Origin of the sequence: Variovorax sp. YR750 (assembly GCF_900109805.1) — a bacterium.
Classification (GTDB): Bacteria; Pseudomonadota; Gammaproteobacteria; order Burkholderiales; family Burkholderiaceae_C; genus Variovorax; species Variovorax gossypii.
This window is the reverse complement of record NZ_FOBJ01000008.1, coordinates 164727-348285: the sequence shown is the minus strand read 5'-3', so window position 1 is coordinate 348285 and position 183559 is coordinate 164727. Positions and strand designations below refer to the sequence as shown.

General features: G+C 67.9%; 180 protein-coding genes, 1 tRNA gene, 1 pseudogene and 2 riboswitches (1 of these 184 running past the window's edge). Of the genes and pseudogenes, 79 read left to right on the top strand and 103 right to left on the bottom strand.

Annotated elements, in window-relative coordinates:
• The coding region (locus BMY35_RS18880; protein WP_143080707.1) for a dienelactone hydrolase family protein at positions 1-527 on the bottom strand (527 nt) is incomplete at its 3' end.
• 43 nt (positions 528-570) lie between these two features.
• The gene (locus tag BMY35_RS18875; RefSeq protein ID WP_093202188.1) at positions 571-1074 is read right to left on the bottom strand and encodes a GNAT family N-acetyltransferase; all 504 of its coding nucleotides are present in this window, start codon (positions 1072-1074) and stop codon (positions 571-573) included.
• Between the two features lie 48 nt (positions 1075-1122).
• Here BMY35_RS18875 and BMY35_RS18870 point away from each other — a divergent pair, with 48 nt between their 5' ends.
• Positions 1123-1791: a DedA family protein gene (locus BMY35_RS18870; RefSeq protein ID WP_093202185.1), complete on the top strand. Its 669-nt coding sequence runs from the start codon at positions 1123-1125 to the stop codon at positions 1789-1791.
• Positions 1792-1882: 91 nt separating this feature from the next.
• Here the strand turns inward: BMY35_RS18870 and BMY35_RS18865 are convergent, their stop codons facing one another.
• From BMY35_RS18865 to tsaE, 3 genes are all read right to left on the bottom strand, one after another.
• Complete coding sequence (locus BMY35_RS18865) at positions 1883-2170, bottom strand: glycine zipper domain-containing protein (RefSeq protein WP_093202247.1); 288 nt, start codon at positions 2168-2170, stop codon at positions 1883-1885.
• 153 nt (positions 2171-2323) lie between these two features.
• On the bottom strand, positions 2324-3778 hold the full coding sequence (locus BMY35_RS18860) for an N-acetylmuramoyl-L-alanine amidase (protein ID WP_093202182.1): 1455 nt from the start codon (positions 3776-3778) through the stop codon (positions 2324-2326).
• Positions 3775-4281, bottom strand: coding sequence for a tRNA (adenosine(37)-N6)-threonylcarbamoyltransferase complex ATPase subunit type 1 TsaE (gene tsaE, locus BMY35_RS18855; protein WP_093202180.1), 507 nt, complete (start codon positions 4279-4281; stop codon positions 3775-3777). Before tsaE ends, BMY35_RS18860 begins: the two co-directional genes overlap by 4 nt.
• Here tsaE and queG point away from each other — a divergent pair.
• Complete coding sequence (gene queG / locus BMY35_RS18850; RefSeq protein WP_177213663.1) at positions 4267-5340, top strand: tRNA epoxyqueuosine(34) reductase QueG; 1074 nt, start codon at positions 4267-4269, stop codon at positions 5338-5340. The genes tsaE and queG overlap by 15 nt on opposite strands.
• A 6-nt stretch (positions 5341-5346) precedes the next feature.
• On the opposite strand, the gene arsC is transcribed toward queG, so the two are convergent.
• From arsC to BMY35_RS18825, 5 genes are all read right to left on the bottom strand, one after another.
• The gene (gene arsC, locus BMY35_RS18845) at positions 5347-5727 is read right to left on the bottom strand and encodes an arsenate reductase (glutaredoxin) (protein ID WP_093202177.1); all 381 of its coding nucleotides are present in this window, start codon (positions 5725-5727) and stop codon (positions 5347-5349) included.
• A gap of 30 nt (positions 5728-5757) precedes the next feature.
• Positions 5758-6432 (bottom strand): glutathione S-transferase family protein, encoded by a 675-nt coding sequence (locus BMY35_RS18840; RefSeq protein WP_093202174.1) that lies wholly within the window; start codon positions 6430-6432, stop codon positions 5758-5760.
• 40 nt (positions 6433-6472) lie between these two features.
• Positions 6473-6985, bottom strand: coding sequence for a 6,7-dimethyl-8-ribityllumazine synthase (locus tag BMY35_RS18835; RefSeq protein WP_093202171.1), 513 nt, complete (start codon positions 6983-6985; stop codon positions 6473-6475).
• 100 nt (positions 6986-7085) lie between these two features.
• Positions 7086-7246, bottom strand: a riboswitch (FMN riboswitch).
• A gap of 99 nt (positions 7247-7345) precedes the next feature.
• Complete coding sequence (locus BMY35_RS18830; RefSeq protein ID WP_256228781.1) at positions 7346-9544, bottom strand: TonB-dependent siderophore receptor; 2199 nt, start codon at positions 9542-9544, stop codon at positions 7346-7348.
• A gap of 268 nt (positions 9545-9812) precedes the next feature.
• A complete protein-coding gene (locus BMY35_RS18825; RefSeq protein WP_093202166.1) occupies positions 9813-10904 on the bottom strand; it encodes a DNA glycosylase AlkZ-like family protein in 1092 nt (363 codons plus the stop codon).
• 475 nt (positions 10905-11379) lie between these two features.
• Here BMY35_RS18825 and BMY35_RS18820 point away from each other — a divergent pair, with 475 nt between their 5' ends.
• The gene (locus BMY35_RS18820) at positions 11380-11649 is read left to right on the top strand and encodes a hypothetical protein (RefSeq protein ID WP_093202163.1); all 270 of its coding nucleotides are present in this window, start codon (positions 11380-11382) and stop codon (positions 11647-11649) included.
• A 258-nt stretch (positions 11650-11907) separates the two neighbouring features.
• On the opposite strand, the gene BMY35_RS18815 is transcribed toward BMY35_RS18820, so the two are convergent.
• Positions 11908-12750, bottom strand: coding sequence for a hypothetical protein (locus BMY35_RS18815; RefSeq protein ID WP_143080706.1), 843 nt, complete (start codon positions 12748-12750; stop codon positions 11908-11910).
• A gap of 190 nt (positions 12751-12940) precedes the next feature.
• Positions 12941-14548 carry a hypothetical protein gene (locus BMY35_RS18810; protein WP_093202158.1) on the bottom strand — a complete coding sequence of 536 codons (1608 nt, stop codon included), beginning with the start codon at positions 14546-14548 and terminating at the stop codon, positions 12941-12943.
• A 384-nt stretch (positions 14549-14932) separates the two neighbouring features.
• Here BMY35_RS18810 and BMY35_RS37740 point away from each other — a divergent pair, with 384 nt between their 5' ends.
• Complete coding sequence (locus BMY35_RS37740; RefSeq protein WP_143080705.1) at positions 14933-15679, top strand: hypothetical protein; 747 nt, start codon at positions 14933-14935, stop codon at positions 15677-15679.
• 36 nt (positions 15680-15715) lie between these two features.
• Here BMY35_RS37740 and BMY35_RS18805 read toward each other — a convergent pair whose 3' ends face one another.
• From BMY35_RS18805 to BMY35_RS18765, 9 genes are all read right to left on the bottom strand, one after another.
• A complete protein-coding gene (locus tag BMY35_RS18805) occupies positions 15716-16594 on the bottom strand; it encodes a sugar phosphate isomerase/epimerase family protein (protein ID WP_093202155.1) in 879 nt (292 codons plus the stop codon).
• Between the two features lie 8 nt (positions 16595-16602).
• A complete protein-coding gene (locus BMY35_RS18800; RefSeq protein ID WP_093202153.1) occupies positions 16603-17790 on the bottom strand; it encodes a dihydrodipicolinate synthase family protein in 1188 nt (395 codons plus the stop codon).
• Positions 17791-17800: 10 nt separating this feature from the next.
• Positions 17801-18976 carry a Gfo/Idh/MocA family protein gene (locus BMY35_RS18795; protein ID WP_093202150.1) on the bottom strand — a complete coding sequence of 392 codons (1176 nt, stop codon included), beginning with the start codon at positions 18974-18976 and terminating at the stop codon, positions 17801-17803.
• 48 nt (positions 18977-19024) lie between these two features.
• Positions 19025-20455, bottom strand: a complete 1431-nt coding sequence (locus BMY35_RS18790; RefSeq protein ID WP_093202148.1) for an enolase C-terminal domain-like protein — start codon at positions 20453-20455, stop codon at positions 19025-19027.
• A 16-nt stretch (positions 20456-20471) separates the two neighbouring features.
• Positions 20472-21251 carry an ABC transporter ATP-binding protein gene (locus BMY35_RS18785; protein ID WP_093202145.1) on the bottom strand — a complete coding sequence of 260 codons (780 nt, stop codon included), beginning with the start codon at positions 21249-21251 and terminating at the stop codon, positions 20472-20474.
• Between the two features lie 57 nt (positions 21252-21308).
• On the bottom strand, positions 21309-22310 hold the full coding sequence (locus tag BMY35_RS18780; protein ID WP_093202142.1) for an ABC transporter substrate-binding protein: 1002 nt from the start codon (positions 22308-22310) through the stop codon (positions 21309-21311).
• A 52-nt stretch (positions 22311-22362) separates the two neighbouring features.
• Positions 22363-23136: an ABC transporter permease gene (locus BMY35_RS18775; protein ID WP_093202140.1), complete on the bottom strand. Its 774-nt coding sequence runs from the start codon at positions 23134-23136 to the stop codon at positions 22363-22365.
• 49 nt (positions 23137-23185) lie between these two features.
• The gene (locus BMY35_RS18770; RefSeq protein WP_093202137.1) at positions 23186-24178 is read right to left on the bottom strand and encodes a tripartite tricarboxylate transporter substrate binding protein; all 993 of its coding nucleotides are present in this window, start codon (positions 24176-24178) and stop codon (positions 23186-23188) included.
• A 286-nt stretch (positions 24179-24464) separates the two neighbouring features.
• Positions 24465-25133 carry a TetR/AcrR family transcriptional regulator gene (locus tag BMY35_RS18765; RefSeq protein ID WP_093202134.1) on the bottom strand — a complete coding sequence of 223 codons (669 nt, stop codon included), beginning with the start codon at positions 25131-25133 and terminating at the stop codon, positions 24465-24467.
• Positions 25134-25227: 94 nt separating this feature from the next.
• Between BMY35_RS18765 and BMY35_RS18760 the strand changes: the two genes are divergently transcribed.
• Positions 25228-26952 (top strand): thiamine pyrophosphate-binding protein, encoded by a 1725-nt coding sequence (locus BMY35_RS18760; RefSeq protein WP_093202131.1) that lies wholly within the window; start codon positions 25228-25230, stop codon positions 26950-26952.
• Here BMY35_RS18760 and BMY35_RS18755 read toward each other — a convergent pair.
• Complete coding sequence (locus BMY35_RS18755) at positions 26918-27211, bottom strand: hypothetical protein (protein WP_093202129.1); 294 nt, start codon at positions 27209-27211, stop codon at positions 26918-26920. The two genes, BMY35_RS18760 and BMY35_RS18755, sit on opposite strands and share 35 nt — an antisense overlap.
• Positions 27212-27314: 103 nt before the next feature.
• Between BMY35_RS18755 and BMY35_RS18750 the strand changes: the two genes are divergently transcribed.
• Positions 27315-28094: an AraC family transcriptional regulator gene (locus BMY35_RS18750; RefSeq protein WP_093202126.1), complete on the top strand. Its 780-nt coding sequence runs from the start codon at positions 27315-27317 to the stop codon at positions 28092-28094.
• A gap of 40 nt (positions 28095-28134) precedes the next feature.
• Here BMY35_RS18750 and BMY35_RS18745 read toward each other — a convergent pair whose 3' ends face one another.
• Together BMY35_RS18745 and BMY35_RS18740 are read right to left on the bottom strand one after the other, a co-directional pair.
• Positions 28135-28572, bottom strand: coding sequence for an SWIB/MDM2 domain-containing protein (locus tag BMY35_RS18745; RefSeq protein WP_093202124.1), 438 nt, complete (start codon positions 28570-28572; stop codon positions 28135-28137).
• 155 nt (positions 28573-28727) lie between these two features.
• On the bottom strand, positions 28728-29651 hold the full coding sequence (locus tag BMY35_RS18740; protein WP_093202121.1) for a DMT family transporter: 924 nt from the start codon (positions 29649-29651) through the stop codon (positions 28728-28730).
• 39 nt (positions 29652-29690) lie between these two features.
• On the opposite strand from BMY35_RS18740, the gene BMY35_RS18735 reads away from it, so the two are divergent.
• Both BMY35_RS18735 and aceA read left to right on the top strand, forming a co-directional pair.
• Positions 29691-30104 (top strand): gamma-glutamylcyclotransferase family protein, encoded by a 414-nt coding sequence (locus BMY35_RS18735; RefSeq protein WP_093202119.1) that lies wholly within the window; start codon positions 29691-29693, stop codon positions 30102-30104.
• 206 nt (positions 30105-30310) lie between these two features.
• Positions 30311-31642 carry an isocitrate lyase gene (aceA, locus tag BMY35_RS18730; RefSeq protein WP_093202116.1) on the top strand — a complete coding sequence of 444 codons (1332 nt, stop codon included), beginning with the start codon at positions 30311-30313 and terminating at the stop codon, positions 31640-31642.
• 78 nt (positions 31643-31720) lie between these two features.
• Here aceA and BMY35_RS18725 read toward each other — a convergent pair whose 3' ends face one another.
• Positions 31721-32683, bottom strand: coding sequence for a GlxA family transcriptional regulator (locus tag BMY35_RS18725; RefSeq protein WP_093202239.1), 963 nt, complete (start codon positions 32681-32683; stop codon positions 31721-31723).
• Between the two features lie 118 nt (positions 32684-32801).
• Here BMY35_RS18725 and BMY35_RS18720 point away from each other — a divergent pair, with 118 nt between their 5' ends.
• The 10 genes from BMY35_RS18720 (at position 32802) to BMY35_RS18675 (ending at position 41394) form a co-directional block, all read left to right on the top strand.
• Complete coding sequence (locus BMY35_RS18720; protein WP_093202114.1) at positions 32802-33113, top strand: putative quinol monooxygenase; 312 nt, start codon at positions 32802-32804, stop codon at positions 33111-33113.
• Between the two features lie 219 nt (positions 33114-33332).
• Positions 33333-35240, top strand: a complete 1908-nt coding sequence (gene thrS, locus BMY35_RS18715; RefSeq protein WP_093202111.1) for a threonine--tRNA ligase — start codon at positions 33333-33335, stop codon at positions 35238-35240.
• Between the two features lie 101 nt (positions 35241-35341).
• The gene (gene infC / locus BMY35_RS18710) at positions 35342-35968 is read left to right on the top strand and encodes a translation initiation factor IF-3 (protein ID WP_093202108.1); all 627 of its coding nucleotides are present in this window, start codon (positions 35342-35344) and stop codon (positions 35966-35968) included.
• A 158-nt stretch (positions 35969-36126) separates the two neighbouring features.
• Positions 36127-36330 (top strand): 50S ribosomal protein L35, encoded by a 204-nt coding sequence (gene rpmI, locus BMY35_RS18705; RefSeq protein WP_007832497.1) that lies wholly within the window; start codon positions 36127-36129, stop codon positions 36328-36330.
• Positions 36331-36354: 24 nt separating this feature from the next.
• Complete coding sequence (gene rplT, locus BMY35_RS18700; RefSeq protein WP_007832499.1) at positions 36355-36714, top strand: 50S ribosomal protein L20; 360 nt, start codon at positions 36355-36357, stop codon at positions 36712-36714.
• A 112-nt stretch (positions 36715-36826) separates the two neighbouring features.
• The gene (gene pheS, locus BMY35_RS18695) at positions 36827-37903 is read left to right on the top strand and encodes a phenylalanine--tRNA ligase subunit alpha (RefSeq protein WP_093202106.1); all 1077 of its coding nucleotides are present in this window, start codon (positions 36827-36829) and stop codon (positions 37901-37903) included.
• 42 nt (positions 37904-37945) lie between these two features.
• The gene (gene pheT / locus BMY35_RS18690) at positions 37946-40387 is read left to right on the top strand and encodes a phenylalanine--tRNA ligase subunit beta (RefSeq protein ID WP_093202103.1); all 2442 of its coding nucleotides are present in this window, start codon (positions 37946-37948) and stop codon (positions 40385-40387) included.
• A 5-nt stretch (positions 40388-40392) separates the two neighbouring features.
• A complete protein-coding gene (locus BMY35_RS18685; protein WP_093202101.1) occupies positions 40393-40767 on the top strand; it encodes an integration host factor subunit alpha in 375 nt (124 codons plus the stop codon).
• 65 nt (positions 40768-40832) lie between these two features.
• The gene (locus BMY35_RS18680) at positions 40833-41291 is read left to right on the top strand and encodes a MerR family transcriptional regulator (RefSeq protein WP_093202098.1); all 459 of its coding nucleotides are present in this window, start codon (positions 40833-40835) and stop codon (positions 41289-41291) included.
• A gap of 26 nt (positions 41292-41317) precedes the next feature.
• Positions 41318-41394: transfer RNA gene (locus BMY35_RS18675), tRNA-Pro, on the top strand.
• A gap of 220 nt (positions 41395-41614) precedes the next feature.
• Here the strand turns inward: BMY35_RS18675 and BMY35_RS18670 are convergent.
• The 3 genes from BMY35_RS18670 to BMY35_RS18660 all read right to left on the bottom strand — a co-directional run bounded on the left by BMY35_RS18670 (position 41615) and on the right by BMY35_RS18660 (position 44276).
• Positions 41615-42658 carry a hypothetical protein gene (locus BMY35_RS18670; RefSeq protein WP_093202096.1) on the bottom strand — a complete coding sequence of 348 codons (1044 nt, stop codon included), beginning with the start codon at positions 42656-42658 and terminating at the stop codon, positions 41615-41617.
• The gene (locus BMY35_RS18665) at positions 42655-43671 is read right to left on the bottom strand and encodes a hypothetical protein (protein WP_256228779.1); all 1017 of its coding nucleotides are present in this window, start codon (positions 43669-43671) and stop codon (positions 42655-42657) included. The genes BMY35_RS18670 and BMY35_RS18665 overlap by 4 nt, the downstream gene beginning before the upstream one ends.
• A gap of 182 nt (positions 43672-43853) precedes the next feature.
• Complete coding sequence (locus BMY35_RS18660; RefSeq protein WP_093202093.1) at positions 43854-44276, bottom strand: hypothetical protein; 423 nt, start codon at positions 44274-44276, stop codon at positions 43854-43856.
• A 413-nt stretch (positions 44277-44689) separates the two neighbouring features.
• On the opposite strand from BMY35_RS18660, the gene BMY35_RS18655 reads away from it, so the two are divergent.
• From BMY35_RS18655 to BMY35_RS18645, 3 genes are all read left to right on the top strand, one after another.
• On the top strand, positions 44690-44938 hold the full coding sequence (locus BMY35_RS18655; protein WP_256228778.1) for a hypothetical protein: 249 nt from the start codon (positions 44690-44692) through the stop codon (positions 44936-44938).
• 304 nt (positions 44939-45242) lie between these two features.
• Positions 45243-46025, top strand: a complete 783-nt coding sequence (locus BMY35_RS18650; RefSeq protein WP_093202091.1) for an alpha/beta fold hydrolase — start codon at positions 45243-45245, stop codon at positions 46023-46025.
• A gap of 81 nt (positions 46026-46106) precedes the next feature.
• Entirely contained in the window at positions 46107-47558 is a 1452-nt protein-coding gene (locus tag BMY35_RS18645) for an HD domain-containing phosphohydrolase (RefSeq protein WP_093202088.1), read from the top strand.
• Between the two features lie 30 nt (positions 47559-47588).
• Here BMY35_RS18645 and BMY35_RS18640 read toward each other — a convergent pair whose 3' ends face one another.
• Together BMY35_RS18640 and BMY35_RS18635 are read right to left on the bottom strand one after the other, a co-directional pair.
• On the bottom strand, positions 47589-49376 hold the full coding sequence (locus BMY35_RS18640; protein WP_093202086.1) for a cytochrome c biogenesis protein DipZ: 1788 nt from the start codon (positions 49374-49376) through the stop codon (positions 47589-47591).
• A gap of 137 nt (positions 49377-49513) precedes the next feature.
• The gene (locus tag BMY35_RS18635; protein ID WP_093202083.1) at positions 49514-50890 is read right to left on the bottom strand and encodes an ATP-binding protein; all 1377 of its coding nucleotides are present in this window, start codon (positions 50888-50890) and stop codon (positions 49514-49516) included.
• Positions 50891-51166: 276 nt separating this feature from the next.
• Here BMY35_RS18635 and BMY35_RS18630 point away from each other — a divergent pair, with 276 nt between their 5' ends.
• Together BMY35_RS18630 and BMY35_RS18625 are read left to right on the top strand one after the other, a co-directional pair.
• Positions 51167-51910 carry a response regulator gene (locus tag BMY35_RS18630; RefSeq protein WP_093202080.1) on the top strand — a complete coding sequence of 248 codons (744 nt, stop codon included), beginning with the start codon at positions 51167-51169 and terminating at the stop codon, positions 51908-51910.
• Positions 51911-51926: 16 nt separating this feature from the next.
• Positions 51927-52160: a putative hemolysin gene (locus tag BMY35_RS18625; protein WP_093202078.1), complete on the top strand. Its 234-nt coding sequence runs from the start codon at positions 51927-51929 to the stop codon at positions 52158-52160.
• A gap of 15 nt (positions 52161-52175) precedes the next feature.
• Here the strand turns inward: BMY35_RS18625 and BMY35_RS38330 are convergent, their stop codons facing one another.
• The 7 genes from BMY35_RS38330 to BMY35_RS18595 form a co-directional block, all read right to left on the bottom strand.
• Positions 52176-52313: a hypothetical protein gene (locus BMY35_RS38330; protein WP_177213662.1), complete on the bottom strand. Its 138-nt coding sequence runs from the start codon at positions 52311-52313 to the stop codon at positions 52176-52178.
• A 302-nt stretch (positions 52314-52615) separates the two neighbouring features.
• Positions 52616-53185: a thioredoxin family protein gene (locus BMY35_RS18620; RefSeq protein ID WP_093202075.1), complete on the bottom strand. Its 570-nt coding sequence runs from the start codon at positions 53183-53185 to the stop codon at positions 52616-52618.
• Between the two features lie 150 nt (positions 53186-53335).
• Positions 53336-54298 (bottom strand): Bug family tripartite tricarboxylate transporter substrate binding protein, encoded by a 963-nt coding sequence (locus BMY35_RS18615; RefSeq protein WP_093202073.1) that lies wholly within the window; start codon positions 54296-54298, stop codon positions 53336-53338.
• Between the two features lie 23 nt (positions 54299-54321).
• On the bottom strand, positions 54322-55197 hold the full coding sequence (locus BMY35_RS18610; protein ID WP_093202070.1) for an amidohydrolase family protein: 876 nt from the start codon (positions 55195-55197) through the stop codon (positions 54322-54324).
• 3 nt (positions 55198-55200) lie between these two features.
• Positions 55201-56382, bottom strand: coding sequence for a CoA transferase (locus BMY35_RS18605; protein WP_093202068.1), 1182 nt, complete (start codon positions 56380-56382; stop codon positions 55201-55203).
• 19 nt (positions 56383-56401) lie between these two features.
• The gene (locus BMY35_RS18600; RefSeq protein WP_093202065.1) at positions 56402-57382 is read right to left on the bottom strand and encodes a tripartite tricarboxylate transporter substrate binding protein; all 981 of its coding nucleotides are present in this window, start codon (positions 57380-57382) and stop codon (positions 56402-56404) included.
• 38 nt (positions 57383-57420) lie between these two features.
• A complete protein-coding gene (locus BMY35_RS18595) occupies positions 57421-58290 on the bottom strand; it encodes an HpcH/HpaI aldolase/citrate lyase family protein (protein WP_093202062.1) in 870 nt (289 codons plus the stop codon).
• Positions 58291-58367: 77 nt separating this feature from the next.
• On the opposite strand from BMY35_RS18595, the gene BMY35_RS18590 reads away from it, so the two are divergent.
• Entirely contained in the window at positions 58368-59285 is a 918-nt protein-coding gene (locus BMY35_RS18590) for a LysR family transcriptional regulator (protein ID WP_093202059.1), read from the top strand.
• Here the strand turns inward: BMY35_RS18590 and BMY35_RS18585 are convergent.
• The 9 genes from BMY35_RS18585 to BMY35_RS18545 all read right to left on the bottom strand — a co-directional run bounded on the left by BMY35_RS18585 (position 59282) and on the right by BMY35_RS18545 (position 68292).
• Positions 59282-59971, bottom strand: coding sequence for a substrate-binding domain-containing protein (locus BMY35_RS18585; protein WP_177213661.1), 690 nt, complete (start codon positions 59969-59971; stop codon positions 59282-59284). The two genes, BMY35_RS18590 and BMY35_RS18585, sit on opposite strands and share 4 nt — an antisense overlap.
• Positions 59972-59973: 2 nt before the next feature.
• Positions 59974-60864 carry a DUF1932 domain-containing protein gene (locus tag BMY35_RS18580; RefSeq protein WP_093202057.1) on the bottom strand — a complete coding sequence of 297 codons (891 nt, stop codon included), beginning with the start codon at positions 60862-60864 and terminating at the stop codon, positions 59974-59976.
• A gap of 19 nt (positions 60865-60883) precedes the next feature.
• The gene (locus BMY35_RS18575) at positions 60884-61732 is read right to left on the bottom strand and encodes a metal-dependent hydrolase (RefSeq protein WP_093202054.1); all 849 of its coding nucleotides are present in this window, start codon (positions 61730-61732) and stop codon (positions 60884-60886) included.
• A gap of 23 nt (positions 61733-61755) precedes the next feature.
• Complete coding sequence (locus BMY35_RS18570; RefSeq protein ID WP_093202053.1) at positions 61756-62748, bottom strand: Bug family tripartite tricarboxylate transporter substrate binding protein; 993 nt, start codon at positions 62746-62748, stop codon at positions 61756-61758.
• 11 nt (positions 62749-62759) lie between these two features.
• A complete protein-coding gene (locus BMY35_RS18565; protein ID WP_093202050.1) occupies positions 62760-63746 on the bottom strand; it encodes a Bug family tripartite tricarboxylate transporter substrate binding protein in 987 nt (328 codons plus the stop codon).
• A 36-nt stretch (positions 63747-63782) separates the two neighbouring features.
• Positions 63783-65087 (bottom strand): gallate dioxygenase, encoded by a 1305-nt coding sequence (locus tag BMY35_RS18560; protein WP_093202048.1) that lies wholly within the window; start codon positions 65085-65087, stop codon positions 63783-63785.
• Positions 65088-65160: 73 nt separating this feature from the next.
• The gene (locus BMY35_RS18555; protein ID WP_093202045.1) at positions 65161-66516 is read right to left on the bottom strand and encodes an MFS transporter; all 1356 of its coding nucleotides are present in this window, start codon (positions 66514-66516) and stop codon (positions 65161-65163) included.
• Positions 66517-66555: 39 nt separating this feature from the next.
• Positions 66556-67257: a 4-carboxy-4-hydroxy-2-oxoadipate aldolase/oxaloacetate decarboxylase gene (gene ligK, locus BMY35_RS18550; RefSeq protein WP_093202042.1), complete on the bottom strand. Its 702-nt coding sequence runs from the start codon at positions 67255-67257 to the stop codon at positions 66556-66558.
• 6 nt (positions 67258-67263) lie between these two features.
• Complete coding sequence (locus BMY35_RS18545; protein WP_093202040.1) at positions 67264-68292, bottom strand: amidohydrolase family protein; 1029 nt, start codon at positions 68290-68292, stop codon at positions 67264-67266.
• Positions 68293-68459: 167 nt separating this feature from the next.
• Here BMY35_RS18545 and BMY35_RS18540 point away from each other — a divergent pair, with 167 nt between their 5' ends.
• Positions 68460-69761: a LysR family transcriptional regulator gene (locus BMY35_RS18540; protein WP_256228776.1), complete on the top strand. Its 1302-nt coding sequence runs from the start codon at positions 68460-68462 to the stop codon at positions 69759-69761.
• An 8-nt stretch (positions 69762-69769) separates the two neighbouring features.
• Here BMY35_RS18540 and BMY35_RS18535 read toward each other — a convergent pair.
• The 5 genes and pseudogenes from BMY35_RS18535 to BMY35_RS18515 form a co-directional block, all read right to left on the bottom strand.
• Positions 69770-70312, bottom strand: a pseudogene (locus tag BMY35_RS18535) (hypothetical protein); the annotation flags it as partial.
• Positions 70313-70352: 40 nt separating this feature from the next.
• Positions 70353-71144 (bottom strand): DUF899 domain-containing protein, encoded by a 792-nt coding sequence (locus BMY35_RS18530; protein ID WP_093202035.1) that lies wholly within the window; start codon positions 71142-71144, stop codon positions 70353-70355.
• A 13-nt stretch (positions 71145-71157) separates the two neighbouring features.
• The gene (locus tag BMY35_RS18525) at positions 71158-71838 is read right to left on the bottom strand and encodes a Vgb family protein (RefSeq protein ID WP_093202032.1); all 681 of its coding nucleotides are present in this window, start codon (positions 71836-71838) and stop codon (positions 71158-71160) included.
• 46 nt (positions 71839-71884) lie between these two features.
• Complete coding sequence (locus BMY35_RS18520; RefSeq protein WP_093202030.1) at positions 71885-73105, bottom strand: helix-turn-helix domain-containing protein; 1221 nt, start codon at positions 73103-73105, stop codon at positions 71885-71887.
• A 53-nt stretch (positions 73106-73158) separates the two neighbouring features.
• The gene (locus tag BMY35_RS18515) at positions 73159-73566 is read right to left on the bottom strand and encodes a RidA family protein (RefSeq protein WP_093202028.1); all 408 of its coding nucleotides are present in this window, start codon (positions 73564-73566) and stop codon (positions 73159-73161) included.
• Positions 73567-73712: 146 nt separating this feature from the next.
• Here BMY35_RS18515 and BMY35_RS18510 point away from each other — a divergent pair, with 146 nt between their 5' ends.
• On the top strand, positions 73713-74681 hold the full coding sequence (locus tag BMY35_RS18510; RefSeq protein ID WP_093202025.1) for a LysR family transcriptional regulator: 969 nt from the start codon (positions 73713-73715) through the stop codon (positions 74679-74681).
• Here BMY35_RS18510 and BMY35_RS18505 read toward each other — a convergent pair.
• Positions 74575-75123 carry a DoxX family protein gene (locus BMY35_RS18505; RefSeq protein ID WP_093202023.1) on the bottom strand — a complete coding sequence of 183 codons (549 nt, stop codon included), beginning with the start codon at positions 75121-75123 and terminating at the stop codon, positions 74575-74577. The two genes, BMY35_RS18510 and BMY35_RS18505, sit on opposite strands and share 107 nt — an antisense overlap.
• Positions 75124-75198: 75 nt before the next feature.
• On the opposite strand from BMY35_RS18505, the gene BMY35_RS18500 reads away from it, so the two are divergent.
• From BMY35_RS18500 to BMY35_RS18490, 3 genes are all read left to right on the top strand, one after another.
• On the top strand, positions 75199-75819 hold the full coding sequence (locus BMY35_RS18500) for a TetR/AcrR family transcriptional regulator (RefSeq protein ID WP_177213660.1): 621 nt from the start codon (positions 75199-75201) through the stop codon (positions 75817-75819).
• A 160-nt stretch (positions 75820-75979) separates the two neighbouring features.
• Positions 75980-76669, top strand: a complete 690-nt coding sequence (locus BMY35_RS18495; protein ID WP_093202018.1) for a cysteine hydrolase family protein — start codon at positions 75980-75982, stop codon at positions 76667-76669.
• A 42-nt stretch (positions 76670-76711) separates the two neighbouring features.
• Positions 76712-77599, top strand: coding sequence for a LysR family transcriptional regulator (locus tag BMY35_RS18490; protein ID WP_093202015.1), 888 nt, complete (start codon positions 76712-76714; stop codon positions 77597-77599).
• A 16-nt stretch (positions 77600-77615) separates the two neighbouring features.
• Here BMY35_RS18490 and BMY35_RS18485 read toward each other — a convergent pair whose 3' ends face one another.
• The 4 genes from BMY35_RS18485 to BMY35_RS18470 all read right to left on the bottom strand — a co-directional run bounded on the left by BMY35_RS18485 (position 77616) and on the right by BMY35_RS18470 (position 82355).
• The gene (locus tag BMY35_RS18485; RefSeq protein ID WP_093202013.1) at positions 77616-78452 is read right to left on the bottom strand and encodes an alpha/beta hydrolase; all 837 of its coding nucleotides are present in this window, start codon (positions 78450-78452) and stop codon (positions 77616-77618) included.
• Between the two features lie 261 nt (positions 78453-78713).
• The gene (locus BMY35_RS18480) at positions 78714-80333 is read right to left on the bottom strand and encodes a methyl-accepting chemotaxis protein (RefSeq protein WP_093202010.1); all 1620 of its coding nucleotides are present in this window, start codon (positions 80331-80333) and stop codon (positions 78714-78716) included.
• A 156-nt stretch (positions 80334-80489) separates the two neighbouring features.
• The gene (gene kdsA, locus BMY35_RS18475; RefSeq protein WP_093202008.1) at positions 80490-81335 is read right to left on the bottom strand and encodes a 3-deoxy-8-phosphooctulonate synthase; all 846 of its coding nucleotides are present in this window, start codon (positions 81333-81335) and stop codon (positions 80490-80492) included.
• Between the two features lie 60 nt (positions 81336-81395).
• On the bottom strand, positions 81396-82355 hold the full coding sequence (locus BMY35_RS18470; protein ID WP_093202005.1) for a S1C family serine protease: 960 nt from the start codon (positions 82353-82355) through the stop codon (positions 81396-81398).
• 183 nt (positions 82356-82538) lie between these two features.
• Here BMY35_RS18470 and BMY35_RS18465 point away from each other — a divergent pair, with 183 nt between their 5' ends.
• Positions 82539-82727 carry a hypothetical protein gene (locus BMY35_RS18465; RefSeq protein ID WP_093202002.1) on the top strand — a complete coding sequence of 63 codons (189 nt, stop codon included), beginning with the start codon at positions 82539-82541 and terminating at the stop codon, positions 82725-82727.
• A 5-nt stretch (positions 82728-82732) separates the two neighbouring features.
• Here the strand turns inward: BMY35_RS18465 and BMY35_RS18460 are convergent, their stop codons facing one another.
• Positions 82733-84424 (bottom strand): alpha/beta fold hydrolase, encoded by a 1692-nt coding sequence (locus tag BMY35_RS18460; protein WP_093202000.1) that lies wholly within the window; start codon positions 84422-84424, stop codon positions 82733-82735.
• Between the two features lie 260 nt (positions 84425-84684).
• Between BMY35_RS18460 and BMY35_RS18455 the strand changes: the two genes are divergently transcribed.
• Positions 84685-84954: a hypothetical protein gene (locus BMY35_RS18455; protein ID WP_093201997.1), complete on the top strand. Its 270-nt coding sequence runs from the start codon at positions 84685-84687 to the stop codon at positions 84952-84954.
• A 173-nt stretch (positions 84955-85127) separates the two neighbouring features.
• On the opposite strand, the gene BMY35_RS18450 is transcribed toward BMY35_RS18455, so the two are convergent.
• From BMY35_RS18450 to BMY35_RS18425, 6 genes are all read right to left on the bottom strand, one after another.
• Entirely contained in the window at positions 85128-85337 is a 210-nt protein-coding gene (locus BMY35_RS18450; RefSeq protein WP_093201995.1) for a hypothetical protein, read from the bottom strand.
• Between the two features lie 176 nt (positions 85338-85513).
• Entirely contained in the window at positions 85514-86857 is a 1344-nt protein-coding gene (locus tag BMY35_RS18445) for a four-carbon acid sugar kinase family protein (RefSeq protein ID WP_093201992.1), read from the bottom strand.
• A complete protein-coding gene (locus BMY35_RS18440; RefSeq protein ID WP_093201989.1) occupies positions 86854-88119 on the bottom strand; it encodes a ribulose-bisphosphate carboxylase large subunit family protein in 1266 nt (421 codons plus the stop codon). Before BMY35_RS18440 ends, BMY35_RS18445 begins: the two co-directional genes overlap by 4 nt.
• A gap of 20 nt (positions 88120-88139) precedes the next feature.
• Positions 88140-88679 (bottom strand): VOC family protein, encoded by a 540-nt coding sequence (locus tag BMY35_RS18435; protein WP_093201987.1) that lies wholly within the window; start codon positions 88677-88679, stop codon positions 88140-88142.
• A gap of 64 nt (positions 88680-88743) precedes the next feature.
• Positions 88744-90651, bottom strand: a complete 1908-nt coding sequence (locus tag BMY35_RS18430) for a TRAP transporter large permease (RefSeq protein WP_093201983.1) — start codon at positions 90649-90651, stop codon at positions 88744-88746.
• 6 nt (positions 90652-90657) lie between these two features.
• Positions 90658-91686 carry a TRAP transporter substrate-binding protein gene (locus tag BMY35_RS18425; protein WP_093201981.1) on the bottom strand — a complete coding sequence of 343 codons (1029 nt, stop codon included), beginning with the start codon at positions 91684-91686 and terminating at the stop codon, positions 90658-90660.
• Between the two features lie 171 nt (positions 91687-91857).
• Here BMY35_RS18425 and BMY35_RS18420 point away from each other — a divergent pair, with 171 nt between their 5' ends.
• Positions 91858-92931: a LacI family DNA-binding transcriptional regulator gene (locus BMY35_RS18420; RefSeq protein ID WP_093201978.1), complete on the top strand. Its 1074-nt coding sequence runs from the start codon at positions 91858-91860 to the stop codon at positions 92929-92931.
• Between the two features lie 12 nt (positions 92932-92943).
• Here BMY35_RS18420 and BMY35_RS18415 read toward each other — a convergent pair whose 3' ends face one another.
• Together BMY35_RS18415 and alkB are read right to left on the bottom strand one after the other, a co-directional pair.
• Entirely contained in the window at positions 92944-94803 is a 1860-nt protein-coding gene (locus BMY35_RS18415) for an ABC transporter ATP-binding protein (RefSeq protein WP_093201975.1), read from the bottom strand.
• Between the two features lie 5 nt (positions 94804-94808).
• Entirely contained in the window at positions 94809-95507 is a 699-nt protein-coding gene (alkB, locus tag BMY35_RS18410; RefSeq protein WP_093201973.1) for a DNA oxidative demethylase AlkB, read from the bottom strand.
• 281 nt (positions 95508-95788) lie between these two features.
• On the opposite strand from alkB, the gene BMY35_RS18405 reads away from it, so the two are divergent.
• The 3 genes from BMY35_RS18405 to BMY35_RS18395 all read left to right on the top strand — a co-directional run bounded on the left by BMY35_RS18405 (position 95789) and on the right by BMY35_RS18395 (position 99742).
• On the top strand, positions 95789-95959 hold the full coding sequence (locus tag BMY35_RS18405) for a hypothetical protein (RefSeq protein ID WP_240652046.1): 171 nt from the start codon (positions 95789-95791) through the stop codon (positions 95957-95959).
• 113 nt (positions 95960-96072) lie between these two features.
• Entirely contained in the window at positions 96073-97701 is a 1629-nt protein-coding gene (locus BMY35_RS18400) for a phospholipase D family protein (RefSeq protein ID WP_143080704.1), read from the top strand.
• Between the two features lie 121 nt (positions 97702-97822).
• Positions 97823-99742 (top strand): hypothetical protein, encoded by a 1920-nt coding sequence (locus BMY35_RS18395; RefSeq protein WP_143080703.1) that lies wholly within the window; start codon positions 97823-97825, stop codon positions 99740-99742.
• A 137-nt stretch (positions 99743-99879) separates the two neighbouring features.
• Here BMY35_RS18395 and BMY35_RS18390 read toward each other — a convergent pair whose 3' ends face one another.
• From BMY35_RS18390 to BMY35_RS18375, 4 genes are all read right to left on the bottom strand, one after another.
• Positions 99880-100392: a murein hydrolase activator EnvC family protein gene (locus tag BMY35_RS18390; RefSeq protein ID WP_093201965.1), complete on the bottom strand. Its 513-nt coding sequence runs from the start codon at positions 100390-100392 to the stop codon at positions 99880-99882.
• Between the two features lie 173 nt (positions 100393-100565).
• A complete protein-coding gene (locus BMY35_RS18385) occupies positions 100566-101054 on the bottom strand; it encodes a CreA family protein (protein ID WP_093201963.1) in 489 nt (162 codons plus the stop codon).
• Positions 101055-101062: 8 nt separating this feature from the next.
• Entirely contained in the window at positions 101063-101614 is a 552-nt protein-coding gene (locus tag BMY35_RS18380) for an NUDIX hydrolase (protein ID WP_093201960.1), read from the bottom strand.
• A gap of 17 nt (positions 101615-101631) precedes the next feature.
• On the bottom strand, positions 101632-102333 hold the full coding sequence (locus tag BMY35_RS18375; RefSeq protein ID WP_093201958.1) for a fumarylacetoacetate hydrolase family protein: 702 nt from the start codon (positions 102331-102333) through the stop codon (positions 101632-101634).
• Between the two features lie 119 nt (positions 102334-102452).
• Here BMY35_RS18375 and BMY35_RS18370 point away from each other — a divergent pair, with 119 nt between their 5' ends.
• The 3 genes from BMY35_RS18370 to pgeF are packed head-to-tail and all read left to right on the top strand — an operon-like array spanning position 102453 to position 104819.
• Positions 102453-103379: a tetratricopeptide repeat protein gene (locus BMY35_RS18370; protein WP_093201955.1), complete on the top strand. Its 927-nt coding sequence runs from the start codon at positions 102453-102455 to the stop codon at positions 103377-103379.
• A gap of 37 nt (positions 103380-103416) precedes the next feature.
• On the top strand, positions 103417-104055 hold the full coding sequence (gene maiA / locus BMY35_RS18365) for a maleylacetoacetate isomerase (protein ID WP_093201952.1): 639 nt from the start codon (positions 103417-103419) through the stop codon (positions 104053-104055).
• A gap of 5 nt (positions 104056-104060) precedes the next feature.
• Positions 104061-104819: a peptidoglycan editing factor PgeF gene (gene pgeF, locus BMY35_RS18360; protein ID WP_093201950.1), complete on the top strand. Its 759-nt coding sequence runs from the start codon at positions 104061-104063 to the stop codon at positions 104817-104819.
• On the opposite strand, the gene BMY35_RS18355 is transcribed toward pgeF, so the two are convergent.
• Complete coding sequence (locus tag BMY35_RS18355) at positions 104751-105059, bottom strand: hypothetical protein (protein WP_093202228.1); 309 nt, start codon at positions 105057-105059, stop codon at positions 104751-104753. The genes pgeF and BMY35_RS18355 overlap by 69 nt on opposite strands.
• Positions 105060-105172: 113 nt before the next feature.
• Here BMY35_RS18355 and phaC point away from each other — a divergent pair, with 113 nt between their 5' ends.
• Both phaC and BMY35_RS18345 read left to right on the top strand, forming a co-directional pair.
• Entirely contained in the window at positions 105173-106924 is a 1752-nt protein-coding gene (gene phaC, locus BMY35_RS18350; RefSeq protein ID WP_093201947.1) for a class I poly(R)-hydroxyalkanoic acid synthase, read from the top strand.
• 61 nt (positions 106925-106985) lie between these two features.
• Entirely contained in the window at positions 106986-108164 is a 1179-nt protein-coding gene (locus tag BMY35_RS18345; RefSeq protein ID WP_093201945.1) for an acetyl-CoA C-acetyltransferase, read from the top strand.
• Positions 108165-108215: 51 nt separating this feature from the next.
• On the opposite strand, the gene BMY35_RS18340 is transcribed toward BMY35_RS18345, so the two are convergent.
• Entirely contained in the window at positions 108216-108860 is a 645-nt protein-coding gene (locus tag BMY35_RS18340; RefSeq protein ID WP_093201942.1) for a glutathione S-transferase family protein, read from the bottom strand.
• Positions 108861-108888: 28 nt separating this feature from the next.
• On the opposite strand from BMY35_RS18340, the gene yghU reads away from it, so the two are divergent.
• Genes yghU through BMY35_RS18325 form a run of 3 tightly spaced genes read left to right on the top strand, consistent with a single transcriptional unit; the run spans position 108889 to position 110793 of the window.
• Positions 108889-109770 carry a glutathione-dependent disulfide-bond oxidoreductase gene (yghU, locus tag BMY35_RS18335; RefSeq protein ID WP_093201940.1) on the top strand — a complete coding sequence of 294 codons (882 nt, stop codon included), beginning with the start codon at positions 108889-108891 and terminating at the stop codon, positions 109768-109770.
• Between the two features lie 9 nt (positions 109771-109779).
• Entirely contained in the window at positions 109780-110370 is a 591-nt protein-coding gene (locus BMY35_RS18330) for an NADPH-dependent FMN reductase (RefSeq protein WP_093201937.1), read from the top strand.
• 9 nt (positions 110371-110379) lie between these two features.
• Positions 110380-110793 (top strand): hypothetical protein, encoded by a 414-nt coding sequence (locus BMY35_RS18325; protein WP_143080702.1) that lies wholly within the window; start codon positions 110380-110382, stop codon positions 110791-110793.
• Positions 110794-111248: 455 nt separating this feature from the next.
• Here the strand turns inward: BMY35_RS18325 and BMY35_RS18320 are convergent, their stop codons facing one another.
• Positions 111249-112163 (bottom strand): LysR family transcriptional regulator, encoded by a 915-nt coding sequence (locus BMY35_RS18320; protein WP_093201932.1) that lies wholly within the window; start codon positions 112161-112163, stop codon positions 111249-111251.
• Between the two features lie 121 nt (positions 112164-112284).
• Between BMY35_RS18320 and BMY35_RS18315 the strand changes: the two genes are divergently transcribed.
• Genes BMY35_RS18315 through BMY35_RS18295 form a run of 5 tightly spaced genes read left to right on the top strand, consistent with a single transcriptional unit; the run spans position 112285 to position 117286 of the window.
• A complete protein-coding gene (locus BMY35_RS18315) occupies positions 112285-113262 on the top strand; it encodes a tripartite tricarboxylate transporter substrate binding protein (protein ID WP_093201929.1) in 978 nt (325 codons plus the stop codon).
• A 17-nt stretch (positions 113263-113279) separates the two neighbouring features.
• On the top strand, positions 113280-114185 hold the full coding sequence (locus tag BMY35_RS18310; protein WP_093201927.1) for an HTD2 family dehydratase: 906 nt from the start codon (positions 113280-113282) through the stop codon (positions 114183-114185).
• 18 nt (positions 114186-114203) lie between these two features.
• Positions 114204-115385 (top strand): CaiB/BaiF CoA transferase family protein, encoded by a 1182-nt coding sequence (locus BMY35_RS18305; RefSeq protein WP_093201924.1) that lies wholly within the window; start codon positions 114204-114206, stop codon positions 115383-115385.
• Positions 115382-116236 (top strand): HpcH/HpaI aldolase/citrate lyase family protein, encoded by an 855-nt coding sequence (locus tag BMY35_RS18300; protein WP_093201920.1) that lies wholly within the window; start codon positions 115382-115384, stop codon positions 116234-116236. The genes BMY35_RS18305 and BMY35_RS18300 overlap by 4 nt, the downstream gene beginning before the upstream one ends.
• 30 nt (positions 116237-116266) lie before the next feature.
• On the top strand, positions 116267-117286 hold the full coding sequence (locus BMY35_RS18295; RefSeq protein ID WP_093201918.1) for a tripartite tricarboxylate transporter substrate binding protein BugD: 1020 nt from the start codon (positions 116267-116269) through the stop codon (positions 117284-117286).
• A gap of 12 nt (positions 117287-117298) precedes the next feature.
• On the opposite strand, the gene BMY35_RS18290 is transcribed toward BMY35_RS18295, so the two are convergent.
• The gene (locus BMY35_RS18290; protein WP_093201915.1) at positions 117299-117811 is read right to left on the bottom strand and encodes a CinA family protein; all 513 of its coding nucleotides are present in this window, start codon (positions 117809-117811) and stop codon (positions 117299-117301) included.
• Positions 117808-118455: a DJ-1/PfpI family protein gene (locus BMY35_RS18285; RefSeq protein WP_093201913.1), complete on the bottom strand. Its 648-nt coding sequence runs from the start codon at positions 118453-118455 to the stop codon at positions 117808-117810. The genes BMY35_RS18290 and BMY35_RS18285 overlap by 4 nt, the downstream gene beginning before the upstream one ends.
• Positions 118456-118659: 204 nt before the next feature.
• Here BMY35_RS18285 and phbB point away from each other — a divergent pair, with 204 nt between their 5' ends.
• From phbB to ybaL, 3 genes are all read left to right on the top strand, one after another.
• Positions 118660-119397: an acetoacetyl-CoA reductase gene (gene phbB / locus BMY35_RS18280; protein WP_093201910.1), complete on the top strand. Its 738-nt coding sequence runs from the start codon at positions 118660-118662 to the stop codon at positions 119395-119397.
• A 126-nt stretch (positions 119398-119523) separates the two neighbouring features.
• The gene (locus tag BMY35_RS18275; protein ID WP_093201906.1) at positions 119524-120867 is read left to right on the top strand and encodes a dicarboxylate/amino acid:cation symporter; all 1344 of its coding nucleotides are present in this window, start codon (positions 119524-119526) and stop codon (positions 120865-120867) included.
• Positions 120868-120943: 76 nt separating this feature from the next.
• The gene (gene ybaL, locus BMY35_RS18270) at positions 120944-122647 is read left to right on the top strand and encodes a cation:proton antiporter domain-containing protein (protein ID WP_093201904.1); all 1704 of its coding nucleotides are present in this window, start codon (positions 120944-120946) and stop codon (positions 122645-122647) included.
• Positions 122648-122681: 34 nt separating this feature from the next.
• Here ybaL and BMY35_RS18265 read toward each other — a convergent pair whose 3' ends face one another.
• On the bottom strand, positions 122682-123086 hold the full coding sequence (locus tag BMY35_RS18265; protein WP_093201901.1) for a hypothetical protein: 405 nt from the start codon (positions 123084-123086) through the stop codon (positions 122682-122684).
• A 170-nt stretch (positions 123087-123256) separates the two neighbouring features.
• Between BMY35_RS18265 and BMY35_RS18260 the strand changes: the two genes are divergently transcribed.
• The 9 genes from BMY35_RS18260 (at position 123257) to BMY35_RS18220 (ending at position 135794) form a co-directional block, all read left to right on the top strand.
• On the top strand, positions 123257-123478 hold the full coding sequence (locus BMY35_RS18260) for a hypothetical protein (protein WP_093201899.1): 222 nt from the start codon (positions 123257-123259) through the stop codon (positions 123476-123478).
• A 79-nt stretch (positions 123479-123557) separates the two neighbouring features.
• A riboswitch (cobalamin riboswitch) is annotated at positions 123558-123854 on the top strand.
• A 254-nt stretch (positions 123855-124108) separates the two neighbouring features.
• Complete coding sequence (locus tag BMY35_RS18255) at positions 124109-126193, top strand: TonB-dependent receptor (protein ID WP_256228764.1); 2085 nt, start codon at positions 124109-124111, stop codon at positions 126191-126193.
• A gap of 23 nt (positions 126194-126216) precedes the next feature.
• Entirely contained in the window at positions 126217-127758 is a 1542-nt protein-coding gene (locus tag BMY35_RS18250; protein WP_093201895.1) for a PepSY domain-containing protein, read from the top strand.
• A 73-nt stretch (positions 127759-127831) separates the two neighbouring features.
• Positions 127832-128509: an energy-coupling factor ABC transporter permease gene (locus tag BMY35_RS18245; protein WP_093201892.1), complete on the top strand. Its 678-nt coding sequence runs from the start codon at positions 127832-127834 to the stop codon at positions 128507-128509.
• Between the two features lie 135 nt (positions 128510-128644).
• Positions 128645-129709, top strand: a complete 1065-nt coding sequence (gene cobW, locus BMY35_RS18240; protein WP_093201890.1) for a cobalamin biosynthesis protein CobW — start codon at positions 128645-128647, stop codon at positions 129707-129709.
• Positions 129710-129724: 15 nt separating this feature from the next.
• Positions 129725-133534 carry a cobaltochelatase subunit CobN gene (gene cobN / locus BMY35_RS18235; protein WP_093201887.1) on the top strand — a complete coding sequence of 1270 codons (3810 nt, stop codon included), beginning with the start codon at positions 129725-129727 and terminating at the stop codon, positions 133532-133534.
• Positions 133531-134598 carry a magnesium chelatase ATPase subunit I gene (locus BMY35_RS18230; RefSeq protein ID WP_093201885.1) on the top strand — a complete coding sequence of 356 codons (1068 nt, stop codon included), beginning with the start codon at positions 133531-133533 and terminating at the stop codon, positions 134596-134598. The genes cobN and BMY35_RS18230 overlap by 4 nt, the downstream gene beginning before the upstream one ends.
• Complete coding sequence (locus BMY35_RS18225) at positions 134595-135248, top strand: vWA domain-containing protein (RefSeq protein ID WP_093202225.1); 654 nt, start codon at positions 134595-134597, stop codon at positions 135246-135248. Before BMY35_RS18230 ends, BMY35_RS18225 begins: the two co-directional genes overlap by 4 nt.
• A 129-nt stretch (positions 135249-135377) precedes the next feature.
• Entirely contained in the window at positions 135378-135794 is a 417-nt protein-coding gene (locus tag BMY35_RS18220; protein ID WP_093201882.1) for a RidA family protein, read from the top strand.
• On the opposite strand, the gene BMY35_RS18215 is transcribed toward BMY35_RS18220, so the two are convergent.
• The 8 genes from BMY35_RS18215 to BMY35_RS18180 all read right to left on the bottom strand — a co-directional run bounded on the left by BMY35_RS18215 (position 135782) and on the right by BMY35_RS18180 (position 147264).
• A complete protein-coding gene (locus BMY35_RS18215; protein ID WP_093201879.1) occupies positions 135782-136309 on the bottom strand; it encodes an SET domain-containing protein in 528 nt (175 codons plus the stop codon). The genes BMY35_RS18220 and BMY35_RS18215 overlap by 13 nt on opposite strands.
• Positions 136310-136341: 32 nt before the next feature.
• Positions 136342-137283, bottom strand: coding sequence for an ABC transporter substrate-binding protein (locus BMY35_RS18210; RefSeq protein ID WP_093201877.1), 942 nt, complete (start codon positions 137281-137283; stop codon positions 136342-136344).
• A 21-nt stretch (positions 137284-137304) separates the two neighbouring features.
• Positions 137305-138159, bottom strand: a complete 855-nt coding sequence (locus BMY35_RS18205) for a PA4780 family RIO1-like protein kinase (RefSeq protein ID WP_093201874.1) — start codon at positions 138157-138159, stop codon at positions 137305-137307.
• Complete coding sequence (locus tag BMY35_RS18200) at positions 138156-139205, bottom strand: GNAT family N-acetyltransferase (protein WP_256228760.1); 1050 nt, start codon at positions 139203-139205, stop codon at positions 138156-138158. The genes BMY35_RS18205 and BMY35_RS18200 overlap by 4 nt, the downstream gene beginning before the upstream one ends.
• A 356-nt stretch (positions 139206-139561) precedes the next feature.
• A complete protein-coding gene (locus BMY35_RS18195; RefSeq protein WP_093201869.1) occupies positions 139562-140128 on the bottom strand; it encodes a GNAT family N-acetyltransferase in 567 nt (188 codons plus the stop codon).
• A gap of 6 nt (positions 140129-140134) precedes the next feature.
• On the bottom strand, positions 140135-142090 hold the full coding sequence (locus BMY35_RS18190; protein WP_093201867.1) for a reverse transcriptase family protein: 1956 nt from the start codon (positions 142088-142090) through the stop codon (positions 140135-140137).
• A 285-nt stretch (positions 142091-142375) separates the two neighbouring features.
• Positions 142376-144085, bottom strand: coding sequence for a hypothetical protein (locus BMY35_RS18185; RefSeq protein WP_093201864.1), 1710 nt, complete (start codon positions 144083-144085; stop codon positions 142376-142378).
• Positions 144082-147264, bottom strand: a complete 3183-nt coding sequence (locus BMY35_RS18180) for a hypothetical protein (protein ID WP_093201862.1) — start codon at positions 147262-147264, stop codon at positions 144082-144084. The genes BMY35_RS18185 and BMY35_RS18180 overlap by 4 nt, the downstream gene beginning before the upstream one ends.
• A 139-nt stretch (positions 147265-147403) precedes the next feature.
• On the opposite strand from BMY35_RS18180, the gene BMY35_RS18175 reads away from it, so the two are divergent.
• Complete coding sequence (locus tag BMY35_RS18175) at positions 147404-148486, top strand: hypothetical protein (protein WP_093201859.1); 1083 nt, start codon at positions 147404-147406, stop codon at positions 148484-148486.
• 7 nt (positions 148487-148493) lie between these two features.
• Here BMY35_RS18175 and BMY35_RS18170 read toward each other — a convergent pair whose 3' ends face one another.
• Positions 148494-149906: a MocR-like pyridoxine biosynthesis transcription factor PdxR gene (locus tag BMY35_RS18170; protein WP_093201856.1), complete on the bottom strand. Its 1413-nt coding sequence runs from the start codon at positions 149904-149906 to the stop codon at positions 148494-148496.
• Positions 149907-149998: 92 nt separating this feature from the next.
• Between BMY35_RS18170 and BMY35_RS18165 the strand changes: the two genes are divergently transcribed.
• Together BMY35_RS18165 and BMY35_RS18160 are read left to right on the top strand one after the other, a co-directional pair.
• Positions 149999-150742 carry an NAD-dependent epimerase/dehydratase family protein gene (locus tag BMY35_RS18165; RefSeq protein WP_093201854.1) on the top strand — a complete coding sequence of 248 codons (744 nt, stop codon included), beginning with the start codon at positions 149999-150001 and terminating at the stop codon, positions 150740-150742.
• Positions 150739-151269: a cupin domain-containing protein gene (locus BMY35_RS18160; RefSeq protein ID WP_093201852.1), complete on the top strand. Its 531-nt coding sequence runs from the start codon at positions 150739-150741 to the stop codon at positions 151267-151269. Before BMY35_RS18165 ends, BMY35_RS18160 begins: the two co-directional genes overlap by 4 nt.
• Before the next feature lie 13 nt (positions 151270-151282).
• Here the strand turns inward: BMY35_RS18160 and BMY35_RS18155 are convergent, their stop codons facing one another.
• The 3 genes from BMY35_RS18155 to BMY35_RS18145 all read right to left on the bottom strand — a co-directional run bounded on the left by BMY35_RS18155 (position 151283) and on the right by BMY35_RS18145 (position 153072).
• The gene (locus tag BMY35_RS18155) at positions 151283-151789 is read right to left on the bottom strand and encodes a GNAT family N-acetyltransferase (protein WP_093201850.1); all 507 of its coding nucleotides are present in this window, start codon (positions 151787-151789) and stop codon (positions 151283-151285) included.
• 6 nt (positions 151790-151795) lie between these two features.
• On the bottom strand, positions 151796-152152 hold the full coding sequence (locus BMY35_RS18150; RefSeq protein WP_093201847.1) for a DUF2845 domain-containing protein: 357 nt from the start codon (positions 152150-152152) through the stop codon (positions 151796-151798).
• A gap of 65 nt (positions 152153-152217) precedes the next feature.
• Positions 152218-153072, bottom strand: a complete 855-nt coding sequence (locus BMY35_RS18145) for a hypothetical protein (RefSeq protein ID WP_093201845.1) — start codon at positions 153070-153072, stop codon at positions 152218-152220.
• A 183-nt stretch (positions 153073-153255) separates the two neighbouring features.
• Here BMY35_RS18145 and BMY35_RS18140 point away from each other — a divergent pair, with 183 nt between their 5' ends.
• The 3 genes from BMY35_RS18140 (at position 153256) to BMY35_RS18130 (ending at position 155257) form a co-directional block, all read left to right on the top strand.
• On the top strand, positions 153256-153726 hold the full coding sequence (locus BMY35_RS18140) for a cupredoxin domain-containing protein (RefSeq protein WP_093201842.1): 471 nt from the start codon (positions 153256-153258) through the stop codon (positions 153724-153726).
• Between the two features lie 78 nt (positions 153727-153804).
• Positions 153805-154641: an APH(3'') family aminoglycoside O-phosphotransferase gene (locus tag BMY35_RS18135; RefSeq protein WP_093201840.1), complete on the top strand. Its 837-nt coding sequence runs from the start codon at positions 153805-153807 to the stop codon at positions 154639-154641.
• A 235-nt stretch (positions 154642-154876) separates the two neighbouring features.
• A complete protein-coding gene (locus tag BMY35_RS18130; protein ID WP_093201837.1) occupies positions 154877-155257 on the top strand; it encodes a helicase SNF2 in 381 nt (126 codons plus the stop codon).
• A gap of 125 nt (positions 155258-155382) precedes the next feature.
• Here BMY35_RS18130 and BMY35_RS18125 read toward each other — a convergent pair whose 3' ends face one another.
• The 3 genes from BMY35_RS18125 to BMY35_RS18115 form a co-directional block, all read right to left on the bottom strand.
• Positions 155383-155772 (bottom strand): DUF427 domain-containing protein, encoded by a 390-nt coding sequence (locus BMY35_RS18125; RefSeq protein ID WP_093201835.1) that lies wholly within the window; start codon positions 155770-155772, stop codon positions 155383-155385.
• 135 nt (positions 155773-155907) lie between these two features.
• Entirely contained in the window at positions 155908-156540 is a 633-nt protein-coding gene (locus tag BMY35_RS18120) for an FMN-dependent NADH-azoreductase (RefSeq protein ID WP_256228758.1), read from the bottom strand.
• Between the two features lie 20 nt (positions 156541-156560).
• Positions 156561-156878 carry a DMT family transporter gene (locus BMY35_RS18115; protein ID WP_093201830.1) on the bottom strand — a complete coding sequence of 106 codons (318 nt, stop codon included), beginning with the start codon at positions 156876-156878 and terminating at the stop codon, positions 156561-156563.
• 105 nt (positions 156879-156983) lie between these two features.
• Between BMY35_RS18115 and BMY35_RS18110 the strand changes: the two genes are divergently transcribed.
• Genes BMY35_RS18110 through BMY35_RS18100 form a run of 3 tightly spaced genes read left to right on the top strand, consistent with a single transcriptional unit; the run spans position 156984 to position 159139 of the window.
• Complete coding sequence (locus BMY35_RS18110; protein WP_093202223.1) at positions 156984-157388, top strand: winged helix-turn-helix transcriptional regulator; 405 nt, start codon at positions 156984-156986, stop codon at positions 157386-157388.
• A gap of 52 nt (positions 157389-157440) precedes the next feature.
• Positions 157441-158409, top strand: coding sequence for a Bug family tripartite tricarboxylate transporter substrate binding protein (locus BMY35_RS18105; protein WP_093201827.1), 969 nt, complete (start codon positions 157441-157443; stop codon positions 158407-158409).
• Between the two features lie 58 nt (positions 158410-158467).
• Positions 158468-159139 carry an FABP family protein gene (locus BMY35_RS18100; RefSeq protein WP_093201824.1) on the top strand — a complete coding sequence of 224 codons (672 nt, stop codon included), beginning with the start codon at positions 158468-158470 and terminating at the stop codon, positions 159137-159139.
• Between the two features lie 7 nt (positions 159140-159146).
• Here the strand turns inward: BMY35_RS18100 and BMY35_RS18095 are convergent, their stop codons facing one another.
• Positions 159147-160298, bottom strand: coding sequence for an aromatic ring-hydroxylating oxygenase subunit alpha (locus BMY35_RS18095; protein ID WP_093201822.1), 1152 nt, complete (start codon positions 160296-160298; stop codon positions 159147-159149).
• A gap of 117 nt (positions 160299-160415) precedes the next feature.
• On the opposite strand from BMY35_RS18095, the gene BMY35_RS18090 reads away from it, so the two are divergent.
• The gene (locus BMY35_RS18090; RefSeq protein ID WP_093201819.1) at positions 160416-161360 is read left to right on the top strand and encodes a LysR substrate-binding domain-containing protein; all 945 of its coding nucleotides are present in this window, start codon (positions 160416-160418) and stop codon (positions 161358-161360) included.
• On the opposite strand, the gene BMY35_RS18085 is transcribed toward BMY35_RS18090, so the two are convergent.
• The 4 genes from BMY35_RS18085 to BMY35_RS18070 all read right to left on the bottom strand — a co-directional run bounded on the left by BMY35_RS18085 (position 161348) and on the right by BMY35_RS18070 (position 165466).
• A complete protein-coding gene (locus tag BMY35_RS18085; RefSeq protein WP_093201818.1) occupies positions 161348-162409 on the bottom strand; it encodes a porin in 1062 nt (353 codons plus the stop codon). The two genes, BMY35_RS18090 and BMY35_RS18085, sit on opposite strands and share 13 nt — an antisense overlap.
• Positions 162410-162540: 131 nt before the next feature.
• Positions 162541-163416 (bottom strand): amidohydrolase family protein, encoded by an 876-nt coding sequence (locus BMY35_RS18080; RefSeq protein ID WP_093202220.1) that lies wholly within the window; start codon positions 163414-163416, stop codon positions 162541-162543.
• Positions 163417-163427: 11 nt separating this feature from the next.
• The gene (locus BMY35_RS18075; RefSeq protein ID WP_093201815.1) at positions 163428-164408 is read right to left on the bottom strand and encodes a Bug family tripartite tricarboxylate transporter substrate binding protein; all 981 of its coding nucleotides are present in this window, start codon (positions 164406-164408) and stop codon (positions 163428-163430) included.
• A gap of 140 nt (positions 164409-164548) precedes the next feature.
• A complete protein-coding gene (locus BMY35_RS18070) occupies positions 164549-165466 on the bottom strand; it encodes a LysR family transcriptional regulator (RefSeq protein WP_093201813.1) in 918 nt (305 codons plus the stop codon).
• 88 nt (positions 165467-165554) lie between these two features.
• Here BMY35_RS18070 and BMY35_RS18065 point away from each other — a divergent pair, with 88 nt between their 5' ends.
• From BMY35_RS18065 to BMY35_RS18040, 6 genes are all read left to right on the top strand, one after another.
• Entirely contained in the window at positions 165555-166946 is a 1392-nt protein-coding gene (locus tag BMY35_RS18065; RefSeq protein WP_093201810.1) for an acyclic terpene utilization AtuA family protein, read from the top strand.
• Complete coding sequence (locus BMY35_RS18060; RefSeq protein ID WP_093201808.1) at positions 166943-167308, top strand: AtuA-related protein; 366 nt, start codon at positions 166943-166945, stop codon at positions 167306-167308. The genes BMY35_RS18065 and BMY35_RS18060 overlap by 4 nt, the downstream gene beginning before the upstream one ends.
• A 53-nt stretch (positions 167309-167361) precedes the next feature.
• Positions 167362-168327, top strand: coding sequence for a Bug family tripartite tricarboxylate transporter substrate binding protein (locus BMY35_RS18055; protein ID WP_093201805.1), 966 nt, complete (start codon positions 167362-167364; stop codon positions 168325-168327).
• A gap of 68 nt (positions 168328-168395) precedes the next feature.
• Positions 168396-170486 (top strand): alpha/beta hydrolase domain-containing protein, encoded by a 2091-nt coding sequence (locus tag BMY35_RS18050; RefSeq protein WP_093201803.1) that lies wholly within the window; start codon positions 168396-168398, stop codon positions 170484-170486.
• A gap of 230 nt (positions 170487-170716) precedes the next feature.
• Positions 170717-171067, top strand: coding sequence for a hypothetical protein (locus tag BMY35_RS18045; protein WP_093201800.1), 351 nt, complete (start codon positions 170717-170719; stop codon positions 171065-171067).
• Positions 171064-171375, top strand: a complete 312-nt coding sequence (locus BMY35_RS18040) for a hypothetical protein (protein WP_093201798.1) — start codon at positions 171064-171066, stop codon at positions 171373-171375. The genes BMY35_RS18045 and BMY35_RS18040 overlap by 4 nt, the downstream gene beginning before the upstream one ends.
• Before the next feature lie 63 nt (positions 171376-171438).
• On the opposite strand, the gene BMY35_RS18035 is transcribed toward BMY35_RS18040, so the two are convergent.
• Complete coding sequence (locus tag BMY35_RS18035; RefSeq protein ID WP_093201795.1) at positions 171439-172215, bottom strand: NAD(P)H-dependent oxidoreductase; 777 nt, start codon at positions 172213-172215, stop codon at positions 171439-171441.
• Between the two features lie 89 nt (positions 172216-172304).
• Here BMY35_RS18035 and BMY35_RS18030 point away from each other — a divergent pair, with 89 nt between their 5' ends.
• Positions 172305-173198 carry a LysR family transcriptional regulator gene (locus tag BMY35_RS18030; protein ID WP_093201791.1) on the top strand — a complete coding sequence of 298 codons (894 nt, stop codon included), beginning with the start codon at positions 172305-172307 and terminating at the stop codon, positions 173196-173198.
• 18 nt (positions 173199-173216) lie between these two features.
• Here the strand turns inward: BMY35_RS18030 and BMY35_RS37735 are convergent, their stop codons facing one another.
• Entirely contained in the window at positions 173217-173672 is a 456-nt protein-coding gene (locus BMY35_RS37735) for a hypothetical protein (RefSeq protein WP_177213659.1), read from the bottom strand.
• 277 nt (positions 173673-173949) lie between these two features.
• Positions 173950-175956, bottom strand: coding sequence for a sensor histidine kinase (locus tag BMY35_RS18025; RefSeq protein ID WP_093201788.1), 2007 nt, complete (start codon positions 175954-175956; stop codon positions 173950-173952).
• A 330-nt stretch (positions 175957-176286) separates the two neighbouring features.
• Between BMY35_RS18025 and BMY35_RS18020 the strand changes: the two genes are divergently transcribed.
• Positions 176287-177288 (top strand): OmpA family protein, encoded by a 1002-nt coding sequence (locus BMY35_RS18020; RefSeq protein ID WP_256228750.1) that lies wholly within the window; start codon positions 176287-176289, stop codon positions 177286-177288.
• 36 nt (positions 177289-177324) lie between these two features.
• Here the strand turns inward: BMY35_RS18020 and BMY35_RS18015 are convergent, their stop codons facing one another.
• Positions 177325-177819 carry an Lrp/AsnC family transcriptional regulator gene (locus BMY35_RS18015; RefSeq protein WP_176947556.1) on the bottom strand — a complete coding sequence of 165 codons (495 nt, stop codon included), beginning with the start codon at positions 177817-177819 and terminating at the stop codon, positions 177325-177327.
• A 65-nt stretch (positions 177820-177884) separates the two neighbouring features.
• Here BMY35_RS18015 and ilvB point away from each other — a divergent pair, with 65 nt between their 5' ends.
• Complete coding sequence (ilvB, locus tag BMY35_RS18010; protein ID WP_093201782.1) at positions 177885-179675, top strand: biosynthetic-type acetolactate synthase large subunit; 1791 nt, start codon at positions 177885-177887, stop codon at positions 179673-179675.
• Between the two features lie 43 nt (positions 179676-179718).
• Here ilvB and BMY35_RS18005 read toward each other — a convergent pair whose 3' ends face one another.
• The 4 genes from BMY35_RS18005 to BMY35_RS17990 all read right to left on the bottom strand — a co-directional run.
• Entirely contained in the window at positions 179719-181278 is a 1560-nt protein-coding gene (locus tag BMY35_RS18005; protein ID WP_093201779.1) for a cation:proton antiporter, read from the bottom strand.
• Positions 181279-181393: 115 nt separating this feature from the next.
• A complete protein-coding gene (locus BMY35_RS18000; protein ID WP_093201777.1) occupies positions 181394-182416 on the bottom strand; it encodes an alpha/beta fold hydrolase in 1023 nt (340 codons plus the stop codon).
• Positions 182417-182534: 118 nt separating this feature from the next.
• Positions 182535-183011 (bottom strand): MarR family winged helix-turn-helix transcriptional regulator, encoded by a 477-nt coding sequence (locus BMY35_RS17995; protein WP_093201774.1) that lies wholly within the window; start codon positions 183009-183011, stop codon positions 182535-182537.
• Positions 183012-183089: 78 nt separating this feature from the next.
• Positions 183090-183559, bottom strand: partial view of a helix-turn-helix domain-containing protein gene (locus BMY35_RS17990; protein ID WP_093201771.1) — the final stretch only. 511 nt of this gene lie beyond the right edge of the window; only the last 470 of its 981 coding nucleotides appear in the window; the start codon falls outside the window, past its right edge; its stop codon occupies positions 183090-183092.

The window sequence follows — 183559 nt, the reverse complement described above, 5'->3', positions numbered from 1 at the left end:
GGGCAGAACTTGTCGAGCTCGGCGATGTGCAGGGTGAGGGGGCGCTGGATGTTGTCGGCTTCGTCGAGGGCGGCGTCGATGCCCACGCCGTAGTAACCGACGGCGACGTCGGCGTCGGTGCGACAGGCGCTCAGGTAGGCGAGCTTGCCGCCCAGGCAGAAGCCGAGCACGCCGACTTTCTTTTCGGGCACCTCCGCGCGGCCGCGCAGCGTGTCGATGGCGGTCTGCATGTCTTCCATGCCCTTGGCTTCGTCGAAGCCGCCGTAGAGCGCGAAGGCGCGTTGCCAGTCGGCTTCGCTGTAGCCGAGTTCCACGTTCGGCTCCTGCCGCCAGAACAGATCAGGCACCAGCACCACGTAGCCTTCTTCGGCGTAGTAGTCAGCCACCTCGCGCATCGTGTGGTTGATGCCGAAGATTTCCTGCGCAATCACAAGGCCCGGGCCGGTACCGGCTCCGGGCAGTGCGAGATAGCCGCGGAAAGTGCCGCTGCCGTCCTTGGCTTGCATCTGGATGTACTGGCCTGTCATCGCGTGTTTCTCCTGTCGAGGGTTTGTGTATGTGAGAGCGCTGTCACTGCTGTTGCTGTTGCAACTGCTTGAACATGACGTAGGCATCGACGTAGCCGTGCTGCGGATGCCTGAACGCACCGGGCAGCGTGCCGACGATGGCGAAGCCCATCTTGCGCCACAGGCGCACCGCGCCCTCGTTGGTCGACACCACGAAGTTGAACTGCATCGCGCGAAAGCCCATGCGCAGGGCCTCCTGCTGCGAGTGTTCGCACAGCGCCGACGCCACGCCCATGCCGCGCGCTGCATCGGACACCACGTAGCCGCAATTGCTTACGTGCGAGCCCTGGCCGGGCTGGTTGGGGCGGATGACGTAGGTGCCGAGCACCTTGCCTTCGTCGTCGCAGGCCACGAAGGTTGCAGTGGGAACTTTCGTCCACGAATGGCGTGCCTGTTCCTCGGAGACGTCGGGCGGATAGGTGTAGGTGTCGGCGCGCCGGAAGGTGGGTTCGAGAACGGACCAGATGGCCGGCCAGTCCGCATCGGTGGCGGCGCGTATGTGCAGCATGGGGTGATTCACGAGGGCGTTCGGTTTCAGCAAGGATAATCCGCGGCCATGGAAATCATCAGCTTTCTCGTCGACTTCGTTCTTCACGTCGACAAGCACCTCCAGCAATTCGTCATCGCCTACGGCCCCTGGGTCTATGCATTGCTGTTCCTCATCGTCTTCGTCGAGACCGGCGCGGTGGTGATGCCGTTCCTTCCGGGCGACTCGCTGCTCTTCATCGTCGGCGCGCTGTGCGGTGCGGGCCTCATGAACTATCCGCTGGCCTGCGGCATCCTGATCGCTGCCGCGATCCTGGGCGACCAGTGCAACTACTCGATCGGCCGCTACTTCGGGCCGAAGGTGTTCCAGTGGGAGAGTTCACGCTTCTTCAACCGCAAGGCCTTCGACCAGGCCCATGCCTTCTACGAGCGCTACGGCGGCATCACGATCATCCTCGCGCGCTTCATGCCCTTCATCCGCACCTTCGCGCCCTTCGTGGCCGGCGTGGCCGAGATGAACCGCGCGAAGTTCACCATGTTCAACGTGGTCGGCGCGCTGATCTGGGTGCTGGGCATCGTGACGGCGGGTTACTTCTTCGGCAACCTGCCGCTCGTGCGCGAGCATCTCGACAAGATCATCTGGGCGCTGATCTTCGTGCCGGGTCTGCTGGCGATCTATGGCGCATGGCGCGCCTCGAAGGCCGAGAAGGCCCGCGCGGCGCAGGCCTCGCAGGCCTGAAGCAGTCAGCCGATCAACCATTAAAAAAAGCGCGCCACCGGCGCGCTTTTTCGTTCAGGCCCGTTCAGCGCCCGGGCCGTATCGCGGTGCCTCAGTAGTTCGGGCCGTTGCCCGGGTAGTAGCCGCTGCCGCGCGGATAGCGCTGCTGGTTGTAGTAGTTGCGTTCGTCGGCATTGCGGCCGATCTGGTTGCCGATGATGCCGCCGATGGCCGCACCACCCACCGTGCTCGCGGTGTTGCCGCCGATGGCGTTACCCACCAGCGCGCCGCCTACCGCGCCCACGCCGGTGCCGAGGTTCTGGTTGGGGCCGCTCGCGCAACCCGCGATCGTCATGACCGAGGTGGCTGCAGCAGCAGCGATCCAGAGACGTGTGTTCATGATGTCCACCTTTCGAGGAGTGATGCTTCATCATCTCCAACAGGTGGCCCCATGCCGTGTAGGAACCTGCCGCACGTGCCTGTGCGCGCTCTCGCGTCGCCAGGCGTGGGACAGGAGTGCACGCTTTGGCTTTACAGAAGCCCAGGCGTGCGATCAGAGTTGCCGGCTGCGCGCGAGCGGCGGGTTCTGCGCGAAGTAGCGCTGGATGCCGCGCATCAGCGCGTCGGCCAGGTTCTCCTGGTAGTCGACGCGGCGCAGGTTGGCTTCTTCTTCCGGATTGCTGATGAAGGCGGTTTCCACCAGCACGCTCGGAATGTCGGGTGCCTTCAGCACCGCGAAGCCGGCCTGCTCGACCGAGCCCTTGTGCAGCCGCGCACCGATGCCCTTGATCTCGCCGAGCATCGCGCCGCCGAGCTTCAGGCTGTCGTTGATCTGCGCGGTGGTGCTCATGTCGAGCAGCGCGCGCTGCACCTGCGCCTCGTGGTTGCCAACGTTCACGCCGCCCACGCGGTCGGCGTCGTTTTCCTTGTTGGCCAGCCAGCGCGCGGCGCTGCTCGACGCGCCGCTCTGGCTCAGCGCGAACACGCTGGCGCCGCGCGCGGCGGGCGTGGTGAAGGCGTCGGCATGGATGCTCACGAAAAGGTCGGCCTGCACGCGCCGCGCCTTCTGCACGCGCACGCCCAGCGGCACGAAGAAGTCTGCGTCGCGCGTGAGGAAGGCGCGCATCGGGCTGCCGTTCACGCTGCTCGCGTTGATGCGCTGGCGCAGGCGGTGGGCCACCTGCAGCACGATGTCCTTCTCGCGCGTGCCGTTGGGGCCTATGGCGCCGGGGTCTTCGCCGCCATGGCCGGGGTCGAGCGCCACGATGATGATGCGGTCGGTGCGGTTGGCCGTGGCGGCAACCGGTGGGGGCGGCGGAGCGGCCGGTGTAGCGGGCCTGACGGGCGCGGTGGCCACCACGGGAGGCGGTGGCGGCATCGAAGGCCTGTCGCCGCCTGTCATTGCGGCGGGCGGCGGCGATTGCGGGCCCGGGCGCATCGACTGCTGCGCCATCAGGTCGCCGAGCGGATCGGCGGCCGGCGCAGTCGCCACCGCCGGCGGCGCAACCGTGGAGCCGCCGCCCGTGGAGCGGGGCGCATCGCGCAGGCGTTCGGCGATCAGCGCTTCCATCGGGTCGACTGCCTGCTCGGGATACAGGTCGAGCACCAGCCTGTGCTTGTAGGCAGCCACGGGCGCGAGCGAGAACACCTGCGGCACCACGGCCTGCTTCAGGTCGAACACGATGCGCACCACCTTCGGCGCGTTCTGCCCGACGCGCAGGCCATTGATGTACGGGTCGCCGGGCTTGATCTTGCCGACCAGCTCGCGCAGTTCGGGGTTGAGGTCGATGCCCTCGATGTCGACGGCGAGCCGCGGCGGGCTGCCCACCACGAGCTGCTGCGAATTGAGCCGTGCGTCGGATTCGATGGTGACGCGCGTGTAGTCGGCGGCGGGCCATACGCGCACTGCGAGGATGGTGGCTCCGCGCGCGATCTGGTGCACGCCGAGCATCAGCGCGATGCTGCCGCCCTGCAGCAGCACGCGCCGTTTCAGGCCGGCCGCCTTCATGCGGCGATGCGCGCCAGCAGATCGCTGCCGCGAGGGGTGTTCGCGAGGAGGGTCACGCTGCGTGTGTCGTCAGTCATTGCTTCTATTTTAATAGCGAGGTCGGCAACTGGTGTGCGGCCCGCGGCGTTATCCGGCCATTCGGCCAGCTTGAGGCCCGGCCCGGCGAAGATGTCGCGGAAGCCGGCGTCGTCCCATTCGCGCGGATCGGCGAAGCGGTAGAAGTCGAAATGGAAGATCTGCAACCCGTCGGGCGCCTCGTGGGGCTCGACCACCGCGTAGGTGGGGCTCTTGATGCGCCCGGCGATGCCCAGGGCACGCAGCAGATGGCGTACGAAAGTGGTCTTGCCGGCACCGAGATCGCCATGAAGTTCGATGAAGGCGTCGCGCAATGCAGGCGATGCGGCCAGTGCCCGCGCGAAGGCGTCGGTGTCGGCTTCGCTGCACCAGCGCAGGCTGCGGGTGCTCTTGTGCGTTTCTACAATCGGCAAGTGATCGTCAGCCATCCACTCGTTGTTCGTATTCAGGCCTTGGCCCGGGAACTCGGATTCTCCCAAATCGGAATCGCGGGCGTCGATTTGTCGAGCGCCGAAGCCGGTCTGATGCAATGGCTGGCCCATGGGTTCCATGGCGAGATGCAATACATGGAAACGCACGGCACGCGCCGCGCCCGGCCGGCCGAGCTGGTGCCGGGCACGGTGAGCGTGATCACCGCGCGCATGGACTACCTGCCGCGCAGCACAAGCCCCGAATGGCAGACCGTCGAATTCGACAGGCTCAAGCGTCCCGGCGAGGCCATCGTCTCCGTCTACGCACGAGGCCGCGACTATCACAAGGTCCTGCGCAACCGGCTCGCGAAGCTGGCGGAGCGCATCGCCGAGGAGGTCGGCCCCTTCGGCCACCGCGCCTTCACCGACTCGGCCCCCGTGCTAGAAGCCGAACTGGCCTCCCGCAGCGGCCAGGGCTGGCGCGGCAAGCACACGCTGGTGCTCGACCGCGACGCGGGCTCGATGTTCTTCCTGGGCGAGATCTACGTCGACATGGAGCTGCCCCCCAGCGAACCCGTCACCGCGCACTGCGGCAGCTGCAGCGCCTGCATCGACGTGTGCCCGACGCAGGCCATCGTGGCGCCGAAGAGGCTCGATGCCCGGCGCTGCATCTCGTACCTCACCATCGAGCACGGCGGGCCCATTCCGGTCGAGCTGCGCCCGCTGATGGCCAACCGCATCTACGGCTGCGACGACTGCCAGCTGATCTGCCCCTGGAACAAGTTCGCGAAGAAAAGCACGCTGCCCGACTTCGACGCGCGCGAAGAGCTCACGGGGCGCACGCTGGCCGATCTCTTCGCGTGGACCGAGCAGGACTTCCTGCGCCGCACCGAAGGCAGCCCGATCCGTCGCATCGGGCACGAGCGCTGGCTGCGCAATATCGCGGTCGCGTTGGGCAACGCGGTGAGGGCGGGCGAGGGCGGTGCGAAAGAGGCGCTGGCAACCCGTGCCGAACACCCGAGCGAACTGGTGCGCGAGCACGTCGCGTGGGGCCTGGCGCAGCAGGCCACGCACTGAGGCTCGTCAGGCCGGCAGGATCTCGCGCACGCGCTCCCACGGCCGGCACATCAGCGTGCCGCGCGGCGACACCACGATGGGGCGCTGCAGCAGGATCGGGTGCTCGACGATGAAGTCGAAGATCTGGTCGTCGGTCCACTTCGAGTCGGCCAGGTTCAGCTCTTCGTACGGGGCTTCCTTGGTGCGCAGCAGCTCGCGCGCGCCCATGCCCATGGCCTTGGAGAGCTCGCGCAGCTTCTTCTTCGAGGGCGGGGTTTCAAGATAGAGAACGATCTCGGGCTCCACGCCGCTTTCGCGGATCAACGACAGCACGTTGCGCGAAGTGCTGCAGTTGGGCTTGTGGTAGATCGTCATCGGATAGGCGGTGGTCGGGGTGCGTGTGGTCATGGTGTCGATGATAGGAAACCGGCCTCAGCCTTACTGTGCCGGGTCGGGCGAGAGCGGAAAGCGCTTCGCCCAGAACTCCGCCAGCCGCGGATCGGCATCCACGCGACGCACCACCCGAGTCATGCGCGGTGCCACGCGGTAGAAGCGCCTGCGGCCCGGCGTCCAGCGCGACATCACGGTCACGTACAGGTCGAGCATGCTGATGTGGTCGCCGAGCAGGTAGGGCGCAGGCTCGTCGATCTGCGAATCCATCAGCTGCCAGCAATGCGCGATGCGCTCGGCCGTGCGTTCGAGCATGGCCGGCTGCGCCGCGGGGTCGGGCACCAGGCGCGAAGGCTCGTCGCGCACCCAGAACATCGAATAGATGGCAGCCGGCAGGTAGACCATCCAGCGCAGGTAGCACGAGCGCATCGGGTCGTTGAGCGCGGGGCAGAGGCCGGCCTCCGGATAGCGGTCGCCGAGCCAGATGAGGATGGCCGCGCTCTCGGTCATCACCTCGCCCGAAGGCAGCACCAGCGCCGGCACCTGCCGCATCGGGTTGACGCCCGACACGCGCTCGCGCTCGGCTTCGCTTTCCCAGGTGGCGATGTCGACGGTGTCGACCTGCGCGCCGATCAGCGTCAGAGCGGCGTGTATGGGCGTTGCACCCGAGCCGGGTGCGCCGTAGAGGGTGTAGCGGTCTTCGTGTGCGGATGTGGATGGCATCCGCGCAGGTTACGCAGGCCGCCCCCCGTTGTCACGTAGGTCAGGCGGCCAGCAGCGCGTCGACTTTCTTCAGGGCTTCGAGCGTCTTGAAGCAGGCTTCGGCCACTTCCGTGCCCTTGACCGCGAAGTGGCGGTGGAAATACTTGCGGTGCTCCACATGCTCGTGGAAGTGGTGCGGCGTGAGCACGGCCGAGAAGATCGGCACGTCGGTCTCCAACTGCAGCGACATCAGCGTGCTGACCACCGTGTTCGCCACGAACTCGTGGCGGTAGATGCCGCCGTCCACCACCAGCGCGCAGCCGATGATGGCCGCGTACTTGCCCGAGTTGGCGAGCCGCTTGGCGTGCAGCGGAATCTCGAAGGCGCCGGGCACGTCGAAGATGTCGATGAGATCGCGCGCCACGCCGAGGCGGTCCATCTCCTCGAGGAAGGCGTCGCGCGCCTGGTGAACGATGTCGGAATGCCACTGCGCCTCGACGAATGCGATGCGCGTGCCGCGTGGCGAACCCGACGCGGTGACGGCGGAAAGGGGAAGGTCGTTGATCTGACTCATGGTGTGCCTCTTGAAAGCAGGTTTCCTGAATCAGGGCGCACGAAACCGCAAGGCCGCTCGCGCGCCAGCACAAAGCGAAGCGCGCGGGCAAGCCCGCATTTCGCGCTCTCTTTCATCCGGACTGTGACCGTCGGCTTCGGAATCGCACCGAAATCTGCTGACCCCGAAGCTCGTTGCAAGCTTCGGGCGCTCGCGGGCTTGTGCGGCCTTTCGACCGCCATTACCGCCGGTGGGGAGTTTCACCCCGCCCTGAGAACGCTTGCCGCCGGGCGAGCCGGACAGCGGAGGCGATTCTAGGAGCCCGCCGCCACACCGGCCTGTCGCCCCCGCGCCAGACCTTCGCCCGGGCGGGGATTTTCTTCAGAAGCGATACGTGGCCGCCGCAGTCACGGTACGGCGCTGGCCGTAGAAGCAGTCGCCGCGCGCCAGGCAGGTGGTGAGCTGCACCTTGTCGGTCAGGTTGCCCACGTTGAGCGACAGGCGCAGCGGGCCGTTGTCCCACGCGAACATCGCGTCCAGCAGCGTCACCGAGGGCACCGGGTTGGCGTCCATGCCGTCCCACGACTTGCCCAGGTAGCGCACGCCGCCGCCCACCGAGAAGCCGGGCACGCCGCCGATGGAGAAGCGCCGCATCAGCCAGGCCGAGGCCGTGTGCTTCGGCACGCCCGAGATGCGCTTGCCCAGGTCGGTGCCGTTGCTGCGCGAGACGCGCGCGTCGGTGTAGGCGTAGGAGGCGACCCAGTCCCAGTCGCGCCCGATGCTGCCCTTGTATTCGAGCTCCAGCCCCTTCACGTGCACCTCACCGAGTTGGATGCTGTTGAGCGGGTTGGTTGGGTCGGTGGTCTTGCGGTTGGTGTCGCGCAGGTCGTACACCGCAGCCATGAACGAAGTGCGCTGGCCTTCGGGTTCCCACTTCACGCCGGCTTCCCATTGTTTGCCGCGCTGCGGCTTGAAGGGCGTGTTGTTCACGTCCACCCCGCCCAGCGGGAGGAACGATTCGGCATAGCTCAGGTAGGGCGCCCAGCCGCCATCGGCCAGGTAGACGATGCCGGCGCGCTTGGTGGTGGCCTTGTCGTCGGCGGCAGCAGCGGGGCGGCCCTCGGTGTCGGTGGTGGCCTTGTCGTGGCGCAGGCCCAGCAGGCCGATCCAGCGGCCGTACTTGACCTGGTCCTGCACGTAGATGCCGGCCTGCTTCTGCAGCACCGAGGGCTGCCGGGTGAGGAAGGTGGGCGGCGTGTAGTTGCCATACACCGGTGCGTACACGTCGAGTGCGCCCGCGCGGCCGCGGCCGGTGGACTGCGAGGTCTCGTTGCGCTGGAAGTCCGCGCCGACGAGCAGCGTGTGCTCCACCGCACCGGTCTTGAAGTGCGCCTCGGCCTGGTTGTCGAGCAGCAGCATCTTGCCGCCGTTGAGCTGCACGATCAGGTCGCGCTCGATGGTGCGCTGGTCTGCGTTGAACACCGGTCGCGCCGGGCGTCCGGTGAGCCGGTTGGCAGTGAAGCTGGTGTAGGAGGAGTTGTAGAGCACCTTGCTCTCGGTCGAGCGCAGGTTCTGCCTGAAGGTCCAGGTGTCGTTGAAGCGGTGGCTGAACAGGTAGCCCAGCGAGGTGTTGCGTGTGTCGTAGCGGTCGAAGCCGGGCTCGCCGGTGAAGGTCGAGGTGGGAATTTGCCCGTAAAGCGAGGGCAGCAGCGTGCCCTGCCACGGGAAGAAGCCGATGAGCGAGCCGCTCTTGTCCTTCTGGTACAGCGCCTGCAGCGTCAGCGAGGTGTCGGCGCTCGGGCGCCAGGTGAGCGAGGGCGCGAGCAGGATGCGGTCGTCGGGCACGTGGTCGACCTGCGTGCCGCTGTCGCGGTTCACGGCCACCAGTCGATAGAGCCACTTGCCTTCGGTGTCCAGCGGCCCGGTGAAATCGGCCGCGACCTGCTTGCGGTCGTGGCTGCCCACCTGCACCTGCACTTCGCGCTGCAACTCGGCCTGAGGCCGCTTCGACACCAGGTTCAGCACGCCGCCGATGCCCCCTTGGCCGTAGAGCACAGAGGATGGCCCGCGCAGCAGCTCGACGCGCTCCAGCGTGTATGGATCGGCCCGCGTGGTGTTGTAGGTGCCGTAGCTGCGCTGCAGCCCGTCGAGGTACTGGATGGCGTCGCCGCCGCGCACCTTGAACGAGTCGACGCGGCTGTCGAAGTAGCTCGACACCACGCCGGCCGTGTAGTTGGTGGTTTCGCGCAGCGTGAGCGCGCTCTGCGCCTCCATCTGGTCGCGCGTGACCACCGAGATGGCCTGCGGCGTTTCGATCAACGGCGTGTCGGTCTTGGTGGCGGTTCCGCCGCGCCTGGCGACGAAGCCGGTCACCGGGCCGGTCGCGCTTTCGCCCGAATCGCCCGATACGGTGATGGTGGGCAGGGCCTTGCGGGTCTCGGCGGATTCGTCTTTTTCCTGGGCGTAGGCCGGCACGGCGGCGCCCAGCGCCATGGCGGTTGCCGCGAGCGTGGCGCGGCGGGTGTGCGAAATGCGCCAAGTGGAGCGCCCAGCCGGGCGCCGATGCTTCTTCGATGTCATGTGCAGCTTCTCCTGTGTCCTGCGTTTGGGGGGAGTGGCTGCGGCGCGCGCCGTATGCGGGCGCGCCATGGCTTCTCTGATCCGGTCCTGTCAGATCCGGACGAGCGCAACCGGCGGCTCGCTTCGGGCTGGCTGCCGGTAGGTTTTATGGGTTCTTGTTGCGTCGTCGCGGGCAGCCGTTGCGGCTGCGGTCTTCGTTCCTTCGAAGACGGCTTGCGCGCCCGTTGCGGGCGGCTGGCTGAGCGGCGCGATTATAGGAAGAAAGGCATCAGCGTCCGGCGAGGAACTGCGTCATGCGCTGCAGTTCGTCGTCGAGCGCCGCGCGGAAGGCCGCATCGCGCGGCTTCTTGTCGGCATAGCCGAAGGCTGGCTGCAGCCTGCCCTCGGGCGCGCTCACGTTCGCCCAGCCGATCACGCGGTCGTGCCACAGCACCGGCAGCGCGTAGTAGCCGAACTGGCGCTCGGGCGCGGGCGTGTAGGCCTCGAACTTGTAGGTCCAGTCCCAGAGCAGCTCGAAGCGGCGGCGGTCCCACACCACCGGGTCGAAGGGTGCGAGCAGGCGCACTTCGTCGTCGGGCGCATGGCGGCGCGAGGCCGGGTTCTCGTCGGCCGGCCAATACCAGGTCGTGCCGTCGATGCTGCAGCTTGCAAGCTCTTCACGCGCGATGCGCAACGCCGCCTGTGTCTGCGCTGCGAGATGCGGCGCGCCGTAGCCGAGCAGGCGCACGAGGTAGGTGAGGCTGGAGGCCGGCAGCGGCGCGTACTTGCGCACCACGAGTTCGATGAGCGCCGCCGCACGACGTGCACGGCCGGCGGGGCTGTCGTCGGCCGGCTCGTGCGTCACCGCCTCGTAGACGCGAGTGCCGCTGTCGCGCCGCACCACGCGCAGCATGCCGCGGTAGTGCATGCCGTCGAGCAGGTGCGTGGTCGCGTTGCTGGAGCCGCCCCAGTAGTTCTTGATGCGACCGTGCGCGAAGTGCTGCTCCACCTGCCGCGGATGCACCGGGCCGTGCTCCTGCACGTAGGCGAGTACGTCGGCCGCCTTGCGCCGTGTGTCGGCGTCCCACGCCTGCCTGGCCTCGCGCGGATGCATCAGCGCCAGATGCTCGCGCGGCAGGAAGCCGTAGTTGACGAGGCAGTCTTCCTCGATGGCGAGGCGGGTGTAGCGGCTTTCGAGATCGCCCGCGCGGTAGTCCTTCACGCGGTGGCGCAGCGTCAGGTCTTGCGCGCGTGCGGGGGCCCGGATCGGGTCGGCCTGCACGAAGCCCAGCTGGCGGATCGCCGCGGGCAGCGTCGTGGGCTTGAAGAGGGTGCGCGCCACTGCGTAGCGGCGCAGATCGTCGAGGGTCGGGGCTGGCATCAGCGGATTGCAGCACAGGCGGCGGACTTTCGCTTTGCTGCGTTGTGCGTTGGGCGCTGCTGTCGTTCAGGGCACGCTCACGCCGACGGGGTACCTTGCTCCGCGAATGTCCTCCGCCCTTCGGGCTCCCCCTTTATTTCGCTGCGCAAGGCACCCCGTCGGCGTGAGCGTTCAGCGCTGCTGCGGAAGCTGCATTTGTTGGCAGTCTCCGCGACTTAGTGCTGTGTGGAACGGCGACTCGTCGGGTTCTTCTCTAGAGTGAATGCCCCTGTCACTCAGCACCCCGCCAAGGGGAGAAGAAAGGCGCAACACACCCGAGTCACCCAGATGTTTGAAGGCTGCTTGCCTCGCGGCAGGTTGTCGGTGCGAAAGCAGCGATGCAGATGCGAGGTATCAAAAGGCGACGGCCGGGGTGTTATCAGCACCCCGACCGTCTAACCAAGTTCGTGCACTACCTTGGAGGGACCGCACAAAAATGGCTACCAAGACTATAGCCCGGCCTCGCACGCCGGTAGCTTCCGAAGAAACCGCCCAAGACCCGGCGGATCTTCTTGAAAACACACTCTCTCAGCTTGAAGCGTTACTGTGGGTTTGCCACGGGGAAGACATCGACTGGTGCAGCGGTGATGGGCCTCGACGACTGGACAACCTGCTTTGGCTTGCGGCGGAACTGGCGCGCAAGGCCGGAGAGCTGTTTCAGATGAGCGAGAAGGCGCGATGTGAGGCGCCTGAGGCTGGCGGTTAGCGGCCGATCCGCGGGCCGCGGATTTCGCGGCCTGCCTGAAGCCTTCGTGGTGAAAAGAACCCAACTCATGGTTTCCGAGAAATTTGCGTAAAGGGTCGATGTCAACTGTTGGGTAGGCTCATGACTACCGCGCCGCCGACCTTCCGCAGCGAGACCTCGGATTCGCAGTTGGCGCTTGCGCCGATGAACAGAAGCATGCATCGGTGGCAAGCTCGCCAAGCCGGGAGCACCGATGAGAGACCAAGCAGTGCGGTCCGCTTACGGTTGGGGCCTCAAAGGCAGCGCCTTGGAGTACGAGGTCAGGTCAGGAAGCCTCGCCACACCAGGCGTTGCGAAGAGCGCGCGTGCGTTCACCGAATCCGGCGGGGCAGTCTTGAGGTACTCCGCGACCGCAGCAAGGTACCTCGGGTCACCATCCGACGTGTTGTCCAGGTAGAACGCCAGCTCAGCGTGGTCTTCTTTGCGCGTGAGCCAAGAGGAAACGTGGCCGAGCGAAAAGCCTAGCAGCGCAGCAATTCGGCTTTCTTCGAGAAGGCCTAGAGACTGTGGATACCGCGATTGAATGACTTCGTACGCCTGGTTGCGAACACGGGTCCCGTACACGATCGCACTTCCGTCCACCAAGAGCTCCCAGATTGGGGACGCGCCGCTGGCCTCCCCGCTCCAGTACTTCACGGCAAGCTGTTCCCATTCAGGAACGAGATTCGCCTCGGCATCGAGCATTTGCGTAATCCAGTTCGCATCGACCCGAGTTGCAGCGCCGTACATGAGACCTACGTCCGTCAAGTAGTTCGAGTTGATGTGGCCGCCCCAGGCGGCTTGCTCGGCAGCAAGAGCACTCTCGACCTCGTCGAAGACGAACATGCCGGAAAGTCGGGAGACGGCGCCAGGGAAATCGCGCCCGCGGATTGCGTCGATGGCAAGCTCGGACTGCAACCGCTGAAAATCACCGGAGTCAAAAATGCCCGCAAGGCGCAGCGATACAGCGCCGTGCCCATGCCGCGTCCATATCTGTTCCCGCGACATGAGCACACCTCTGTAGGTATTCCAGGCAACTACCGGGTGTTCGATGTCGAGATAGATGAATCCTTCTCGGTCCATTGTGTTGTGTCGCCAATGTGCGCTGGACTGAAGCAGTAGGTGGGGATAGCTTCTCAGACGCTCAAAAACTTAACCCGTTGTACGTGCTGAGAACGTCGGCTATTTCGCTGATCTTGCGCTGCGCCCGAATGGTCGGTTGTGGCCGCATTCCGCCCGTCGGTTTGGTGCGGTCAGTCCCCCTAGTTTGTGGCTATCTTCGGTTCTTGCGTTGCGACGATTTCCGCATCTTTCGGCGCCGCTTTTCCGATGCATCCTTAGCATTGGCCGGTTGGCGCAAACTCGTTGGCGCGCCAGCTCGACCCGAACCAGCAGGAGCTCGCACAGGCGAGAAAGGGTGCTGCTGCTCGGCTGTCGGGAACTCGAACTGGTCGAAGCGCGAATAGTCCATTCGATGTCCAGCCCATAGGTTCAGGTCTCTGCGCATGCGCCTGAGCTCTGCCAGTTCCTCCTTCGACCAAGCGTTCTGTTCAAGCGCTATCAAGTCTTCTGAGAAGCCAGCGTAGTCCTTGTAAGGACTGTCGAACACTATGCCAACGAATCTCTTGCCTGTCGGCGCCAGCAGCTTCGCGGTCCGAACCTGCGCAAACAGCTTTTGCTGGCGAAACGTTCGATATTGCGCAAGAGACTCATCCTGCCGTTTCGCCTGAATGCTGAGGATGTAGACATTCTCTTCCTCGACGCCACTGTTGAACAGGCGAGTGATGCTGTCTCCCGGCCTAATCTTCTCTGTCATGGCTTCGATTGAAGCGCCAAGCTGGCGCCGCCGGAATCTGGATTCGGACGCAAGGAGACGAATACCACGCTCAAGCTCGGGCGGCGTGTGCTCCGGCATGCCAGGCGCAAGTCCGTGCGTCCCGTGCCTCAGTATCCTCTCGATGAGGTCGTCCCACACATAGCTGACGCGGTCGGCTGCCTTTCGTCGCAGGTAGGGGGCGGACCGCTCCAATGACTCGTAGATTCCTGGCATCACGAACATGGTGTCGGGCAACTCGCCGCCCTTCGCGCCCTGTACAAAGGTGTGCTCAGACTCGTCGTCCGTCATCGTGGTGAGGTAAGTAGCCAGAAGGTCCTCTTCACCGCCAGACATCACCTGCGTGCCGGGGCGGCCAAGGAGCGCTTCGCGCTTTCGAAGGTAATCGATGAAGTCAACTGCTGTGTCGAGCTCCGTTAGCACTAGGTCGATGGATACCTCGTCGAAGACATGGACAAACTGCTTGCACGGCTCGGGTTGTCCGAGCACGAACGGATGGTCCAGATGCTGGTTGCCTGCTATTTGGCTATCCAAGCCAAGTGAGCCGCGTCCCTTCCCTTCGGCAAAGGCAAGTGCAGCATCACGACAGCCGCGTGTCACCGCCACGAGGTGAAACCGGACGAATTCGTGGTTTGGAACAGGCGCGGGCAAAGGCCGCGTGCAGCGCGCATCGCGAAACGCCTTGGCAGGGAACCGCTGTAGCCAGTGCTTTGCCCCGTGCAGCTGCCGCACAGAGTCCTGGACCGCTCGCCTGTACCAGCGTCCCCAAGCAATCTTGAGCTCCTTGCCTTCTTGAAACGCCACCTCCTTGTCGGAGAAGATGACTACATCGTCGCCGAAGACAAGAAGAGCGTCACAAAGCTCTACGCCGTGTCCTTTTCCGTCGCGCAAGCCTTCGTCTGAGAAGACGTTCGACTGGACCCAAAGGCGAAGGAACGACCGACGGCAAAGGCGGCCGAGGATGCGCTCCGACTCGTTTAGTCCCGTTTCTTCCTCGGAGCTGAGGTCAAAGAGCCGTCGGTGTTCAGGATTCGCTGTAGCGTTCATGTGCGGGCTTGACATGGAGAGCGAAGGTAGCACGCGTATCACATCACATCGCTCGCCCCGACAACGGATAGCGAAATCCTCGGCCATCAGGCAGTCGCCCGCCGCCGGCGGCCATAGTTGCGGATGCTGGGATTGATGAACGTATGCCCCAGAATTGATTCCAGTTGCCGGAGAAGCGCGTGCCGTGCAGCCGTCGAGTGTCGGGGCTGGCATCGGTGGATTGCACAGCACAGGCGGGCGTATCGCGCAGCGGACCTCATAACGATCGACTTGTGGTCATGGCACATTCATTGGCACACTGGAATCGTTTGTGGCCCGCAGGTAGCTGGATCCTCCAACGCTCCATCTTCCTGCAGGCTTTCGCAACATTTCCTTGTCAGAACTATGTCGCGCAACTGGACGGAGTCCGAGACAGAAGTACTTACGCGAGTTCGAAATTCCCGTCAGATTCTTGCGAACCTGATTGGCTTCATGTTGGAAGCGGCATTTCCCCATCCTGAGCATCAATTTGGTCAAGACATTCTTGTTGCAATCAACGTTCCACGTCATCGGCTTGGGCTCAGTGCAGGCGGGCGACCTGGAGATGTTGACCTGCTTGTCGTCCCCGTTTCGGATGAGCCGCTTGTGGAACGTGTGATTGCGATCGAAGCGAAGATCGTTCGTCCCACGATGGAAAATCCATCAAGAAATGCGAACGCGATGGGTAGATCGCAAGCTCTTGGTCTTCTTTATGACGGCTTTCCCTTTGTGGGGCTAGTCCACATCTGCATCCCTTCGGAACTGCCTCCTGAGTTGCACCTGCGCATACCCAGGGTTTCGAGCAAGTTAGGACTCAATGGAGAACTGGTCGAGACTGGCGAATACATGGACCTCAATCCATTTCCCCTGATCAGTGCGAAGCGTCAGCGTGGGCGAGTCTTGGCGCTAGGGCTTCCGCCGGAGATTGGATTCCACGCTCTAGGGCTGGAGCTGTCGGGAGACGGGCAGCGATTCGTTGCCAACACCATAGGAGATGAGCAAAGGCCAGTACGCAATCCTCAGTCGTCTCCGCAACTTTTCAAAGCTATCCGGCAGATTTGTCTTGAGGCACCAGAGCTTTTTCTTCGAGTTTGCTGGAGCACTCGCAGTTGAGTGATCGAATCAAACGGTCGATTGCGAGTGCTCAATTCAAACCGTGCTGCGATGTCGCTCGATGCAGACGTCCAGAGTCTCGCTACCAGGCCGCTGCCACCAGTCGAGATTCGAAAAGATCTCCACCTCGCTGAACCCCGCAAAGCCCGCGTCTTCCACCCACCCCCGGATCTTCTTCAGCTCAACCACGCCATCACCCATCATCCCGCGATCACTCAGCAGATCCCGCGTAGGCGTGAGCCAGTCGCAGACGTGGTACGCCAGCAGCCGCTCGCGGCCGGCGCGCGCGATCTGCTGCTGCAGCTTCGGGTCCCACCACACGTGGTAGATGTCCAGGGCCACGCCGAGCATGCCGCTCCTGCCCGCGTCGAGTTCGTCGCACAGGTCGAGCGCGTGTTCGAGCGTGTTGATGCAGGCACGGTCGGCCGCCTGCATCGGGTGCAGGGGCTCGATGGCCAGCGGCATGCCGACTTCGCGGGCGTATTCGAGCGATGCGGCGATGCCGTCGCGCACTTCGCTGCGGGCGCGGCCGATGTCCTTGTAGGCGGCCTTGCCATCGAGCGCGCCGGGCAGGGCGCCGACCACCAGCACGAGGCAGGGCGCGTCCAGCGTCTTCGCCTCGTCGATGGCGCGGCGGTTGTCGTCGAGCGCGGCCTTCAGGCCGGCCGCGTCGGGCGCGGGGAAGAAGCCGCCGCGGCAATAGCCTGAGAGGCCGATGCCGTGCGCCTTCAGCTGTTTCGCAACCTTGTCGAGACCGACAGCCGCCACTTGGTCGCGCCAGGGGCTGATCGCACGGATGCCGCGTTCGGCGCACTGGTCGATGATGCGGTCCAGAGGCACCTCGGCGCCCGACTGCTTGCGCACCGTGGCAGTGTTGATCGACAGCCAGTCGTGGTTCTGCGAGAAATCGCGCATGCTCGTCTTCAGCCTTCCACGCCGTGCAGGGCCAGCAGGGTCTTCATGCGTCGCACCGCCAGCTCGGGCTGCTCCAGCAGGTTGGCGGCATCGGCCAGCCTGAACAGCTCCGCGAAGTGCTGCAGCGAGCGCGTGCTCTGCTGGCCGCCGACCATCGTGAAGTGCTTCTGGTGGCCGTTGAGCCAGGCCATGAACACCACGCCGGTCTTGTAGAAGCGCGTGGGCGCGGCAAAGATGTGACGCGACAGCGGCACCGTGGGGCCGAGGATGTCGTGGAACTTCTTTTCGTTGCCCTGCGCCAGTGCGCCCAGGGCCGCGCTGGCCGCCGGCGCGATAGCGTCGAAGATGCCCAGCAGCGCATCGCTCTTGCCGTGCGTGGGCTCGCTGCCGAAACCGTCGCCGGCGATCAGCTCGGCATAGTTGAAGTCGTCGCCGGTGTACATGCGCACGCCCGGCGGCAGGCGGCGGCGCATCGCGATCTCCTTGTCCTTGTCAAGCAGGGAGATCTTGATGCCGTCGACCTTGTCCGGATGCGCGGCGATGATGCCCAGCGCCGTGTCCATGGCCGCATCGACATCCTTCGTGCCCCAGTAGCCCGCAAGGGCCGGGTCGAACATGTCGCCCAGCCAGTGCAGCACCACCGGCTGCTTCGCCTGGCTCAGGATGCGGTCGTACACGCGCTCGTAGTCGGCCGGGCTCTTCGCCACGCGGGCCAGCGCGCGGCTGGCCATCACGATCAGCTTGCCGCCGAGCGCCTCGATGGCGGCCATCTGCTCTTCGTAGCCGCGGATCACGTCGTCGACGCTCTTCACGCTGTCGATGTCCAGGTGGTCGGTGCCGCAGCCCGAGGCGACCAGCGCGCCGGGCACGTCCTTCGCTGCGTCTAGCGAGCGGCGGATCAGCTCTAGCGAGGTCGGCCAGTCCAGGCCCATGCCGCGCTGCGCTGTGTCCATGGCCTCGGCCACGCCCAGGCCCAGCGAGAACAGGTGGCGGCGGTAGGCGATGGTGGTGTCCCAGTCGACCGCGCATTGCAGCCACGGATCGATGGCGGCCATCGGGTCGGCCACCACGTGCGCGGCCGAGTAGGCGATGCGGTTGAACTTCACGCCCGCATCGGGCTTCACCGGAACGGTGCCGCGCAGCGCGTAGGGTGCGAGCGTGCCGCCCGCGGTGGCAAGGTTCAGCGAGAGAGCCATGCTGCGAACCTCAGACCTTCAGCGCGGGCACGTCGACCCAGCGGCGGTCCTGCCACGATTCGAGCGCGGCCTCGACCAGCTGCACGCCCTTGGCGCCTTCGGGCAGCGTCCACTTGTAGGGTGCGTCTTCCACCACGTGGCGGATGAAGTGCTCCCACTGGATCTTGAAGCCGTTGTCGTAGACCTGCGAGTCCGGGATCTCCTGCCACTGGTCGAAGAAGTTCATGGTCTGCTTCTCGTCGGGGTTCCACACCGGGCGCGGCGTGGCCACGCGCGACTGGGCGCGGCAGCTCGACAGGCCCGCCACGGCCGAGCCGTCTGTGCCGTCGACGTGGAAGGTGACGAGGTCGTCGCGGCGCACGCGCGTGACCCAGCTCATGTTGATCTGCGCGATGACGGGCTCGCCGTTGTGGCCGGTGAGTTCGCAGGTGGCGTAGGCCGCGTCGTCGGCGGTGGCCTCGTAGGGCTTACCGGCCTCGTCCCAGCGCTTCGGAATGTGGGTGGTCCCCAGGCAGCTCACCGACTTCACTTCGCCGAACAGGTTGTCGAGCACATAGCGCCAGTGGCACATCATGTCCAGGATCATCCCGCCGCCGTCTTCCTTGCGGTAGTTCCAGCTCGGGCGCTGGATGGGCTGCAGGTCGCCCTCGAACACCCAGTAGCCGAACTCCAGGCGCACGCTGAGCATGCGGCCGAAGAAGCCGGCGCGGCGCAGCATGTCGAGCTTGCGCAGGCCGGGCAGGAAGAGCTTGTCCTGCACGGCGCCGTGCTTCAGGCCCTTGGTCTTCGAGGCTTCCTCGGCCAGGCGGGCGATCTCGATAGCCTCGTTGAGGTTGGTGGCAATGGGCTTCTCGCAGTAGACGTGCTTGCCGGCGCGGATGGCCTTGGCCAGCAGGGCGGGGCGCATCTGCGTGGTGCCGGCGTCGAAGAAGATGGTGTCGTCCTTGTTCTCCAGCGCCTTGTCGAGGTCGGTACCCCAGCGCGGGATGTTGTGGGCCTTGGCGAGCGCTTCCATCTTCTCGGCGTTGCGGCCGATGAGGATCGGGTCGGGCATGACCTTGTCGCCGTTCGACAGCGTGACGCCGCCCTGGGCGCGGATGGCGCAGATCGAGCGGATCAGGTGCTGGTTCATGCCCATGCGCCCGGTGACGCCGTGCATGATGATTCCTAGACGTTGGGTGGCCATCGTTTTCTTCCTTGGGTGCGAGAGATTGGTGCGGGCTGGACGCGCGCTTCAGTAGACGGAACGCATCGCGTCCCACGAGATGCCTGCGCCTGGCTTGCCGGTGGCGAAGCCGGGCGCGGCGGCGAGCGAGGACAGGTCGAGCTGCCCTTCGCGGATGGCGAGGCGCGCTGCGCCGTCGCTGGTTTCGTAGAGGCTGGGGTGCAGCTTCATCAGCCCTTGCTGCTCGGCTTCGGGTGCCGCGGCAAGGCCGTTGACGTAGTGGTGGCCGTTGCGTTCCACGTGCGAAAGGCCCAGCCAGGCGACGAGCGCCAGGTCCTGCTGCACGCCGATGCCTGCCTGCATGGTCAGGTCTTCGCCGGAGAGGAAGTAGCGCGGCTTCTCCGCCGCCGCGTTCCACTGCGCGCAACGCGCGGCATTGATGACCGACTTGTAGAAGCCCTTGCAGCTCTTGCTCGACACGCCGGTGTAGCCCAGCGCGCGGGCCTGCACGAAGGCATCGAGCGTGGCGTCCGATTCGTCGATGAGCAGCGGAATGCGCTTGCCCAGCGCGGACACGTCGCGTTGCAGCGCGGCATCGCGGCGGATCGGCTGCTCGACGAAGACCGTCTTCTGCGCGAGCTTCCACAGCATGGGCGTGGAGAGCATGCGGTCGAGGAAGGTCGCGAACGCATCGGCGTCCGCGTACTGCTCGTTGCCGTCGAGAGTCACGAGCTGCGCCTGGCCGTCGATCACGCGGGCGATGCGCTGGAGCCGGTCGATGTCCTGCGTGGTGTTGCCGCACAGCTTGAGCTTGAAGTGCGTGTGGCCGTAGCGTTGCACGGCCGCCTGCAGCGTGGTCGGCAGGCCGTCGGCTGGCGCATCGGGCGAAGCGTCGCTGTCGTCGATGGCATCAGCCAGCCCGACGGTGTGCCGCGCCGCGATGCGGGTTCGCGGCGACTGCTTCGCCAGGAAGCCGGGCATGTCGAAACCCGAGAGATCGTCGGCCAGGCCGCTGCCGGCAATGTCGATGCCGCAGAGGTTGCCGCTCATCGCCGCCGCGAAGCTCGTGCCGCTGTGCAGGCACAGCGCGTCGAGGAGGGCGCGGTCGATCAGCGCGGGGCCGTAGCTCGCCACCAGCGGCTGCAGGCCCTTGGCCCTGGCGCGCGACTGGAGCGCGGCGTAGTTCGAGGCGAAATGCGTCCACGCGGTCTGCGCATCGGGCTCGGCGGTATAGGCCTCGCGCGCATCGCGCAGGGCGAAGCGCAGCTGCTCGAAGTTCTGTTCGTTGGTGAGCGCCGGGTTCTTGTCGAACCACTTCGGAATCATCATCTCCGCAGCGCAGCCCTCGGCCGTGCGGCCGTCGGCGAAGCGGATGCGCGCCTTCACGTAGACCTGCGGGCAGGCGGTGACGGTGGCCGCGCCGAAGCGGAAGGGCAGCCGCAGCGCCACGTTGCGCTCGGCGAAGCGGATCTCCTCGACGTGGAAACGGATCGCGTCCATGGCTCGCATCTGCTCTTCAGTGGTCCAGGATGCCCTGCGAATAGAAATGCGCGCGCACCAGCTTGGTGTAGGCGCCGAATTCGGGCGAGGACATGACGTCCAGCGTGCGCGGGCGCGGCAGGTCGATGTCGTACACGGCGGCGATGGAGCCGGGGCGCTCGCTCATCACCATCACGCGGTCCGAGAGGAAGATGGCTTCCGGAATGCTGTGGGTGATGAGCATCACCGTCTTCTTCGACGTCATCCAGATGCGCTGCAGCTCCAGGTTCATCTTCTCGCGCGTCATCGCGTCGAGCGCGCCGAAGGGCTCGTCCATCAGCAGCACCGACGGGTCGTGCAGCAGGGCGCGGCAGATCGACGCGCGCTGCTGCATGCCGCCCGAGAGCTGCCAGGGGTACTTCTTCTCGAAGCCCTTCAGGCCCGCCATTTCCATCAGCTCGCGGGCACGGGCGCGCGACGCCTCCGACGGCAGGTGGCGCATCTCGGCCTGCAGCAGGATGTTGTCTTCCACGCTGCGCCAGGGCAGCAGCACCGCGCTCTGGAACACGATGCCCACGTCCTTCTGCGGTCCCTTGATCGGGTGGCCCGCCAGCGTGAGGCTGCCGCCGCTGATGGGCAGCAGGCCCGCCACCATCTTCAGCAGCGTGCTCTTGCCGCAGCCCGAAGGGCCGACGACGGAGACGAACTCGCCTTCCTTGATGGCGAAGTCGAGCGGCTTGAGCGACTCGACGGGGCCGTCCTTGCTTTGGTAGATCTTCGAGACGCCGCGCGCTTCGATCAGGTTGACTTGGGACATGGAATGCGTGAGAGGTGACTGCTGCGGAAAGCGCGCGGGCTCAGGAACGAAGGAAGGTCAGGGCAGGAAGTCGAGAGTGACGTAGTCCTCGGGCTTGCCGCGCGTGGACGCATCCATGCCGCCGTACTGCACCAGCAGGTCGAGCGAATCGCTCACGTTCTTCGTCGTCACGCGGAACGGGCGCTGGTTGGCCGTTTCCTTCGTGTGATAAAGCGCCACGCTCTGCTTCATGCCCACGATGAGCGTGTCGCGCACGCCGGCCTTGGGGTTGGCCTTGAGCATCGCGTCGACCGCGGCCTCCGGGCTCTTCTCGGCGGCTTCGGCGGCCTTGGTGGAGGCGCGCATGAAGCGCTTCACCAGGTCGGGGTTCTCGGTCAGCAGGTTCTTGTTGGTGATGATCCCGGAGCTGATCTGGTTCACGCCAGAGTCGGCGAAGCGGATCGGCGTCACCGGCTTGCCGGTAGCGTCCTGCAGCTTGATGGCCTGGTCCATCACGTAGCCCAGCAGCAGGTCGGCCTGGCCGTTGGTCACCGCATTGAGCTTGGTCTGGCCGTCGCCCGAGACGATCTTCACCTGGTCGGGCTTGATGTCGTTGACCTTGAGGAAGAGGGGCCACATCTGCGACATCGAGTCGCCCGGCGTCACGGCCACGGTCTTGCCGATGATGTCCTTCGGCGTCTTGATGTTCTTTTCGGAGAAGCCCATCACCGACATCGGGCTCACCTGGAACAGCACGCCCGTCGACTTCAGCGGCGCGCCCTTGGCGGCGGCCTTGATCATGGTCGTGACGTCGATGTAGCCGAAGGTTGCCGACTTGGCGGCCACCGCCTGCGCGGTGACGGCGGAGCCGCGGCCTTCCTGGATGTCGAGGTCGATGCCTTCCTCGGCGTAGAAGCCCTTTTCCTTGCCGAGGAAGAAGGGCGCGTGCTCGCTGTAGAGGTACCAGTTGAGCATCAGCGTGACCTTGTCCTTGGGCTTGTCGCCCTGGGCATGCGCCGGGGCGATGGCGAAGGTGGCGAGCGCGGCCGCTGCGAGCAGCGTGGGGAGCAGTTTCTTCATGGTGTTGTCTCCGGGAGTTGTTGGCTTTGCGAAGGAACCTGGAACGGGAGGCTCAGTGGGTGTGGCGCTGCGAGGCGTGCCAGGGAATCATCACGCGCTCGACGATGTCGACGGCCACGAAAAGGATCACGCCGATGCTCGAGAGAACCACCAGCGCCGCGAACATCAGCGGCAGGTCGAAGTTGCCGTTGGCCACCTGCAGCACGTAGCCGATGCCCGAGTTGGAGCCGACGAACTCGCCGACCACGGCACCAACCACCGCCAGCGTGACCGACACCTTCAGCCCGCTGAAGATCTGCGGCAGTGCCTGCGGCAGGCTGATCTTGAAGAAGGTCTGCAGGCGGCTCGCGCCCATCGAGCGAGAGAGATCGAGCATGTCGGGCTCGACCGACTTGAAGCCCATCACCGTGGAGACCACCACCGGGAAGAAGCCCAGCAGGAAGGCGCTGATCACCTTCGGGAAGATGCCGAAGCCGAACCACACCACGAACAGCGGTGCGATCGCCACCTTGGGAATGCTCTGCGAGAACACCAGCAGCGGATAGACGTACGACTCGACGACGCGCGAGTAGGCGATGACCATCGCGATCGGGATGCCGATCAGGATCGTCAGGCCGAAGCCGCCCAGCGTGGCGAGCGTGGTCTTCCAGCTTTCGGCGAGCAGGCGCGGCCATTCGGCGACGAACTGCTTCACGACCTCCCACGGCGGGGGAATCAGGTAGGCCGGAATCTTGAACAGGCGGATCGCCAGGTCCCACAGCACCAGCAGCAACAGGATCAGGATGAAGGGGCGCAGGGCCGGGGAGAGCAGGAGCTTGCGGAACATGGCGAGGGCCGGGACTTTCGGGAGAGCGAAGAGAGCGTGCTTGCTGTGCTTACTGCTGGACCGAGAGGCCAGCCGCCTTCACGAGCTGGGCGTTGCTTGCGATCTCTTCCTTGATGTAGGCGTCGAACTGCTCGGGCTTTAGCGTCCACGGGTCGGCGCCGAGCTTGGCGAAGCGCTCCTTCACCTCGGGCGAGGCCAGCGCCTTCGCCACCTCGGCGTTCAGGCGCTCGACAACGTCGCGCGGCGTCTTGGCCGGCGCCATCATTCCGATCCAGAAGTTGAATTCGGAGCCGGGCACGCCGGCCTCGGTGGTGGTGGGCACGTCGGGCAGGGCGGCGGCGCGCTTGGGCGAGCCCACGGCCAGCGCCAGCAGGTGGCCTTCCTTGATCTGGCCGATGACCGGCGCGATGGGCGAGAAGTAGTAGTCGACGCGGCCCGAGAGCACTTCGGTGACGGCCTCGCCCGATCCCTTGAAGGGGATGTTGGTGGCGTCGATCTTCGCGGCCATCTTGAACTTCTCGGCGTTCAGGTGCGTGGCGCTGCCCTGGCCGGCCGAGGCGAAGTTCATGCTGCCCGGCTTGGCGCGCGCGGCGGCCAGCAGCTGCGGCAGCGTCTTGATGTTCTTGTTCGGTGAGATCACCAGCGCGTTCGGCAGCGACGAGATCGGCGTGACGCCCGCGAAGTCGTGCACCGTGTCGAACGGCAGCTTGGCGAAGGTGGAGGGGCTCACCGTGTGCGACGACGAATGGATCATCACCGTGTAGCCGTCGGGCGCGGCCGTGGCCACCGCCTGCTGGCCGATCGTGCCGCTGGCACCGCCGCGGTTGTCGATCACCAGCGTCTGGCCCATGCTGGCGCTCATCTTGTCGGTGATGGCGCGGGCAATGATGTCGGTGGTGCTGCCGGCCGCGAAGGGAACGATCACGCGGATCGGCTTGGTGGGGTAGCCGTTCTGCGCGGCTGCCAGTGCGGGCAGCAGGGCTGCGATGCAGGTCAGCGAGGCAAGGACGGTGGTGCGTGCAGTGCTGGCAAAGAGCTTCATGAATGTCTCCGCGCGGTCGGGCCGCTTCTTGAATCGATCAATTCACCATTGAGTGAATTATCGATTGTAGGAACGCCCGCGCGACAGCGTCAACTGGAGCTGCCTAGTGAATACCCGGAGGAGCGGTTCAGTCGTTCGTAGAGGAGATTTGCGCTGCGCGCGACACGTGAAACCGGCGCGGCTCAAGGCCAGGAACACCGCGGAACCGGCTCCGCCGGGCCGCAGGTGTTGCCCCCGGAAGGGGGTTGGCGAAGCGACACGAAGTGCGCGAAGCCTGGGGGCGAACCTATTTCAGAACATAGCCCAGGACCAGGTCGGTCATGTGCGAGAGGCGTTGCGCCATCGCCTTGGGCGCACGCAGGTCGCGACCGAAGATGGCCGAGAGCGTGTGGTTGTTCGAGAGGTAGAAGTAGCAGAGCGAGGCGATGGAGATGTAGAGCTGCACCGGGTCCACGCCCGCGCGGAAAAGGTCGTCGCGGCGGCCGCGCTCCAGCACGGTGTCGAGCAGCTGCACCAGCGGCGAGTTCATTTCCTGGATGCGCTCGGAGCGCTTCAGGTGCGCCGCGCAGTGCAGGTTCTCGCTGTTGAGCAGCGTGATGAACTCGGGGTGCTCGAGGTAGTAGTTCCAGGTGAACGACACCAGCTGGCGGATGGCCTCCACGGGGTCGATCTCTTCGAGGTGCAGGCGCTGCTCGGCCTCGCGGATGTCGGCGTACACGCGCTCCAGCACCGCGAGGAACAGGTCGTCCTTGCTGCCGAAGTAGTAGTAGATGAGGCGCTTGTTGAGGCCAGCGCGCTCGGCGATGCTGTCCATGCGCGCGCCGGCGAGCCCGCGCGCGGAGAACTCGTCGCGCGCCGAGGCGAGGATGGCGAGTTGCGACCGGTCGGCGTCGCGCGAGCGGGGTTCGATTGCCTCGATGCTGATGTCGGGCGTGGAGTCCTTGGAGGCCTTCATGGCGCGAATTTAACCAATTGGGGAATTAACGCAAGGCGTCTGAAGCGGGCGCACATAATTGCCGAAGACATTTGCAGCTGAGGTTCTACTTTCCATGAGTACATCACAACCCGCCGGCCACCTGATCGTGGAATGCCTGGTCGAACAGGGCATGGAGATCGCATTCGGCGTGCCCGGCGAGAGCTTTCTTGCGGTGCTCGACGGCTTCCATGCCTACCGCGACCGCACGCGCTTCGTCGTCAACCGGCAGGAGGGCGGCGCGGCCTTCATGGCCGAGGCGCACGGCAAGCTCACCGGGCGGCCGGGTGTGTGCTTCGTCACCCGCGGGCCGGGCGCGACCAATGCGTCGATCGGTGTGCACAACGCGTTCCAGGACTCGACGCCGATGGTGCTGTTCGTCGGTGACGTCGGCAGCGACTTCCGCGACCGCGAGGCTTTCCAGGAGGTCGACTACGCCAGCTTCTTCGGCCCGAGCACCAAGGGCTTCGCCAAGCGCGTGGAGCGCATCGACGACGCGAACCGCATTCCGGAGTACATCGCGCGCGCCTTCGCCACCGCGATGAACGGCCGGCCTGGGCCGGTGGTGCTGGTGCTGCCCGAAGACATGCTGCGCAGCGAGACTGCCGCCCGACCGCTGGCGCGCGTGGAGGCGGTGGAGCCCTGGAGCGATCCGGGCGCGCTGCGCACCTTGCGCGAGCTGCTGCTGAAGTCGCAGCGCCCGCTGGTGATTGCCGGCGGCGGCGGCTGGACGACGCAGGCCGCGCAGGCGCTGCAGCGCTTCGCCGAGAACTGGCGGCTGCCGGTGGCGAACGCCTTCCGCTTCCAGGACACCTTCGACAACCACCATCCGCAGTACGCGGGCGACGTCGGTATCGCGATCAACCCGAAGCTCGCGCAGCGCGTGAAGGATGCCGACCTGATCCTGGCCATCGGCCCGCGACTTGGCGAGATGACGACCGGCGGCTACACGCTGCTGGAGGCACCAAAGGCGAAGCAGACGCTGGTGCACATCCATGCGAGCGCCGAGGAGCTCAACCGCGTCTACCAGGCCGACCTGGCGATCAACGCCGGCATGAGCGCGGCCGCGCGCAGCCTGGAGGTGCTGAGCGCGCCGCCGACCCTGCCGTGGGAAGACTGGACGCTGCAGGCCCGTGCCGACTACGAAGCCAACCTCGTGCCGCAGGCGCTGGCCGGCATGCCCGCCGAGACGCCGCGCGGGGCGGTCGACATGGCGGCGGTCGTCGCGCTGCTGCAGAAGCACCTGCCGGCGGACGCGGCCATCACCAACGGCGCAGGCAATTTCGCGAGCTGGGTGCATCGCTACTTCAGCTACCACGGCCTCGCCAAGGGCGCGAAGACGCAACTGGCGCCGACCAGCGGAGCGATGGGCTACGGCGTGCCGGCCGGCATCGCGGCCAACCTGGCGACGGGGCGCGTGGCCTTCACGATTGCGGGCGACGGCGATTTCCTGATGACGGGGCAGGAGCTGGCGACGGCTTCGCAGCACGGCGGCAAGAGCATCATCGTGCTGCTCAACAACGGCATGTTCGGCACGATCCGCATGCACCAGGAGCGCGAGTATCCCGAGCGCACCAGCGGCACGGCGCTGCGCAACCCCGACTTCTGCGGGCTTGCGCGCGCTTATGGCTACGCGGCCGAGCGGGTGACGGAAACGGCGCAGTTCGAAGCGGCGCTGCTGCGCGCGCTGGAGGCAGACACCGGCACGCTGATCGAGATCCCGCTCGACCCCGAAGTCATCACCACGCGCGGCACGCTGTCGTCGATCACGCGCTCTGCGAAGCAGCAGGCGCAGGGCTGAGCGCGGCGCGATGGCGGTCGACCTCCTCGCGCAGGGATGGCGAGCGCAGTTCGAACACGTCGAACAGGCCGAGTGCGTCGAGCGTGGGGATCAGAGCGACCAGATCTTGTCCGGCGGCTTGCCTGTCCGCGGCCGATGCGTCCGCGTCCTCGAGGATCCGCACGTTGGCGAGGAAGGCGCCGACCGATCCCTTGCGCAATGTGCGGCCGTTGATGACGGTGAAGTCGTCGCCGTCGGGGAGTACGTCCTGGGCTTTCATGGATGCTGTTCCTTGATGGGAGTGAAGATGGGTTCGATGCTAGGCAGCAGGGCGCATCCGGGCTTGCGGCGCGGGGCCAATCGATATCTCCGGCGGGCCATTCATGGCTGACGAAGCTCCCGCAAGACTCTGGATCACGGCCTATGAGGCGCCGCGCGTCACGGGCTATCACTCGCACGACACCGGCCAGCTCTTCGCCTTGCGCGAAGGCCTGCAGGTCATCGATACGCCTTCGGGCCGATGGGTGCAGCCGCCGGGATGGATCGGCTGGATAGCGCCCCGCTGTGCCCATGCGGCCCAGAGCTTCGGTGCCACTGCGGGCTGGAGCCTGCACATCGATCCGGCGGCTGCCGCCGCGTTGCCGGACGGGCCGCATGTGTTCGCCGTCACGCCGCTGATGCAGGCGCTGATAGATCGACTGACGTCGCTGGACGCTTCCGAGCCCCTGCTGGAGCCACGAAGGGCGCGTCTGGTGGCTGTGCTGGTCGATGAGCTGGCTGCGAGCGGCGAGGCATCGCTGCACCTGCCGATGCCGCAGGACAGGCGCCTTGCTTCGATGGCGGCAGCGCTGGCCGACGACCCTGCGCTGCCGGACGGCATCGACGAATGGGCTGATCGCATCGGCATGGCGCGAAGGACGCTCACGCGGCGCTTCGCCGCGGAGACGGGACTGAGCTTCGCGCAGTGGCGCCAGCAGGCGCGGTTGCTGAAAGCCGTCGAACTGCTGAGCCTGCGAGAGCCGGTGACGGCCGTGGCGTTGACGGTGGGCTACAGCTCGGTGAGCGCCTTCATAGAGGCCTTCCGCAAGCACTTCGGCCGCACGCCGGCGCGCTTCTTCGAGGAAGGTGCGGCCTTGCCGCAGACGAAAAAAAAGCCCGCATGAAGCGGGCTTTTTGATTCAGGAGCTCGAGGCCCCTGAGCGCTTACTTGACGTGCTTGCCGATCAGCGCGGCCAGTTCGAACATCGAAACTTGAGCCTTGCCGAAGATTTCCTTCAGCTTGGCGTCGGCGTTGATGTTGCGCTTGTTGGCCTTGTCCTGAAGGTTGTTCTTCTTGATGTAGTCCCACAGCTTGCTCACGACAGCGGTGCGCGGCAGCGGCGTGGAGCCGACGACGGCGGCCAGTGCCGGGCTGGGGGTCAGTGCCTTCATGAACGCGGCGTTCGGCGTGCGCTTCTTGGCGGGAGCGGCCTTCTTCGCGGGGGCCTTCTTTGCAGGAGCCTTCTTCGCCGGAGCGGCCTTCTTCGCAGGAGCCGCCTTCTTGGCCGGAGCGGCCTTCTTCGCCGGAGCCGCAGCCTTCTTTGCGGGAGCGGCCTTCTTCGCCGGAGCTTTCTTGGCCGGAGCCTTCTTTGCAGTTGCCATGGTTGATTTCCTTTTTTGGTTGAACAGTCACCAATGAAAAACTTGCGTCTCCAGTGGCAATGCGGATGCTAAAGGAGAAAAAACGCGTTTCCAAGGGAAAAAGCGCTTTTTTCATTGGGAGTTGTTGTTTTTTCAGAGGGGAGAAGGCCTCTTTTTCACGTTCGGCGCCCGGGCCACGTCGCGAGCACCACGCCAATGAGCGCAACGACGAACGCAACCAGCTGTGGGGAAGAGAGGCTTTCGCCGAGCACGAGCACGCCCACGAGGGCCGCGCTCACCGGCAGCAGCACGGCGAAAACACCCGCTTGTGCGGCTGGTACGTGGCGAAGTCCGGTCATCCACAACCACACGGTCCAGATGCTCGCGGCGAGCGCGTACGCCACCAGCAGCGCCCAGGTGCCGAAGCGCACCGCGGTGAAATCGAACTGCAGCGCGAACCAGATGCCGAAGGGCATCGACAGCGCGAAGCCCCAGAGGTTGATGAGCGAGGCGATGCGCTTCGGTCCGAGGCGTCCCGTGAGCGACTTGCCGATCACGGCGTAGGCCGTCTCGCAGAGCACCGCGCAGAACACGAGCAGGTTGCCGAGCCACGGCATCGACGTGGAAGAAGCGCTGGGCGATGCTGGTGCGTGTGCCGGCGACAGCGCCAGCAGCCCGATGCCGAGTGCCGCGCACGCGATGGCCAGTCCGATGCGCACCGTGATGCGCTCGCGCAGGAAGAGCCAGCTCGCGACCGCAACGCAGGCAGGGATCGACGCCATGATCACGCCCGCCGATACCGCGCTCGTGAGGCTCACGCCGAACAGCATGCAGATCGAGAACATGAAGTTGCCGAGGAACGATTCCAGGAACACGAGCCAGCGGGTGCGCGACGTCATCGGCGGTTCGTCGGGCGCTCGCTTGAGCCAGTGCGGCATGGCCAGCGCCGCGATGCCGAAGCGCAGCCATGCGAGCAGCAGCACCGGAAAGGCGGCGACGAGGGGCTTGGAGAGTGCGACGTAGCCGCCGACGAGCGACATGCTCAGGGCCAGGCAGCCGTAGGCCACGAGGCGGCCTGATGCGTGGGCAGGGGAGTTCAATAGACTGAAGTGTTGTTGCGAAGGAAGGAAGCGGTTTCGATGATGCCCCACGTTTTTGTTTACGGCACGCTGCGTCGCGGCGGTCGCAACGACATCGCGCGCTACCGGCCCGCGCCCTTGCTCGTTGGCGAGGCGGAGATCGCCGGCACGCTGTACGACCTCGGTGCCTATCCCGGCGTCGTGCTCGGCGGTGGAAGGCAGGTGAAGGGCGAGGTCTACGTGATCGAGCCGGCGGTCGAGGCGGCGCTCGACGTGCTGGAAGAAGTGGCGGACGACGATTCGGGCGAATACATCAAGCGTCGGGTGCGCGTGGAGGTGGATGGGCAGTGGCTCGATTGCCTGGTCTACGAGATCCATCCGACGCGCATTGCGGGCCGCCGCGTGATCGAAAGCGGCGACTGGATCGCGCATGCGGCGCTGGGCGGCGCATCGTTTTCACAACCGAAAGATTGATTGCGCATTGCGGAATCGATGGCTGCTGCGCCGCAATATTTTTTCTCGATATGAGAAAAATAATTTTGCATTGAGGAATATATCCGTAACTTGTTGATTTTGTTGAGTGAAAAATATGTCTTCTATAAGACATAAGAGTCCGGTGGGGAGTTACAGTAACTCCACGGCCGCAGCGCCCAACCTTCAATCAACCTCACGGAGTGACCATGCCCCAGACCCTCACAGAACAACTGAGCCGCGAACAGCAGATCGCCGCACTCGAGAAAGAATGGGCCACCGACCCCCGCTGGAAGGGCGTCAAGCGCGGCTATAGCGCAGCCGACGTCGTGCGCCTGCGCGGTTCTTTCCCCATCGAGCACACGCTGGCCAAGCGCGGCGCCGAGAAGCTCTGGGAAAAGATCAACGGCGGCGCCAAGAAGGGCTACGTGAACGCCTTCGGCGCGATCTCCGCCGGCCAGGCGATGCAGCAGGCCAAGGCAGGCCTCGAGGCCGTGTACCTGTCGGGCTGGCAGGTCGCCGCCGACGGCAACACCTCCGAGACGATGTACCCCGACCAGTCGCTCTACGCCTACGACTCGGTGCCGACGATGGTCCGTCGCATCAACAACACCTTCCGCCGCGCCGATGAAATCCAGTGGGGTCGCGGCATCAACCCCGGCGACAAGGAGTTCATCGACTACTTCCTGCCCATCGTGGCTGACGCGGAAGCCGGTTTCGGCGGCGTGCTCAACGCCTTCGAACTCATGAAGAACATGATCACGGCCGGCGCTGCCGGCGTGCATTTCGAAGACCAGCTGGCTGCCGTGAAGAAGTGCGGCCACATGGGCGGCAAGGTGCTCGTGCCGACGCAGGAAGCCTGCGAGAAGCTGATTGCCGCGCGCTTCGCCGCCGACGTGCTGGGTGTGCCGACCATCGTCCTGGCCCGTACCGACGCGGAAGCCGCGAACCTGATCACCTCCGATCACGACGCCAACGACAAGCCGTTCCTGACCGGCGAACGCACGCAGGAAGGCTTCTACCGCGTCAAGAACGGCCTGGAGCAAGCCATCAGCCGCGGCGTGGCCTACGCTCCGTACGCCGACCTGGTGTGGTGCGAAACCGGCGTGCCCGACATCGGCTTCGCCCGCGAATTCGCGCAAGCCGTGCACGCCGCCTGCCCGGGCAAGCTGTTGTCGTACAACTGCTCGCCTTCCTTCAACTGGAAGAAGAACCTCGACGACAAGCAGATCGCTTCGTTCCAGGAAGACCTGTCGGCGCTGGGCTACAAGTACCAGTTCATCACGCTGGCCGGCATCCACGTCAACTGGTTCAACACCTTCCAGTTCGCCCACGCCTACGCTCGCGGCGAAGGCATGAAGCACTACGTGAACATGGTCCAGGAACCCGAGTTCGCGGCGCGCGACAAGGGCTACACCTTCGTGTCGCACCAGCAGGAAGTGGGCGCCGGTTACTTCGACGACGTGACCACCGTGATCCAGGGCGGCTCGTCCAGCGTGAAGGCGCTGACGGGTTCGACCGAGGAAGAACAGTTCCACTGATCCGACGGACGGATTTTTCGCTGTCACTTTCAGCCCGGCCGCGTGCCGGGCTTTTTTGTTGCCGCGTCCGCCGCGAAGTCAGGCTTCGAGCCGCACTTCGCGCACGCCGCGTCCAAGACGCTGGCGCAGCAGGGTGCGCAGCGTGACGCCGTCGGCGTAGCCGACCATGCCGGCGATCTGTTCGAGGCTCTTGTCGCTGGTCTTGAGCAGGTGCACGGCGCGCTCGACGCGCAGATCCTGCACGTAGGAAAGCGGGCTCTTGCCCAGCACCTGCTGCATGCGTCGGGCCAGCGTGCGCTTGCTGGTGCCGGCGGCCTGCGCGGCCTCGTCGAGCGAGAAGCCGTCGGCCAGCCGGCCGCGCGCCCATCGCTCGAAGCGCTCCACCAGCGGGTCGGAGTGCGAGAGGTGGTCGGAGATCACGTAGGCCGATTGCGATGGCCGCGAATCGACGATCAGGTAGCGCGCGACCAGCGTCGCGAGCTCGGGGCTTGCCTGGCGCACGATCCACAGCGCCAGGTCGACATGGCTCAGCGCCGCGCCGGCCGTGACCAGGTGGCCTGAGCTGACCAGCATGCGCGAGTCTTCCAGCTGCACGCCCGGGTAGCGCTGGCGGAACAGCGTGGCGAGCCACCATGTGGTGGTCGCCTTGTGCCGGTCGAGCACGCCGGACTCGGCCAGCACGAAAGTGCCGATGCAGGCGGCGGCTACGTTGGCGTTTCTGTCCGAGCGTTCTTTGAGTGCGGCGCAGGCGTCGCGCACGTCGGCGCGGCGCAACGCGGGCTCGAGTGTCTCGGGCATCTTGCAGCCCAGGGCGGGGACGATCAGCCAGTCGGCCGTTGCCGTGTCGGGGGCGCGAGCCACCGGAACTGTGAAGCCCTGCGAGGTTCGCACGCGCTTGCGAACGCCCGTCAGCGTGACTTCGAACGGTGCCACGTCGAGCTGCAGCATCGCCGTGAGTTCGTTGGCGGTGGTGAACACGTCAAGCACCGTGGACAGGCCGGTGTCGAACACGCCGTCGAGGGCGAGTATGTCGAGCTTCATGGCCATAACGATATCAAAGATGTCAAAAATGCCAATGGCTCCATGGGCGATGGCTGCCTAGAGTTCATGCCAACGCCGCGCAATGTCGCGCGCCGTTCAACACTCAGGAGATTGACCCATGATCAAGTACGCACTGTTTGCCCGCCTCGAAGCCAAGCCGGGCAAGGAAGGCGATGTCGAGAAATTCCTGGAAGCAGGCCTCGCCATGGCCCGCGACGAGAAGACCACGCCGATCTGGTTTGCGCTGCGCCTGTCGCCGACCACCTTCGGCGTGTTCGATGCATTCGAGAACGAGGCCGGGCTCCAGGCCCACCTGACCGGCCCGATCGCCCAGGCGCTGATGGCAAAGGCTCCCGAGCTGTTTGCCGCGCCGCCGTCGATCGAGCCCATCGAAGTGTTGGGGCTCAAGAACACCGGTGCCGCGTCCTGAGCGGGCAGCGGCTAGAATTGCCGGCTCTGCACTCAAACAAGAGCGAGAAAGGCACCTTGGTTATGACACCGCGAACTACTCGGCAAGGTTTCAGCGGCTTTTTCTTCACCGAAGGAAAAGGCCGGTAGCCCGCGCTCGCTGGTTCCTGCCAGCTTCACAACCAAGCAAAGCGCGGTCGTCCACCGCGCTTTTTTGTTTTTCTCCCCGAGGTTTCTTCAAATGATCCAGATCACGCTCCCCGACAACTCGCGCCGCGAGTTCCCCGGCCCGGTTTCGGTGGCCGAAGTCGCCCAGTCCATCGGTCCCGGCCTGGCCAAGATGACGGTGGCCGGCAAGGTCGACGGCAGGCTCGTCGATGCCAGCGACGTCATCGACCATGACGCGAAGCTGCAGATCATCACGCCCAAGGACGAAGAGGGCCTGGAGATCATCCGTCACTCGACGGCCCACCTGGTCGGCCATGCGGTGAAGCAGCTCTACCCGACGGCCAGGATGGTGATCGGGCCCGTGATCGAGGAGGGCTTCTACTACGACATCGCCTACGAGCGCCCCTTCACGCCCGAGGACATGGCGGCCATCGAGGCGCGCATGCGCGAGCTGATCGCGCAGGACTACGACGTGATCAAGAAGATGACGCCGCGGGCCGAGGTCATCGAAGTCTTCAAGTCGCGCGGCGAGGACTACAAGCTGCGCCTCGTCGAAGACATGCCCGACGAGCAGGCCATGGGCCTGTACTACCACCAGGAATACGTCGACATGTGCCGTGGCCCCCACGTGCCGAACACGCGCTTCCTGAAGGTCTTCAAGCTCACGAAGCTGGCCGGCGCCTACTGGCGCGGCGACGCCAAGAACGAGCAGCTGCAGCGCGTCTACGGCACGGCCTGGGCCGACAAGAAGCAGCTCGACCAGTACATCCAGCGCATCGAGGAAGCCGAGAAGCGCGACCATCGCCGGCTGGGCAAGGAGCTCGACCTGTTCCACATCGACGAAGTGGCGCCGGGCGTGGTGTTCTGGCACCCGAAGGGCTGGGCCATCTGGCAGGCGGTCGAGCAGTACATGCGCAACATCTACCGCGACACGGGCTACTGGGAAGTGAAGGGCCCGCAGATCCTCGACAAGAGCCTGTGGGAGAAGACGGGCCACTGGCAGAACTATCGCGACAACATGTTCACGACGGAGTCGGAAAAGCGCGAGTACGCGCTGAAGCCGATGAACTGCCCCGGCCACGTGCTGATCTTCAAGAGCGACCTGCGCAGCTACCGCGACCTGCCGCTGCGCTACGGCGAGTTCGGCCAGTGCCACCGCAACGAGCCCAGCGGCGCGCTGCACGGCATCATGCGCGTGCGCGGCTTCACGCAGGACGACGGACACATCTTCTGCACGGAAGACCAGATCCTCGACGAGTGCATCGCCTATACGGCACAGTTGCAGAAGGTCTATGCCGACTTCGGCTTCACGGACATCCTCTACAAGGTCGCCACGCGTCCCGAGAATCGCGTCGGTTCCGACGAGCTGTGGGACAAGGCCGAGCATGCGGTGATGGAATCGCTGCGCCGCTCGGGCGTCGACTTCGTCATTGCGCCCGGCGACGGTGCGTTCTACGGCCCGAAGATCGAGTACACGCTGCGCGATGCCATCGGCCGCCAGTGGCAGTGCGGCACGATGCAGGTCGACTTCAACACGGCCGAGCGTCTTGGCGGCGAATACGTGACGGAATCGAGCGGCCGCGCGCACCCCGTGATGCTGCACCGCGCGATCGTCGGCAGCCTGGAGCGCTTCATCGGCATGCTGATCGAGCACCACTCCGGCGCCATGCCCGCGTGGCTCGCTCCGGTGCAGGTGGCGGTGCTCAACATCAGCGAAGGGCAGGCCGATTACGCCTCGGAAGTTGCGAAAGCGCTGCAAAATCAAGGGCTTAGGGTCCAGCTTGACCTGCACAACGAAAAGATTACGTATAAAATACGGAAGCATTCGTTGCAAAAGCTCCCTTATATCGTTGTCGTGGGCGACAAGGAAAAGGAAGCAGGTGCCGTCGCAGTGCGCGCCCGAGGCAATCAAGACCTCGGTGCAATGTCCCTCGAATCGTTCGTGCAACGGCTCGTCCAGGATGTTGCCGACAAGCGTTGATTTGTCCTAGGAACACCCCATATGTTTCCCTGCCAAATCGTGCCGCTTGTCCGCGAGGGCTGAGCGGTTTTCGCTACAGATTTTGTAGCAAATTTTGAAGGATTCCGACCATCGCTACTGCATTCCGCGACCGCCGCCACCGCGAGGAACGCCAACACCGCCTGAACCGGGAAATCATGGCCCCGGAAGTCCGCCTGATCGGCCCGGATAACGAGCAATTGGGTGTCGTGAGTCTTGCCGAGGCTCTACGCCTTGCCGGTGAGCAGGACGTGGATCTGGTTGAGGTCGTCGCGGCGGCCAATCCGCCGGTGTGTCGCCTGATCGAGTACGGCAAGTTCAAGTACCACGAGCAGAAGAAGGCGGCCGAGGCGAAGTCGAAGCAGAAGGTCATCGAGGTCAAGGAAATCAAGTTCCGGCCCGGTACCGACGATGGCGACTACAACATCAAGATGCGCAATATCCGGCGCTTTCTTGATGACGGCGACAAATGCAAGATCACGCTGCGCTTCCGCGGCCGCGAGATCACGCACCAGGAGCTGGGTCTGGCACTGCTGCAGCGCATTCGCGACGAGCTGGGTGACACGATCCTCGTCGAGCAGTTCCCGAAGCTCGAAGGCCGGCAGATGATCATGATGATCGCGCCGGGTCGCAAGAAGCCGGGTGGCGGTGCGCCGAAGCCGGCGGCAGACGCCGGTGCCGCACCGGCAGCGGCTCCCGCCGCGGCCTGAGTGGCTAGGGGCGCAGTAGAGAGGTTTTGAAGGGATTTCGCCTTTGCCCGCACTTCGCAAGAAGCGCAGGCAGGGGCGGGATGAAGAAGTGTCTCGGGGCCAACAAGTCCGTGGAGCATCCATGGCGCCTCACGAGCACAAACTAAAGGAGCATTCACATGCCCAAAATGAAGACCAAGAGCAGCGCGAAAAAACGTTTCCGCGTTCGTCCCGGTGGCACCGTCAAGCGCGGTCAAGCCTTCAAGCGTCACATCCTGACGAAGAAGACCACCAAGAACAAGCGTCACCTGCGTGGTGCAGTCGCAGTGCACGAGACCAACATGGTTTCCGTCGCCGCCATGCTGCCCGGCCGTGGCATTTAACTCAGACGAACAAGGAGTACACACATGCCTCGCGTCAAACGTGGTGTAACGGCTCGCGCCCGCCACAAGAAAGTTCTCGCACTCGCCAAGGGTTTCCGCGGTCGCCGCGGCAATGTCTTCCGCGTCGCCAAACAGGCGGTGATGAAGGCAGGCCAATACGCCTACCGTGACCGCCGTACCAAGAAGCGCGTGTTCCGTCAGCTGTGGATCGCGCGTATCAACGCCGCCTCGCGTGAACTGGGCCTGACCTACAGCCAGTTCGCCAACGGCATCCGCAAGGCCGGTATCGAGATCGACCGCAAGATGCTTGCGGACATCGCCGTGCACGACAAGGCCGCTTTTGCCGGCATCGTGGAGCAGGTCAAGGCCAAGCTGGCTGCTTGATTCTGCACAGCAGGGCGCTGCCTCCGGGCGGCTTCCTGCGCCCACGGCTCAAGGGCTGGCGCTTGAAAAGGCTCCAGCTCTTTTTTATTTCCCCTCGAAGATTTTTGTTGCTATGAACGAGTTGGACTCCCTGGTCGACACCGCACGCGCCGCCTTCGCCGAAGCGAAGACGCCCGCAGAGCTCGAAAACGCCAAGGCCCAGTTCCTCGGCAAGTCGGGCCGCATCACCGAGCTGATGAAGGGCATGGCTGCGCTGAGTGTCGAAGAGAAGAAGTCCCGCGGCGCTGCCATCAACGTCGCCAAGCAGGCCATCGAGGCCGCGCTGACCGACCGCCGCCAGCAGCTGGCCGACGAAGAACTCTCGCTGCAACTGCGCGCCGAGGCGCTCGACGTGAGCCTGCCCGGCCGCCGCCGCATCTCCGGCGGACTGCACCCCGTGAGCCGCACCCTGGAGCGCATCGAGGAAATCTTCTCGAGCATGGGCTTCGACGTTGCCGACGGCCCCGAGATCGAGAGCGACTGGCACAGCTTCACCTCGCTCAACAACCCGCCGAACCATCCTGCGCGCTCGATGCAGGACACCTTCTACGTCGACCTTAACGGCGACGACGGCATCCCCTACAACCTGCGCCCGCACACCAGCCCGATGCAGGTGCGCTATGCGCATCAGCACATCAAGAAATACGCCGCCGAGTTCGCGGCAGCCGCAGCCGACACCACCGGCACCGTGAAGGCACCCGAGATCCGCGTGATCGCGCCCGGCCGCACCTATCGCGTCGACAGTGACGCCACCCACTCGCCCATGTTCCACCAGTGCGAAGGCCTGTGGCTCGGCGAGAACGTGAGCTTCAAGGACCTGAAGGTCGTCTTCACCGATTTCTGCCGCACCTTCTTCGAGCGCGACGACCTCGTGCTGCGCTTCCGCCCGAGCTTCTTTCCGTTCACCGAGCCGAGCGCCGAGATCGACATCCAGTTCGCAAGCGGCCCGCTGGCCGGCCGCTGGCTCGAGGTGTCGGGTTCGGGCCAAGTGCACCCGAACGTGGTGCGCAACATGGGCCTCGACCCCGAGCGCTACATCGGCTTCGCCTTCGGCATGGGCCCCGACCGGCTCACGATGCTGCGCTATGGCGTGAACGACCTGCGCCTCTTCTTCGACGGCGACCTGCGTTTCCTCTCGCAGTTCCAGTAAGCAGCACCCCATCACAGAAAAAACCAGATCGAGATCGAAGAGATGCAATTCCCGGAATCCTGGCTGCGCGAGTTCTGCAACCCGCCCATCGACAGCGCCACATTGGCCGAAACGCTCACCATGGGCGGCTTCGAGGTCGAGGAGCGCCGACCGGTGGCGCCGCCTTTCACACGTATCGTGGTCGGCGAAATCAAGGAAGCGGTGCAGCACCCGAACGCCGATCGCCTGCGCGTGTGCCAGGTCGACGCGGGGCAGGGTGCTTTGCTGAACATCGTGTGCGGCGCACCCAATGCGCGCGTCGGCATCAAGGTGCCTTGCGCGCTCGTCGGTGCCGAACTGCCGCCGGGTGAAGACGGCAAGCCCTTCCTCATCAAGCTCGGCAAGCTGCGCGGCGTTGAGAGCCAGGGCATGCTGTGCTCGGCGCGCGAACTGCAGCTGAGCGAAGACCACGGCGGCCTGCTCGAGCTCGACGCCGACGCGCCCATCGGCGCCGACGTGCGCGACGTGCTCAAGCTCGACGACGTGCTGCTCACACTCAAGCTCACGCCCAATCTGGCGCACGGCCTCAGTGTCTACGGCGTGGCGCGCGAACTCGCCGCGCTCACCGGCGCGCCTCTCAAGACCCCGGCCATCGCGCCCGTGGCCACGTCGTTCGCCGACGTGCTGCCGGTCAAGGTCGAGGCGCCCGATCTGTGCGGCCGTTTTTCGGGCCGCATCGTGCGCGGCGTGGACACCAAGGTCGCCACGCCCGCCTGGATGGTCGATCGCCTGGCGCGCTGCGGCCAGCGCAGCGTGACGCCGCTGGTCGACATCTCGAACTACGTGATGTTCGAGTACGGCCAGCCCAGCCACATCTTCGACCTCGACAAGATCCATGGCGGCCTCACGGTGCGCTGGGGCAAGGCTGGAGAGCAGCTGAAGCTGCTCAACGGCACGACGATCACCGTCGACGAGAAGGTCGGCGTGATCGCAGACGACCGCGAGGTCGAGTCGCTCGCCGGCATCATGGGCGGCGACGCCACCTCGGTGTCCGACGACACGCGCAACATCTACGTCGAAGCCGCCTTCTGGTGGCCCGAGGCCGTGCAGGGTCGCTCGCGCCGCTTCAACTTCTCGACCGACGCCGGCCACCGCTACGAGCGCGGTGTCGACCCGAGCCGCACGGTCCAGATCATCGAGCGCATCACTCAGTTGATCGTCGAGATCTGCGGCGGCCAGGCCGGCCGGATGGACGACCAGACGCTGCGCGTGCCCGAGGCCGCGCCCGTCACGCTGCGCGTCGCGCGCGCGGCCCGCGTGATCGGCATGCCGCTGACGCAGGTGCAATGCGCCGACGCGCTGAAGCGCCTGGGCTTCGCGATCGCCGAGGGCGAGGGTACTCTGACCGTGACCCCGCCGCCGCACCGCTTCGACCTGCTGATCGAGGAAGACCTGATCGAGGAAGTCGCACGCCTGATCGGCTTCAACAACCTGCCGACGACCGCGCCGCTCGCACCGATCACCGCCCGCGTGCGGCCCGAGGCACAGCGCAGCCGCTTCGCGGTGCGTCGCAGCATCGCCGCGCTGGGGTATCAGGAAACGATCAACTTCAGCTTCGTCGAAGCGCACTGGGAGCAGGACCTGGCGGGCAACGCCAACCCGGTGAAGCTGCTGAACCCCATCGCCAGCCAGATGAGCGTGATGCGCTCCTCGCTGATGGGCTCGCTGCTGCAGGTGCTCAAGTTCAACCTCGACCGCAAGGCGCCCCGCGTGCGTGTGTTCGAGCTGGGTCGCGTGTTCATGCGCGACGACAGCGTCGTCACGACCGACAGCACCGTGCGCGGCGTGAACCAGCCGATGCGCGTGGCGGGCCTTGCGTGGGGCGATGCCGACGAGGCGCGCTGGGACGGCAAGCCCGAGCGCATCGACTTCTACGACGTGAAGGGCGATGTCGAGGCGCTGCTCGCGCCGCTGCAGCCGGTCTTCGAGGCGGCCGAGCATCCAGCCCTTCACCCGGGCCGTTCGGCGCGCGTGCTGGTCGACGGCAAGGCCATCGGCTTCGTCGGCGAACTGCACCCGCGCTGGCGCCAGAAGTGGGACTTCTCGCAGGCGCCCGTGCTGTTCGAGCTCGATCTCGACGCCGTTACCGCGCGGCTCGTGCCTGTGGCGCAGCCGGTGCCCAAGCACCAGGCGGTCGAGCGCGACATCGCCGTCGTGGTGGCCGAGGCCGTCACGCACGATGCGCTGATGCAGACCATCCGCTCCGCCGCGGCGGCGCAGGGCCTGCTGCGCGATGCGACGCTGTTCGACATCTACCGTCCGCAGCCGCTGCGCGACGGCGCAGTGGCCGCACCTGGCGCGCTGGCGCAAGGCGAGAAGAGCATGGCGGTGCGCCTGAGCTTCCAGAGCGACAGCGCCACCCTGACGGACGAGCAGGTCGAGCCCGCTGTCCGCTCGATCGTCGAACAACTGGGCGCCAAGCTCGGCGGCCGCTTGAGGGGATGATGAGAATGAACGCTGCCGAATTCACGCTCGAGGCTCTCGAAACGCCTGCGCTTACCAAGGCGCATCTCGCCGACCTGCTGTTCGAGCAGATCGGCCTGAACAAGCGTGAGTCCAAGGACATGGTCGAGGCGTTCTTCGAGCTCGTGGCCAACAGCCTCATCGAAGGCACGGACGTGAAGATCTCCGGCTTCGGCAACTTCCAGATCCGCGTGAAGGCGCCGCGACCGGGGCGCAATCCGCGCACCGGCGAGGCCATTCCGATCGGCGAGCGTCGCGTGGCCACGTTCCATGCGAGTGCCAAGCTCAAGGAGCAGATTCACGGAAGCATCGACCAGGGTGGCGCGTCCGAGGTCGAGTGGAGCCTGGGTTCCACCGAATAAGTGCTTGGTGCTGTGCGCCTGCGTAGAGTAATCTCTGAGGTTTCCCGCGCACAGTCTTGATTTCAATGGAGAAAACGCTCCCGCCGATCCCTGTCAAACGCTACTTCACCATCGGTGAGGTCGGCGAGCTGTGCGGCGTCAAGCCGCACGTGCTGCGTTATTGGGAGCAGGAGTTCACGCAGCTGCGGCCCATGAAGCGGCGCGGCAACCGCCGTTACTACCAGCACCACGAGGTGCTCATGATCCGCCGCATCCGCGATCTGCTCTACGACCAGGGCTTCACGATCAGCGGTGCACGCAACAAGCTGCAGGAGCTCGTGCAGGGCGAGCGCGATCGCCGCAAGGCGGGCGAGGTGCCGCTCGAAGGCGTGGAAGCCATCGAGATCGACCAGGAAGAATTCGACGCCGCCATCGTGGAAGATTCCACTGTGTCGGCTGTCGCTCAAACGGCCGATCTGTCGCAGTTGTTGCACCTGCGGCGCGAGCTCTTTGAAATTCGTGAGCTGCTGAGTGTGGGACGCTGAATTTTCGAGGCTATAATCGAGAGCTTCGGTGTGTGGCGCAGCCTGGTAGCGCACTTGCATGGGGTGCAAGGGGTCGAAGGTTCGAATCCTTTCACACCGACCATTTTTGCTAGATAGATCAACGGGTCAGGACCACAAGTCCTGACCCGTTTTTCTTTGCGTCTGACAAATGGATGGGGTTTCTGACAAACCCAACCCGTTTCAGCCTTCCTCGGGACCTTCAACCGAGGCCGGGGAGCGGCTCGAGGAGTTCCGATGACCGCTCCCATTCCAGCCGCCAACGTTCCAGCTCATCCGAGGTCTTGCCTCCGCCGGCATCGGCGCTACGAGATGTCGTCGGATCTGCCGGCGCGACGGCGCTTCCAGATCACGCCGTCCGCCAGATAGTGATGAAAGTTCAAGGTGAAGTGCGCAATGAGAATCGTCGGGAGCCCGAGCCAGAGAAGGCTTTCCCCTGCGCGACTGGCGGCCGCGTAGAGAAGGGCTCCGCAGATGACACATGCGAGGAAGAAGGTCACCGGTGGCCTCAGCATCTCGGCCAGCGACTTGCGGCGTGCCGAATCACTGTCCGAGGCTTCGCTGTCCTTGCCCGTTGCGGTTCCGGGCTGCCGTTGACGGTAGACGAACATCAGGTACTGGATGTTGTGCCAGACATTGACCACCAGCCAGCCCACGGTGATGTCGCTGATCCAGACATAGCCAACCAGTGAAACGATCAAGTGGGACAGCACGAAGCTGTTGAAGGGCCCGTCCGCCTGCTGCGCGCCCCTGGCGTACCCCAGGCATGCAAACCAGCACAGTGATCCGACGGCGGCCGCGATGCCTGCTGCAAAGGCCAGTTCCTGCGGAACGGGAGGCAGCCAGATGGGATAGCTCAGGAAGCTGTCGGGTGCCTGCGCACTGCGGTGCAGATAGCCCCATGCAGGGAGCAGATAGATCAGAAGGTAAGGCAGGTTGCGAAGGGGCACCTGAAGCCGACGGTCGTAGCGTCTGGCGATGCCGTAGCTCTGGCGAGTCACATGGAAGGCCTGAAGCGCGAAGTACAGGGCAAACAGTCCAGCCGCCTCGTATGCGAGCGCAACGAACGTCAGGCCCGCCAGGACCAGGATGGGCGCGATAACGATCAGAACCCAGCGCAGGCGTGCGCGCGACGACATTGCGCCGATGCGCGTATAGGTCGCGACGATGTGCGGATTGGCCAACAGCCAGATGTCGACATAGAGGACGGCCAGCATCATGGGCGTGGACCACGATGCGAGCGCTCCGGCCGAGAGCGCCGCGAACAGGTTGCCGAAGATGAACCAATGCTCCTGGCGCATCGCGGGATTCGTGGCGCCCCCTGATGCAGTCTGGGCGTGCACTGTCATGTCGCGACAGGTGGCGTGGGCGGAGGCGGCGGCGAGCCGAGTGGGGCTGGTTTGGGTGGCACCAAAAACCCGGAGCGAGGTCGCAGATGGCGCTCGAGCTCGGTCCGCATGTTGTCGTACGCCGCATTCCGGGCGGCCGTGAACCTTGACTCGAGGGTCGCGCGGCTCAGGACGCCGGACAAGCCCGCCGGGGGAAGCGGCTGGTACGGGTTGTACTGTTCGGTGGCCTCGCAGGGGTGGCAATGTCCGTCCGCGTCGTACTGGCTGCGGATCTTCACCTTGTAGACCACGCCGCCGTCCTTGGCCGGATCCAGAGGAAAGCTGAAGGCCAGGAGCAGCTCGGGAGCCTGCGACGGGACATCGCCTTCAATGGGTACGAAGCCGGCATTCCGATAGGCGCGGACGATGCTTTCCTTGAGGCCAGGCATACTGATGCCGACGAAGGCGTTGCCGAACAGGTTCTGCTCGCCCGCCCACTGTCGCTTGTAGTTGAACCCGAACGAGGGGTCGAGATGCTCGCGCCCCACGGACTCGATCGTCGCGTACGCATTGTCGATCGCGGGGACGAGTCGAGCGCTCAGGTCGTACTGGGCCATCCATGGCAGCGCCTTGATATCTTGCGCATTCCTGATTTCGGCAAATCTCAGGAAACATGGGTTGCACTTCTTCCTGCCATCAAGCAACTCGTCGGCAGACACAAGAACCATCGGAGCCAGTCGTGTCTTCGGATCGACATCGAATCTGAACTCGAAGACCGTCGACTTGTCTTTCTGCGCATTCACGGCGACGAAAGAGAAGCCCGACTTCTGGAAGGCACTGCTTACCATCGACCTGAACTCCGGAACACCCATGTCGCGATAGGCAGCCACCGGGAAAGTAGGCCTTCCAATCCTGTAGCTCAGATCCAGAACGCTCTGCTGCGGTTGCGGCCTTGGCTGCGCGAAAGCAGCCAAAGCCGCCAGCAAGAGGCATCCGCCAACCAAGGCTCTGTGAAAGCCCGAAGTACTCGTCATTTGTGCTCCCTGTGAAAGCGCCCGTCTGCGCGTGCCTTTGAATCACTGCGACCGGTTGCCGGCGCGGCGATCGATGGCGGTCCGGTTCCGGCCGGATTCTGCCGCAGCATGGCACGTGCACTGCTGCCGGGGTATGTGCCGTCTTCGCGACAGCGGCGCGCGAGCGACAGGCTCTCTTTCGTTCATCGATCCTCAGGTGGCACGGGCAAACCGATCCTTCGACGGAGTTCCGTGCGCCAGGCTGCCGCATTCTCCTGCTGCTTGTTGAGAACGATCCCCAGGATGTAAGCCGTCAGGGCGGCGCCGATCAGAGCCACGCCGCTCTCGTAGACGATGTCGACGGCGAACTCCTTGAAACCGTCCGAGAGGAAGGACAACAGGGCTGAATACTTCAACACCTTGGACGCGGCGACGAGCACGGTGCCCAGGGCGGCGCAGGCCCAGAGGAAGACCCTGTGGATGGCGATCGGCGCGGTGATCTCTTCGATCTGATCGGGATACCTGCGGAAGTACGCAACGTCGTCGTTCGTGACTTCTGCGGAGCTGCCGAAGAGCAGGCGGAGGAAGAAAGAGTCGCTGTCTCTTTTCTTGGGGCGGGTTCTCATGGTCGATCTTCGCTGTAGAAGGGCAGGGCGCGGCGTGCGCTCGCGGGAGCATCGTTTGTAGCCGGTCCAGGAACGACGGCCCCGTAGCCACGATCTGCGCGCAACGCGGTGAAGAGAGAAGGGCGCCTTCATCGAGCGTCCCGGCCTCTGCCTTGCTGACGCCGCAAAAAAAAGCTCGCACTAAGGCGAGCTGAAGGACCCCGTTCTCGCATGGGGTCGGAGGGAGGAGCCCGCCGGAGGGCGGCGGGCAAGCCAATGATCGCGACCAATCTGGGAGACATTGAGGATGAAGGGCGCGTCGGAGGCTCTTTGATGACGAATCCGAAGGAATCCTGAATACCTGGGAATTAATTCCTTTGGTTGCAGCGGCCTCGGTCCTATCCTCGACGCCCATCATGAGCGCCGCACAACAAATGCAACTTCTCGTCGACCTGCCCGATGGCTGGTCCAGCCGCATCGACATCAAGCAGACCAGCAGCGGCCGTTATGCCGGTGTCGCCGAACTGAACCTGCGGGGCCTGAAGCGCGGAGTGCTCGTCTTCATGCAGCAGCCCACGCTCGAGGCCGCGCTGCAGCGCGTGCGGCTGCGGGCCAGCCAGTTCGCGAGAGAAAGGCTCGGTCCGCAGGACGTGTCGTCGAAGATGCCGTCGCTGCACAGCTAGCCGCCGCGCCACGGTTGGGGTTTCCTATCTCGCGGATGAGGATTCCCAACCCACGAACCAGCCGCCCTGCGGCACCATGAGGCGTCATTCCCACCGCGAAAGGAAAACGCCATGAAGGCATTCAGAAGACTCGTGGGCGGCGCCATCTCCATCGCCGGAGCCGTGCTGCTCATTACGCAGCACTTGTAGCCGGAAGAGACGGCCGATCGCGCCTCATCGGACATTCGTCCAATGGCGGCGCAGGCCCCCGAAGCGGACAGTACGGGCTTCCCAATCACTCCTCTCCCGTACGAGATCCCGCCTCATGAAAACCATCCAACGCTTCAAGCTCGCCGCCGCTGCCGTCGCCATCGGCCTTTCGTTTTCCGCCGTCGCGGCAACGCCCGCTGCGTCGGGCGACGCTTCCAGGCCCAGCGTCGTGATCGTCCACGGTGCCTTCGCCGACGGCTCCGACTGGGCCAAGGTGATTCCGCTGCTCCAGGCCAAGGGCCTGCGCGTGGTCGCGGTGCAGAACCCGCTGAGTTCGCTCGAGGACGACGTGGCTGCTGCGAAGCGCGCCATCGACGCGCAGCCCGGCAAGGTCGTGCTGGTCGGCCATTCGTGGGGCGGCTCGGTCATCACCGAGGCGGGCGCCAATGACAAGGTCGCCTCGCTGGTCTACGTGGCCGCCTTCGCGCCCGATGTGGGGCAGAACACCGCCGAACTCGGCAAGGACTATCCGCCCGCGCCCGGCTTCGCGCACATCGTGCCCGATGCTTCCGGTTATCTCTCGCTCACGAAGGAGGGCATGACGAAGCACTTCGCACAAGACCTGCCGGCTTCCGCCACCGCGGTGATGACCGCGACGCAGGGCCCGATATTCGGCAAGTCCTTCGAGCAGAAGCTGACGGTGGCCGCCTGGAAGACCAGGCCCTCGTGGTACCTGGCCACCAGCGCCGACCACATGATCCAGCCGGCGCTGCAGCTCGACATGGCGAAGAAGATCGGCGCGCACCTCACGCGCGTGAACGCCAGCCACGTGCCGCAGCAGTCGCAGCCGGCCAAGGTGGCCGAGGTGATCCTGGACGCCGTGCGCCAATCCAAGTAAGGTGCCGCGAGCCGCCCAAGGTGCATCGCGCGCCTTGGGCGGCTCGTCTTGCTTTTCCGCGTAGCCGTACCAGCAGATCCAGTGCAGCCTTCCTCCCCCATCCGGGTCTTCGACGCCATCCGCGCTCTCGCCTTCGTCGGCGATCTCAGCATGGGCCAGCCCATCGACCATTCGGTGCGTACGGGCTGGCTCGCTTCTCGGCTCGCCGCGGCCATTGGCCGCGATGCCGCGACGCAGAGCCATGTCGTATGCGTGGCCTTGCTGCGATGGTCGGGCTGCACGGCCAATGCGCCGGAGTTTTCCGACCTGCTGGGCGACGACGTGGGCGGGCGCCGCACCATGCTCGCCACCGCCTCGGCGCGCGCCGCGGCCGACTTCGCGAGTTCCGTCAGCCCGCTGGCCGAGATCCATTGCGAGGTCTCGGGCGACATCGCGCGCACGCTGGGCATGCCCGCGGCCGTGGAGCTGCCGCTGCGCCACATCTTCGAAACCTTCGACGGAACCGGCAAGCCGGAGGGCCTCGACGCCTCGCGCATTCCCGCCGAGGTGTTCCTCGTCACCATCGCGGGCGACCTGGAGATCTTCTCGCGCGTGCACGGTCTGAACAACGCGCTGCGCTACATCGCCGAGCGTGCCGATGCGCGTTATCCGGCCTTCCTGGTCGATGCGGTGCGCGAGCATGCCGTGGACTGGCTACACGTGCTGGAGCAGGGCGCGGCCGCCGAGCCGCAGCCGCCGTCCGCCGCGCTGCGGGACGCGACCGCGCCGCTCGAGCTGATCGCCGACGTGATCGACCTCAAGCTGCCGTGGATGACCGGCTACTCGCGCAAGGTCGCGGAAGCGGCGTTGCACTGCGCCCGCGGCATGGGCCTGGGCGACGAGCAGCAGCAGCGCGTCTACCGCGCGGGGCTGATCCACGGCATCGGCCGCGCCTCGGTGCCGAACGCGGTCTGGGACTCGCCGCATGCGCGCAGCGAAGCCGATGCCGAGCGGCTGCGCCTGGTGCCCTACTGGACCGAGCGCGCGGCGCGGCGCATCGACACGCTGCGCGCCGAAGCCGAAATAGCCTCCTTCGTCGACGAGCGCCTGGACGGCTCGGGCTTCTTTCGCGGAGCCAGGGGCGCGGCCATCGACGCCGAGGCGCGCGCCCTTGCCGCAGCCGCTCACTGGGTGTCGCTTTGCACCAGCCGGCCCGGCAGATCCGCGCTGCCGCAGGCCGAGGCGCTGACGGCGCTGCGGGCCGAAGCCGACGCCGGCCGGCTCGATCCGCAGGCCATCGCGGCGCTCACGGGCCAGCCGCAATCCGCTGCCGTATCGGTTCAACCATCCGGCGAAGCCTCGGCGCTCCTTTCGGGCCGCGAGGTCGAAGTGCTCGGCCGCATCAGCCTCGGTGAAAGCAACAAGGAAGCCGCGCGCTCGCTGGGCATCAGCCCGAGCACGGTGCGCGCGCACCTGGAGAACATCTTCCGCAAGCTGGGCTGCACCACGCGGGCGGCCGCCACGCTGAAGGCGATGACGCTGGGCCTGCTCTGAGTTCGGAACTCGAGCAGGCCCGGCCGCCGATCAGCCGAAGGTGAACGCGTAGGCCTGCGCGCCCGCGTCGAGAAACTCGATCTCGAACAGCCGGTCCTTCTGGTTCGCCGCCTGGCGCACCAGCTGGTAGAGGCGCTGTCCGTCGATGACGCCGTTGCCTTGCGCGTCGGTGTCGGTGCCGTGGTCCGCGAGCGGTGGCGCGCCATCGATCCGCACCCTGAAGCGCACCGGCTTGCCGTCGGACGACGGGCCGAGCACCAGGTGCAGGTCGCGCGCATGGAAGCGATAGGCGATGCGGCCGTTGGCCTGCGCCAGCACCGCACGCTCGCCTTCCACCTTCCATTCGCCTGCCAGCGTCCACTGGTTGGGCTGCAGCGTGGCGACACCTGAATAGACGCGCGCCCGGTCGTTGGAAGTGCCGCCGGGCGAGGCGAAGTTGCGCGCCTGTTCGTAGCCGAGGTAGGTCTCGCCCGAGAGGGCCGGCTCCGCGGCTGCGGCTGCTTGCGTGCCTTGGCCGTCGGGCGTGACAAGCCCGGCCGACGCGACGGGCCGGCCGGCTTCCGCCAGCAGTTGCTGGATGGCCTGCTCCGACTTCGCGTACTTGCCTTCGCCGAACTGGTGATGCCGGATGCGCCCCTGTGCATCGACGAGATAGAAGGCCGGCCAATACTGATTGCCGAAGGCGCGCCAGATCGCATAGTCGCTGTCGACCGCCACCGGAAAACCGACGCCCAGGTCCTTCACCGCGCGACGCACGTTGGCCGGCTGCTTCTCGAATGCGAACTCCGGCGTGTGCACGCCGACCACCACGAGCCCGGCGTCCTTGTACTTCTCGGCCCATGCTCGAACGTAGGGCAGGGTGCGCAGGCAGTTGATGCAGGAGTAGGTCCAGAAGTCGACCAGCACCACCTTGCCGCGCAGGCCTTCGGGCGTGAGCGGGGCGGAGTTGATCCATTCGGTGGCGCCGGCCAGCGAAGGCAGCTTGCCTTCATCGGGCAGCTTCAGCGCGGGCGCCGCCGGAGCTGATTGAGCCGACACGGTCATCAGGCCCTCCGGGCCGGCGGAGGCCCGTGGCTGCGGCTGCGACTGCGGAGATGGCGCCGGCATGTCGAGCCTGTTCACGAGCGCCTGCTCCAGCGCCGACGTGGTGCCGACCGACAGACGGCTCAGCAGCCCCGTGTCCAGCCCCAGGGCGATGGCGCCGACGCCCGCGAGCACCGCCACGCCGGCCACGCGCCGCATCCATTCGCCGGTGTGCAGCGACTTCTTCATCGCCGAGAACAGCCGTCCGCTGAAGAGCAGCGCCGCCGCCAGCGAGGTGCACGCGCCGGCCGCATAGGCCAGCAGCAGCAGCGAGGTGCCGACGCTCGCGCCATTGAGCGCCGCGCCGGTGAGGATCAGCCCGAGGATCGGCCCCGCGCAGGGGGCCCACAGCAGCCCGGTGCCGACGCCCAGCAGCAGCGGCGAGAACACAGAAGCCTTTCCCGAGGCAGGCTCGGACAGCCGCAGCCCGAGCGCCACCAGCGGACGGGTCAGCCGGTCCGCCACCGACGGGAACAGCAGCGTCACGCCGAACACCGCCAGCAATGCGATCGCGGCGCTGCGCCCGTATTCGTTGAGCGCCACGACCCAGCCGCCGCCCACCGCCGCCAGCGTGGCGATGGCCGAGAACGCCAGCGCCATGCCCAGCAGCATCGGCAGGCCGTGCGAGCGGAACGGCCGGTCGGCGCGCGCGAACACGAAGGGGAGCACGGGCAGGATGCAGGGGCTCAGGATGGTGAGCACGCCACCCAGGTAGGCAACGATGAGGAGGAGCATGGTCGGGTCCGTTCGGTGGATGTTGTGGGTGAATGAAAGCGAAGGCAAGGCGAGCGGGGGCCGTCACGGTCTCGCCTGGCGAGCCGCTTGCCTGTCGGTATGGGTATCGGTGGCGGTGGCCGTTGCCGCGCGGCGGCTCAGTCGTCGTGCGGTGCGTCGCGGGTGTTCATGGTCAGCCGGGCTTCCAGCCCGCCTTCGTCACGGTTGCGCAGCGTGAGCTCCGCGCCCATCGCTGTCGCCAGCTGCTGGGCGATGGCCAGGCCCAGGCCGGTACCGCCGGTGTTGCGGTTGCGCGAGCCCTCCACGCGGTAGAAGGGCTTGAGCACGTTCTCCAGCTGGTCGGGCGGAATGCCCGGGCCGTTGTCGACGACGGCCAGCGTCAGCCGGTTGCCGGCGCCTGCGTGCACCTGCAGCCGCACGTCGGTGCCGAACTTCAGCGCGTTGTCGATCAGGTTCGTCAGGATGCGGCGCAGCGCGTTCGGGCGCGTCACGATGGGCTCGCCCGCGCGGCCCTCGAGCAGCACCTGCTCGCCCGAGTCCTCGTAGTCGGCCACCATGCTCTCGAACAGCGCATCGGCGTCGACGCGGCGCGGCGGCTCGGTGGCGCCGTGCAGGGTGCGCGCATAGGTCACGCCTTCGCGCACCAGGGCGTGCATGGCGTCGAGATCCTGGCGGAACTTGTCGCGGTCATGGCCGTCGTCCATCAGGTCGGTGCGCAGCCGCATGCGGGTGATGGGCGTCTGCAGGTCGTGCGAGATGGCCGCGAGGATCTCCACGCGCTCCGCCATGTAGCCCGCGATGCGCTTCTGCATCGCGTTGAAGGCGCGTGCCGCGTGCCTCACTTCGGTCGGGCCTTCCTCGGCCAGCTGCTGGCCCTTCAGGTCGGGGCCCAGCTCGTCGGCCGCGTCGGCCAGCTGCGCCAGCGGCCGCGTGACCAGCCGCACCGCATACCAGGCGCACACGGCCAGCACCAGCAGCTGGACCCACAGCAGCCACATCACCCAGCTCGACACCGGCATGTCCACGCGCCGGGCATGCACCACCACCGAGGAGCCGTCCGACAGCCGCACCTGGATCTGCAGGCCCTGCGGCGGATTGCTCACCTGGCCGACCTTGACGATCTCGAACGGGCGCATCGCATCGGTGATGGCCGTGGCGAACTGCTGCGACAGCTGCGTGTCGGGCGGCGTGCCCTCCGCGTTGCCGCCCAGCACGAAGTGGTAGTTGCGACGCTCCAGCCGCGCGAGCCAGCCTTCGCGCTCGGCGGCGGGCAGCCGGTCGAGGACGGCGACCGAGCTGGCGATGTCGCGTTCGATGCCGATCATCATCAGCTCGCGCATCGCGATGCCGCGCTCGTAGCGGATGGCCATGAAGGTCAGCAGCTGAGCGATGGCCAGCCCGACGACGATGATCAGTGTGACGCGCGAGAAGAGCGTGCGCGGCAGCAGCCGGTGCAGGCCCGCGGGCGGGGCGGCCGGGGCGAGGTTGGCGGAGAGGCTGGCGGGTGTGGGCATGGACTGGTTTATAGACCGGTCCCGCCCCGCGGCGCGGCGCTTTGTATTCCAGTGTGTTGGGCAGCGCGGCCTGACATACAACATTACCCATTACCCGCCGGGGCGCCCGGGCGCCCTGGCGCTCCCTCGCCCGGCCTGGCCGGCGTGCGCGCAAGCAACATAGTGTGGTCACCCGGCCCTCCGGATACACGGGCATACAAAGCCGCCCGCCGCGGCCCCGAGGCGGGCTACATTGCGGCTACCCGCCGCGTTCCTCCGGCGGACCATCGCACAGCCATGAACATTCCCAAGACCTCCGACCACATCCTCATCGTCGACGACGACCGGGAAATCCGCGAACTGCTCAGCACCTACCTGGTCAAGAACGGCCTGCGCGTGGTCACGGTGCCCACCGGGCGGCACATGCGCGCGGCGCTGGAGGAGTCGGGGCCCTTCGATCTCATCATCCTCGACCTGATGCTGCCCGGCGAAGACGGGCTCACGCTGTGCCGCGACCTGCGCACGGGCAAGTACAAGGCCACGCCCATCCTCATGCTCACCGCGCGCAGCGAGGAGGCCGACCGCATCCTCGGCCTGGAGATGGGCGCCGACGACTACCTGGCCAAGCCGTTCTCCGCGCGCGAACTGCTGGCGCGCATCCGCTCGGTGCTGCGCCGCACGCGCATGCTGCCGCCGAACATGCGCTCCACCGAGGCGGCCTCGAAGCTGGCGTTCGGCGACTGGCAGGTCGACACCACCGCGCGCACCCTGATCGACGACAGCGGCGTGATGGTGGCGCTCAGCGGCGCGGAGTACCGGCTGCTGCGGGTGTTCCTGGACCATCCGCAGAAGGTGCTGAACCGCGACCAGCTGTTGAGCCTCACGCAGGGCCGCGAGGCCGAGCTCTTCGAGCGCTCGATCGACCTGCTGGTGAGCCGCCTGCGCCAGCGCCTGCGCGACGATGCGCGCGAGCCGCGCTACATCAAGACGGTGCGCAGCGAGGGCTACGTCTTCTCGTCGGCGGTGGAGGCGCTGGACTGAGGCCTACACTCGCGCAATGATCAAAGTACTGACGCTGCCGCTGGGTGCTCTCTTCATCGCCGCATGCGCCCAGCCCGAACCGCCCCGGGCCGTGGGCATGGCGAACCCGGCTTCGGTCTACTGCCAGAGCCTCGGGGGCAAGACGCTCATGAGGTCGAACGACAAGGGGCAGTACGGTATCTGCCAGCTTCCGGACGACCGGCAGATCGAGGAGTGGGAGCTTTACCGCCGGGATCATCCGGCGAAGTAGCGAAGCAGGGCGGTTTCAATTCGACGGCCTCCGCGAGCGCTTGCGCACGCCGTCTTCCTGCCTGGAGGATATGCATTGGCAGCTCACCGGGTTGCGGATTTCGTGGGCGACGCCGCCTGCGAAGAAGAGCAGCGCGAGCCAGAGTTTTTTCATTTGCTTTGCTCCTGCTTGGTTTTGTTCGGGGGGCATGTTCGGGGTGTGTGCGAATGGCACCGGGTACTCCCTCCGCGAATGTCCTCCGGCCTGCGGCCTCCCCCTTTATTTCGCTGCGGGAGCACCCGGTGCCATTCGCACATGGGCGCGGCGCTTGTGCGGCCGGATAGACCGCTGCGTCCATCGATCGCGACGATGGGGTGCCTTGCGCAGCGAAATAAAGGGGGAGGCCGCAGGCCGGAGGACATTCGCGGAGCAAGGTACCCCGTCGGCGTGATCGCGCCCCGGACAACAGCGCTGTTTCAGATCCCGGCAGGCGCAGGCTCGGCCAGCAGCGCCTGGATCTTCTTCTCCGTCGTGCCGTAGCTGCCCTCGCCGAAGTGCGAGTAGACGATCTTTCCCTGCTTGTCGATCAGGTACACGGCCGGCCAGTACTGGTTCCTGAAGGCCTTCCAGGTGCCGTAGCTGTTGTCCTGCGCCACCGCGTGCCTGATCTGCAGGCGCTCGATGGCGTCCTTCACGTTTTTCGTCGACTTCTCGTACGCGAACTCCGGCGTGTGCACGCCGACGACCACCAGGCCCTTGTCCTTGTACTTCTGGTTCCAGTCCTTCACGTACGGAAGGTGGTTCAGGCAGTTGATGCAGGTGTAGGTCCAGAAGTCGACCAGCACCACCTTGCCGCGCAGCTCGCTCAGCTTGAGCGGCTGCGAGTTGAGCCAGGTGTCGATGTTCTGGAATTCGGGCGCCGCAACGGCTTCGGAAGCCGGTATGTCGCCGCCGAACGGCGAGGGTGCCGCGAAGGTCAGCGTGAGGGCGGCCGCCGAGGCGGCGACGGCAACGGCGAAATAGAGGGCGGAAGAGCGAAAGCGCATGGCGGTTCCTTCGGAAGAGTGACGGGCGTTCGTCTGTGAACGGAACCGATTCTTCGCCGGGGTGCCCGCCAGTGGCGCGGATTGCGTATTCCTCTGTATCCGCGGGACGCAGCCCGCACACTACGTTTCACGCGCCGCCGGGCGCGACGCTCAATCGACCCTGATGTTCCGCGAGCGAACCAGCGCGCTCACCCTGCCGGTCTCGTCCTGCACGAACTTCGCGAATGCTTCGGGCGTGGTGCCGGCCGGCTCCAGGCCCAGCTGCAGCAGCTTCTGCCGCACGGCAGGATCGTTCACCGCGGCCTGCACGGCTTTACCGAGCTTCTGCACGATGTCGGCGGGCGTGCCCTTGGGCAGGAACACGCCGTTCCACTCGACCACGTTGTAGCCGGGCAGACCCGACTCGGCGAGCGTCGGCACCTCGGGCAGCCCTGGCACGCGCTTGAGCGAGCTCACGCCCAGCGCGCGCAGCTTTCCGCTCTTCACGTAGCCCAGCGTCGAGGCCACATTGCCGAAATAGGCCGACACCTGCTCGCCCATCACGTCGGTCAGCGCGGGCGCGCCGCCCTTGTAGGGCACGTGCATGAGGTTGATCTTCGCCTGCTCGTTCAGCGCTTCGCCCGCCAGGTGCGAGCCGGTGCCGCCGCCCGCCGACGCGAAGCTCAGCTTGCCCGGGTTCTTGCGCGCGTAGTCGATGAACTCCGGCACGGTCTTGTACGGCGCGGTCGCCGGCACGACGAGGATCTGCGGCGCGGTGGCCACCAGCGAAACGGGAATGAAGTCCTTCGCCGCGTCGAAGGGCAGCTTGCGCAGCGAGGGGTTCACCGAGAACGCCGAGGCGTCGTAGAGCACGGTGTAGCCGTCGGCCGCCGCCTTGGCCACGTTGTCGGCGCCGATCACGCCGCCCGCGCCGGGCTTGTTGTCGATGACGATCTGCTGCCCCAGCGAGGCGCTCATCTGCTGCGCGACGATGCGCGCCGTGTTGTCGGCGCCGCCGCCGGCCGCGTAGGGCACGACCATGCGGATCGGCTTGTCGGGCCACGCGGCCCAGCCCAGCAGGGGAACGGCGCAGGCGGCCAGCGTGGCGATGGATTTCAGGAGTCGCTTCTTCATTTCGATGTCTCGGGGCTTGTATTTCAGGAAAAGTCGTAGAGCCGCGCCGGGTTGTCGACCAGCACGCGGCGGCGCGCGGCCTCGTCGGGCACCCATTCGCCCAGCAGGTCGAAGAGCTGCGCGTCGTCGGGCTTGGCCGTGCGCTCGGTGGGATGGGGCCAGTCGCTGCCCCACACGATGCGTTCGGGTGCCTGCCGTGCCCAGGCACGGGCGATCTCGACCGTGTCGGCATAGCCGCCTTCGGCGCCGAGGGCGGAGTCGAGATACGCGCCCGACAGCTTGATCCAGGTGCGGCCGTTGTCGAGCAGCCGGCTCACCACGCCGTGTGCGGGGTGCGAGAGGCCATCGGGCTGCGGCAAGCGGGCGAGATGGTCGAACACCACCGTGCAGGGCAGGCGCTCGAGCAGCGCCGAGTGCGCGGCGATCTGGTCTGCGCTCCAGTGCAGCTGCACGTGCCAGCCGAGCGCGTGAACGCGATGCGCCAGCGGCTCGACCATGGAGAAATCTGTCGTCGCGTTCGTTGCCGTGTACAGCGTGAAGCGGATGCCGCGGATGCCGCCCGCGTGCAGATGCTGCAACTCGGCATCGCTTACCTCGGGCCGCACCACGGCAACGCCGCGCGTGCGCTCCACGCCCAGTGCCTGGATGGCCGCCAGCGTCACGCTGTTGTCGGTGCCGTGCACGCGCGGCTGCACGATCACCGTGCGTTGCGTGCCGGTGCGCTGCTGCAGCAGGCGATAGTCGTCGGCGGTGGCGTTGTCCAGCATCGCGTCGGGCGAGCCGTGCAGCGTGAAGCGGCGGTCGTACACGTGGATGTGCGCGTCGCATGCGCCTTCGGGTGCCGCGATGCGTGGCTTGCGCGTGCCGCTGCTGTGGGGCACGGCGGACTCGTCGTGCATGGCTCAGTCGTCCTTGCCTCGCGAGGCCAGCACGGCCGACGTGTGCTGCCCCAGCGTCGGCGCCGCGAAAGGCTCCGGGCCCGGCGTGCGGCCGAAGCGCACAGGGCGGGTGAAGCCGCGGTAAGAACCCAGCGTGGGATGAGAAAAGTTCGCCACCATGTCCTCGGCCAGCACCTGCTCGTTGTCGAACATGTCTTCCACCGTGCGGGCGGCGGAGCAGGGCACTTCCTCGCCGAAGAGCTCTTCCCATTCGAGCGCGGTGCGCCCGGCCAGCGCGGCGCGCAGCTTCGGCACGATCTCAGCCGCGTGCTGCGCGCGCTTGCGCACCGAGTCGTAGCGCTCGTCGGCCGCCAGCTCCGGCAGCCCGACCTTCGCGCACAGGGCCTGCCAGAAGTGCGGCGTGTTGGCCGAGATGTAGATGTGCCCCTCGCGCGTGGGGTGGATGCCCGTGATGCCGCCCGAGCGCATGTCGCGCCCCACGTCCTTGGGCTCGCCCTCGGCCCACACCATGCGCGCCGACTGCATCGTGAGCGCCGAGCGCAGCAGCGAGACGCCGACGAACTGGCCTTCGCCGCTCTTCTCCCGCTCGTACAGCGCCGAGGCGACGCCGGCGGCCACCAGCGCGGCTGCGTAGTAGTCGACCACCGAGCCGTAGATGATCTCGGGCGGTTCGCCGCGCTTGCCCTGCAGCGCGCACATGCCGGTCATGGTCTGCAGCACCTGGTCGTAGCCGGCCTTCTCGCGCAGCGGCCCGGTCTCGCCGTAGCCGGTGACGGCGCAGTAGATGAGCCGCGGGTTCACCGCCTTCAACTGCTCGTAGGCGATGCCCAGCCGGGGCGGCACGCTGGGGCGGAAGTTGTGCACCAGCACGTCGGCGGTGCGCACCAGCTCCATCAGCGCTGCCAGGTCTTCCCGGTTCTTGAGGTCGAGCATCACGCCCAGCTTGCTGCGGTTCACGCCGATGAAGGCGCGGCTCTCGGCTTCCAGCGTCGAGGGGTACTTGCGCAGGTTGTCGCCGGTGGGCGGCTCGATCTTGATGACTTCCGCGCCCTGGTCGGCCAGCAGCGAGCAGCCGTAGGGGCCCGCGATGTAGGCGCTCAGGTCGAGCACGCGCAGGCCGCTCAGCGGCCCGGCGGGGCCCCGGCGTTCGGGCAGGCGCGTGTCGTCAGGGGCGGTGATGCTCATGGGCTTTCTCTTTCTTTGCTCAGTCTGCGGTGATGTTCTGTTGCTTTGCCAGCTTCTTCCAGCGCTCCACGTCGTCGGCGATGACGGTGCCGAACTGCGCCGGCGTGAGCGGCGTCGCGATGGCGCCTTCGCGCAGGAAGTTGGCGGTGATCTCGGGCTTGGCCAGGATCTGGTTGACCGCGCCGTTCAGCTTGGTGACCACGTCGGCCGGCGTGCCCGCCGGGGCCAGCAGGCCCCACCAGAGCTCGAATTCGTAGCCGGGTACGGCGGTGGAAATGGGCGTGAGGTCGGGCGCGATGGGGCTGGGCTTCAGGCTGGTGATGCCCACCGCGCGCAGCTTGCCGGCGCGCACCATCGGCAGCAGCGAGGGGCCGCTCGAGATCAGCAGCTGCGTCTGGTTGCCCACGAGGTCGGTCACGGCCGGGCCCATGCCCTTGTACGGGATGTGCGCGATCTGCAGGTCGCCCACCTTGGCCTTGAGCAGCTCGGTGCCGAACTGGTTGACGCTGCCCGAGCCGGACGAGGCGTAGTTGTACTGGCCCGGCTTCGCCTTGATGGCGGCGATCAGCTCGGCCGGCGTCTTCGCCGGAAACTCGTTGTTGACCGCGACGATGAACGGCCCCTTGGCGAACATCGCCACCGGCGCAAGGCCCTTGACCGGATCGAAGGGCAGCTTCGTCTGCACCGCAGCGTTGGTCGTCATGCTCGACGACACGGCCACCAGCGTGTAGCCGTCCGGCGCGGAGCGCGCCACCTGCGCCGTGCCGGTGTTGCCGCTCGCACCAGGGCGGTTGTCGATGATGACCGGCTGCTTGAGCTGGTCGCCCAGCTCCTTGGCCACCTGCCGCGCGAAGGTGTCGTTGGAGCCGCCGGCCGGGTAGGGCACGACGATGGTGATGGTCTTGCTGGGATAGCCGCCCTGGGCGAACGCGGCGCCGGCGAATGCGGCAAACGCGACGACGGCGAGCGCTCGCGGACGAAGGAAGGATGGGAAATGCATTTTCTTGTCTCCGGTTTCTTTTATTGATGGAAGGCAGTTCAGCCAGGAATCAAGCCCAGGCTGCGTGCGCTCTCGACGATGGCGCGCGCGCGGATCACGAAGGGGGTGTCGATCATCTTTCCGTCCACCACGTAGGCGCCGACGCCCCTGGCATCGGCATCGCGCGCCGCCTCGACCACCTTGCAGGCATGCGCGATCTCCTCGTCGGTAGGACGGAACACCTCGTTGGCGATGGCGATCTGGCTCGGGTGGATGCAGGTCTTGCCGAGGAATCCGAGGTCGCGTGCCAGCATCGCCTCGGCACGGAAACCCTCGGCGTCGCGGATGTTCGCGAAGGCGCTGTCGTAGGCATACAGGCCTGCCTCGCCGGCCGCGATGCGCACCGCGAACATCGCCTGCCGGATCGCCGAAGGCTCGCGCCGGGCTATGCCCAGCGGCTCGAACAGGTCGCCCAGACCCAGCTGCAGGCCAGCCACGCGGGGATGCGCCAGCGCCAGTTCGGCGGCCGTGCGCAGCGCGTTGGGCGTCTCGATGTTCAGCAGAAGGCCGATGGGTGCCTGCACGCCGTTGGCCCGCTCCGCGCGCTCGATGGCTTCGGCGGCCGCGCGCACATGCGCGGGGCTCTGCGGCTTGGGCAGGTTGATCAGGTGCACGCCGGTGCGCGCCACCGCCGCGACGTCGCGCTCGAAGTGCGGCGTGTCCATGGCGTTGACGCGAACGATCAGCGTCTTGCGCGACGAAGCGGCCTCGCCGCTTTCGAGGAACCTGCGCACGGTCTCGCGCGCCTCGTCCTTGCGCGGCTCGGACACGGCGTCTTCCAGGTCGAGGCTGATGGCGTCCGCTTCGCCGGCGAGCGCCTTGGCGAACAGTTCGGGGCGGGTGCCGGGAACGAATAGCTTGCTTCTCATGGGAGGGCAGTGTTCCCGGTTCATGAGATGAGAAAAACAGCTGTTTGCTGCGATCACATCGCAGAAAATCTATCTTCATGGAAACGGCCTACCTGCAAAGCTTTCTTCTGGTGGTGGAGTCGGGCTCGATGTCCGAGGCCGCGCGCCGGCTCGACCTGACGCCCGGCGCGGTGGCGCAGCAGATCCGCGCGCTGGAGCGCGAGCTCAACGCGCCGCTGCTCGCGCGCGCCGGCCGCACGGTGCAGCCCACCGAGGCCGGGCACCGGCTGGTGCAGCGAGCCCGCACGCTGCTGCGCGAGGTGAGCGACATCAAGGCGCTGGTCGGCAGCGAGGCGGCCGGGGGCGAGCTGCTCGTCGGCACCATCAACACGGCCATCCACAGCCTGCTGCCGGACATCCTCGCGCGCTTCGTGAAGACGCATCCGGGCGTCAAGGTGTTTCTGCAGTCGGGCACCACCGCCACGCTCTACAAGGCGATGCAGCAGGGCGAGCTCGACGCGGCCGTATGCCTATATCCGCCGTTCGCGCTCGCCAAGACTTTCGACTGGGCCCTGCTGCGCGAGGAGCCGCTGGTGCTGCTCGCGCCCAGCCGCCTCGCGCGGCGCGATCCGCACGAGCTGCTGCGCACATCGCCGCTCATCCGCTACGACCGCAACCTCGGCGGCGGCAAGCAGGCCGACCGCTACCTGCGTGCGGCGGGCATCGTGCCGCAGGAGCGCTTCGAACTCAGCTCGCTGCTGGCGATAGCGATGATGGTGGACCGCGGCCTCGGCGTGGCGGTCGTGCCCGACATCGCCTCGCCGCTGCTCGACGGGCAGCGCATCGTGAAGATCCCGCTGCCGCTGCCTTCGGAGACGCGGCGCTTCGGCATCCTGTGGATGCGGTCTTCGCCCCGGCTGAGGCTGATCCACGGCTTCGTCGAAAGCGCGGGGCTTGTCACTGCCGCGAAGGGCAATGGCAACGGCAGCGGCTCCCGCAAGCCGGCCGCGCGCTAGGCCGGCTCCATGCCGTGCCGGCGCTTGGCGTCCCCGGTGGCCGGCGAGGCGAGGTAGGCGAGCAGCCCGTCCACGGCATCCGGCCTGGAGGCATTCGCCACCGGTGCGGCACTGAAGACGGTCGTGATCTGTATCTCCGGCGGCAGAGGCCCCAGCAGTTCGATGCCTTCGACGCCGATCAGCTCGCTGAACTGCTGGAAGCCCAGCGAGGCCTCCCCGCGCGCGACCAGCGAGCCCACCGGAACGCCGGGAGCGGCCTGCACCAGCCGTTCCCTGATCGCGTCGGCGATGCCCCATCGCTCGAACAGCGCGATCAACGCAACGCCGCTGGGCCCGGTCGAGTACGCGATGCGGGCCGCGTCCAGCACGGCACGGCGCACCGCTTCCCCGGTGGAGATGTCGACCCGCGCCGCTCCGGCGGCGACCGCCACCGCAACGCCCGAGCGCACCACGTCGACCTTGCGCGACGCATCCACCTTGCCCGCGGCCGCCAGCTTGTCGATGGCATCCGATGCCAGGACCACCACGTCGAAGGGCTCTCCCGCCGACACGCGCCGCGCGGCATCCACGCCGCCCACCGCTTCGAAAGCGAGCGGCACGCCGCTCGCGCCCGTGTACGCAGTGGCGAGTTCCGCCAGAAGGCCCTTGGTGGCCATGGAGCTGATGCCCCTGATCGAACCGGCCATGCTCACTTGCGCCCGATGAGCCGGTCCGCGTAGGCCTGCCAGTTGCTCGATGCGTCGAGCCCTTCGAACAGCCCGTCGCGCGCCTGCGCGGCAACCCAGTCCTGCTTGGCGGCGATGGCCGACGTCATCAGCGGCTCGAAGCCGGCTTCGCGAACGGTCTGCGCCGCCTCGCGCATTTCCTCGGCGCGGCGCTTGCCGTGCTGCACGACGCGGCTGAAGAAGTAGGCGCCTTGCTTTTCCCAGTCGATCTGCGGAAAGGTCTCCTTCAGCGTCGGCAGCACGTGCTCCTCGACTCCGTAGCGCCTTGCGGTGGCGTAGCTCTCGATGACCAGCGCCTCCAGCCCCTTGATCATGATGCTGCGGCTCATCTTGATCGCCGAGGCGATGCCGAGCCGGTCGCTCACCACGCGCACGTCCATGCCCCAGCCGGCCAGCGTGGCGGCGAGCGCGTCGGCCTGCGCGCCGCCCAGCAGCATCGGCACGCGAATGCCGTAGGGCGGCACCGAGGTCATGACGCCGGCCTCGACGTAGGCGACGCCCGCGGCCTCCAGCGCGGCGGCCGCGCTCTGCTTGGTGCCGGGCGATGCCGAGTTGAGGTCGAGAAAGCGGCTGCCGCTGCGCCCGTGGCGCGCGGCCTCCTCAGCCACGGCGAGCGTGCTGGATGCGGTGACGGCCGAGACGAGCAGGCCGGCGTGGCTGCACAGTTCCTGCATGCCGCCTGCAACCTTCATCCCGTCGCCTTCGGCCGCGGCGCGCGCCGCAGCGCCGGTGGCGGGATCGGCGAAGCGCTTGTCCCAGACCCAGACGGCGTCCACGCCGTCTTTCTCGCGCAGGCCGCGTCCGAAGATGCCGCCCACCTCGCCGTAGCCGATGAGGCCCAGTGTGATTCCCATGATCGTGCGTGTCCTTCCTTCAGAAGATGGCTTTCTCGCCGGGCTTCAGCGCCAGCACGCGCGTGCCGGTGCTGCCCAGTGCGCGGATGTACTCGTCCGGCGTGCCCTTGCCGAGCGGGTTGGCGCCATAGTGCATCGGTATCACCGCGGGCGGGCGCAGCCATTCGCGCGTGGCGTAGGCCGCGTCGGCCGGGCCCATCGTGAAGTGGCCGCCGATGGGCATCAGCACGAGGTCGGGCCTGTAGTAGTCGGCGATGAACTTCATGTCGGCGAACAGGCCCGTGTCGCCCATGTGGTAGATGCGGAAGCCGTTCTCCAGCTCGATGATGTAGCCCACCGGCTCGCCGCCGGGGTGCACCTCGTCCTTGCCGGTGGCCGGGTTCTTCCACACGATGATCGACGAGTGCTCGGCGTGCACGGCCGTCACCTTGATGCCCGGCACCGGGGTGATGGTGCCGCTCTTGTTGAAGCGCGGCGCCAGGGCGGGCGGCAGGATGCCGAGCACGCTCACCGTCTGGTTCATGTCGCCGGGCGCGTACATCGGCACCTGGTTGAGCTGCGCGAGCGCCGGCGCGTCGGCGAAGTGGTCGAGGTGGCCGTGCGTGACCAGCAGCACGTCGACCTTGCCCAAGGCTTCGAGGTTCTTGTACTCGGCGGGCGTCAGCGGGTTCTGCTTGAGCCACGGGTCGGTCACGATCACCTTGCCGCCCGGCGTGGTGATGCGGAACGCGGACTGGCCGAGCCAGAGCACTTCGGTCTTGCCGCCGCCCCTGGCCTGCGGCGATTGCGGCGATTGAGGTGCTTGCGCGCAGGCGGCGAGCAGCATCGCGGTGACGATGGCGAGAAGCAGACGGGCGAGGAGCTTCATGTTCGTGGTGTTCCTGCGTGATGTCAGTCGACGGTGATGCGGGCGGTCTTGATCACGCGGTTCCAGCGCTTCATCTCGCTCGCGATCAGCTCGCCGAAGGCCTGCGGCGTGGTGGGCGTGGGCTCGGCACCCTCGGCCGCGAGCCGCGCGTGAACCTCCGCCGCATTGAGCGACTGGTTGATCTGCCTGTTCAGCATGGCGACGATGTCCGCTGGCGTTCCGGCCGGAGCGACCACGCCGTACCACTGGTCGGCCTCGAAGTCCTTGGTGCCGGGCACGCCGCTTTCAGCCACCGTCGGCACGTCGGGCAGCAGCGCGATGCGTTTCGGGCTAGACACAGCCAGCGCGCGCAGCTTGCCGGCCTTGATGTGCGGCAGCAGCGCGGGCGCGCCGGTGAAGAGCAGCTGCAGTTGGCCCGCCAGAAGGTCGGTGACGGCCGGTGCCGTGCCCCTGTAGGGCACGTGCATGAACGAGGCCCCCGTCTGCAGCTTCAGGTATTCGGTGGCGATGTGCGCCGCGCTGCCGTTGCCGCCCGAGCCGAAGGCCAGCTGCCCCGGACGCGTCTTCGCCAGCGCGACCAGCTCGGCCAGCGAACGCGCCGGCACCGAGGCGTGCACCACCAGCACGTTGGGCACGCGCGCCACCCAGGCCACCGGCGCGAAGCTGCGCACCGGGTCGTAGTCGAGCTTCGGGTACAGCGAAGGGTTGATCGCCAGCGTGCCGATGTGCCCCATCAGCAGCGTGTAGCCGTCCGCGGGCGACTTCGCCACCTTGTCCGCGCCGATGGAACCGCCCGCGCCGGGCAGGTTGTCGACCACCACCGGCTGGTGCCATGCACGGCCCAGCTCGATGCCGATGGCTCGCCCGAGCACGTCGGTGGACCCGCCGGGCGTGAAGGGAATGACCATGCGGATCGGCTTGGAGGGATAGGCCTGCTGCGCCATGGCGACGCGGCTTGCCGGAAGCAGGGCCGTGGCCGCGACGAGGGCCTGGCGACGGGTGATGCCTGTGGTCATGGCCTTCGTCCTCAATCGGGCTTGATGCCGGCTTCTCGGATCAGCTTGCCGTAGCGCGCCACGTCGGCCTTGAGCAGCCTGTCGAACTGCGCCGTCGGCCCCGGCAGCGGAACGCCGCCCGCCGCCGCGAGCTGGTTGCGCACCTCGGGCGAGTCGATGGCCTTCTGCACCGCGTCGTGCAGCTTCTCGACCACCGGCTTCGGCAGCCCGGCCGGCCCGACGAAGCCGTACCAGACGCTGGCCTCGAAGCCCGGGTAGCCCGACTCCGCGACGGTCGGCACGCCCGGCAGCACGGCCGAGCGCTCGGCGCTCATCACCGCCAGCACGCGCAGCTTGCCGGACTTGGCCAGCGGCAGCGCCTCGAGCGCGTTGACCGCCACCACTTCGACGTGGCCGCCGAGCACGTCGGTGAGCGCCTGCGCGCCGCCCTTGTAAGGAACGTGCCGCAGCTGCAGGCCGGCGGTGTGCTGGAACAGCTCCATCGCGAGATGCGGCGTGGAGCCGTTGCCGGGCGTGGCGACCGTCACGCCGCCTGGCTTGGCCTTGGCCGCCGCGACCAGCTCCTGCAGCGTCCTGATCGGCGATTCCTCGCGCACCGTGAACACCACCGGCACGCGGCCGACCGAGGCGATGGGCGTCAGCTCGCGTTCCAGGTCGTAGGGCGCGGGCTGGAACAGCGAGGGGTTCACCGCCAGCGCATTGGCGGCCAGCAGCAGCGTGTAGCCGTCGGGCGGGCTGGTGATGACCGACTTGATCGCGATGTTCGTGCCGGCACCCGGCTTGTTCTCGACCACCATCGGCTGGCCGAGGATGGCCGACATGCGCTGGCCCACCGAGCGGGCGATGGCATCGACCGCGCCACCGGCGCTGTAGCCCACCAGGATCTTCAGGGGCTTCGAGGGAAAGGCATCGGCTGCGCCGGCCGTGCCGAACTGGCCGAACGCGACCAGTGCGGCCATGCCCAGCGCAAGGCGCCGGGAAAGCAGGGTTCTCGTCATCTTATTTGTCTCCGAATCGAATGCAGGGAAGGGGGCTCAGCGCGGCTGCGGTGCCGCGGCGTTGTCCCAGGCTTGCGGCGCGGCATCCTTGCCGGCCACCGAATACAGCGCGCCGGGCGCGTTGCGGGTCTGCTGGAAGTCCTCCAGCGACTGGCCGCGCATCGCCGCGTAGATGTGCAGGTTCGACACGCCCACCACCGCGCCCAGCTTCTCCAGCATGAAGAAGATCACGCCGTACTGGATCAGCGCGCGCCAGTCGCGGTGGCGCACCATGTCGCGCTCCTTGTCCGTCAGGCCGGCGGCCTCGAAGGCTGCTTCCTCGTCGGCAAGGAATGCTTCGCGATGGGCGGGGCGCGTCATGCCGTGCAGGAACTTGTTGAGGCGATAGGCGCGCACGCTGGTCTCCAGCGTGAACGGGTAGGTGCCCTGCAGTCTTTCGACGCCGGCCAGCTCCTGGGCCACGCGCTGGCGGTGGCGCTCTACCTCGCCAGCGATGGGCGGGCTCGCCAGGTTCTCGTAGATGGCGGTGGCAATGCCTGTCATCGAGGGCAGGTAGTAGCTCTGGTGCGTCTTGCGCACGTTCGACGACAGCGCGCCGCGCATCACCAGCCACATGATGACTTCGGCGCCTTCCATGCCGCCCAGCGTCGCCAGCTCGGCCTGCGTCATCTCGGTCAGGCGCACCGGGTCGTTCTCGATGAGTTCGAGAAACTGCGCGTCCCATGCCGTGTTGTTGAAGCCCGCGCGCTCGCCGTGCACCTGGTGCGAGAGGCCGCCCGTGGCGACGATGGCCACCTTGATGTCGTCCGGATAGCTCTCGATCGCGCGCCGCAGCGCCTGCCCGAGCCGGTAGCAGCGCCGCGCCGAGGGCACCGGCGACTGCAGCACGCCGACCTGCAGCGGAATCACCGGAATCGGCCATGCCGGCTTGTGCGGGCACAGCAGCGACATCGGCGAGAACACGCCGTGGTCGAGCGCGCGGTCCTGGAAGAAGGACATGTCGAACTCGTCGGCCACCAGCGAGCGGCCGATGTGCCGCGCCAGCGCCGGATGGCCGGCCAGCGGCGGCAGGTCGCGCGCGCCGCCGCCCTCGTCGGCCACCTCGTGCCGCTCGCCCACGCCCAGCGAGAAGGCCGAGTAGTGGTCGAAGAAGAAGGAGCTGACGTGGTCGTTGTAGATGAAGAAGAGCGCGTCGGGCTTCTTCTCGGCCAGCCACTGCCGCACCGGCGCGAAGGCCTCGAAGATGGGGGCCCACACCGGGTCGTCCTGCTTGTTCTTGTCGAAGGCGAAGCCGATGGTGGGGGTGTGCGAGCAGGCGACGGCGCCGATGATCTGGGCCATGTTGGGGTTACTCCTGCGCCCTGTGCGGCGCGATGATGGGAGAAAGTGCGAAGAAAGGAGCCGGCATGCGGGTTCAGCCCCGCGCCAGTTCGGGCTTGCCGGCGGAGTCGTCGTCGGCTTCGGCGGCCCGGGCGCCGAGCACCGCGCCCGCCGCCAGCAGCGCAGGCAGGGCAAGCAGCGAGACGATGGCGCCGAAGCCCCAGCCCATGGTGAGCAGCACGCCGCCGAACATCGAGCCGACGATGCTGCCGAAGCGGCCCATGCCCAGCATCCAGCTCACGCCGGTGGCGCGCGCCATGGTGGGGTAGCAGCCGGGCGCGAAGGCATTGAGGCCCGTCTGCGCGCCGCTCATGAAGAAGCCGGCCAGCGCCACGAGCAGCGCGAGCGATGCCGACAGCGCGCCCGCCGAGCCGAGGCAGAGGATGCAGACCGCGCCGGCCGCATAGGCCGCGGCGATGACGCGTGTCGGCGCGACGCGGTCCATCGTCCAGCCGACGAGGATGGCGCCGACCGTTCCACCGATCTGGAACATCGCGGTCACGGTCGCGGCGGTCTCGATGGGCAGGCCCGCGTCCTTGATGAGCGTGGGCAGCCAGCCGGTCAGCAGGTAGATGACGAGCAGGCCCATGAAGTAGGTGGCCCACAGCGCCAGCGTCATCAGCCCGTAGCCGCGCGAGAAGAGCACGCCGATGGGCTTCTTCGCCGCGACCGGTGGCTCCGTCGCGATGAAGGTTGTGCCGGCCGGAAACACGGTGCGGCAGATGCGGCCCAGCACGGCGGCGATGCGCTCGGCCGGCTGCCGGCGCACGACCATGAAGCGGGCCGACTCGGGCAGCAGCGCCAGCAGCAGGGGCACGAGCACCAGCGGCAGCGCGCCGCCCATCACCAGCACCGAGCGCCAGCCGAAGTGCGGAATGAGCCACGCGGCCGCGAAGCCCACCACGCCCGAGCCCAGGTTGAAACCGGTGAACATCACCGCGATCAGCAGCGAGCGGGAACGCTGCGGCACGTATTCCGACAGCAGCGTGGTGGTGTTGGGCATCGCCGCGCCCAGGCCCAGGCCGGTGAGGAAGCGCAGCGCGGCCATCTGCGTCAGGTCCTGCGCGAACGCGGTGGCGACCGTGAACACGCCGAACAGGAACACCGAAGCCGTCAGCACCGTCTTGCGGCCCAGCCGGTCCGATGCGGGGCCGGCCACGAGCGCGCCGAAAACCAGCCCGATGGGCGCGGCGCTCATCACGAGGCCGAAGGCCGCGCGCGACACGCCCCATTCCTGCAGGATGGAGGGCGCGAGGAAGCCCATGATCGCGACGTCCATGCCGTCGGCCGCGACCACGAGGAAGCAAAGCACCAGCAGCAGCCACTGCATGGCGCTCATGGGGCGTTCGTCGATGAAGGCCTTGACGTCGATACGGGCCGGGTTGTTCATTGCTGTTGTCTCTCGTTGTTCTGAACAGGCGGTCCCGGTCTAGTCCACGTAGCGCAGGCCGGCCTTGGCCAGCGGCTCGCGCATGCCGTACATGTCCAGCCCCAGCTCGCCGGCCGCGAAGCGGGCGCGCTTGCCGGCTTCGTTGGCTTCGCGCGCCTCGGCGGCATCGGCCACGCGCGCCGCGAGCTGCGCGGGCACGACCACCACGCCGTCGATGTCCGCCACCACCACGTCGCCCGGCTGCACCAGCGCTCCGGCGCAGACCACCGGCACGTTGACCGAGCCCAGCGTGGCCTTGATCGTTCCCTTGGAGTGGATGGCGCGGCTGAACACCGGGAAGTCCATGGCGATGAGGTCGCGCACGTCGCGCACGCCTCCGTCGATCACAAGGCCCTTGCAGCCGCGCGCCTTGAACGACGTGGCGAGCAGGTCGCCGAAGAAGCCGTCGGTGCTGTCGGCGGTGCAGGCGGCAACCACCACGTCGCCGGGCTGGATCTGCTCCGCGGCCACGTGCAGCATCCAGTTGTCGCCGGGCTGCAGCAGCACGGTGACGGCGGTGCCGCACATGCGCGCCTCGGGGTGGATGGGGCGGATGCGCGGTGCCATCAGGCCGAGGCGGCCCAGCGCCTCGTGCACGGTGGAGACGCCGAAGCGCGAGAGCTTTTCGACGGCGGCGGCATCCGCGCGCACCACGTTGCGGTGCACTACGCCGAGTTCCTGGGGGAGGGGAGTGGCAGACATGTTCTTTCAGAGTCCTCGTTGCTTGAGTGCGCGGTCCAGCCGCGGATACACGCGGCGCGCGTTGCCTTCGTAGATCTGGTGGCGCGCCTTGTCGTCGAGCATCGGCGTGGCGTCGATGTAGCGGCGCGTGTCGTCGTAGTTGAAGCCGGTCTCGGGGTCGATGCCGCGCACCGCGCCGATCATTTCGCTGGCGAAGAGCACGTTGTCGACCGGGATCACGCGCGTGAGCAGGTCGATGCCCGGCTGGTGGTACACGCAGGTGTCGAAGAAGATGTTGTTGAGCAGGTGGTCCTTCAGCAGCGGCTTCTTCATCTCCTGCGCCAGGCCCCGGAAGCGGCCCCAGTGGTAGGGCACCGCGCCGCCGCCGTGCGGGATGACGAAGCGCAGCGTCGGGAAGTCCTTGAACAGGTCCGAGGTGAGGCACTGCATGAAGGCCGTGGTGTCTGCGTTCAGGTAGTGCGCGCCGGTGGTGTGGAAACAGGCGTTGCAGCTCGTGCTCACGTGCACCATGGCGGGAATGTCGAGCTCCACCATCTTTTCGTAGATCGGATACCAGTGCCGGTCCGACAGCGGCGGGCTGGTCCAGTGGCCGCCCGATGGGTCGGGGTTGAGGTTGATGCCCACGAAGCCGTATTCGTTCACGCAGCGCTCGAGCTCGGGAATGCAGCTGGCCGGATCGACGCCGGGCGACTGCGGCAGCATGGCCGCGCCGATGAAGTGATCGGGAAAGAGCTGGCTCACGCGGTGGCACAGCTCGTTGCAGATGGCGGCCCAGGTCGACGACACCTCGAAGTCGCCGATGTGGTGCGCCATGAAGCTCGCGCGCGGGCTGAAGATGGTGAGGTCGCTGCCGCGCTCCTTCATCAGCCGCAGCTGATTGGTCTCGATGGATTCGCGCAGCTCGTCGTCGCTGATCTTCAGCTCCGACACTTTTGGCCTGGCCGACGGGTCCTGGATGGCGGCGATCTGCCGGTTGCGCCAGGCCTCCAGGGACTTGGGCGCGGTGGTGTAGTGGCCGTGACAGTCGATGATCATGCGCGGCGCTCCGGGTGGTGTGCAGGGGATGCTTCAAGCATGGGAGAAGTCTGCGCCGCGGCGGCCCCGCGTGGCGTGAGTTAGCGTTGCGCTGCCATCATTCTTTTTTATCGAATAGGGTTTACCCTTGGTGCTGGAAATGCATGATCGAGAGTGAGGAAGCAGCCGTGAGCCGGAAACCAGCACATCACAAAGTTATCGATCGCACCGACAGCGTGGCGCTGGGCATCAACCTGCGCCACCTGCGCGCGTTCTCGGCCGTGGCCTCGGCCGGAAGCATCGCGGCGGCGGCCGAGGCGCTGTTCCGCGTGGCGTCCGCGGTGACGCGTTCGATCCTCGATCTGGAGGCCGTGCTCGGCAGGCCCCTGTTCGACCGGCGCTCGCGCGGCGTGGCGCTCAATGCATATGGCGAGCTGGTGCTGGTGCGCGCGCTTCGCATCGAACGCGAATTCGAGGAGGCGCGCACCCAACTGGCGGCGCGCGGCGGCGTGGCCGGCATCGGCGGCGGTGCCGACGTGCATTCGCTCTTCGCCTCGATCCTGAACGGCCGGCGCCTTGCCGTGGTCGCGAGCCTCGCGGAAAAGCGCAACATGCCGGCCGTCGCGCGCGAGTTCGGCATCACGCAGCCGGCCATCAGCAGCGCGCTGAAAGACCTGGAGAGCGGACTCGGCGTGACGCTCTTCAACCGCAATGCGCGCGGGCTCACGGCCACGCCGGCGGGCGAGATCGTGGCCTTCTACTTCAGGCGCGTGCTGTCGGAGCTGCGGCACATCGGCCCCGACATCGCGGCCAGCGAAGGCACGCTGCAGGGCAGCGTGAACGTGGGGGCGCTGCCGCTGGGGCGCACGCAGATCCTGCCGCTGGCGATCGCCTCGCTGCTCGCGCGGCACCCGGGCCTGCACATCGCCACGGTCGAGAGCCCGTACGACGCGCTGGCGGCGTCGCTGCGCAGCGGCGACATCGATTTCATCCTCGGCGCGCTGCGCACCGCGGGCGAGGCGAAGGACCTGCAGCAGGAGCCGCTCTTCGAAGACCGCATCTCGGTGATCGCGCGCGCCGGCCATCCGCTCGCGCGCGCCAAGCGCATCGACTTCAGGATGCTGCGCGAGGCGAGGTGGACGCTGTCGCGCCCCGGCTCGCCTTCGCGCGAACTGCTCGAGCGCTTCTTCTCCGACGCACGCCAGGCACCGCCGTTGCCCGCAGTCGAAACGGGCGACCTCGCGGTGCTGCGCGGCCTGCTGCTGGAGAGCGACATGCTCACAGCGATCTCGGCGCACCAGCTGCGCTACGAGATCCGCGACGGCAGCCTCGTGGTGCTCGACTTTCCGCTGGAGGAGACCCGGCGCGAGATCGGCCTGACCCAGCGGCTGGGCGCCTTTCCTTCGCCGGGCGCGCGCGCGCTGATGGACGAGATCCGCAAGGTGGTGGCCGGGTCGCCCGATTTCCGGGAGCCGGGAAGGCGGAAGTGAAAGCGCGCGGCGACGGCGTCGAAGCCCCGGCATGCTCCGAAGGCGAGGGCGCCGGTGACAGCCAGCATCGCCGCCATGTGCACGCCGGCCGCCGCGACGGCCAGCATCAGCGAACCCGACGCAGTGATCTCGCGGGCCGCCGGGGCGTCGCTCATGCACAGGGGGATCAGCGCGGGCACCAGCATCAGCCCGGCTCCGTGCGCGGTGGACATGATGAAGGACCAGAGCGCCAGTCCGGCGTGGCCTGAAGGCACTCGCGCGCGGCTCGTCGTGCCGTGCCGGAGGTGATGCGCGACGACGGCCGCGAGCAGCCCGCCCGCCAGCACCTGCAGCACCGTGCGATCCATCGAGGGGACGAGCACGACCACGGCCGCCACGAGAGCAACGGATGCCGCATGGCCGACCGCGATCGGCACGAGGGCCCGCAACACCCGCGACCGGTCGCGCGAGCGGAGGCCCCATGCGGCCGCGAAGGCCCAGCCGGTGGCGGGATTCAGCCCGTGCAGGGCGCCGACTCCCGCGACCGCCAGCCACGGCCAGAGGCTTGCCATGATGTCGTCGCCTCCATGCGTCGTGGCTGCTGTCCGCGCTTCAGGCCCGCTTTTCGCAGCAGCACGCGCCGATGGCGGGTGCCTGCGCCTGCGACTCGTAGCGGTCGTGGTGGCGCACCCATTCCATCTTGTAGGGCACCTCGCGCTCGTCGCGGCCCTTGGGCATGAGGTCCATCAGGTTGTACGCGCCCATCATCACTTCCACGCCGCGGCCGAAGGTCGAGTAGGTGTGGAACACCTCGCCGGCGTCGTTCCTGCAGAAGGCGCTGAGGCCCGGTGCTTCCCCGTGGGGGAAGGGCTGCAGGCCGTAGTTGTAGTAGACCTCGCCGGCGGCGAGCTCCCCGGGGCCGAAGCTGACGTGGAAGTCGCCGTTGAAGTCGCTCTCGTTCGACGACACCCACCTGAACTGCCAGCCCATGCGTTCGCGGAAGCGCTCGATCTCCGCCAGCGGCGCGCGCGAGACGGCCACCAGCGTGATGTCGCGATGCGCCAGGTGCACGTTCATGCCGTCGGTGTGGTCGGCCATGAAGGAACAGCTCTGGCAGCCCTGTTCCCAGCCCGGGCCGAGCATGAAGTGCTGCACCAGCAACTGGCTGCGCCCTTCGAAGAGATCGGCGAGAGTGCGCTTGCCGTCGGGCGTGTCGAAGACGTAGTTCTTTCGCACGCGTTCCCACGGCAGCGCGCGGCGCTCCCGTGCGATCTGGTCGCGCAGCTGCGTCAGTTCCTTCTCGCGCGCCAGGAATGCCTTGCGTTCGGCGAGCCATTGCTCGCTGGAGACGACGCGATGGTTCGTCGGCCCGGATGTCTGGTTCGTGATGGTGACGGTGTTCATGGTGTCTCCTGGATCAATGCTGGCGGCCGGTGGTGGGGCGGCGCACGGCGCGGACCTTGCCGCTCGCGCCGCCACCTGCGTAGAAGAGATCGGCGCCGTCGGACTCGAGCCCGCTCACGCCGGCGCCGCGCGGCATTTCGAGCCGCTCCAGCACGGCGCCGGTCTTCGGGTCGATGCGGCGGATGTCGCTTTCCTCCGCCTCCCAGGTGCCGTGCCAGAGTTCGCCGTCGACCCAGGTCACGCCGGTGACGAAACGGTTCGACTCGATGGTGCGCACCACCGCGCCGGTCTCGGGGTCGACCTGGTGGATCTTGCGGTCGCGGTACTGCCCGACCCACAGGCTGCCCTCGGCCCACGTGAGGCCCGAGTCGTAGCCGTTGCCCGGCGCCGGGATAGACGCCAGCACCTTGCCGGTGGCGGGGTCGATCTTGTCGATGCGCGACTCCGCGATCTGGTAGATGTGCTTGCCGTCGAAAGCGGTGCCCGCGTCGCACGGCACGTCGAGTGTCTGGCTGGTCTCGCCGCTGGCCGGATCGAATGCCACCAGCTTCGCGCCGGTGGCGGCCCAGACGCGCCGGCCGTCGTGCGTCACGCCGTGTACCTGCGTGGCGCTGCCGAAGGGACCGTATTCGCGCACGATCTCGGCCGCGTGCACCGCGGGCCGGGACTTGTTCCTGCTGTTCTCGCTGCTCATCGTTGGCTCCTTGTGAAACGCCTCGGATCGGCGCCTGGAGACAACTCTATTCAATCGGCAGTGCGGCGGGGAGTAACAAGATCGTCGTGAATCCCGCCAGCGGCGGCGACAGCCACTTCTGCGCGCGTGCCTTGCCGATGGAGCGCACGCGGTGCTCCGCCTCCAGCTCGACCAGCGCGCGCTGCACCGTGCGCTGGCTGGCCCCCAGCGCCAGCGCAAGGGCCGAGGTGGACCAGGCCGCGCCGTCGGACAGCAGCGCCACCAGCGAAGCCTGGTCGCCGTCGATGGGCGGCGCGAGCACGGCGACGCCGCGCCCGTCGAGTGGCCTGAGCACGAAGCCGCGCGGCGTGGCCTCGATGCCGGCCAGCCCGGCGACGAGCGCGCGCAGCCGGCCGATCTCGACGCGCAGGCGCGCGCGATGCGTCTCGTCGGGGCGGCGCGTGCGGAATGCGCTTTCGATCAAGGCCTCGCGATCCACGTCGCCGGGCCATGCCTGCGCGAGCGAGCGCGCCAGGGAGAACAGCACCGGCCGCCGGGCGAGAGGGCGCCATGCATCGCCGGCGCCCAGGCCGCGGCGGCATGCGTCGACCACCAGCGTGTCGGAGGCGAGGAGGGCTGCGACCTCGTCCAGGCGCAGAGGCTGTTCGCCGGCCGCGTCGATCCGGCGGGCGGCGGGGCGCTCGAATGCCGCCAGTGCCTCGTTCACCTCGGCGAGCAGGGCGGGCACGCGGGCGCGCGTCGCGGCCTCGTGTGCGCGCGAAAGCGCGGCGCGTGCGGGAGCGATGCGCAGCGAGCGAAGCGCCAGCTCGGCCGCGGCCAGCTCGGTGACTGCGGCCAGCGACGGGGGCAGGCCGCGCGCATCTAGGTGCGCGAGCGCGGCTTCCGCCTCTGCGAGGCGGCCGAGCAGCAGCAGCCGGCGCGCCGCGATCAGCCGGGCCTGCAGTGCGTTGGCATGGTCCTCGTGGGCCTCCAGCGCGGATGCGGCCGCCGACAGCGAACGCGGCGAGCCGCCCAGGTCGCGCATCGCCAGGGCCACCTCGGCCTCCGCGACGATGCAGCGGGCGCGCGAATGCTCTTCATGCGCGCCGAAGCCGCGCGCGGCGCGCCGCAGCAGCTCGCGCGCACGCGGATGCTCGCCGAGCTGCGCCATCGCGATGCCGCGCAGGGCCAGCGCCGGCGGGTCGTCGCGCAGCGCGACCCGCTTGAGGGCACCGAGTGCATCGCCCGCGGCCAGGGCGCGGGCGGAGGCGGCGATGAGGGAATCCATGGCGACAGGTTACCTTGGCGCCGTGCCTCCCTTGCGGCGGAGGCGGCCGGGGCCTAGGCGCCGGCTCTGCCTTCGGGCAGCTTCGCGATCACCTTGATCTCGAACTGGAAGCCGTAGAGCCATGTCACGCCGATGCCGGTCAGCGTGGGGTGCGGCGGGCCGCCCCAGTGTTCCGACACCACTTTCCAGATGGTCTCGAACTTCGATTCGGGGTCGACGATGAAGACGGTGGCGTCGATCACGTCGTCGAAGGTGCAGCCCGCGGCCGACAGGATCGCATCGAGGTTCTGGAATGCGAGGCGAACCTGGGCCTCGAGGTCGGGCTCGGGCGAGCCGTCGGGGCGGCTGCCGACCTGCCCCGAGACGAACAGGAAGCCGTTGGACCGGATGGCCGGCGAATAGCGGTTCTTTTCATAAAGGGCCTGGCGCCCGGCGGGAAAGACGACGTCGCGTGGAGTCATGGATGGGATGCTTTCTTCATTGCTTCTCGGAGCGGATCAGGGCGGTCCGCTGTTGCGATGAAGGGACTTTAGGCAGCCGCGAGGCCCGGATAAACGAGCAAGGCCAACAATCACTGTTTGCACTGGCCAAACAATCGGGAGCAGACATGGACCGTTTCGATGCGATGCAGGCCTTCGCGCGCGTGGTGGAGGCGGGGAGCTTCACCAAGGCGGCGCAGACGCTGCACATGAGCAAGACCAGCGTGACGCAACTGGTGCAGCAGCTGGAGGCCAGGCTGCGCGTGAAGCTGCTCAACCGCACCACGCGCAAGGTCAACGTCACGGCCGACGGGGCCGCCTACTACGAGCGGGTGGTGCGCCTGCTGGCCGACATGGACGATGCCGAGACCAGCCTGTCCGCCGCGACTTCGTCGCCGAGGGGGCGGCTGCGGGTGGACGTGCCGAGCCCGCTGGCCCGCATGATCCTGGTGCCGGCACTGCCCGCGTTCCACGAGCGCCATCCCGACATCCAGCTCGACATGGGCGTGAGCGACCGCGTGGTGGACCTGATCGGCGAGAACGTCGATTGCGTGGTGCGCGGCGGCGAGCTCACGGACCAGTCGCTGATCGCGCGCCACGTGGGCGACCTGCAGCTCGGGGTGCATGCGGCACCGGACTACCTCGCGCGGGCTGGCGTGCCCTCGCACCCGAAGGAGCTGGAGGACACGCATCACCGCGTCGTGGGGTTCCTGTGGTCGCGCACCGGCAGGAGCCTGCCGTACGCCATGCATCGCGACGGGGAGAGCGTGGTCGTGCACGGGCGCCACGTGCTCTCGGTGGACGACGGCAACGCCTACCTGGCGGCGGGCCTGGCCGGGCTCGGGGTTCTCTGGCTGCCCGACTACATGTCCCGCGCGCACGTTGCGAGCGGCGAACTCGTGCCACTGTTCGAGGACTGGCGGCTCGATCCGATGCCGCTTTACATCGCATTCCCGCCGAACCGGCACGTCAGCGCCAAGCTGCGCGTGTTCATCGACTGGGTTGCCGCATTGATGGCGCAGCATGCTCCGGTTGCCACCCGGCCGCCTGTTTCGGCTTCGGCCACGCGCCCGAGCAGTAGAGCGCCCACGCGATGAAGACGGGCTGGAACAGCGGGCGGATCCAGAAGTACCAGGCGCCGAACTCCAGGCCCTGCACCGTCTGCCCCCTGAGCGCGACGTTGATGTTCGCGGCGACCACGCAGACCAGCATCACCGAGAGCCAGATGCCCGCTTGCTTCCGCAGGTTCGGCAGGCCGAGGCGCTCGTAGACCGAAACGGGAACCAGCAGCCCCAGCCCTCCGGCAAGCTCGGCCACGCCGGTCAGGTAGACCCAGGCCAGGGCATGCTGGGCGAGGGCGTCGGGGATCATCGGGGCATAGCGCGTCGATGCGCTCACGAAGTGGTCGACGCCGGTGAACAGGAAGCCGAGGCCCATGCCCCAGCGCATCGCCCCGCGCAGGTCGAGAGGGCGCTTCAGCAGGCGGGAAACCGCCCAGGCAACCGCGCCGAATGAACAGATGAAGAGGAGAAAGCTCATGATGCACGCTCGGTGTTTACAATGGAAACATTATCGGATTTCATTGTTTCCACTGTCAACATCAGGGCTTCGAGCATGAGCACGTCATATCACCACGGCGACCTGAAGGCCGTTCTTCTCGCATATGCCCGCGAGCAGATGGAGCGCGACAGCCTTGACGGCCTGTCGATGCGCGAGATGGCCAAGGCCGTCGGGGTCTCGCACACGGCGGCCTACCGCCACTTCCAGGACAAGCGTGCGCTGATGGAAGCCGTCGCGCTGCAGGGCTTCGAGGAAATGCTGACCGGCTGCGAATCGGCGATAGCGGCGGTTCTTCCCGCCGAATCGCGTTCGAGGCTCAAGGCTTGCGGCCGTGCCTATGTCGGATTCGGGTTGAAGTCGCCCCGGCTGCTGGTCCACATGTTCGGCGCGGTCTCGCAGTCGCAATCGAACGAAAGCCTCGTGCAGGCCGGGGCCCGGCTCTTCGATCTGCTGCTCGGGCTGGTCGGCGCGGGCCAGGCGGACGGCACCTTCCGCCAGGGCGACGCGAGGCAGCTTTCGCACACCTGCTGGGCCATGGTGCACGGCCTTTCGACCTTGCTCGGCGTCGGCGTGCTGCGCGCACCCACGGCCGAGCTGGAGGCCCTGCATCTCAGCGCGGAGCAAGCCCTGGACGTGCTGCTCGACGGAATGGCGGCAACGGCCGCGCCGCGCTGAGGGCATCGGGCGCGCGCTGTGCGCGTCCTGCACAACACTTGTCGCCGCTCAAGCCTAGGCCCTGGGCGGGGCCGTTCCTAGACTTTCCCCCATCACTTTCGATGGACTTCAAGGAACAGCAAACATGTCTATGTCACCAGGACTTTCCCGCCGCGGACTCATGAGCGCACTGGCCCTGCCTTGCGCCGCGGGCATCGTCGGCGTTTCGCCGGCCGCGGCCGCGGCAGCATCGACGCCGGCGCCCACGCCCACCATTCGCGCGATGTCGGGCGCGCAGCCGAGGCGGCAGTTGAGCGGCAAGGCTACGGCCCTGCTCGTGATCGATTTCCAGAACGAGTACTTCACGGGCCGCATGCCCATCGCCGACGGACCGCGCGCGGCGGCCCAGACACGGCGCCTGCTGGCCTGGGCGGACGAGCACGCCATTCCCGTGTTCCAGATCCAGCACGTGGCCCCGGCCGGCGCCGCGGTCTTCGCCAGCGACGGCGACACCGTCAGGTTCCATGCGGACATGCAGCCGCGGCCGCGCGACAAGGTCGTGCAGAAGGGCACCGTGAGCGTCTTCGCGGGCACCGACATCGCGCAGCAGCTGCGATCGGCCGGCGTCCGCACGCTGGTGATCGCCGGCCTCATGACCCATGCGTGCGTGGCCGGCGCCGCCCGCGACGGTGCCGCGCAGGGCTTCGAGGTGGTGGTGTCGTCCGATGCCACCGCCACCCGTGCGATCCGCCGCGAGAACGGCGACACCGTGCCGCACGGCAACCTCCACCATGCGGCGCTGGCCGAGATCGAGGACACCTTCGGCGACGTGCTGACCACCGCGCAGATCCTGGCGCTGCCGCTTGCCTGAAAATACGCGGCTTCCCCGGAAGCACGCGAAGGAGGGCGGCGAATGGATCAACTGAAGGCGATGCGCGCCTTTCAACGCATTGCGCAGGCGAAGAGCCTGTCGGCCGCGGCCGAGTCGCTGGGCACCACGCACTCCAGCCTCTCGCGCCAGCTGCAGGCGCTGGAGAAATCGCTGGGCGCGCAGTTGGTGCGCCGCGATACGCGCGGTATCACGCTGACCGAGGCAGGGCAGCGCTACCACGCCGCGTGCACGGACATCCTCTCGCGGCTCGATGCGGCCCAGGCGGATGTCGCGGCCGACGGCAAGGCGCCCTCGGGAACGCTGAAGGTCAGCATGCCGCTGGCGATCGCCACGCTCGACCTGCCGCAGTGGCTGCCGGCGTTCCAGTCGCGCCACGCCGGCATCCGGCTGGAGGTGGTCTGCACCGACCGCTTCACGAAGCTGGTGGCCGAGGGCATCGACGTTGCACTGCGCATCAGCGCCGGGCTCGAGGACGCCTCGATGATGGCGCGGACGCTGGCGGTCTCAGACATGGTGCTGGTCGCGGCGCCGCGCTACCTCGTCGAGCACGGCATGCCCGCGACGCCCGAGGACCTGGCGGCGCACCAGTGCCTGCTGCACAACGGGCCGGAAAGCCCGTCGCACTGGACGCTGCACATGCCCGACGGCCGGCAGCAGGCGTTCAGGCCCGATGCGCGCTTCGCATGCGACACGATCACCGCGCTGTACTCGGCCGCGAAGTGCGGGCTGGGCATTGCCGCGCTGACGTGGCACACGGTCCGCGCCGACCTGCAGTCGGGCGCGCTGGTCCGTGTGCTGCCGAGCGTCACGCTCGGGCAGCGCACCTACGCGGCGCTCTATCCGCGCACGCGGCACGTGCAGCCGGCGGTGCGCGCCTTCATCGATTTCGTGGCGGGCCACTACCGGTAGCGCGCGCCGGCACCGGCTACGCCACCTTCGGCTCGGGAAGGATCGAAGTCAGCGCGAAGTCGACGAGGTGCAGCCAGGTCGCCTCCAGGCCCATGATGTTGTGATGGTCGGACGCTGGAACGGTCTGCACGCTGACCGGCGTGGGCCATGCCGCGATGAGCTTCTGCGAGCGCTCGGGCAGAACGACGTCGTCGCTCTCGGCCAGCAGCACCTGGGTCTTGGCCGCGACCTCCTTGCAGTGTTCGAGCGAATTGAACTGGTGGCGCAGCAGCAGCGACAGCGGCACGAGCGGAAAGCGCTTCTTCGCCACTTCCAGCATCGAATCGTAGGGCGTCACCAGCTGCAGGCTCGCGAAGTCCTGCCGCGCGACGAGCTGGATGGCCACGCCCGTGCCGAGGCTGCGCCCCACCACGTGCAGTCGCGCATGCGGGAAGGCCTTGCGCAGGTGCCGGGCGAACTGGCTGGCGTCCTGCACCGAGGCGATCTCCGAAGGATGCCCTTGCGAATCGGCCACGCCGCGGTAGTTGACCGCCGCGAAGCCGAAGCCCTCGGGCAGCCAGTGCAGCGTCTGGGCCGTGGCGCGAACGTCCTCGCCGCGACCGGCGAAGTAGATGAAGAGGTCCTGCAGGGCTTCCTCGCCCTGCGGGTGGTAGACGTAGCCGCGGACCATGCCGCCCGGCACGGTGTGGGAGTAGGTCGAGAAATCGTCTGACAGCGGAACGACCGGCAGCTTGCGGGCGTTGAAGAGGATGTGCCCCTGGCGTGCGGCGAGAAGCGTCCAGTACGCGGCGATGCTTCCTATCGTGGCCGCCGAGGCGGACAGGGCAATGCGGGCAGCTTTGTTGGATGACAAATTGGGCTCCGGGGAGAAAGGCTGGCGTCTAGGGCCTGTTCACACTATTTCCGGGGTCGCGTTGGCCCCTTGGAGCGCCAACCCTGCGGGAAGGGCAGCCAGGGCGGGCCACTCGGCGTTGCGCTCCTGGCGTGTGCGCATGCACACGCGTCGTCGCGCGCCTTGATTGGCCCGCCCTGGCTGCCCTTCGCGACCCTGGAAATAGTGTGAACAGGCCCTAGTTTCGCCTCTTTCTCCCGCCGGGAGCCTTGCGGTCTCTTTCTAGCGGGCCGCGATCAGATGCATGGGGCTGAAGGCGATGCCCGGGGTCGTGTCCTCCTCGGCCTGGCGTTGATGTTCGAGCCTGAACCTGCCCACGATCTGCGAGAGGCTGCCCGCCTGCTCCTGCAGCGACTGGGCGGCGGCCGAGGCTTCCTCGACCAGCGCGGCGTTCTGCTGCGTCGTCTGGTCCATCTGAGTCACGGCCTGGTTGATCTGCTCGATGCCCGAGGTCTGCTCCTGGCTCGCGGCGCTGATCTCGCCCATGATGTCCGTCACCCGCTTCACGCTGCCGACGATCTCCTCCATGGTGCGGCCCGCGTCGGCCACCTGGCGGCTGCCTTCCTCGACCTTCTCGACCGAGTCGCCGATCAGCGTCTTGATTTCCTTGGCCGCAGCGGCCGAGCGCTGCGCGAGGCTTCGCACTTCCGACGCCACCACCGCGAAGCCGCGGCCCTGGTCGCCCGCGCGAGCCGCCTCGACGGCCGCGTTCAGCGCGAGGATGTTGGTCTGGAACGCGATGCCGTCGATCACGCCGATGATGTCCACGATCTTCTTCGAGGAGGCATTGATCGAGCCCATGGTCTCGACCACCTGGAACACCACGTTGCCGCCCCGCGTGGCCACTTCCGAGGCGGAGGCGGCCAGCTGGTTGGCCTGGCGGGCGTTGTCGGCGTTCTGCCGGACCGTCGAGGTCAGTTCCTCCAGCGACGCGGCCGTCTGCTCCAGCGAACTGGCCTGTTCCTCGGTGCGCGAGGACAGGTCCTGGTTGCCCACGGCGATCTGCGTGCTGGCGGTCGACACGTTCGCCACCACGCCGTGCACCTGCGCCAGCGAACCCTGCAAGGCGTCGCGCATCTGGTCGAGGGCGCGCAGCAGGTGGCCGGTCTCGTCGCTGGCGTAGCTGGACTGGGCCTTGCCCGTCAGGTCCATGGCCGCGATCGACTGCGCCATGCTCTCGGCGCTGCGCAGCGGGCGCGTGATGCTGCGGGCCAGCAGCCATGCCAGCAGGGCGCCGAGCGCCAGGCTCACGGCGGAGCACACGATGAGCAGCGTGCTGGTCTGCGCGCGCAGGTTGTTGGCGCGGGCGGCGGCGGCATCGAGCTGTTCGCGCTGCATGTCCACCACCTGCTGCACGCCCGCGATGTAGCTCACCGAGGTGGGCTGGAACTGCGAGTCGAAGACGCGGTTGGCGCCGTCGAGGTCGCCGGCGAGCTTGAGCTTGCTCACTTCCTCGCGCGCGCCCAGGTAGGCCTTGCGCAGGTTGCCGACCTTCTCGAGCAGGGCGCGCTCGTCGGGCTTGACCAGCTTTTCCTCGATGAACTTCTGCAGCTCGTTGGTGTTCTTGATCGACGCCGCCGTGGCCGGCGCGAAGTAGTCGATCAGGCTGGCATCGCTGCTCTTGGCGATGGCCGCCGCCCGCTGCACGCCGGCGGTGGTGTGGCGCAGCCAGTCGGAGCCGGCGCGCTCGGTCTTCACGTTGTCCTCGATCATGGCGTCTATCTCGCGGCTGAGCTGCTGCAGCTTCCACACCGCGGCGGCGCTGGTGGCGAGAAAGAGCGCCAGGATGATGCCCAGCACGATGGCCAGGCGCTTGCCGATTGAGACGTTGCTCAGGAACATGGTCGAACTCCGGAAACCAGGAAAAAGAAGAAGGAGGGCGACCGCCGGGGCGCCCTCCATCGCTGGTTATCGGTAGTTCAATTGAAAACTTTAGAAAACTCCGGGCGGAGTTCTCCGGGAAAGGGGCGCGCCGGTGGCCGGGTGGGCCCCTTCGGTTCAGATCTTCAGCGGCGGGAACGACTTGATCAGGTCGTCCAGTGCCTTGATCTGCGTCAGGAAGGGCTCCAGCTTGTCCAGCGGCAGGGCGCTCGGGCCGTCGCACTTGGCCTGGGCCGGGTCCGGGTGGGCTTCGAGGAAGAGGCCGGCCAGGCCCACTGCCATGCCGGCGCGCGCCAGGTCGGCCACCTGCTCGCGGCGGCCGCCCGATGCGGCGGCACCGGCCTCGCGCTGCTGCAGCGCGTGGGTCACGTCGAAGATGATGGGCAGGTTCTGCGACACCTTCTTCATCACGCCGAAGCCCAGCATGTCGACCACGAGGTTGTCGTAGCCGAAGCAGGTGCCGCGGTCGCACAGGATGAGCTGGTCGTTGCCGGCTTCCTTGAACTTCTCGACGATGTTGAGCATCTGCGAGGGGCTCAGGAACTGGGGCTTCTTGATGTTGATCACCCGGCCGGTCTTTGCCAGCGCCACCACCAGGTCGGTCTGCCGCGCCAGGAAGGCGGGCAGCTGGAGCACGTCGACCACCTCGGCGACAGGGGCGGCCTGGGCGATTTCGTGCACGTCGGTCAGCACGGGAACGCCGAAGCTGTCCTTCACTGCCTGCAGGATCTTCAGTCCCTCGTCGAGGCCGGGGCCGCGGTAGGAGTGGATGGACGAGCGGTTGGCCTTGTCGAAACTGCCCTTGAACACGTAGGGAATGCCCAGCTTCTGCGTGACGCGGACGTATTCCTCGGCGCTGCGCAGGGCGAGGTCCTTCGACTCGAGGACGTTGACGCCGCCGAAGAGGACGAAGGGGGCCTCGTTGCTGGTGGCGACTTTGGGGGTGATGGTGACGGTGGACAAGGTTTTCTCCTGACGGGGTGCTTCGGTGCAGGGGCCTATTGTCGTTCCGCCGGCCGGGGTTCAGCCTCCGGGCGTCACCGTCAGGTAGAAGGGCGTCAGCGTGCCCGCCACCGGCCGCAGCAGCTTGAGCAGCAGCGGCTTGCCGTAACCCTCGCCCGCCAGCCGCTTGAGCAGGTCGGACAGCTGGGCCAGCGGCACCCCGTCGCAGCCGACCAGGATGTCGCCGCTGCGCAGCCCGTCGCGCGCGGCGGCCGAGCCGGCCACCACCTCGACCACGCGCACCCCGGTGGCCACCGGCCATTCGTTCTCGCGCACCCAGCGCCGGGGCAGGGCCACCGCCGCGCACTGCACGCCGAGCTTGCCGCGGCGCACCGCGCCATGGCGCATCAGCTCGCCGGCCACCCAGCGGGCTGTGTCGATGGCCACCGCGAAGCTCAGGCCCTGGGCCGATGGAATCACCGCCGTGTTCACGCCGATGACCCGCGCGGCGCTGTCCAGCAGCGGGCCGCCCGAGTTGCCGGGGTTGAGGGCCACGTCGGTCTGGATCACGTCCTCGATCATCCGGCCGCCGCGCGAGGGCAGGCTGCGGCCCAGCGCGCTCACGATGCCGGCGGTTACCGTGAAGTCGAAGCCCAGCGGGTTGCCGACCGCCACGGCCAGCTGGCCCGGCTGCAGCGCGGCCGAACTGCCCAGTGGCAGGAAGGCGCTGGGGTGCGATTCGATGCGCAGCACGGCGATGTCGGTGGAGGCATCGATGCCGACCAGCCGTGCCGTGCTCTCGGTGCCGTCGGCGAAGGCGGCGCGCAGCTCGGTCGCGCCCTCGACCACGTGGGCGTTGGTGATCGTGAAGCCGTCGGGGGTGAAGAGAAAGCCCGAGCCGCTGCCCTGGGCGCCGGGTCCGCCGCCGCGCTGCGCGGCCTTGCGGACCTTGATGTGGGCGACCGCCGCGCTGGCGGTGTGCGCCACCTGCGTCACGGTGGCCGAGTAGGAGTCAAGAATGAATTCGTCGCGCGCGCCCATGGAGCACCTCTTCTTTCAGTCGGCGGAACCAGAAGGAAATGGCGGTGCGGCGGAGGTTTTCAACCCGGGCGCGGGGCGCGGCGGATGTTCACGAAGCCTTCAGCGAAGGCTCAGCGAGTCTTCAGCAGCGGGCGGGACACTGGAATTCCCAGAAAAACACCCATACCCACGGGAAAAACCAGCTTGAAGCACTTCATTCTTCTGCTCGCCGTCGCCACCCTCGCGGTGGGCTGCGGCCACGATCGCCATCGCCACAACCGGGACCGCGACCACAACGGCATTCCGGACCGCTACGAGCGCAACCGGGACAGCGACGGAGACGGCGTGCCCGACCGCTACGACCGCCGGCCGGTCGATCCGCGCAGGTACTGATCGCCTCAGGGGCCCTTGGGCCGCGAGGAAGGTTCCCAGGAGTCGGGCGTGGTCGCCACCAGCGACTTGAAATCCTTCCACGGCCGCGCGCCGGGAATGGTGCGTCCGCCGACGATCAGCCCCTTGGCGAACACCACCATGCGTTCGCGCAGGTAGGCCCGGTCGGACTCCGGCCAGGTCTCGATGGAATGGGGCCCGCGCGCGAGCACCATTTCCTTCAGGCCGCGGATGCGGTTGTAGGCGGCCACGGTGCCTTCCAGCGTTTCCGCGCGGTCCCACAGGCCCTTGCCGAAGAAGGCGGCCGGCCAGCGGTCCATGCCCGCAAGCGTCGACGAGTTCGGATAGAACACGATGTGATGCTCGGCCGCCATGCCGCCCAGGAACAGGTTGCGGTCGGCCAGGTCGGGCGAGTCGCCCACGTAGCCCGCGCCGCTGGCGAACGAAGACAGCAGCAGCGCGCCGCGTATGTTGCGCAGGCCCTTGGGCGGCGTGCAGTTGGGCTGGGGCATGTCGAAGCTGCACTGGGCGACGTAGTTCTTCGTCATGGCCCAGGCGGTGGACATCGAGCCGCGCGAGTAGCCGCCGAGCACCAGCGGAATCTCGCTGGCCGGCATGCCCGCCAGCAGCCGGCCCCGGGTGGCCTCGCCTTCGAGCGACTCGCCCCTGGGCGTGAGGATGCGCAGGCCGCGCCCGGTTTCCAGCGCCGTGAGCGCGCGGAACACGTCCTCGCCTTGCTCCAGCGTGTTGGTGTCGCTGAAGCCGCCCGACAGCCCCTCGCCGCGCCGGTCGTAGGCCAGCACGTCGAAGCCGGCCTTGTTGAGCGCGTACAGGTTCTCGCGCCACCAGCGCTGGCCCATGGTCTCGGTGGTCGCGTTGGGGAAGTTGACCGGAACGGTCTTGCCGGTCTTCTCGTCGATGCGGTACGAAACCTCGTCGGGATGCTGGATGGCCGTGAGCTGCCCGCCGCCGCCCGGCGCCATGACGACCAGCGCGCGCGTCTTCTTTCCCTTGCCGTCGTCGATGCCCGCGCCTTCGATGTACCAGCCGCGCAGCTTGATGTCGCCGGTCATCTTCAGGTCGATGCGCTCGAAGGTGTCGCGCGGCGCCGTGAACTCCACCACGTAGGTGCGCGCGTCGGCCTCGGCGATGCCCTCGCGGTACGGCGCCCTGGCGAAGAAGGCGGGGCGGCGGATCTGCTTCAGGTCGACGTTGCCGTCGGGATCTATCCTGCCGGACGGGTCGACCACGCCGGTCGAGCGCGTGGCGCGCTCCTTGTTGGGCGGCAGCCACCGCTGCATCTGCGAGTCGATGCGCTTGAAGCAGGCCGGGTCTTCCTTGCAGGCGCGCCAGCGGGTCTTGAGCTTTTCGTCGGTGAACTCGCTGATGTAGTAGTTGCCGCCTGCATACCCGGCGGGCGGGCGGTTGGCCGTCAGCAGCACCGGCACGCAGACCTTGGCTCCCTTGCTGTTCTTCGGGTCCCGCGGCAGAAGGTAGCCGCCCATCATCGCGTTGCGGTCGGTGCCGACCCAGGCGGTGCAGTCGGTGGGCGGCGGCGTGCTGGCCGCGGCCTCGCGCTGCGCTTCGGTGGGGCCGCTGCTGCACGCGCCAAGCTGCAGGACGAGGATGGCGGCGGCAAGGCCGGACGCGACGGTCCCGGGGCGAAGCCGGGCAGGGCGCGTCGTGATGGTCGCAGTCATCGGCTCAGGGCTTCCGGTTGAAAGAGAAAAGTGCATGCAGCGAAGCGCGAATCTGGAGGCCCCGATCTTCGCCGGATCGACGCGCGGAAAACGAAGCCATGGCCGTTTCAGGGTGAAAGCGCACGCCTCGATTCGCGTAGGACATGTCCTGCACGCGCATGCGCTGCTTTCCACCATCCATGGCCGTGCCGGGAGCGCCCAATCGCCGCCGGCCCGTAAGGAAACATGCGGACACCGGCAGACACGAGGAGACAAGAGAGATGATGAATTTCGAAGGCATCTACTGCTTCGACACCGCCAGCGTGCGCTTCGCCTTCTATCCCGACGGTCCCGGCGGCCCCCGAGCGATCGCACAGATTTCCGAGGAGACGCTGCACGACGAATTCGGCGTGCGCGAGATCGGCGAGCACCTGCTCGATGCGTGCCAGGAGCACTTCAACGCGATAGAGCCCGCCGCGGTCGCGCGTTACCGCGCAATGCCGGGCCGGGCCATCACGCTCACCATCGAAGACTTCGGGCTCCGCGCCTGAAGCATCGCCACCAGCGCGCGGACCATCGCGCGGGGCACGGTCACCTCTTCGACACGGCGAGGAGGCGCTGGCCGTACCCCGGGGGCATTCGGCCCCCGGCAGATTGGCATCAGGCCAGAACGAAGAATGCGCGGCTCCCGCGGATGCGGGGCGCAATCGGCTTGTTGCTGCTGCTATGCGCCCGCCCCAGGCGGCGCGCGATGCCGGATCTCGCTTTGCAGCGCGCGCTGGCCGGACGAAAGCGCCAGCTCGTAGCTCTCCGCAGGCTCGAAGGCCTTGCGCAGCACGCGCGGGTGCGTGCCCTGATCGTCGGTTTCGAGCAGCTGCCAGACAAAGGCACCCGGCAGCGGCTCCTCGATGGTGAGTTCGATGGGATGTGTCATGGCGACACCATGGCGCCGCGCGCGTGTTCTGTCTGTAGGCTTGGAACGACGTTGAGGCTGCGCGCCGCGGCCTCTTTCTTTTTCGATGCGGAGCAGCAGGCCATGCGATGGGTGCACGACAGGACGGAAGGCCCCCCGGGGACAAACCTGGGCTGCCGCAGGGCCCCGGGAGCAGCTCAGGCGATGTCGCCGTGCACCAGCCGTTCGAACACGTCCTGCGTTCCCATCTGCCCGCCCTTGAGCATGACTTCCATGCCGTCGAGCGACGCGTCGTCGCTGTGCACGCGGCACAGCGATGCGCCGGCGCCCATGTCGGCGGCATATGACAGGCCCCACACGTCCAGCGCCTGCATGCTGTGGCTCGACGTGTCGCCGCCGGCCACGCCGATGCGCCCGAGCGGCTGCTTCGCCAGCACGGCGGCCAGGAGGTCGCCGCCGGCGCGGGCGAGAGCCTGTGCGTCGAGATCCGCCGCCGCAGGCATGCCCGTGGAGTCAGCCGAGCGCGGTGCGCGCGTGCAGGCCAGGACGTTGCGCCCCTGCGCGAGGCTGCGCGAGATCGCATCCGCCTGGTCGGCAAGTGCTGCCGCGTCGCGCCGGGCGAGCTGCGCTGCATCGAGCCACACGATGTCGAAGGACTTCGCGGCCGCGACCTGCGACGCGGTCACGGGCGAGAGGCTTCCCGCCAGGACCAGCACGGGCCCCCGCGCGGGCGCCAGCTTCGCACGCACGGCCCGTGCGCCGCCCGAAGAAGGCATGGCCGTGGCGAGCGCATCGACCACGCTGCTCGGGCCGACGGCCAGCATGGTCGCGCCCTGCGCGCGGGCCCACAGGACCTCGCCGATGGCCGCGAGCTGGCCGGCATCCGCGACGTCGAACAGGACGGCGTCCGCGGGCGGCGCGTTGAGCGCCTGCCGCAGCGCGGTATCGAGTGCGTCGCTGCCGCGCGAGGCAGCGGTGAAGGGCACGCAGTGCACCTCGGCCAGGCCCTGCCTGGCAAGGTGCAGCCGCAGGTCCGCCTCGTCCATGGGCGTCACGGGGTGCCGGCTCATGGTGGGATGGCGGTCGATGCGGAACACTTCGCCGCCGCTTCCCGCCGCGGCGAAGAGATTGCCGAAGAGGCAGTAGCGGCCCAGGCCGGGCTGCCCGCCCACGATCGCGGTCCACGGCTGCTGCACGGCCGAGCGCAGCAGGCGCACGGCCGCGCCGATGGAGCCGATGTGCGGCGCGCTGTCGAAGGTCGAGCAGGTCTTGTAGTGCAGCACGCGCGCGCCGAGCGAGCGGAACAGTGCGGCCACCGGGCGGAGCTCGGCCTGCATCTCTTCCGGCGTCATGGCGCGCGCCGCGCCCGCGATGCCCAGCACGTCGAGCGGCCCAGCGCGGTCGAGGCGCACCGCGTCGGGCGTCTTCAGGAAGAGCAGCGCGCGCAGGCCCGCGCGTGCCGCCGTGCCCAGGGTGTCCGTCGCACCGGTGAAGTCGTCTCCGTAGTAGACGATTGCCGGCGCCGATGCCTCGGGCCTCATGGCCTGCCGAAGAAGGCGAGTGCGCGTGCCAGCTCGGGCTGGTCCCTGGCCGCGTCGGCCAGCGAGACGCCCGCGCGCGCGGCCGACCATGCCTGGCGGATGCTCGCCACGCCCGCCGCCGCACCGTCGGGGTGGGCGAGGATGCCGCCGCCGGCCATGAAGAGCAGGTCGTCGCTGCCGACGGCCGCCCAAGTCGCGGGCACGGTGCCGGCCCACTGGCCCGACGAGAACGCCGGCATCACGCGGTCGTCCGCGGCTTCGGTGAGCGGGGTGAAGCAGTCGCGCGCCGATTCGACGACCTCGCTGTCGGGCTGCGAGAACTTGCCCTGCAGCCCGTGCACGTGCATGTGGTCCACGCCGGCCAGCCGCCACAGCGTCTGGTAGGCCTGGAAGGAGATGCCCAGCAGCGGATGCCGCGACAGCGCGCCGTAGCCGTTGCGATGCCCGTGCAGCGCCAGGCCGGTGTGCCGGCGCAGCGTCTGGATGCCCGAGTGCCCGCACCAGTTGAGGCTGGCCATCACGCACGAGCCGCCCTCGCGCTCGACCAGGTCGGCGTGGCGCTTCATCGCATCGGTCTCGTCGGTGATGTTGAAGGCCACCATCACGTGCTTGCCGGTGCGCTCGCGGTGCGCGCGCACGACGGCCATCACCGCCGGCACGCGCTCGGCCAGCGGGGCGTGCGCGGGGTCGGCGCAGACTTCGTCGTCCTTGATGAAGTCGACGCCCGCGGCGCACAGCCGACCCACCAGCTCGGCGGTGTCGGAAGCCCGCATGCCCACGTTGGGCTTGATGATGGTGCCGACCAGCGCGCCGCTTTCCACGCCGGTGGCGCGCCGCGTTCCGGCGATGCCCGCGCGCGGCATCTCGAAGCGCGCACGGTAGTCGGCCGGCAGCCGCAGCGACTCGAGCCGCAGCCCCGTCACCTCGCCCAGGTCGTACAGGTTGCCCGAGACCGTGGCCGCGAGCGTCGGCAGGTTGGCGCCGATGTTCGCCACCGGAAACGCGATGTCGACATGCGCGCGCCTCCACGGCCCTGGGGTGCCCCTGCGCTCGAGCAGCGCGTTGGGCAGCGAGGGCGCGTCGGCCGCTTCGAGCTCGGTGACTGCCTCGACCGTTGCACGCGCGCGTTCGCGCAGCGCGTCGGTCTCGCCCTCCACGCGCGTGAAGGTGCCGCAGGACTGCTCGCCGGCCATCACCTCGGCCACGGCGGCCGGATCGAGCGGCGTCTCGATGAGATACCGCGCGCGGATGAGCCCTGGCATGCGCTCGGGTGTCGTCGCGCTCACAGCTTGTCCAGCGCGGGGAAGGGGCGCACCGGCTCGCTGCCGTCCCAGCCTTGCGACGCGCTGCGGATCAGGTCGAACATCCTGCCCTTGGGGCCGGCCACCTCCGACAGCTCGATGACGGTGCCCGGGTGGTATTCGGTGTCGAAGTAGACGAAGCGCCCGCGCTCGCCCACCTCGCCGCTCATGACCGGCCTGAAGCCCTGCGCGGTGAGGCGCGCGAGGTCGGCGTCGTAGTCGGCGGTCCAGTAGGCCACGTGCTGCAGCCCGGTGCGCCCGGCCTGGAGGAAATCGCGGTACATCGAGGGCACGTCGTTGCGCGTCTGTATGAGCTCGACCTGCACGTAGCCCGAGTTGGCCAGCGCCACCGAGTTGTGGGGCTCGTGCGCCTCGCCGTTGTAGCGGTAGTTCCTGATCGGCACCTTGGGGTTGTAGAACCAGGGGCCCACGCCGAGCGTGGTGCTCCAGTAGTCCATCGCGGCTTCGATGTCGTGCACGACATAGCCCAGTTGGCGGATCTCGCCGAGGAATCGACTCATTGCGGGTGGCTCCGTGGATGTGAGTTGTTGTGTGTTGTGTCGTCTGTGGAACGCGAGGGCCGGCTCAGGACTTCAGGAAGCCCGTCGAGAACCACGGGAACGCGGCCACGATCACGAGGCCGATCAGCATCGCGGCGATGTAGCCCCAGATGTGCCTGATGCCCTCGTCGGGATTGACCTTGCTCACCGCACAGGCGCCGTAGTAGCCCACGCCGAAGGGCGGCGCGAACAGGCCGATGCCCATCGCGAAGATCACGACCATCGCGTAGTGCACCTCGTGCACGCCCGCGGCCTTTGCAATGGGAAAGAGCAGCGGCCCGAACAGCACGATGGCCGGGATGCCCTCCAGCACGCTGCCCAGCACGATGAAGGCGACGATCGACACCGCCAGGAAGCCGTAGGCCCCGCCGGGCAGCGCGCCCATGAGCCGCGCCAGGTCCTGCGAGAAGCCCGACTGCGTGAGCCCCCAGGCCATGGCGGTGGCGCAGCCGACGATGAAGATGATGGCGCCCGAGAGCGAAGCGGTGTCCACCAGCATCGGCTTGATGCGCTTCCAGTCGAACTGCCGGTACACCACCAGGCCCACGATGGCCGAGTAGACGATGCCGATGGTCGACACCTCGGTGGCCGTGGCCACGCCCTCGACCACGGCCGCGCGGATCACGAAGGGCAGCAGCACTGCCGGCAGCGCGACCAGCAGCAGCTTTCCGATCTCCCGCTTGCTGTGGCGCTGCACCGCGCTCAGGTCTTCGCGGCGGTAGCGCCACCACACCACCACGCACAGCGCCGCACCGAGCACCACGGCCGGCAGCAGGCCGCCCGTGAACAGCGCGGCGATCGAGATGCCGGTGACGGAGCCGATGGTGATGAGCACGATCGACGGCGGAATGGTCTCCGTCTGCGCGCCGGTGGCCGACAGCAGCGCCACCAGGTCGCCGGGCTTGGCGCCGCGCTTGGTCATTTCGGGGAACAGCACCGGCGCGATGGCCGCCATGTCGGCGATCTTCGAGCCCGAGATGCCCGACACCAGGTACATGGCGCCGATGAGCACGTAAGAGAGGCCGCCGCGCACGTGGCCCAGCAGGCTGGCCAGGAACTGGATCATGGCGCGCGCCATGCCGGTCATTTCGATGAGCGCGCCGAGGAAGATGAAAAGCGGCACCGCCAGCAGGATCAGGTGCGACATGCCCTCGTCGAGCCGCCCGACCATCACCAGCAGCGGCGTGCGCGTGGTCAGCGCCAGGTAGCCGAAGGTGGCCAGCGCGAAGGAGAACGCGATGGGCACGCCCGAGAGCACCGTGGCCGCCACGACGACCACGAAGAAGATCACCAGGTTGAACTTGCCCAGCGTGGCGAAGAGCGGCGCGGCCAGCCAGAAGGCGCCGACCAGCGCCGCCATGCCGAGCAGGGCCACCGCGATCTGCCGGCCGGAGCACACGCGCAGCAGCCGCAGCAGCGCCATCGCCAGCATGATGCCGATGCCCGCGGGAATGGCCGCGGCGCGCCACGCGTTGCTGACCTCCAGCGCGGGCGTGACGATGAACGACTCCTCGTGCGCGTAGTCGATGGACGGCCAGATGATGAGCGCGAGGAACGCGACCGAGGCGGCGATGGCGAAGGCGTCGAGCATGGCGCGCGCCTGCGGGCGTACCTTCTGCACCAGCGCCGTCATGCGCATGTGCTCGCCGCGCCGCAGCGCCACCACCGCGCCGAGCATCGACAGCCACAGGAAGAGGATGGACGCGAGCTCGTCCGACCACACCAGCGGCGCGTGGAACACGTAGCGCGACACCACGCCCGCGAACAGCACGCAGATCTCGGCCAGCACCAGCAGCGCTGCCACCGCCTCGACCGCGCCGCCGAGCACGCGGTCGGCGTGCGAGGCGAAGCGGACCAGCGGATTGGCCGGGGCACCGGTGGACGTGCCCGTGCCCGGAATGGCTGCAGCCTCGAAGGTCGATTCGTGCACCATGGGTCTTCAGGCCAGCTTGCCGACCGCGCCTTCGAGCAGCGCCCAGGCCTCTGGGCCGAAGCGGCCCTTCCATTCGCCGTAGAAGCCCGAGTCGCGCAGCTTGGCGCGGAAGCTGTCGGCCGCCGGGCGGTTGATGGCGAGGCCCTTGGCCTGCAGGTCGCCTACGACCGATTCATTGAGCTTCTTGATGTCCTCGCGCTGCTGCATGCCGGCGTCGTTGATGGCGCGCGCCACGATGGTCTTCAGGTCGTCGGGCAGGGCGTCCCAGGCGCGGCCGTTGGCGATGAACCAGTAGCCGTCCCAGATGTGGTTGGTGAGCGAGCAGAACTTCTGCACTTCGAAGAGCTTGGCCACCTGGATGATGGGCAGCGGGTTCTCCTGCGCGTCGACGATCTTCGTCTGCAGCGCCGAGTACACCTCGCTGAACTGCAGACTGGCCGGCGCGGCGCCCAGGCCCTTGAACATGGAGATCGACAGCGGGCTCACCGGCACGCGGATCTTCAGGCCGTCCATGTCCTTCGCGGTGGCCACTGCCGCCTTGCTGCTGGTGGTCTGGCGAAAGCCGTTGTCCCACATCTTCTCGAAGGCGTACAGGCGCGACTTGGCGATGGCGCCGCGCACGTGCGCGCCGAGCTTGCCGTCCATGGCGGCCCACACCTGGGCGTAGTCGCTGAACGCGAAGCCCACCGCGTTGATGGCGGCCACGGGTACCAGCGTGGCGATGACCAGCGCGGAGGGCGTGAAGAACTCGATGCCGCCGGAGCGCACCTGCGCCAGCATGTCGGTGTCGCCGCCGAGCTGGTTGTTGGGAAAGATCTTGATTTCGACGCGGCCCTTGGTCTCCCTGGCGATGCGGTCGGCCGCTTCCTGTGCGCGGATGTTCAGCGGGTGCGTCAGCGGCAGGTTGTTGCCGTACTTGTACGAGAACTCCGCGGCGCGCGCGATGCGCGGCACCGCCGCCACGATGCCCGCGGCGGGCAGGGCGGAGAAAGTGCGCAGGGCATCCCTGCGGGTCAGGCGGCTGGTTGGGGTCATGTCTCGTTGTCTCCGTGATCTTCTGAAGAAGCGCTGCCCGGCCGATGGGCCGAGCAGCTGTTTGACGGGTTGCGCCGTTGATGCAATCTGATGCATCGTCGAATTCGATGCACAGCGAAGATAAAAGCCTGCATCATTCGGGTCAAACTTCTGCCTGATGGTTTTTGATGTATGCGGGAAAACCCTTCACACACATCCCGGCCCGGCTCGCCGCGTGAGGCTCGGCGCGCCCGCGTGGTCGACATCGCCCGCTCGGCGCAGGTGTCGACCGCGACCGTCGACCGCGTGCTGAACCGCCGCCCCGGCGTGCGCGACGCCACGGTGCAGCGGGTGCTCAAGGCGGCGGGCGAGCTCGACTACCTGCCGGGGCCCGAGCTGTATGCCGCGCTCACGCCGCCGCCGTTGCGGCTCGTGTTCCTGCTGCCGGCCGGCACCAACCGCTTCATCCGCATGCTGGGTGACATGGTGGGCTACTCGCAGGAGCACTGGGCGCCGTTCAACGTGCAGTGCCGCACGGTGTTCATCGAGAGCTTCAACCCTCACGAGCTGGCCGACGCCCTGCGCAGGCACGGCCAGCGCTGCGACGGCATCGCGATGATGGCGCTGGAGCATCCGGCCGTGCGCGAGGCGGTGGCCGCGCTGGCGGCGCGCGGGCTGCCGGTGGTCACGCTGATCTCCGACCTGTCGAACTCGGAGCGCGCGGCCTTCGTCGGGCTGGACAACCGCGCGGCCGGGCGCACGGCGGGCTATCTCATCGGGCGCTTCATCGGCGCGCGGGCCGCCAAGGTCGCGCTCATCGCGGGCAGCCTGAGCTACAAGGCGCACGAGGAGCGCGAGGCCGGCTTCCTGCACGTCATCGACGAGATGTTCCCGCGGCTGGAGGTGGTGGGCCTGCGCGAAGGACAGGACGACGCGGACAAGAACTACCGCCAGACGCGCGCGCTGCTGGAGCAGCATCCCGACATGGGCGGCATCTACAACATCGGCGGCGCCTCCGACGGCGTGGCGCGCGCACTGAAGGAGGCGGGGCGCGAGCAGAAGGTGGTCTTCATCGGCCACGGGCTCACGCCCGACACGCGCGCGCTGCTGATCGACGGCAGCATGGACGCGGTGATCACGCAGAGCCCGCACACCACGCTCATGAATTGCGTGCGCATCTTCACCAACCTGCGCGACCGGCGCGAGGCGCTCAGCGGCGTCGAGACGACGCGCAGCCAGGTGATCTTCAGGGAGAACCTGCCGTAGGCGGCTTTCCGCTCAGGCCTGCGCGCCGGCCGGCAAGGCCATCCGCTGCAGCAGCGGCTGCCTTTGCAGCACCTCCTTGCACGGCCCATGGTCGAGCACATGCCCGGCCTCCATCAGCACCACGGTGTCGAAGCGCTCGAGCAGGCTCAGCCTGTGGACCGAGGCGATCAGGCAGGCATCCGGGAACGCGGCCGCGATGCGTTCCAGCACCCGGGCCTCGGTGTTCGCGTCGAGCGCGCTGGTCGGTTCGTCGAGCAGCAGCAGCGAACTGCCTTGTGCCGTGAGCACGCCGCGCGCGAGGCACAGCCGCTGGCGCTGCCCGCCTGAAAGATTGAAGCCGCGTTCGGTCACGGCGGTGTCGAGGTCGCCGCCGTTCGACTTCAGCACTTCGTCGAAGGTGCTGGTGTGCAGCGCGGCCTGCAGCAGCGCGTCGTCGTGCGGCTGTCCGAAGGCGAGGTTCTCGCGCACGCTGGCTTCGAAGAGTTCGGTTTCCTGCGGGATCAGCGTGGCGAGCCGGCGCAGCCGTGCCCAGTCGGCAGGCCGGCCGTCGAACAGCAGCGTGCCGCTGCCGGGTGCGTAGAGTCCGGCCAGTACGCGCAACAGCGTGCTCTTGCCGCCGCCGCTCGGGCCGACGAGGGCGACGCGCTCGCCGCGGCGCAGCGTCAGCGCCACGTCGTGCAGGCCGCTGCGCACGGCGGGCTCGGCGATGCCGGCTTCGTCGATCGGCGCGCCGCGCGGTGCGTAGCACCATTGCAGCGCCCGGATGTCCAGCTGCCGCCAGGCGGCATCGGCCTCGATCCGCTCGTGCGCCGGCACCTGCCCGGGCGGCGTGGCCAGCGCTTCCTTGTCCGAGGGCGCCTGCCAGATCGGCCCGGCGCTGCCGTAGTCGGTGTGCATGCGCGCGAAGAAGCTGAAGTTGGCGGCCACCGAGGTGACCACGCCGGCGGCCTGCTGCGCGTACTGGTGGATCATGAACACGGCGCCCAGCATCACGACCTGCCCGGGCGCGCGGGCCTGCCACACGTAGATCACCACCAGCCCCCAGGTCAGCGCCAGCCCCATCAGGTCGACCGCGAACCACTTGCCTTCGTTCAGCACCACGGCGCGCTTCAGCGGCAGCGAAATCGCGGCCATGCGGCGGCGCAGCAGCAGGCGCGAGGCACCCTGCAGGCGCAGGCCGATCACGGTCGAGGCGTTGCCCAGGAAGTCGAGCAGGGCGGCCACGTACCGGCGGTCGGCGTCGTTCTCGGCGCGCGCGAGCTTCATGAGCGCGCGGTCGATGCGCACGATGACCAGGCCGATCAGCACGTAGCCCGCGAGCGCGGTCATGCCGCTGGTGCGCGACAGCAGCGCCAGCGCCACCAGCGGCCCGACGAAGTTGACGGCGTTGGTGAGCCAGATGAACTGGTTCTGCGCGAAGTCCGACAGCGCGCGGCTGGCCTGGTGCACGCGGTGCTGCAGCTCGCCCGAGTGATGGCCTTCGTGCCAGGCCAGCGGCGCGGCGGCGATGCGCGCATACAGCTGGTCGGCCAGCGCCTCGCGCACCTTCACGCCCACGTTGCGTTCGAGGATGCGGCCCGGCCCGTGCAATGCCCAGGCGCCCACGTACACTCCGGCCAGCCCCGCGATCCAGCGGCCGGCCGTGCCGAGCTCGCCGCGCTGCAGGGCGTTGATGGCCTGGCCCGCGAGGTAAGGCAGCGTGAGGCGGATCAGCTGCGAGGCCGCGAGCAGCGCGGTGGCCGAGAGCAGCTGTGCACGCGCGCCGGCCGCGAAGTGCCACAGCGCGGCGTAGAGCTGGCGGACGGCGGCGCCGGGACTCGTGCTGTTCGTGCTCTTCTTCTCTTCCTTCTTCTTGTCGTCGATAGCCTGCATGCGTGTCAGCCTGCCTTGCGGAACGTGAGATTGATGCGGATGGCGCCCAGCAGCGGATGCGGCTCGTCCTTCAGCGGCAGCACGCCGTGGTAGCGCAGCCGGTCTTCGCCGCCCCAGACCACGACGTCGCCGTGCGCCAGCGGCACCCGCGCGGCCTTGTCGCCACGCGCGAGGCCGCCGAACAGGAACACGGCGGGCATGCCGAGCGACACCGAGACGATCGGCGCGCCGTAGTCGCGCTCGTCCTTGTCCTGGTGCAGCGACAGCCGCGCGCCGGGCGCGTAGCGGTTCACCAGGCAGGCATCGGGCGCAAAGCCGTCGAAGCCCGCCGCCGAAGCCGCTTCGCGCGCCAGCCGGGCGAGCGCTTCGGGCATGGCGGGCCAGGGCCTGCCGCTGTCGGGATCGGTGGCGCTGTAGCGGTAGCCGCGCCGGTCGCTGGTCCAGCCGAGCGCGCCGCAGTTGGTGAGCGCGACCGACATGGTGAAGCCGCCGGGCGTGACCAGGTGGCGGAACGGCGCCTGCGCTTCCACTGCGCGGATGGCGGGCAGCAGTTCTTCAACGAGGGGGAGGGCGAAGCCGGGCAGCACGAAGGCGCCCGTGCCCAGCGGCTCGCGCGCCGCGCGGGGCGGGTCGTCGAACAGGGCAAGGGTGGTGGCCGCCGCCGGGCCGCCGCCGCTGCCGGTATTCCTGGAGTTCGTCGTCATCCTGTTCATGTCCCCCCGATCTTGCCGAAAAGCCGCAGCCGCCTCGCGGGCCTCGGCCGGCGGCGGGCTACCTGGAGGCGGCAGACGGGCCTGTGCCTCCCATGTTCGCGTGATGCCCTTTGGCCGTTCAGACCTTACCCTCGTCACCCCTCTGGCCATGAGTAGTGCTTAGGGTTTAAATTCCGAAAAATACGTATCAAATGGGTGACGGTGAATCCACTATGGACGGCGCTCGACTCGCTCTCAGCGTTCCAGAAGGCTGGACGGGCTGGATCGAGCTCATGCGTACGCCCAGCGGCACCTACGCCGGTATCGCCGAACTGAGCTTCAGCGGCATTCCGCGCTGCGCGCTCGTCATCACCCAGCAGCTGTCGTGGGACGCGGCGGTCGAGCGGGCCACGCTGCGGGCCGATCATTTCGTCAGGCAATGGGGGCCGTCGCGCCGCTCCTGAGGGGGCCTTGAATCTCGTGCGGCGGCGCAGCACATGGGCCGGGCTCGTGGTAGAAACCGCGAGCCTTTTTCGGGTCATGCCCGACCCACGACCCAACCCACGCGCCGCCATCCATGCCGAATTCCTGCCGCCGGACATCCGACAAACCGCATGTCCGATGGCTCGCATGGCTGCTGCTCGGCCTCGCGGCCCTGTGCCTGGCGGGCTGCGCCGGACTGCCGGCGGAAGTGCCGCGCAAGCCCTCGGCGGCCATCGCCGACGGAACCGAAACCACGCTCGGCCGCCTGGTGAAGGCGGCGGCGCCGCCCGGCGAGCCGCTGAGCGGGTTCAGGCTGCTGCCGATGCCGCAGTTCTCGCTGCATGCGCGCATCGAGCTCGCGCGCCGGGCGCAGCGCTCCATCGACGTGCAGTACTACCTCGTGCAGAACGACGAGACCGGCCGCTACCTGCTGCGTGCCCTGCGCGACGCGGCCGACCGGGGCGTGCGCGTGCGGCTGCTGGTGGACGACCTCTACACCGCCGGCGCCGATCCGCTGTTCACCAGCTTCGCCTCGCACCCGAACGTGGAGGTGCGGCTCTTCAATCCGTTTCCCGCCGGGCGCGACCGCTTCGGCACGCGCTGGGCCTGGTCGATCCTGGACTTCGACCGCGTGCACCGCCGCATGCACAACAAGCTCTACGTGGTGGACAACACCATCGCCGTGATGGGCGGGCGCAACATGGCCAACGAGTATTTCCTGCGCGACGGGGGCTCGAACTTCATCGACATCGACACGCTGGTGGCCGGCGAGGTGGTGCCCAGGCTGTCCTCGCTGTTCGACATGTACTGGAACAGCCAGTACGTCTATCCCATCGAGTCTTTGGTGCCGCCCACCGGCGAGACGCCGCGGCAGCTGCGCGATCGCTTCGATCGCCTGACCACCGGCCCCGAGCAGCTGCATCCCGAGGAGCCCGGGTCCACCGACCTGCTGGGCAACAACCCGCTGGCCAAGGACCTCGACGCCGGCGCGCTGAAGCTGATCTGGGCGCGCGCCGAGGCGTACGCCGATCCGCCCGCCAAGGCGCTGGGAGCGACCGACGAGGCGCGCGGCCTGCCGGCCGACGAGTCGAAGGACAGCGTGCTCTACAACGTGCAGCGCTACTTGCGCGGCGCCGAGAACGAGATCATGCAGACCACGCCCTACCTGATTCCGGGGCGCGGCGGCATGGAGACGATCCGAATCGTGCGCGGCAACGGCGTGAGCTACACCATCGTCACCAATTCGCTGGCGGCCACCGACGAGTCGCTGGTGCACATCGGCTACCGCCGCTACCGCTCGCAGATGCTGCGCCTGGGCGTGGAGCTGTACGAGCTGAGCCCCAAGCGGGTGGAGCAGACGAAGCGCTTCGGCATGTACGGCTCGGCCAGCGGCCGGCTGCACGGCAAGTCGGCGGTGATCGACCGCAAGATCGTCTTCATCGGCTCGATGAACTTCGACCCGCGCTCGATGCTGCACAACACCGAGATCGGCATCTTCATCTTCAGCCCGCAGATCGCCCAGCAGCTCACCAGCCTGATCGGCTTCATACGGCTGGACGGCGCCTACCAGCTGCAGCTGGGCCCGACGGGCGCCATCGAGTGGGTGAGCCCGGCCTCGGGCGACGCGGCCGACACCATCCTGCACCGGGAGCCCGAAACGGACTTCTGGTCGAGGTGGAAGCTCGAACTGCTCGCGCCGCTGGTACCCGAGAGCCTGCTTTAGGCGGGCACGTCCCGCATCCTCAAAACAGAGGATGGTCGACAGGAGGGGGCTCCAGAAGAATCGCAACGCTCGTGTTACGAGTTGATTCTTTTGTTTGCCCCTTCACTAGACAAGACCATCCATGAATACAAACTTCGCGACCCCAGCGGCCTCCGGCCGGTCCTTCTTCAAGACGACGCGCTGCGCGTGCGCGGTGGCGCTCCTGATCTCGCTCGGTGCCTGTGGCGGCGGCGGTGGTGGCGGAGGCGGCGGCTTCGCCGGTTTTCCGGCCGCGGGCGGTAGCAGCAACCCGCCGGCCAGCGATCCGCCGGCCGCGTCGGCGCCTGTTACGTTTTCGGGCACGGCGGCCTCCGGTTTGCCGCTGGTGGGTACCGTCACGGTCAAGGACGCCAAGGGCGCGACCAAGACCGAACCGCTGGTCGACGGCAACTACAAGATCGACGTGAGCGGCATGACCGCACCTTTCGTCTTCCGCGCCGAGGGCACGGTGGCCGGCGAGCGCGTGGTGATCCATTCGGCCGCGACCGCGGCGGACGTCAACGGCACCATCAACATCACGCCGCTGACCGACCTGGTGGTGGCCAACATCGCCGGCCGGCTGGCCTCGCAGTATTTCGACGGTGGCGAGTTCGCCTCGCTCTCGGCCGACGAGCTCAAGGCCGAGTCCGACGCGCTCAAGGCCAAGCTGCTGCCGGTGCTGCAGGCCATGGGCGTGGACGCCAGCATCGACCTGCTGCGCACCGCCTTCACGCCGCTGTCGAGCGCGCTGGACAAGGCGCTGGACGTGCTGCGCGTGAGCGTCGACCCGGCCACCAACGTGGCGACCATCACCAACATCGTCACCCAGCAGCAGATCTCCGACGACCTGGCGGTGAAGGCCGCGGCCGAGCCCGCCGCCGCGCCGATGAGCGGCTCCGGCATGGACACCGCGGCCGACGACATCGTGGCGATCCGCAAGGTGCTCGCGGACTTCGTGGGCAAGTTCGCCACCGGGCTGCCCGCGCCGTCGCAGCTGCTGTCGCTGATGACCGACGGCACCAATCCCGTCACCGGCACCTACGGCTTCAGGTTCTCCGACCTCAGCGCCTCGCAGTTCGCCAACGAGACGGCGACCGACACCAGCCTCGTGGGCGCGAGCTTCACCGACGTGGTGATCCAGCGCATCAACTACACCATCGACGCGAACAACACGAGCCCGCGCGCCTACGTCGAGTTCACGCACAAGGACAAGAACGGCATCGCCTTCAGCAACACGCAGGGCATGCAGATCGTGAAGGGCACGGACGGTGCGTGGCGCCTGCGCGGCGACGGGCGCGTGCTGGACATCAATCCGCACATGCACGCCACCAAGGAGAAGGCGACGGGTTGCGTGAGCAGCTCGCTGCAGTTCGAGATCCAGGACACGAACACCTCCAACAGCGGCAACGTCGCGTCGGTGGTCGTCACCGGCCCGGGCCTGCCCGCGGGCGGCCTGCGCCACGTGCGTCCTTCGGGTGGTGGCGCGTGGCCGATCGATGGCTCGTCGACCTACAACTACTACTACCTGACCTCGAACTGCGCCGGCCTGCCGAACGCCGGCCTGGGCGACAGCGCGATCGCGGCGCTTCCCGCCACGCCCGAATACACCTTCACCGCGTACGAGAGCGACGGCACGACGGTGGCCAAGTTCAACGGCTTCGACATCATCTACAGGCACCGCTTCCATGGCCGTCCGCTGACGCTGGCCGAAACCGCCGCGGTCAGCTACCCGGCCTTCTCGACCACGCCGGCCCTGTCGTCCTATGTGGGCGGGAGCGATTTCGCTATCAGCGCCACCGGCCTGAACCCGGGCTTCGCCGCGCAGTTCTTCCTGAACCTGATGGCGGGCCCCTCGGCCGGTGCGACAGACCGGGCCGATGTCGCTCCCTCGGCAACGGGCACGGCATCGAAGACCTTCAACCTGCCTGCGCAGGGCTCGGTCTACTACAGGAACATGTTCGTCAGCACCTACGACAGCAACTGGCGCGAGATCGTGCTTCGCGACAACACCACGGCCGAATGACCGACTGATACAGGGAGGAAGGGAGGCAGGGCGTCCGTTATTCGGGCGCCCTGGAAAAGCGGAAGAAAAACAAAAGCCCCCGGAAGGGGGCTTTTTCATCGGCGGCGAGTGCGGCCGGGCCGTCGGCCCGTCGGCCGTTACTGCATCAGGCGACCGCTGAGATACGGCTCGGGATCGACCGGGCTGCCGTTCTTGCGGATCTCGAAGCGCAGCTTCACGCGGTCGGCGTTGCTGCGGCCCATCTCAGCGATCTTGTCGCCTTGGCGGACGACGGCGTTTTCCTTCACCAGGATGGTCTGCACGTGCGCATAGGCCGTGAGGAAGGTCTCGTTGTGCTTGACGATGACCATGTTGCCGTAGGCCGGCAGTTCGCCGCCCACATACACCACGCGGCCGTCGGCCGAGGCGACAACGGGGTCGCCGAGGTTGCCGGCGATGTCGATGCCCTTGACGCGGTCGCCGTCGAAGCGGGCGATGGTCGGGCCGTTCGCGGGACGGATGAACAGCGCCGCCGGGCGCTGCTGCACCGGTGGCTTGGCCGCCGGGGGCGCCGGCCAGGGCGTGTTGAGGTCGACGGTGGAGCAGGCCGCGAGGCCCGCGGCGAGCAGCGCCATGGCGCCGGTGCGTAAAACAAAAGTCTGAAGGTGCATGGGCTCTGTTCGAACGGGTTCGTTGCGGAGGGTTCCTGCAAACCGGCACGCCGGGGCGCGCCACGCGGGCGATGCTAGCAAACCGCCGCGCCGGCGCTGCGCGAAAGAGCAACCGGCTGTGAAGAGGGCATCGGGCATCCGGGGCATTGCCTGCCCCGGATGGCCGGATGGCACTACTTGAGCGGAATGGGCGTGCCGCGGTCGATGGGCACCGCCGTCACGCTGTTCTTGGGCGAGCCGTCGATCAGCAGGTCGGAGTAGGTCAGGTAGACCAGCGTGTTGCGCTTGGCATCCACCATGCGCACCACGCGCAGGCGCTTGAAGAGCACCGACAGCCGCTCGCTGTAGACCTCCTCGCGCTTGGGCAGCGGCTGCGTGATGCTCACCGGGCCGACCTGGCGGCAGGCGATGGAGGCTTCGGCCTTGTCCTCGGCCACGCCGAAGGCGCCGGCCAGCCCGCCGGTCTTGGCGCGCGAGACATAGCAGGTCACGCCGTTGACCTTGGGATCGTCGTAGGCCTCGATCACGATCTTGTGGTCGGGGCCGATGAGCTTGAAGGCGGTGTCGACGTCGCCCACGGTTTCGGCCCTGGCCGCCGCTGCCGCCAGCGCGAAGCCGAGGCTGGCGCCGCACAAGAGGGTGGCGCGAAGTGTCTTGTTCATGGATTTCGTCAAACGATGCTGAGCTCGTGCACGCGGTCGAAGCTGCCGCGCCGCCGGTCCTCGAAGTAGTGCTCGAGCGTCTCGCGCACCGTGCGGAAGGCGATCTCGTCCCAGGGAATTTCTTCCTCGGTGAAGAGGCGCGCCTCGATGGTCTCGTGGCCCGGGTCGAACTTGTCGTCGAGCAGGCGCGCGCGGTAGAACAGGTGCACCTGGCCCACGCGAACCACGCTGATCACCGAGAACAGGCCCTCGATCTCGAAGTTCGCGCCGGCCTCCTCGTCGGTCTCGCGGGCCGCGCCTTGCGCCGTGGTCTCCTCGAGTTCCATGAAGCCGGCCGGCAGCGTCCATTTGCCCCAGCGCGGCTCGATGTTGCGCTTGCACAGCAGCACCTTGTCGCCCAGGACGGGGATGGTGCCGACCACGTTCAGCGGGTTCTCGTAGTGGATGGTGTGGCAGGCCGGGCAGACGGCGCGCTGCTTGGTGTCGCCGTCGTCCGGCACGCGGTAGACCACCGCGGTGCCGCAGTTCTTGCAATGCTTGATGGGTACGCGCAGGAGCATGAAACCGACCGCCGTCTTCAGACGACCTTGACGGTCAGCTTGGGCAGGCCCGCGACCTCGCCCACGAGCGTGTCGCCGGCCACCACGGCGGCCACGCCTTCGGGCGTGCCGGTGTAGATCAGGTCGCCGGGCTGCAGCTCCCAGGCGGCCGACAGGTGCTCGATGGTCTCGGCAACGTTCCAGATCAGCTTGCTCACGTTGCTGCGCTGGCGGTCGGTGCCGTTGACCTGCAGCGAGATCTCGGCCTTCTCGGCGTTGCCGGCCTGCGCCACGGGCACGATCGGGCCGATGGGCGCGCTCTGCTCGAAGCCCTTGCCGATGTCCCAGGGGCGGCCCTGCTTCTTCATGTCGTTCTGCAGGTCGCGGCGCGTCATGTCGAGGCCGACCGCGTAGCCGTAGATGTGCTTGTGCGCGTCGGCCGCGGCGATGTTCTTGCCGCCGGTGCCGATGGCGACCACGAGTTCGATCTCGTGGTGCAGGTTCTTCGTGAGCGAGGGGTAGGCCATGGTGCCGGTCTGGCCCGCGTCGACCACCACCAGCGCGTCGGCGGGCTTCATGAAGAAGAAGGGCGGCTCGCGGCCGGTGAAGCCCATTTCCTTGGCGTGATCTTCGTAGTTGCGGCCCACGCAGTAGATGCGGTGCACCGGAAAGCGGGCGGACTGGCCGGCCACCGGCACCGAGACGGCGGGGGACGGGGCGAAGACGAACTCGGAAGCCATTGAGACGTGTCCTTTTTCAACGAAACCTGGGCGGGAAACCGGCAGTGTGCCAGAGGCGCGAGGCTCACAATAGACGGCCCGAGCAGCGTATTCCTTCTCCATTCCCCTCATTTCCCACCATGCCCATCCGAATCGGCAAGGCCGGCAAGGCCAACGCGCTCAACGAACTAGGTCGCCGCCTCGACGACGAGGGCGACCAGGACGGCGCGCTGGAGGCCTATGCCCAGGCCGGCGCGGTGCTGCCGAACTGGTCGGCCCCCTGGTACAACATCGGCCTCATCCACAAGTACCGAGGCGACTGGGCCGCCTCGCTGCAGGCCAATGCCCGGGCCGTGCAGTGCGATCCGCGCAACGAGGGCGCGATCTGGAACCTCGGCATCGCGGCCACGGCGCTGGGAGACTGGGACGCCGCCCGCAGCGCCTGGCGGCAGTACGGCATCAAGGTGCCGGACGGCGAGGGGCCGGTCGACCTCTTCATCGGGCTCACGCCCATCCGCGTGCACGGCGACGAGGCCAGTGAAGTGGTGTGGGCCGACCGCATCGACCCGGCACGGGCCATCCTGCGCAACGTGCCCACGCCCGACAGCGGCCACCGCTACGGCGACCTCGTGCTGCACGACGGCGCGGCCAACGGCTACCGCCTGCGAGGCGAGCGCGAGGTGCCGGTGTTCGACGCGCTCGAGCTGATCGCTCCTTCCGACTACTCGACCTACGAGGTCATGGTCGAGGACGCGACGAAGGAAGACATCGAGGCGCTGGTCCGGCGCTTCGAGGCCGCCGACGCGAGCGCCGAGAACTGGACCACCAGCATGCAGGTACTCTGCCGCGCCTGTTCCGAGGGGCGCCCTTACGGCGAGGGCCGGCACAACCACGGCGAGGGCGAGGAGCCCGGCACCCTGGGGCCATGGCGCATCGGCATCGCCGCCCGCCAGGAGGAAGCCGCACGCCGCGTCCTCGACGAATGGCGGGATGCCATCGCCACCACCTCGCCGAAGGCCGCGCTGCTGGACTTCCGCTGCGTGCTGGTGGCGATAGCCCGCTCGTGACGCTGCGCCATGGAGGGAGCGCTATGCTTGCGAAATCATGAAGCTGCATAACTACTTCCGCTCCTCCGCCTCGTTCCGCGTGCGTATCGCCCTCAACCTGAAGGGCCTCGACTTCGAATACATCCCCGTGCACATCGCGCGCGGCGACCACCGTACCGGCCCCTTCGCCTCCATCTCCGCCGACAGGCTCGTGCCGCTGCTCGAGGACGAGGGCGAGCGCTTCTCGCAGTCCATGGCCATCATCGAATACCTCGACGAAGTGCATCCCGAGCCGCCGCTATTGCCCAGCGACCCGGTGGGCCGCGCCCATGTGCGCGCGCTGGCGCAGTCGATCGCCTGCGAGATCCACCCGCTCAACAACCTGCGCGTGCTCAAGTACCTCGTGAAGGACCTGAAGCTCGACGAGGACGCCAAGAACGCCTGGTATCGCCACTGGGTGCGCGACGGCCTGATGGCCTTCGAGCGCCAGCTCGCGCAGTACCCCGCCGGTACCTACTGCTGGGGCGACACGCCCACCATGGCCGACTGCTGCCTGGTGCCGCAGATCTTCAACGGCCGCCGCTTCGACTGCGACTTCAGCGGCCTGCCGCGCACCATGGCCGCCTTCGAGGCCTGCATGGAGCACGACGCCTTCCAGCGCGCCCAGCCTTCGCAGGCGCCCGACGCGGAAGCCTGAAGCCCATGGATGCACGCTGGCTTGTGCCCGAGTGGCCCGCGCCGCCGAACGTGCGGGCCGTGTGCACCACGCGCGAGGGCGGTGTTTCCACGGGGCGCTACCGCAGCTTCAACCTCGGCGACCACGTGGGCGACGAGCCCGCGCATGTGGCGGAGAACCGGAACCGTTTGCGTACTGCCGTCGGCGCGCGTCCGGTCTTCCTGCAGCAGGTTCACGGCACGGGCGTCGTCGCGCTCGATGCCGCGCAGGACATGGTGCGCGACGGCACCGCGGCCGATGCCTGCACCGCCACTGCCCCTGGCCTGGCCTGCACGATCATGGTGGCCGACTGTCTTCCCGTGCTCTTCACCGACGAAGCCGGCCACCGCGTGGCGGCAGCGCATGCCGGCTGGCGCGGACTGGCGGGCGGGGTGCTCGAGCAGACCGCGAAGGCCTTCGAGGCCGAGGGCGGTTCGCGTGTCATTGCCTGGCTTGGCCCCTGCATCGGTCCCAAGGCCTTCGAGGTGGGGCCGGAGGTCAAGGCAGCCTTCGAGGCGCATTCACCCGAAGCCGCATCCTGCTTCCGGCCCGCGCCGGCGCAAGGCAAATGGCTGGCCGACCTGCCGGCGCTGGCGCGGCAGCGGCTGCAAGCCGCGGGCATCGGGGCGGCGTACGGCAACGACGGCAGTGACCCGTGGTGCACCGTCACCGACGCTTCAAGGTTCTTTTCGCACCGGCGCGACGGCGTCAGCGGACGCTTCGCCGCCCTGGTCTGGAAGGTCTGAGCCCGCAGCCTCGGCCGCCGCGCGCCTCGCGGCTTCCTGAGCCTCGAGTTCGCGCTGCTTGATCGCTCGGCGCCGTGCGGGAGTGCCCATCAGGTAAACCACCAGTGCGACCGGCGCCAAACCGTACAAAAGAAATGTGAAGATGGCGCCCAGCACGGTGCCTGTGGTGTTGGTGGCCTCGGCCACGGCCATCATCAAGGCGACATACAACCAGCCGATGACGATCAGATGGATAAACACGGAAAGTTTCAGTTGGTAAGTGAGGAGGGCGGCGTTGTGAGGGCCCTTTGAATGCAGCATACTCAAAACACGCAAGCCATCCGTACCGTTTCAGGCGAGGACCAGGAGACATGATGAAGCAACAAGCCACGGGGGCCGATGCGTTCGCGCCCTTCCAGCAGGCACTTTCGGAAGGGTGGAGCAAGGCGCTGGAATCGTTCCAGCAGTCCGCCGCACAGGGGGCTTCGGCCTTCAATGTCGGCGGCACGCCGCTATGGGAACTGCCCCAGGGCATGAAGATGCCCGAGCTGCCCCGTTTCTCCATCGATCCCGAAAAACTCCAGTCCATCCAGCAGCAGTACCTTGCCGAGGCCACAGAGCTATGGCGCCAGGGCTTCGATGCGAAGCCCGAGGGCGACAAGCGCTTCGCCGCCGATGCCTGGGGCCGCAATCCGCTTTCGGCCTTCTCGGCAGCCGTGTACCTGCTCAACGGCCGCACCATGCTGAGCATGGCCGAGGCCATCGAGGCCGACGAGAAGACCAAGGCCCGACTGCGCTTCGCCGTCGAGCAATGGATGGCAGCCTCTGCGCCCAGCAACTCGCTGGCCTTCAACGCCGAGGCGCAGAAGAAGGCCATCGACACGCAGGGCGAGAGCATCGCCAAGGGCATCCAGAACCTGCTGCACGACGTCAGGCAGGGCCACCTCAGCATGACCGACGAGAGCGCCTTCGAAGTGGGGCGCAACGTGGCCACCACCGAGGGCGCCGTGGTGTTCGAGAACGAGTTCTTCCAGCTGCTCGAATACAAGCCGCTCACCGCCAAGGTGCATGAGCGGCCCTTCCTGCTGGTGCCGCCTTGCATCAACAAGTTCTACATCCTCGACCTGCAGCCCGAGAACTCGTTGATCCGCTATGCGAACGAGCAGGGCCACCGCGTGTTCGTGGTGAGCTGGCGCAACCCCGACGAGTCGATGAGCAAGGCCACCTGGGACGACTACATCGAGAACGCCGCCATCAAGGCGATCCACACGGTGCAGGAGATCACGGGGAGCAAGCAGATCAACGCGCTCGGCTTCTGCGTGGGCGGCACCATCCTGAGCACCGCGCTGGCCGTGCTCGCGGCGCGCGGCGAGAAGCCGGCCGCCTCGGTCACGCTGCTGACCACCTTCCTCGACTTCAGCGACACCGGCATCCTCGACATCTTCGTGGACGAGCAGATGGTGCAGTACCGCGAGATGCAGCTGGGCAAGGGCGGCCTGCTGCCCGGTGGCGACCTGGCCTCGACCTTCAGCTTCCTGCGGCCCAACGATCTGGTGTGGAACTACGTGGTCGGCAACTACCTGAAGGGCGAGACCCCGCCGCCCTTCGACCTGCTGTACTGGAACAGCGACGCCACCAACCTGCCGGGCCCGTTCTACGCCTGGTACCTGCGCAACACGTACCACGAGAACAAGCTTGCCAAGCCGAACGCGCTCACCGTCTGCGGCGAGAAGATCGACCTCGGCAACATCGACATCCCGGCCTACATCTACGGCTCGCGCGAAGACCACATCGTGCCCATCGGCGGCGCCTATGCCTCCACGCAGCTGCTGCCCGGCAAGAAGCGCTTCGTGATGGGCGCTTCGGGCCACATCGCCGGCGTGATCAACCCGCCCGCCAAGAAGAAGCGCAGCCACTGGATCCGCGAGGACGGCAAGTTCCCCAAGACCCAGGCCGAATGGCTGACCGGCGCGCAGGAGCATCCCGGCAGCTGGTGGACCGACTGGGCACAATGGCTCAAGGGGCACGCGGGCAAACAGATTCCCGCTCCCAGGGCGTACGGCAACGGCAAGGCCTACAAGGCCATCGAGCCGGCGCCGGGGCGCTACGTCAAGGCCAAGGCTTGACGGAGTTCGGCTCGGCAAGGCCGTAGCAACAGAGTTTCAAATCACTTCAACGGAGAACCTCATGGAAGACATCGTCATCGTTTCGGCAGCCCGCACGGCAGTCGGCAAGTTCGGCGGCTCGCTCGCCGGCATCCCGGCCACGGAGCTGGGTGCGATCGTGATCAAGGAAGTGATTGCACGCGCCAACCTCACGGCCGAGCAGGTCGGCGAGGCCATCATGGGCCAGGTGCTGGCAGCGGGCGCGGGCCAGAACCCCGCGCGCCAGGCATGGCTGAAGAGCGGCGGCACCAAGGAAACCCCGGCGCTCACCATCAACGCCGTGTGCGGCTCGGGCCTGAAGGCCGTGATGCTGGCGGCGCAGGCCGTGGCCACGGGCGACAGCGAGATCGTGATCGCCGGCGGCCAGGAAAACATGAGCGCCGCACCGCACGTGCTGCCCAACTCGCGCAACGGCCAGCGCATGGGCGACTGGAAGCTGGTCGACACCATGATCGTCGACGGCCTGTGGGACGTCTACAACCAGTACCACATGGGCATCACCGCCGAGAACGTGGCCAAGAAGTACGGCATCGACCGCTCCGCGCAGGACGAGCTGGCGCTGGGCAGCCAGACCAAGGCCGCCGCCGCGCAGGACGCCGGCAAGTTCAAGGACGAGATCGTCGGCGTGAGCATTCCGCAGAAGAAGGGCGACCCGGTCGTCTTCAACACCGACGAATTCATCAACCGCAAGACCAGCGCCGAAGGCCTGGCCGGCCTGCGTCCCGCCTTCGACAAGGCCGGCGGCGTGACCGCGGGCAATGCCTCGGGCCTGAACGACGGCGCCGCCGCCGTGATGGTGATGACGGCCAAGAAGGCAGCAGCCCTCGGCCTGAAGCCGCTGGGCCGCATCGCCAGCTACGCCACCGCCGGCCTCGACCCCGCCATCATGGGCATGGGCCCCGTGCCCGCCTCGACCAAGGCGCTGCAGCGCGCCGGCTGGAAGGCCGCCGACCTCGACCTGCTCGAGATCAACGAAGCCTTCGCCGCGCAGGCCTGCGCCGTGAACAAGGAAATGGGCTGGGACATCAACAAGGTGAACGTCAACGGCGGCGCTATCGCCATCGGCCACCCCATCGGCGCATCGGGCTGCCGCATCCTGGTGACGCTGCTGCACGAAATGCAGCGCCAGAACGCCAAGAAGGGCATCGCCTCGCTGTGCATCGGCGGGGGCATGGGCGTGGCGCTGACGATCGAACGCTGATCGTCGTCCCGTCGTTCCGATGACGGCGCCCGGCGCGCCGTCGTCGCCGGCTCAGCGCGCCATCGCCATCGACGGCCGCTGCGCCATCGCCGCGCGCCAGCGCAGCAACTCGAGGTGCTGCTCCCCGGGCTTGACCCGCACCACGCGGGCGAAATCCACCGCCACCACGGCGGTGATGTCGGCAATGCTGAACCGGTCGGTGGCGATGAAATCTCGGCCGGCCAGCCGTTCGTTCAACGTCTCGAAGAAATGCTGGATTCGTGCCTGCCCGCGCTGCGCGAGCTCGGGGATCTGGGCGTAGTTCACCGGTCCGGGCAGCGCGCGGTCGGCCATGGCGGGGGAGCTGTTGCGCAGCGTCTCGGCGATGGCCAGCAGGCCTTCGAATTCGATGCGCCAGTTCCAGCTGGCGATCTCCGCCTTTTCCCGTGGCGTGACGCCCATCAGCGGCGGCTGCGGGTATCGGGCCTCCACCCAGGCCGCGATGGCGGCGTTGTCGGTCAGCAGCAGGCCGTCTTCTTCGTCCGTGCGCAGTGCCGGCACGGTGCATTGCGGATTGATCGCCCGGTAGGCGTCGCCCATCTGCTCACCACGAGCGAGGTCGACCTGCACGGTCTCGTGCGAAATGCCCTTCTCGGCAAGCAGGATGCGCGCGCGCCGCGGGCTGGGTGCGGTGGCGCAGTCGTAGAGAATGATCATCGTCCGTTCAACTCCTGGAACTCATCGCATGAATGGCACGACAGCCTACACGCCGCCCACCGTCTGGTCATGGAACAAGCAAAGCGGCGGGCGCTTCGCGAACATCAACCGTCCGATCGCGGGCGCCACGCATGAGAAGGATCTGCCGGTAGGCAGGCATCCGCTGCAACTCTATTCGCTGGCAACGCCCAACGGCGTGAAGGTGACGGTGATGCTCGAGGAACTGCTGGCGCTGGGCCACGCGGGCGCCGAGTACGACGCCTGGCTGATCCGCATCAACGAAGGCGACCAGTTCGGCAGCGGCTTCGTGGCGGTGAACCCGAACTCCAAGATCCCCGCGCTGATGGACCGCAGCGGCGACGCGCCGATCCGCGTGTTCGAGTCGGCCGCGATCCTGCAGTACCTGGCCGAGAAGTTCGGCAACGCATTCCTGCCGACCGAGCGGGCGGCGCGCGCCGAGTGCCTGTCGTGGCTGTTCTGGCAGATGGGCAGCGCGCCTTACCTGGGCGGCGGCTTCGGGCACTTCTATGCCTACGCGCCCACGAAGATCGAATACGCCATCGACCGCTTCGCGATGGAAACCAAGCGCCAGCTCGACGTGCTCGACCGCCGCCTGGCCGAAAGCCGCTATCTGGCGGGCGATGAATACACCATCGCCGACATCGCCGTCTGGCCCTGGTACGGCGCGCTCGCCAAGGGGCAGCTCTACGAGGCGGGCGAGTTCCTCCAGGTAGGCGAATACAAGAACGTGGTGCGCTGGGCCGACGAGATCGCGAAGCGGCCGGCAGTGCAGCGCGGCCGCATGGTCAACCGCACCTGGGGGCAGCCTTCGAGCCAGCTGCACGAGCGCCACGACGCGAGTGACTTCGGCACCCGCACGCAGGACAAGCTCGAAGCAGAACAGAAATAGGGTGCAGCCATGAGCGACAGGATCCTGGTCTTCTACGGTTCTTACCGCTCCGACCGCATGGGCGTGCGCCTGGCGGACTACATCGTCGCCGGCTTGCGCGAACGCGGCGACGACGCGGAGCTGATCGACGCGAAGGCGGTCGACCTGCCCATGCTCGACCGCATGTACAAGGAATATCCGAAGGGCACCGCGCCGGCGGCGATGGAAGCCCTGGCCGAGAAGATCCGCACGGCCGACGCCTTCGTCTTCGTCACCGGCGAATACAACTGGGGCCCGCAGCCCGGCCTGAAGAACCTCACCGACCACTTCCTCGAGGAGTGGTTCTGGCGCCCCGCGGCCATCGCGAGCTATTCGGCGGGACGCTTCTCGGGCGTGCGCTCGGGCACGGTGTGGCATTCGATCCTGTCGGAGATGGGCATGGTCGTGGTGTCGAGCACGCTGGCCGTCGGGCCGATCTCGCAGACGCTGGACGCGGCAGGCAAGCCGACGGGGCCTGCCGGCGAATCGCTGCAGCGTTCGTTCGGGCGGTTCGCCGACGACCTCGCCTGGTGGACCGAGGCGGCGCGTGCGCAGCGTGCGCGCAAGGCGCCCCCGTACTGATCGATGGCCGTGAGTGCGCGCCGGTCGTTCGTCGCCGCTCTCGTGTTCCTGTTCCTGCTGTCGGGTTGCGTTTCCTTTCCGACGCGGTATGCCACGTTCGATTGCAGCTGCCGCGCGGGCAGGGAGCCGGTTCACCTGATTTCATTGAAGGCGCCCACCGGAAAGTGGGCGATCTCCGGTCACGGTGGCTTCCTGTACGGGGAGGTCGCGTCGCTGTCGATTCGCCTGCCTGAAAAGCCGGTCGTGGCTGCGCGCTATGAAGCGGGGCAGATCGTCCTCACTGATAAAAGTCCGTTCCCTTCTGTCGTCGTACCGGTCACGGGCGGCGAAGTGCAGGTCGATCCGCAGAACAGGAAAGTGACGGTCTCGCTCCAGACTGCCGCCGGCGCGTTCTGGGCGAACGGCGTCTATTCCCTGCGCTAGCAGATTTTTGCCACCGGCACCTGCTGCCAGCGGCATCTTGTTCACCGCTCAAAATTTGGGCAAAGTGTGGAATGCCTTTATAAAACAATGACTTGCGTTCCTTTTACAAGGCTCCGCATGAGTTATCCCCAAAGTTGTGCACTGAAAATGGGGAAGAAGCCGGCTTTTCCACATTCCAGTCGCAAGTGGCTGATCCGATAGCGTTTTTCGCTCACGGGAAACCGTGAAAAACTAGGCCTGGAGGCTGTTTGAGGGCTCGGTGAAGCGGTTTTGGCGGCCAAAGTTGTTCACCGCCCAAATTTTGAGCAAACTAAGGAATACCCTTGTAAAACAACGACTTGCATTCGTTTTACAAGGCTCCTCATGAGTTACCCCCAAAGTTGTCCACGGAAAATGGGGACGGGAGCGGGTTGTTCAGCATTCGCGCGCAAGTTGCTGTTTTTACGGTGCCGCATTCAGCTTTCTGACGAAGCCTGCTGCTCGGCGTAGTGCCGGCACAGCGTGTCGACCAGCGCCTGCGCATAGATCGGCAGCGCGGCCCGGTCGCGCACCAGCAGGTATCGCTCCCGCACGCACCAGGCGTCGGCGAGATCGATGAGCGCGAGCTGCATGCTTTCCTGGTTGCGCCGCGCCGCCGACTCCGGCACCACGCCGATGCCCACGCCGTTGCCGATCATCCGGCACATGGCGTCGAAGCTGCCGAGCTGGATGCGCAGCTTCTGCCGCTTGCCGAGGTTGTCGGTGATCTGCGCCAGGAAGGTCTGCAGCGTGCTGCCCTGTTGCATGCCGATGGCGTCCTCGTCCAGCGTCTCGGCGAAAGAGATCTTCTTGCGCTTGGCGAAGCGATGTTTGCGCGAGGTGGCGAGCACCAGCCGGTCGGTGCTGAAGTGGATGGCTTCCAGCCCCAGCGTGTCGACGCGGCCGGCGACGATGCCGATGTCGGCGCGGCCGTCGAGCACGCCGCGCGGGATCTGAGCATTCGGTTTTTCCTGAAGGTCGACGTTGATGCGCGGGTTGCGCGCCAGGAAGCCCGGCAGGATCTCGGGCAGGAAGTCGGTTACCGCCGTGGTGTTGGCGAACACGCGCAGGTGTCCACGCAGGCCGCCGCCGTACTCGAGCAGGTCGGCGCGCAACTGCTCCGTCTGGTGGAGCACGAGGCGCGCGTGATGCAGGAAGGCTTCGCCCGGCGGCAGCAGCCGCACGCCCCGGGCCTCGCGCTGAAGGAGTTGCAGGCCGGCCTGCGTTTCCAGCGCCTTGATGCGCGCGCTGGCGGCGGCCAGCGACATGTGCTGGCGCTCGGCCGCCCGCGTGAGGTTGCCGAGCTCGGCCGTGGCGACGAAGAGGCGCAGGTCGGTGAGGTCGAAGAGCATCGGGCGATGGTAGGCCGCGGGATGCCCGCAGCCTTCGGAAATGCGGAAGGCTGGGTTCCGAAATGGCAGATTGCGCGCGAGGGTAGGGCGGCAGACCATGCGGGCCATGGAGACAAGACACATGAAATTCCGCGCATTGGCGCTGCTGTCGCTGGCGGCCGCGTTCGTGCTTCCGGCGGGCCCCGCGCTCGCGCAAGGCTATCCCTCGCGCCCCGTCACGCTCGTCGTGCCCCAGGCTGCCGGCGGCACCAACGACATCGTCGGCCGCCTCGTGGGCCAGAAGCTCGGCGAGGTGATGAACAACGCCAGCGTGGTGGTCGACAACCGCCCCGGCGCGGGCGGCAACATCGGCACTCAACTGGTGGCCAAGGGCCCGAAGGACGGCTACACGCTGCTCATGACCATCAGCAGCAGCCAGGCCATCAACCCGGCGCTGTACAAGAACCCGGGCTTCGACCCCGAGAAGGACTTCAAGCCCGTCGGCCTCGTCGGCGCGGTGCCCAACGTGCTGCTGGTCAACCCTTCGTTCCCGGCAAAGAACCTCGCCGAGTTCCTGAAGCTCGCGCGGGCCAAGGGCGCGAACTACCAGTACGCCTCGGCCGGCAACGGCACGCTCAATCACCTGCTCGGCGAAATGCTCAACAGCATGGCCGGCATCTCGATGCAGCACGTGCCGTACAAGGGCGTGGCACCGGCGCTCAACGACGTGCTGGGCGGACAGCTGCCCATCGTGTTCGCGAGCCTGCCTTCGGCGCTGTCGCACATCAAGGCCGGCAAGCTGCGCGCGCTGGCGGTCAGCGGCGAGAAACGCTCTCCCGTGCTGCCCGACGTGCCCACCATCGCCGAGGCCGTGCCCGGCTACAACGGCACGCTGTGGATCGGCCTCTTCGCTCCCGCGGGCGTGCCGGCCGACGTGCTCGCCACGCTGCAGGACGCCACGCGCAAGGCGCTGGCCTCGAAGGACCTGCGCGACAAGCTGGACCAGCAGGGCGTGGAGATCGCCGCGCCGACCACCCCCGAGCAGTTCTCGGCGCTGCTGCACGACGACCTCGCCAAGTGGGCGCGGATCGTCAAGGCCTCCGGCGCGGCCGTCGACTGAATGACGAACAGGAATCCATGAGCAACGACACACAGACTTCATCTCCCGCGATCGACGGCGAGGCGCTGGCGAAGCTGCAGGCCTGGCAGGGCCGCAGCGAAACGCTGGCCGACGACATCACCGCCGCGCCCGTGCGCGCGCTTTCCGCCACGCTCGACCGCGACGACGCGCCGCCGCAGGCCGGCACGCGCCTGCCTGAGCTGTGGCACTGGCTCTACTTCCTGCCGCACCACCGCCAGTCCGAGATCGGCGAGGACGGTCATGCCAGGCGCGGCGGCTTCCTGCCGCCGGTGCCGCTGCCGCGTCGCATGTGGGCGGGCGGGCGGCTCGCGTGGGAGCCGGGCAATCCGCTGCAGGTCGGCGACAAGGTGGAGCGCACCTCGCGCATCGTTTCGGTCACGCACAAGGCGGGCCGCACCGGCGAGCTGGTGTTCGTGCTGGTGCGCCACGAGGTGCGCAACGAACGTGGCCTCGCGCTCACCGAGGAGCACGACATCGTCTACCGCGCTGCGGCGCAACCTGGCGAAGCGGGCCCGCCGCCCACGCCAGCGCCGAAGGACGCCACCTTCAGCCGCGACATCGCGCCCGACGACGTGCTGCTCTTCCGCTACTCGGCGCTCACCTTCAACGGCCACCGCATCCACTACGACCGCCGCTACGTCACGCAGGTCGAGGGCTACCCGGGCCTGATCGTGCACGGCCCGCTGATCGCCACGCTGCTGGTCGACCTGCTGCGCCGCAACGTGCAGGGCGCGCAACTCGCGCGCTTCGAGTTCCGCGCGGTGCGGCCGACCTTCGACATCGCGCCGTTCCGCGTGCACGGCAAGCCCGCCGAGGGAAGTGTGGACGGCAAGACATTCAGCCTCTGGGGCGAGGACGCCGACGGCTGGCTCACCATGCAGGCCGCGGCCGTGCTGGCCTGAGCGGGGAAGGAGGAACACATGACAAGACCCCTGGACGGCATCACCGTCATCTCGCTCGAGCACGCCATCGCCGCGCCGTTCTGCACGCGCCAGCTCGCAGACCTCGGCGCGCGCGTCATCAAGGTGGAGCGCCCCGAGGTGGGTGACTTCGCGCGCGCCTACGACGCCCGCGTCGGCGGCGAGGCCTCGCATTTCGTGTGGGTGAACCGCTCGAAGGAAAGCCTCACGCTCGATCTCAAGCAGCCCGCCGCGCTCGCCGTGCTGCAGGAGTTGCTGGCCGATGCCGACGTGCTGGTGCAGAATCTCGCGCCCGGCGCCGCCGCGCGCATGGGGCTGGGCGCGCAGGCGCTGCAGGCCAGGCACCCGAGGCTCATCGTCTGCGACATCTCGGGCTACGGCGAGGACGGCCCGTACCGCGACAAGAAGGCCTACGACCTGCTGATCCAGAGCGAGGCGGGCTTTCTTTCGGTGACGGGCACGCCGGACGAGCCCTGCAAGTCGGGCAACTCCATCGCCGACATCGCGGCCGGCATGTATGCGTACACCGGCATCCTCGCGGCGCTGCTCCAGCGCGGCAAGACGGGCAAGGGCTCGCACATCGACGTGTCGATGCTCGAATCGCTCGCCGAGTGGATGGGCTACCCGATGTACTACGCCTACGACGGCGCGCCGCCGCCGCCGCGCAGCGCCGCGTCGCACGCGACCATCTACCCGTACGGCCCGTTCCCCGCGGGCGACGGCGGCACCGTGATGCTGGGCCTGCAGAACGAGCGCGAGTGGCGCACCTTCTGCGAAAAGGTGCTGCTGCAGGCGGGGCTCGCCGCCGACCCGCGCTTCGACAGCAACGCGCGGCGCAACGAGAACCGCGAGACGCTGCGCGCCATCATCCTCGAGACCTTCGGCGCGCTGAGCACGGCACAGGTGCTGGAGCGGCTCGACACCGCGCAGATCGCCAACGCCCGCATGAACGACATGGCCGGCCTGTGGGCGCATCCGCAGCTGCAGGCGCGCGAGCGCTGGCGGCAGGTGGGCTCGCCCGCGGGTGACATACCGGCCCTGCTGCCTGCCGGACGCCAGAGCGCTTTCGACTACCGCATGGACCCGATCCCGGCGGTCGGCGAGCACACCGACGCCATCCTGCGCAGCCTCGGGCGCAGCGAGGCGGACATCGCGGCGCTGCGCGAGGCGAGGGCGGTGTGAGCGCGCCGCCGCTTTCGCTGGCACGCGCCTTTCTCTTCGTGCCCGCCGACCGGCCGGAGCGCCATGCGCGCGCGCTCGCAACCGGGGCGGGCGGCGTGATCGTCGATCTGGAAGACGCCGTCGCGCCCGAGCGCAAGGCGTCGGCGCGCGAGCAACTGGCATCTTCGTTCGCCGCGCTGCCCGCCGAAGACCGGCGACGGCTGCTGGTGCGCATCAACGCGGCCGGCACGCCGTGGCACGACGACGATCGCGCGCAGGTCGGGGCGCTCGTCGCGCAGGGGCTGATCGCCGGCATCGTGCTGCCCAAGGCGGAGCGCGCGGCCGATCTCTCTCGGCTGGCTGCCGCAGCGGGGCCGTCGGCCGTGCTGGTGCCGCTGATCGAATCGGCCGTTGGCCTTGCTGCCGTCGACGAACTCGCCGCCGCCCCGCAGGTGCTGCGCCTGGCTTTCGGCAACCTGGATTTCCAGGCCGACCTGGGCCTGGCCTGCGACGCCGACGAGGCCGAACTGGTGCCGGTGCGCCTCGCACTGCTGCTGGCCACGCGCCGCGCCGGCCTTGCCGCGCCCATCGACGGCGTGACACCCGACTGGCGCGACGCCGCCCGGCTGGCGGCGGACACCGCGCGCGCACGGCGCGGCGGCTTCGGCGCCAAGCTGTGCATCCACCCTGACCAGGTCGCGCCGGTCCATGCGGCGCTCGGCCCCACGGCGCAGGAGCTGGCGTGGGCCCGCCGCGTGGTCGAGGCCATACGCGCGGCCGGCGGCGGTGTCGTGAGCCTCGACGGGCGCATGGTCGATGCGCCGGTGGTGCGGCTGGCCGAACGCCTGCTCGCGCTCGAAGAACAACCCTGAACAGAGACAAACCACAAAGGAGACAAGCAAGTGACGAGAGCAACGAGAGCAACGAAGAAGACCTGGAAACTCAAGACCCTGATCGCCGCGTCCGCGGGCGCCTGCCTGCTCGCCTTCCAGGCGCCGGCATCGGCGCAGGCCGCATGGCCCGACAAGCCGGTGACGATGGTCGTGCCGTACTCGGCCGGCGGTCCGACCGACGTGGTGGCGCGCATGCTGGCCATTCCCATGGGCAAGTCGCTGGGCCAGCCGGTGATCGTCGAGAACACCGTGGGCGCGGGCGGCACCATCGCGCCCGCGCGGGTGGCCAAGGCGGCGCCCAACGGCTACACCATCCTGATCCATCACATGGGCATGGCCACCGCGCCCGCGCTCTACAAGAAGCTCAACTACGACCCGCTGAAGGACTTCGAATACGTCGGCCAGGTGCTGGACGTGCCGATGACGCTGCTGTCGCGCAAGGACTTCCCGGCCAACAACTACCAGGAGCTGCTGGCCTACGTGAAGGCCAACAAGGACAAGGTCACGCTGGCCAACGCGGGCGTGGGCGCGGTGTCGCAGCTGTGCGGTCTGCTCTTCATGAACCAGATCGGGGTGCAGCTGACCACGGTGCCCTACAAGGGTGCGGGGCCGGCGCTCAACGACCTGATGGGCGGGCAGGTCGACCTGCTGTGCGACCAGACCACGCAGACCGCGCCGGTCATCAAGGACGGCAACCGGGTGAAGGTGTTCGGCGTGACCACGCCGCAGCGGCTGTCGAGCATGCCGAACATCCCGACGCTCGACGAGCAGGGGCTCAAGGGCTTCGACGTGAGGGTGTGGCACGGCATCTATGCGCCCAAGGGCACGCCGCCCGCGGTGATCGAGAAGCTCAACGCTGCCTTGCGCGCCGGGCTGCAGGACGACATGGTGAAGCACCGCCTGGCCGAACTCAGCTCGGAGATCGTGCCGGTGGAAAAGCAGACCCCGGAGAGCCTGCGTACGCATCTGACGGCGGAGGTCGCCAAGTGGGGCAAGGTGATCCGCGCGGCGGGCGTGCAGGCGGACTGATCTTTTCCTTCGTCAGGCCGGGGGCTGTTCGCGCAGGACTTCGTCGAACAGCGCGAGCAGGTGCCGCGCGAACAGATCCATGTTCGCCGGCCGGTCCGCATCGCCGGTCTCGACGGTGCGGCTTGCCGTGACCGGGCCGACGATCGCGAGGCACACGCGTCCCGGCACGTCGCCGTACGGGCTCGGCGACGGGCCGGCCGCGCCGCTTTCGGCGATGCCCCAGCTCGAGTGGTGGGTGTCGCGCACCCGGCCGGCGACGAGCCGGGCGTAGGGCTCGGTCTCGCCGCGCATGCCGGCCATGTCCTCGGCGGTCAGGTCCAGCAGCGCGCGGCCGGCTCGCCTCGAGTAGACGACCGCACCGCCCTTGAAGTAAGCCGAGGCGCCCGCGATGGCGAGCAGGGCGGCCGACACCAGGCCACCTGCCGACGACTCGACCACCGCCACAGTCTGGCCTCGCGCGCGCAGCGCTTCGCCCACGCGCGCCGCGAGCACGGGCAGCGGTTCGGGGAGGACGGGCGAACTCATTGCGCGTGGGAGCGCGGACCGGGCCGCTTCACGTAGGCCGGCGCGCGCTCGTGGCTCGCCGTGTTTCCGTAGACGGTGTCCGCGGGGTAGTACTCGGCCTGCAGCTGCACCTTGGCGGCGGCTTCCTCGCCCGCGCTGTGGGCGATGTAGGCCAGCATCAGGTCGGTACCGGCCGATACCCCGGCCGAGGTCCAGACGTTGCCGTCCTGCACGAATCGCTGCTCCACCACCTTCACGTCGCCCAGCGCGCGCAGGCGGTCGAGCGATCCCCAGTGCGTGGTCGCGGTCTTGCCCGAGAGCAGTCCGGCCGCGTGCAGCACGAAGGCGCCGGTGCATACCGACATCAGCGTGGTGCATCCGGGCGCCTGGTCGGCGAGGAAGCGGGTCATGACCACGTTGTCGACCTCGCGGCGCGTGCCCATGCCGCCGGGAACGAGCAGGCAGTCGAGCTGGGGGCAGTCGGCGAAGGAAACGTGCGGGTTGATGGAAAGGCCCTTGGCGCAGGCCACCGGCTCGCGCTTCTCGGCCACGATCAGGCAGTGCTCGGGACCGCCGGCCAGCTTGCTCCACATGGTGAGCATTTCCCAGGGGCCGACGAAGTCGAGTTCCTCGACGTCGGGGAAGACGATGATCCCGAAATTCATACTTTGGAACTCCTTGGGTTTTTGCCTGTGCGGACACGCACGGATGAGAGGATAGAGGCTGGGCACGAAGGTCGCTTCGTGACCACTCTTCGTGACAGCTGGTTGCAAGCTTGGCTCAGTGTTTTCCTCAGAGGGCCCATGGCTTGAAACTCGCTAGAGTGAAGGCGGCCGTTCAGGCTTTTGCCATTACACAAAGGAAATCTCATGAGCAAGAAAGTTGCATATGTCACCGGGGGCATGGGTGGCATCGGAACAGCCATCTGCCAGCGTCTCTACAAGGACGGGTTCACCGTGGTCGCAGGTTGCGGCCCCACGCGCGACTACGCCAAGTGGCTGGCCGAACAGAAAGCCGCAGGCTTCGAGTTCCATGCGTCGGTCGGCAATGTGGGCGACTGGCAATCCACCGTTGAAGCCTTCTCCGCCGCCAAGGCCGCGCACGGCCCCATCGACGTGCTGGTGAACAACGCCGGCATCACGCGGGACCGCATGTTCCTCAAGATGACGCCCGAGGACTGGAGCGCGGTCATCGAGACCAACCTCAACAGCATGTTCAACGTCACCAAGCAGGTGGTGGGCGACATGGTCGAAAAGGGCTGGGGCCGCATCATCAACATCAGCTCGGTCAACGGCGCCAAGGGCCAGGCGGGCCAGACCAACTATTCGGCGGCCAAGGCCGGCATGCACGGCTTCACCATGGCGCTGGCACAGGAGCTGGCCAACAAGGGCGTGACGGTCAACACCGTGAGCCCGGGCTACATCGGCACCGACATGGTCAAGGCCATCCGCCAGGAAGTGCTCGACAAGATCGTGGCCACCATTCCGGTCAAGCGCCTGGGCGAGCCGAGCGAAATCGCCTCCATCATCTCGTGGCTGGCCACCGACGAAGGCGGCTACAGCACGGGGGCCGACTTCTCCGTCAACGGCGGTCTCCACATGCATTAAGCATGCTGACTTACACCTGATCGACAAGACCCGCTTCGGCGGGTCTTTTCATTTCGACGATGCGGGTTCCACGGATAGAAAACCGCGAATACGCGTCCTACAGTCTTCAACCCTCCGGAGGCAAACATGGAAAGCACAACAAGCACATCCGCCAGAAAGCTCCCGCTCTACCGCTCCCTCTACGTGCAGGTGATCACCGCGGTGATCATCGGCGTGCTGCTCGGCCGCTTCTATCCGGCGGCCGGCGAGGCGATGAAGCCGCTGGGCGACGGCTTCATCAAGCTGATCAAGATGATCATCGCGCCGATCATCTTCTGCACGGTGGTGGTCGGCATCGCCGGCATGGAGGACATGAAGAAGGTCGGCAAGACCGGCGGCCTCGCGCTGCTGTACTTCGAGGTGGTGAGCACCATCGCGCTCATCGTGGGGCTGGTGCTGGTGAACGTGCTCAAACCCGGCGCGGGCATGAACGTCGATCCGGCCACGCTCGACACCAAGAGCATCGCGGCCTACACGGGCCCGGGCAAGATGACCGGCACGATCGACTTCATCATGAACATCATCCCCAACACGGTGGTGGATGCATTCGCCAAGGGCGAGATCCTGCAGGTGCTGCTGATCGCCGTGATGTTCGGCTTCGCGCTGCACCGCTTCGGCGGCCGCGGCACGCTGGTGTTCGACGTGATCGAGAAGGGCTCGCACGTGCTCTTCGGCATCGTCAACTACATCATGAAGCTGGCGCCCATCGGCGCCTTCGGCGCAATGGCCTTCACCATCGGCAAGTACGGGCTGGGCAGCCTGTTCTCGCTCGGCAAGCTGATGGGCACCTTCTACCTGACCTGCCTGCTGTTCATCTTCGTGGTGCTGGGGCTCATCGCGCGCTTCCACGGATTCAGCATCTGGAAGTTCATCAAGTACATCAAGGAAGAGCTGTTGATCGTGCTGGGCACCTCGTCCAGCGAATCGGTGCTGCCGCGCATGATGGAGAAGATGGAGAACCTGGGCGCGAACAAGACCTGCGTGGGTCTCGTCATACCGACCGGCTACTCGTTCAACCTCGATGGCACTTCCATCTACCTGACGATGGCGGCGGTGTTCATCGCGCAGGCGACCAACACGCCGATGACGCTCACGCAGGAAATCACGCTGCTGGCGGTGCTGCTGCTCACCTCGAAGGGCGCGGCGGGCGTCACGGGCAGCGGCTTCATCGTGCTGGCGGCCACGCTGTCGGCAGTGGGCCATGTGCCGGTGGCGGGGCTGGCGCTGATCCTGGGCATCGATCGCTTCATGTCGGAAGCCCGCGCGCTGACCAACCTGATCGGCAACGGCGTCGCCACCATCGTGGTCGCCAAGTGGACCGGCGAACTCGACGAGACCCGCCTGCGGGCCGGGCTCAACAACGAGAGCTGGGTGGAGGCGCAGGAGCCCGAGGTGCTCGATGCCGCCCGCACCAGCAAGATGGCGGGCTGAACAGGCCGCCTGAAACGGCCGGCCGGGAAGGCCGTTCGAAATGAAAGGCCGGGCATCGTTCCTGCAAAATGGAGCGATGCCCCACAGCGTCTCCCTCATCAACACGATCGCCGCCGGCCTGGGGCTGGCGCTCATCCTCGGCTTCCTGGCGGCCAGGCTGCGATTGCCGGCGCTGGTCGGCTACCTGTTGGCGGGCGTGATCATCGGCCCCTTCACCCCTGGCTTCGTAGCCGATGCGGGTATTGCCGCCCAGCTCGCCGAAATCGGCGTGATGCTGCTGATGTTCGGCGTGGGCCTTCATTTCTCGCTCGACGACCTGCTGGCCGTTCGCAAGATCGCGTTGCCCGGCGCGCTCGCCCAGATCGCGGTGGCCACGCTGCTCGGCGGCGGCCTGGCCTTGTGGTGGGGCTGGAGCCCCGGCGCGGCGCTGGTGTTCGGGCTGGCCTTGTCGGTGGCCAGCACGGTCGTGCTGCTGCGCGCGCTCGAAAGCCTGGGCATCCTCGATTCGTTCACCGGCCGCATCGCCGTCGGCTGGCTGGTGGTGGAAGACCTGGCGATGGTGCTGGTGCTCGTGCTGCTGCCGCCGCTGGCGGGCACGCTGGGCGTGTCGGGTGCTGCCGGATCGGGCGATCCGCTGTGGCAGACGCTGGGCCTCACGCTGCTGCAGGTGGGCGGCTTCGTCGCGCTGATGCTGGTGGTGGGGCGGCGCGTGTTCCCGTGGATCCTCTGGCAGGTCACGCGCACCGGCTCGCGCGAGCTGTTCACGCTGTGCGTGGTGGCTGCGGCCGTGAGCATTGCCTACGCGTCGGCTGCGCTCTTCGGCGTGTCGTTCGCGCTGGGCGCCTTCTTCGCCGGCATGGTGATGCGCGAGTCGCAGTTCGCCCACCGGGCGGCGCAGGAATCGCTGCCGCTGCGCGACGCCTTCGCGGTGCTGTTCTTCGTGTCGGTCGGCATGCTGTTCGATCCCTCGGTGCTGATCGAGCGGCCGCTGCAGGTGCTGGCGGTGGTGCTGGTCATCGTGCTGGGCAAGTCGCTCGCGGCCTGCGCGCTGGTGCTGGTGTTCCGCTATCCGCTGGGCACGGCGCTCACGGTCAGCGCCAGCCTGGCGCAGATCGGCGAGTTCTCGTTCATCCTGGCGGGGCTGGGCGTGTCGCTGGGCCTGCTGCCGGTGGAGGGGCAGAGCCTGGTGCTGGCCGGGGCGCTGATTTCCATCGCCACCAATCCGCTGTGGTTCAGCCTGATCGCGCCGATGCAGAAATGGCTGCATGCCCATTCCTCCTTCGCGCGCGGACTCGAGATGCGCGACGACCCGCTCGCCGAACTGCCCATGACCACCGAGGCGAAGTACCTCTCGCGGCAGGTGGTGCTGGTGGGCTACGGCCGGGTGGGGCGCCGCATCGCGGCGGAGCTCGACGCCAACGACATCCCCTACGTGGTGGCCGAGCAGAACCGCGAACTGGTCGAGAAGCTGCGCGAGGCCGGTACCCCGGCCGTGTGGGGCGACGCGGCCGATCCGGCCGTGCTGATACAGGCGCACATCGCCCGCGCCCGCGTGCTGGTCGTGGCCACGCCCGACACCATGAACGTGCGCCAGATGATGGAAACCGCGCGCACGCTCAACCCGACCATCCAGACGGTGATCCGCAGCCACAACGAGCAGGAGGCCCGGCTGCTCACGCAGGAAACCTCCGCCACCGTGTTTCTCGGCGAGCAGGAACTGGCCCAGGCCATGGCCCGCGACGTGGTCCAGCGCGCCGTGTCGATGGCCGTGCCGGCCTGAGGGCCCCTGAAAGGGACTCTTTCCCTTCAGGGCTTCAGAGGTCTTCGATCACCAGTGTGCGGTAGCGCTGGGCGATGGAGTAGGGCACGGTGCGCACCAGCTCCATCAGCCGCTCGGCGGCCGCGCCGTCCTTCGTCCTGACGAGCAGGCCGGTATGGCCCTCTTTCGCCAGCTTGGCATAGGCGCGCACCGTGGCCGCGTCGGTGCCGGCGGAGGGCAGGGGGCTGTCGGCCGACCTCACGGTCGGGACGATCTCCGCGAGAACCGTCTCGGCTGGAAGCAGGTAGACCTCGTCGCCGCTCATGCCCTTTTCGATCAGGCGGTGGCCGATGCGGTCCGCATCCTCGGCGCTGGGGAACATCACCATCGAGTAGCCGGTCGGGTAGAAGGCGCCGCCGATGCTCGATCGCATGCCGGGTTCAAGAGTGAAGTGCTTCATGCTGCCTCCTGTTCTTGGTCGGTTCTTCTTGGAGTCTCGTGAGTCCCTGTCGATACAACATTAGGTCGCACCCGGGGCGTGCTCTGTAGGAGAACCCCGAAAGCTCTGTCAACCACGCCCGTGCATTTCCTGTTCATCCAGTAGTCAGGCAGCACATTCATCCTTGCACCATGCCCTCTCCCAGAAACATCGCACTCACCGTCCACGAACTGGAGGCGGGCGAGTTCTACTGGGTGCTGATGGAGGCCGTGGACGACACGCCCGGCGAAACCTCCCACGTCTACGTGCCGCTGGAAGCCGCCCACGAGCCCTACGCCACCTATTCGAACGCCCTGGTGGCCGGCGTGGCCATGATGCGGCGGCTGTTCGGGCCCGACGGAAAGCCCGGCTGAAGCCCGCGGCGCGGCCCCTCCCGAGGGGGCGCTACCTATAATCCCGCCGTTCCGGTGCGGCAGTTTTCATTAACCGCGCCGGGCAACACGGTTCGAAGGTGCCCCGCACGCCATCTCATCCATGGCGACGGGGTTAAACGGGAAGCAGGTGCGCCGCGTCGTCGTTCTCTTGATCGATCGATGCGTCAATTCCTGCGCTGCCCCCGCAACGGTCAGCGGATCTGGAAACCCTCACGCACGTGCCATCTCGGTTGGCACGGGCAGCCACTGCGCTTCGGCGTGGGAAGGCGAGGATTTCCGTCGTGGCGTGCCTCCACAGAAGGCACGCCGCGGCGCTCCGCAAGCCCGGATACCGGCCCTCGCAACCGCCTTCGGACGCTGCGGGAGTGCGTGTCCGGGCCTGCCGCATCCCTCGCCCCCGAGCCGCCGCAGTCCCTTCGCCTCTTCTTCCGCCGCGTCCTTCATCGGTCGGGAGCCTGCGGGGACGCAGGCCGGAGGAGAAGCTACATGGGTCATGCATCGCCGCGGCGCGATCGCAAGGGTGTGCCGCCACCGCGCAGGACACGCCTTTCGAGTCTTTCGGGCCTTTCGGGCATTTCATTGGGATTGGGGCTGGTTTTCGGGCCTTCGGTGGCCCTGGCGCAATCTCAGGACGAAACAGTCGTCGGCGGCGGCCAGAGCCTCAAGCCCATACAGGTGGAGGCCGACCGGCACGTGCCGCTGGCCATCGACGAGCCCACCCAGACCGGCAGCCGCCTCGGCCTCACGCCGCTGGAGACGCCGGCCAGCATCGAGGTGCTGACGGGCGACACCATCCGCGCGCGCGGCGACGTCTCGGTGGTCGATGCCGTCACCCGCGCCACCGGCATCACCGGCGCGCCGGGCCCGGGCAACGGTGGCACCGCGCTGGGGGCTCGCGGCTTCCTGGGCCACGGTTCGGTGATGCAGCTCTTCGACGGCACGCGCCTCTTCGCGGGTGCCGGCACTGTCACCTTCCCCTTCGACACCTGGTCGGCCGACCGCATCGAGGTGCTGCGCGGCGCGGCCTCGGTGATGTACGGCGAGGGCGCCATCGGCGGCGCGATCAACGTGGTGCCGAAGAAGCCCACGCGCGGCCCGATCCGCAATGAAGCGCTGGTCACGCTGGGCTCGGACGTCACCCGGCAGGTGGCTTTCGGCAGCGGCGGAGCGATCAATGACCGGCTCTCCTACCGCTTCGACATCAGCCAGCGCAACACCGACGGCTTCATGCAGCGCGGCGAGGCCGAGAGCCTTGCCGTGAGCGCGGCCGTGCGGCTGGACGTGTCGCCGCAGCTGCAGTTCACGCTCTCGCACGACGAGGGCCGGCAGTCGCCGCAGCGCTACTACGGCGTGCCGCTGATCGACGGCCGCCTGAGCAGCCAGACGCTGCGCCAGAACTACAACGTGGACGACGCCGAGATCAAGTACCGCGACAAGTGGACCCGCCTCGACGCCCTGTGGACGCCCAACGAATCCGTCACCGTGCGCAACCAGCTCTACCGGCTGGAGAGCAAGCGCCACTGGCGCAACAGCGAGACCTACACCTACAACGCCACCACCCGTCGCGTGACGCGCGGCGATTACCTGGAGATCGGCCACGACCAGGAGCAGATCGGCAACCGCACCGACGCCACCTTCAGGCACCGGCTGTTCGGCCTCGCCAACCAGGTGCTGGTGGGTTTCGACGCGAACCGCATCGACTTCACGCACACCAACGATTCGCCTTACGGCGGCCGCTCGGTGGTCGACCCCTTCGTCTTCAACCCGGGCTACTACGCCTCGCCCGTGGCCTACACGCCGCGCTACAAGACGAAGACCAGCACCTACGCCTTCTTCGCGGAGGACAAGCTGGCCTTCGACGAACAGTGGTCGGTGGTGGGCAGCCTGCGCTGGGACCACGCGAAGGTCGCGCGCACCGACTTGCAGAACGCCGCCAACAGCTTCGGCAAGACCTTCGAGTACGCCACCGGCCGCCTCGGCGTGGTCTACGCGCCCGACGCCTCGCAGTCGTTCTACGCGCAGGTGGCGCGTGCGGCCGATCCGCTGGGCTCGCTGGTGACAACTTCGGCTTCGCAGGCGGCGTTCGATCTCAGCACCGGCAGGCAAGTCGAGGTCGGCTACAAGCGCCAGCTCGCGGACAACCGAGGCGGCTGGACCGTGGCCGCGTACAGCATCAAGAAGAACAAGCTGCTGTCGCGCGACGCCATCGATCCGACCGTCACCCAGCAGGTCGGCAAGCAGTCTTCCGAAGGCATCGAGGCCACGCTCGACCTGGCGCTCAGCTCCACGTTGCGGCTGGAGGCCAACGCCACCAAGCTGCGCGCGCGCTACGACGACTTCAACGAGGTCGTCAGCGGCAGGCTGGTCTCGCGCGTGGGCAACACGCCCGCCGGCGTGCCCGAGGAGGCCGCGAACATCTGGCTCACCTGGCGCTTCCTGCCGCAATGGGAGGCCGATGTCGGCGTGCGCTACGTCGGCCCGCGCCAGGTCGATGCGGCCAACTCGCGCAGGATCGGTTCGTACACCGTGGCCGACGCGGGCGTGAGCTGGCAGGCGAACCCGTCGCTCAAGCTCGCGCTGCGTGCCTACAACCTGGCCGACAGGCGCTACCCGGTGTCGTTCTCTAACGGCGGCAACCAGTGGCTGCTGGGGCGTCCGCGCTCCTTCGAGCTGTCGGCGCTGGTCAGCTTCTGAATGGCAGACAGGACCGGGAACGCATGACCTCCGCATGGCGCCGCGCCTGGCCGCGCATCCGGCACTGGCTCTACTGGACGCACCGGTGGCTGGGCATCGGCGGCTGCCTGCTGTTCGTCATGTGGTTCGTCTCGGGCGTGGTGATGATGTACGTGGGGTATCCCAACCTCACGGACCAGGAGCGGCTCGCGGGGCTCTCTCCGCTGCGTTTCGACCAGGCGGCGGTGTCTCCCGCGGCCGCGCTCGATGCGCTGCCGAAGGATGCACGGTCGCGCCCGCCGCGTCGCATGGTGCTGGAGATGCAGGGCGGAGACGGCGCCAGCCCCGTCTGGCGCATCGTCGATGCGCGCGGTGGCCGGCACACCGTGTCGGCGCGCGACGGCCATGTGCCCGGCCCGGTCGATGCCGCGCAGGCCGAAGCCATCGCGCGCGCCTTCTCGGGTCACGCCGGCGCGCACTGGGCCGAGACGCTGGAGCGCGACCAGTGGACCGTGCCGCAGGGCCTGAACCCGCTGCGCCCGCTGCACCGCATCGAGGTCGGCGACGAGGCGGGCACAGAGCTCTACGTGTCGCAGGTCAACGGCGAGGTGGTGCGCGACACCACGCGCCCCGAACGCTTCTGGAACTGGCTGGGCTCGGTGCCGCACTGGATCTACTTCACGCCGCTGCGCGCCGATCCGCCGCTGTGGCACGACGTGGTGGTGTGGCTGTCGGCCGCCTGCATCGTCTCGGCCGTGACGGGCATCGTCATCGGCATCCTGCGGGTGCGGCTGCGCCGCAGGTTCCGCAACGGTGCGGTCACGCCGTACTCGGGTTGGATGGCCTGGCACCACATCGCGGGGCTGGTCGGCGGCTTCTTCGTGCTGACGTGGATCGTCAGCGGCTGGCTGTCGATGAACCCCAACGGCTGGTTCCAGCGCGGGGCGGGCGACGCGGCGGCGATGGCGAGCTACACGGGTGTCGGCAAGTCGCCGTTCCCGTGGCCGCCGGCTTCGCTGCCGGCGGGCGAGGGCGAGGCTGCCGCGCGCGAGGCCGTGCTGCTGTGGTTCGCCGGCAGGCCGCTGCTGCAGTTGCGCGATGCGAAAGCGCGGGTGTGCGTGGTCGATGCAGTCACCGGCGAGCCGGCCGTCATCGCGAAGGACGACATCCTGCGTGCCGCGGCCCGCCTGCGGCCCGGATACGCCATCACCGAGGCCACGCTGCAGACCCGTGAAGACTTCCACTGGTACGGCCACCACCGCGAGCGCATCGTGCCCGTGTGGCGTCTGCAGTTCGACGATCCGGCGCGCAGCTGGATCTACATCGACCCTTCCAGCGGCCAGGTCGCGGGCAGCAGCGACGGCAACTCGCGCCTGCGCCGCTGGCTCTTCAACGCGGCGCACAGCCTCGACTTCCCCTGGCTCATCCAGTACAGGCCGGCCTGGGATCTCGTGGTGTGGCTGCTTTCCATCGTCGGCGCCGTGGCTTCGGCCAGCGGCGTCGTGATCGGCTGGCGACGGTTGCGGCGAAAGCCCTGGCCGGTGACGGCCATGCAGGGAGCGCAGCGCGCGCTCCAGCGTCCATGACGGGGGCTTGCGTGCGCCAGCCCATCCACCAACAATCAACTTTCGCACCACGGTGCATTTCAGGAGGTGCTCGATGCACATCGAACCAGGTCTAGTCGACGGATCCAAGATATTCCTCAGCTACGCGACGGCGGCAGCCGCTCTTGCCTACACGGGCAAGGTCGCGTTCCAGACTCTCGTGAAGGACGGCCCCGCCGCCCTGTTGCTGCGCTCGGCCATCGCCATCGCGCTGGTGTTCTGCTTCTTCGAGGTGTTCCCGCATCACCCCGTGGGCGTGTCTGAAGTGCACCTGATCCTCGGCACCACGCTGCTGCTGGTGTTCGGGCTGGCGCCCGCCGCCATCGGCCTGGCGGGCGGCCTGCTGATCCAGGGCCTCTTCTTCGAGCCGCAGGACATTCCGCAGTACGGCATGAACGTCACGACCCTGCTGGTGCCGCTGTTCGCGACTTCCGCACTGGCCCGCCGGATCATTCCCGAGAAGCTGGCCTACGTGGACATCGGCTACCAGCAGGCCTTCAAGCTGTCGGTGGCCTACCAGGGCGGCATCGTGGTGTGGGTCGGCTTCTGGGCGCTCTATGGACGCGGCACCGGCATCGAGAACATGAGCCAGATCGCCAGCTTCGGCGCCGCCTACATGACCGTCGTGCTCGTCGAGCCGCTGGTCGACCTGGGCGTGCTGGCAGCGGCCAAGGCCTGGCGTCGGCTGCAGGGCTCCGTCTTCGTCGAGCGCCGCCTGTACGGCGGCGTCTGATCGCCTTCTGTCGTCGCTTCCCCGGCTTTGCGCCGGGGAGGCCATTCATCACCATCAGTGGCGCCGGAATCATCCGGCGCCACTTTCGCCTTGCCGGCTGCATGCCGCGCGCAGGCGCCTGAAAGAATCCACCCCATGACCTCAAGCAACGCCAAGATCCCCGTCACCATCGTCACGGGCTTCCTCGGCAGCGGCAAGACCACGCTGCTGCGCCACATCCTCGGCAACGCCGAAGGCCGCCGCATCGCGGTGATCGTCAACGAGTTCGGCGAGCTGGGCATCGACGGCGAAATCCTGCGCGGCTGCGGCATCGGCTGCGACGACGAAGGCAACGAGCGCGAAGGCGCGCTCTACGAACTGGCCAACGGCTGCGTCTGCTGCACCGTGCAGGAAGAGTTCCTGCCCGTGATGCTGCAGCTGGCCGAGCGGCGCGGCGATCTCGACGCGGTGCTCATCGAGACCTCGGGCCTCGCGCTGCCCAAGCCGCTGGTGCAGGCCTTCCAGTGGCCGGACATCGCCAACATCTTCACCGTCGATTCGGTCGTCACCGTGGTCGACGGCCCCGCCGCCGCCTCGGGCCAGTTCGCCGAGAACCCCGAGGCCGTCGATGAAGCCCGCCGCGCCGACCCCAACCTCGATCACGAATCGCCGCTGCACGAGCTGTTCGAAGACCAGCTCTCCGCCGCCGACCTCGTGGTGCTCAACAAGACCGACCTGATGGACGACGCCGCGCGCGCCAAGGTCGAGGCGCTGGTGCGCGAAGAGCTGCCGCCCGAGGTGAAGATCGTCGCCGCCAGCGAAGGCAAGCTGCCGCTCGCGCTGCTGCTGGGCCAGGGCCGCGCGGCCGAGGCCACCATCCACCTGCGCGAGAGCCACCACGACCACGAGGAAGACCACGACCACGACGAGTTCGACTCGCTCGTGATCGAGCTGCCGCCCGTGGACCGCGACGGCCTGCTCGCCGTGCTCGGCAAGCTGGTCGAGCAGCACACCATCTACCGCGTGAAGGGCTTCGTCGCCGTTCCGGGCAAGCCGATGCGCCTGCTGGTGCAGGGCGTGGGCCGCCGCTTCGACCACCATTTCGACCGCCGCTGGCGCGACGGCGAGGCGCAGCGCACGCGGCTCGTGTTCATCGGCGAAGACCTCGACGAGGCGGCGCTGCGCAAGGCGCTCGACGAGGTGAGCGCGGTCGCCGCCTGACGCTGCCTTGATCGCATGCACCTGCTGAGCACCCAGCCCGGACGCTTCGTCGAGGACGACAGCGTCGTCACCCGTCTCGACCAGACGCCGGGCGACATCGTGGTGCTCAGCTCGGCCGACACCACGCTCGCGCTGCTCGCCGCCGCGCGCACCGCGCTGGCGGCCACCGACCCCGGCTATCCGTCGCTGCGGCTGGCGAACCTGATGCACCTGCGCCAGCCGGCCTCGCTCGACCTGTACGTCGACGAGGTGCTGCAGCATGCGCGCGTGGTGGTGGTCGACCACCTGGGGGCCGAATCGGCCTGGGCCTACGGGCTGCAGCAGCTCGAGAAGCTGGCGAAACGCAAGGGCCAGCAGCTCGCGATGTTCTCCGGCGACCTGCAGGAGGACGAAGACCTGCTCGCACGCGGCACGGTGCCGCGCGCGGTGAGCCGCCAGCTCTGGCAATACATGCGCAGCGGCGGGGCCGGCAATGCGATGCAGTTCCTGCGCGCGGTGGCCTTTCACGGACTCGGCCATGGCGAGGCACCGCTGCCGCCGCGCAGCCTGCCGCAGGTGGCGCTGCATGTGCCGCGCGGCATGGACGCGGCGCACACCGTGGCCGGCATCGACGACCTGCGCGCCGGCTGGCATGCGGGCGCGCCGGTGGTGGCGCTGGTGTTCTATCGCTCGCACCTGCTGTCGGGCAACACGGCGGCTTTCGATGCGCTCGCGGCGGCGCTGAGCGGGCAGGGGCTGAATCCGTTGCCGGTCGCGCTCGATTCGTTGAAGGACCCGCTGTGCCTGTCCACGCTGCGCGAGCTGTGCGCGGAGCACGACGTGCAGCTCGTGCTCAACACCACGGCCTTCGCGGCGCTGGGGCAGGGCGGGCAGGGTGAGGATGTGGAACTGGCCGGCGACGCGCCCGTGCTGCAGGTGGTCGTGAGCGGCGGCAACCGCGAGGACTGGCTGGCCGACAGCCAGGGCCTGCGCCCGCGCGACATCGCCATGCAGATCGCGCTGCCCGAGATGGACGGCCGCATCGTCACGCGGGCCGTGAGCTTCAAGGGCCTGTCGCACCGCTGCGAACTCACGCAGACCGAGGTGGTCAGCTACCAGCCCGAGCCCGACCGCATCGCCTTCGTGGCCGAGCTGGCGCGGCGCTGGTGCCGTCTGCGCAGCCTGCGCGCCGGCGAGAAACGCATCGCGCTGATCCTCGCCAACTACCCGGGCAGCGAAGGCCGCATCGGCAGCGGCGTGGGGCTGGACACGCCGGCCTCGGTGATGGCGATCCTGCATGCGATGGCGGCCGAAGGCTACGCGCTGGGCGAGCCCGGCTCGCTGCCGGCCGACGGCGATGCGCTGATGCGCAGGCTGCAGGAAGGCATCGCGAACGACCCCGCGCAATGGGCCGCGCGGCCCGCGTGGCAGAGCTTCGGGCTGGCCGAGTACCGCGCGTGCCTGGCGAAGCTGCCCGAGGGCATGGCGGCGGCCATCGACGAACGCTGGGGCATGCCGGAGCAAGACCCGATGCTGCGCAACGGCCGTTTCATGATCGCCGGCCTGCGGCTGGGCCGCGTGTTCGTCGGCATCCAGCCCGCGCGCGCTCTCGGCACATTGGGCGCAGCCGACTACGCGAGCTACCACGACGCCGAACTGGTGCCGCCGCACAGCTACCTGGCCTTCTATTTCTGGCTGCGCGAAGCCTTCGCCATCGATGCCGTGGTGCACGTGGGCAAGCACGGCAACCTCGAATGGCTGCCGGGCAAGAGCATCGCGCTGTCACAGGCCTGCTGGCCCGATGCGATCCTCGGGCCGCTGCCGAATGTGTACCCGTTCATCGTCAACGATCCGGGCGAGGGCGCGCAGGCCAAGCGTCGCACGCAGGCGGTCATCGTCGACCACCTGATGCCGCCGCTCACGCGCGCCGAGAACCACGGCCCGATGCAGGACCTGGAGCGGCAGGTCGACGAGTACTACGACGCGCTGCTGGTCGACGCGCGCCGCGCGAAGGTGCTGCGCGCGCAGATCCTCGCGGCGGTGCGCGCGCAGCACCTGGTCGAGGAACTGGTCATGCCGGGCGAGGAAGAAGACGCCGTGCTCGCGCGCGTGGACGCCTACCTCTGCGAGCTGAAGGAAACGCAGATCCGCGACGGGCTGCATGTGTTCGGCGCGTCGCCGCAGGGGCGGTTGCGGCGCGACACGCTGCTGGCGCTGGCCCGCTATCCGGCCGCCGACGGCGCGGGAGCGAACGCCGGACTGCTCGGCGCGCTGTCGCAGGACCTGCTGCCGGACGACGGCTTCGATCCGCTCGACATCGACGCCGCCACGCCATGGCAGGGCGCACGCCCCGCGCTGCTGCAGTCGGTGAGCACCGATGCATGGCGGCACCACGGCGACACACGCGAGCGGCTGGAGCTGCTCGCGCAGAGGCTGATGGAAGAGGGCGCATGCCCGCCGGAACTGCCGCGCGCCGCCGCCGTGATGGCGCACATCGACCGCAACCTCGCGCCCGCGCTCGATGCCTGCGGCGCGCAGGAGCTGCTGCAGCTTTGCCGCGCCCTGCAGGGCCGCTTCGTGCCACCGGGCCCGAGCGGCTCTCCCTCGCGCGGCAGGCCCGACGTGCTGCCGACCGGTCGCAATTTCTACGCGGTCGACACCCGCGCGATTCCGACGCCCACGGCCTGGATGCTCGGCCTCAAGTCGGCCGCGCAGCTGGTCGAGCGGCACATGCAGGAGCATGGCGACTATCCGGCGGCCCTGGGCCTGTCGGTCTGGGGCACAGCCACCATGCGCACCGGCGGCGACGACCTGGCGCAGGCCTTCGCGCTCATCGGCGTGCGGCCGAAGTGGGCGCCGGGCAGTCAGCGCGTGGTCGATTTCGAGGTGCTGCCCACGGTCGGGCTCGGCCGTCCGCGCATCGACGTCACGCTGCGCATCTCGGGCTTCTTCCGCGACGCGTTTCCCAATGCCGTGCAGATGTTCGACGCGGCGGTGCAGGCCGTCGCCGCGCAGGAAGACGAGGACGAGGAGCGCAACCCGATCCGCGCGCGCATCCTCCGCGAAGCTGCCGCACTGGAAGCGCAGGGCGTGGCACCCGAGGCCGCTCGTACCCAGGCCGGCTGGCGCGTGTTCGGCTCGGCGCCCGGCAGCTACGGCTCGGGCCTGCAACCGCTCTTCGACCGCGGCGACTGGCAGACCGACGACGACCTGTCGCGGGCCTATGTCGGCGGCAGCGCCCACGCCTACGGCCAGGGCAGCGACGGCGTGCCCGCCGCCGGGGCGCTGGTTCGTCGCCTGCGCGCGATGAACGTCGTCATGCAGAACCAGGACAGCCGCGAGCACGACCTGCTCGACTCGAACGACTACTACCAGTTCCAGGGTGGCATGGCCGCCGCCGTGCGCCACCTGAGCGGCCGGCAGCCGGCCATGTACCACGGCGACCACGGCAACCCGCAGGCGCCGCGTGTGCGCACGCTGAAGGAGGAGATCGGTCGCGTCATCCGCTCGCGCGTGGTGAACCCGAAATGGATCGACGGCGTGAAGCGCCACGGCTACAAGGGCGCCTTCGAGATGGCCGCGACGGTCGACTACCTGTTCGGCTTCGACGCCACCGCCCGCGTGGTCGGCGACCACCAGTACGCGATGGTGGCCGATGCCTACGTGCTCGACGAAGCCACCCGCGATTTCGTGAACGAACACAATCCGCGCGCGCTGACCGACATGCTCAACCGCCTGCTCGAAGCCATGCAGCGCGGCCTGTGGCAGTCGCCCGGCGACTACCGCGCCCAGCTGGAGAACCTGCTGCTCGACCATGAGCAGCGGATGGAAGGAATCCCCCGATGACCACAGCCGCCCCGATGCCGGTGCCTTTTCCTTTTGCCGCGATAGCGGGCCAGCCGCATCTGCGCCAGGCCCTGCTGCTCGCTGCCGTCGACCCGGGCCTGAGCGGCGTGCTGATCGAAGGGCCGCGCGGCACTGCCAAGACAACGGCAGCGCGCGCGCTCGCCGAGCTGCTGCCCGGCGCGCCCTTCGTCACGCTGCCGCTGGGCGCGAGCCTCGAAAGCCTGGTCGGCACGCTGGACCTCGCAAAGGCCCTGGCCGGCCACGAGCTCGCCTTTGCGCCCGGCCTGCTGGCGCGCGCGCATGGCGGCGTGCTGTACGTGGACGAGATCAACCTGCTGCCCGACGCGCTGATCGACTCGCTGCTCGATGCCGCCGCCAGCGGCGTCAACGTGGTGGAGCGCGACGGCATCTCGCACCGGCATGCCGCGCGCTTCGTGCTGGTGGGCACGATGAATCCGGAAGAGGGCACGCTGCGCCCGCAGCTGCTCGACCGCTTCGGCCTGTGCGTGCAGCTGCGCAACATCGACGACCCCGCCGGGCGGCAGGCCATCGTGCGGGCCCGGCTGGCCTTCGACGCCGATCCGCAGGGCTTTCGCGCGAAGCATGCGCAGGAAGAGGCCGCGCTGGCTGCCTCGCTGGCGCGCGCGCGGGCCCTCGTGGCCGATGCGTCGGCGCTTCCTTACGGCGATGCGGTGCACGAGGCGGTAGGCGCGCTGTGCATTGCCGCCGGCGTGGACGGATTGCGCGCCGACCTCGTGATGCTGCGCTCGGCCCGGGCGCTCGCCGCGTGGGAAGGCGCCGACGAGATCACGGCCGATCACGTTCGGCGCGTGGCCGAAGCGGTGCTGCTGCACCGTCGCAAGCCCGAAGCCGAGGCTGCCGCGCCGTCTCCGGCACCCCGCGCCACAAGGCCCGATGCCACGGCGAACGGCCAGCGCGGCACGAACGGCACGGGCGACGAGGACTGGGGCGCCATGCCCCCCGAGCCCGTCGGCATCGAGCGCGTGAAACCGCTGCGCCCGCTGATCGCCCCGGCGCAGGCCGTCGCCCCAAAAAAAGCCTGAGCCTCCGGGACGCCGCACCCGCTGGCGCGCGCCAGGGTGACCGGAGGCAGGGTTCGCACAGGGACGCATGGCACGGCCCCGCCACGCAGGGCGGAGCCTTCGATTGGCCGCGCACCTTCGCGGCACGCGGCGCCGACCGGCTTCGCGCCGCGCACCTGCGCCATCGTCCGCAGGAGGCGCGCAGCGGTGCGCTGCACTGCTTCCTGCTCGACTGCTCGGCCTCGATGCGCAACGACGGCAACCTCGCGCGTGCCAAGGGCCTGCTGCTCGCGCTGACGCATGAGGCCTACCAGCGCCGCGACCATGTCGCGCTGCTGTGCTTTGCCGGCGACACGGTCGAGCTGCGCCTGCCGCCGCGCCGCGCCAGTGCGTGGAACGACGACTGGATCGCGCCGATCGCGGCAGGCGGCGGCACGCCGCTCGCGCTGGGCGTGCGGCGTGCCGACCAGCTGCTGGCGAAGAGCGAGACCAGGCAACGCTGGCTATGGCTGCTGACGGACGGGCGCAGCAGCGAGCACCCCGCGCGGCCTGCGTCCGCCGACGTGGCCTGCGTGGTCGACTTCGAGGTGGCACGGTTGCCGCTGCATCGCGCGAGGCGGCTTGCCGAGGATTGGGAGGCGCGCTATCTGCCGGCCGCTGGTACGGCCTGAATCACAAGAGCGGCCGGCGCGCCCGGCCACTGGCGTATCGGCTTGCGTCCGGAGGGGCCATCTTCCGCGCGGCGCCATGAGCGGCGCTGGTCCTTCGATACTGCCGCCCTTGCAACGAGAGGATCAGTCATGCCGGCATCGAGGCGCGTAGTGCGCGAGGGACCATTCCGAAAAATCATTGCCGACGGCGTGCAGGTCGGCGACACCATCTATCTCTCTGGCCAGGTGAGCGTGGACGGCGAGGGCCGCACCATCGGCGCGGGCGACATCTCGGCGCAGGTGAAGCAGGCCTATGCCAACGTCCGCACGGTGCTCGAATCCTTCGGCGCGACCATGGCGGACGTCGTGGACGAGACCGTCTTCGTGACCGACATCGACGGCTTTCTGGGCAGGGGCGACGAACTGTTCGGGCTGCGCGCCGAAATGTTCGGCGGCGATCCTCAGATCTCCCAGACGCTGGTGCAGGTCGCGAGGCTCGGCAGCGCGGACTGGCTGCTCGAGATCAAGTGCATCGCCAGGGTGGCTGACGCCGCTCAGGCGGGCTGACCGGCCGGAGCTTCCTGGAGAAGAGGAAGAGGCGTTTCCTGCAGCGGCGCTTCGTCGGGCGGCGCCAGCATCGTTCCCCTGCAGTTGGGCGAGCCGCAGTGGCAGGGGTACTTCGACGGCGGGGAGCCGTCGTCCGCCGTGAGCGAGTAGTCGATAAACAGCTCGTCGCCCGCGTCCACCGCCATCAGCGTCTGGAACTTGAGCACCAGCTCGCCGCCCTCGTCGTATTCCTCCACCGCCTCGCAGTTCGGCTCGCACGAGTGATTGAGGTGGCGCGTGGCGTTGCCGCCCTTCGCGCCGTCGATGGTCTCGTTGTTCGACAGGGTGAACAGGTAGGTGAGCTGGTCGTCCCAGACCTTGGTGGCGATCTCGGCCTTGGTGTAGCGGCGGCCTTCGTAGAGGCCGAGGAAGGCTTCGGCCGGCAGGTCGCGCGTGGCGAAGGCGCCGAGGCCGTGCACGCCGCTGGGGCCTACACGCACGAAGGGGGTGGACGAGGTTCGCTTGTGATGCTTCATCGGGGGGGAGGGAAACGAAAAGGACTGTCGGTTCAGGGCTTCGGGTCGCCCAGGGAATTCAGGCAGCCCACGATCGCGTCGGCTGCTTCGTCGAGCCTAGGGCCGGGCCGCATCATCAGGTCGAAGCGCGCCGAGGCGAAGCTGCACACCCGTCCGCGCTGGATGGCCGACATGGCCGACCAGCCGGGCCGCGAGGCCATGGCGGAGATTTCGCCGAGGGCCGACACCATCAGCACGTCGGGGTTGGCTCGCACTACGAATTCGGGGCTCATCTTGGGAAAGGGGCCGAGCGTGCCGGGCACTGCGTTGCCGAGCCCGAGGCGGGCCAGCGTCTCGCCGATGAAGGAGCTTTCGCTGGCCGCGGCCATGCCGCCATGCACCTCGAAGTACACGCGCCGGCCCCGCCAGCCGGCCGGCACGCGGGCACGGGCCGCGTCCAGCCCGGCGTCGAGCTTGCGCCAGTAGGCCTCGCCCGCGCCGGGGCGGCCGGTGGCGCGGGCCACGGTTTCCATCACGCGGCGCATGTCGGCATGGGTCTTGGCGTCGAGCGCCAGCACCTTCAGGCCCAGGCGCTCCAGCGGTTCGGCGGCACGGCTGCGCGGGCGCAGCAGTACCAGGTCGGGCTTGAGAGCGACGATGCGCTCGACGTTCGCGTCGTCGATGCCGCCCACCTGCGGCAGCCCCTTCACCGACACCGGCCAGTTGGCATGGCGATCGATCCCCACCAGCCGGTCGCAGGCGTCGAGGGCGCAGACGGTTTCGGTCAGCGAGGGCATCAGCGACACGATGCGCCTTGCAGGCGCCTGCAGTTCGACGGTGGTGCCGCGGTCGTCCTCCAGCCGGATGCCGGCGGCGTGCGCCGCCGGGCCGAAGCCCAGGGCCACGAAGGCAGCGGCCTTTGCGATGCGCCGCGCGGCAGCGGTGGCGGGGAAGAGCGGGCGCGGGGCGCGGGGCGGCGGGGCAGTGGCGGTCATCGGGCGGGCATCCAGGGCCCGCTATTGTCGCGGCGTCCGCACGCGCAGCCGGCGCGCCGTCGCTTCTTCCATACGGGCGTCGTTCACCTCGCGCAACACCTCGCGCAGGTCGACCGGGCGGGTGTCGGGCTCGAACCTGCCGGTCAGCTCGGTTTCCGGGCGCAGCATGCCGCGCTCGTAGAGGTGCCAGATCTCCTCGCCGTAGCGCGTGCGCAGCAACGCCGGCGCGAACCGGCCGAAGAAGTCGCGCAGGTTCCCGACGTCGCGCAGCAGCATGCGCTGCGCATGGTTGTTGCCAGCGGCGTCCACGGCCTGGGGCAGGTCGATGACGACCGGGCCGTCTTCGGCCAGCAGCACGTTGAACTCCGAGAGGTCGCCGTGCACGATACCGGCGCAGAGCATGCGCACCACTTCCCGCAGCAGGCCGGCGTGGTGGCGCAGCGCCTCCTGCGGCGAGAAGTCCACGTCGGACAGGCGCGGGGCGGCGTCGCCGTCCGCATCGGTCACCAGGTCCATCAGCAGCACGCCTTCGAAGAAGTTGTGCGGCGCGGGCACCCGAACGCCCGCGGCGGCCAGGCGGTAGAGGGCGTCGACCTCGGCGCTCTGCCAGATGGCCTCGGTCACCTTTCGGCCGAAGCGCGTGCCCTTGGCCATGGCGCGCGCCTCGCGCGAGTTTTTGACGCGCCGGTTCTCGGTGTAGTCGACGGCCTGGCGGAAGCCTCGCTTGTCGGCTTCCTTGTAGACCTTGGCGCAGCGCGTCTCGTCGCCGCAGCGCACGACGTAGACCATGGCTTCCTTGCCGCTCATGAGCTGGCGCACCACGGCGTCGACGAGGCCTTCGTCGATCAGCGGCTGGAGTCGTTGCGGGGCCTTCATGGGCGCACCTCCCGGGCGGAGAGGTAGGACCGCAGGTTTTCGGTGCCGAGCTGGTAGTACCCGTCGTGCCTGTGCGCCTTGTAGCCGAGCCGGTGGTTGATGGACAGCATGGGCGCGTTGACCTCGGCGTTGTGGGTGTAGGCCATCGTCACTTCGGGGTGGCGCTCGCGCACGAGCTGCAGCATCGCGGCCTTCACGGCCTTGGCCAGGCCCTTGCCGCGCCAGCGGCGGTCGACGGCCGTGAGCCGCTGGTGCATGCGGTCGGGGAAGTGCCGGTTCCACGCGGCGTCGCACACCGCGACCACTTCGTCGCCGTCGAGCAGCAGCACGAGGAAGTGGTCGCCGCCGCGCCGGTCCATGTCGGCGTACCAGGGCGGGAAGTCTTCCAGGTCGTAGCGCAGCGGCGGACGTTCGAGCAACGTCGTGGGCGCGTCGTTCAGCAGCGCGGACAGCGGCGCCATCAGCGTTGCCAGCCGCTCCAGCGGCACGCGCCCCGCGTGCATCTCGGCGCGAAGACCGTGGCCGGGTCCGAAGCCGTCGGCGCGCCAGCGTGCGAGCTCATGCCAGTCGAGATCCGCGAAGTACATGCGGTTCTCGACGCTGCGGTGCCGATGAGGGGCACCGACGGCCTGCATGAAGGCGTGGCCCTCTGGCAGGTGGGTCTTGATGGTCGCGACGGACTTGCCTCGCGCTTCCATCAGCTCGAGCAGCGCGCGAAGCAGGGCGCTCGCGACGCCCTGGCGCCGGTGCGGGCGCAGCACGCCGCCCCAGGCTTCGAGGAAAGGCGCGAAGGCCTCGTGTCCGGGCGTGCCTTCGCGGCGGAAGCTCGCGCTCAGGCTGCCGATGAATTCGCCGCTCGCACCGACGGCCAGCACGCGATGGAACTCGTACAGCGGGTTCGACTGCTGCACGTTGTGCCGGGTATCGGCATCGGGAGCGACGGGGTCACCGGGAAAGTCTTCCTCGGTGCGCAGTCGCCAGTAGGCGAGAAAGTTGGCCCAGTCGGCTTCGCTCGCGCGCTGGGGATCGAACACTGTTGTTGTCACGGTATGCCGCGCGTTAGCGGCACGGTTTTCAAGCATGGTTGCTGCCTTGATTCGACAAATGAACGGGGCACCGCGGGCACGGGCGTGCCTGCGGCGGCGTCTTGATTGAATCGGGGCGGTTCGGGGGCGCTGCGGCCGGAGAAGATGGCCGCTGGGCTGACCGGCCAGGCGGTCGGTGCTTGCTGCTGTTGAACGATCAGTTCAGATGAGGCCCGACGAACCGCACGATGGTGGGGGCATGAATTACGGCGTTTTCCATCTCGTACCTCCTGTTCCTGCGTGGTTGTCGAAGCGGTGAATGTAGCGGGCTTGCCGCGTGCTGTGAAGTGCCGCGTTGTTTGCGCGCGTGCAGCGCATCAACGCAGGGTGCGAGGGCGGTCGATGCGATAGACGAAGTGCGCCGTGCCGTGGACCGGGTTGTCGGGCGTGAGCGGCCCTTCGGCCACGCGAATGAATCCCACACGCTCCAGCACGCGAAAGGAAGCCGTGTTGGCCGCCGACACCGGCACCACGATGCACGGCGCTGCAGGGTAGTCGCGCCAGGTGGCGTCGACGAGCGTGCGGATCATCGCCGCGCCAAGGCCCCGGCGCAGCAGGTCGGGCTCTGCGACGAAGTAGTCGATGCTCAGTGCCTCGCCCGGCGCTTCGACGAGCGGCGCGAGCTCCTCGATGTAGCCGGGGTTGTCCTCGAAGGTGTAGCGCTGTACCAGGCCGAAGTCGCGGCCCTCGATGGCGGCGATGTGGATCTCGGCCGTGTCGCTTCCGTCCACCGACGGCCCGAAGTCGCGTTCGAGTGCTTCCGGCGTTGTCTCGTGGTTCCACCAGCGGGCCACGTGCGGCTCGGCGAGCCAACGCCCGAGCATCGCGAAGTCGGCGCGCGAGAGCCGGCGCAATGCGATCGGTGCGTTGGCTGCCGCGGGCATGGGACCTCAGTTCTTCATGCTGTGGACGAGGGAAGCCAGCGCCGACGAAATGAAGATTGCGACGATGAAGCGCAGCCAGCCGGACTTGCGCTGCACGAAGTTGCCGATGGCGACGCCGCCCGTCAGCAGCCAGATCAGCGGGCTGCTTCCCGAGAGGAAGACGCTGACGACGTACAGGGCCTGAAGCATCATGCTGGCGATCCAGCCGATCTGCGAGAGGGCGCCCAGTGCCTGTTTCGCAGTCTGCTGGGTGGTTTCCCCGGCCGCGGGCTGCGCCGGTGCGGGTGCGGGTGCGCGCGCCGTCGCTTGCGCCAGGCCGGTCCTGGCCGGTTGCGGACGCGCCGCTTCGCGCTGCGCCTTCTTTTCTTCCGCGATCTGCTCGGCGGTCTTCTCGAGCACCGGTGCGGGCGCCTGGGCCGGCTGCCACCATTCGGGCCACGGAGCCTTGCCGGCGGCGGACTGCTTGCGGAATTCGCCCACGGCGAGCTTGCGCGGCGAGAGCGTGCTGGTCGTCGTCGTCGAGGCGCGGCTGCCCTCATGCTTCGCTGCCAGCGCGCGAACGCGCTTCAGGTACGGCTCGCCACGTGCCGCGTCGGTCATCGCGATGAAGTTCGCATAGCCGCGCAGCGCGCCGATCACGTCGCTGTTGCCGTTCCATTGCAGCCCCTGCGGGCCGCTGCGTTCGGCCTGGTGCAACACGGCGCGGAAGCGCCGCAGCGTGTCGCGGTCGACCGAGAGCTTGTCGTTGACCACGATGCCCGTCACGTGCTGCTGCCGGTGCTTGCGCATCACCTGCTGCTTGTCGGGGTGCACCGTGAGGCCTTCGCTGGCCACGATCTGCTTCACGCGCCACAGCAGCCTGGCCGTGTCGCGGCTGTGCTCGGGGCCGGCCGAGAAGGTCAGGTCGTCGGCATAGCGGGTGTAGCGGAAGCCCAGCTTCGCGGCGCTCGCTGCCAGCCGCGCGTCGAGGCGGCGGCACAGCAGGTTGGTCAGCATCGGGCTGGTGGGGGCGCCCTGCGGCAGCACGCGTTCGCCGCGCGCGACGAAATAGCGGTTGCCGTCCAGCTGCACTTCGTCCGTAGGCGCTTCGGTGCACACCAGCGCCAGCAGGCTCGCCACCTGCGACGAGTAGCCGAGCTGGCGGAACACGCCGCGCACGCGACGCATGCCGATGGAGGGAAAGAAGTCCTTCAGGTCGAGGTTGATCACCACGTCGCGGCCCACGTGCGGCGCGGCATTGGTGAGGATCGACCTGCCCGGCAGGAAACCGTGCGCCGCCTCGTGCACCGGCATCTTCGCGAGGATGTTGTCGAGCACCCAGTACTGCGCGCGCTTCAGGCGCGGCATCGGCGCGGAGATGTGACGCTCGCCGCCGCGCTTCTTGGGCATGGTGAAGCGCTGGTAGTGGCTCACGCTCGACACTTCGCGGTGCCATGCCAGGAAGCGCAGCTCGCCCAGGCCGATGCCCATGGCCTGCGCGAGATCACCCGCGTGGTCGAGCGCGGGCAGGGCATTGCGCGCCAGCGCCTGGCTGTCGCTGTGCGCGTCGTTGAGTCCGCCCGACACGCCGTCGCCCACGTACAGCAGCTCGCGATGGCGCCGCTCGTGCCATGCGACGGCGCGTGCATGGCGGCCCTGCGCGAGGCGCTGACGGGTTTCCTCGCGACGCTCGCGAGCCCTGGCCATGCGCTCCTTGCGCATGGTCTTCAGGGCCCTGTCGCGATCCTCGATGCCGCGCAGCTCGTCGCCGAGCTTCGTGAGCGCTGTCTGCAACTCGCCTTCGCGGCGGATCAGCTGTTCCTCGACCGTCGGGCGCGCCGCGTCCTGAGGCCAGAAGCCCAGGCGCTGCATTTCCTCGAGGACGACTTCCTGCTTGGAGCTCTTGCGGATGCGCTCGTACAGCTCCTCGCGGGTGAGCGCCGAGTCGGGAATGGAAGATGAAGAGGAGGCGGGAGACTGCATGGTCGTGGCGCTGCGCCACCGGCCGATGCACTGCTTGAAGAGAAAGATTGCGAACGAAGCGGGAATCTCGTCGAAGAGCCTCGGGACTGGAGGGCTCCACTCGACGCCGGATGGCCATGGTGACGCCGATGAGCTTCGAGGAAGCCGCACTGTTGTCGCGTCACCATGGCCATCCGGCACAGTGAAGAGACGTCCAGTGACGCTTGGGAAGTGCTGTATGCGAGGGCGGCGATACGCCGACCGGATTGCAAGAGCCTTCCCGCTCCGTTCGCAGAAAGCAGTGTATCAGCCGATGTGGGCGGTGGTCCTTTCCTGATCTGTCGTCTTTGTTGTCTTTTCCGTCATGGCCGTCACTGCCGGCGCGGCCGAGAGGCGCAGCGCGAGCATGTGCTCGCACGGGCCCTTGGTCATGCGGTGGCGCACGAAGTGGCTGCACTGGCACTCGCCCGAGGCCACGCGCTGGTCGGCGTCGAGCTGCAGGCTCGTGAAGTACTCGCGCTGGCCGGCCGAGCCCTTGCACTTGCCGCTGATCGAGACGCCGCCGTCGGAGCGCGCCTGCGTCTTCACGTTCGTGATGCGGCGTGCGCGCACCAGCTCGGCGGCGGCTTCTTCCTCGGGGCTGGCGTAGCGCAGCTTGTCCATCGGCAGAGGTTCGCGGCTCAGCTCGCGCAGCCGCCACACGCCGTGCGCGATGTCGTACACCACGCGGCCGGCCTGCACGTAGCCGCCGAGCGCCGCATCGACGGTGAGCGTCGAAAGACCCGTGGCTGCCGCGAGCTCGTCGGTGGTGGCGCGCCAGCGTTCGCCCAGTGCCGCGAATACGCGCAGCAGGCTGTCCTGGTCGACCGTCTGGCGCGGCTGCAGCAGCTCGAAGTGGCCGTTGCGCGACCAGTCGTTGGCGGTCCAGCCCGAAAGGCCGAGCGTGAATTCCATGTCGGGCAACTGCGCCACCCAGAAGCTGGGCATGCCGGTGCCCAGCAGGTGCACCGTGAAGCCCTGGGCCACTGGCACGAGGCGTTCGAGCTGCAGCAGGCGCCGCCGGCCCCACACGCGGATGTCGGTGTCGGAGACGGCGCTGTGCGTGGAGCGCGGGCACACCATCTCGTGCCCCCAGGGCTCGAACAGGATGCGCACCGGCTGCCCCGGCCGCAGTATGAAGCGCAGCGAGCGCGGACCCGCGCGCTCCTTGCGCCGGCGCAGCACCAGGCAGATGTTGTGGATGTCCATCGGATGCAGCTGCAGCCGCTGCGCGGGCAGCAGCATCGCGCTGCTGACCTGCAGGAAGCCGCGCACCCAGCTGTCGGGCACGTCGATCTTCGGCTCGTGGAAGGCCGGGTCGTTGTCGCTCTGCACCTGGAAGCCGCCCGGGTCGATGGCCAGCCGCGTGGTCTTGTAGTCGCGGATCTTCTGGAACTCGTCGTACAGCGACTCGGAGTAGTCGACGTTGGTGGTGCCGAAGGCGTGGTCGCTCACCCGGTCGAAGATGTCGTGACTGCAGGAGAACATGCCGTAGCTCGACTCGTCCTGGCTGAAGCACTCGAAGAAAACGCGGTCGGGGTGCACCGTGATCACCGGGTCGAGCACGAACCAGGCTTCGCGGTTGACCTTGTAGATGTGGTCGAAGTAGCGCTGCTGCGCGCTCATGAAGGGCTGCATCACCGCGCGCTTGCTCTTGCGCAGTTCGGTCAGCTCCTTGCTGATCGGCTCCATCTGCGCCTTGATCGCATCGCTGCGCGCCATGAACTGCGCGAGCAGCTCGCCTTCCTGTCCGGCCAGCCATTCGAGGTACGCGCTCTTGTCGCGCGGCTTGAAGCGCAGGTCGCCCACCACCACGTCGTGCAGCGCGGACATGCCTTCGCGAAACGGCAGGTGGCGGTTGATGTCGGCGACGAAGTGCACCGGCGCGCGCAGCGTGTCGGGCGCGAACTGCAGGGCGGTGCTGTTGGCGGTGTGCTGCGCGCCCGAATGGCCGAAATAGCGGTACTGGAATCTCATGCGGCGGACCCTCGCGAAGGGGCAACGGAGGGAAGGGTGCGGCGCGGCGCGATGCTGCGCACCGGTGCGGTCTGCAACGGGTTGTCCAGGTCCGGGAAGAGGGCCTGGATGCTGCGCAGCCCGGCCACGTACTGGGCCCGTTCGGTGATGGCGCCGGTGACGGCCTGCCGCGCGAACACGCGCGCCACGATGCGCGCGATGTCTTCCGAGTGCGCCGCCTGGGCAGCCAGGAACTCCATGACGCGCGCCTTGGCCAGCCGGCCCCGGTTGGCCTGCGACAGCACGTTCAGGAAGTAGGGCTCCAGGCGTGCGAGCACGTCCGCATTGCGGCTCGCGGCCGATGCCAGCCAGTTGGTGACGAAGAGCTGCATGCCCGCCGACGGGTGCTGGCTGAGCTGCAGCATGTAAGTGGTGACGTCGGTCACGTCGAAATGCGTGGTGAGCAGCTCGCGGCCCAGTCGCTGTGCGCCCGCGTCCTTGTGGTCGCACAGGCGAACCAGCAGTGCGGGCGTCCACTGGCTGGCGTCGCTCTGTGCGCCGAACCACTGGCGGGCCCAGTCGCGCGCGTCGTCCCAGCGGCTGTCGAAGATGCGCAGCGCATCGCCGAGGTTCGAGAGCGTGCGCCCGGGGTTCGAGGCCAACTGGTCCATGGCCCAGCTGCGCGCGGCGGCGGTGTCGACGAGGCCGAGGCTGGCGGTCTGCAGCACGTCGAAGCCCTGTGCGTCCTGTTGCGGCAGCAGCCATGCACCCAGGCGCTGCGCACCCTTGCTGCGTGCCTCGAGCAGGCGAAGCGTGACGGCAGGATCGCCGCGGCGGGTGTGCTCGGCCAGCGGGCCGCACAGCCATTGCAGCAGCGAGTCGAACACGCCTTCGGCCGCTTCGGAGCGGAACAGCTCGTCGCGCAGCAGCGGCATCAGCGCCGCGGCGAATTCGGGGTGAGCGGGAATCAGCTGTGCCAGGCGCGGCGCGACGGCGGCGCGCACGGCCGGCATCGGGCTGCTGCAGAAGGCCGCGAACAGCTCGGGCTGGACGACCAGCGTGGCATCGGGCAGGGAGGTGAAGAGCCGCACGCCCGCGCCGCGCAGGCGCTCGTCGTCCGACTGCAGCAGGCGCGTGAGCACGCTCACCGGAAGGCCCTGGACCGCGGCCGGATGCAGCAGCAGCCACTCGGCGGCCGTGCGCACCACGTCCGGACTCGCGTGATCGAAGAGCGCGAGCAGCCGGTTCAGCGGCGCCTTCGCGGCGGCCGTGCGCAGCAGACCCTGCAGTGCCCATTGCACGTTCTCGCAGATGGCGTCGAGCGCCGGCTGCGTGGCGTCGCAGGCGGACAGCCATGCGAGCAGTTCGGTGCCCAGCGCGTCGAGCGTCGAAAGATTCGGGGCGGCGGCCTGCAGCAGCAGGCGCGAGGCGCGGCGCACTTCGGCATCGGCCGAGGTCAGCAGCATCAGCAGCAGGTCGACCTGCTGGCTGTAGAGGCCCGGATCCTGTCCGATGTACTCGAGCGCGAGCGTGCGCGCCTCGGCCAGCGGCGAGCCCAGCATCGCGGGCAGCCAGGGCCGGGCTGGCTCGCCCGCCGTGATGCGCTGGCGCGCGATGGCGAGCGCGAAGCGCGCGGTGTCGTCCCAGGTGCTGGCCAGCAGGCGCCACACCGCGGGCGGCTCGAGGGCATCGCAGAAGGGCTTGTTGTCCTGCAGCGCGCGCGCTGCGAAGGCGTGCACGGCAGCGCAGCGGCCCTGCTGCATCAACTGCAACAGTGCTTGCGGATGCCGGTCCCAGCGCTCGGGCCAGGCTTCGGTGCGGTTCAGCCGCTGCGCGGGCAGCGGCGTGCTGCGGCGCCACTGCAGGCCTCCACGCTGGGCCTCCCATTCGGAGTCGTGGCGATGCAGCAGCTGCATCAGCACCAGCCAGCGGCTGTAGGGGCCGGTGTGCCAGCTGCGGGGCTCGGGCGTCCAGCGCGATTCGCGCTGCTGGCCGGCGGTGCCGGCTTCGCTGTCGTCGGCGGCGAGCAGCACGCCCATGGCGAGCCGCAGCCAGTCGGGTTCGTCGGCCGTGCCGGCCAGCGCCAGCCGGCGCAGGTTGCGCCAGGTGCGGCGGCGCAGGTAGTCGCGCGTGCGCTGGCTGTAAGCGAGGCGGCTGTCGGGCCGCACGATTTCCTTCGCGATCTCAACGTAGCGGCCGTTGACCTGTGCCCAGCGTCCGCCGGTGCGGAAGGCCGCGCGCTGCGTTTCGAGGCGCTGGTGCAGCACGCCGAGCAGGGCGTAGTCGCCCGAGAACTCCGCGCCCTTGTAGAGCCGGCGCCACGCGCGGAAGCTGCCGGCCGCGAGCTGCAGCGTCGGCGCGATCTCCAGCAGCGCGGCATGCGCGAGCCCGTCGCCCGCGGGGCCTTCGAGCAGCGCGAGGTCGAAGAGTTGCTCGACCCAGGCCGCGTACTTCATTCCGTTCCAGAGCGCGGGGTCGGCCAGGTGCTGCCGCAGCATCGGCATGGCCTGCCCGGCGGGCGCTTCGCCCATGGCGGCCCAGGCGCGGCGAAGCGGGGCGGGCCAGTCGTCGACGATGCGTGCCGCTTCGGCCGCGCGCTGTTCGGCGGGCCAGAGGGCGAGCGCGGCCCAGCGCGCGGCGCGGGTGACCACGGGCGTGCGGCCACGCCGGGAGAGTTCGCGCATCGCCTCGAAGGCGCCGCCGTCGCCGCAGCGGCCGATGGCCCAGGCGATGCAGTAGTCGAGCATCGGCTCGCCGGTTTCGATGTGGTCGACGAGCTGCGGCACCGCGGCCGCCAGCCGGCGTTCGCCGATGCGCCACACCACGCGGCTGCGGCGCACCGGGGGCAGCAGTCTCCATGCGTCGGGGCGGATGCTGGCGAGCAGGACGGCGTCGCCGGGGTGGGAGAGGGCGGCGGCCACGGGGGCCGCGGCAGGAGCGACGGCGGAGCCCTCGGGCACATAGCCCTGCGCGATCTGCGCCGCCACGGCGCGCTCGAAGGCGGCGGTGGCGGCTTCGAGCGGCAGCGGCGACGGGGTATGGACCGTCTCCTTCCACTGCAACCCGTCGCGGCTGGTGCTCACGTGCACCACGTGGCCGGTGGCTTCCGGCAGGGCGAACAGTTCCACGGTGCTGAAGCCGGCGGCGCCTGCCACGCCGGGCTTCGAGCGGATGAATTTTTCTGAGCGAATGCGCTTCACGCGGAGGCCTCCCCTGCCTTCGGTTGATGCTTGTGCTGCTTTCTTGTATCGCCGCGCATCTTAGCGGGCGTTTGCGTCGGCGCCGCCTGTGTAGCATGCGCGGTCCGGCAATCGTGTGGGGGTTCTTCAGGTGTCGAATATGGAACAGGCTGAGCGATCGAGCTTTCTCTACTTCACGGGCCAGGGCTCGGACAAGGTCTACCAGGTGCATCTGCGCCCGAAGGACGACGGCTGGGTGGTCGACTACGGCAACGGCCGCCGCGGCGGCACGCTCTCCACCGGCACCAAGACCAGCAGCCCGGTCGCCTACGAGGCCGCGCTGAAGATCTACGACAAGGTCGTCAAGGAAAAGACCTCGAAGGGCTACACGCCCGACCAGTCCGGCGCGCTCTACACCTCGACCGACCTCGCAGGCCGGGTGAGCGGCGAGCTGCCGCAGCTGCCGACGTTGATCCTCGAGGAACAGGCCGCGCGCTACTTCGACGACCCGGGCTGGGGCCTGCAGGAAAAGGCGGATGGCGAGAACCGCATCCTGCTGATCGAAGGCGAGGCCGTACGCGGCACCAACCGGCGCGGGTTGTTCGTGGACGTTCCGCAGGCCTGGACCGGCACGGCAGGCGCGGCGGCAGGGCGCACAGTGATCGCCGGCGAGCACGTGGGCGATGCCTTCATGGCCTTCGACCTGCTCGAACTCCAAGGCCAGGACCTGCGCGGCGCGCCCTTCATCGAGCGCTTTGGCCATCTGCGCACGGTGGCCTCGTCCATGCCGTGGATCGCGCTGCTCGAGCTCGAACTCACCGCCGAGGGCAAGCGCCGTCGCGCCGCAGAGCTGCTGGCCGCGCATGGCGAGGGCTACGTGCTCAAGGCACTCGACGCACCTTTCTCCGCGGGACGCAGCACGAGCAGCCTGAAGTTCAAGTTCAACCAGAGCGCGACCTGCGAGGTGATCCGCGTCAACGCACAGCGCTCGGTGGCCGTGGGGCTGCGCGACGACGCGGGCGCCATGATCGACCTGGGCAACGTGACCGTGCCGCCCAACGAGGCGCTGCCCGCGGTGGGCACGCTGGTCGAGGTGCGCTACCTCTACCGCTATGCCGGCGGCAAGTTCGAGCAGCCCGTCTACAAGGGCCAGCGGCCGGACATGACGGCCGAAGATGCGGTGCTGTCGCAGGTCACGCGCATCAAGGACCGCAGCGCGGCTCTCGACGACGAAGCCGCCTGAAGGAGGCTCAGCCGAAGGCCGCTCGCAGCTTCGCCGCGAGCCTGTTCGCCTCGTCGGCGGTGGCGATGTTGGTGAAGCCCATCAGCAGGCCCTGCGCGGCCGGCCCCGCCACGCCGCGCGCCGAGAGCGGCTGGCAGTTCAGCCCGGCCTGCTGCGCGCGCAGGGCGAGTTCTGCATCGCTCTCGCGGCGCTTGTCGAAGCGCGCGATCAGGTGCATGCCGCCGCTGCGCAGGTCGATGCGCACTTCGTCGCCGAATGCCTTCAGCAAGCCGGCTGCGAGCATCGCGCGCCGCCGCGCATAGAGCAGGCGCATCTTCTTCAGGTGGCGCGGGAAGTGCCCCTCGCGCATGAAGTCGGCCACCACGGCCTGCGTGGCCTGCGGGCAGCCGTTCGAACCGATGCGCGCGGCCTCCTCGAAGCGGACGCGCAGCGATTCGGGCACGACCAGGTAGCCCAGCGCGAGGCCGGGAATGAGCACCTTCGAGAAGCTGCCCGCGTACAGCACGCGGTCGTTGCCGTCCAGGCTCTTGAGCGCTGGCAGCGGCGCTCCGGCATAGCGGTATTCGCCGTCGTAGTCGTCCTCGACGATCCACGCGTTCGCGCGAGTGGCCCATTCGAGCAGCTGCAGGCGGCGCGCTAACGTCATCGACACGCCCAGCGGCGCCTGGTGCGAAGGCGTGACGACGGCCATGCGCGCCTTCGGCGCCTTGCGCAAGCCGCGCGCGACGACGAGGCCGTCTTCGTCCACCGGTACCGGCACCGCGCGCTGGCCGGCTGCGCGCAGCACCTCGTGCGTGGGAGGAAAACCGGGGTCCTCGATCCAGACGCGGTCGTCCTTCTTCAGCAGCGTGCGCGCGACGAGCGAGAGCGATGCGCGATAGCCGCCCGTCACCAGCACCTGCGCGGCATGGCACGAGACGCCGCGCGACACCAGCAGGTAGGCCGCGATGGCCTCGCGCAGCGGCGGATAGCCGCAAGGGTCGCCGTAGAACATGTCGGCCGCGTTCATGGCCCGCGCGCGGCGGGCGGCGAGGCGCGACCACAGCTTGCGCGGGAAGGCGTCCAGCGCCGGAATACCCAGCTGCATCGGCGGCGGCTCTCCCGGCTGCTTGAGCGCGTCGCCGGATGTGCGCGTATCGGCTCGGCGAGGCGCATCGCGCCGAGCGGGCCGATGAAGCGGAAGCGACGGGGAGACCACGGTGCCCGCCTGTCCGCGTGATGAGAAGTAGCCTTCGCCCGTCAGCTGGTTGTAGGCCGTTTCGATGGTGCCGCGCGCCACGCCGAGCTCGGCGGCGAGGCTGCGCGCGGAGGCGACGCGATCTCCGGGGCGCAGCGTGCCCTGCTCGATGGCGCTGCGGTAGCGCGCGTAGATCTGGCGGAACAGCGGCGTCGGCTTCGAGCGGTCGATCCTGAGTGTCATGGCCTGGTCGTTTTCATGATTCTTGGCTCTTTTCGATGGGGCATGGTAAATCCATGATCGACCTTCGCAACAGCCTGGAAGGAAGAAACGCAATGAGCGAGAAGGTATTTTTGGCCGGCGCCACCGGAGCGGTCGGCACCGCGCTGGTTCCGATGCTGATCGAGGCGGGCTACGCCGTGCATGGCAGCACGCGGCGTGCGGACCGCGCGGAGGTGCTGGAGGCACAGGGCGTGCACCCGGTTGTCGTCGACGTGTTCGATGCGCACGCGCTGCATGCCGCGCTGGTGCGCATCGCGCCATGGGGCGTGATCCACCAGCTCACGGACCTGCCCAGAGACCTGGACCCGGCCCGCATGGCCGAGGCCGCAGTGCTCAACGCGCGCGTGCGCATCGAAGGCACGCGCAATCTCGTGGCCGCCGCGCAGGCCGCGGGTGCGAAGCGGCTGGTGGCGCAGAGCATCGCCTGGGCCTACGCGCCGGGGCCCAGGCCCTTCGCGGAAGAGTGGCCGCTCGATACGGAGGCCGAAGGCTCGCGCCGCATCAGCGTCGACGGCGTGGCCGCGCTGGAACGGAGCGTGATGGCCGCGCGCGGCATGACCGCCACGGTGCTGCGCTACGGACAGCTCTACGGGCCGAACACGTCGACCGGGACGCCCAAGGGGCCGAGTCCGCTGCATGTGGAGGCCGCCGCACGGGCTGCCTTGCGGGCGCTGCAGCGCTCACCGGGCGGCATCTTCAACATCGCCGAGGACGGGGCCGAGGCCAGCAGCGAGAAGGCCAAGCGCGTGCTGGGCTGGCGTGCGGACGAGCGGCTGCCGCAGGGAGCCCCGCGATGAATGCCCGGATTTTTCCCGCACACCGCCATGCGGGCGCCGGACTCGCCGCGCTGGCCGTCGCCGCGGCGGGTTGGGCGCTGCTGCCGCATGCCGGCAGGCAATCGACCCTCCGGCTCATCGAGGACATCTGCAGCAGCGTGAGCCGGCCGATGTTCTCTTCGGCACCGGCTCCCGAAGGCTCGGCCGCCGCGGCGCGGCCGCAGACCTCCTCCCGGGTCATTTCCTGCGAGGCCCTGCCCAACGTGCCGGGCAAGTCGGTCACCACGGTGATCGTCGACTTTCCGCCGATGGCCTATTCGCCGGCGCACCGGCATCCGGGCTCGGTGACCGCCATCATTCTCGATGGCACGGTGCGCTCGCAGCTGGCCGGCACTCCGGTGGGCGACTACAAGTCAGGCGAAACCTTCTTCGAGCCGCCGGGCACGCTGCATCTGTTCGCGGAGAACCCCGATCCGGTCAAGCCGGCCAGGCTGGTGGCGGTGTTCGTAGCCGAGGAGAACTGCGGGCCGCTGTTGCTGCCGCCCTGAACCTGCGGAGCGCTCAGGCCGTCGCTTCGAAGGCCGCGTGATACGAAACGGTGCCGGACGGCATCGCTCCGGCCAGCAGCAGCGCCTGGAAATACTGCGCCGGCACGCCGGGGTAGACCAGAGCAGGCATGGCCGCGAAACCGAAGCGGCCGTAGTAGGCCGGGTCGCCGAGCACCACGCAGCCGGATGCACCCATGCCGCGCAACGCGGCCAGCGCTTCGTTCACGAGCCGCTTGCCGATGCCGAGAGCCTGATGTCCGGGTGCAACCGACACCGGACCGAGCCCGTACCAGCCGAGAGAGTCGTCGGAGATGCGCACAGGGGAAATGGCGACGTGCCCGACGATCTGCCCGGCATCTTCCGCGACGAGCGAGACCGAGAGCTGGCCGGCGCGCCGCAATGCATTGACGATGAACTGCTCGGTGTGGCTCGAATGCTCTGCATCGAGAAAGGCGGCTGCCGTCACCGCTTCGATGGTGGGTGCGTCCGCGGGAACTTCGTTCCGGATATGGATGTTCATCGGCCGCTACCGCACCCTTTCCCCGTCGCGCACCGATTCGATGGTGCCGTTGTAGAACCTCACGATGCCCAGGAAGTTGCCCTGGCCCCGGTGGTACACCCAGTCTTCCATCGGCACGCACGCCTGCGTCACCACCTGCTGCGCCGGTGCGCCGGGGTAGGGCGAAAGCACCCATGCCACCTGCGGGCGGGGCACGCAGACGAATTCCTTCGACATCGGTTCGCCACACTTCTGAACCACCGAGAACTTGGAGTCGCCCACGCCGGAGAGCGTGCCGCCGCAGCTCAGCGATTGGGCCGACGCGCTGCCGGCGTGCATGAGGGCGACAAGACAGAAGAGGGTGCTGGCTGCGAGTGTGCGCATGGTGTCGATGGGCTCCTTGAGCGGCTTGGAATTGTGAGCGGCCCCGATAGTTTCCCTTGCCGCCATCAGGACCTCGGGCCGCGCAGCTTGACGATGCCGAAGCCGAGCGCGAAGGCCGCGCAGAGAAAGACCAGCAGTGCCAACCACATCGATCGCGTCGAGAAATAGGTGCCCAGCGTCGCGGCTGCCGACAGCGCGACGGCCAGCCATTCGAGCACCGGGTCGATCCAGCTCTTGGGCCGGCTCCTGAGCTTCTCCGCTGGTTGCGCGCTTCCTTCCTTTCGCGGCTTTCGTTGCCTCGGGTCGGGGAAGAGGCGTCTCAGTTCCGGCGTGGGCCATGGGTTGTCCGACGATGCACCGATGCCGGCCAGTCGCCAGACCGGGTCGGAGTCGTGGCGCGAGAGATCCGACATGAGGTTGCCGATCAGGCTGCTGTCGTCGAGGCGATCGATGGACGCCTGCTCGGCGCGCAGCCATGGCTCGGCATCCGCGACATCGGGCAGTCCTTCGGTCCGCAGCAGGATGTAGTCCGCGAAGCCTTGAGCGGTCCAGGCTTCGAAGCCTTCGTAGAGCGGGCGGTAGCGTTCGCCGATGGCTGCGACGACGGCTTCGCGCCGTGCGGCGAGTCGCGTGAGCGCGCTGGCCTTGTCGGTGACGAGGTAGGGGTAGGCGGCGTCGGCACCGAAGTCTTCGAGGCACTCCTCGCGTTCGATGGCGCTGTCCTCGTCATCGATGTCGTACGAGTCGATGAAGCGCGCGTGGCGGATGTCGCCTTCGCCGAAGAGCGCCCGCCAGAAGAGCGGAAAGAAGGCATTGGCCTCCAGCTCGCCGCCATGGCCGAAGAAGCCGCGCCATTCGTTGCGGCTGCCTTCGGGCATGCGCGGCAGGTGCGAGCTGGAAAGGTAGACGGGGTGGGACATCTTTTTCTTCTTCGCTCCGGGCAAGGGCCGAAGTGGCGGGCGCCATCTTACGGGCGTGCCTGCGGATTACGCCCTTGTAATCCGCGTGAAAGGCGATGGCCGGGTGGGCTTTCCAGAATCCGGCGCGTGTCGGTCTGTCTGCTTTTTTCTTCATTCGCCATTCACCTCAAGGAGCATCGCATCATGAAACACGCATTCCTCGCCACCTCCGCCTTCGCAACGCTGCTCGCCGTGCTTGCCACTGGTGCATCGGCTTCGGGCACGCACAACGACGCGATCGGCAAGCCCGGCGTGGCGGCCAAAGCGACCCGCACTATCGAAGTCGATATGACGGACGGCATGCGCTTCACGCCGGCCGACATCAGCGTCAAGCAGGGCGAGACCGTGCGCTTCGTTGTCAGGAACTCGGGCAAGCTGAAGCACGAGCTGGTGCTCGGCACTGCGCAGGAACTGAAGTCGCACTACGCCGCGATGATGAAGAACCCGGAAATGGAGCACGCCGAGCCGAACATGGTGACGCTGGCGCCGGGCAAGACGGGCGAGGTCGTCTGGCAGTTCACGAAGGCCGGCAAGGTCGATTTCGGCTGCCTGCAGCCGGGACACTACGACGCGGGAATGAAGGGCGCGGTGAACGTGGCGCAGGCCGGCCGATAGGGGCATTGGCTGCGCGGCGGGCGGGATTGGATAGATTCCCGAGGGCAACCCAACACACTTTGCGCCCGCACCCGCCGCATGCATTTGTCGACACAAGGCCTTCCGGATCCCCGGCATCTTCTTCCTGTTCCTCCAGCCGGCATCGAGTGGCTCCCGGTGAATCTCGGGGAGTCGGGAGACAGCGTCTATCGCCGCAGCGATGGGGTTGCATTCGCCAAGGTGTCCGTGAGCGGCGCCGATGGCGTGGAGTCGCTGGCCGGCGAGAGGCTTCGCACCGAATGGCTGGAGCCTTTTGATCTGGGTTCCGCAAAGGTGCTCGACTGGCATGCGTCACAGGAGGGCGCATGCCTGGTCATGAGTGCCGTTCCCGGTGTGCCTGCCAGCGAATTGCCGGCCGAACAGCTGCTTCAGGCGTGGCCCTCCATGGCCCATCGGCTGAGGCTGTTGCACGAGATTCCCGCGGCAAGCTGCCCGTTCGCGCGCGCTCTTTCCACGATGTTCGAGCGTGCCTGCGACGTGGTGGCACGCAATGCGGTCAACAAGGAGTTCCTGGACCCGGAACAGCAGGACATTCCGCCGCAGCTCCTGCTCGATGCATTGCGCGTGCAGTTGCCGCAGCGCCTGGCACAGGAGGCGCGCGACCGTGTCGTGTGTCATGGCGATGCATGCATGCCGAACTTCATGGTCGATCCGCGGACGCTTCGCTGCACGGGGCTGATCGATCTCGGCCGTCTCGGCACGGCCGACAGGTATGTCGATCTTTCGCTCTTTCTTGCGAATGCGCGCGACAGCTGGCGAGGTCCGGACGACGAGCTTGCCGCTCGCAAGAGCCTGTTCGACACCCTGGAGATCGGCGAGCCCGATGACGGGCGGCTCGATTTCTATCTGAGCCTCGACCCGCTGACCTGGGGCTGAGGGGGCACGCCCGCTGCGGCGCTGCGATTGTTTCCATCGCATGAACGCCGCGGTTCTTTTTGCTGCGGGTTTTTACCTATCCGGCGGCTCACAATTCATCTCACAGACCAGCCCGCAAGCCGATCTGGATGAACAGGCCCCGAGCGAGGTGGCCGCCCCCGAAAGGGACGGTGCCCCACCCAAGACCGGTTCGAAACCATCCTGTATGCAAAGAACTGAATTGAAGGAAATCCAAATGACCGCCTCGAAGCTCCTCTCCGCCATCTCCATCGCCTTGCTGGCCGCCGCTGGTGCCGCTCATGCCGAAAGCTATGACGGCGTGCTTCAACTGACCTCGGCCACCAGCCGTGCCGACGTTGCCAGCCAGGCCGTGGTCGCCGCCCGCAGCGGCAACCCGTATGCGGACGGCGCCAACCAGGGCCCCGTGCAACTGATCGCTTCCACGACCAGCCGTGCCGCCGTTCGCGCCGAAGCCGTGGCCGCCGCCCACAGCGAGAACCCGTATGCCGAAGGCGTGACCTCGCGCGTCGCACCGGTTCTCGCCAGCGGCCTGGACCGCTCCACGGTGCGCGCAGCTGCCCGTGCCGCCGCACGCGGCGACGCACTGCCGCTGTAATCGGCTGGAGCGTTGTGGCGCGATGGTGCGATAGCGCGAAAGCAAAAGTAAAAAGCCGGGCCCCGTGAAAGCGGGGCCCGGCTTTTTGCTTGTCTGCGTTGATGTGTGTGCTGCGTGTCGAGTGGTCAGTAGACGCGCTCTTCGATCGGACCCACGCGATCGGGATAGAACGCCACGTAGTCCTTGAGCTGCGAGACTGGGTCGTACGGCGACTCGTAGGTCCATACGGCATTCACCGAGCGTTCGCCGCCGGCGGGAATGCTGTAGTAGTTGCACTCGCCCTTGTACGGGCAGTAGGTTGCGTGCGAGGTACGTTCCAGAAGCGACATCTTCACGTCCTTGCGAGGAAAGTAGTGCACGGTGCCGAAGTGGGCTTCGCGTACCGTCAGGGCCTCGCGGGTATCGGCGATGACGCAACCGTCGACCGACACCACCACGCGCAGCGGGTTGGGTGTGATGGTGATCGGGTGCTCGGGGCCGGGGGTCTTGATGGTGCGCTCTGCTGTAGCGAACATGGAAGGCTCCTTAGTCCTCAGGTCAGATCGGTTGACACAAGAATCGGGGGATGCGGATATTGCCGCGACCGCGTGTCGATTTGAAGTCCCCGGAAAATCAGCCCATTGCCGACATGGTTAAAGGCTGAATCTCCATCAGAACCGCTCTGCAAGCCTTTCGGCTTCATTTCGTGCCCGGGCCAGGGACGCCGTGACGGCCTCCGGCGATGCAAGCGTCGGCGCCGCCGTTATCTCGAGGATTTCGTCGATTCCGAGGAAGCCGAGCCACGTGCGCATGTATGGTTTCTGGAAGTCCTTATCGAGGGACGGAAGGCCCACCGGATAGTCGCCTGCACTCGAATAGATCAGCGCGGCGCGCTTGCCGTGCAGGAGGCCGCTGTAGCCTTCCTGGGGCGTCCAGAGCCAGTTTTCGCCAGGCAAGGTAACAACATCGATGTAGTGCTTCAGTATGTAAGGTATGCCGAAGTTCCACATGGGAAGACTGAAGACATATTTGTCCGCCGCGTTGAAGGCGCGCGCCAGCCGCACGGCCTTCTGCCAGTGGCGCTTCTGCTCTTCGGTGGCGCTGGCGGCGCGAAGCACCGCGAACTTGGCCTCGATCATCGTGGCGTCGAAGGCGGGCAGGTCGAGGTCCCAGAGGCGCAGCGTCTCGATCTCCACGTCGGGGTGGAGTGCACGATGTTGTTGCAGGAAGTGACGCGCCGTCTCGGCGGAGCGCGAACGCGCGGCTGAAGGCGAGGCTTCGATGTGCAGGATGCGTGTGGTCACGATTCTGTGTCCTTCCCGCATCAGCCGTTGACCAGGCGCAGGCCCACGGTGCCGCCGATCACCAGCGCGATGCATGCAAGCCGCGCAGGCGAAAGCGCTTCGCCGAAGAACAGCACGCCCATCAGCACCACGCCCACCGAACCGATGCCGGTCCAGATCGCGTACGCCGGCCCCAGCGGCAGATAGCGCAGCGCCTTGGCCAGCAGGTAGATGCTCAGCAGTGCGGTCAGCACGCCGATGGCCGAAGGCACGAGCTTCGACCAGTCCTCCGATTGCTTGAGTGCCGCGGCCATCGCGATCTCGACGAGACCGGCCGCCAGCAGAAATACCCAGCCCATGAAAGCTCCTTTGGTGTTGTTGCGGGAAGAACAGGAGCCCGATAATTCCGGGCCAGGCACCGGGCGACAAGTACGCACCTTCTGGTAACCATGGGAAATCCAGGCATGTCATCTAGGAAGACAACGGCTGTGGCAGAGACGCAGGCCGAGACGGCACCGGCCGACGTGTGGAGCGCCGGCTGCCCCTCGCGTCGCGTGCTCGAGCTCATCGCCAACAAGTGGGCGCTGCTGCTCATTCCGCTGCTGCGCGGAAAGCCGCAGCGCAACAACGAGCTGCTGCGCAAGGTGGGCGGCATCTCTCAGAAGATGCTCACGCAGACCCTGCGCGATCTCGAGCTCAACGGGCTGGTGCTGCGCGAAGACCACCAGACCGTGCCGCCGCACGTCGAGTACAGGCTGAGCCCGATCGGCCTTTCGCTGAGCAGGACGCTGATCGCCGTTGACCGCTGGGCCGAGGCGAACCATGCGCAGATCGACGCGGCGCGGCAGGCCGCGCGAGAGCGGGCCTGAGCGCCGGATTCGGTGATAACTTCCCGCGACCCCACGCCATCGAAGGACCGAAGTGAAGAAGAAGCAGCTCGCCACCTTCCTGCTCGCCAGCCTGCTGGCCGCCGGCGCATGGGCGCAGGCATGGCCGTCGAAGCCCGTGCGCGTGATCGTGCCCGCGCCGGCGGGCAGTTCGCTCGACCTGATCGCGCGCACGCTGGCCGATCGCCTGCGCGTGATGTGGAAGCAGCCCGTGGTGATCGAGACCAAGGCCGGCGCCGGAGGGCTGATCGGCATGGAGGCCGTGGCGAAGGCTCCGCACGACGGCTACACGCTGGGCGTCGGCTTCAACGGCCCGATCGCTTTCGGTCCCTACATGTATGCACGCATGCCCTACGAGCCTTCGCGCGACCTGGTGCCCATCGTGCTCACCACGTCGCAGCCCAACGTGCTCGCGGTGCGGGCAGACAACCCGGCGAACACGCTGCCGGAGTTCGTCGAATGGGCGAAGAAGCGCGGCAACAGCTTCAGCTATGCGTCGGTGGGGGCGGGCAGCTCTTCGCATCTCACGATGGAGCTGTTCCGCAGCGTGGCGCACATCGAGGCGGTGCACGTGCCGTACTCGGGCTCGCCGCCCGCCGGGCTTTCGCTCGCGGCCGGCGACACGCAGGCGCTCTTCACCGTGGCGCCCGCGCTGCTGCCGCTGATCCAGGGGCAGCGCGTGAAGCTCATCGCCGTCACCAGCGCGAAGCGCTCCGAGCTCATGAAGGAGCTACCGACGGTGGCCGAGTCGGGCTACCCGGGATTCGAGTCGCTGGCCTGGAACGGCTTCTTCACCGCCGCGGGCACGCCGCACGATGTGGTTCAGCGCATCAACGCCGACGTCAATGCCGTGCTGCGCGAACCCGCGGTGCGCGAGCTGCTGGCCAACCAGGGGCTGGCGGTAGGAGGCGGCTCGCCCGAGGAGTTCAAGGCCTTCATCGACAGCGAAGGCCGCAAGTGGGGTGCGATCATCGCCAAGGTCGGAATCCGCCTCGACCAGTGAGCCGGTGAGCGACACTTCGGAACCCCGCACCAGAAGATTCATTGAGGAAGAGAAGAACATGGAACAGCAGCCCACGCAATTCCCGCGCGACATCTACACCGAACCCGAGCCCGATCCGCACACGCTGGCCAACCTGGGCCCGCTCGCCGCGCTGGCCGGCATCTGGACCGGCACGGCAGGCCACGACGTGAGCCCCAAGGAAGACGGCCCGGAAGCCGAGGCCTACATCGAGCATGCGGAATTCCAGCCCATCGACGCGCAGACCAACGGGCCGCAGATCTTCTACGGCCTGCGCTACCACCTGCGCATCGTGAAGCCCGACGAAGTCGAGAGCTTCCACGACCAGGTCGGCTACTGGCTCTGGGAGCCCGCCACGGGCGCGCTGATCCAGACGCTGACCATCCCGCGCGGGCTCACCGCCATGGCCACGGGCCGCGCGAAGGCCGACGACCGCAGCTTCAGGCTCGAGGCCGTGCGCGGCGGCGAAACCAACGGCATCGTGGCCAACCCGTTCCTGGAGCATGCGTTCAAGACGCTGCGCTACAGCATCGAGGTAACGGTGCACGACGACGGCAGCTGGTCGTACGAACTCGAGACGGTGCTGGACGTGCTCGGAAAGCCCGAGCCCTTCAGCCACACCGACCGCAACACGATGCGCAAGATCGGCGAGCCCACGCCGAACCCGACGGCGCGCGCCGCGATGGCGGAAGCGGGCACCGCGGCGGCCTGAGCCGTCGCTAGGCTGCGAGCGCCGCCTCCACGTCGGCGTGGAAGCGCGCCGAGCAGCATTCCGTGGCGCTGAAATACAGCGACGACTGCGCGCCGCTTGCGAGCGTGGACTGCGCCGACACGCCGAGCGCGAAGTCTTCGTTCAGCGCACCCCAGAACGATTCGATGTTCTTGCGCCAGTAGTTCGCCGACTTCTCCGTTTTCGGCGGTTCGGGAATCAGCGTGCTCGCGATCACGCGCGAGCGCCCCGGCGACTCTGGCAGCACCGTGAAGGCGTTGGCGTGGTCGCCCTCGTGCAGGATGAAGGTCGCGGGGAAGAAGTAGTAGATGATGTTCGAGTGCGGTCCCACCTGCCACTCTTGCTCGGGCACGTCGCGCAGTCCCGCGATGCTGCGCTTGGGCAGGAACAGGCGCTGGTGCTGGCGATCCTGGTCGGCCACCAGCAGGTTGTCGTAGAAAAGCCCGGCGATGCTGTCGCGGTGCGCGTACTGGAAGTGGTACGTCTCCAGGTTGGCCTCGAAGGGGATCTTCCAGTTGGCCGCGTTGTCGAAGGCGCGCTGATGGAAGGGCACCCAGCCGTCGTAGCCCCACGAGCGCAGGTCGGCGCCGAAGCGGCCGAGCCACTCGGCGATGTCCAGCCCGGGGCTTTCTCCATCGGCCAGCACGCGCGGAACGGCCCAGACGAAACCCAGCGCTTCCGCGACCGGTACGCGTGCGAGGCTGCATTTCGATGCCGGCGCATGCGGAAAGTCTTCGGCCGAGGGGCGGCCGCGCAAGGCGCCGTCGAGGCCGTAGGTCCAGCTGTGATACGGGCAGATCAGCGCACGCTGGCCCGGCGATGCGCCGGGCGGCTTCAGCCGTGCGCCGCGATGGCGGCATGCGTTGACGAAGCCGTTGACTTCGCCGTCATGCCCGCGCACGAACAGCAGCGGCATGCCGGCCACGTCGATCGCGAACGAGTCGCCCGCATTCGCGAGCGAGGCCGAAGGACACAGCGCCAGCGGATAGCGGCGGAAGATGCGCTCCACCTCCAGCTCATGGCGTGCCGGATCGAGGTACCGCGTCACCGGGCTCACGGCCGGCTCGCCGCGCTCGCTGCCGCCGGCAGCGATCAGCGCGAGCGCGCGCCGGATCAGGGCGATCTGTTCTTCCTGCTTCATGCGCGCGATTGTGGCGAGCGCCCGCCGCGGCGGCTTGCTTCAACTGGTCGTGTTCCGCCTGCCGGATAGAACAAACACGCATAGCTGCGAACCGGTTATGCCGATAGCCTCAGGGGCATGGATCTCAAGCAGCTGGAGTACTTCATCCGCGTCGCCGAACTCGGCAGCTTCACCCGCGCATCGGACGTCATCGCCATCGCGCAGCCCGCGCTGAGCCGCCAGGTTCGCCAGCTCGAGGTGGAGCTGCGGCAGAACCTGCTGGTGCGCAACGGACGCGGCGTGGTGCCCACCGACGCCGGCAAGCGCCTGCTGGAGCATGGCCGCGGCATCCTGCACCAGGTCGAGCGCGCGAAGGAAGACATGAACCGGATGCGCGGCGCATTGGCCGGCCGCGTGGCCGTGGGCCTGCCGCCCAGCGTGGCGGGCGTGCTCACGGTGCCGCTGGTGCGGGCCGCGCGCGAGCGCCTGCCCGACGCGGCGCTGTCGATCACCGAAAACCTTTCCACCGCGATGCAGGAATCGCTGCTCACCGGCCGGCTCGACATCGCGCTGCTCTACAACCCGCAGCCTTCGCCCGACGTGGACAGCGAGACGGTGCTGGAGGAAGACCTGTTCCTGGTCAGCGCCACCAAGGGCTCGGGCGCGAAGCGAAGCGGCGCACCGCTGGCGCTGCACCAGCTGGCCGAGCAGCAACTGGTGATTCCGACCCGGCCCAACGCGATCCGCATGCTGGTCGAGGCCGAGCTTGCCGCCATCGGCCGCAGGCCGCAGATCGCGCTGGAGATCGACGGCGTCGCCGCGATCCTCGCGTTGGTGGCCGACGGTGCCGGTCACGCGGTGCTGTCGCGCAATGCCGTCGCCATCGCCGAGCGCTCGCGGCGCTATGCGATCCGGCCCATCGTCAAGCCGGTGCTGCGAAGCCGGCTCGCACTGGCGGCGAGCTCGCAGCGGCCGGTTACGCGCACGCAGCGCGCCATGGGGGAGTTGCTGCGCGAGCTGGTCGGGCAGCACCTGGGCGCGAACGCCACGGCGCCCGTGGAGAGCGCGGATCAGAAGCGGTGACGCATGCCGACGCCCACGCTGCCGCTGCCCGAAAAGCCGGTCAGCCTGTCGCGCATGTAGACCGCGTACAGGTCGGTGCGCTTCGACAGAAAGTGGTCGTAGCCTAGCGCCCAGGTGGTCCGCCCCGTCCCGGGGCTGCCGGTGACCTTGCGCTCGGTGCGCGCCACCGAGGCCAGGAAGCGACCGGCACCCACCGGCACGGCCGCACCCAGCTGCGCGGTGTCGGCGGTGGTGCGGATGTCGGGCGTGCGGGTGCGCTGCAGCTGGCCGTAGAGCTGCACGGCCTTGAAGTCGTAGGAGGCGCCGATCAGTGCCGCGTCCTGCCGGCCGATGGTCGCGGTGAATCCCGGGCCGGTCTTCGCCTGCTGCACCGACACCACCGCGGCGAACGGGCCGGCCGCGTAGTTGAGCGTGAGGTTCAGGTTCCGGATGCCCTCGCGATCCTGCACCTCGCCCATGCCGTAGAGCAGGCTGGCGCGCAGGCCCGCGAAGGTGGGCGAGGTGTACTGGATGGCGTTGCTCCACACGCTGTCGCCGAGCACGGCGCGGTTGTACGTCGGTTGCCACGTATGAAGCATCACGGGCGAGAACTGCAGCGAGACACCGAAGGGGTTGAAGGCTCCGCTGGCCACGAACATCGGGTTGGTCTGCCGACCGAGCGAGAGTTGCCCGAAGCCGCCCGCCAGCCCCACCCACGCGTTGCGCGAGAAGTACGGATCGGTGCTGTTGCGCCCGAAGGTGCCGGAGTCTGTCTGGAAGAAGCTCTCCAGCGCGAACTGCGCCTGCAGCCCGCCGCCCAGGCTCTCGCTGCCACGCACGCCCCAGTAGGCGGTCGTCATGCCGCCGCTGCCCAGAAGCTTCGTGCGGCCGGGCTCGTCGCTGCGCTTCATCGATCCGACGAAGGCGTCGAGCAGGCCGTAGATCTGCACGCTGGATGCATCGGCGGCCTGTGCCCACGCCGAATGCGTGGCGGTGCACAGGGCCAGCGCCGGCAGCGTGCGCAAGGCCGTGCGCTTCGAGAGTGCCGGAAGGCGGGAAAGTTTTCTCATGTCGTCTGTCTCCTCGTTGGTTTTCTGTGGCTCGTGGCCTGCAGTGGCGCAGGCGCGTGCTGCCGCACGCCACGGGGGGGGCGTGGCGTGGGAGCGGTATCGGTCAGTGGAAGCGGTGAGCGGCGAGGCGCTCAGTCGTACCAGTACAGGCGCGTCGGGTTGTCGACCAGCAGCTTGCGAAGCTGCACCGGGTCATCGCTGAAGAGCGGCAGCAAGTCGACCAGCTTGCCGTCGTCGGGCATTTCGCGCACGTTGGGATGCGGCCAGTCGGTTCCCCACAGCACGCGGTCGGGCGCAGCCTCGATCAGCTGGCGCGCGAAAGGCACGGCGTCGGCATAGGGCTGGCCCTGCGTCGAGAGCGCCTGCGAGATGCGCTCGGCGCCGCTCACCTTGACCCAGGCGCGCTCGTCGCGCATCAGCTCCAGCATCATCGTGCAGGCCTGCTGGCCGAGGCCGTGCTCGACCATCGTGCGGCCCATGTGGTCGACGACGAAGGGCACTGGCAGCGTGTCGAGGAAGGCGCGATACGTCAGCAGGTCTTCCGCGTCCAGGTGCAGCACCAGGTGCCAGCCCAGCGGGCGAATGCGCTCGGCCATGCGCAGCACCGTCGGCAGGTCGGGCGCGCCGCCCAGGTGCTGCACGAAGTTGAAGCGCACCGAGCGTACGCCGGCCTTGTGCAGCCCGGCGAGTTCGGCGTCGGAGATGCCCGCGCCCACCATGGCGACGCCGCGATAGGCGTCCGGCGACTGCGCGATGGCGTCGAGCATGGCGCGGTTGTCGTGGCCGTGCACGCTGGCCTGCACCAGCACCACGCGCTCGATGCCCAGCAGCTCGTGCAGGGCGCGCAACTTCGCCGCGGGTGCGTCGGGCGGCGTGTAGCGCCGGTTGTCCGAGTACGGGAACACGTCGCCGGGGCCGAACACGTGGCAGTGGGCGTCGCAGGCGCCGGCGGGCAGGCGGAAGGTGGGGCGGCTCGGGGTCGGATGGGGCGGGGCGATGGTCTTCATCAAGGTGTTGCTCACTGTTTGGGAATGCCGGCGCGCTGGATGACGCCCGACCAGCGCCGGATCTCGCTGTCGAGCAGCCGCACCTGTTCCTGCGGCGTGCTGCCGCGCGGCTCCACGCCGAGGTTCTGAAGGCGCTTGCGGACTTCGGGGGAATCCAGCGCCTTGCGCGCCTCCTGGTTCAGCCGGGCGATCACGTCGGGTGGCGTCTTCGCGGGCGCGGCGAGTGCGTTCCAGGACGCGACCTGGAAGCCCGGCGTGCCGCTTTCGGCCACCGTCGGCACCTCCGGCAGGCTGGGCGAGCGCTTCTCGCCCATGACCGCCAGCGCGCGCAGCGCCTTGCCTTCGATCTGCGAGAGCACGGGCGAGAGGATTTCCACCGCCACGTCGACCTGCCCGCCGCGCAGCGCCGTCACCACGGCCGGCGTGCCGTTGAAGGGCACGACCTGCGCATCGATGCCCAGCGAAGTCTTCAGCAGTTCACCGGCCAGGTTCTGCGTGCTGCCGACGTTGATGGTGCCGATGTTGAGCTTGCCCGGATGGGCCTTCGCATGGGCCACGAGGTCGGCGAAGCTCTTGAACCTGCTGTCGCTCGCGGCGAGCACGGCCATGTCGAAGTAGCCGAGCGTGGAGACCGGCGCGAAGTCTTTCAGCGTGTCGTAGGGCAGCGACTTGAACAGGCCCACGCTCACGGCATTGCCGTTGGACATCAGTAGCAGCGTGTGGCCGTCCGGCGGCGCCTTGGCCACGGTGTCGGAGGCCACCACGCCGCCCGCGCCGGGCTTGTTGTCGACCACGATGCTCTGGCCCATCGATTCGGACATCTTCTGGGCCACGCTGCGCGCGACCAGGTCCGCCACGCCGCCGGCGCCGAATGGCACCACCAGGCGGATCGGGCGGGAGGACAGGGGAGCGGCGAGCGCTGATGGCGATGCGCGCAGGCCGGCGGCCAGGGCCAGCATCAGGCCGGCGAAGCCGCGGCGGGAATGTCTCATGGGTCTCCTTTGAACTTGCGGGCGGCCATGTGCGCCGCCAACCCGGACTATTCCCGCCGGTGCGGCCACCGGCAAGATCGCGTTCGCACTGGGAGATATCGCTTTTCGGCATGGCCGGGCGCCCGGCGCGGCGCCGGCCTTCAGTCCAGCCGCAGCGAACCGAGGCGCTCGACGATCAGGTCGTGCAGCGTCTGCGCGGCCACCGACAGGCTGCCTTCGCGCCGCTGCACCACGTAGAGCGTGCGCGTGAGCGAGGGCAGGGGCAGCGGGCGCGTCACCAGCGTCTCGCGCTGGAAGTGGAACAGCGTGAGCGCGGGCACCACGCTGATGCCCAGGCCGGCTTCGACCAGGCCCATCACGGTGGCCAGGTGCTCCACCTCGAACACAGCGTTCAGCCTCTGCGGATGCAGGGCAGCGTCGAGCGCCTGTCGCACGCTGCTGTTGCGCGCCATCTGTATGAAGGGGTAAGGCGCGATCTTCTTCACCGTCAGGCGCGGCTCGTGCGCGAGCGGATGATCGGCGCGGCACACCAGATGAAAGCGGTCGGTGCAGAGCTTGCGTGCGCGCAGGTCGCTGTCGGCGGTGCCGCCGGCGCCCGATGCGGCAAGCGCGAAATCGGCCTGGCCGCTGCGCACGAGGGCGATGCAGGCGTCGGAGAGTGCGTCGTCCAGGTCGATGCGGATGCCTGGCCAGGCCTGCATGAACTCCGCGAACACGGTGGGGAGCCAGCCGGCCGCGAGCGAAGGCAGGGCGGCCACGCGCACGCGGCCCTTGCGGCGCTCCACGTGGTCGGCCAGGTCGCCCATGGCGCTGCCCATGTCGTCGAGCAGCCGGCGCGCCGACCCCTCGAACAGCCGGCCTTCGGGCGTGAGCTGCACGCTGCGCGTGTCGCGGTCGAACAGGCGGGTGCCGACGGCGTCTTCCAGCGTGCGGATCAGCGCGCTGAAGGCGGGCTGCGAGAGATGGCTGCCCTGCGCCGCGCGCGTGAAGTTGCGGTGCTCGGCCAGCGCGAGAAAGGCACGCAGCTGGCGCGTGGAGAGGTCGGGCGTCTTTCTCATGATGTCTCTCTTGTTATTTGAAAAGCGGATCAATCGATCCGGATTTTCGATTTTACGGATGACCCCGTGCTGCCTACAGTGCACGCCGATGAATCCGAATGTTCCGCCCACGCTGTTGATCGGTTGCGCCGCCGGTTTCTCTGGCGACCGCACCGACGCCGCCGGGCCGGTGGTCGACACGCTGATCGCGCGCCTGGCCAGCGGTCCCGCAGGGCAGCGCGCCTTCCTGATCTTCGAGACGCTGGCCGAACGCACGCTCGCGCTGGCGCAACTGCGCCGCCGCGACAACCCCGAGGCGGGTTACGAGCCGCTGCTCGACCCCATGCTGCGGCCCGTGCTCGCACGCTGCCTGGCGCACGGCATCCGCATCGTGAGCAACTTCGGCGCGGCCAATCCGCGCGCCGCCGCCCGGCACATCGCCCGCATGGCGCGCGAACTCGGTGCGGGCGCGCCGCGCATCGCGGTGGTGGAGGGCGACGACCTGTCGGGCCCGGAACACCGCGCATTGCTTGACGAAGCGCTCGGGGCACGCATGGAGGGCCTGCGCGTCGTGAGCGCCAATGCCTACATCGGCGCCGAGCCGATCGCGGCCGCGCTCGATGCGGGCGCGCAGATCGTGGTGTGCGGCCGCGTGGCCGATCCCTCCCTGACAGTCGGTCCTGCCATGTCGCACTTCGGTTGGCGCTGCGACGACTGGGACCGGCTGGGCCGCGCGACCATGGCCGGCCATCTGCTCGAATGCGGCGCGCAGGTGTGCGGCGGCTACTTCGCCGACCCGGGCTACAAGGACGTGCCGGGCCTGGAGGCAGTGGGCTTCCCGATTGCCGAGATCGACGCCGACGGCCGCTGCACCATCGGCAAGGCCGACGGCACCGGCGGCCTCGTGAGCGAGGCGACGGTGAAGGAACAGCTGCTCTACGAGGTGCACGACCCGGCCGCCTACCTGACGCCCGACGTGGTCGCCGACATCTCCGAAGCCGAAGTACATGCGCTCGACGGAGCCGATCGGGTGGCGCTTTCCGGCGTGCGAGGCCACGCGCGGCCCGACCGCTACAAGGTCAACGTGTGCCATGAAGGCGGCTGGCTGGCGGAGGGCGAAATCTCCTATGCAGGCCCGCGCGCCGAGGCCCGTGCGCGGCTCGCGGCGGAGGTGCTGAGAAAGCGCCTCGAGGGCCTCTCGCTGCGCGTGGACCTGATCGGCGCCCTGAGCATCTTCGGCGACGACGCCGGCCGTGCGCTGGCGGATACGCCCGATGCCGGCCTTCGCGACGTGCGCCTGCGCGTCGCGGCTTCGCACACGGAGCGCGCGCAGGCCGAGCGGCTGGCGCGCGAGGTGATGGCGCTCTACACCTGCGGCCCGGCGGGCGGCGGCGGCGTGCGCACCGCGCTTACGCCCAGGCTGAACACACTTTCGTGCCTGTTGCCGCGCGAGGCGATACCGGTGCGCTTCGAGCTGATCCCGCAGGAGGAACTGGCATGAACGACATCGCAGACACCGTCGAAGTGCCGCTGTACCGCGCCGCCCACGGCCGCACCGGCGACAAGGGCGATCGATCCAACATCAGCGTCATTGCCTGGCACGCGCGGCTCTATCCCGTGCTGGTCGAGCAGATCACGCCGGAGCGCGTGGCGGCGCAGTTCCATCACCGCTCGCCTTCGCAGGTGCAGCGCTTCCTGCTGCCGAAGCTGCATGCGATGAACTTCGTGCTCGACGCGGTTCTCGACGGCGGCGTCAACGACGCGCTGAACCTCGATGCGCACGGCAAGGCGCTTTCCTTCCTGCTGCTCGACATGCCGGTGCTCGTGCCGCGCGAGCTGGTGCCGCTGCTGGCCGGGCCGTAGCCGCAACCCTTTTCCTTTTCCTTTGCCAAGCGATTCCATACGGAGACAAGACAATGAAGCGATTCCCCCTCACCATGCTGACTGCTGCCCTGGCCCTGGTGCCGCTGCTGGGCCATGCGCAGGCCTTTCCCGAGAAGCCCATCACCTTCGTCGTGCCGTTCGCGGCGGGCACCGCCACCGACCAGATCGCCCGCGCGCTCGGCACCCAGATCACCGCCGAGACCAAGCAGGCCGTGGTCATCGACAACAGGGCCGGCGCCAGCGGCTTCATCGCTTCGCAGAACGTGGCCAAGGCGCCGGCCGACGGCTACACGGTGCTCATCACCACCAACACCACGCACGCGGCCAACGAGCACCTGTTCAAGAAGCTGCCCTACGACCCGGTGAAGGACTTCTCGCCCGTCGCCGCGCTGGGCAAGGGCGGGCAGATCATGGTGGTGAACCCCACGTTCCCCGCGAAGAGCGTGGCAGAGTTCATCGCGCTGGCGAAGAAGGAGCCGGGCAAGTACAGCTTCGGCAGCGGCAGCTCGTCGAGCCGCATGGCGGGCGAACTGCTGCAGCAGATGGCCGACATCAAGCTGCTGCACGTCCCCTACAAGAGCAACACGCTCGCCGTGACCGACCTGCTGGGCGGGCAGATCAACATGATGATCACCGACACCGCCACCGGCCTGCCGCAGGTCAAGGCCGGCAAGCTGCGTGCGCTGGGCTTCTCCAGTTCCACGCGCTCGGCGCTTGCGCCCGACGTGCCCACCATCGCCGAGGCGGGCGTCAAGGGCTACGAGATGGGCTACTGGTTCGCGGCCTACGCGCCCGCGAAGACGCCGCCGGCCGTGGTGAAGCGGCTCAACAAGCTGCTGGTGAAGGCAGCGAAGAGCGAGGCCGCGAAGACCGCCTTCTATGAGCCGACCGGCACCGAGGTGTTCACCAGCTCGCCCGAGGAACTCGGGAAGTTCCAGGCTGGCGAGTCGCAGAAGTGGGGCCGCATCGTGAAGGCCGCCGGCATCGAGGCCGAGTAGCCGCCTGCGCGCCGTAGCGGGGATCGGCGCCGCACGCAGACAAAGACACACAACGAAGGAGACAAACCATGAAACGCTGGAGCCTCAGGGCTGCCACGGTGGCTTCGGCCGCCCTTTTTCTTCTGAGCGGCTGCGGCGGCAGCGGCGGTGGAGGAGGCGGCCTGCTGCTGCCGTCCGCCACCACGCCGCCGGCCACGACACCACCGGCGGCCGCATCGGCACCGAAATACAAGCTCGCCATCACCGCGACGGAAGACGTGCCGGGCACCTTCGGCAGCGTCGGTGCCTACGAGAAGATCAGCGGCACCTTCACCGGAGAGGTCGACCCGAAGGACGCGCGCAACGCGATCATCCAGGACCTGCAGCTCGCGCCGCTCAACGCCAACGGCAAGGTCGAGTACACGTCCGACTTCGTGCTCTTCAAGCCCAAGGACATGAGCAAGGCCAGCGGCGTGCTGCGTTACGACGCGCCGAACCGAGGCAACATCGTGAACCTCGATCCGTACTTCGCCTCGCGCGGCTATGTGTTCCTCACGGCCGCATGGCAGGGCGACGTGCCGGCCGCAGCCGGCAAGCTCACGCTGAAGGTGCCGGTCGCGAAGAACGCCGATGGCAGCAGCATCACCGGCACCTATCGGGCCGAGTTGCTGCCCACCGCCGCCACCAACGATTCGCTGCCGCTGCCGGGCGGTCCGTTCAATGCCGCGATGCAGGCCTACGCCACCGCGAGCCTCGACAACACCAAGCCCGGCTATGTGCTCACGCGCCGCATCAACGAGGGCGACGCACGGCAGCTCATCCCGGCGAGCGACTGGAAGTTTGCGAAGTGCGGCGCCGCAACGCCATTCCCCGGCACGCCCGACGAGACGAACGTGTGCCTGAAGGACAAGTGGGACCCGGCCTACCTCTACGAGCTGGTCTACGTCGCGAAGGACCCGAAGGTCATGGGCCTGGGCCTCGCGGCGTTGCGCGACATGATCACCTTCTTCCACCGCGACGCGAGCGACTCGGCTGGCACGGCCAACCCGGTGGCTGCTGCGATAAAGAACACGATCGCCTCCGGCGTCTCGCAGTGCGGCAACTTCATGAAGACCTTCGTGCACCTCGGCTTCAACGAGGACCGCGTGGGCCAGAAGGTGTTCGACGGCGTGTTCGCGCAGATCGCGGCGCGGCAGACGAACATCAACATGCGCTTTTCCATTCCGGGCGGCGGTGGCGGCGTGCGTGCCGACCACACGGCCTTCGGACAGGCCGGCACGCGCGGCCTCTCGAAGGACTACGTGGACGACGTGGCACAGCGCCGCGGCGGCATCCTGTCGCGCTGCGAGGCGAGCGGTACCTGCCCCAAGCTCTTCATCGGTTTCAGCGGCACCGAGTTCTACGTGCTGCAGGGCTCGCCGTTGCTGACCGACGCCTGGGGCACGACCGACCTCGTGCAGCCCGCCAACGCGCGCGTCTACTACTACGCCAGCACGCACCATCTGCTGGGCTTGGCATCGCTGCCGGGCGCGAGCGCCGGCGCGCTCTACGCGACCAACGGCAATGCAGGCGTGATCCCTGTGGTGCGCGCGCTGTACCAGAACCTGGAAGACTGGGTCGTCAAGGGCACCACGCCGCCCGACAGCCAGGTGCCGAAGATCGCCGACGCCACGCTGGTGCGCCCGCAGCAGGTCAAGTTTCCGGCCATTCCGGGCGTGAGCTACACGGGGCTGGTCAACAACTATTCGCTGCTCGACTGGGGCCCGAACTACCGGCCGCAGGACGAGAGCGGCATCGCCACGCAGGTGCCGCCGGCCTACCTCGGCCGCGACTACGCGATCCTGGTGCCGCAGGTGGACGCCGACGGCAACGACATCGCCGGCATCCGCAGCCTCGACGTAGCCGTACCGCTGGGCACGAACACCGGCTGGAACTACACGAGCGTGCCCGGGCGTATCGATCAGGCGGGCCTGTTCGGCTCGTACTTCCCGCTCGCGAAGACCGCCGCGTTGCGTGGCAGTGACCCGCGTCCTTCGCTGCAGGAGCGCTATACGGACCAGGCGGGCTATGTGGCGGCGGTGACTGCGGCCGCCAACGACCTGGTGGCGAAACGCTTCATGCTGCGCGTTGATGCGGACTCGGCCATCGCGAATGCGGTGGCCAATCCCGTGTTGCCCTGAGACTCGGGCATCTGCTGTGATGCACGCACTGGTTGGATCCCTGGAGGGGGCGACCAGTCGAACTGCGGGCTCATATCGACTTATCACTGCAATGCGTGTGTCCTCCAATTGACGGGCTCGCCGGAAGGCTTGCCTATCAAAAAAAGGGGGATCACATCTCGCTGGTAATCGATGCTGCTTACAGCGGTATCACCGTAATCGATGGACAACCTACATATGGAGAAGCGGGCTTGCGCAATGTCCTGCGAATCAGGACCAACATCTATGCAAACCAGTTGCCCGCTGAAGCACTCATCCGGATCCCGTTGGACCCTCCAAGCGGTATGAGCCGTCAAACATTCGCGCAGGAGCTGATCAAGCGGGCGTTGAACTTTGCAAGCTATGTCTCCCCGTACAGCTTCCCGGCAAAGGTGAGAGGCGAGAGGATGAACCCCGGTGAGTACAACAGCAGCTCGTATCTCGCTGCATTGCTTCGCAGCGTGATGGGGTATGTGCCGGAACTCAAGGTAGCCGGCTATCAGATGCCCGGTTGGGAAGAGCCCATGCCCCTGCATTTCTTCAAGGGCGAGGCCCTGCGGTGAAAGTCGGTTGGCGACTTGCTCTGAGCGTCGCCCTCTGGGCTGTCGCGTTTCCTGTCATCGGTGTGTTGACCTCGGTGCTCGCCAGGACGGTCTATCCGACCATCATCACCGACTGGTTGCCTGTTCCGCTTGCGTGGACGGCGATGATCTTGTGGGGCCTCTGGATCTATTGGCGTTGCGTGCCGTCTACCCCGAGCATTCCAAGGCGCGTCATGTATCTCGCGCTTTTTGCACTGCTCATGGTGATCGTCGGCATCCTTGCACTGGACTTCGCCATCGTGCTGGTCGTTGTGATCTTTGGCGTCTGATTTGCGGCGACCTACCGGAGGCAGGTTGGAGAAGTGCCGGCACAAGCGCTGCCGGCATCTGTTTCAGGCAGTGTGCGCCGCGAACCCCGACTTGCCCGGCGCGATGTGCTCGCGCAGGGTGAGCGCGGGAATCTCGTAGTCGCCCGCGTTCTGGCGGCGAAAGGGGATCGGGTCGGCGGTGAAGAGGGTGTCCAGCCGCTGGCCCAGTTCGTCCGTGATGCGCGCATAGGCCGTCTCGTCGACCTTGTGCGTGCGATGCACCACGTAGGGCGGCAGCACGTCGAAGCCGGGGTAGTAGAGGATGCCGTGGTGGATCGGGAAGAGCAGGTCGTCCATCGGCCCGTTGATGCCGCGCGGCGCGTAGTGCGAGGCCCAACCGCCGGTCGTGACCACCAGCATGGCGCGCTTGCCGGCCATCACGCCTTCGCCGAAGCGGTCGCCCCAGTGCGTGTCGGAATGCTCGCCGACTCCGTAGGCAAAGCCGTAGGCGTAGATGCGCTCGATCCAGCCCTTGAGGATGGCGGGCATCGAGTACCACCAGAGCGGGAACTGCAGGATCACCGCGTCGGCCCAGAGCAGCTTTTCCTGCTCGGCGGCGATGTCGGCGGTTTGGGTGCCGGCCTCGAAGGCCTGCTGCGAATCGAGGGCCGGGTCGAAGCGCGCGGCGGTGTTGCGCGCGGGAAAGTCGTCGGCATCGAGCGCCGGCTTCCAGCGCATGGCGTACAGGTCGGACACGCGCACCGAATGCCCGGCGGCCGTCAGGCGTTCGAGCATGAAGCGGTGGAGCGAGCCGTTGAGCGAAGCGGTTTCGGGGTGGGCGAGTACCAGCAGGACATTCATGATTTCAGGAGGATTCGAGTGGAGATGCCCTCAGGTTAGGCTCCGTGGCGATATATTGGAAATGAATAGTCTGAATTCCAGGAATTGCCATGAACAATTTCAGTCGCCTCGACCTCAACCTGCTGGTCACTCTCGACACGCTGCTGGCCGAGCGCAATGTGACGCGCGCAGCCGAGCGGCTGAACCTGTCGCAGCCCTCGGTGAGCGTGCAACTGGCCAAGCTGCGGGAGGTGTTCGGCGATCCGCTGCTGCTGCCCGCGCAGCGCGGCATGCGGCCCACCGCGCGGGCCGATGAACTGCGGGAGCCGCTGCGCGAGGCGCTGGAGGCGCTGGGCCGTGCGATGGCACCGACGCGCCCCTTCGACCCCGCCGAGGCGAACACCACCTGGCGCGTTGCCGCGGCCGACTACGCCGAGTCGGCCATCCTGCTGCCGGCGCTGGCCGGGCTGCGCGCCGCCGCGCCGAACACGCGGCTGGCGGTGGTGGAGGCCGTGCCTTCGCGCATGGCGCGGCAGCTCGAGAGCGGGGAGATCGACCTGTTTTTCCACACCAGCGTGGGCGCGCCGCCCGGCCTGCACGCGCGCGTGCTGTTCCACGAGCGCTATGTGCTGGTCGGGCGTGCGGGTCATCCGCGGCTGAAGCGGCGGCCGACGCTCGCGCAGTTCTGCGCGCTGGAGCACGTGGTGGTCTCGCTCGCCGGCGGCGGCTTCGCGGGGCCTACCGACGAGGCGCTCGCCGAACGGGGGCTGGCGCGGCGCGTGGTGCTGTCGGTGCCGCACTTTCTCTTCATGATGTCGGCGCTGGCCGCCACCGACATGGTCGCGATGCTGCCCGAGCGGCTGGCGCGCGGCGCGTCCGGGCTGCGCGTGGTGGAGGCACCGCTGGAGGTGCCGGGCTACGAGATGGCGATGCTCTGGCACGAACGCCGGCACCGCGATCCGGGCCACAGATGGCTGCGCGAGCAGATCGTCGCGGGCCTTTAGGACGGATCGGGCTGCGCGCTATTTGTCGGATCGCCCGTGTTCAGCGACGGTGCGTTGATAGCCTTGCCTGAACTCATCCGAATTCAGCAAGGTAGACCGCACAACCCTGAATGCAGCCCATATCTTCTGAATTCTCTCGGGCATCTCTTTCACCATCTCGTGGGATATCGTCCCGTTCTCTGTTCCCAACAGTGTTCCCACGCCGTGCTCGAATTCTTCTTCGTCGATTCCGCACCGGTCCGCTCCGTCACCCAGTACCGTCACGATCGTGCTTTCCGCATTGACGACAGCGCTGAAGCGTTTTCTTTGAGAAGGCACCGTTCCGTCGAAGTGTTTCAGCAGATAGGGGTCTGATATGCCTCCCCCTGGTGAAGGTACCCAATACGCTCCGCTTGCCGCGACGAGTGCACCGAGTTCTTCGGCCTTTTGCATATCGAGATTCGAAAGCATGCACTTAACCATGGGATCGATCATTGCGCTACCCGTCCGAGCTTCGGACGTCGATTGCGTACCGGAAGGGCCCGAATGTGCCGGCAAGGCGATCACACCGAGCAAGACGGCGAGGTGAACAGGGAATTTCAGTGCTTGTCTGAGCATGCGAGTGACTGGGCTCCCGAGAGAACTTTTCTTGAGGCCGATGAATGTAGTCGATGGCAGGGGCGACGAGATGCCGATGTTCCGGCACCGAGTCCGGGCCCACAGATGGCTGCGCGAGCAGATCGTCGCGAGCCTCTGAGTCGGCTGCTGCTTCTCAGAAGGTGCTGATGGCCGCCTTGTCGGTCTCGGCCTTGCGGTGCAGCGGCAGCCAGAGCGTGAAGCGAGTTCCGTTGGCGCCGGACTGCCAGCCCACCGTGCCGCCGATCGCATGCGCGCGGCGCTGCTGGTTGCGCAGGCCCCGGCCGCCACGGCGCATGGCTTCCTGCAAGTCGAAGCCCCCGCCGTTGTCCTCGACGACCACGCATACGCCGTCGTCGACCGTCGCGGTGCTGACGCAGATGGTGGTGGCCCGGGTGTGGCGCAGCACGTTGGCCACGCACTCCTGCACGATGCGCAGGATGTGCAGCGCGCCGTCCGGGTCGAGCCAGGGGAGGCTGGGCACGGGCTGCACTTCCCACTGCAGCGTGATGCCCGCGCTCTCGATGCGAGGCGCGAGGCGGAAGCGCATGGTCGCCAGCAGCAGGAGCAGGTCGGCCTCCACGCTTTCCATGGAGTCGATCACCAGCCGCAGGTCTTCCATACAGCCTTTCAGCACGCGGGAAATCTCGGCTTCGGTCATGGCGCCTCTTTCCACCGAGCGGATCGCGCTGATGAGCGAGGAGCCCAGGCCGTCGTGCATGTCCTGCATCAGGCGGCGGCGCTCGGCGTTGAGCATGTTCTGGTTCTCGATCACGCGCAGCCGCTGGTAGCTCTGTTCCAGCTCGGCCTCGCGAGCCTGCAGGCGCTGGGCCAGGCCCTTGTTCAGCCGGCCCACCTCGGCGAAGGCACCGGTGTAGCGCTGGAACATGATGTACGAGAACACGAAGAACAGGCTGATGATCGCGTACGGAGACATGTACACGCTCTCAGGGCTGACGAGGTTGTTCTGCAGCAGCCCGTCGTAGGAGGTGAGCGCCACCGCGAACACCGTCCAGCCCGCCACCAGCTGCCCCTCGGTCAGCTGCGTGCGCAGCGACTTGCGCAGGTTGACCGTGAAGATCAGCACCGCGACGGGCAGTACCGCCAGGTTGAGCAGCGGCGTGAACAGGTAGAGGTTGACGATCTTCGTCGACAGGTGGGGCAGCGTCGTGATGTTGCAGGCCAGCACCAGCCCGATCGAGATGCGCGTCAGCCAGACCGAGGGCTGCTGGTGAAGGCGCTGCAGGAACAGGTGGATGAGGATGATCAGCCAGAGCAGGCTGGAGACGGTCATCCACTCGAACCAGTCGTCCGAGATCGGGATGTAGCTGCCGCCCGCGTAGTAGTGCAGCGTGCGCAGGAAAGCCATCGCCGAGATGGCGAAGAACAGCAGGTAGAGCGATTCGCGCCGCCTGCCCAGCCACACCGCGAACGCGAATGCGCCGACCGCCAGGAAGGCTGCGCTGCCCATGAACGGCAGCTGCACCTGGAGCAGCTGGCGAAGCTGGTAGCGCCAGCTCAGCGAGGCTTCGTCGCCCACCCACAGGGTCGAGAAGCCGCTGCCGCTGTTGCGCAGGCGGTCCACGCGGATCAATACGGACTGTGGCGACAGCGTGCCGGCGGTCGCGTTCAGCGGCAGCAGCAGCGGATGGTTGTAGCCGTTGTGGATGGGGCTGCCGTGCGACTGGTAGAGCAGGGCGCCGTCGCCGTACACGGCGATCTGGCCCAGCGTCTTCCATCGCGGCAGGTAGAGCAGGCGCGGCTCGTTCGAGGGCGCCATCCGGCTCAGGTCGATGCGGTACCAGTCCGTGACGGTGCGTGCGCCGCTGGCCCCGTCGGGCACCAGTTCGCGCCCGACCGTGTGAGGCAGGCCGATGGCCTTCCAGCCGTCGGCGGGCAGCTTCGCGTCTTCGACGCGTGGCGGGGGCGCGGTGTAGCCGGTGCCAACGACGGAGAGCAATTCGGCGCGGGTGACGTGGATCGCGCCTTCGCGCTGCGGGGAGGCCTGTGTCGTGCCGGCCGGACCGGCCGGCTCATCCGGCTCGGCGGCGTTCGCGCATGGCAGGAGAGCCGGCGCGACGGCCAGCAACAACTTCGCGATCAACTGGCCGACTCGCCAACAGCTCTTGCTGCCCAGCTTCATAGATCGCTTCTGCCTTGGACGTCACTCTTGTTGGATGCGTCAGCCCAGCGCCGACGCCACTCGGCCCGCTGTGGCGGGGCCGGAGCCCCCGCTCCCGGCGGCCGGGCGCAATTATGTCCCTGCCCGGATATTCCGGCGATCCATGGGGATGCGCGCAGGCAGGCGATGGGCGGGCATGGCATAGGCCGTCCGTCGAATGCACAGCGGCGGCGTCGCTGCCTAGCATGGAGCGGGGCGGGTTTTCTCCCGCTTTCGCCGCCTTCTCCGCTTTCTCGGGTTTTCCCTTTTCATATTTCCTGTCCGGGCCTGCCGATGAAACAGCCTGCCTTCATGGCCTCCCTTGTCCGCCTGGCTGGCGCGACCCTGCTGTCGCTGTGCGCCTGCGCCTCTACTTCCGCCGCCGAGCCCGGCAAGGACCATCCCCTGGTCGGCCGCTACGAAGGCTCGGTGCTCGACGGCTACAAGGCGTCGGCGTACGACGAGGTCGGCCTCATCAAGGAGCCGTTCCAGAACTGGGGCGGCGGCAAGCCCGACCTGCTCAAGGTCGAGGGCAGGGTCACGCTCTATCTGTACAGGCTGCCCAAGGAGCGTTCGCTGCTCGAGGTGCAGCGCAACTACGAGGCCAGCCTGAAGGCCAAGGGCTTCGAGATCGTGTTCAGCTGCGGCACCGCCAATGCCTCCTGCTACAAGCCGCGCCCCGGCAGCGGGGACTCCACCACGCCCTACGACTTCGCGCTGGCCTTCGACGACCCCGAATGGCCGCGCCTGGGCAGCCGCGGAGACTACGCGCGCAACTATTTCGCCGTGAGCGGCCGCTACCTGCTGGCCAGGAAGAGCGGGCCCGCCGGCACCGTCTACGCCAGCATCGCGCTGGCCGAGCACAACGCCGACGTCGGCAACCACGCCTTCGTGCGGGTGGTGGAGAGCAAGGCGATGGAGGAGAACAAGATCGTGTTCCTCGACGCCACGGCCATGCAGAAGAGCCTGGCGGAGACGGGGCGCGTCAATCTCTACGGCATCCTGTTCGACCTCGACAAGGACGTGATCCGCCCCGAGTCGCAGCCCACGCTCGACGAGATGACCAAGCTGATGCGCAACAACCCGCCGCTGAAGCTGTCGGTGGTGGGCCATACCGATGCACAGGGCGAGGCGAAGCACAACGACGACCTGTCGAAACGCCGGGCACTGGCGGTGATCGCGGTACTGGTGAAGGCGGGAGTGGACCCCCGTCGCTTCACCACGCGCGGGGCGGGCGCCTCGGAGCCGGTCGCGCCCAACGACAGCGAGGCCGGGCGGGCGAAGAACCGGCGGGTGGAGCTGATCCGGCTCTGAGCCCGGACTCGGCCCGGCCATGGTCGGCGGACTGGCTCAGATGACCGGCACGCTCGCTTCCTTCAGCACGCGCAGCACGAAGTGCGACTTGCTGTGCCGGATGCCCGGGATCTTGTAGAGCTTCTCGCGCAGCAGCCGCTCGTAGTCGCGCGTGTCGCGCACGGCGATGCGGATGTAGTAGTCGTAGTCGCCCGAGACGAGGTAGGCCTCCTGGATCTCCGGAATGGTGGCGAGCGTACGGCCGAAGTCGTAGAGGGTCTCGTCGGTGTGGCTCTCGAGCGTGACCTGCACGATCACCGAGTCGTGGTAGCCAAGCTTGGCCGGGTCTACGTCCACCGTGTAGCGCTTGATGACGCCCGTGGCCTCCAGTTTCTTGATGCGCGTCCAGCAGCTGGTGGGCGAGAGGCCGACCTCGTTGCCGATCTCCTGCAGGGTCTTGCGCGAGTCGAGCAGGAGCACCCGCAGGATCGCCAGGTCGGTCTTGTCGAAAGATCCTTCGCCATCGTTCGGGGTTTGCCGATTGGTTTTCATGAATCGAGCTTAAAGGGCCAAAAGAAAGATGCATATTCTGCGCCCGAAACGGAAGAATTGACGGCATGCGACTGCTCGACCTACCCCCCACGTCATCTCCGTCCCTCCGTCCTCTCCATGCCGAGACGCCGGCCAGGATCCGCAACGGCGCCGAAGCCCTGCTCGACACGCTGGTCGAGTGCGGCGTGGACACCATCTTCGGCTACCCGGGCGGCGCGGCGCTGCCGCTGTACGACGCGCTGCACGGCGAACCCCGGCTGCGCCACGTGCTGGTGCGCCACGAGCAGGCGGCCGTGCACGCTGCCGAAGGCTATGCGCGCAGCACCGGCCGCGTGGGCGTGGTGCTGGTCACCTCGGGGCCGGGCGTGGGCAACACCATCACCGGGTTGCTGGATGCGATGAGCGATTCGGTGCCGGTGCTGTGCATCAGCGGGCAGGTGGCGACCGCCGTCATCGGTACGCAGGCGTTCCAGGAGAGCGACGCGCTGGGCATGTCGCGCCCGGTGACCAAGTGGAACCGCCAGGTGCGCTCGGCCGACGACATGCCCTCGCTGGTGCGCCGGGCGCTGGAGATCGCCGCCGGCGGCCGTCCCGGGCCGGTGTTGCTCGACGTGCCGAAGGACATCCAGCTCCAGCGCCTGGGCCACGCCCCCGAGCCCGCGCCGCTGCGCGCCCTGCGCACCAGCCGCACGGCGCTGCCGCCGAAGGCCATGGTGCAGCGCGCCGCCGATCTGCTCTCGACCGCGCGCCGCCCCGTCATCTACGGCGGCGGCGGGCTGGTCAACTCGGGCCCTGCCGCCTGCGAAGCCTTCGCGAAGCTCGTGAACCTGATGCATGCGCCGTGCACGCTCACGCTGATGGGGCTGGGCGCATTCCCCGCGTCGGACCCGAAGTTCATCGGCATGCTGGGCATGCACGGCATGCTCGAGGCCAACCTCGCGATGCACGAGGCCGACCTGGTGGTGTGCGTCGGCGCGCGATTCGACGACCGCGTGACCGGCAAGCTCGACGAGTTCTGCCCGCACGCCCGCAAGATCCACATCGACATCGACCCCGGCAGCATCAACAAGGTGGTGCGCGTGGACGTGCCGATGGTGGGCGACTGCGCGGCGATCCTCGAGAGCCTGCTGGCGCTGTTGCCGGCGGAAGGCTTCGCGCCGGAGCGCCTGGCACCGTGGTGGACGCGCATCGAGCGCTGGCGTGCCGAGGACTGCCTGGCCTTCGAGCCGAAGGCCGGTTCGATCCTGCCGCAGCAGCTGATGAGCTCGCTGCAGCGCGCCATTGCCGGCCGCGACGCCATCGTGTCGACCGACGTGGGCCAGCACCAGATGTGGGCCGCGCAGTACCTTCGCTTCGACAGCCCGCGCCGATGGCTCACCTCCGGCGGGGCGGGCACCATGGGCTACGGGTTGCCCGCCGCCATCGGCGCGCAGATCGGCCACCCCGGCGCGCTCACGGTGTGCGTGAGCGGCGATGCATCGGTGCTGATGAATATCCAGGAGCTGTCCACTGCCGTGCAGCACCGCGCGCCGGTGAAGCTCGTGCTGAGCAACAACGGCTACATGGGCATGGTGCGGCAGTGGCAGGAGCTGAACCACGGCAACCGCCTGAGCCACAGCTGGAACGAGGCGCTGCCCGACTTCGTGGCGCTGGCCAAGGCCTTCGGCTGGGGCGCGCGGCGGGTGTCCGACCCGGCGGAGCTGGAGGACGCGCTGGCCGAGTGCCTCGCGAGCGAAGGGCCGTTCTTTCTCGACGTGCAGGTGGAAGCGCAGGAGAACTGCTTTCCGATGATGCCCTCGGGGCATGGGCACCACCGGGTGATGCTGGCGAAGGACCGGTGGTACGAGGAGGTTTGACGGTCTTGTTCCCTCTCCCGGAGGGAGGGGGGAGCAGTGCGCGTCAGACGCTCTGCAGCCGGACGTCGCTCGCCGGGATGGCGTTGAGTTCGGCCCAGTCCATCTCTTCCTCGAGCTGGTGGTAGACGTCGTCCTCGATCTGACCGCCATGCCGCAGCGCATCGAGCGCGCGGCGCTGAGCGCGGATCGCCGCGGCGCGCAGCCGGTCGTGCGCCGTCTTCGCCTGTGGCTGCTGCGTGTCCTGCGCCAAGGTGCGTGCCGCACGGTACTCCTCGCGCACCGCTGCGGCTTCGCCGCCGGTCTCGGCTTCGAGGGCGGCGAGCGCCGCATCCATCATCGTGGTGCGCGCCAGCGAGATCTCCCTTTCGAGCGAATCGTCGGGTGCGATCTTCAGTGCCTTGATGAGCGGCCCGATGGTGAAGCCCTGGATCACCAGCGTGCCCAGCACCACCGCGAACGCTGCGAGCACGATGAGGTCGCGCCCCGGAAAGTCCTCCGGCAGCGCGAAAGCCGTGGCAAGCGTCACCAGCCCGCGCATGCCCGACCAGCCGATCAGCAGGTTGATGCGCCTGGACGGAAGGGGAACGTCGCGTCCTCGCGCGATCAGGCCCAGCTTGTACCTGCGCATGGCCGCGCCGTAGACCTGCACCCATGCCACCCGCACCGCGATGACCAGCACCAGCACGAGGCCGGCGAACTCCAGCGCGTGGGCGAGCTGCGGCCCCGACAGCCGCGTGAGGATGCCGCGCGCCTGCAGCCCCATCAGGAAGAAGGCCAGCACGTTGAGCGTGAATACCACCGCGCCCCACACAGCGTACGAATGCACGCGGTCGCGCGGCGCATGGCGCTTCGGCGCGAACTGGCCCAGCGTCATGCCGAAGGCCACCACCGAGATGATGGGCGACAGGTGCAGCCGCTCGGCCACGATCCACGCGCCGAAGGTCATCACGAACTGGAAGATGATGGCCGAGCGCGTGCCCGCGAAGAGCGGCGCGCCGAAATGCAGGTTGAGCTTGGCGAAGGCGAAGCCCACCAGCGCGCCGCCCGGCACCGCCACCAGCAGCATCGGCAGCGAGCTCGACATGGGCACGTGCGCCGCGCCGGCCGCCGACACCGCCACGCCGAAGACCAGCAGCGCCACCGCGTCGTTGAGCAGGCTCTCGCCGTTGATGATCGACAGCGTGCGCCGCGGAATGCGGAACTGCTGCATCACCGCCGCCGCGGCCACCGCGTCGGGCGGAGCGACGATGGCGCCGAGCGTGATCGCCGCAGCCAGCGGCAGCCCCGCGAAGGCCCAGCCGGCCCATGCGACCACGGCCGTGGTCAGCAGCACCGCCACCAGCACCAGCGAGACCAGCGGCATCCAGTTGCGCCGCAGCTCGCGCGGCGAGGTGTCGAAGGCCGAGTCGAGCAGCGCGGGCGCGATGAAGAGAGCCAGCGCCAGGTGCGGATCGAGGCTGATATGCGGCACCCACGGCATTGCGCCGAGTGCCACGCCGGCCAGCGCAAGCATCGATGGATAGGGCAGCGCGAGACGCCGCGAGAGCTGAAGCAGCAGGCAGGCGGCGACCAGCATGACGAGCACGTTCTCGAAGATGTCCATCGGGGCCTCGGTCTTGGTGTTGTTTGCCCCGAATACTAAGAGCTCGGGTCGCCCCGTCCGATAAAAAAAGGGGCCGCTGCGGGCCCCTTCACTTCCTGGTCAGTGCGTCAACGCATCAGGACTTGGCGAACGCCAGCAGGTCGGCGTTGAACTTGTCCTTGTGCGTGTCGGTCAGGCCGTGCGGCGCGCCGGGGTAGACGATCAGCTTGTTGTTCTTCACCAGCTTGGCCGAGGCCAGGCCGGCCGCGCCGATGGGCACGATCTGGTCGTCGTCGCCGTGCACGATGAGCGTGGGCACGTCGAACTTCTTCAGGTCCTCGGTGAAGTCGGTCTCCGAGAAAGCCTTGATCGAGTCGTAGGTGTTCTTGTGGCCGCCCAGCATGCCCTGCGCCCACCACGAGTCGATGAGGCCCTGCGACACCTTGGCGCCGGGGCGGTTGAAGCCGAAGAAGGGGCCCGAGGGCACGTCCTTGTAGAACTGCGAGCGGTTCGCCAGCTGTGCCGCGCGCAGGCCGTCGAACACTTCGATCGGCAGGCCGCCGGGGTTGGCGGCGGTCTTCAGCATCAGCGGCGGCACGGCGGAGATCAGGGCCGCCTTGGCCACGCGCTTCGTGCCGTGGCGGCCGATGTAGCGCGCCACCTCGCCGCCGCCGGTCGAGAAACCGACCAGGATGGCGTTCTTCAGGTCCAGCGTCTCGATGACGGTGGCGAGGTCGTCGGCATAGGTGTCCATGTCGTTGCCGTTCCACGGCTGGCTCGAGCGGCCATGGCCACGGCGGTCATGGGCGACGGTGCGGAAACCTTGCGATGCGAGGAACAGCATCTGCGATTCCCAGCTGTCGGAGTTCAGGGGCCAGCCGTGGCTGAACACGACGGGCTGGCCGGTGCTGGGGCCCCAGTCCTTGTAGTAGAGCTCGGTGCCGTCCTTGGTGACGATGATGTTCTTGCTCATGGGTTGCTTTCCTTTCGAAGAGGCGTGGGCCGCGCCCGATGCGGGCGCGGCGGTGGAAGCGGCGGATGCCGCGCTTGAGAAGCCGGCGCCCACGAGGGCTCCGGCTGCGACGGAGGCACCGCCCAGCAGCAGGCTGCGGCGGGTCGGTGCGGTGTTGGTTGGGGACTGGTTGTGTTCCGGGGTCATGGTGCTGTGCTTTGGGTGGCTGGTCGAGGGAAGGAATGGAGTAAGAAAGATCGCATGAATTAATATCGTATGCGATGTATTTGGCCGGAAAAAGCAGGAACGGCAAAGCGATCGGGCATCACGCGTTCCTGTCGAGGCTGGCGCGCATTTCCAGCAGCTGGGTGCGCAGCGCGCCGATCTGGTCGGGGGAAAGCTCCATGGCCTGTGCCACGCAACCCGGCAGCCCTCGCGCCTTCGTGCGCAGCGCGCGGCCATCGGCCGTGAGCGACACGATGACCTGGCGCTCGTCCCTTGAGGAGCGAGCGCGCTGGATCAGTCCGCGGGCTTCGAGCCGCTTGAGCAGAGGGGTGAGGGTGGTGGTTTCCAGCGCGAGGCGCGAGCAGATCTCGGAGACGTTGATCTCGTCCTTCTCCCACAGCACGAGCATGACAAGGTACTGCAGGTAAGTGAGGTCCAGGTCGCGCAGCAGGCCGCGATACACCTTGTTGAGGCTCAGCATCGTCGAGTAGACGGCGAAGCAGAGCTGCTCGTCGAGCGCCAGCGGATTGCTCGCGGAGGCGTCGGCTGGTTGGGCGGTGGAGCGCTTGGCTGGCATGGCGCGAATATTAGATCGCATGCGATCTAATGGCAAGCGATATTTTCTGTCGCGCGGTCAAGCGGCCATGCAGCCGTCTCAGTCCGGCGATCTGCGGAAGGCCCCGGGCGGAACGCCGAACCGGCTCCTGAAGCTGCGGCTGAAGTGGCTCGCATCGCCGAAGCCGTTGCGATAGGCGATCTCCGAGACGCTCAGGTGATCGAGGCGCCGGTTCTGCAGCTCGTCCTTCGCGCGCTCCAGGCGACGCATCTTCAGGTAGGCGCCGTACTGCGTGCGCTGCATCTCGAACAGGCGATGCGTGAGCCGTCTCGAAATGCCGAGTTCCCTCGAGACTGCATCCACGGACAGCTCCGGATCGCCCAGGTGCGCCTCGATGAACGCTGCGAGCCGCTGCCAGCGGTCGCGCTCGCGCCGCTTGCCGTCGGCGGCATCGTCATCGATGGATTCGCAGTAGGCCGCGGCCAGCAGCGAAACGAAGGACTGCTCGGAAAAGTAGGCAAGCGCCGGCGCAACCTGTGCCGAGCCCGGAAACACATGCCCCATGTGCG

Excerpts from the sequence above, each read along its gene's own strand:
- BMY35_RS18095 (WP_093201822.1), bottom strand. The coding sequence starts at position 160,298 with ATGAAGCAGGAAGAACAGATCGCCCTGATCCGGCGCGCGCTCGCGCTG.
- BMY35_RS18605 (WP_093202068.1), bottom strand. The coding sequence starts at position 56,382 with ATGAGCATCACCGCCCCTGACGACACGCGCCTGCCCGAACGCCGGGGC.
- BMY35_RS18100 (WP_093201824.1), top strand. The coding sequence starts at position 158,468 with ATGGAACAGCAGCCCACGCAATTCCCGCGCGACATCTACACCGAACCC.
- BMY35_RS18160 (WP_093201852.1), top strand. The coding sequence starts at position 150,739 with ATGAATGCCCGGATTTTTCCCGCACACCGCCATGCGGGCGCCGGACTC.
- BMY35_RS18390 (WP_093201965.1), bottom strand. The coding sequence starts at position 100,392 with ATGCACCTTCAGACTTTTGTTTTACGCACCGGCGCCATGGCGCTGCTC.
- BMY35_RS18735 (WP_093202119.1), top strand. The coding sequence starts at position 29,691 with ATGATGCCCCACGTTTTTGTTTACGGCACGCTGCGTCGCGGCGGTCGC.
- BMY35_RS18430 (WP_093201983.1), bottom strand. The coding sequence starts at position 90,651 with ATGGTGCACGAATCGACCTTCGAGGCTGCAGCCATTCCGGGCACGGGC.
- BMY35_RS18790 (WP_093202148.1), bottom strand. The coding sequence starts at position 20,455 with ATGGACGCGATCCGTTTCCACGTCGAGGAGATCCGCTTCGCCGAGCGC.
- BMY35_RS18155 (WP_093201850.1), bottom strand. The coding sequence starts at position 151,789 with ATGAACATCCATATCCGGAACGAAGTTCCCGCGGACGCACCCACCATC.
- BMY35_RS18065 (WP_093201810.1), top strand. The coding sequence starts at position 165,555 with ATGAATCCGAATGTTCCGCCCACGCTGTTGATCGGTTGCGCCGCCGGT.
- ybaL (WP_093201904.1), top strand. The coding sequence starts at position 120,944 with ATGCCCCACAGCGTCTCCCTCATCAACACGATCGCCGCCGGCCTGGGG.
- BMY35_RS18615 (WP_093202073.1), bottom strand. The coding sequence starts at position 54,298 with ATGAAGAAGCGACTCCTGAAATCCATCGCCACGCTGGCCGCCTGCGCC.
- BMY35_RS18125 (WP_093201835.1), bottom strand. The coding sequence starts at position 155,772 with ATGTTCGCTACAGCAGAGCGCACCATCAAGACCCCCGGCCCCGAGCAC.
- BMY35_RS18310 (WP_093201927.1), top strand. The coding sequence starts at position 113,280 with ATGAGCAACGACACACAGACTTCATCTCCCGCGATCGACGGCGAGGCG.
- BMY35_RS18650 (WP_093202091.1), top strand. The coding sequence starts at position 45,243 with ATGAAAACCATCCAACGCTTCAAGCTCGCCGCCGCTGCCGTCGCCATC.
- BMY35_RS18585 (WP_177213661.1), bottom strand. The coding sequence starts at position 59,971 with ATGGCCGGTTCGATCAGGGGCATCAGCTCCATGGCCACCAAGGGCCTT.
- BMY35_RS18175 (WP_093201859.1), top strand. The coding sequence starts at position 147,404 with ATGGAACAGGCTGAGCGATCGAGCTTTCTCTACTTCACGGGCCAGGGC.
- BMY35_RS18865 (WP_093202247.1), bottom strand. The coding sequence starts at position 2,170 with ATGAACACACGTCTCTGGATCGCTGCTGCTGCAGCCACCTCGGTCATG.
- tsaE (WP_093202180.1), bottom strand. The coding sequence starts at position 4,281 with ATGGCTGACGATCACTTGCCGATTGTAGAAACGCACAAGAGCACCCGC.
- BMY35_RS18380 (WP_093201960.1), bottom strand. The coding sequence starts at position 101,614 with ATGCTCCTGCGCGTACCCATCAAGCATTGCAAGAACTGCGGCACCGCG.
- BMY35_RS18565 (WP_093202050.1), bottom strand. The coding sequence starts at position 63,746 with ATGACGAGAACCCTGCTTTCCCGGCGCCTTGCGCTGGGCATGGCCGCA.
- BMY35_RS18435 (WP_093201987.1), bottom strand. The coding sequence starts at position 88,679 with ATGAGTCGATTCCTCGGCGAGATCCGCCAACTGGGCTATGTCGTGCAC.
- BMY35_RS18460 (WP_093202000.1), bottom strand. The coding sequence starts at position 84,424 with ATGACTGCGACCATCACGACGCGCCCTGCCCGGCTTCGCCCCGGGACC.
- alkB (WP_093201973.1), bottom strand. The coding sequence starts at position 95,507 with ATGACGACGAACTCCAGGAATACCGGCAGCGGCGGCGGCCCGGCGGCG.
- BMY35_RS18030 (WP_093201791.1), top strand. The coding sequence starts at position 172,305 with ATGAACAATTTCAGTCGCCTCGACCTCAACCTGCTGGTCACTCTCGAC.
- BMY35_RS18570 (WP_093202053.1), bottom strand. The coding sequence starts at position 62,748 with ATGACCACAGGCATCACCCGTCGCCAGGCCCTCGTCGCGGCCACGGCC.
- BMY35_RS18655 (WP_256228778.1), top strand. The coding sequence starts at position 44,690 with ATGCAACTTCTCGTCGACCTGCCCGATGGCTGGTCCAGCCGCATCGAC.
- BMY35_RS18220 (WP_093201882.1), top strand. The coding sequence starts at position 135,378 with ATGCCGGCATCGAGGCGCGTAGTGCGCGAGGGACCATTCCGAAAAATC.
- BMY35_RS18185 (WP_093201864.1), bottom strand. The coding sequence starts at position 144,085 with ATGAGATTCCAGTACCGCTATTTCGGCCATTCGGGCGCGCAGCACACC.
- BMY35_RS18530 (WP_093202035.1), bottom strand. The coding sequence starts at position 71,144 with ATGAACACCGTCACCATCACGAACCAGACATCCGGGCCGACGAACCAT.
- BMY35_RS18500 (WP_177213660.1), top strand. The coding sequence starts at position 75,199 with ATGAGCACGTCATATCACCACGGCGACCTGAAGGCCGTTCTTCTCGCA.
- BMY35_RS18140 (WP_093201842.1), top strand. The coding sequence starts at position 153,256 with ATGAAACACGCATTCCTCGCCACCTCCGCCTTCGCAACGCTGCTCGCC.
- BMY35_RS18305 (WP_093201924.1), top strand. The coding sequence starts at position 114,204 with ATGACAAGACCCCTGGACGGCATCACCGTCATCTCGCTCGAGCACGCC.
- maiA (WP_093201952.1), top strand. The coding sequence starts at position 103,417 with ATGAAGCTGCATAACTACTTCCGCTCCTCCGCCTCGTTCCGCGTGCGT.
- BMY35_RS18725 (WP_093202239.1), bottom strand. The coding sequence starts at position 32,683 with ATGAAGCTCGACATACTCGCCCTCGACGGCGTGTTCGACACCGGCCTG.
- BMY35_RS18405 (WP_240652046.1), top strand. The coding sequence starts at position 95,789 with ATGCGTACGCCCAGCGGCACCTACGCCGGTATCGCCGAACTGAGCTTC.
- BMY35_RS18000 (WP_093201777.1), bottom strand. The coding sequence starts at position 182,416 with ATGACCCCGGAACACAACCAGTCCCCAACCAACACCGCACCGACCCGC.
- rpmI (WP_007832497.1), top strand. The coding sequence starts at position 36,127 with ATGCCCAAAATGAAGACCAAGAGCAGCGCGAAAAAACGTTTCCGCGTT.
- BMY35_RS18775 (WP_093202140.1), bottom strand. The coding sequence starts at position 23,136 with ATGTTCCGCAAGCTCCTGCTCTCCCCGGCCCTGCGCCCCTTCATCCTG.
- BMY35_RS18415 (WP_093201975.1), bottom strand. The coding sequence starts at position 94,803 with ATGCAGGCTATCGACGACAAGAAGAAGGAAGAGAAGAAGAGCACGAAC.
- BMY35_RS18005 (WP_093201779.1), bottom strand. The coding sequence starts at position 181,278 with ATGGACATCTTCGAGAACGTGCTCGTCATGCTGGTCGCCGCCTGCCTG.
- BMY35_RS18765 (WP_093202134.1), bottom strand. The coding sequence starts at position 25,133 with ATGAAGGCCTCCAAGGACTCCACGCCCGACATCAGCATCGAGGCAATC.
- BMY35_RS18800 (WP_093202153.1), bottom strand. The coding sequence starts at position 17,790 with ATGGCTCTCTCGCTGAACCTTGCCACCGCGGGCGGCACGCTCGCACCC.
- BMY35_RS18210 (WP_093201877.1), bottom strand. The coding sequence starts at position 137,283 with ATGACCGCCACTGCCCCGCCGCCCCGCGCCCCGCGCCCGCTCTTCCCC.
- BMY35_RS18455 (WP_093201997.1), top strand. The coding sequence starts at position 84,685 with ATGATGAATTTCGAAGGCATCTACTGCTTCGACACCGCCAGCGTGCGC.
- BMY35_RS37735 (WP_177213659.1), bottom strand. The coding sequence starts at position 173,672 with ATGATCGATCCCATGGTTAAGTGCATGCTTTCGAATCTCGATATGCAA.
- BMY35_RS18050 (WP_093201803.1), top strand. The coding sequence starts at position 168,396 with ATGAAACGCTGGAGCCTCAGGGCTGCCACGGTGGCTTCGGCCGCCCTT.
- BMY35_RS18580 (WP_093202057.1), bottom strand. The coding sequence starts at position 60,864 with ATGGGAATCACACTGGGCCTCATCGGCTACGGCGAGGTGGGCGGCATC.
- BMY35_RS18275 (WP_093201906.1), top strand. The coding sequence starts at position 119,524 with ATGGAAAGCACAACAAGCACATCCGCCAGAAAGCTCCCGCTCTACCGC.
- BMY35_RS18055 (WP_093201805.1), top strand. The coding sequence starts at position 167,362 with ATGAAGCGATTCCCCCTCACCATGCTGACTGCTGCCCTGGCCCTGGTG.
- BMY35_RS18625 (WP_093202078.1), top strand. The coding sequence starts at position 51,927 with ATGATCAAAGTACTGACGCTGCCGCTGGGTGCTCTCTTCATCGCCGCA.
- cobN (WP_093201887.1), top strand. The coding sequence starts at position 129,725 with ATGCACCTGCTGAGCACCCAGCCCGGACGCTTCGTCGAGGACGACAGC.
- BMY35_RS18060 (WP_093201808.1), top strand. The coding sequence starts at position 166,943 with ATGAACGACATCGCAGACACCGTCGAAGTGCCGCTGTACCGCGCCGCC.
- BMY35_RS18130 (WP_093201837.1), top strand. The coding sequence starts at position 154,877 with ATGACCGCCTCGAAGCTCCTCTCCGCCATCTCCATCGCCTTGCTGGCC.
- BMY35_RS18330 (WP_093201937.1), top strand. The coding sequence starts at position 109,780 with ATGAGCGACAGGATCCTGGTCTTCTACGGTTCTTACCGCTCCGACCGC.
- BMY35_RS18495 (WP_093202018.1), top strand. The coding sequence starts at position 75,980 with ATGAGCGCACTGGCCCTGCCTTGCGCCGCGGGCATCGTCGGCGTTTCG.
- BMY35_RS18245 (WP_093201892.1), top strand. The coding sequence starts at position 127,832 with ATGCACATCGAACCAGGTCTAGTCGACGGATCCAAGATATTCCTCAGC.
- BMY35_RS18035 (WP_093201795.1), bottom strand. The coding sequence starts at position 172,215 with ATGAATGTCCTGCTGGTACTCGCCCACCCCGAAACCGCTTCGCTCAAC.
- BMY35_RS18770 (WP_093202137.1), bottom strand. The coding sequence starts at position 24,178 with ATGAAGCTCTTTGCCAGCACTGCACGCACCACCGTCCTTGCCTCGCTG.
- BMY35_RS18720 (WP_093202114.1), top strand. The coding sequence starts at position 32,802 with ATGATCAAGTACGCACTGTTTGCCCGCCTCGAAGCCAAGCCGGGCAAG.
- BMY35_RS18070 (WP_093201813.1), bottom strand. The coding sequence starts at position 165,466 with ATGAGAAAGACGCCCGACCTCTCCACGCGCCAGCTGCGTGCCTTTCTC.
- phaC (WP_093201947.1), top strand. The coding sequence starts at position 105,173 with ATGAAGCAACAAGCCACGGGGGCCGATGCGTTCGCGCCCTTCCAGCAG.
- BMY35_RS18395 (WP_143080703.1), top strand. The coding sequence starts at position 97,823 with ATGAATACAAACTTCGCGACCCCAGCGGCCTCCGGCCGGTCCTTCTTC.
- phbB (WP_093201910.1), top strand. The coding sequence starts at position 118,660 with ATGAGCAAGAAAGTTGCATATGTCACCGGGGGCATGGGTGGCATCGGA.
- BMY35_RS18575 (WP_093202054.1), bottom strand. The coding sequence starts at position 61,732 with ATGAAGCTCCTCGCCCGTCTGCTTCTCGCCATCGTCACCGCGATGCTG.
- BMY35_RS18290 (WP_093201915.1), bottom strand. The coding sequence starts at position 117,811 with ATGAGTTCGCCCGTCCTCCCCGAACCGCTGCCCGTGCTCGCGGCGCGC.
- BMY35_RS18345 (WP_093201945.1), top strand. The coding sequence starts at position 106,986 with ATGGAAGACATCGTCATCGTTTCGGCAGCCCGCACGGCAGTCGGCAAG.
- BMY35_RS18470 (WP_093202005.1), bottom strand. The coding sequence starts at position 82,355 with ATGGGCGCGCGCGACGAATTCATTCTTGACTCCTACTCGGCCACCGTG.
- BMY35_RS18665 (WP_256228779.1), bottom strand. The coding sequence starts at position 43,671 with ATGACGAGTACTTCGGGCTTTCACAGAGCCTTGGTTGGCGGATGCCTC.
- BMY35_RS18610 (WP_093202070.1), bottom strand. The coding sequence starts at position 55,197 with ATGCACGACGAGTCCGCCGTGCCCCACAGCAGCGGCACGCGCAAGCCA.
- BMY35_RS18680 (WP_093202098.1), top strand. The coding sequence starts at position 40,833 with ATGGAGAAAACGCTCCCGCCGATCCCTGTCAAACGCTACTTCACCATC.
- BMY35_RS18090 (WP_093201819.1), top strand. The coding sequence starts at position 160,416 with ATGGATCTCAAGCAGCTGGAGTACTTCATCCGCGTCGCCGAACTCGGC.
- BMY35_RS18450 (WP_093201995.1), bottom strand. The coding sequence starts at position 85,337 with ATGACACATCCCATCGAACTCACCATCGAGGAGCCGCTGCCGGGTGCC.
- BMY35_RS18620 (WP_093202075.1), bottom strand. The coding sequence starts at position 53,185 with ATGCGCTTTCGCTCTTCCGCCCTCTATTTCGCCGTTGCCGTCGCCGCC.
- BMY35_RS18135 (WP_093201840.1), top strand. The coding sequence starts at position 153,805 with ATGCATTTGTCGACACAAGGCCTTCCGGATCCCCGGCATCTTCTTCCT.
- yghU (WP_093201940.1), top strand. The coding sequence starts at position 108,889 with ATGAATGGCACGACAGCCTACACGCCGCCCACCGTCTGGTCATGGAAC.
- BMY35_RS18635 (WP_093202083.1), bottom strand. The coding sequence starts at position 50,890 with ATGCCCACACCCGCCAGCCTCTCCGCCAACCTCGCCCCGGCCGCCCCG.
- BMY35_RS18440 (WP_093201989.1), bottom strand. The coding sequence starts at position 88,119 with ATGCCAGGGCTCATCCGCGCGCGGTATCTCATCGAGACGCCGCTCGAT.
- BMY35_RS18205 (WP_093201874.1), bottom strand. The coding sequence starts at position 138,159 with ATGAAGGCCCCGCAACGACTCCAGCCGCTGATCGACGAAGGCCTCGTC.
- BMY35_RS18260 (WP_093201899.1), top strand. The coding sequence starts at position 123,257 with ATGCCCTCTCCCAGAAACATCGCACTCACCGTCCACGAACTGGAGGCG.
- BMY35_RS18545 (WP_093202040.1), bottom strand. The coding sequence starts at position 68,292 with ATGATCATCGACTGTCACGGCCACTACACCACCGCGCCCAAGTCCCTG.
- ilvB (WP_093201782.1), top strand. The coding sequence starts at position 177,885 with ATGCGACTGCTCGACCTACCCCCCACGTCATCTCCGTCCCTCCGTCCT.
- BMY35_RS18190 (WP_093201867.1), bottom strand. The coding sequence starts at position 142,090 with ATGCAGTCTCCCGCCTCCTCTTCATCTTCCATTCCCGACTCGGCGCTC.
- BMY35_RS18150 (WP_093201847.1), bottom strand. The coding sequence starts at position 152,152 with ATGCGCACACTCGCAGCCAGCACCCTCTTCTGTCTTGTCGCCCTCATG.
- BMY35_RS18860 (WP_093202182.1), bottom strand. The coding sequence starts at position 3,778 with ATGAAGGCGGCCGGCCTGAAACGGCGCGTGCTGCTGCAGGGCGGCAGC.
- BMY35_RS18505 (WP_093202023.1), bottom strand. The coding sequence starts at position 75,123 with ATGAGCTTTCTCCTCTTCATCTGTTCATTCGGCGCGGTTGCCTGGGCG.
- BMY35_RS18250 (WP_093201895.1), top strand. The coding sequence starts at position 126,217 with ATGACCTCCGCATGGCGCCGCGCCTGGCCGCGCATCCGGCACTGGCTC.
- BMY35_RS18075 (WP_093201815.1), bottom strand. The coding sequence starts at position 164,408 with ATGAGACATTCCCGCCGCGGCTTCGCCGGCCTGATGCTGGCCCTGGCC.
- BMY35_RS18315 (WP_093201929.1), top strand. The coding sequence starts at position 112,285 with ATGAAATTCCGCGCATTGGCGCTGCTGTCGCTGGCGGCCGCGTTCGTG.
- BMY35_RS18340 (WP_093201942.1), bottom strand. The coding sequence starts at position 108,860 with ATGATCATTCTCTACGACTGCGCCACCGCACCCAGCCCGCGGCGCGCG.
- BMY35_RS38330 (WP_177213662.1), bottom strand. The coding sequence starts at position 52,313 with ATGAAAAAACTCTGGCTCGCGCTGCTCTTCTTCGCAGGCGGCGTCGCC.
- BMY35_RS18165 (WP_093201854.1), top strand. The coding sequence starts at position 149,999 with ATGAGCGAGAAGGTATTTTTGGCCGGCGCCACCGGAGCGGTCGGCACC.
- BMY35_RS18870 (WP_093202185.1), top strand. The coding sequence starts at position 1,123 with ATGGAAATCATCAGCTTTCTCGTCGACTTCGTTCTTCACGTCGACAAG.
- BMY35_RS18525 (WP_093202032.1), bottom strand. The coding sequence starts at position 71,838 with ATGAGCAGCGAGAACAGCAGGAACAAGTCCCGGCCCGCGGTGCACGCG.
- BMY35_RS18685 (WP_093202101.1), top strand. The coding sequence starts at position 40,393 with ATGAACGCTGCCGAATTCACGCTCGAGGCTCTCGAAACGCCTGCGCTT.
- BMY35_RS18320 (WP_093201932.1), bottom strand. The coding sequence starts at position 112,163 with ATGCTCTTCGACCTCACCGACCTGCGCCTCTTCGTCGCCACGGCCGAG.
- BMY35_RS18640 (WP_093202086.1), bottom strand. The coding sequence starts at position 49,376 with ATGCTCCTCCTCATCGTTGCCTACCTGGGTGGCGTGCTCACCATCCTG.
- BMY35_RS18370 (WP_093201955.1), top strand. The coding sequence starts at position 102,453 with ATGCCCATCCGAATCGGCAAGGCCGGCAAGGCCAACGCGCTCAACGAA.
- BMY35_RS18425 (WP_093201981.1), bottom strand. The coding sequence starts at position 91,686 with ATGACCCCAACCAGCCGCCTGACCCGCAGGGATGCCCTGCGCACTTTC.
- rplT (WP_007832499.1), top strand. The coding sequence starts at position 36,355 with ATGCCTCGCGTCAAACGTGGTGTAACGGCTCGCGCCCGCCACAAGAAA.
- ligK (WP_093202042.1), bottom strand. The coding sequence starts at position 67,257 with ATGTCTGCCACTCCCCTCCCCCAGGAACTCGGCGTAGTGCACCGCAAC.
- BMY35_RS18560 (WP_093202048.1), bottom strand. The coding sequence starts at position 65,087 with ATGGCCCAGATCATCGGCGCCGTCGCCTGCTCGCACACCCCCACCATC.
- BMY35_RS18400 (WP_143080704.1), top strand. The coding sequence starts at position 96,073 with ATGCCGAATTCCTGCCGCCGGACATCCGACAAACCGCATGTCCGATGG.
- BMY35_RS18840 (WP_093202174.1), bottom strand. The coding sequence starts at position 6,432 with ATGCCATCCACATCCGCACACGAAGACCGCTACACCCTCTACGGCGCA.
- BMY35_RS18835 (WP_093202171.1), bottom strand. The coding sequence starts at position 6,985 with ATGAGTCAGATCAACGACCTTCCCCTTTCCGCCGTCACCGCGTCGGGT.
- BMY35_RS18785 (WP_093202145.1), bottom strand. The coding sequence starts at position 21,251 with ATGTCCCAAGTCAACCTGATCGAAGCGCGCGGCGTCTCGAAGATCTAC.
- pheT (WP_093202103.1), top strand. The coding sequence starts at position 37,946 with ATGCAATTCCCGGAATCCTGGCTGCGCGAGTTCTGCAACCCGCCCATC.
- BMY35_RS18480 (WP_093202010.1), bottom strand. The coding sequence starts at position 80,333 with ATGTTCCTGAGCAACGTCTCAATCGGCAAGCGCCTGGCCATCGTGCTG.
- BMY35_RS18110 (WP_093202223.1), top strand. The coding sequence starts at position 156,984 with ATGTCATCTAGGAAGACAACGGCTGTGGCAGAGACGCAGGCCGAGACG.
- BMY35_RS18780 (WP_093202142.1), bottom strand. The coding sequence starts at position 22,310 with ATGAAGAAACTGCTCCCCACGCTGCTCGCAGCGGCCGCGCTCGCCACC.
- BMY35_RS18015 (WP_176947556.1), bottom strand. The coding sequence starts at position 177,819 with ATGAAAACCAATCGGCAAACCCCGAACGATGGCGAAGGATCTTTCGAC.
- BMY35_RS18555 (WP_093202045.1), bottom strand. The coding sequence starts at position 66,516 with ATGAACAACCCGGCCCGTATCGACGTCAAGGCCTTCATCGACGAACGC.
- thrS (WP_093202111.1), top strand. The coding sequence starts at position 33,333 with ATGATCCAGATCACGCTCCCCGACAACTCGCGCCGCGAGTTCCCCGGC.
- BMY35_RS18025 (WP_093201788.1), bottom strand. The coding sequence starts at position 175,956 with ATGAAGCTGGGCAGCAAGAGCTGTTGGCGAGTCGGCCAGTTGATCGCG.
- BMY35_RS18875 (WP_093202188.1), bottom strand. The coding sequence starts at position 1,074 with ATGCTGCACATACGCGCCGCCACCGATGCGGACTGGCCGGCCATCTGG.
- arsC (WP_093202177.1), bottom strand. The coding sequence starts at position 5,727 with ATGACCACACGCACCCCGACCACCGCCTATCCGATGACGATCTACCAC.
- BMY35_RS18080 (WP_093202220.1), bottom strand. The coding sequence starts at position 163,416 with ATGAAGACCATCGCCCCGCCCCATCCGACCCCGAGCCGCCCCACCTTC.
- cobW (WP_093201890.1), top strand. The coding sequence starts at position 128,645 with ATGACCTCAAGCAACGCCAAGATCCCCGTCACCATCGTCACGGGCTTC.
- aceA (WP_093202116.1), top strand. The coding sequence starts at position 30,311 with ATGCCCCAGACCCTCACAGAACAACTGAGCCGCGAACAGCAGATCGCC.
- BMY35_RS18820 (WP_093202163.1), top strand. The coding sequence starts at position 11,380 with ATGGCTACCAAGACTATAGCCCGGCCTCGCACGCCGGTAGCTTCCGAA.
- BMY35_RS18285 (WP_093201913.1), bottom strand. The coding sequence starts at position 118,455 with ATGAATTTCGGGATCATCGTCTTCCCCGACGTCGAGGAACTCGACTTC.
- BMY35_RS18115 (WP_093201830.1), bottom strand. The coding sequence starts at position 156,878 with ATGGGCTGGGTATTTCTGCTGGCGGCCGGTCTCGTCGAGATCGCGATG.
- BMY35_RS18085 (WP_093201818.1), bottom strand. The coding sequence starts at position 162,409 with ATGAGAAAACTTTCCCGCCTTCCGGCACTCTCGAAGCGCACGGCCTTG.
- BMY35_RS18490 (WP_093202015.1), top strand. The coding sequence starts at position 76,712 with ATGGATCAACTGAAGGCGATGCGCGCCTTTCAACGCATTGCGCAGGCG.
- BMY35_RS18760 (WP_093202131.1), top strand. The coding sequence starts at position 25,228 with ATGAGTACATCACAACCCGCCGGCCACCTGATCGTGGAATGCCTGGTC.
- pgeF (WP_093201950.1), top strand. The coding sequence starts at position 104,061 with ATGGATGCACGCTGGCTTGTGCCCGAGTGGCCCGCGCCGCCGAACGTG.
- BMY35_RS18515 (WP_093202028.1), bottom strand. The coding sequence starts at position 73,566 with ATGACTCCACGCGACGTCGTCTTTCCCGCCGGGCGCCAGGCCCTTTAT.
- BMY35_RS18815 (WP_143080706.1), bottom strand. The coding sequence starts at position 12,750 with ATGGACCGAGAAGGATTCATCTATCTCGACATCGAACACCCGGTAGTT.
- BMY35_RS18795 (WP_093202150.1), bottom strand. The coding sequence starts at position 18,976 with ATGGCCACCCAACGTCTAGGAATCATCATGCACGGCGTCACCGGGCGC.
- BMY35_RS18660 (WP_093202093.1), bottom strand. The coding sequence starts at position 44,276 with ATGAGAACCCGCCCCAAGAAAAGAGACAGCGACTCTTTCTTCCTCCGC.
- BMY35_RS18020 (WP_256228750.1), top strand. The coding sequence starts at position 176,287 with ATGGCCTCCCTTGTCCGCCTGGCTGGCGCGACCCTGCTGTCGCTGTGC.
- BMY35_RS18230 (WP_093201885.1), top strand. The coding sequence starts at position 133,531 with ATGACCACAGCCGCCCCGATGCCGGTGCCTTTTCCTTTTGCCGCGATA.
- BMY35_RS18385 (WP_093201963.1), bottom strand. The coding sequence starts at position 101,054 with ATGAACAAGACACTTCGCGCCACCCTCTTGTGCGGCGCCAGCCTCGGC.
- BMY35_RS18265 (WP_093201901.1), bottom strand. The coding sequence starts at position 123,086 with ATGAAGCACTTCACTCTTGAACCCGGCATGCGATCGAGCATCGGCGGC.
- BMY35_RS18805 (WP_093202155.1), bottom strand. The coding sequence starts at position 16,594 with ATGCGCGATTTCTCGCAGAACCACGACTGGCTGTCGATCAACACTGCC.
- BMY35_RS18590 (WP_093202059.1), top strand. The coding sequence starts at position 58,368 with ATGGAAACGGCCTACCTGCAAAGCTTTCTTCTGGTGGTGGAGTCGGGC.
- BMY35_RS18745 (WP_093202124.1), bottom strand. The coding sequence starts at position 28,572 with ATGGCAACTGCAAAGAAGGCTCCGGCCAAGAAAGCTCCGGCGAAGAAG.
- BMY35_RS17995 (WP_093201774.1), bottom strand. The coding sequence starts at position 183,011 with ATGCCAGCCAAGCGCTCCACCGCCCAACCAGCCGACGCCTCCGCGAGC.
- BMY35_RS18520 (WP_093202030.1), bottom strand. The coding sequence starts at position 73,105 with ATGGATTCCCTCATCGCCGCCTCCGCCCGCGCCCTGGCCGCGGGCGAT.
- BMY35_RS18630 (WP_093202080.1), top strand. The coding sequence starts at position 51,167 with ATGAACATTCCCAAGACCTCCGACCACATCCTCATCGTCGACGACGAC.
- BMY35_RS18825 (WP_093202166.1), bottom strand. The coding sequence starts at position 10,904 with ATGCCAGCCCCGACCCTCGACGATCTGCGCCGCTACGCAGTGGCGCGC.
- BMY35_RS18170 (WP_093201856.1), bottom strand. The coding sequence starts at position 149,906 with ATGACACTCAGGATCGACCGCTCGAAGCCGACGCCGCTGTTCCGCCAG.
- BMY35_RS18195 (WP_093201869.1), bottom strand. The coding sequence starts at position 140,128 with ATGCCCGCGGCAGCCAACGCACCGATCGCATTGCGCCGGCTCTCGCGC.
- BMY35_RS18595 (WP_093202062.1), bottom strand. The coding sequence starts at position 58,290 with ATGAGAAGCAAGCTATTCGTTCCCGGCACCCGCCCCGAACTGTTCGCC.
- BMY35_RS18810 (WP_093202158.1), bottom strand. The coding sequence starts at position 14,548 with ATGAACGCTACAGCGAATCCTGAACACCGACGGCTCTTTGACCTCAGC.
- BMY35_RS18145 (WP_093201845.1), bottom strand. The coding sequence starts at position 153,072 with ATGTCCCACCCCGTCTACCTTTCCAGCTCGCACCTGCCGCGCATGCCC.
- BMY35_RS18755 (WP_093202129.1), bottom strand. The coding sequence starts at position 27,211 with ATGAAAGCCCAGGACGTACTCCCCGACGGCGACGACTTCACCGTCATC.
- BMY35_RS18445 (WP_093201992.1), bottom strand. The coding sequence starts at position 86,857 with ATGAGGCCCGAGGCATCGGCGCCGGCAATCGTCTACTACGGAGACGAC.
- BMY35_RS18750 (WP_093202126.1), top strand. The coding sequence starts at position 27,315 with ATGGCTGACGAAGCTCCCGCAAGACTCTGGATCACGGCCTATGAGGCG.
- BMY35_RS37740 (WP_143080705.1), top strand. The coding sequence starts at position 14,933 with ATGTCGCGCAACTGGACGGAGTCCGAGACAGAAGTACTTACGCGAGTT.
- BMY35_RS18420 (WP_093201978.1), top strand. The coding sequence starts at position 91,858 with ATGCGGGAAAACCCTTCACACACATCCCGGCCCGGCTCGCCGCGTGAG.
- BMY35_RS18670 (WP_093202096.1), bottom strand. The coding sequence starts at position 42,658 with ATGACAGTGCACGCCCAGACTGCATCAGGGGGCGCCACGAATCCCGCG.
- pheS (WP_093202106.1), top strand. The coding sequence starts at position 36,827 with ATGAACGAGTTGGACTCCCTGGTCGACACCGCACGCGCCGCCTTCGCC.
- BMY35_RS18510 (WP_093202025.1), top strand. The coding sequence starts at position 73,713 with ATGGACCGTTTCGATGCGATGCAGGCCTTCGCGCGCGTGGTGGAGGCG.
- BMY35_RS18600 (WP_093202065.1), bottom strand. The coding sequence starts at position 57,382 with ATGCATTTCCCATCCTTCCTTCGTCCGCGAGCGCTCGCCGTCGTCGCG.
- BMY35_RS18830 (WP_256228781.1), bottom strand. The coding sequence starts at position 9,544 with ATGACATCGAAGAAGCATCGGCGCCCGGCTGGGCGCTCCACTTGGCGC.
- BMY35_RS18215 (WP_093201879.1), bottom strand. The coding sequence starts at position 136,309 with ATGAAGCATCACAAGCGAACCTCGTCCACCCCCTTCGTGCGTGTAGGC.
- BMY35_RS18375 (WP_093201958.1), bottom strand. The coding sequence starts at position 102,333 with ATGGCTTCCGAGTTCGTCTTCGCCCCGTCCCCCGCCGTCTCGGTGCCG.